Genomic DNA, 224736 nt, shown 5'->3' with positions numbered 1-224736 from the left:
CATCCATCTCGACGAGCTGGCGCCGAACTACGGTTCCGAACGGCGACGCTTGAGGGTAACGAAATACCGCGGCCAGGCTTTCCGCGGTGGCTACCACGATTTCACCATCCAGACCGGCGGTGTCGTCGTGTTTCCGCGCCTCGTCGCCGCCGAACACAGGACAAGTTATGCTCGCGATCAGCTTTCCAGCGGTATTGCCGGTCTGGACCTACTTCTCGGCGGTGGGCTCGAGCGAGGATCGAGCACGCTGATCCTTGGTCCCGCCGGCACAGGCAAGAGCACCCTTGCTTTTCAATTTGTAATGGCGGCGATCGCACGCGGCGAAAAAGCGGCTGTTTTCATTTTTGACGAGGAGCTCGGCTTGCTGTTCACGCGCCTGAAACAGCTCGGCATGGATCTCGAGGCGCTGAGAGATGAGGGTCTGCTGCATATCGAGCAGCTCGATGCCGCGGAGCTGTCACCGGGTGAATTCGCCAATCGCGTCTGTGCTTCGGTTGACAGATCGGGAGCGAAGACCGTGATCATCGACAGCATCAACGGTTATCAGGCCTCGATGCCGGATGAGAATTCGCTGATATTGCATATGCACGAGCTGCTGCAATATCTGAACAGGCAAGGCGCAAACACCTTCCTCACCGTGGCCCAGCATGGACTGGTCGGCGACATGAAGGCTCCCGTCGACGTGACCTATCTCGCGGACACGGTCATCCTGCTGCGATACTTCGAGGCGGTGGGACGTGTGCGGCGGGCGATCTCCGTTATCAAGAAGAGGACCGGCCACCACGAGGACACCATCCGGGAGTATCGGATCGATGCCGGCGGCCTGACATTCGGAGAGCCCATCGTCGGTTTCCAGGGCGTGCTTAGCGGTGTTCCGGAATTCGTCTCGACGTCCGCTCCGCTTTTGCCAACCGGCAGCGAGGACGGCGGCAATTCCTAATTTCCACAACCCGAAGGCCCTGATCTATGCCCCGGCCGGACGCGACGCCCAGGTCGCGGCATCGTTGATCGATGAGACCGGGCTGACATCGATAGCCGTCACCGATTTGAACCTCTTCGCGTCATCACTCGATGACGAAGTCGCGGTTGGTGTTCTGACTGAGGAGGCCGTCCGCGGCGGTGATCTGACACCGATCGCTGCCTGGGTCGCCGCCCAGCCGAGCTGGTCCGATCTGCCGTTCATCGTCCTCACCCCACGCGGCGGTGGGCCTGAACGAAATCCCGCCGCCGCCAGACTTTCCGAGGTCCTTGGCAACGTGACCTTTCTGGAGAGACCGTTCCATGCCACCTCCTTCATCAGCGTTGCGCGGACCGCACTGAAAGGCCGGCTGCGCCAGTATGAAGCGCGCACCCGGCTCGAGGCTCTGGGCGAGGGAGAACGGCGGCTGCAGACGGCGCTCGCCGCCGGCCGACTTGGTGCGTGGGAGCTCGAGCTGTCGACGATGGCCCTGTCGGCCTCGGCGACCTGCAAAGCGGTCTTCGGTCGAGGGCCGGATGACGAGGTGACGCGCGATGATCTGATCGCCAGCATCCACCCCGACGATCGCGACCTTGTGCTGGCACGCCTGCGCCAGACGATCGATACCGAACGTGACTATTCGATCGAGCACAGGACGATCTGGCCGGATGGCTCACTGCATTGGACCGAGGTCCATGCCCAGCTTTATGCGGACAGATATGGGTCAGCCCGGAAGCTTGTCGGGGTCTGCTCCGATACCACCGTCCGCAAGACCATCGAGGAGAATCTGAGACGGCTCAATGAAACCCTCGAAGAGCGCGTCAGGGAACGAACCCGGGAGGTCAACGCCGCCCACCAGACGCTGCTCGAGGAGGTCGCCCAGCGTGAAAGAGCCGAGGAGCAGCTTCGCCAATCTCAGAAAATGGAAGCGATCGGCCAACTCACAGGCGGCGTTGCCCACGACTTCAACAATCTGCTCATGGTGGTTCTCGGAAATCTGGAACTGCTCGGCAAACACGTGGCCGGAGATGCCAAAGCAACGCGTCTGGTCGAGGGGGCTGTTCAGGGCGCGCGACGCGGAGCGGCGCTGACCCAGCGTTTGCTGGCTTTTGCCAGACAGCAGGATCTGCAGGTCAAGCCCGTCGATCTGGCCGATCTTGTCTCCGGTATGAACGACTTGCTGCGGCGCTCGGTCGGATCCTCGATCAGCATCGAGACCAATCTCCCGGCACGACTGCCGCCGGCGCTGATCGACGCAAACCAGCTCGAGTTGGCGCTGCTCAACCTCGCGGTCAATGCCCGGGATGCAATGCCGGATGGGGGGACGCTGTCCATATCGCTGCGCGAAGAACAGGTTGTCGGCGCTGGCGGCGATCTGGGCGACGGAGCCTATCTCGTGTTGGCGGTGGCTGACAGTGGCACCGGCATGGACGCGGAGACGCTGAAGAAGGCCGTCGATCCGTTTTTCTCCACCAAGGAACTCGGAAAAGGCACGGGTCTCGGCTTGTCGATGATCCATGGGCTTGCCGTTCAGCTCAATGGCGCACTGTTTCTGACAAGCGAGCCTGGGGTCGGAACGACGGCGGAGTTGTGGCTGCCGGCGACCGAACGATGCCCGGAGCGGCCGGCCGAGACAGAGCGGCCCGTCCTGCAGGCGGCCTCCGGACTGAAGATCCTTCTGGTCGATGACGATGCCTTGATCGCCATGAGTTCGGTCGACATGCTCGAAGATCTCGGCCATGAGGTCGTCGAGACAAATTCCGGCGCGGAGGCACTGGAGTTGATCAGGAGCGGTCAGCATTTCGATCTGATGATCACCGACTATTCGATGCCTGGTATGACCGGCGCACAGCTTACCGAGGCCGTGCGGGACATTCATCCGAGGCTGCCGATCGTGCTGGCGACAGGGTATGCCGACCTTCCCGCCGGCACCGACATCGCTATTCCGAGATTGGGTAAACCCTATAATCAGGCCCAGCTTGCCAAGGAAATCGCCAAGGCGCTGGCCCGCGAGACGGCTCCAGTTATCGGATCCGTCAGCGCGCGTGGTTCAGGGGCGCTGTTCAAGGCTGACGATCGCTGCGATGAAATCGGCGATGGCGCCTGTGTCGTCTAGATCGAAGACGGGCAGCGCCGTATCCGTGACGGCATGATCCGCGGCGATGGCGCAGATATGGGGATCGCTCGGCGCCAGCGGTTGGCGATTGGCGGCATCCAGGCGGCGGGCCTCGATTTTCGGGATCGGCTCGCGCTTGTAGCCTTCGATCAGCACGAGATCGCAGGGGGCGAGACGGGCGAGTATCTCCTCGAACTCGGGTTCGGGGTCGCCGCGCAGCTCGTGCATGATGGCGTAGCGGGTGCCGGAGACGATGGTGACCTCGTGGGCGCCGGCCTGGCGGTGGCGGTAGCTGTCAGCCCCGACCTTGTCGATGTCGAAATCATGATGGGCGTGCTTGATCGTCGAGATCCTATAGCCGCGGCGGGTGAACTCGGTCACCAGCCGGACGGCGAGCCCGGTCTTGCCGGAATTCTTCCAGCCGGCAATGCCGAAGATCTTCGGTGCGGTCATACGCGCAGGGCCTCCAGCCAGCGTTCCGCCTCGACGAGATCATCCGGCGTGTTGATGTTGAAGAAGGGATCAAGCAGGCTGGCGCGGGTCGGATGCAGCGGAAACATTACTTCCGTAACGTCATGCCGTAACAGGAAGTCACGCACGCGGCGCTTCTCGTCGGTGGCGATCCAAGCTTCGAGATCGGCGGCCAATGCCACCGGCCAGAGGCCGAAGACAGGATGGCTGCGGCCCTCGGAGGTAGCGATGGCAATCTGTGACGGGTGCTCGACTGCAGCCGCCAGCCGGGCGACGAGATCGGCCGGGAAAAACGGGCAATCCACAGAGACGGTGACGACATGGCTGATCGAGGGCAGGCCGGCGGCATAGACCATCGCCGTATGGATGCCGGCCATCGGCCCGGCCTTGCCGGGAAAAAGATCAGGGATGACGACGACGTGCTCGGCGGCGGCATCGGCATTGACGGCAACCGCGACGACCTGCTGCGAGAGGCGGGTCAAGACATGGCGGAGCAGGCTTTCTGCCCCGAGCATCACGCCCGCCTTGTCACGGCCCATGCGCTGCGAGCGGCCGCCGGCCAGCACGACGCCTGCTATTTTGGACTTTTCCAGCGAGAATTCAGCCATCATCCTGCCCCAGAACCTTCGTCATACCGGTGAGCGCGGCGCGGATTCCTGCGCGATCGGCGAAACGCGGCGCTTGGCCTCACGATAGAACGTATAGAGGCCGGAGGCGATGACGATCGCAGCCCCTACCAGCATCCAACTGTCCGGCACTTCGGCGAAGAAGAAAAAGCCGAGCAGCGACGAGAAGATCAGGCTGGTATAGCGGAACGGCGCAACGAAGGAAATTTCGCCGGTGCGCATGGCGAGGATGACCGACTGGTAACCGACGAGCACCAGCACCGAGGCGAGCACGAGGTGCCCGAGCGAGGTGGCGCTGACCGATTGCCAGCCGCCGAGCAGGGGAATGAGCAAAGCGCCGAAGAAGGAAACGGAGATGGCGGTGACGACGGTGATCATCAGCGAGGGAATCTCCGGGTCGATCGACCGGGTCGCGAGATCGCGGCTGGCCGTCGACAACACCGAGCCGACGCAGAGGAGGGCGGCGGCGGTGAAGCCTTCGGGGCCGGGGCGGATGATGATCATCACGCCGACAAGACCGACGAGGATTGCCGACCAGCGCCGCCAACCCACAGGCTCGCCAAAGAAGAGCGCCGCGCCGAAGGTGACGACCAGCGGCAGCGACTGCAGGATCGCCGAGGCATTGGCGATCGGCATCATGCCGAGCGCGGTGATATAGGTGACGGCGGCGAGCATTTCGCAAATGATCCTGAGGATGATGACCGGCTTGAGCACGATGCGCCAGGAGCGCAGCGCGCCCATTTTCCAGGCGATCAGATAGACCAGCAGGCTGGTGAAAAGGCCGCGCAAGAACATGATTTCGCCAGCGTTCATGTAGGCGATCACCGATTTGGAGAGAGCGTCGCTTGCCGAAAAGCCGGCCATCGCCATGCTCATATAGATGGCGCCCTCAGTATTGCGTGACCGCGGCATGAAGAGATTCCCGTTACCTGTGCGCCCCTTCTTAGTCGGGAAGATAGTTGAAGGGAATCGGATGAATGCCACACCCAGGATAAATCGATGATGCAGCGCACAATGGTGCAGACGTCAACGCCGGGATGTGCGTGGGATACGTGTCAGATCCTGTTTCATCGAGGAAAATCAATCGTGCCGGCGCGGCGATCAAGGCTTCAAACATGCTCCGCTGTGGCGCAGTCGCTCTGACCGAAATCATCAGCCATAGGCAGTTTTTATTTTCCTCGCGCGGGAAACGGGTGGCTGCATCGGCTGATGTTTGAGATCTCAGATGCCTCGACAACTGAGGAGAACGGACATGACACTTCTGAACGGTAAGGTCGCGATCATCACTGGCGCCAGCTCCGGCATCGGCCGCGCGGCGGCGAAACGCTTTGCGCTGGAGGGCGCCAAGCTCGTCATCAATGGAAGGCGGCAGGACGCGCTCGATGCCGTCATCGCCGAGATCGAGGCGGAGGGCGGGCAGGCCGTCGCCATATCGGGTGATGTCAAGGACGAGGCGCTGCAGGCAAGGCTCGTCGAGACGGCTGTCTCACGCTTCGGCGGGCTCGATATCGGCTTCAACAATGCCGGCATTCTCGGCGAGATGGGGCCGGTCGCCGGGCTGTCGCCGGAGGGCTGGCGCGAGACGATCGAAACCAATCTCACCGCCGCCTTCCTCGGCGCCAAGCACCAGTCGGCGGCGATGGGAGAGCGTGGTGGATCGCTGATCTTCACCTCGACCTTCGTCGGCCACACCGTCGGCATGCCTGGAATGGCTGCCTATGCGGCGAGCAAAGCGGGGCTGATCGGTTTCGTGCAGGTACTTGCCGCCGAACTCGGGCGACTGAAGATCCGCGCCAACGCCCTACTACCCGGCGGCACAGACACGCCGGCCAGCATCACCAACGCGCCGGATGCCACACCGGACCTGCTCGCCTTCGTGGAGGGTCTGCATGCGCTGAAACGCATGGCGCAACCGGAAGAGATCGCCAATGCGGCGCTGTTCCTGGCGTCTGATATGTCGAGCTTCGTGACGGGCACGGCGATGCTGGCGGATGGCGGGGTTTCGATCAGTCGGACGTAAATGAGGTGAGGGGTGGCTGGTGCATGTCGGAGGTCGAGCCACCCGCCCTCGTCCTTCGAGGCTCCGGCCTCTGGCCTCCAAACTTCAGGACGAGGGCTGGTTGTGGTGCTCTGTCGCTGCCCTTCGCTTTCGCTCAGCGCGTTCGCGGCTTTGCCGCTCACCCCCCTCATCTGCCTGCCGGCATCTTCTCCCCGCTGGGGAGAAGGGACTCGTGGCGGCGTGCCGCCCTTCCTGAAGGCATCGTTTATGGAAATGAGAAAGGCGGCTTGCTCCCCCTTCTCCCCAGCGGGGAGAAGATGCCCGCCAGGGCAGATGAGGGGGGTGAGGAGCGTTAGCGACGAACGCCTTGAGCGGCATGCGAAAGGCATATGGCAGGTAAGGCCGGAATCCCACCTACGACATGATCAACCCGCCGTCGACATTGATCGTCTGGCCGGTGATGTAGGCGGCGTCTTCGCTGGCGAGGAAGGTGACCAGGCCGGCGACGTCTTCGCCGGAGCCGGCGCGTTTCATCGGGATGCCTTCGACCCATTCCTTCATCAACTCGCCGGGGGCGTAGTTGCCGAGCAGTTTGCCCCAGGCCTGGTCGTTATACGCCCACATGTCGGTCTCGATAATGCCGGGGCAGAAGGCGTTGACGGTGATTTTTTCGGTGGCGACTTCCTTGGCGAGGCTCTGGGTGATGCCAACTACGCCCATTTTCGAGGCGGCATAATGCGGGGTGTAGATGAAGCCGTCGCGGGCCTGGCCGGAGGCGGTGTTGATGATGCGGCCGCCGCGCTTGTGCTTGCGGATTCTGGCGATCGCCTCCTGGGCGCAGAGGAAGACGCCCTTGGTGTTGACGGCCATGACCTTGTCCCACTCGTTTTCGGAGAGGTCCTCGACGCGGGCGATGGTGATGACGCCGGCATTCTGGATCGAGACGTCGACAGAGCCGAATTCCTTCTCGGCAGCATCGTAAAGGGCGATGACGCTTGCCTTGTCGGTGACATCGCCGATGAAGGAAATCGCCTTGCCGCCTTCTGCTCGGATGCTATCGGCAACGCCGTGGACAAGGTCCTCGTTGGCGGAGACGACGAGATTGGCGCCTTCGCGGGCGAAGCGCCTGGCGATGGCCGCGCCAATGCCGCGGCTGCCCCCGGTAATCACGACGGTCTTTTGCTCAAAGCGTTTCATGTTCTTTCCTTCCCGGTAGCGTGGATAGATAGCGATCTGGGCGCGCGACCCGGCCTGCGATCATTTTTGGAGCTCAAGCGGCTGCCGAGATAATCTCGGTGAATTCCGAAGACTTCAGCAGCCCGTGGAGACCCGAACCCTCTGTCCGTTCCACAGGCCCTTTCGATCGGCGTGAGGGGCGGGCAGACGACGATATCGCACGCCGTCTACCCGTTATCCCCTTCAGCGCCTCGATCTCTGCCAGGGAGGAAGCGAGATCGTTTTCGAGTTGCCGGCAATGCGCGTTTCGTGTCACCAGCAGCAGAAACCGCCATCGACGAGAAGATCGACGCCGGTCACGAAGCTTGCTGCATTCGACAGCAAGAACACTGCCGGGCCGACCATTTCGTCCACCGCTGCCATTCGCTGCATTGGCGTCTGCTCTTCGAAGAGCTTGGTCTGATGTACCATCTCCGGACGGGTGTTCATCGGCGTTGCCGTATATCCGGGGGAGATGGTGTTGACGCGAATGCCGCGGTCGACCCATTCCATCGCCATAGACTTCGACATATGGATCACGCCTGCCTTCGAGGCGTTATAGTGCGCCTGGCTCAGCCCCCGATTGACGATCACGCCCGACATGGAAGCGATGTTGACGATGGCGCCGCGTCCGTTCTTCAGCATGGCGCGAGCCTCGGCCTGGCAGGAAAGGAAGACGCCTTTCAGGTTGATATCCATCAACGTCTGATATTGGTCCTCCTCCATCTCCTCGGCCGGGTTGGCGTTGGCGATGCCGGCAGCATTGACTGCAAGCGTCAATACGCCGAGATCTGTCTCGGTCCGTTCTACCGCCTCTGCAAGGGAAGACTTACTGGTGACATCCGCCGCGATCTGGATCGAACGGCGACCGGCGGCGTGAATATGTTCGGCCGTCCTGGCCAGCCCGTCGTCGGTTCGACGGTCGAGCAGCGCCACGTCGGCGCCGCATTGTGCAAGGCCGATGGCAATGCGCTGCCCAATGCCGCTCCCAGCGCCGGTTACGATGGCAACCTGGCCGCTAAGATCGAAAAGCTTCGGGGCGTTCAGAGTGATGTCGGACACCGCTCTTCCTTTCTCTGTCTGTTCAGATGGTAGCTAGCTCCATGACCGAAACGTCATTCGCCTCGTCACGGTTGAGAATGCCTGCCTGTTTGCCTTGGGCAAGCACAAGAATGCGATTGGAAACGCCGAGAACCTCCTCTAGGTCTGAGCTTACGACGATGACCGCCACGCCCCGTTTGGCAAGATTGACGATGATGTCGTAGATGCCGGCTCGGGCGCCGACGTCGATGCCTCTCGTCGGTTCGTCGAGTACGACGACCTTAGGATCGCGCATCAGCCATTTGGCGATGACGACCTTCTGCTGGTTGCCGCCGGACAGGTCCGAGGCATTTTGCTCCGCACGGCCCTTTACGCCGAACTTGGCAACTGCCTTCTCCGCAAACGCGCGCTTGACGCGCGGGGTAATCCAACGCCCACCCAGCTTGTCAAGATTGGCGTAGATAATGTTCTCACCGATCCGGTGGCCAACAACCAGGCCTTGCTCCTTGCGGTCTTCCGGGACCATGACGATGCCCTTGGCGATCGCGTCCGCCGGATCGCGCAGCCTGAGCTCTTCGCCTTCCAGCTTGATCGAACCTGCACTGATCGGGTCCGCGCCCGAAATTGCACGCACCAGCTCGGTGCGGCCGGCGCCGACCAGCCCGGCGATCCCGAGAATTTCGCCGGCCCGCACATCGAAGGTCACGTCACGGAATGAGTTGTCCGGCGAGCTCAGGCCCGACACCTGGAGTACTGGATGGTCTGTCGGAACCGGCAGGGCCGGGAACAAGCGGTCAAGCGGGCGTCCGACCATGCTCTCGACGATCGTTCGCACCGGTGTTGCGCTGTCGGAAAATTCCTGCACGCGCTCGCCATCGCGAAGAACGACGACCCGGTCGGTTATTCGCTTGATCTCTTCCATGCGGTGGGAAATGTAGACGATGCCGACGCCCCCTGAGCGAAGCTTTCTAACCTGTTCGAAAAGGGCTTCCGTCTCGGCGCCACCAAGGGCCGCGGTCGGTTCGTCGAGGATCAGGAGCTTTGCATTGAGCGCCAGCGCCTTGGCGATCTCGATGAGTTGCTGATTTGCAGTGGAAAGGCCGGCGACCTTGCGGGTGGCGGGTATGTGAAGATTCAGGCGAGCAAGCTGCTCCTGAGCGCGGCGAACCATCTGGGCACGGTCGACGACGCCGTTCTTCATCGGCCAACGTCCGATGAAGACGTTCTCCGCGATCGACAGCTGCGGCAGAAGCTGCAGCTCCTGATGGATAAGGACGACGCCCTTGTCGATCGCTTCCCTCGGGGTGGCCGGGGCATAAGGCTGCCCCAGCCATGTCATCGATCCTTCGGATGGTGTGCGTGACCCGGCGATAATGCCGGATAGCGTCGACTTGCCGGCACCGTTTTCACCGAGAAGCGCTACCACTTCACCCGGATAAACGTCCAAGCTGACATTCTTCAGAACCTGGAGCGGCCCATACCACTTGGATATGCCTCTCAGGGAAAGAACTGGATCAGTCACGGCACACCTCCTCAAGACGTTAGTTTCATTAGAGCGCCGTGCGTCCTTTCGGACGCGCAAAGGGCGCTCTAACACTTTCAATCCTCGCATGTCGTTGCCGCAAAACCGCGGCACACTTTTGCGCGACATGCTTTAGGGATGGTTGGCGATGAAGCCTGCGACGTTTTCCTTGGTTGTCAGCGTGGCATCCATGAGCTGGACCGGCGGCACCTTTTCTCCGGCGACAAGCTTGGCGGCATTTTCAACCGCATCGCGCCCCATCTTTTGCGTCTGCTGGGTCGCAGTTACATTGAAGACACCCTTGCTGAGGGCTTCGAGAGCCGCGGTGTCACCATCAAAGCCGCCAACCACGATCTTCTGGGAAGGATTGGCGACCTTGATCGCCTGCGCGGCGCCAAGGGCGAGGCCGTCGGCCTGGGCGAAGACGATCGAAACGTCCGGATTTGCCTGCAGCATATTCTGCATGATCTGGAATCCTTCGTCCTGGCTCCAGATGTTCGAGAACTGCTCGGCGACAACCTTCACATCAGGATATGCCTTGAGCGATTCAGCGCAGCCCTTCGAACGATCGACTTCCGGCGTCGTGCCCTTCTGGCCGTGGATGATGACCATCTTCCCCTTGCCGCCGGCTTCCTTCAGGATGTAGTCGCACACCGCCTTGGCAGAGGCGACGGAATCCGTTGCAAGGAAGGTGTCGCCAGGTGCGCCCTCGGCGTTGCGGTCAACGTTTACGACCGGAATGCCTGCGGTCTTCGCGAGCTTGACCGGAACGGTCGCAGCGGCCGCACCTGCCGGAATGTAGATCAGCGCGTCGATTTTCTGGGTCAGCAGGTCCTGGATCTGATTGACCTGTGTCGGCCCGTCGCCCTTTGCGTCGACCGTGATGACTTCGATGCCGCGCTTCTTGGCTTCGGCTTCGACCGATTGCTTGATCTGGTTGAAGAAGTTTGCCTGAAGGTTGGCAACAGCCAAGCCGAGCTTCTTCAGTTCGGCTGCGTGTACGGGGCCGAGCGTGAGGCCGAGCAGTGCAGCAGACGCGAGTATGGTGCGCGCAATTTTCATTGTATTTCCTCCGTTGTTTGATGGAACCCTCGGGTATGTCCTCCCCCTCGGGGTATTGATCCGCCCCAAACCCTCGGGGTGGAATTTCCGGCCCGCCGACCCGGCGGACCCCGTTCGTCAGGCGCGACGCCGGCGAATGGTCTCTGCGCCGACCGCGAGCACGATGACGATGCCGATGATCACCTGCTGCAGGAACGGCGAAACGTTGAGAAGATTGAGCCCGTTGCGAAGGACGCCGATGATAAGAACACCGATCAGTGTTCCGCCGATGCCGCCTGCGCCGCCGGAGAGCGAAGTCCCGCCGATGACGACCGCAGCGATGGTGTCCAACTCATAGCCCAGACCGCTTGATGGTTGGACGGAATCCAGCCTGGCGGCGAGTACGATGCCTGCGAGCCCCGCAAGGACGGAACTTACGACGTAGACGCCAATCGTCACGAGTGGGACGTTGATACCCGCAAGGCGCGCGACTTCCGGATTTCCTCCGACCGCGTAGAGCATGCGACCTTCGGACCGGAAGTGCAGGAAAAGCCACGCCGCAAGAACAACCGCAAGCATGAGAAACACAGTGGCGGTCAACACGCCGAAATGGCGATCGATTGCCAGCATCATGAACCAGTCGGGGAACCCGACGATCTGCTGGCCGTCGGTGATCATATTTGCGACGCCGCGAGCCGCGGACATCATCGCAAGAGTGGCAATGAAGGCTGGAACCCTGAACTGCGTCACCAGAAGTCCGACGATCAGCCCCGAAATCCCCGATGCGACCAGAGCAAAAGCGATCGCGACCGGCAGCGGCAAGCCGGCGACATTCGCAGTCCAGCCCATGACCATCATTGCAAGAGCGAGTGCCGAGCCGACCGAGAGATCGATGCCGCCGATCAGAATGACAAAGGTCATTCCGACGGCCATTATGCCGAGGACGGTGATCTGATCGAGGATGTTGAGGCCGTTGCGAACCGAAAGGAACGTGTCGGTGCTGATGCTCAGAAAGACGCAAAGTGCGAGCAGCCCGACGAGCGGGCCGGTGGCTCCCTTGAGCTTGCTCAACCAAGCGCCGGACGAAAGCCCGTTTTCATTGATATCGAGCGCCACCATTGTTCCTCCCCATGCTCAGGCTAATCGTTCTGAGAATAAATATTCACTGATGCTGGAAAATTCATTAACAATTTGCCTTCCGGCTGTCAATAGGATTTTCTAGGTCTGCAATTGCAAGGTGGGGCCTTAAGGGGCTTGACAATCGCTTTTTTGTGAAAGAATATTGATGAATGAATATTTATGCATAAGAGGTATCCATGAATACGACAGAACTCGAGCGGGTTGCTCGTGAGATCCGATTGCGCGATCTCCAGGCGGTCTTCGAAGCGGGCGCCGGCCATATTGGCGGCGAAATGTCGGTCATCGACATTTTGACTGCCCTCTATTTTCGTGTGCTGAATATATGGCCCGATCAGCCTGGACATCCCGACCGCGATAGGTTCGTTCTTTCGAAAGGGCATACGGCATGCGCGCTGTATGTGACGCTCGCCAAACGCGGCTTCATCCCGGAGGAGGAGATTTCGACCTTTTTGAAGCCGCATTCGAGGCTGAACGGGCATCCCAATTGCAACAAGGTTCCTGGCGTCGAAACGAATACCGGACCGCTCGGCCACGGTCTTCCAGTCGCAGTCGGAATGGCGAAAGCCGCCAAGCTCTCGGGAGCAAAATACCACACCTATGTCGTCACCGGCGACGGTGAGATGCAGGAGGGTTCCAACTGGGAAGCGATCATGGCGGCCGCGCAGTTCAAGCTCGATAATCTGACGCTGGTCATCGACCACAACAGGTTCCAGCAGGGGGCGGCGCTTTCGGAAACCAACGATCTGGCCCCGCTTCGTCCGAAGCTTGAGGCTTTCGACTGGGAGGTCACCGAGATCAACGGGAACACGATGAGCGAAGTCGTTTCGGCCCTGGAATACCGGGGATCGAGACCGCATTGCATCGTGGCCCATACCAACAAGGGACATGGAATCTCGTTCATGCAGGACCGAGTCGACTGGCACCACAAGGTACCGAGCAAGGAACAATACGAAATCGCGGTGGCAGAATTGTCGGAGGCATTGTCATGAACGCGCCAATAAACGCACCCAAGCTCTACGATTGCCGCGACGCGTTCGCCTCCACGCTTGAGCGGCTGGCAGCCGAAAACGAAACCATCGTTGCTGTTTGCAACGACTCCGTCGGTTCCTCCAAGCTCGGCGGCTTCAAGGCGAAGTTTGGAGAGCGCCTCGTCAATGTCGGGATCGCCGAGCAGAACATGGTGGGGGTTGCAGCAGGCCTCGCCAATGGCGGACGCCTTCCGTTCGTGTGCGCCGCCGCTCCGTTTCTAACGGGACGGTCGCTGGAGCAGATCAAGGCCGACATTTCGTATTCGAATGCCAACGTCAAGCTCGTCGGTATTTCTTCCGGGATGGCATATGGCGAACTCGGCCCGACCCATCACTCGATCGAAGACTTTGCCTGGACGCGGGTTCTGCCTAATCTTCCAGTCATTGCGCCGTGTGACCGCATCGAAACGGCTGCCGCAGTCGAGTGGGCGGCGGCCTATAATGGGCCCTGTTTCCTGCGTCTGTCCCGCGTCGGTGTGCCGGATCTGCTTCCGGAGGGTCACACGTTCGTACTCGGCAAGGCAAACCTGCTTCGCCAGGGTTCCGACGTCACCCTCATCGCCAACGGTACTTTGACTCATCGCATCTTGAAGGCTGCCGAGATCCTTGCAGAACGCGGCATCAACGCCAGAGTGCTCAACCTTGCAACGGTTCGTCCGATCGACGAGGACGCCATCATCGCTGCGGCTAGGGAAACCGGAGCGATCGTCACGGCAGAAGAGCATTCGATCTTTGGCGGGCTCGGTTCCGCGGTCGCCGAAGTGGTGGTCGACAATGCGCCAGTGCCGATGAAACGTCTCGGCGTTCCCGGCGTCTATGCCCCCACAGGTTCGGCAGAGTTCCTGCTCGACGAATTCGGGATGGCGCCGTCGGCAATTGCCGACGCCGCGCAGTCGCTGATCAGGCGCAAGTAATTAGGATCGCATGGACCGGTCGGGGCGCATTTTCACCCCGGCCGCCACCTGATCCGGGGAGGATGGAATGCGGGCAATTCTGGCAATCGACCAGGGCACGACCAATTCAAAGGCCGTTCTCGTTTCCGAAAAGGGAGACATTGTCGGCAGGGGTTCGGCGCGGGTCGGCATCAGCTATCCGAAACCAGGCTGGGTCGAACAGGACCCGCGCCGGCTCTACGCATCCGTCTGCGAGGCGATCGACGCCTGCCTGAAGGCCACCCCCGACGTGGCTATTGCGGCCGTGGCGATCTCCAATCAGCGCGAGTCGGTCACTGCCTGGGACGCTGAAACGGGAGAGGCACTTGGACCGCTGGTCAGCTGGCAGTGCCGTCGAACCGCACAAGATTGCGAACGTCTGATTGCCGAAGGCCACCTTGACCGCGTGCAGGCGCTGACAGGCCTGCCCCTCGATCCGATGTTTCCGGGTTCGAAATTCCGATGGCTGCTCGAACGCGTGCCGGCGGGGCGATCGGTCCGGCTGGGAACGGTCGACAGTTGGCTCGTCCACTGCCTGACGGGTGGGCGCCGGCATGTCTGCGATGCTTCCAATGCTGCCAGGAGCCAGTTGTTCGATCTGAAGGAGCAGAGATGGAGCGAGGAACTCGGCGAGATTTTCGGCGTCGATATCACGCTGCTGCCCGAGGTGCTCGACAGCTCTGCCGACTTCGGCAGGACACACGGCTTGCCAGGCGTGCCGGATGGAGCGCCGATCATGGCCGCGATCGGAGACAGCCATGCGGCCCTGTTCGGTCATGGCGCCTTCGAGCCGGGTGATGGCAAGGTAACCTTCGGAACCGGCTCTTCCATCATGACGACGCTTGCGCGATTTATTCCGCCACGCAACGGCGTTACAACGACCGTTGCCTGGCGTCTCGGGGGAAAACCGACTTTCGCTTTCGAAGGCAATATTCTGGTTTGCGCCGCCAGCCTGCCCTGGATGGCAGGCATTCTCGGCCTTTCTGACGTGGCGGCGCTTGTCGAACTTGCGGCGAGCGCCGAACCCGGCGGACCGGGTTTCGTGCCGGCATTCGTGGGACTGGGCGCACCCCATTGGAACTCCGACGCCCGTGCCCTGTTTTCGCAGATCAACTTCAATACGACCCGTGCGCAAATGGCGCGGTCGGTCACCGACTCGATCGCCTTCCAGGTGCATGACGTGATCGCCGCCATGCGGGCACAAAGCGGCGGCGAACTCGGGGCGCTCTATGTCGATGGCGGACCGAGCCAGAGCCGCTTCCTGATGCAGTGTGTCTCCAACCTCATCGAACATCCGGTGATCCAACGTGAAGCACCGGAGGCGTCGGCCTTGGGGGCTGCCTATCTCGCGGGTCTCTCGCTTGGTTTGTGGAGCGACCTCCAGGAAATCGCAGAGCTGCCCCGAAGCTCACAGATCATCGACCCGGAGGCCGTGGATCGAGCGGCGCTTCTGGGTACCTGGAATGATGCACTTGCCCGCTCGACGTCACGCCATACAACCGCTACTGATGAATAAAAATTCATCCCAGGATTAGCGATGACTCGCCTCAACGAACTCCGCCTCATATCAAGAGTCGCCCAGATGTACCACCTGGAGGGACGGCGACAGGCGGAGATCGCACAGCACCTCCGCCTGTCGCAGGCGACAGTGTCGCGCATGCTCAAGCGGGCTGAGGCTGAAGATATCGTGCGAACCAGCGTCACTCCTCCGGTTGGCACCTATAGCGAGCTTGAGCGTGCGCTTCGCGAGAAATATGATCTGCCGGAGGCGATCGTCGTCGAGTGCACGGAAGATCGGGACGGAGCCATCATGGCCCGTATCGGCGAGGCCGCGGCTCATCTCCTGGAGGTGACGCTTGCGCCAGGGGAAATCATCGGCGTTTCGAGTTGGAGCCAGACCATCTCCAAGATGGTCGAGAACATTCATCCGCAGAAGAGCGCTCAGGCGAAGTTCGTCGTCCAAACCCTTGGAGGCATGGGAGATCCTTCCGTGCAGACGCATGCGACGCAGCTGACCACGCGGCTTGCCCGGCTGACCGGCGCCGAGCCAAAACTGCTCGCTGTGCAGGGGGTTACGACCTCCAGAGAAGCAAAATTTCTTATGCAGGCCGATCCGTACGTCCGGGAGACGATGGACTTGTTCGGCAGCATAACGCTTGCGATCGTCGGAATCGGAGCAGTCGAACCATCCGAACTTCTCGCACGGTCCGGCAACATCTTTTCATCTCGCGAACTGTCCGATCTCGCGGAAGCCGGAGCCGTCGGCGACATCTCGCTTCGTTTCTTCGACAAGAATGGCAAGCCGGTCAAGACGCCGCTGGACGACCGGGTCATCGGGCTTCCGCTTGAGGAGCTTGAACGCGTGGACCGGGTGATTGCACTCGCCGGCGGGTCCAAAAAGACCGACGCTATCGCAGGCGCACTGCGCGTGGGGGTGATCGACATGCTCGTTACCGACAAGTTTACCGCGCAGCGATTGATCGATTGAGGCCGGCAGACTGATTTTGCCTAGTGCGCTGTCCCATCCACGATCACATGATCATGGTCCAGCGAGCATTTCTCCACCCGGGCCTCGACCCGGTAGATTTCCCGCAGCATTTCGGCGGTGACGACGTCCCTTGGGGCGCCGCAGCCACGCATGCGGCCGTTGGCGATGACGAGGACTTTGTCGGCGAAGCGGAGCGCCTGGTTAAGGTCGTGGATGGCGATCAGGACGATCATGCCTTTGGCGCGAGCCCGGCGGCGCATGAAGTCGAGAACCTCGACCTGGCGGTGGAGGTCGAGCGCGCTTGTGGGTTCGTCCATCAGCATGATTTCGGGTTCGCGGATCAGCGCCTGGGCGATCGAGACGAGCTGGCGCTGGCCGCCGGAGAGCGCGCCGAGATCGCGGAAGGCCAGAGCGCTGATATCGAGCGCTGCCATGATCTCATCGATGAAGCGCAGGTCGCTGTCGCCGACGGCCCAGGACTGGCCCTGTTTGCGGGCGAGCAGAATGGATTCGTAGACTGTCAGCACCGCATTGGCCGAGGTATCCTGCGGCATGTAGCTGATGGTGTTTTTCGTCTTCGCGCCTTCGACGACGACGCGGCCCGGACCCTTGAGCAGGCCGGTGATGCGCTTGAACAGCGTCGATTTGCCGGCAGCGTTCGGGCCGATCACCGCGATTAACTCGCCCGCATTCATGACGGGGGTCGTCACGTCTTCGACGAAGAGTCTGCGGCCGTGATAGGCGCCGACCGACTGCAACTGAAGCGCTACCATGACCGGCTCCTGTTCGAGAGGATGAGCGAGAAAAAGAAAGGCACGCCGACCAGCGCGGTGATGATGCCGATCGGGAAGACGACGCCGGGGATGATCGACTTCGAGACGATCGAGGTCAGCGACAGGAGCAGTGCGCCGGAGAGGATCGAGCCCGGCAGAAAAAAGCGCTGATCCTCGCCAAGGATCATGCGGGCGATATGCGGCCCGACGAGGCCGACGAAACCGATGGTGCCGACGAAGCTGACGGGAACGGCGGCAAGCAGCGAGACAACCAGCATGGTTTCCAGCCGGATGCGGCGGACATTGACGCCGAAGCTGGCGGCCTTGTCCTCGCCGAGGCGGATCGCCGTCAGCGCCCAGGCGTTGCGGGCAAAGAGCGGCAGCGCCATCAGCAGAATGGCGAGCGTCACCCAGATTTTCGGCCAGGTGGCCTTGGTGAGGCTGCCCATCGTCCAGAAGACCACGGCTGACAGCGCCTGTTCGGAGGCCAGATATTGCAGGAAGGCGAGAGCCGCATTGAAGGTGAAGACCAGCGCGATGCCGAGCAGCACCACCGTCTGCACCGAGACGCCGCGGGCCTGCGAGACGAAATGGATGAAGAGCGTGGCGATCAGCGCCATGATGAAGGCATTGACCGGCACCAGCAGCCCGGCGGCCACCGGCAGGAGCGGAACGCTGGTGACGATCGCCAGCGCCGCACCGAAGCTTGCCGCTGCCGAGATGCCGAGCGTGAAGGGGCTGGCGAGCGGATTGGCGAGGATCGTCTGCATCTGCGCACCGGCGACCGAGAGCGAAGCGCCGACGACGATCGCCATCACGGCGACCGGCATGCGGATATCCCAGACGACGGCCCGCACCTGATCGGAAACGGAAGACGGATCGAGGAGGGCGGCGACGACGTCACCGAGGCCGTAGCGAGCCGGCCCCCAGGCGAGATCGACGGCAAAGGACAGGCAGAGCGCCGCCGTCATGGCAGCCAGGATCAAAAGCTTTCGCCGGGCAAGAGCACGGTAGCGCTCCCTCCCGGCTTCGGCTTCGATCGATAGTGCGGCGATCTCGGCCATCGCGGTCTTACTCAGCCGTCTTGGCGTCGCCCCAGTAACCCGGCTGATAGGCGACCGGCAGGAATTTTTCGTGGAATTCCTTGAAGGTGGCATCCGGATCGAGATCGGCAAAGAGGTTCGGGTGGAACCACTTGGCCAGTTGCTGGACGGCGACGAACTGGTAGGGGCTGGTATAGAACTGGTGCCAGATTGCATGGACATTGCCGCCGGCGGCTGCCTTGGAACCGGTGAAGGCCGGGTTTTCCATCAGCGTGTTCAGCGCCTTGCGGCTGTCGCCGAAGGTGGAAGCGGCGTTCGGACCGACATTGACAAAGTCCTTGGCGTTTTTGGTCTGGCTCCAATTGGAGCCGGTGACGACGATGACATCGGGATTGGAGGCGACGACCTGCTCGGCATTGATCGAGCCGGTATAACCGGGCAGGAAATCGGAGCCGAGATTGTGGCCGCCGGCCCAATCGACCATCAGGCCGAAATTATCGGGGCCGAAGGTGCCGCAGCATTCGACCAGGCCGGCGGCGCGATACATGAAAACATTCGGCTTCGGCGGATTGGCGGCCTTCAGTCTGTCGGTCACGCGTGCCATCTGCTCTTTCCAGAAGCTGGCGACAGCTTCGGCGCGGTCCTCATGACCGAAGAGCTGGCCGAGGATCTTCAGGCTCGGCTCGGTGTTGGCGAGGATGTGCTCGCGGAAATCGATATAGACGATCTTGACGCCGATGCCGGCGAGCATGTCCTCCAGTTTCACCTCGTCGGCTGCCGTCTTGTTGCCGATCGGCAGCAGCAGCACATCGGGATGAAGCTTGACGACTGTCTCGGTCTGCAGCGTGCCGTCGGTGAGATTGCCGAGGAAGGGCAGGTCCTTGCCCTTGGGGAATTTTTCGACATAGGCGTTGAAGCCGTCCTTGTCGGTGGTCCAGAGATCGTTGCGCCAGCCGACGATCTTGGCAAAGGGATCGTCCTTCTCGATCGGCGCGACGGCGTAGAGCATGCGGCCTTCGCCCAGGATCACCCGCTCGACCGGTTTGTCGAAGGTCACTTCACGGCCGGCGACATCCTTGATGGTGAAGGACTGCGCCCAGGCCGATAATGGCATCAGGCCGGCAATCGCAGCTGCGGAGACTGCGAGCATTTTCACGAAATTCATCTGGAAATTCCCCTGACGTCTGAATAATGTCCGCAGCCATAAGAAATATGACTTTATGAATCAAGTTATATGTTTTAGAGCACTTCCAAACTGATCCAATGCCAGGGCACTTAAGATGAATTCGAGGAATGCAAACTACTCGATCCGCGATGAAATCCGCGATTTCTGGTCGGAAAGGGCTGAAACCTTCGACCAGAGCGTCGGCCATGAAATATTTTCGGAAGGTGAGCGGAAGGGCTGGCAGCGGCTGATCAGAAAACATCTCGGCGACGGGCAGGGCCGCGCGGCACTCGATCTCGCCTGCGGCACCGCCGTCATCTCGCATCTGATGAATGATGTGGGCTTTGCGGTCACCGGGCTCGACTGGTCGGATGCGATGCTGGCGCGGGCGCGGGCCAAGGCGAAGAAGCGCGGTACTGACATCCGCTTCATCTCCGGCGATGCCGAAAACACCATGGAGGCACGGGATAGCTACGACGTTATCACCAACCGGCATCTCGTCTGGACGCTGGTGGACCCGGCGTCGGCCTTCGCCGAATGGTTCGCGGTGCTGAAGCCCGGCGGCAAGGTGCTGATCGTCGACGGCAATATGGGTCGGGAGACCTGGGTCAAGGGTCTGCAGAAGTTTTGGACGAGGATTACGGGCAAGCCGGCGGCGAGCCACATGTCGCCGGAGATGATGGCGCGGCATCAGAAGATCCGCTCACGCGTGCATTTTTCCAACGATATGCCGGCCGAGGCGGTGGTCGATCTTCTGCGCAAGGCCGGCTTTGTCGATATCGTCGTCGACCGCAAGCTTGGCGACATTCATTGGGCGCAGGCGCGCAAGATGCCGTTTCTGCGCGGGCTTGAGCGTATGGTGCAAGAGCGGTTTGCGATTTGTGCGCGTAAGCCTGGGTGATGGGGATGGCGTTGCGGCAAATTCGCTCTCTCCCCAGCGGAAAGATGCCCGGCAGAGCAAGGGAGCGAGTGCGCCGAGCGTTAGCGAAGGCAATAGAGGGCGTGCCGTGCAGCCCCCTCATCTGCCTGCCGGCATCTTCTCCCCGCTGGGGAGAAGCGGAATCGCCGCAGCGCCTCGCGTCCTCGAGAACTTAGTTGTGGGAATGGCGGTCGTGCGGCCTGATCCCTTCTCCCCTCGGGGAGAAGATGCCGGCAGGCAGATGAGGGGGCTGCACGGCGCGCCCTCTCATCCTTCATTCCTGTGACAGGCACAGGAGGGTGGGTGAGGTAGGCGTTCTCGCCAACTTGACGCCAGTATTCGCTCTCTAGAAAATCTAGCGCAAACATCACCCACCCGTAACACTCATATGCCGCGCCACGGCCGGCCTGTTATGCGTGCGGTCGATGATGAAGTCGTGGCCCTTCGGTTTGCGGGTGATGGCCTCGTCGATGGCGGTCAGGAGGAGGGCGTCGTCTTCGCTGGCGCGCAGGGCTGCACGCAGATCGGCGGCGTCGTTCTGGCCGAGGCACATATAGAGCGTGCCGGTGCAGGTGAGGCGGACGCGGTTGCAGCTCTCGCAGAAATTATGGGTCATCGGGGTGATGAAGCCGAGGCGGCCGCCGGTCTCAGTGACCCTGACGTAACGGGCCGGGCCGCCGGTCTGGTAATCGATGTCGGTAAACGTGAACTGCTTCTCCAGATCGGCGCGCAGCTTGGAGAGCGGCAGGTACCGGTCGGTTCGGTCTTCCTCAATCTCACCCATTGGCATGGTTTCGATGACGGTCAAGTCCATGCCGCGGCCATGGGCGAAGCGCAGGAGATCGGGCATTTCGGCGTCGTTGAAATCCTTCAGCGCCACGGCGTTGAGCTTGATCTTCAGCCCGGCTTTCTCAGCCGCGCCGATGCCTTCCATGACCTTGTCGAGATCGCCCCAGCGGGTGATCTTGCGGAATTTGTCGGGGTCGAGCGTATCCAGCGAGACGTTGATGCGGCGCACGCCGCAATCATAAAGCTCTTCGGCATGGCGGGAGAGCTGCGAGCCGTTGGTCGTCAGCGTCAGCTCGTCGAGGCCGGAGCCAATCTTTTCGCCGAGCTGGCGGACCAGATACATGATGTTCTTGCGCACCAGCGGCTCGCCGCCGGTCAGCCTGATCTTCTTCACGCCCTTGGCGATGAAGGCGGAACAGAGCCGGTCGAGCTCCTCCAGCGTCAGCAGGTCCTTCTTCGGCAGAAAGTTCATATTTTCCGCCATGCAATAGGTGCAGCGGAAATCGCAGCGGTCGGTGACGGAGACACGGAGATAGGTGACCGCCCGCCCGAAGGGGTCGATCATCGGATGTGCATCTGCCGTCAGCGGCGATGCGTTGCCTATCGTTCCTATTCTGGTGTTCACCAATTCCTCCGCGACCGGATCTGAAGCGCGCCAGACGGAATGCCTGCCTGTTTTCAAGCGATATCTATCTATTTGTGCATATGTGATTGCGCCGTCAAGGGAAACGGATTTCGCACACGCTAATTTGCTCTTGCCTCGAAAAAGGCGAACGCCTACTTCTCCAGGGGAAAGAGGGTGATAGAGATGAGTGATATCTGGCCGAGCGAACTTCGCGTTTCGAAAGACCGGCAGAGGCTGGCGATAACCTTCGACGATGGCCAGAGCTTCGATCTGTCGGCCGAGCTGTTGCGCGTGCTGTCGCCCTCGGCCGAGGTGCAGGGCCACGGGCCGGGTCAGAAAGTGACGGTGCCGGGCAAGCGCAATGTCGCGATCATCTCGATGATGCCGACCGGCAATTATGCCGTCAGGATCGGCTTCGACGACATGCACGATACCGGCATCTACACCTGGACCTATCTGCGCGAACTCGGCGAACGGGGCGCGGAGCTGTTTTCGGCCTATGAGGACGAGCTCAGGGAAAAGGGCATGGACCGCGACACGGCGGAAAAGCCGCGCTGACATCAATGAGTATCGGGGGATACATGGCGAAAATGAACGGAAAGAACTGGCTGCGCGCTAAGGGCAGTGCCAGCGGCAGTAAGGTGACCTTCCTCGAACTGTTCTTCGACCTGGTCTTCGTCTTTTCGATCTCGCAGCTTTCGCATGCGCTTGCCGCCCACTATACGCCGCTCGGTGCTGCCGAAGCGGCGCTGATGACCTTTGCCGTCTGGTGGGTGTGGATCTTCACCGCCTGGGTGACCAACTGGCTCGATCCCGACAAGATGCCGGTGCGCGGCATGCTGGTGGCGCTGATGATGCTCGGGCTGTTGCTGTCAGCCTCCATTCCTGAGGCCTTCGGCGACAAGGGGTTGCTGTTTGCCGGCGCCTATGTGGCGATGCAGGTCGGGCGCTCGCTGTTTGCGACCTATGCGATGACGCGCGTCGACCGCGCCAACACGCTGAATTTCGTTCGCATCACCACCTGGCTGGTGGTTGCCGCCATCTTCTGGATTGCCGGCGGGCTGCTCGATCACGAGGCTCGGTTGATCGCCTGGATGATCGCGCTGGCGATCGAATATGCTGGCCCGGCCGCGGGCTTTGCCGTGCCGGGGCTTGGCCGCTCGACGGCAGGCGACTGGGACGTTTCCGGCGCGCATATGGCCGAGCGCTGCGCGCTCTTCGTCATCATCTGCCTCGGCGAAGCAATCCTGGTTTCCGGCCGCACCTTTTCCGAGCTGCCGTTTTCGGGATTGACCGGCACCGTCTTCGTCACCGGTTTCATCGGCACCGTCACCATGTGGTGGCTTTATTTCCGCTTCGGCCACGGACGCGCCGCCCACCGCATCGAGCATGAGGCGACGCCGGGGGCCTTGGCGCGGCTCGCCTTCACCTATGGGCATATTCCGATCCTGGCCGGCATCATCGTGCATGCGGTGGCGGTCGAATTCATGTTCTCGCATCCGCACGAAACCGGCGATCTCGGCATCGCCGCGGCGGTGCTCGGCGGCTCCGGCCTGTTCCTCATCGGCAATCTCTGGTTCAAGGGCGCGACCAGCGGGCAGCTGCCGCTGTCTCATCTGGCCGGCCTGGTGCTGCTGATCCTGCTGGCCTTCGTTGCACCCTTCATCGAGATCTATCTGATGGGCATTCTGGCGACGCTGGTGCTGATCATCGTTGCCGCCTGGGAATACCGCTCGCTGACCGGCACGGCGGCAGCCCCGACGCTGCATTGACCATCAATCCTCGTCGCTGAGATCGCTGAGCAGCACGGTGATGATGCGCTCCATGGAGGTGGCGGTCGCCATGCATTGTTCGATCGGCTCTTGCGAGAGCGAGCGTTCGATCAGATCGGTCTGGATCACCATCGCCGCCTCGGTCAGCCGGCGGCCTTCTCCGGTGAGGTAGAGGCGCAACACGCGTTTGTCGCGCGTATCGCCGCGCCGTTCGATCAAGCCGCGCTTTTCCATCTGCGGCAGGAGCATGCTCATATTGGAGCGGCCGACCAGCAGCTTGCGGGCCAGCTCCTGCTGCGAAATGCCTTCGAAACGATAGAGATTGACCAGGATATCGAGGTGCGGCGGCTTGATGTCGAGCTCGGCAAGCGAACGGGTCAGCGATTGCTGCATCAGCTGGCAGGCGCGCGCCACCGCGATCCAGCTGCGAAAACGCGGGTGATCCCAGGGAAGGGATTGATTTTTGTTCATCGTTGTACTTTATTGTTCAGTGTTGAACAGTATTTTGGATTCTCACTATGGCAAATTTTGCGCTTGAGGTCACCCGCCTCGGGTTCTCCCTGCTGCAGGCGGTTTCGCCTGATCTGGCGGGCAGGGCGGCGTTCCAGCTGTTCTGCCGAACACCCTCGCCAAGGCCGAAGGGGGAGAAAGCCAAGGCGGCGCATGCAGCCGGTGCCGCTCGGCTTGCCGGCGCCGAACGTTTCACCCTCCGGCTTGCCAGCGGGGCGAAAGCGCATGCCTATCGATTGAACGGCGGGGCGAGGGGCAGGCGCAAACGCTATCTGGTGACCCATGGCTGGGGCTCGAGCGCCGAATACATGGCCGAACTCGTATCGATGCTTACGGCGACGGGCGCGGAGGTGGTGGCGCTCGATTTTCCCGGCCATGGTCGCGCCGGCCGGCGCTTCCTGCATATGGGGCTTGCGGTCAAGGCGATTGCCGCGGCCGAGGCACGCTTCGGCGCATTCGATGCGGTCGTCGGCCATTCCTTCGGCGGCGCTGCGCTGGTGGTATCAGTGGCGGGTCTGCTGCCCGATGTCTCTCCTGTCACAGCGGAGCGACTGGTGCTGATCGGCGCGCCGAGCGAGATGGGCTGGCTGTTTGTCGATTTCGGCCGGATGATCGGCCTTCGCCCGGCCGCGCAAGCGGCCCTGGAGAAGGAGGTTCATCGGGTCACCGGACGGAGACTTGGGGATTTCGATGCCGGTGACGCGGCGAGTGCGATCGGCCGGCCGGTGCTCGTCATCCATGCCGAGGACGACAAGGAAGTGCCGCCGGCCCACGCCCGGCGCTATCAGGCGGCCGGCGAGGGTGTCCGGCTGTTCTGGGCAAACGGTTTCGGGCACCGGCGCATCCTCGGCGCCGCCCCGGTTCTTGGCGCAATCGCGGCGTTTCTTGGAGGTGCCATAGGCGAGGAGGATATGCCCGACGAAGGCATCAAAAAAGCTGCTGAGATCATTCCGTTTTTTGAGCTTCCGGTAAAGCGCGCGGCGCTGTAGCGTCCGTCCCGATATCAGCTGCGGCGGGACGCCTCATGAAAATCATCAGCAGCATCGACGAGCTCAATACGATCTATGGCGCCGGGCTTTCGCAGGCCTCAGTCGACAAGGTGACGAAGCGGTTGACGCCGCTCTATCGGCAGATGATCGCGCTTTCGCCGTTCGCGGCGCTTGCCACCGTCGGGCCGGAAGGGCTCGACTGTTCGCCGCGCGGCGATCTCGGCGGCGTGGTGCGTGTCGTCGATGACGAGACGCTGCATCTGCCGGATTGGCGCGGCAACAACCGCGTCGATTCGCTCTCCAATATCGTGCGTGATCCCCGGCTGGCGCTGATGTTCCTGATCCCAGGCTCGAACACGACGATGCGCATCAACGGCCGCGGCGTGGTCTCCGACGACGCGGCGCTGCTTTCGAGTTTCGAGATGGACGGCAAACATCCCCGCACCGTCGTGGTGATTGCGATCGACGAGGTCTATTTCCAATGTGCCCGCGCGGTGATGCGGGCCGAACTCTGGAATGGCCAACATTTCGCCGATCCGGCGAACCTGCCGACGCCTGGCCAGATGCTGAAGGCGGCGGTCGGCGATTTCGATCAGGAAACCTACGACCGGGAATGGCCGGGACGCGCGGCCAAGACCATGTGGTAAAACCGCCGTCACCTGTGGGTGACAGCGACAAAACCGCTGTCACCGGTGGTGACAGCGTGCGCCTCGCGCAAAATTGCCGTCAGGTCTTGTAGATCAGCCAGCTCTTGGTGAAATCCTTCTGCATGCCGTCCTGATAGAGGATGGTGCAGTTGCGGCCGGCATTCTTGGCGCCGTAAAGGGCGATGTCGGTCTTGCTGTAGAGTTCGCCGGCATCCTCGGCGCTGGAGGCCATGCAGATGCCGATCGAGACGGTGATCGGGCCGTAATTGACCCGCGTGCGGGAATTCTTGAACGGGGTGGTTTCCAGCGTGCGGCGGATGCGCTCGGCGATCGCCGTGATTTCTTCGGGCGTGTTGCCGTCGATGATCAGCGCGAACTCCTCGCCGCCGGCGCGAGCGACGAAGACATCGCGCCGCACGTTGCTGCGGATGACCGAGGCAACGGTGGCGAGGATCTTGTCGCCGACGGGATGGCCGTAGGTGTCGTTGATCTTCTTGAAGTTGTCGATATCGGCAAGCAGCAGGGCCGTCACCGGCCGCATGCCGGGATTGTTGAAGACCGCAGCCAGGCGCTCGTCGAAGGCGCGGCGGTTGGAAAGGCGCGTCAGCGAATCGGTGTTGGCGATGCGTTTATATTCGTCCAGTTCCTTGCGGACCTGATCCATCTCCTGCGAGCGCTGGACGACGTCGCCGACGGTGCGTTCGCCATGCGCCATCGTGTCGCCGGTCGCCTGGCTCAAAAGTTCGATGGCGTTTTCGATCAGTTCGACGCTGGCATTGCTCTTCGAGGTGATGCGCTTATGGGTCTCGCCGAGCAGCCTGGTATAGCTTTCCAGCGAGTTTTGCTCCTGTCTCAGGACCCGCAGCAGGCCATCGAGTTCGCCTGAAATGCGCGTATGGGCGTCATCGAAAACGCGGGCCGGGCTGCTGGTGAAATACTGCGCGCCGAGCTCGTCGAGTTCGGCCTGCGTCGCCTGGCCGCCGAGGGCTGCAAGGTCCCGGGTGAGCGCCGGGTTGGAGCCGATATAGGCTTCGTAGAAGAGTTCGTAATTGCGCGGTATCGGCGCAACGCCCATCGAGCGCATGGCATAGGTGATCTGGCCCGCTACGTCGGGAACCTGCACCTTGGGCGCGACAGCCGTGTTCATCCGGCGAACTCCTCATATATTCGAAGGCAATAATCTATTTGGTAGCTTAAATTTCTTGGGAAAAGATTAAAGCGATATATACCAAAGATTACATACGATAACTCCATGGCCGGCGAATATTTCAAGTATGCTCATGATTTTCAAAGAAAAATGTAGCTTTAGCGGGAAATGCATGCTCGCCTGACGGGAACGGTCTCTGAAAAACTTACAGTTATTCTCTGTGTCGCGGATGTATCCATCGTAACGATAGTTGTTCGACAGCCCGATATTTCATTCGAAATAGGTTGAAATGACGATTCGTGGGCTGTTTGCCAGCGTCGGACTTGCTGTACACCGCAGATTCATGACGCGGGATCGGGCATGACGCGGGACCGGGCGCCGGTGCCATGCCCGTCCCGCATCCGAGAGCGTCACCCCAGGTTCAATTCCTGGAAGAAATCGTTGCCCTTGTCGTCGATGACGATGAAGGCCGGAAAGTCTTCGACTTCGATCTTCCAGACCGCTTCCATGCCGAGTTCGGGATATTCGAAGACTTCGACCTTGCGGATGCAGTCCTTCGCAAGACGGGCGGCGGGGCCGCCGATCGAGCCCAGGTAAAAGCCGCCATGTTTCTTGCAGGCCTCGCGCACGGCGCGCGAACGGTTGCCCTTGGCAAGCATCACCATCGATCCGCCGAAAGACTGGAACTGGTCGACGTAGCTGTCCATGCGGCCGGCCGTCGTCGGGCCGAACGAGCCGGAAGCATAACCGACAGGCGTCTTGGCCGGGCCGGCATAATAGACCGGGTGGTTTTTCAGGTATTCGGGCATGCCTTCGCCCTTTTCCAGCCGCTCGCGGATCTTGGCATGGGCAAGGTCGCGGGCGACGATGATCGTGCCCGATAGCGACAGGCGCGTCTTGACCGGATGCCTGGAGAGTTCGGCCAGCACCTCGGCCATCGGCCGGTTGAGATCGATACGGACGGTCGATTGCGACAGTTTCGCCTCGTCGATCTCGGGCATGTATTTCGACGGATCGGTTTCGAGTTGCTCGACGAAGATGCCGTCGCGGGTAATGCGGCCCTTGGCCTGGCGGTCGGCGGAACAGGAAACGCCGAGGCCGATCGGCAGCGAGGCGCCGTGGCGGGGCAGACGGATGACACGCACGTCATGACAGAAATACTTGCCGCCGAACTGGGCGCCGACACCCATCTGCTGCGTCAGGCTGTGGATTTCCTTTTCCATCTCGAGATCGCGGAAGGCGTGACCGCTGTCGGAGCCTTCGGTCGGCAGTTCGTCGAGATAGCGGGTCGAGGCGAGCTTGACGGTTTTCAGGTTCATTTCGGCCGAGGTGCCGCCGATGACGATCGCCAGATGGTAGGGCGGACAGGCTGCCGTCCCTAACGTCAGGATCTTCTCCTTGAGGAAGTCGATCATCCGGTCGTGCGTCAGCAGCGAGGGTGTGCCCTGATAAAGGAAGGTCTTGTTGGCCGAGCCGCCGCCCTTGGCGACGAAGAGGAATTCGTAGGCGTCGGTGCCTTCCTCATAGATGTCGATCTGGGCCGGGAGGTTATTCCTGGTGTTTTTCTCCTCGAACATCTTGACCGGCGCGAGTTGCGAATAACGCAGGTTCTTCTTCTCATAGGCATCCATGACGCCACGGGCGAGTGCCGCCGTATCGCCGCCCTCGGTCCATACCCTGCGACCCTTCTTGCCCATGATGATTGCCGTGCCGGTATCCTGGCACATGGGCAGCACGCCGCCGGCTGATATATTGGCGTTCTTCAGGAGATCGTAAGCGACGAAGCGATCGTTGTCCGTCGCCTCGGGGTCATCGAGGATCGAGGCGAGCTGCTTCAGGTGGCCGGGGCGGAGCAGATGGTTGATATCGGCGAAGGCGGTTTCGGCAAGCAGGCGGATGGCTTCCGGCTCGACAGTCAGGATTTCCTGGCCCTTGAAACTATCGACCGAGACATGCTCACTGCTGATCTGGCGATAGGGGGTGTTATCCTTGCCGAGCGGGAAGAGATCGTCAGCCATCGAAGTGACCTTTCTAGTGGGCGTGCGTCGCTAAATTGGAACCGGTCTAAATCCGCGGCGCTGCAAATGCAATCTGGATAGGCGAGTGGCGAAATCCGCATTCGACGGGAAAGACGACTTCAGGTTGCCTTTCGCAGGAGGCCGGCTCATATTTCCCGCGACGTTAACTTGCGGGGGCTTCCGATGACGAACGCAAAACCGACTGCTAACGACGATCTTCGCATTTTTTTCGAGCACGACTGGATCAGAGGGGATTTGCTGTCCAATGACAGCGATCCCGAGGGATCGACCGTCTATCTTCGCTCTTTCGACGGTGTCAGGGTCGATGCGAAACAGGGACTGACACAGGAAACGATCATCAAAGGGGATTATGGGACCTTCACCGTGCGGCCCGACGGTCACTTCACCTACGAGCTGGATTACTCGCTCGACGTGGTGAAGAACTTGCGGGCGCACGACCAGTTGATCGAAGAGATCCGCTACAAGATCTCCGATGGCATGGGGGGAACGGATGTCGGGGTTCTGACGCTGGCGATCGACGGCGTCAATGAGGAGGATAAATACCACGAAGTCCTGGATTTCGACGACCTCGGCGTCACATCGCGGGCGGATGATTTTTCTCTGCCGAATTACCGGGGCTTCGCGCTCTCCGTGAACGGCAGTCACGACCTGACGTTTCTGAACGGTATTGTCTATGACACCGTGCCGGGCGTCGACGCCATCACCGAGGACGGTTTCAGCGATACGGTTCTATCGCCGGCTTCAGCGCCCGTAACCCTGAAAATGGTCGATGGCGGGGACTTCACCTTTCAGGGCGTTTCGATTGCAGAGCTGTCGGCCTCGCCCTTTCATCTGACGCTGACGGCGATGAACGACGGCCAGATCGTCTATCAGCAGGAACTTGAGATCACTGATCCAGATCTCCTGGTCGAGATTGAGGACATCGATGAAATCAGTTTCGACCTCATGGGCAATTCGGTGGTGATGGACAATTTTTCGCTGTTGGTGTGATCGCTGGCTCGTGTGTGCGGCAAGATGCCCCTCACCCTAACCCTCTCCCCGTTTTTGACGGGGAGAGGGGACGTGCCCCGCGAGACGTTGGCGAGGGACTGGAGAGGTGCGGCATATCCCCTTCGCCCCGCGCGCGGGGAGAAGGTGGCGGCAGCCGGATGAGGGGCAGCCCTCGTCTTCTATTTCGGGCCGATCATCGTTTCTGGCCGGACAATCGCGTCATAATCTTCTGCCGAGACCAGGCCGCTGGCGAGGGCTTCTTCCTTCAGCGTCGTACCGTTCTTGTGGGCTGTCTTGGCGATCTTGGCGGCTGCGTCGTAGCCGATCTTCGGGGCAAGCGCGGTCACCAGCATCAGCGAGCGTTCGAGGCCGGCCTTGATGTTGTCCTCGCGTGCCTCGATGCCGACGACGCAATTGTCGGTGAAGGAGACGGCGGCGTCGGCGAGCAGTTGCACCGATTGCAGGAAGTTATAGGCCATCATCGGATTGTAGACATTGAGCTCGAAATGACCCTGGCTGTCGGCAAAGGTCAGCGCGGCGTGATTGCCGAAGATGTGGATGCAGACCTGCGTCAGCGCCTCGCACTGGGTCGGATTGACCTTGCCGGGCATGATCGAGGAGCCGGGCTCGTTTTCCGGCAGCGCCAGTTCGCCGAGACCGGCGCGCGGGCCGGAGCCGAGCAGGCGGATATCGTTGGCGATCTTGAAGAGCGCGGCGGCGGCGGCATTGATGGCGCCATGGGAAAAGACCATGCCGTCATGCGAGGCGAGTGCCTCGAACTTGTTCGGCGCGGTAACAAAGGGCATGGCTGTTATGGCGGCGATCTCTTCGGCCACCTTTTCTGCAAAGCCCACCGGCGCATTGAGGCCGGTACCGACGGCAGTTCCACCCTGGGCGAGTTCGCAGAGGCCGGGCAGGGTCATTTCGATGCGCTTGATGGCGGAGCCGACCTGAGCGGCATAACCGGAAAATTCCTGGCCGAGCGTCAGCGGCGTCGCATCCTGGGTGTGGGTGCGGCCGATCTTGATGATGTGGCTGAATTCGGTGACCTTCATGTCGAGGGCGGCATGCAGGTGCTTCAGGGACGGCAGCAGGTGATGGGCGATCCGTTCGGCGCAGGCGATGTGCATCGCCGTCGGGTAGGTGTCGTTCGACGACTGGCTCATATTAACGTGGTCGTTCGGATGCACCGGCTTTTTGGAACCCATGACGCCGCCGAGCATTTCTATGGCACGATTGGAGATCACTTCATTGGCATTCATGTTGGACTGCGTGCCTGAACCGGTCTGCCAGACGACCAGCGGAAAATGGTCGTCGAGTTTGCCGTCGATCACTTCCTGGGCGGCATCGATGATGGCCTGGCCGAGGCCAGGATCGAGCTGGCCGAGCGACATATTGGCACGGGCGGCCGCTTGTTTGACGATGCCGAGCGCACGCACGATCGACAGCGGTTGCTTTTCCCAGCCAATCTTGAAATTGCCAAGCGAACGCTCGGCCTGGGCGCCCCAATATCGGTCGGCGGCAACGTCGATCGGCCCAAAAGTATCGGTTTCGGTGCGGGTTGCGGTCATCGGCCTTGCCTTCCCTTTACATGCTGTTTTCGGTCATCTTCGAAAGATCAGGTCTTATAGGTGGGAACGTCCGACAAGAAAACCGGACGCCATGCGAAATATTGAAGTCGGAAGTCATGTTTGCGAGGGTTGTGCGGCGTGCCTTTTAGGCCACTTTCGAAATTTTATGCGTCTGGGCGTTTTCGTCACACTGGTCTGGCGGCAAAAATTGGGTAAAAAATTAACTAATAATTTCATAATTTTGTGTGAACTTCTGCGCGGCGCCGTGCAGGATCTCCGTCACACAAAATTGAGTCCGCCGGCGCTGGCGGCGCAGGCCGGTTTCTGATCAATGAGGCCCTACGCTGCTTGAGTTTTGCGGGATAAGAGCTTGAGCCTTGCGCTCGTGACAAGAACAGCATGACACCGGGACTGGAAGATATATGACGTTCGTTTTGAAAAGCGCGGCATCCGCATTGGCAATTTCCTGCGGCGTGGCGGTTATGAGTGCCGCACCCGCGCATGCTTATACATTGATGGAGATGCTGCGCGGCGATAGGCAGCGGAGCCAGAGCACCATCTTCATGGATCAGGCGCCCGGCCGTCCGGTACCGCGTGGCGCCGTCGGCGGCTCGCTCGGCGGGCTTGATCCGGAAGCGCCGCTGCCAAAGGTGAGCGGTCCGCGTTACTACACCTATAAAACTGAAACGCTGCAGTTCGTCGATACCGGCAAGTTTGCCGATCCTATCGTCACTGGCGCGGTCGCCGATGTTTCGGCGAGCGGCGATGCCAGCGCCGAACCCGCTGTGCAACGCCGCTTCCTGGCGCAGGCCAAGGTGCGGGCCAACGCCGACGTCGCAAAGGCGCTCGAAGCCTATTACGGCGACAGCCGCAACCCGCTCGTCTGGGTCGATGGCAACCAGATCAGCGATCGCGCCAAGTCTACCATGCTGGTGCTTGCCGATGCGGCCTCCGTCGGCCTCGACCCGGCAGATTACGCCGTCCAGACGCCTGATATCGACCCGGCCAATCCCGATCCCGCCTTCCGCGATAGGGCGCTGACGCAATTCGAGCTCGAACTCTCCGCCAAGGTGCTGGCCTTCGTGCAGGACACCGTTCGCGGCCGTATCGATCCGAACAAGATCTCCGGCTATCACGACTTCCAGCGCAAGGTGGTCAATCTGGGGCCGGTGCTGAAGCTTGCCCGCATGAGCCCCGATGTCGGCGCCTACATCGCCAACCGCTCGCCCGATGGTCCGCAGTTCCAGGCGTTGAAGGCGGAACTCGCCAAGCTTCGCGCCGCCGACGGCGGCAATGAGGAGCGAATCGTCGTTTCGCTCGATAAGCTGTTGAAGCCCGGCGAAAGCTCGCCCGAGATCGCCAATATCGTCAAGGCGATCGGCAAGCACGGTTCCGAAACGCTGAGGACCGATCACGCGGCAACGCTTGCTGCTTATGCAGGCAGCGGCGACTATTCGCCTGAGATCGTCTCGCTGGTCGAGGACTTCCAGAAGGAGCGCGGTCTGAAGGCCGACGGCGTCATCGGCCAGGCGACAGTGCGCGCCATGACCGGCGGCGATAGCAATGCCTCGAAGATCGACAAGCTCGTCGTTGCCATGGAGCAGGCGCGCTGGCTGCCGGAGGATCTCGGTTCCCGCTACGTGATGATCAACCAGCCGGCCTTCATGGTCTACTACCACAATGGCGGCAAGGAACAGCTGTCGATGCGCGTCGTCGTGGGCGGCAAAAACAACCAGACCTATTTCTTCGACGACGAGATCGAGACCGTGGAGTTCAACCCTTTCTGGGGCGTGCCGCAGTCGATCATCATCAACGAGATGTTGCCGAAGCTGCGCTCGGATCCGAACTATCTCGACCAGCTCGGTTATGAGGTTGAGGTGAACGGCCACGCGGTCGCTTCGTCGAGCGTCGACTGGTACGGCTCGACCGATAACGTCTCTGTCCGCCAGCCGCCGAGCAGTGACAATGCGCTCGGCGAACTGAAGATCCTGTTCCCGAACAGCCATGCGATCTACATGCACGACACGCCATCGAAGAGCTTCTTCAAGCGCGACATGCGGGCGCTGAGCCACGGTTGCGTGCGCCTTGCCGATCCGCGCGCAATGGCGGCTGCCGTGCTCGGAACGACGGTCGACGACGTTGCCAAGCAGATCGCCACCGGGCAGAACCATGCGGTGAAGGTCCCGCAGAGGATTCCGGTTTACGTCTCCTATTTCACAGCCTGGCCGAACAAGGACGGCGTGGTGGAATATTTCGACGACGTTTATGGCCGCGACGGTTATGTCGACAAGGCCTTTGACGCGACGAGCAAGGCGCGGGGCGCGCAGATCTGACGTGAGGTTTATTGGATTATGGAGCGGGCGGTCTTTGGGCCGCCCGTTTTGTTTTTGGATAAGATTCCGACGTCTTCGTTCGGAGCTTAGTCCCAGCTAGGAAATACGAGGCAGAGGGCGTGCCGGGCCGGCCCCCCCTCTGCCCTGCCGGGCATCTCCCCCACAGGTGGGGAGATCACAAGTGGCTAAGCCTTCCGGCGTCTAACGTTTCGTCGTGCTGTAACGCCAGTTATTGGGCGAGTCAGCCCGCCCAGCCGATCTCCCCACCTGTGGGGGAGATGCCCGGCAGGGCAGAGGGGGGCTCACACGGTAGGCCGGCAAAGGAGGTGACGGCCTCAAACAGCGACCTTCGCCGCAAACTCCCGCAACAGCCTCTCCACCAGTTCCGGCGTCAGCTCATCGTAATGGGTGATGATCATATCCGGATCGAGCCTCGAGACCGGCACATCGGAATAACCGAAGGGCACGGCAATCGACGGGACGCCGGCATTCCTGGCGACGGCGATGTCGTTGATGCTGTCGCCGATCATCACGCTGCGGGCCCGGTCGCCGCCGGCGCGTTCGATGGTACCAGTGAGGTGGCGGGCGTCGGGCTTGCGCACGGCGAAGGTGTCGCCGCCGGTGATGGCGTCGAAATAGCCGGTGAGTTCAAGCTTGTCGAGCAGGCCGAGCGCCAAGTCTTCCATCTTGTTGGTGCAGACGGCGAGGCGGTATCCCTGAGATTTGAGCCGGTCCATCGCGGCGACCAGGCCGGGATAGGGCTCGGTGCGGCCGGGCATGTTGCCGGCGTAGTGGTCGACGAAACGCTCGACCAGGAGCGGCAAGGCATCGCTTTCGAGCGGATGGCCGCGCAGCCGGCAGGCGCGTTCGATCATCACGCGGGCGCCGTGGCCGACGAGATGGGTGAGGTCGTCATAGCTGACCGGTTCGAGGCTAAGGGCCGCAATCGTATGGTTCAGGCTCTCGACCAGATCTGTATGGGTGTCGAGAAGGGTGCCGTCGAGATCGAAGACGACGAGCGCCGGGCGGACGGAGGAGGGGATCAAGGGCTTGCCTCTTTAAGCGATGGGTCGTCCTTTGAGGTGACGAACCGCCTCCGGGAACGATAGATCGTCTCCGGAATGACGGATCGTCCCGGGGGACGATGGATCGCCCCTGAGGACGATGGATCGCCTCTGAGGTAGGCGATCAGGCAGCGGAAAGCAACGTCGGGATGCTGGCCGGGAAGGCCGCAGGCATTTGTTTCGGCTTTTCATTTTCCGTGATGATTTTGACTTTCGTTTGCCAGGCGAGCCGTGTAAACAGCACATCCAACGCAATAATCGGAGCTGGCGGCGCATGGATGCCCGCGAAATGAAGATCAAGGCCGCCGCGGCCGCACTCGCCCATGTCGAAAGCGGGATGCGTCTCGGCATCGGCACCGGCAGTACGGCGGAAGAATTCGTTCGTCTGCTGGCGGAGAAGGTCGCGGGCGGCTTCAGGGTCGAAGGCGTTCCGACGTCTGAACGGACGGCGCGGCTTTGCGTCGAACTCGGCGTACCACTGAAGTCTCTCGATGAACTGCCGGCACTCGATCTGACGATCGATGGGGCTGACGAGGTCGATGCAGCGCTCCGGCTGATCAAGGGCGGCGGCGGCGCGCTGCTGCGCGAAAAGATCGTCGCGGCCGCCTCCGAACGAATGATCGTCATTGCCGACGAGACCAAGCTGGTCGACATGCTCGGCGCCTACGCGCTGCCAATCGAGGTCAATCCGTTCGGGCTGGTCTCGACACGGATCGCGATCGAAAAGGTCGCGGCCCGGCTCGGCCTTTCCGGCGAACTCAGCCTGCGCCAATCCGGTGACGGAGAGTTTACCACGGATGGCGGTCATCACATTATCGATGCATCTTTTGGCCGCATTCCTGATGCAGAGGCGCTTTCGAGCGAGCTGAATTCCATACCCGGCGTCGTCGAACACGGGCTCTTTATCAATATGGCGGCACTTGCGATCATTGCCGGTCCTGCGGGTGCGCGCACGCTGCAGGCAAACAGATAACAGGAGCATACACTCATGATGAACATTGCAGGTCTTGGCCGTTTTGCCGCTGCGACCGTCGTTCTTTCCGGGCTTGCCTTCGGCTCCGCCGTCAAGGCGCAGGAGGTTTCCGAGGAGCAGCTGAAGGCGTCTCGCGCCGCGATCGACGCCATCGGCGCCACTGCCCAGTTCGACAACATCCTGCCCGGCCTTGCCGAGCGCCTGAAGGCCGGCCTGATCCAGGATTCGCCGAACTACCAGGACATCATTTCGTCGACGGTCGACGCGCAGGCGTTGGCGCTGGCGGCTCGCCGCGGCGATCTGGAGAAGGAGGCGGCACTTACCTATGCCAAGACCTTCACCGCCGCGGAACTCAAGGCGATCGCCGACTTCTATAATTCCGACGTCGGCAAGAAGCTGCTGCGCGACGGCCCGGTCGCCTCGCGCGAGACGGCGAAGGCTGCCGACATCTGGGCGCAGGGCATTTCCCGCGACCTGGAAAAGCAGAGCAATGCCGAGCTTTCCAAGGTCATCAAAGCGCCGCCGCCGGCAACCGAGAGCCCGGTCGCTCCGGCTGCCGCTCCCGCTCCGGCTACCCAGCAGTAAGGCCTGCACATTAAATTGCGAAAGCCCGGCATCGTCCGGGCTTTTTCGTTATGATGTGGCAAATGCCGCCGGCGAGCTTCAGGTGACTACAGATATGCCCGATCGTTACAACGCTGTCCGAGTGCGGATATCAGGCAAGGTCCAGGGTGTCGGCTTTCGCATGTGGACGCGCGATGAGGCTTTGCGGCTCGGTTTGACGGGCTGGGTTCGCAATGAAAGGGACGGGGCCGTCGTCGCTTTGATCGCAGGACCCGATACCGCCATCTCGACAATGATCGAACGTTTCAGCCGCGGGCCTGCGGGGTCGTCGGTTGCGGGCGTCGAGACGGAAGCAGCCCAGCTTGAGAAAATGCCGACGGATTTCGGCATCACCCGCTGACAGCAGCAATCACTATGCATCGAACATGCGGCGGGGCTAGCTCTTTGCTTTTATGCATGACGTTCCCATGGGACCGCTGCACAATTCCGGATGACCTGCATCAGGCGTTCGGGTTCTTTGCAAGTTGCCACACACCATCCTCATCCGGCTCCACGCGCTTGTTGCCGCGATAGAAGATCGGCAGTCTCGTCTTCTTGTCGATCGAGAAGCGGCTCGGCGTGTATTTTTCGTCCTCGTGACCGTCAGTCGCGAGGCCGAGCGCTTCCTTGAATTTGCCAGCCTTGCACAGATTGGCGAAGAGAGTTTGATCCATCTTTTGCTCCGGCATCGTTTTCCGTCCCCGGATTGCCCTGCCAGCCCCGATTGACCGGGTCAACCCCAAACCGCGACCGGTGAACTGCAGAGGGGCGACCCGGGGGCAACTGCAGAGGGTCGACCGGGGTCAACCATTTGCGATGAAGATTTGACGATCTGAACGAGATGAAGCAAGAGCGGGCTTTTGTTTTCAGGGCGATCGCCCCTATATCAGCAACATCCTTCCTGCGATTCCCTTCCGGAGCTCCTCATGTCTTCCTACGACTACGACCTCTTCGTCATCGGCGGCGGTTCCGGAGGCGTGCGTGGTGCGCGCGTCGCCGCCTCGCTCGGCAAAAAGGTGGCGATCGCCGAGGAGTACCGTTATGGCGGCACATGCGTCATCCGCGGTTGCGTGCCGAAGAAGCTCTTCGTCTATGCCTCGCAGTTCCACGAGCATTTCGAGGATGCGGCGGGTTTCGGCTGGACGGTCGGCGAAAGCAGCTTTGACTGGAAGAAGCTGGTCGCCGCCAAGGATGCCGAGATCGCCCGGCTGGAAGGCCTCTATAAGAAGGGGCTCGCCGGCGCCAATGCCGAGATCCTCGAAACGCGCGCCGAACTGGTCGATGCTCATACGGTGCGGCTGATGAAGACGGGTCAAACGGTGACGGCAAAGACGATCGTGATCGCCACCGGCGGACGGCCGAACCCGCATGCAGCCCTTCCCGGCCATGAATTGTGCATTTCCTCCAACGAGGCCTTTCATCTCGAAGAGCTGCCGAAATCGATCGTGATTGCAGGCGGCGGCTATATCGCCGTCGAGTTCGCCAATATCTTCCATGGTCTCGGCGTCGAGACGACGCTGATCTATCGCGGCGCCGAGATTCTGTCGCGCTTCGATGCAGATCTGAGGCGCGGGCTGCACGAGGCGATGGTCGCCAAGGGTATCCGCATCCTCTGCCATGACACGCTGCAGAAGGTTTCGAAGGCCGAGGGCGGGCTCATTCTGGAAACGCTGAACAGCGGCACGCTGCAGGCCAGCGTTGTCATGCTGGCGCTTGGGCGCGACCCGAACACCGAAGGTCTCGGCCTCGAGGCTGCTGGCGTCGCTGTCGATGAGCGTGGCGCCGTTATCGTCGACGATTATTCCCGCACCAATGTCGAAAACATCTACGCGCTCGGCGATGTCACCGACCGGGTACAGCTGACCCCGGTGGCGATCCACGAGGCGATGTGCTTCATCGAGACCGAATATAAGAACAATCCGACCCGGCCGGATTACGAGCTGATCCCGACCGCCGTCTTCTCGCAGCCGGAGATCGGCACCGTCGGGCTGTCGGAAGAGGAGGCGGGCAAGCGTTACGGCGAGCTCGAAGTCTACCGCGCCCAGTTCCGGCCGCTGAAGGCGACGCTGTCCGGCCGGGGCGAGCGGATGATCATGAAGCTGATCGTCGATGCTGCGAGCCGCAAGGTGGTAGGCGCCCATATCCTTGGCCACGATGCCGGCGAGATGGCACAGCTGCTCGGCATCACGCTCAAGGCCGGCTGCACCAAGGACGATTTCGACCGGACGATGGCGCTGCATCCGACGGCGGCCGAGGAGCTTGTCACCATGTACGCGCCAAGCTATCGGATCCAAGACGGCAAAAGAATTTAAGCAGCGACGTCCTCAGCTGGTGATGCGCGGCGCGCGGATGACCTTGAGGAAGAGCGCCTTCATCGCATCGGCGATACCGTCGGTCGGCGTCACCTCGAAATAGAGGCCGGGCGAGGCGCATGCCTGCATTTTCGTCGGGATTTCGCTCTGGAAGGGCTTAATCCACGTATTGTACCAGTTGTTTTTCGGCAGCGGCAGATAAGTGGTGTAGAGCACCGCGATCCTGATGCCCTTATCCTTCAACGGCTGGCAGAAAGAAGTGTCGATCGGCTCCTGGCAGCGGTCGCCGGTCAGTTTCTTGGTGCAACCTCTCGGTTTTGCACTGTCGCCGACGCCGTCCGAGACGAAGAACAGGATCTTCTGCGGCGTGGTAGCGGTGCTGCCGTCGCCGGGGGTGGTGATGATGGTTTTCATCTGCGTCAGCGCGCTGTCGAAGCTCGTCTGCTGGTCGTTGTTATAACCCTGATACGGGATGGTCATCAGGTCGACGGCGTCGGTGTAGCTGCGCACCTTGTCGAGATCTGTCGTCGGGTCGGATATGGTGGTCAGATTGGCATCCTCGGCCTTGGTGCCGAAGGTATAGACGCCCATGCGGAACTGATTGTCGGAAACACGTGTGGACTTCGCGGTCAGCGTCAACTCCTTGGTCGCCTGGCGCACGACATCGATGCGCATGCTGACACCGAGCCTTTTGGCGAGATTGTAGTAATTGTTGTTGTTCTGGGTTTCGTGGCACGCGAAAGCGCAGGTATCGCTGGTGTTCTTCTCCATCGTCGCGACATCGGTCGCGGTGGCGCCGACGCCCATCGAAGGAGTGTTGTCGAGCAGGATGTAGAAATCCATGAAGGAGGCGGTCAGATATTCGGCCGTCGCCGTGCCCGAGATCGTGATCGAATCCTTCCCCAGAACACGCATAAAGGTCGTAGGCACGGTCGCGCTGAAAGACACTTGCGAGTTCAATTTGTTAGCGGCTTTGGTGACGTCGATGCCGAGATCGACCTGAACGTCGGCCAGTTCCCCGGACATCTGAGACATGAAGATGCTGCGGGCATCGGTCTTGCCGAGCGAGATTGTGCCGTTGCCGCTCATCGTCATCGCGGCTGCCACCGCGCCGGATTTCTCGGCAATCGAACCGACGGCGGCGGCATCGGCTGCCGCGTAAAGCTGCGTCCTCAGACTGAGCGCGTGGGCAAAATCCACCGCCAGGCCCGCGGTGCCGAGGAGCGGCACCATCAGCAACGCCGTCATGATGCCGAAATTGCCCGAACGATCCGATATGAAGCCGAGCGGAAGGATCGCCATGCCATGTCCCCAATGTTGAAACCATCTGCGGTTTTACATTGGAAGTCTAAAATATCGGGAAATTGACATGGTATATGCTGGTTTAACGATGGAATGGTGGGTTTTTACCACCTATATGCGAGCTTCCACTTACGGCGACGGCGCGACACCGAGCTTCGGGTGATTGGCCTTTGCAAGCCCGATCTAAAGGGCTATAAGCCGCCGCAATCAAGGATACGGGCATCCTGGCGACGGGTGCGAGTGAGGTGAGTGAGATGGCAGAAAATTGGACCCCGAGCAGCTGGCGGCAAAAACCGATCCTGCAGGTTCCCGAATATCCCGACGCAGCCGCTTTGGCGGCAACGGAAGCCACGCTCGCCAGCTATCCGCCGCTCGTCTTCGCCGGTGAGGCGCGCCGCCTGAAGAAGCATCTCGCCAATGTCGCCGAAGGCAACGGTTTCCTGCTGCAGGGCGGCGATTGCGCCGAGAGCTTTGCCGAACACGGCGCTGACAATATTCGCGACTTTTTCCGCGCTTTCCTGCAGATGGCGGTCGTGCTGACTTTCGGCGCGCAGTTGCCGGTCGTCAAGGTCGGCCGCATCGCCGGCCAGTTCGCCAAACCGCGTTCATCGAATGTCGAGAAGCAGGGCGATGTCACTCTGCCGGCCTATCGCGGCGACATCATCAACGGCATCGAGTTCACCGAGGAGTCGCGCATTCCGAACCCGGAGCGCCAGGCCATGGCTTACCGGCAGTCGGCCGCGACGCTGAACCTTCTGCGCGCCTTCGCGATGGGCGGTTACGCCAACCTCGAAAACGTCCATCAGTGGATGCTCGGCTTCGTCAAGGACAGCCCGCAGGGCGAGCGCTACCGCAAACTTGCCGACCGTATCAGCGAAACCATGGATTTCATGACGGCGATCGGCATCACTTCGGAAAACCAGCCTGCGTTGCGCGAGACCGATTTCTTCACCAGCCATGAGGCGCTGCTGCTCGGCTACGAGGAAGCGTTGACCCGTGTCGATTCCACCTCGGGCGACTGGTACGCCACATCGGGCCACATGATCTGGATCGGCGACCGCACGCGCCAGGTCGACCATGCGCATGTCGAATATTGCCGCGGCATCAAGAACCCGATCGGTCTGAAATGCGGCCCGTCGCTGCAGGCCGACGATCTGCTGCAACTGATCGACATCCTGAACCCGGCCAACGAAGCCGGGCGCCTGACGCTGATCTGCCGCTTCGGCCACGAGAAGGTCGCCGAGAACCTGCCGCGCCTTATTCGCGCCGTCGAGCGTGAAGGCCGCAAGGTCGTCTGGTCCTGCGACCCGATGCACGGCAATACGATCACGCTCAACAACTATAAGACCCGCCCCTTCGAGCGGATCCTGTCGGAAGTCGAAAGCTTCTTCCAGATCCATCGCGCCGAAGGCACGCATCCAGGCGGCATCCATATCGAGATGACCGGCAAGGACGTGACGGAATGCACTGGCGGCGCCCGCGCCGTTACCGCCGACGACCTGCAGGATCGCTACCACACGCATTGCGACCCGCGCCTCAATTCCGACCAGGCGCTGGAGCTTGCCTTCCTGCTTGCCGAACGCATGAAGGGCGGCCGCGACGAGAAGCGCATGGTCGTCAACGGCTGAGACTGGTTGATATGGATGAGAAGAGCCGGGCAGTTTGTTGGGCTTAATTCTCTACCTGGCATGACGCTTGGACTTCTGCGATGGCCGTCCGGCTGTACCGATAGTTGCCCCTCACCCTAACCCTCTCCCCGTAAAAAACGGGGAGAGGGGACGTGCCCTGCGAGAGCTTTGCGGGGACGGAGAGGTTGCGGCTTGGTCCCTTCGCCCCGCGAGCGGGGAGAAGGTGGCGGCAGCCGGATGAGGGGCTGGTTGCGCCCGACCTCTCGAGTCGGGCTGCTCTGTGACTTTTAAATCCCACTTGCGTCTCCACTGTCGAGCACTCAGATGCTGGCCTGGACGCTGTGCAGGCTGGCATAGACGCCGTCTTGCGCCATCAAGTCATCATGGGTGCCCTGTTCGACGATGCCATCTGATGTCAACACCAGGATGCGGTCGGCATGGCGGACGGTCGAGAGACGATGGGCGATGACCAGGGTGGTTCGGCCATTTGCAAGGCTGAGCAACGCCTGCTGCACCGCCCGTTCGCTCTCGTTGTCGAGCGCGCTGGTTGCTTCGTCGAAGATGAGGATCTCCGGATTTTTGAGGAAGGCCCGGGCGATGGTGATGCGCTGACGCTGGCCGCCCGAGAGCTTGACGCCGCGTTGGCCGATATCGGTGTCATAACCCTGGGGCAGGGCCATGATGAATTCGTGCGCATTGGCGGCGCGGGCGGCTGCTTCCAGCTCGGCATCGCCGGCATCGGGCCTGCCATAGCGCAGGTTTTCCGCCACGGTGCCGGCAAAAAGATAGACGTCCTGCTGCACCACCCCGACATGGCGCCGGAGCGAGGCCAGCGTCACGTCGCGGATATCGGTGCCGTCGATGCGGATCGCCCCGGCCTCGACATCGTAAAAGCGCGGTATGAGCGCACAAAGCGTGCTCTTGCCGACGCCGGACGGACCGACCAGGGCAACGAACTCGCCCGGTGCGATGGTGAGCGACAGCCGCTCCAGCACGCGCGGGCCATCGGCCTCGTAGCCGAAGGCGACGTCGGAGAAACTGATCTCGCCCCTTGGCGCCGGCATCGGAAGGGCGGCCGGCCGGTCGGTGATATCGGGCTCGGTCTCCAGGATCTCCATGGCCCTGATGAAGCCGGTATAGCCCTCCTGCCAGAGGCGCACGAAATTGGCGAGCCGCTGCACCGGATCGACCAGCACGGCAACGCAGAGCAGGAAGGTGAGCATATCCGGGACGGTCAATTCCGCTGCCAGGATACGCAAGCCGCCGACGACGATCACCAATATGGTGACGAGCTGGGCGAAGGTTTCGGTACCGACCGAAAACCACGCCTCGCTGCGGTAGCCGTCGGCACGGCTTTCAAGGAAGCGCCGGTTCTGCTCGGCGAAACGCTCGCGTTCCAGCGCCTCGTTGGCGAAGGACTGGACGACACGGATGCCGGCCAGCGCATCCTCGACGCGCTCGTTGACCGCGGCGATCTGGTGCTTGCTGGCTTCGAGCGCGCGGTTCATGCGCCGATTGAAATAGAGCGCATAGATCACTGCCACCGGGGTGAGCAGCAGGATGAGGCCTGCCAATGGCGGATCGATGTAGAACAGCACCAGCATGGCGCCGCCAAATTTCAGCAGGGCAATGGAGAGATCCTCGGGACCGTGGTGAAAGAGTTCGCCCAGCCAAAGAGAATCATTGGTGATGCGGCTCATCAGCTGGCCGGTGCGCTGGCGGTCGTAAAAGCTGAACGAAAGTTTCTGGCAGTGCTCGAAGAGTTCCTGCCGGACCGTCGCCTCGATGCGGGCGCCCATCACATGGCCGCGATAATCGACGAAGAAGATCGCGGCGATCTGGACCACCAGGACGGCCAGCATGACGCCGCCCATCCCGAGGATCTGAGCGAAGGCCTGCGGGGCGTCGGGCAGAGCCAGAAGCCGGCTGGTGACGACATTGGCGCAGAGCGGCAGGGCGAGCGCCGTGCCGGCGACGAGGATGGCGCACAGCAGATCGGCCAGCAGCAAAGGCAGGTGCGGGCGATAATAGGAGAGAAATTTTCGCATGCGCGACCAACGTCGGCCGCGGTCGGCGGGATCGATCAGGAAAAATTTCGGGAAGGCGTTATGGCGTCGCGAGCTTTTCCTCGCGCTGGGGAAGCGAATGTTCATGAGGCAGAATGTCCTTGTGGGCCATGTTTCCTTTCTGTTTGGACAGGGTCGCTCTCATGTCAGTCTCCCGGGAAGTGAATGAAATTGAACCTTGAGTATCGCCGACAATAGCCGTCGATTCAATGCCGCAATGGGAGGAGGCTGGCGGGTGTTGTCGGCGTGCAACAGGTTCAAGGTGGAATTTTAGGCCAAAAACGGGCGATACGCTTATTCATTGCACCAGAACCGATTGCTGGCAGCGCACATCGGTGACGCGCACGTCGGCTTCGCCGATCTTGATGCCAAGCAGCGTCAGAAGATTGGAAAGTAACTCGTCGAGCGGCTTGGTCAGCGCCGACAGCGTATCGGCAACGGCGCTCTGCACCACTGTCTTCGACAGGCCGATGCCGAGGCCGAGAATACTGACCTGGATATCTGTCTCCTTGACCAGCGATGCCATGGCCGAGGTCAGCGTATCCTTGGTCGAGACATTCTTGATGGTCTTTGCCGCGATATCGGCCGGCTGGAAGGTGAGCTTGCTTTTGCTGAGATTGGTGAGATTGACATGTGCCAGGCCGGAGACGTCGAGCAGCGGAGCGTCGATCAGCGTGGCACGGGTAACGCGCGGCGCGCTGCCGAAATTGACGAGAGCGTTGGGATCGACGTCGCCGAGCGACAGTTCCGCGACGCCGGGCATAACATCGACGCCGACGCTGGCGTTCCTTGCGCCGTTGCCGAGACAGGTGATGCTCGCAAGCCTGGCCTCGGCATGGGCGACTTCAAGATAGAGCGGTACGCGCACCTTCAGGCCGGCGATGGAATTGATGCCGAGCGTCGACACTTCCAGCGCCAGGCGCACCTGCGCCGTGCGGACGGTGGCGCCGACAGCGCCGATCCCATTTGAGGCGGCACCCTTCGGCATCTCGCCGATCGCAAGCGTCAGTTTGACCGTGGCAAGCCCGGGCACCGGGCCGTTGAGATTGGCGGAGACTTGCTTCTTCTGGTTCGCCGCAATGGCGGCGGCTGAAACGATATCCATCACGCTCGCCTCGGCCGAGAGTTTCGAGCCGCTGCCGACGACGCGCTCGCCGGTCGGGCCGAGGTCGAAGAGATCCTCCAGCCTGACCTTGATCTGTGACGTGCCGAGCGCCTTTTCGATCGCGTCGAGCGCCCTGGTGACGGTCGGCGTGAGACCGCCCGTCTTGCCGAGCGTTTTCAGCAGGCGAGGATAGGAGATGTCGGTCGCCAGCACCTCGTCATAGGTGCCGGCGGTGAGGTTGAGATCGGTCGCCAGCATGTCGAGGAAGGGGAGCAGCTTGATATCGGCTGATGTAAGCGCCTCATAATCAGCGACCTTCAGCGAGAGGTTGGTGCCGAGCAGGCTGCCGAGCAGCGTGTTCAGCACGCCGCCGTTCAGGCTTGCCAGTCGTGAGCCGATCGAGAAAGCCGCAAGCTTGGAGGCCGACGCAGTGCCGACCGCCCTGAGATTGGGAGCGGCAGCGAAGGCCGTGGCGAAGGTCAATTCCGCCTTCTGGGTGATGCCGACCTTGACGGCGTCATAGGGCTGGGTGCCGGCGGCAAAACGGCTGCCGAGCGGAACCGAGGCATCGGCGAGATAGGTGCCGGGGGTGAAATCGGCAATGGCGTCGAATTGCTCGAGATCGGCTGTCAGCGGCAGCGAACCGTTTTTCGTCGCATAACCCGCGTCGGTGCGGACGGCGATGTTGAGGCCGTTCTCGTCGAAATTGGCGACAAGGTTGCCGGCGGCGTGGTTGATGTCGGCGGCGGCGACGATGGCGCCGATATCGCTCAGCTGCTGCAGGCGGCGCTGCTGCAGCGTCATCATGCCGTAATCGACGCCGAGGCCGAGCGAATAAAGGATGAGCGGGGCCGAAAGTGCTGCCATGATGGCGATATTGCCTGATAGGTCGATGGCGAAGCGCTGGAGATGGGCCTTGACTATGCGCATCTTAAAGCCCCCCCATCCGGATGGTCGCAAATCGCCGGATCACATGGTCGGGCAGCGGAAAGGTGTAGAGGTTCCAGATCGGCAGGTTATTGGCGTCGTATTCCGCCGTTACGGTGAACTGGTTGGCGTTCCCGGGGTCGGTTTTGACGGTTACGTGCAGCTTGTTCCTGTCAATCAGCGGATGGTCGATGGTCGACTGGCTGATGAAATCATCGACCAATTGCGTTCGCTCCTGGCTGGTCATGCCGGCGACGGCAGTGCGCGCGGCATCCGCGGTCAATTGTTGCACCGCATGGGCAGCGCTCAGATAGATGCCGTAAGCGATCATCGTCAGGACCACCAAGAGGAAGAGAGGCGCGACGATGGCGAATTCGATTGCCGCGGCGCCGCGTTCGTTCGAAGGGAAACGTTGGAAAATGGCCATCCTTCACCTCGCAGCCTATCCGGCAGATTCGATCAACGGTTGAGAATGTAGATCAGCAAGTCTTAATTTTGGCTTATCTAATAAACGTAGAGAGTGTGTCTAACCTTGTTGAGATGTGCGGATTGGTAAGAAATATTGCCATTTTTGCCGGAAAATACCTTAAGATACAACCATTGATGGGTTCCGCCGCTGCATCGATGAATACACGCATGAGCGGAAGTCGATTCCCGTTCGGCATCAACGTCTCGAGGTGGCATGTGCAAGGCCGGGCGGCTTTCAAGATTGCTGATGGCTCATTCAGAAAACCGGATTTGACGCCGGACAAGATCGGCGGCAACCTGCCTTCAGGAACAGGGGATAATCATGACCGAACGGCATACCGGCGGCTGTCTTTGCGGCGCAGTGCGATTTTCAATTGGGACAAAACCCGGACCCGTCGTCGGCTGCCATTGCTCGCAATGCCGCCGGCAGACGGGGTTTTACTATGCGGCCGTCAACGTGCCGCGCTCGGCTCTTTCGGTGGAAGACACGGAAGCGGTCCGCTGGTACCGGTCGAGCGAACAGGCGCAGCGCGGCTTCTGCTCGACTTGCGGTTCCGCGCTGTTCTGGCAGGGCGACCAATCGCTGGAGATTTCGGTTTTGGCCGGGGCCTTCGACGAGCCGAGCGGCCTGGCCTTCGGCCATCACATCTATTGCGCCGACAAGGGCGATTTCTACGAGATATCGGATGGCCTGCCGCAATATGCGGTGAACCCCGTTTAGCCCTTGGCGGAAAGCTCGGCGGTGAGGCGGGCCACGTCCTCGCGCAGCGCCGTCAACTCGGTCAGCACGCGCATATCGATCTTCTGATGCAGGGAGAGCACTTCGAGTTCGGCCTTGAGATTGACTTCGTAATCCTTCGCGGCCTCGAAACGGTCGCGCTCGGCCTGGCGGTTCTGCGACATCATGATGATCGGCGCCTGGATGGCGGCGAGCATCGACAGGATCAGGTTCAGGAAGACGAAGGGATAGGGGTCGAAGGCGCCGCTCACCAGAATGATGGTGTTGATCACCGTCCAGGCGACGAGGAAAACGAAGAAGCCGATGATGAAGGACCAGGAACCGCCGATGCGCGCGATGCCGTCGGCGACACGCTCCCCGAACGAGGCCTCGGCGGAAAGAGCGGCGTTGACATCGGTCGAGATGACCTTGCGCTCGTGCGCCTTCGCCAGCACGCGTTTTTCGATATCGCCGAGTTCGTCGGCCGGCTTGTCGAAATGATGGTGCATGAAGTTCGAAAGATTAGACATGGCCTGTTTCCGGTGCCTGTTATCGACGCTGTTGATTTGCGCGCCAGTATTCCGGTCCGCCGGCAAATTGCAATGTGTATCGGTGCCGCGCGCAACCATGCGCGACCCGTTCATAAAAATTTCGTCATTGCCGGGCGCCGGTTTTGTCGCGGACATGTTGCGGTCGTGGAAGCCGCAGGCTAAATAAATGACATGACACAGGAAAACGCTCTTTCTGATATCTTCCGCATTGCCATCGGGCAGCTCAACCCAACGGTCGGCGATGTCGCCGGAAATCTCGCCAAGGCACGCGAAGCGCGCGGCGATGCGGCTCGCGAAGGCGCGCATCTGCTCGTTCTGACCGAACTTTTCATTTCCGGTTATCCACCTGAGGATCTGGTGCTGAAGCCGGCCTTCATCCGCGCCTGCTGGAAGGCCGTCGAGAGCTTGGCTGCCGATACCGCCGATGGCGGGCCAGGTGTCGTCATCGGTTTCCCCCGGCAGGACGAGACGGGGCGCTACAATTCCGTCGCCGTGCTCGACGGCGGCAAGGTGATTGCGGTGCGCGACAAGATCGATCTGCCGAACTATGGCGAATTCGACGAGAAGCGGGTCTTCGACCAGGGCTCTATGCCGGGTCCGGTGAATTTCCGCGGCGTGCGCATCGGCATTCCGATCTGCGAAGACATCTGGGGCGATCTTGGCGTCTGCGAGACGCTGGCCGAAAGCGGGGCCGAGATTCTACTGTCGCCGAACGGCTCGCCCTATTATCGCGGCAAGGTCGATATCCGCCAACAGGTGGTGCTGAAGCAGGTGATCGAGACCGGCCTGCCGCTGGTCTATGCCGCGCAGCTCGGCGGCCAGGACGAACTGGTGTTTGACGGTGCGAGCTTCGCTTTCAACGCCGACAAATCGCTCGCCTTCCAGATGAGCCAGTTCGAGACGGCGCTGGCGGTGACGACGTGGAAGCGCGGCGGGTCCGGCTGGCACTGCGCCGAAGGGCCGATGGCGCATATTCCCGAAGGCGAGGAAGCCGATTACCGCGCCTGCCTGCTCGGCTTTCGCGACTACGTCAACAAGAACGGCTTTAAGACGGTGGTGCTCGGCCTTTCCGGCGGCATCGACTCGGCGATCTGCACGGCAATCGCCGTCGATGCGCTGGGTGAGGAGCGGGTGCGCACCGTCATGCTGCCCTACCGCTACACATCGGACGATTCTTTGAAGGATGCGGCCGATTGCGCCAAGGCACTCGGCTGCCGCTACGATATCGTGCCGATCGAGCAACCGGTGACTGGCTTCAACACTGCGCTGTCCGATCTCTTCGCTGGAACGGGCAGCGGCATCACCGAGGAAAACCTGCAGAGCCGGGCGCGCGGCGTCATCCTGATGGCGATCTCCAACAAGTTCGGCTCAATGGTGGTGACGACTGGCAATAAGTCGGAAATGTCGGTCGGCTACGCCACACTCTACGGCGACATGAACGGCGGCTTCAATCCCATCAAGGACCTCTACAAGATGCAGGTCTATGCGCTGGCGCGCTGGCGCAACGAGAACGTGCCGCCGGGTGCGCTGGGGCCGTCAGGCGAGGTGATCCCGAAAAATATCATCGACAAGGCGCCCTCGGCCGAACTGCGTCCCGACCAGAAGGACCAGGATTCGCTGCCGCCTTATCCCGCCCTCGACGATATTCTCGAATGCCTGGTGGAGAAGGAAATGGCGGTCGAAGAGATTGTCGCGCGCGGCCATGACGTGGCGACCGTCCATCGCATCGAGCACCTGCTCTATCTCGCCGAATACAAGCGCCGGCAATCGGCGCCGGGCGTGAAGATCACCAAGAAGAATTTCGGGCGCGACCGGCGTTATCCCATCACCAACCGGTTCCGGGACCGCTAGCGCGATCGAGATTGTTGACGCTGTTGTTATAGAAATGCGGGGGAGGAAACATGCGCAGCTCGGTCGAGATCTACAATGTCAGGACGGGCAGGGCTCGCGAGGTCTGGCAGACGGATAAGCTGGTGGAGGCGCCGAACTTTGCGCCGGACGGTTCCACCCTGCTTTTGAACGGCGATGGGCTGCTCTACCGGCTGCCGCTCGATGGCGGCGAGGTGGTCACGGTCGATACCGGCTTTGCCGTCAACTGCAACAATGATCACGGTATTTCGCCTGACGGCACTGAGATCGTCATCTCCGACAAGACCGAATTCGGCAAGTCGACGATCTATATCCTGCCGATCGAGGGCGGCGCGCCGCGGCTCGTCACCCAGAACGCACCGTCCTATTGGCACGGCTGGTCGCCTGATGGCCGCGAACTCGCCTATTGCGGCATCCGCGACGACCTCTTCGACATTTATACGATCTCGGTCGACGGCGGCGCCGAGACGCGGCTGACGCATGGCGAGGGCCGCAATGACGGGCCGGATTATTCCGCCGACGGGCAATGGATCTACTTCAACTCCAGCCGCACCGGGCTGATGCAGATCTGGCGCATCCACCCGGACGGCACCGGGCTGGAGCAGGTGACGTCGGACAATCAGGGCAACTGGTTCGCCCATCCGTCGCCCAGGAATGACAAGGTGCTGATCCTGTCCTATGACCCTTCGGTTTTCGACCATCCGCGCGACCTCGACGTGCGGCTGCGGCTGATGGATATGGATGGCGGCAATCTGAAGACGCTGTTCGAACTCTTCGGCGGGCAGGGCACGATCAATGTGCCCTGCTGGTCTCCTAATGGCGAAGAGTTCGCCTATGTGCGCTATTTCCCGGTGAGCTCTTTAGAGCGGCGCACCGCCATTTTTTGATGGGGTGGTGGGTATCTGATGACATCGAGAGGTCGCCTACTCGAACGATGAACCTGGAGGTATAGACTTGGTGGCTGTCTTGAGATGCGCGTGGGCGCTGCGTGGTTTCACGATCGCCGGCTCCGTGGTGGCAGCGGGTTTCACGCTCGCAGGATGTTCATATCTTTTTGTCCGTGGTGTCGAGGGAAGCTACCTCGCAACGGGTGCTCCGGTGCTTGGAACGGTGATCGCAAGTAACGAGAGTGAGCAGATGGGGGGGAACGATTGAGATCGGCTCGGCCGAAAGGCAACAATGCAAGGGTCGCTACAGCGTATCGCAGGTGAAGACAAATTTCTGGAAGCTGGAGACCGGCGAGCGAACCTATCGCGGGAAGATCTACTGTCTGGATGGTCGAGCAGGGGCGTTTGAACTCATATCGAAGGATAAGGGGAAAACCGGCTCGATCACCGGCGAAATCAACGGCGAGGCATTTCAACTCGATATGTTCGACTCGAAGAGCCGTGAGTGCATGACGGACGAATGCAGATGGGGCTTGAAGTGGACTTACGAAAAAGAGCGCGACAACATGCGTACATATTACAGGGTTGCGACTGAACACGAGCCCGATTCAGTGGATCCACGGCAGCTCTTTTAAATCTGCTCCTATTCCGCGTGCTGGTGGCCCGGGCTCCGCCCATGGTGGCGTGGCGGTAACCCCACGTTGCTCGTAGCAGTTTTCAAATCGGAACTTGGATCGATCGACTGGGCGTGAGTTATGAAGCCGTATCCGGTAGGCGTAGCCGTGAGATAACCTGGTTGACACCCACTGCCCTGTTGGGCGGCGGGTGTCTGCCCGCCGCGCTTGATGCTGTCTATCAGGCTGCGACGGCGGCCTTGCGCCGCGCGCGGGCGGATTGCGCCAGGTCTTCCAGCGTCGTTAACGACATGTCCCAGTCGATGCAGCCGTCGGTGATGGACTGGCCGTAGACCAGCGGTTTGCCGGGAACGAGATCCTGGCGACCGGCGACGAGGTTGCTCTCGATCATCATGCCCTTGATATGACGGTTTCCGGCGGCGATCTGCGCGGCCACGGATCTGACGACGCGCGGCTGGTTCAGCGGATCCTTGCCGCTATTGGCATGGCTGGCGTCGATGAGGATGCGCGGGGTCAGGCCGAGCTTGACGGCCTCGGCCGTGACCGCTTCGACATCGGCCGCTTCGTAGTTCGGCTGTTTGCCGCCGCGCAGAATGATGTGGCAGTCCTCATTGCCGGTCGTCGAGGCGATGCCAGCCTGTCCGTCCTTGGTGACGGCCGGGAAGTGATGCGGCTGCGAGGCGGCAAGGATGGCGTCGAGCGCCACACGTGCGCCGCCGTCGGTGCCGTTCTTGAAACCGATCGGGCAGGAAAGGCCGGAGGCAAGCTGACGGTGGATCTGGCTTTCGGTCGTGCGCGCGCCGATCGCACCCCAGCTGACCAGGTCGGCAATGTATTGCGGCGTGATCGTGTCGAGGAATTCGGCGCCGGCGGGAAGCCCCGTCGCATTGATATCGAGCAGCAGGCGTCTGGCGATCCTCAAGCCTTCCTCGATGCGGTAGCTGCCGTCGAGATGCGGGTCGTTGATCAGGCCCTTCCAGCCGACGGTGGTGCGGGGTTTTTCGAAATAGACGCGCATGACGATCTCGAGATCGCCGGCGAAGCGCCGTCGCTGTTCCTCCAGCCGCGCTGCATATTCCCGGGCGGCAATCGGGTCGTGGATGGAGCAGGGGCCGATCACGACGATCAGGCGATCGTCCTCGCCATGAAGAATCTTATGGATCGCATCACGATTGCTGGTCACGGTTGCGGTGACGGCGGCATTGCGGTGGATTTCGGCGATCATATCGGCGGGTTTGGTCAGCGGGGTGATCTCGAGGATTCGCAGATCATCAATGGTATCAGACACGGTAAGGCTCCTGTTTGGTCATACCGTGCGGAACAAAAAAGCCGCCAGGTAGACTAGCGGCTGTTCGGGTTGTCGTTGCGTCGATTTCAGTTACGCATGGACCCGCGTCCGCTGGGAGCAGCGGTACCAATAAAATCGCGAGGCGTAGATCGAAGTGGTCGACATCAGGCGTATGTAGCGTCGCGGCCGCGCATTGTCACGCAGAATTTGCGGCGCAAAAGCCGGGCGCTCAGCCGTGGCTCAATTGCAGCAGGAGGCTTAAAGTGATCGCCCAAAAGCGCGCTGCTTCTGGGCGATATGCATCGGTATTAAGACAACAAACGAAACGAAGGCGCTGAGATCACAGGGCGTCGACGTTCACGCCGACGGTGATGGCGCCGATCGGCGTTCCCTTTTCGTCGGAAATCGTGACGCTTGCCTGCGACTGCAGCGCCTGGGTCGATTCGTCCTTTTCGATATCATCGACGAAAACAGCGTCCTTGCCGGCTCCGAAGGACTTCTGGAACTTGCCCTCGTCACCCTGCCAGTAGTCGGACGTGGGATCGCTTTGACCGACATTCAGCCCTTTTGCATCCATGACGAAGATCTCGGCAATCTTGCCGTTGGACGCAGCCTTCTTTTCCTGAAGGAATTTCGACAGTGCATTGCCGAGCACGCCGTCGATCATCGAATGGTCGGAGCCATCGACTTCGGCGCGCCACTTCTTATCGAGGGCGTCGATATCGCCCTGGGCCAAATTGGCGTTTGCGGCGTTCTGCGCCTTGATCGCTTCGATGACGACCGGATCGTTCAGCCAGGGTTTTACGTCGCTTGTCACGTAGTCGGAGATCGGGGCGAGCTTCGCATCCTGGGCCATGGATACGCCCGTCGACACGGCAATTGCGGTGCAGGCCAAAAGAAATGCGGAGACGACTTTCTTCATAACTGTTCCCTTCCTGATTATGGGGTGCTGTGGAATAAAAGCGTATTGAACGAAGGTGGGGTCAGAACTCTTCCCAGGCACCGGGAGCAGCGGCAACGGCGGCATTTCCTGCATGCCGCTGCACAAAGGCCCTGGGTTCGGGGGCCCTGGGCTCGGGGCGAGATTGACGAACGCTCGGCTGAGCGGTTTTGGGCGGGCTGGCGGCAGAGACGCCAACAGTGAACCTGCCGGCTGAGTCCTGCAGAAGGCGTCCCTGGGTCAGCAGCTCCTGGCAGGCCGCGTTGGTTTCCTCGACCATCGCCGCGTTCTGCTGTGTCGCCTGATCCATCTGGTTGATCGCGCCATTGATTTCCTGCAGACCCGTCGCCTGTTCGCGATAGGACTGAACGATGGAGGCGATACTGTCGCTGATGCGGTTGATCTGCTCCTCGATCTTCAACAGGGCATCGCCGGTTTCGTTCACCAGCCCGACGCCTGCGGCAACCTCCTGACCGGAGACATTGATCAGGTTCTTGATTTCCTTTGCCGCATTGGCGGACCGTTGGGCGAGTTCCCGCACCTCCTGCGCGACGACCGCAAAGCCTTTGCCGGCTTCGCCGGCGCGCGCCGCCTCGACGCCGGCATTCAGCGCCAGCAGGTTCGTCTGAAAGGCGATTTCATCGATGACGCCGATGATCCGGCCGATCTGGCTCGATGAGGTCTGAATCCGGTCCATCGCTCCGATCGCGTCACGCACCACGGTCGCCGAGAGATGAGCGCTGCGCTTTGTCTCCTCGACCAGCTTCCCGGCATTTTCAGCCCGCTGCGACGATGCTCTGACCGTGGTGGTCACCTCATCCAGTGCGGCGGCGGTCTGTTCCAAGGCTGCTGCCTGTTGTTCGGTCCGCTTGGCGAGCTGATCGGCGGAGGAGGCTATTTCGCTTGACCCGCCTTCGACCGCAACGGAAGCGGTCTTGATCTCGGTCAGTGCTGCCGCGACCGCTTCGACCATGCGGTTGAAATCCTGCCGCAGTTTATCGAATTCGGGGCCGAGATCGGCCAGATGTATCGAGAAGTCACCCGCGGCAAGCTTTTCCAATTCATTGGCGAGCGCGGTCATGACCAGCCGCTGCGCGTTGTTGGCCTCTTCCGTCAATGATGCATTGCGCGCCCGTTCGGCGTCGAACGAGGCGCTCTGCTCGGCAGCGGTTTGCTCCCTTTCGACCTTGGCAATTGCCTCGTTACGGAAGACCTCCAAGGCACGTGCCAGGAAACCGATCTCATCGCCATTTTCCCTGTAGGTGACGGGAGAGGCCAGATCGCCTTTCTGCAAGGCGCTGATCCGTTCGCTGAGAATCCTGAGAGGGCGGCCGACGAGGCTGCGCATAGCGAGAAGGAAAGCGACGACGGCCAAGGCGGTGATCATGAACTGCGTCAGCAGCGAAATCAAAACCTTCTGCCTGACTTCGGCAGCGATTTTTTCGACGGACCAATTGGTGACGATGTAACCGGTGGCCTTGCCCGACTTGTCGAGCGGAAGCGGCGCGGTGATCGTCACCACGCCGGCAGATATCCCGCCGTCATCGATGGTGGTCTTTTCCGGCTTCGCGCTTAAGCCCTTTGCCAGATCGGCCGGTGCCGGCAAACCGCTGATGCCGTCACGTGTCCAGGTATCGACGGCTGAAGGTTCGGCGTTGAAGGCGGCAAACTGCACAAGATCGAGCGAAGGGTCGTCGCGGTAGAGCGAATAGGCCTCACGCACGGCGTTTGCCTTGCCCCATTTCACGCCGCCGGCGGCCAGCGACGCAAACTGCTCCGCATCCTTGGACCAGTTCGCTTTGGCGCCGTCGATCAACGCCTTGGTTTCGTACATCCAGGTGTAGGTGGCGAAAGCGGAAATGCCGCAAAGATTGACGGCAACGATAATCGCCGCCAGCTTGGCTGTCAGAGGCATCGTTTTCAAAAACTGGAACATTCCGCGGGCCTGGAATTGCGGCTCAGTCGGGCATGTTTCCGACCGGCGTATCAATACGGGCATCGCCGCTGACGGTCACATCACGAGCGCTCATGCCCATGTCCTGATAGCAACCCAAAACGCGCAAACGGAGTGTGTCGTTGATGTGTGAATAAATCATAAAGTAGAATGGGATGCCGGAGCTTGCGCGTATCATGTCGCCGTTGCGCCCGCCGGAAATTTGCATTGCTCAGCTGTTTTCCGCGATCGCCTCTTCGGGCTCGGGTTTGCGGCGTTTGCGGCGGCGCGTCGTCAGTTCGGCGCCGGCATCGCGCGGCAGGCGCAGGAAGGTGATGCAGGCCAGTGCCGAAATCGCCGAGACGCTGAAGAAGGCGATGTGGAAATCCGATACCAGCAGCCTGCCGCCATGGACGCTGCTCGAAATTTCGAGGATGCCGCCGGCGATCGCCACACCCATTGCCATCGAAATGCGCTGGGCAACGGCGTTGATCGCGGTTGCCTGGCTGCTGTCGGCATCATCGACATCGCCGAAGGCCATGGCGTTGACGCCAGAGAAGGCCATGGAGCGGAACAGGCCGCCGATCAGCAGGCAGGCCATGATCAAATACAGCGGCGTTTCGACGGTAAAGAGGCCGTTGATGCCGAGGAAGATCGCCGCCAGCAAGGTGGTGATCGATATCACGGTGCGGAAGCCGAAGGCATTGAAGGTGCGCGAAGCGGCAAATTTCGACCCCATGGAGCCGAGCGCGCTGACGAAGGTGACCGAGCCCGATTGCAGCGGCGTCAGGCCGAAACCGAGCTGCAGCATCAGCGGCATCAGAAAGGGCAGGGCGCCGAGCCCCATGCGGAAGTTCGAGGCGCCGAGGATCGCCGCCCTGAACATCGGGTAACGGAACATCTTCGGATCGAGAAGCGGATAGGGCGTGCGGCGGGCATGGAGGAGATAGAGGAGGCCGGCAAGGATGCCGACAGCCACCGTGACATAACCATAGATGACCGGCACGGCCGGCAGGCTGATCACCGACAGGCCGAAGACGAAGCCGGAAAAGCCGATGCCGCAGAGAAAGAAGCCCGGAAAATCCATCGGCCGCGGGCTGCGCGGCTCGACTGCCGGCAGGAAACGCGTGACGAGGATGATGCCAAGCACGCCGATCGGCACGTTGATCCAGAAGATCCAGTGCCAGCTGAGATAGGTGGTGAGGAAACCGCCGATCGGCGGACCCATCATCGGGCCGATCAACGCGGGAATGGTCAGCCAGGCCATGGCATCGACGAGTTCGTGGCGCGGCGTTCCCCTGACCAGCAGCAGGCGGCTGACCGGCGTCATCATCGAGCCGCCGGCGCCCTGGATGAGGCGCGCGGCGACGAAGGCCGCGATCGAATTGGAAAAGGCGCAGCCGATCGAGCCGATCATGAAAACGAAGATCGCCAGACGGAAGATATTGCGCGCACCGAAACGATCCGACATCCAGCCGCTGATCGGGATGAAGATCGCCAGTGCCACGAGATAGCTGGTGACGGCAAGCTTCAGCGCGATCGGCGAGGTGCCGATATCGGCCGCGATCGCCGGCAGACTGGTGGCGATGACGGTCGAATCCATCTGTTCCATGAACAGGGCGACCGCAAGGATCATGGGCGTGAGACGGGGCACGGGCAACCGGGATGCAAATAGACAAATCGCGGCGCCACCGGCGTCGATCGGGATCGATTCAGTTCTAAGGCAGCGATGCAAGCCTGTCCATGCGAGCGATGTCACATGCAGGTGAATGCGGCATGAGCGCCGGCTTGCGGTAGCACACGTTTCCTGAAATAGATGCGCCGTCAGGTGCCCGCCGGCCAGGCGGGAGAATCGGGAATCCGGTGCAAGACCGGAACGTGCCCAACGCTGTAAGGCCGACGTCTGCCGCTTATCATGCCACTGGTTTTGCCGGGAAGGCTGCGGCAGACGGATGACGCCAAGTCAGAAGACCGGCCTGGCAAGATAGACCCAACCCGCGCGGACGGCGGGCGGTTGCGTTGTTGGGGATTTGACGATGCGACCCTTTGATGAGGATGCCCTGTCTGTGGCGTCCGGTTTTTCCTTGGCCGAACGCGAAGCTGTCTATCATGCGATCATGACACGGCGCGACGTTCGCAGCCAGTTCCTGCCTGACCCCTTGCCGGACGACGTCGTGGAACGGCTGCTGACGGCTGCCCATCACGCACCCTCCGTCGGCTTCATGCAGCCGTGGAATTTCATTCTGGTGAAAAGTCCAACGGTGCGCGCGCGCGTCCGCGATGCCTTTGCCAAGGCGAATGAAGAGGCGGCATTGATCTTCGAGGGCGAGCGGCGCCAGGCTTATCGCTCCCTCAAGCTCGAAGGCATCGCCGAGGCGCCGCTCGGCATCTGCGTGACCTGCGATCCGACGCGCAGCGGCAGCGTGGTGCTGGGGCGCACGCACAATCCGCGGATGGATAGCTATTCCACCGTCTGCGCCATCCAAAATCTCTGGCTTGCGGCGCGCGCCGAAGGGATCGGTATCGGCTGGGTCAGCATCTTTCACGAAGGCGACCTGAAAACCATTCTCGGCATACCCGAGCATGTCGAGGTGGTCGCCTGGCTCTGCGCCGGTTTTGTCGACCGGCTCTATGATCAGCCGGAGCTCTCCGTCAAAGGCTGGCGGCAGCGGCTGCCGCTCGAGGAACTCGTCTTTTACGACGGCTGGGGGCGGAACGAGCCGTAGCCAATTACTGCTGTTGCTGAGGCTGCTGCTGCGGTTGGGGGCCAGGGGCGGCAGGATTGGCGAGATCGATCGAGCCCTGGTCACCGGCGAGGAACTGCGGCCCCACCTGGCGGACCTTGTTCTGGGTTGGGTCGTAAGGGCGCTCCGGCACGGATGGCTGCGGCGCCGCAGCCGCACTATCCTTGACCGGCGGATTGGTGTGGATGGTGGTGATCGAGCCTTGTTGCGGCGGCGGGCTTACGGCCTGGTTGCCGCGCATCTCGTCATAATAGGCGGTGAGATTGCAGGCGCAGGAAGTCTTTTCGCCGGGCATGCGGTTCTTGTAGGCAAAGGCGTTTTTCATGGCACTGTAGGGTGTGCCGGTCGCGACCGAGATCATGTTCGAGGCTTCGGTGCTCGTCACCTCGCGATAGAACAGTTGGGTCTCGATCCCCGGGCACATCTTGGCGCAGGTCTGGGCGTCGCGGCCGAAATCGACCGAGGTGGCGTTCGAGCTGATCGGGAAGAAACCGCCGTCGCAGCTGCGCACGCACATGGTGCTGACCGGCGACAGCATGTCGGCCCGCGGCAGGCCGTAGCGCGGGTCGGCCTCCTCACCGCCGCCGAGCGGAATGAAGGTATCGCTGCGCATCGCCTGTTCCTCGACGCTCGGGGCAGGGTCGTTGGCGTTGCGCTCGTCCGGCGCATAGAAGTTCTCACTGTTACAGCCGTTGCGATCGAGCGCAGCCATCAGTTCGCGGCGGTCGCCGTCATCGGCGCGGTTCCGGCCGGCCAGCTCGTTGCGGCGGTCCTGGAGATAGTCGATATTGTCGATCATCCGGGATTCGGATTGCGAGAGCTCGGCGCAATAATCGGCATTCTCGCCGCCGATCACCACCATGCTGCCCGAGGTGCAGCCGTAACTGCGCAGGTCGTTGCGGACCTTGCGCAGCTCGAGGTTCTGCTCGGCCATGGCGCTGGAATATTGGCGGGCTTCCGGGCCGTTGCCATTGCCGATCGATCGCGGCAGGTCGGCGAGACGGCCGCGCAGATCTTCGCAGACGGCACTGGTCTGCGCGGCGGCGGGTGCTGCGAAGGCGAGGAGGAGGGCAAGAGACAGGTTTCGGCGTTTCACGGCGTCGTCCCGGAATGAGCGAACGGTCGATGGGTCGAATGCGACGTCAATCGGCCGCGCGTTTTCCTTAAGGTATTTTTCTTAATAAGCTCAAAGAGATTCCTAGCGTATTTTCGTGATCTTATCCAGCAATTGCCCGAGACTCGGTTAAAATGACAGGCATTCCCGACGAGATCCGATCCCTCGCAACGATGTCGGGAGTATCGGGAGCCGAACACGGTCTTCACCTCTTCGCGGACGGTTGTTATGAGCCGGGATCCGGCCGTGGAGGCTGGTCATTTGTCGCCTATCGTGATGCGGTGGAAATCGCCTCGGACTTTGGTGGCGTTGACGATTCCAGCAATAATGCGATGGAATTGACCGCCGTTCTCAGGGCGGCCATGTGGATCAACAGCCAAACAACCGGCGAAGCCGCGATCATCTGGTCGGATTCCGTCTATGCGGTCAAAGGCTGTAACAGCCGGCGACATATCTGGAAGAACAACGGCTGGAAGAAAAGCAGCCCGAATGGACATGGCCGACGGCGAACGATCGACAATGCGGACCTCTGGAAAGCCGTCGATCTTCAGCTATCCCAAAACGCCCTGGTGACCATTGTCTGGTGCAAGGGGCATTCAGGGATTATCGGCAACGAACGCGCGGATGCGCTCGCGGACAGAGGCCGCCTGTCGATAGCCGGCGGCCGACATAGTGTCGGGGCGGTCTGAAGCGCCTGTCGTTTGCTTGCCGGCAACCGGCTTACGCCGGCTGCGATGCCTCGACGACGGCGAGTGCTGCCATGTTGACGACGCCGCGGGAGGTGACCGAGGGTGCGAGGATATGGGCGGGCAGGGCGGTGCCGAGCAGGATCGGGCCGACATGCAGGCCGTCGGTCATCGACTTCACCACACCGAGGGTGATGTTGGCGGCATCGAGGTTCGGGAAGACCAGCAGGTTCGCCTCGTCGTGCAGGGTTGTGTCCGGCATGACGCGCTTGCGCAGCGCTTCGGTGATGGCGCTTTCGCCGTGCATCTCGCCATCGACCTCGAGCTCTGGGGCGGCCTCGCGCACGAGCTGCAAGGCGTTGCGCATCTTCGTGGCGCTTTCGGATTCGCGCGAGCCGAAGTTGGAATGCGAAACCAGGGCGGCGCGCGGGGTGATGCCGAAACGGCGGATTTCTTCCGCCGCCAGCACCGTTGCCTCGGCGATTTCTTCGGCGTTCGGATTGAAGGTGACGTAGGTATCGGTGAAGAAGGTGGCGCCGCGCTGCGAGATCATCAGGCTGAGGGCGGAGAAATCACGGACATCCTTGCGCTTGCCGATGATCTGGCGGACGTCGCGCAGATGCTTCTCGTAGCGGCCTTCCAGACCGCAGATCAGCGCATCGGCCTCGCCGCGCCTCAGTGCCAGCGCGCCGATGACGGTGGTGTTGGTGCGCACGATCGTGCGGGCGGCTTCCGGAATGACGCCACGGCGGCCGACCAGCGAGAAATAGAGATCGACATATTCGCGGAAGCGCGGATCGTCTTCCGGATTGATCACTTCGAAATCCTGCAACGGGCGGATACGCAGACCGTAGCGCTTCAGGCGGGTTTCGATGACCTGCGGGCGGCCGATGAGGATCGGTTCGGCGAGGCCTTCCTCGAGCAGCACCTGGGCGGCGCGTAGCACGCGCTCGTCTTCGCCTTCGGAGAAGATGACACGCTTGCGTTCTGCTGCCTTGGCCGCGGTGAAGATCGGCTTCATGACGAAACCGGAGCGGAAGACGAAGCGGTTCAACTGGTCGAGATAGGCGTCGAAATCCTGGATCGGGCGGCGCGCCACGCCGCTCTGTTCGGCCGCCTTGGCGACCGCAGGGGCGATGCGCAGGATGAGGCGTGGATCGAAGGGCGAGGGGATCAGGTAATCCGGGCCGAAGACCGGGGTCTCGCCGGAATAGGCGCGGGCGGCGACGTCGGACGGCTCTTCGCGGGCAAGGGCGGCGATGGCACGCACGGCCGCCATCTTCATTTCCTCGTTGATCGTCTCGGCGCCGCAATCGAGCGCACCGCGGAAGATATAGGGGAAGCAGAGGACGTTGTTGACCTGGTTGGCGAAATCCGAACGGCCGGTGCAGATCATCGCGTCGGGACGGGCAGCGCGGGCAAGATCCGGCATGATCTCCGGCGTCGGATTGGCGAGCGCCATGATCAGCGGCTTGTCGGCCATCTGCGCCAGCAATTCCGGTTTCAGCACGCCGGCGGCCGACAGGCCGAGGAAGACATCGGCGCCGCCGATATTTTCGGCGAGCGTGCGCGTATCGCTCTTCTGGGCGTAGACGGATTTCCATTCGTCCATCAGCTCGACGCGGCCTTCATAGACGAGGCCTTCGAGATCGTGGACCCAGATGTTTTCGCGTTTTGCCCCGAGAATGACAAGCAGGTTCAGGCAGGCAAGGGCGGCGGCCCCGGCGCCTGAGGCGACGATCTTGATGTCGGCGATATTCTTGCCGGCGAGTTCCAGCCCATTGAGGATCGCGGCGGCGACGATGATTGCCGTGCCGTGCTGGTCGTCGTGGAAGACCGGGATCTTCATCTTTTCGCGCAGGCGCCGCTCGACCTCGAAACATTCCGGCGCCTTGATGTCTTCGAGATTGATGCCGCCGAAGGTTGGCTCCAGCGAGGCGACGGTCGAAACCATCTGCTCGACGCTTGCGGCGTCGATTTCGATATCGAAGACATCGATGCCGGCGAATTTCTTGAAGAGCACGGCCTTGCCCTCCATCACCGGTTTGGAGGCCAGCGGGCCGATATTGCCGAGGCCAAGCACGGCGGTGCCGTTGGAGATGACGGCGACGAGATTGGCGCGCGAGGTATATTCGGCCGCCATTTCCGGATTGTCACGGATGGCAAGGCAGGGGGCTGCGACGCCGGGCGAATAGGCGAGTGCCAGGTCGCGCTGGTTGCCGAGCGGCTTGGTGGCCTGGATCTCGAGCTTGCCGGGGCGGGGATAGCGGTGGAAGAACAGCGCCTGCTCGTCGAGATCGCCGCCTGTCAGGTTCTTTTCCGTCTTGGATTTTTCCTGGTGATCCATTGCCGCCTCCGTGCACGTCTTTTGTGCTTCCTCCATACATCAATCGGTTAGCGGCGACAGTATGGAAATGGGGGGTGGGAGAAGTTTTCGAGAGGAGTAGGTTGTGCCGTGGGGTTACCCCCTCTGCCCTGCCGGGCATCTCCCCCACAAGGAGGGAGATCGGCAAGAGGTTGGATCATCGCTCCCTCTCTACAGTATCGGTGGTTTGTGCGGTCGTTGTTTGAGCGAGCCATCGCGCCAATCCAATCTCCCCACCTGTGGGGGAGATGCCCGGCAGGGCAGAGGGGGGTATCCACGGCACACCCAATACGTTCTTTTGCGTGGAGTCTCCTCGCAGCGGAAGCAATTAGCTAATCCTTTTGGAAAACTTGTTTGGCGACCACCGCAGGCGCAATATGCCGCCGCGACGGTGCGGGGCGCCGGTCGCATGGAGGAAACCATGGACAATTTGAACCTGACGACCCTGCAAAAGGGGCAGACGATGGTCAATGACGTGGCCATCGATGCGTTTGCCGCCGGATTTCGCGGCAATCTCCTGACCAGTAAAGACATGGATTACAACGAAGCGCGGGCGATCTGGAATGCGATGATCGACCGCAGGCCCGGGCTGATCGCGCGTTGCGCCGGCGCTGCCGATGTCGTGCGCGCGGTGCGGTTTGCGCGCGACAACAATCTGCTCGTTTCGGTGCGCGGCGGCGGCCACGGCATTGCCGGCAATGCCGTCTGCGAGGGCGGCGTCGTCATCGACCTGTCGGCGATGAAATCGGTACGGGTCGACCCAGAGACGCGCCGCGCCAGGATCGAGCCGGGGGCAACGCTTGCCGACGTCGACCAGGAAACGCTGGCTTTCGGGCTGGTGCTGCCGACCGGCATCAATTCGACCACCGGCATCGCCGGCCTGACGCTCGGCGGCGGCTTCGGCTGGTTGACCCGCAAATTCGGGTTGACGATCGACAATCTGGTCTCCGTCGATGTGGTGACGGCCGATGGCGAGCTGGCCAAGGCGAGCGAGACGGAAAGACCGGATCTGTTCTGGGCCTTGCGCGGCGGCGGCGGCAATTTCGGCGTCGTCACCTCCTTCGAGTTCCAGCTCAACCCGCTCAAGACAGAGGTTCTGGCCGGGCTGGTGGTGCATCCGTTCGCAGATGCTGAAAAGGTGCTGCGGGAATATCGGCAGGCGCTGGAAGCCGCGCCCGATGAACTGACCTGCTGGGTGGTGATGCGCCAGGCACCACCGCTGCCGTTCCTTCCGGCCGAGTGGCACGGCAAGGAGGTCGTGGTACTCGCCATGTGCTATTGCGGAGATATTGCCGCGGGAGAAAAGGCGACGGAAAGATTGCGGGCGATCGGAAAACCGATTGCCGACGTCGTCGGCCCGGTGCCGTTTACCGGCTGGCAGCAGGCATTCGACCCGCTGCTGACGCCAGGTGCGCGCAATTACTGGAAGAGCCAGGATTTCGCCTCTCTCTCGGATGCGGCGATTGAAGTGCTGCTCAACGCCGTGCGCAAGTTGCCCGGACCGGAATGCGAAATCTTCATCGGCCATGTCGGCGGTGCGGCCGGCCGCATTCCCACCGAAGCCACCGCATTTCCGCAGCGCAGCTCGCATTTCGTCATGAACGTGCATGCGCGCTGGCGGGAAAGCGGGATGGATGCAAGCTGCACCGGCTGGGCGCGCGAACTTTTCGAGGCAACCAAGCCGCATGCTGTGGGAACCGCCTATATCAACTTCATGCCTGAGGACGAGGCCGATCGGGTGGAAAGCGCCTATGGCGCCAATTACGCCCGGCTTGCCGAAATCAAGCGGCGCTACGATCCGAACAATTTGTTCCGGATGAACCAGAACGTCAAACCGATGGCGGCTGCGCGGGCTGCGGAGTGATATCGACAGGTTGAAATCCTTCGCCGCGCGAAGAGTTCGACGCGCGGCGCTTTATGTCTTCGGTTGGTGACAGCCCTCGGTGAGATCGATCAATTCCTGCAACAGAACCGTGTCGTCAGACCCGTCCTGATCGTTGGGCCTCAGAACATGGGTAAGCCATGCCCCGTCCGCGGCCAGGCGAACGATCTCAAGCCGCGTTCCCGTGTCGGTCGCGGCGTGCTTGACGAGCCGGTCTTTGATCCATTTGTGCCACAGGCTCTTGGAGTATGGGTCGGCGAGCACAGTCATGGTCTGTGCCGACCACGGGCTGCTGTTGAGGGCGCGGTCGGCAAACAGGGTGCGGACGTAGGCGCGGGTGAATGTGCCGTGGCCGCCGCTATCCCTTTCCAGTTCCTCATCGATCTCGCGGTCGAAACTTTCCATCATGCCGTCGAAGACGGCTTCCACGAGAGCCTGTTTATTTGGGAAATGGTGGAACAGGCCTCCCTTGGTGACGCCGGCAGCACTGGCGACCGCCTGCAGGCTGACGGCGGCCAGACCCTGTTCCAGCGCCAGCTTGGTGGCGCAATCGAGGAGAGCCTGCCGCACGACTTCCGGTTGTTTCTTTCTGTTGCGGGGGCTATCTATCAATGCATGACCTGGGTTCGAGATGAGTTTCGTGACGAGGAGACCGGAGGAGATCACTATCACTCCCGGGATGGCGCGGCTATCATGCCGCAAAAGGTGAATTCGCTATCATACCAACCGGTAGGTATCTTGCAATCCAAAAAAGGATTGGCTATCTGTCGGCTCAGGAGGCCCGCCGAACGTCATTTCGGCGGGCTGTGCTTTTTTGGACCTCAGCGGACCATCAGGAAGGCTTTTGAAAATGCTTCTTCATACGAAATCATTGCGTTACGCACTGACGCTGGCGCTGTTCCTCGCCACCGGCCTGCCGGCTTACGCTCAGGAAGGTGGCGCCATGCCGCCTGCTGCCGTCAGCGTGTTGACGCTTGACGCACGTCCGGTTCCCGTTGTCAGCGAATTGCCCGGCCGCATTGCCGCTACGCGCGTTTCGGAAGTGAGGGCCAGGGTTTCCGGCATTTTGCAGGAGCGGATCTTCGAGCAGGGCAGTCTCGTTCATCAGGGTGACGTGCTCTACCGGATCGATCCGGCCCTGTTTCGAGTCCGCGTCGCAAGTGCGGAAGCCAGCCTTGAGCGCGCTAAGGCGACGCAGCTGAATGCCCGCCAGCAGCTGGATCGGCAGAAGTCGCTGCGCGACCGCGATGTCGCAAGCGGGGTCGAATATGATGCGGCGGCAGTCGCGCTTGCCCAGGCCGACGCCGATGTCGCGCTGGCGCAGGCCGCACTCGACGAAGCGCAGATCAATCTCGGCTATACGGACGTCCGGGCACCGATCTCAGGCATTATCGGCGGCGCGCTGGTGACCGAAGGCGCGCTGGTGACGGGCGATGCCGGCGATGCGCTGGCGATGATCCAGCAGATCGACCCCGTCTATGCCGACTTCACGCAATCCTCCGGCGAGTTGCTGGCGCTGAAGCGGGCGGTCGAGAACGGCAGCCTCGCCTCGACGGAAGCAGGCAAAGCCGACATCAAACTCGTCTTCGACGACGGCACGGTCTATGGCGAGGCCGGAAAGCTGCTGTTCCGCAGCGCCAGTGTCGATGCGACGACGGGCCAGGTCACCCTGCGCGGCGAATTCCCCAATCCCAAGGGCGATCTGCTGCCGGGTCTCTACGTCCGGGTCCGCATCGAGCAGGCCATTCGTGAGAAGGCGATCGTCATCCCGCAACGCGCCGTCGCCCGCACGGCCGACGGCAAGGCGCAGGTCTATGTCGTAGAGGCGGGAGACGTGGCTCAGCCGCGCGACGTCGAGCTCGGTCAATCCTCCGGCAATGAATGGGTGGTCGAAAGTGGCCTGTCCGCGGGTGAACGCTTGGTCGTCGACGGCGTGCAGAAACTGCAGCCGGGCGCAAAAGTCGCGCCGGAAGCGTGGCGAGATGGCGAAGTCGCGTCCGGTGACGCCAGGAAGCCGGAGTAAGATCGATGGCACGTTTCTTTATCGATCGCCCGATCCTTGCCTGGGTCTTTGCAATCTTCATCTCCATCGCCGGCCTGATCGCGCTGCCGTTCCTGCCGGTCGCGCAATATCCGAAGGTCGCGCCGCCGCAACTCAGCATCACCACCAGCTATCCCGGCGCATCGCCGCAAGACATCTACCAGGGCGTCACCCGCCAGATCGAGGAAGAGCTGAACGGGGTCGAGCACCTTTCCTATTTCGAATCGACCTCCGACACTTCAGGCGCAATGACGATCACCGCGACCTTCGCGGCGGGCACCGACATCGACCAGGCCTCCGTCGACGTTCAGAATGCCATCCGCCGCGTCGAGCCGCGGCTGCCGCAATCCGTCAAGGATCAGGGCGTCACGGTCGAGGAGGCGTCCTCAGGCTTCCTGATGTTCATCTCGTTGACATCGACGGACGGGAAGACCGATGAGGTGGCGCTCGGCGACTATCTCAACAGGAACGTCATCGGCGAACTGCGCCGTCTTAACGGCGTCGGCCGCGCGCAGCTGTTTGCCTCGCAGCGGGCGATGCGCATCTGGATCGATCCGGACAAGATGGTCGGCCTGAACCTCACCGCCGCCGATATCAGCACGGCGATCTCGGCGCAGAACGCCCAGGTCGCCGCAGGCCAGATCGGCGCCGCTCCCAATCCGATCTCGCAGGACCTGACGGCGACGGTGCTGGTCAAGGGTCAGCTGACCGACACCAAAGAGTTCGGCGACATCGTGCTGCGCGCCAATGCCGACGGATCGAATGTCAGGCTGCGCGATGTCGCGCGGATCGAAGAAGGCAGCGAGAGCTACAGCTTTTCCACCCGGCTGAACGGGCAACCGAGCGCTGCCATCGCCATCCAGCTGTCGTCAACGGGCAATGCCGTCAACACGTCCAATCTGGTGAAGGCGAAGATGGAGGAGCTGTCACGCTTCTTCCCGGCGGGCGTCGAATATTCCGTTCCCTACGACACCAGCCCGTTTGTCTCGGCATCGATCGAGAAGGTGGCGCATACGCTCGCCGAAGCCGTCGCGCTCGTCTTTATCGTCATGCTCGTTTTCCTGCAAAGCTTCCGCTACACCATCATTCCGACGCTCGTCGTGCCGGTGGCGCTGCTCGGGACGCTGGCGGTGATGTTTGCCGCCGGCTTTTCGATCAACGTGTTGACGATGTTTGCGATGGTGCTTGCCATCGGCATTCTGGTCGACGACGCCATCGTGGTGGTCGAGAACGTCGAGCGGCTGATGGCGGTGGAAGGGCTGTCGCCGAAGGAGGCGACCAAAAAGGCGATGCGCCAGATCACCGGTGCAATCCTCGGAATCACGCTGGTGCTCTCCTGCGTCTTCGTGCCGATGGCGTTCTTCCCGGGTTCGACAGGCATCATCTACCGCCAGTTCAGCCTGACCATGGTCGTCTCCATTTTGTTTTCGGCCTTCCTGGCGCTGTCGCTTACGCCGGCGCTCTGCGCCACTTTCTTGAAGCCGATCAAGGAACATCACGAGAAAAGAGGCATTGCCGGCTGGTTCAACCGTAAATTCGACCGGCTGACCGGCCGTTATGCCCGCACTGTCGAGGGGCTGGCCAAGCGCTCCTGGCGGGTCATGGTCGTCTATCTCGCGCTGGTCGTTGGCCTTGGCTATCTCTTCGTCAACCTGCCGAGCAGCTTCGTGCCGGATGAGGACCAGGGCTTTCTGATCGTCGACGTGCAGGGGCCGCCCGAGGCGAGCCGCAACCGCACGGTTGCCTCGCTCGAAAGCATCGAGGCGATCTTCAAGAAGGAGCCGGCGGTTGAGAACGTCGTGGCGATCCAAGGCTTCAGCTTTTCGGGGCAGGGGCCGAATGCCGCCCTGGTGTTCGTCACCCTCAAGGACTGGGCCGAGCGCGGTGCAGGCAATTCGGTGCAGGAGATCTCCAACCGGGTCAACATGCAGCTGTTTGCGCTGAAGGATGCGACATCCTTCGCATTGTCGCCGCCGCCGATCGAAGGCTTCGGCACGACCAACGGCTTCACCTTCCGCCTTCAGGATCGCGGGGCAAAAGGCCAGGCGGCCCTGACCGAGGCGGCGGGAATGCTGCTCGGCAAGGCATCGCAGAATCCGATCATCGCCGGTGTCCGGCCGGAAGGCATGCCCGACTCGGCTCAACTGGTGCTCGTCATCGATCGCGAAAAAGCCAATACTTTCGGCATCGCCTTCGCCGACATCAACAGCACGATTACCGCCAATCTCGGTTCGAGCTACGTCAACGACTTCCCGAATTCCGGCCGCATGCAGCGCGTCATCGTGCAGGCGCAGGACAAAAGCAGGCTTCAGGCCGAAGACCTGATGAAGCTCAACGTCCGCAATGCGAGCGGCGGCATGGTGCCGCTGTCGTCCTTCGCGGTCGCCGAGTGGCAGAAGGGGCCGGCACAGATCGTCGGTTATAACGGCTACCCCTCCGTTCGCATTTCCGGGGCTCCGGCACCGGGATATTCATCGGGCGCGGCGATTGCCGAAATGGAACGGCTGGCCTCCGAGCTTCCCGACGGCTTCGGCTTCGAATGGACCGGCCAGTCGCTGGAGGAACTCAGATCGGGATCGCAGGCGCCCTTCCTGTTCGGCCTCAGCATCCTTTTCGTCTTCCTGCTGCTGTCGGGGCTTTACGAAAGCTGGTCGATCCCGTTGTCGGTGATGCTGGTCGTGCCGCTCGGGGTCCTCGGCTGCGTGCTCGCGGTGATGAGCCGCGACATGTCCAACGACATCTACTTCAAGGTCGGCCTGATCGCGATCATCGGCCTGTCGGCGAAGAACGCCATCCTGATCGTCGAATTCGCCAAGGACGGCTTTGCCGAGGGAAAATCGCTGATGGATGCCGCGATCGAAGGCGCTCGCCTGCGCTTCCGGCCGATCATCATGACCTCGCTCGCCTTCACCTTGGGCGTGGTGCCGCTGGCGATCGCCACCGGCCCAAGTGCCGCCAGCCAGAATGCGATCGGCACCGGCGTGCTCGGCGGCATGGTCTCGGCGACGGTGCTGGCGATCTTCTTCGTTCCCGTCTTCTTCGTCTTCGTGCTGCGTCTGTTGCGGACGAAGCGGCCGGAGACTGTTAATGAGGAGGCTCCGGCTGGGCAAAAACCGGCTCCGGTGACGTCGCCGACTTAGGGTATCTGCGAAGGCGGAGGCTTTTGACCGGGCGGCCGCCCGGTCAAAAGCCTCCCTCGACAGCAATCATCATATACAGCATCTCTAATGCAAGGTGGCCCGAAGGGTCGGATGAGGGGGCTGCACGGCACACCCGAACTGTTGCCCTTCGCTTCGGCTCAGTGCATTCGCGGCTTTGCCGCTCACCCCCTCATCTGCCTGCCGGCATCTTCTCCCCGCTGGGAGAAGGGGATGTGGCAACGCCCTGCTCATTGATTGAACTGTTGGTAACGGGCCTGATACGAGTTCCCACTATCCGCCGGGCTTCGGCGTGATCGTCACGTCGGCGCCATAGGCATCGCGCAGTTCACCTTCTTGTCCGGGCTGCCGGTCGGCCGCCTGATGCAGCAGGATCGACGCGTATCCTTGCAAGCGCGTCCCCTCGATCAGGGTGATATCGGCATTGCCAGGGTTATCGGAACGCTCGAACCACTCGACGGGGCGGTGCAGGAAATTCATTTCGACCGCCCGGTTGGTGACGCCATGGCCGACGATGACGACGTTGTGGCTGCTATTTTCGGCGTCGCGCATGACGGTCTGGAGGAACAGGCGGACACGCTGGGCGACATCCGCCCGGCTTTCGCCATCCGGCGGCCGCGCGTAGAACTTGCCGCTGTTGCTGCGCAGCCTCGCCCATTTTTCGAATTCCTCGGGAAATTTCTGCTTCTGTTCGGCGTGGTCATAGATTTCGGTAAAGAGGCCGAAATCCTGCTCGCGCAGCAGGTAATCCTCCCGGATATCGCCGACGACACTTTCCGGCAGGGCTGTGAGCAACGCATCCTTGCTCTGTCGTGTCCTGAGGAATGGCGAGTACCAGATCTGCAGCCTGTCGAAATCGGCGCTCGGCAATGCCTTCAGATATGAGGCGATCGCGCTGCCGGCTTCCACGGCCTGGCGATGGCCCCACCGCGTCAGCGGCACGTTGTGATCGCCGAATTGGCGATAGGCCTGTTCGTTGAGGTTGCCGAGAGATTCGCCATGGCGAACGAGAAAGAGACGCATTCAGCCATCCCGCATTGTCGGATCTGGAATCGTCGCCATCATGAACGCGCTCGACACGCACGGCAACATCGCCACCGCGCCGGGCTTTTCCCCAGTCTGTCATCTTCCTGAAACACGAGTCTGGTTTTGGAAGGTGAGATGAAAGATGGGGCATGAGCGAAGCTCGTGATTGACATGATGGAACCCAGACATTTCCGCACGCTCTTCATTTCCGATGTCCATCTCGGCTCGAAGGCCGCGAAGGCCGATTTCCTGCTGGATTTCCTGCGCCACCATGAGGCCGATACGATCGTGCTGGTCGGCGACATCGTCGACGGCTGGCGCCTGAAGCGCAGCTGGTACTGGCCGCAGGTCTGCAACGACGTCGTCCAGAAGCTGCTGCGCAAGGCCCGCAAGGGCACGCGCGTCGTCTATATCCCGGGCAATCACGACGAATTCCTGCGGGACTTCCCGGGAATGCATTTCGGCGGCATCGAGGTCGTCGACCGCATGATGCATGATGGCGCCGACGGCAAAAAATACCTGATTCTGCACGGCGACGAGTTCGACGTGGTGGTCCGCAACGCGCGCCTGCTCGCCTATCTCGGCGACTGGGCCTACGATACGGCGATCCGCATCAACATCCTCCTGGCGGCCGTGCGCCGCCGCCTCGGCATGCCCTACTGGTCGTTCTCGGCCTGGGCAAAGCTGCAGGTCAAGCATGCCGTCAATTTCATCGGCGAGTTCGAGCGCGTCGTGACGGAGGAAGCCCGCAAAAGCGGCGCCGACGGCGTCATCTGCGGGCACATCCATCATGCCATCATTCAGGACATGGACGGCATCCGCTACATCAATACGGGCGATTGGGTGGAAAGCTGCACCGCAGTTGCCGAGCACGACGACGGCACGTTCGAACTGATCACCTGGCGAGCGCTTGCCAGCAGTGTGCCGGCGCTTGCCGCCATCGAAATGCGTGACCAGGGCGAGTTCGCCCCGCAAGCCGCGTGATTTGGGGACCGGCTGATGTGAGAGGCGAGTGATTTGGCGCCGGCGCACCCGCGCCGCGCGCTCCCGGAATTTAGCCGTTACCGTCAGGCGACAGGCACTATTTATTTTCTAAAACGTTTCAGTAGGGCTATTTCTCGCAATGGTCGCCTCCAGGGTGGTGTGTTAGGACAACGATCAGTTTCCTTCAGGTCCACCGATGATTCCCGCTCAACATTCCCCGAGTGAGGGAGCGCCTCCGCGCTTCCGGCTGCTCAGCGCGCTTTCCTATTGCGCGCCACTGCTCGTCAACGGCATTGTACTGCCGTTCTTTCCGGTGTGGCTCGCAACCCACAGCTTCAGCGACCACGAGATCGGCATTATCCTTGCCATACCGATGGTGGTGCGCGTGTTGGTGGCGCCTGTCGTCGCCATGATCGCCGACCGTTTGAAGGAGCGCGCCGACGTGCTGCTCTGGTCGGGCAGCCTGTCGCTGCTGACGGCGATCGCGCTCTTCTGGACGACGACCTTCTGGCCGGTGACGATCGTCTATGCGCTGCAGGGTGCCACCTTCGCGCCTTATGTGCCCGTCGTCGAATCGATCGTCATCTCGGGCGTGCGCCGCTGGGGGCTCGATTACGGGTCGATGCGTGTTTGGGGCTCGATTGCCTTCATCGTCTCGACGCTGGTCGGTGGCCAGCTGATCAGCCGGTGGGGCGGTGGGATGGTGCTGGATATCATGGTGTTCGGCTTTGCCATGACCGTGGTCATGGCGATCTTCTGTCCGCGCATCGGGCCGACGCGGCGGCGTGGCCAGCCGATCAACATTCCAGCCGCCACCGGCAGCGGGCTGCGCGAGCCGCATTTGCTGCTGCTTTTGATCGGTGTCGCCATCCAGCAGTCGAGCCACGCGGTGCTCAACGCGTTTTCGTCGATCTACTGGCATCATCTCGGCTTTTCCGGCACTGAGGTCGGCCTGCTCTGGAGCGCCGGCGTCGCTTCGGAAGTGACGGTGTTCTTCCTGTCGAAGCGTCTCAACCGGCGCTTCGACGCCTGGACGCTGATCCGCTTCGGCTGCGCCGTCAGCGTCTGCCGCTGGATCCTGTTTCCGATGAATACCGGCTTTGCCGGTTTTTTGCTGCTGCAATGTTTCCACGGCTTCACCTATGCCTTCGTGCATACAGGGGTGCAGCGGCGGATCATGGCGACGGTGCAGGAGACGCAGGAATCTTCGGCGCAAGGCGCCTACTTCTTCTATGTCGGCATGGCGATGGCGCTGATGACGCTGGCGTCGGGTTATCTCTATGCCTGGCTCGGCGTCGTCAGTTACTACGTCATGGCGCTGGTCGCGTTCTCCGGCCTCGGCCTCGTCATCTCAGCCTATTACCTTCAGCCCCAGAGTATGCTTTCGGGCGGAAAGACCAGGGAAGCGGCGTAGCGCAGGCCCGGTTCGCGATCCCGGGCAAGCAGCAGCGGGCCGTCGAGATCGACAAAATCGGCATTCTGGGCGAGTAGCACGGCCGGCGCCATGGCAAGCGAGGTGCCGACCATGCAGCCGATCATGATGCTGAAACCGAGCCGTTCGGCCTCGGCCTTCATCGCCAGGGCCTCCGTCAGGCCTCCCGTCTTGTCGAGCTTGATGTTGATCGCGTCGTAGCGGTCGGCAAGACTTGCGAGATCGCCGGTGTGGTGGACACTCTCGTCGGCGCAGACGAGAAGCGGGCGACGAATTTCGGCAAGCAGAGCGTCGCGGCCGGCCGGCAGCGGCTGTTCGACGAGAGCCACGCCGGCTTGCGCGGCGATGTTGAGATGTCGTTCCAGCACGGCTTCCGGCCAGCCCTCATTGGCGTCAAGGATGATGGTGGCATCGGGCGCGGCCGCGCAGACGGCGCGGATACGGCTTTCATCGTCGCCGGTTCCGACCTTGACCTTGAGCAGCGCGCGGCCTGCATGTTCGCGCGCGTTTGCGGCCATCACCTCCGGCTCACCGAGCGAGATGGTGTAGGCGGTGGTGAGCGGCTGCAGATCGGCAAGGCCCAGACGTGCCGCGACGCTTTCACCCGTTTGTTTCGCTTCGAAGTCCCAGAGGGCGCAATCGACGGCGTTGCGGGCAGCGCCTGGCGGCATGGCCGACAAGAGGTCACGGCGGGAGATTCCGGCCTCGACCAGCGGACGCGCCGCCTCGATCTGGGCGAAAACGCTCTCCATAGTCTCACCGTAGCGGCGATAGGGCACGCATTCGCCAAGCCCCCGCGCACTGTCTTCGGCGAGCGTGCAGGTAATCACCTCGGCCTCGGTCTTTGCGCCGCGCGAGATGGTGAAGGTCCCGGCAATCGGAAATGAATTCATCTGGATATCGAGGGTACGCGGCATTATTGCTGTCCTGTGAGCATGGAATTCGCACGTTGCTTCTGTATATTGACGCGCCGGGCGGCGAACGATCCGCCGAGTCGGCAATGTCGCCGTGAGCCTTGAAAGACATAAGTATCTTGAACGCCGAGAATCGCAATGTTGCCTCACTTGACGTGGACGACCAATCCGATGGTTCGGGGCAGCATGTGCGTCTCAGAGGCAGCTGGCGTAGCGCCTATATACATTTCGTGCTGCGTGACTTCGAGAAGCTGCTGCACCAGAAGGCCGGCGATCTGACGGTCGATCTGTCCGACGTTACCGATATCGATACCGCCGGGATCTGGCTGCTGTGCCGGCTGAAGAAGGAGGAGGAAGCGGCCGGACGGACGGTCCGCTTCGAAGGCACCAATCAGCATATCGACGAAATGCTGGCGATGTTCTCCGAGGAGCCGGCCAAACCGGAGCCGGAGCAGAGGGAGAAGGTCTCGCTTGCTGGGCGCATCTTCGCGCCTGTGGGAAAGATGGCCTACGACGTCTGGGACAATTTCGCCGCCGCCATGTATATCCTCGGTTCGGCGGTGCGCGGCGCACAGATGAAGTTCGGTCGCGGCAGCGGCGTTTCACCCGCCTCGATCATCAACCAGATCGACAATATGGGCGTTCGCGCCGTTCCGATCATCCTTCTGATGTCGTTTCTGATCGGGGCGATCATTGCCCAGCAGGGCGCCTTCCAGCTGCGCTACTTCGGTGCGGAGGTCTTCGTCGTCGATCTCGTCGGCATCCTGCAATTGCGCGAAATCGGCGTGCTGCTGACCTCGATCATGATCGCCGGCCGTTCGGGCAGCGCAATCACCGCCGAAATCGGCTCGATGAAGATGCGCGAGGAGATCGACGCGCTGAAGGTGATGGGGCTCAACCCGATCGGCGTGCTGATCTTTCCGCGGCTGGTGGCGCTGACCATTGCGCTGCCGCTCTTGACGGTGCTGGCAAATTTCGCTTCGCTCGGTGGTGCAGCCGCCGTCGCCTGGGGCTATTCCGGCATCACTTTCGCCAACTTTCTGTCGCGCCTGCACGAGGCGGTGACACTGTCGACGGTGCTCTCAGGCATGATCAAGGCGCCGTTCATGGCGCTGGTCATCGGCATCGTCGCCGCGGTCGAAGGGCTGAAGGTCGGCGGCAGCGCGGAATCGCTCGGCCAGCATGTGACGGCCGCGGTGGTGAAGGCGATTTTCGTCGTCATCCTGATGGACGGGCTTTTTGCGATGTTCTATGCAGCGATCGACTTCTAGCATGGCGAATCGCGTGGACGAGAAACCAATCGATACCGAGGACAGAAGCGAGAGGGACATCGTGCTCTCGGCGCGCGACGTTACCGTCGCCTTCGGCTCCAAGGTGGTGCTCGACAATCTCAACCTCGACATCTATCGCGGCGAGATCCTCGGCTTCGTCGGCGCGTCGGGCACCGGCAAATCGGTGCTGATGCGCACGGTGCTGAGGCTGTTGCCGCGCCGCTCCGGCACGATCAAGATCCTCGGCCAGGATTTCGATGAACTCGACGAACCGCAGCGCAACGCGCTCGACATGCGGCTTGGCGTGCTGTTTCAGCAGGGGGCCTTGTTTTCGTCGCTGACGGTCAAGGAAAACATCCAGGTGCCGATGCGCGAATATCTCGACCTGCCGCGCTCGCTGATGGACGAATTGGCGCATCTGAAGATCCGCATGGTCGGGCTCGCAGCCGATGCCGCCGACAAATACCCGTCCGAACTGTCAGGCGGCATGATCAAGCGCGCTGCCCTTGCCCGCGCGCTGGCGCTCGATCCCGAATTGGTCTTCCTGGACGAGCCGACCTCGGGTCTCGACCCGATCGGAGCCGCCGAATTCGATGAACTGATCGCCAACCTGCGCGATAGTCTGGGACTGACCGTGTATATGGTGACGCACGATCTCGACAGCCTGTTTTCGGTCTGCGACCGTATTGCCGTGCTCGGAAAAAAACAGGTAATGGTGGAAGGCACGATCAACGACATGCTGGCCTACGACGATCCGTGGGTGCAAGCCTACTTCAAGGGTAAGCGGGCGCGCTCGATCGTGCCGCAAGATGATGGTGCGCGGCACGGCAGCAGCGGGAAGTGACCGGATAAGATGGAAACCAAAGCCAATTATACGATTGTCGGTTTTTTCACGGTGCTGGTGATCGCGGCAGCGTTCGGCTTCGTCTACTGGATGGCCGAATATGGCCGTGGTGGCCCGATGACCGAGCTGATCGTGCGTATTCCGGGTTCGGCCAACGGCCTCAGCGTCGGCTCGCCGGTGCGCTTCAACGGCATTCAGATCGGCTCGGTGCAGACACTGTCGATCGATGCCGACGATCCGCAATATTCGCTGGCGTTCACCCAGGTGCGGACCGATGCGCCGATCTACCCTTCCACCAAAGCCGCACTTGAAATCCAGGGACTGACCGGGGCTGCCTATATCGAACTTTCAGGCGGCCGCAAGGGCGAGGAAAGCATCCTCCAACATGCGCTCGACAACGGCAAACGCGCCGTCATCGTCGCCGACCAGTCGAGCGTCACCAATCTTCTGGCGACCGCCGACAAGATCCTCGATCGCGCCAATGACGCGGTCGGCGAGCTTCAGGGGTTTATCGAGGATTCACGCGCGCCGCTGACCCAGACGTTCAAGAATGCCGAGACGTTCTCGGACGCGCTTGCCAAGAATTCCGGTAATATCGATGCCTTCCTGCAGAGTGTGGGTGAACTTTCCAATACTGTGAAGGCGGTCTCCGGCCGTGTCGATTCGACGCTTCAAGCCGTGGAATCGCTGGTCAAGGCGGTTGACGCGAAGAAGATCGACAACATCGTATCCAACGCCGACAAGATCACCGCCAATGTCGCCGATGCCTCTGGCGACCTTAAGGGCGCGATCCAGAAGTTCGACCAGACGGCCACCACCTTCAACGATTTCGGCAAACAGGCACAGGCGACGCTCGACCGTGTCGATACACTTGTCGCCCAGATCGACCCGGCCAAGCTGAAAGGCTCGGTCGACGATATCTCGCAGGCGACCAAGGATGCGCGCACCGCGGTCGCGTCGATCCGCGATGTCGCCAACACGGTTTCGGGGCGTCAGAAGGATATCGACCAGACGATCCAGGACGTCTCGCAGCTTGCCAACAAGCTGAATTCGGCCTCGACCCGCATCGACGGTATCCTGATCAAAGTCGATGCCTTGCTCGGAACCGATAACACGCAATCGCTGTTTACTGAGGCGCGCGGTACGCTGGAATCCTTCAAGAAGGTCGCCGACAACCTGAATGCGCGCATCGGGCCAATCGCCGACAATCTGCAGAAATTCTCAAGCGGCGGCTTGCGCGACGTGCAGACGCTCGTCAACGACATGCGCGGAACCGTCAACAATCTGAACGATACGATCACCAACTTCGACCGCAATCCGCAACGCCTGATCTTCGGCGGGGACACGGTGAAGCAATATGACGGCCGGACGCGGCGTTAACTGGGAAGTCAGGGGTAGCCTAATATGGTCGCATCGCATTCGTTGTCGCGCCGTTCATGGATCAGGGGAACGGCGATCGCGCTGCCGCTGACGGCACTGCTTCTTTCCGGATGCGGCACTGCGGCCAAGAACGATACCTATGACCTGTCCGCCGCCGTCGACGGCGACGGACCGGCAGCCAAATCCCGTCAGATCCTGATCGCTTCGCCAACGGCGTTGAGTGCGCTCGGCAGCGAGCAGATCGTCATCCGCGTCTCGTCTTCGGAAATCCAGTATCTCTCGAGGGCGCAATGGGGCGACAAGCTGCCGCGCATGGTGCAGTCGAAGCTGGTCGAGGCTTTCGAGAACTCCGGCAAGCTCGGTGGCGTCGGCATGCCGGGGCAGGGACTGGCGATCGACTATCAAGTCGTCACCGATATCCGCTCCTTCGAGATCGACGCTTCGAACGGCAACCAGGCGGTGGTCGAAATCTCCGCCAAGATCCTCAACGACCGCAACGGCTCGGTGCGCGCCCAGAAGGTGTTCCGTGCCATGGCGCCGGCCGGCGGCGATAATGCCGGCTTCGTCAAGAGCCTCGACCGCGCCTTCTCCACGGTTGCCTCCGAGATCGTCAACTGGACGCTGCGTTCAATCTGAGATGGCGTTTCCTGACCACTGCGCCGACATCGTGGGTTGCTGATTTGAGAAAATATTTGGCCCCACGATGTCAGGGCTGCCATCATATTCAATTTCTTCACGAATTTGTGGAACGCATGATGTTGTCGCTGTCAGGAGGCAAGCTGTATGGTGGTCGCACGAGTATTCGGAAAGTCGTCGTCGGAGGCGTTCCAGCGCGAAAACGACCGCCTGGCTGCGCTGCAGCAGCTCGACCTTCTCGACACCCCGAGGGACGAAGGTTTTGAGCGGATCGTCCGGCTGATAAAGCAAATTTTTTCCATCGACATCGGCATCGTATCCCTGATCGATGCGCACCGGCAGTGGTACAAGGCCTGCTCCGGCCTGTCGGCCGACGAAGTATCGCGCGAGGATACGTTTTGCCGCTATGTCGTCGACTGTGAACAGCCTGTTGTCGTGCAGGATGCGAGCAAGGACGTGCGGTTTTCACAGCATCCTGCGGTGACCGGCGAGGACCATATCCGCTTTTATGCCGGCGTGCCGCTCAGAACGAAAGCCGGGCATGTGATCGGAACGGTCTGCGCGATCGATCGCCGGCCAAGGTCGTTCGGCAGCCGAGATCTCGACATTCTCGAGGAGCTGGCGGGGGCGGCGATGGACCGCATCGAACTGATGCAGTCGGCCGCCACCGATAGCCTGACCGAGGCGATGACGCGGCGTGCTTTCAAGCAGGAGGCCGATCAGTTGATTTCGCTCGCCCTGCGCCACCAGCATGACCTGTCCTGCATCGTCTTCGATATCGATCACTTCAAGAAGGTCAACGATACGCACGGGCATGCCGCAGGCGACGATGTCCTCAAGGCGGTGGCCTCGATCTGCAAGGCGACCCTTCGCGCCGGTGATCTATTCGGGCGTATCGGGGGCGAGGAATTTGCCGTCGTCCTGCCGCATGTCGATCGGGAAGGGGCTGGTGCCGCCGCCGAGAAGCTCAGAGCGGCCATCGCCTCGCAGTCCATTCGCGGCGATCACGGCGCCTTAAATGTCACGGCGAGTTTCGGAACCTCGGCGCTCTCGATCGTCAGCAAGGAGATCGAGACGCTATTGGCTCAGGCTGATGCCGCAATGTATCAGGCCAAACACGCCGGACGGAATCGGTGCGTGTCGTGGAGTTCCATCCATGCCGATCATGCCATCGGGGCGCGACGGCGGGTGCTGAAGGCAGGTTCGATCCTGTTCAACGAGCGACGCTCCACCATCGACTGCACGGTCAAATCCATCAGCTCGGAAAGCGCCGGCATTTCGGTTTCGAATTCGGCCGGCATTCCCCCGGAATTCATTCTTGCCATCAGAGGCGAGGGATTCGAATCCAATTGCCGAGTGATCGCCCAGGACCGGCAACATCTGGAAGTGGCATTTAGATAAGTTGTCTGCACGCGCGGCGTTATAGCTTATTTCGTTGGTTGCGAATCCGTCATCGTCGCTCCCGGCTGGTTGCCTGGAACCGTGGACGCCGTTGCAGTCGATGACGACAGCAGGGTGCTGTCCAGCAGGCCTGCCATCTTGTCGTCACGCAGGCCTGCGGTCTTTTCGCCCATGACGACGCCGACGACGCGGCGACCATCCTTCAGCGCCGACGTCACGACATTGTAGCCCGAGGCATCGGTATAGCCGGTCTTGATGCCATCGACGCCGTCATATCGATACATGAGGTTGTTGTGGCCGCGCAGCTTCATGCCGCGGAACTGGAAGCCGCGCATGGAGAAGAGCTTGAACTCCTCTGGGAAATCCCGCATCAGCGAAACGCCGAGGGTGGCCATATCGCGCGCCGTGGTGACCTGCTCGGGATCGGGAAGGCCCGAGGGATTCTTGAAGACGGTATCCTTCATGCCGAGCTGGTGTGCCTTGTCCGTCATCGCCTTGGCGAAAGCCTGTTCGGAGCCGCCAAGCTGCTCCGCGATCGCCACAGCCGCATCATTGGCAGACAGCACGACAATGCCTTCGACCGCTTCGCGCAGCGTCACCTGGCGGCCGGCGCCGACGGCGAGCTTGAAGGGCTCCTTGCTCTCGGCATTTTCCGACATGGTTAGCTTCTGGTCCCAGTTGAGGCGCCGCTCATGCAGGGCCTCGAAGGCGAGATAGAGCGTCATCATCTTGGTCAGCGATGCCGGATAGTTCAATTCATCCTGATTGGAGCCTTCGAGGACCTGACCAGAGTGCGCATCGACGACGAAGCTTGCCTGGCCGGCCTCGGCCAGAGTGAAAGCGCCCATTAGCAAGGCGGACGAGAGCGCGGTGGCAAGGAGCCGGGAGGTCGTCTTGGTCATCGATGTTACTGTCTCTGTCGGTGGACGGTCGGGTGAGCCATTGGCTAAACTCAAGCGGATCCAGAAAGTTTGTGACGAAATGAAGGACAGGAGGCAATAAAAAGGTGCCATCCACAGCTGATTATATTTTGGCTTACGGTCTTCGGTTTTGACAATGGTGCGCATGGCACGTAGAAATTCAGCATGAGCATGAACAGCGTGCCTTTCTCCCGTTGTGACAGCACCTGCCTGCAGGCTGCGATCGCGCGCGCTTTTGGCGGACGAGGTCTCCACGTCCTGCGGTGACGTCGGGGCGCTCTGGGCGTCCGGCGCGCCGCTGGACGTAAAGCCCCTCACCACACCATCAAGGTTGCCAAGGAGACAGGCACCGTGCTCAATCTTTATCATGTCAATTCGCTCGTCCATTGGGAGGAGCGCGAGATCCATCTGCGCGATCATATGATCGCCTTCTTCTCGCAAGAGGTCCGCAGCTTTCTCAGATCGGTCAATCCGGCTTGGGACGTTCGAAGGGTCGAGGCACCGACCTTGATGCCGCGATCACTGGTTTCGAGCGCTTATTCGAATGCCGATATCTGGGCCCAGGAACAGCTCTCCGCCAGTGATACCGCGCTGGTTCTGAGGCCGGAGACCACGCCATCGACCTATGCCTACATGCAGCATAGTCTCGGCAATCACTCGAAGACACGGCTGCCGCTCTGCGTCTGGCAGGCCGGCAGATCCTATCGCCGTGAGCAGGAGCAGCCGACCAAACACATGCGGCTGAAGGAGTTCTGGCAGCTCGAATTCCAATGTGCCTTCACGGCCGACAGCGGCAACGACTATCACGCTGCCTGCCTCGAACCGGTGCGCCGCATGATCGCCTCGCTGATCCCACTGCCGACCCGGATCGTGCCCTCCGACCGGCTACCGGCCTATTCCGAGGTGACGATGGATATCGAGGTCGACAATGGCGACAAATGGATGGAGGTCTGCTCGATCTCGCGGCGAACCGATTTTCCGCAGCGTTACCGATCGCAGCCGAAGAAGGGACCTGCTGTCGATCACGACGTCCTCGTGTTGGAAATCGCCATCGGTCTCGATCGGTGCGTTTACAATTGGGGCATAGCGGCCGATCGGTGAAAGACCGAAAACCGGGGCCGCATAGCGACCCCGGTTTTCGCCGCCGCTGCAGGTGGTCGCGAATTTTCCGCAGCCCTTTGTATTGCTGCGTAATTCCGATCTAAGAGATTATACAGTAGGAGACAGCTTTATGCTGCGAGGGGTGGGATTTCTATGATGCGTTCGGCAGTGGTTTTGGTCGTTGGCATATGTGTGCTGGTTTTCTCAACTTTTTCCGTCTTTGCGTCCTCCGGACGCTCCGTCCCGCGTTCGCTGGTTCCTCAAATGTTTCTGTATGAAGAGAAACCGGACATGGCACAGCCGACGACGGTTCCTGGTTCTGTGGCGTGGTCAATCGATATGCGCACCGACGCCAAGGGGCGCTCCGATCCTGTTATCCTCCAAGCGCACATTGCGGTGCCGACGCGTCACCTCACCGCAGTCCTGACACTGGAACGGAATGCAGATCCCTCCGTTTCCGCAAGCCACCTCATTGAATTGTCATTTCAGATCGCGCCAGGATTTAAAGGAGGTGGAATTTACAGTCTCCAGCGCATGTCAATGAAGGCGACGGAAAGCGATCGCGGCGACGCATTGATAGCTGTGCCCGCCAAGGTCACGGACAATCTTTACATGCTGGCGCTCAATGATCTTCCTGAAGCTCGTGCAAGGAACCTTGAACTGCTTGAACGCCAATGGATCGATTTGCCGATTTTTTATCAGGACGGCAAACGAGCACTGCTGACGCTTGAGAAGGGCGCCGATGGTGATCGTATATTCAATCAGGCCAAACAGGCTTGGGCGGCAAATGATCTTGCCGGGACTGCTGCCGGCAATGCACAATAGAAGATATCAGTGGTAAATTTGGTCTGCGAACCGCTGGCGGTAATGTACCTCCTTGACCTGCCGTGCATTCCTTGAATAACGGGAAGAGAAACCATGCTCATTGTCTTTGGCGGTTTGCCGGGGAGCGGAAAAACGACTCTTGCCCGTGCGCTCGCGGAACGGCTGGGAGCCGTGCATGTGAGGGTCGACACCATCGAGCAGGCGATTAAAGCGTCGGGTATTCCTTCAAGAGACGTCGGCCCGGCAGGTTATGTCGTCGCCTATGGGGTTGCCGAGGACAATCTCACGCTCGGCAGCGTGGTGATCGCCGACTCGGTCAACCCGCTTGACATAACCCGCGACGCCTGGCTGCGGGTGGCGGCGCGATCTGCGGTGACCGCGGTCGAGGTCGAGGTGATCTGCTCCGACAAGATCGAGCATCGCCGCCGGGTCGAAACGCGCAAAACCGACGTCGAAGGACTTGTCAAACCGACGTGGCAGGAAACCGTCGACCGAGTATATGACGATTGGGGGCAGAGGCCGATCGTTGTCGATACCGCTGCGAAGGATGTGCAAGAGATCGTCGAGGCGTTGATCGCCAGGCTGGGGATTGCTGGTCCGTTTTCGATTTGAAGTTGGGTCTTATAGGGCGTCCCGTGAATGCCCCTTTTGCCCTGCCAGGCATCTCCCCAACAGGGAGAATACAGGAGGCGTGACTATCGGTCCCTCTCCGCCGGCGGACGATATGTCCCTGCCGGCGTTTTACGAAAAGGCAATGTTGGCGGCAGGGCGGATAGCCACCGTCGCCTTGCCCGCGTCGAAACCGTCGAGCGTTTCATTGTGATGGGCGATGATCTTGGAGAAGGTGAGGGTTGCCGTATCGCCGGTCATGTGGCCATCGGCGACCAGCGTCACGTCATATCCGAGCGAGACGGCCCGCCTGACTGTCGTGTCGACGCAAAATTGCGACATGCAGCCGCCGATGACGAGGTGGGTGACCGAGCGTTCGTCCAGGCGTTCGGCAAGATCGGTCTCGAAGAAGGAGTCGGCGCTTTTCTTGCGGACGACGATCTCGCCTTGTCCCGGCGCGATCTCCTCGCGCAGCGCCCAGCCTGGCGTGCCGACAGCCAATCGATGGCCGTCGCCGCCGTCATGCTGAACGAGCACGATCGGCACGCCCGCCTGCCTGGCTTTTTCCTGTAGCGCTGCCAACCGTGCGACGGTTTCGTCGAGCGCGGCATCGATACGAGGCTGCCGCTCCGGCGAGGCTTTTCCTGAGAGAATAGCATTCTGCACGTCGATGATGAGAAAGGCCTTGGTCATTTCGGGAGCGGTTTCCGTGGCTGGGTGGCGGGCTTCGGTTGCTTTCACATGTCCGCAGAGAGGTCTGGTCACCCGCATTATAGAACGAAAGCCGCCTGACATGTGTTCAGGCGGCTCTCCAACCGAAGGTATCAGTTAGTCGGTCAGCCTCAACTGAGCCTGCCCGCTGCGTGGGCGAGCATGGTGTAGACCTTGCCGGTATCCGAGGTGAGGTAGGACTGGGTCACCGTCCGGTTCGGGTCAGTGCGGGCAACATCGGCAAGCAGCTTTTCGAAGTCACCGATGTAACGATCGACGGCGGTACGGAATTCCGGTTCGCGGTCGTATTTGCGCTTGATCTCGTCGAAGGTCTGCTGGCCCTTCAGCGTGTAGAGGCGGCGGGTGAAGACGTCGCGCTCGCCGCGCTGGTAACGGCGCCAGAGATCGACCGAGGCGTCGTGGTCGATGGCGCGGGCGATATCGACCGAGAGCGAGTTCAGCGATTCGACGACATGGCGCGGATTGCGGCTGTCATTGCTGCGCGCGGCCGGTGCGGCGGTTTCCGCCGGCCTGGCCGGCGCGCGGGCAGGCGCCTGGTCGGCGGCCTCCTCACGCGATGCGCCGCGCAGGAGATCGCTGATCCAGCCACCGCTTTCCGGGGGAGCCGGCTCCTGGCGCCCCGTTTCCTGGCGAACCGGGCCAGGTTGCGGGGCGGCGCGCTGAGGGGCGGCAGTGGCCGCTGCCGGGGCGATCGTTCCACGCAGGCCCGTCGCTTCGATCGGCGCGGGGGCAGCCGGCTGCGGCGCCTGGGCTGCGACCGGCTGACTCACGACCGGCTGACTTGCAACCGGCTGGGTGGCACGCGGGGCCGGCTGCGCCTGGGCGAGCGTGCGGGCGACAGGCTCGGAGATCTCAAGCTGCTGGCTGGAGCGGCCGACGAGCTGGGAAATATCCTGCAGCGCCTTGATCTGCTCGGCGACGGCCCGGCGCATGGCCGAGGCGCTTTCCTTGGCTTCCTCGGGAAGATCGAAGGCGCCGCGCTTCAATTCCGCGCGGGTGGCGTCGAGCTCGTTGCGGATGTCGGCGGCGGAGCGGCGGATATCGTCGGTGGCGCCAGAGAAGCGGCCGACGGCATCGTCGATCGCCTCGCGCAACGCTTCCCGCATGTTCTGGGCGGCGCCGTCGGAGGCGCGGCCGGCTTCGCCGAGCATGCGCTCGACTTCCGACAGCGAGGCCGTCAGACCACCGCGAATACGGTTGGAGAGATCGCCGGAGCGACGCTCGACATTGGCGAAGGTGCCGTCGATCGTCGTATTGGCTTCGTCGCCGGCGCGGGTGATTGCCTCGCGCATCGTCTCTGCCGCTTCCTGGGCACGCTTCTCGGTTTCGGTGAGAATGCGGCCGATATCGGCGAATGAGGATTGCACGCCCTGGCGCAGATTGCCGGTCACCTGGTTGGAGCGTTGCTCGGCCCGCTCGAACACGGTCTCGATCATGCCGCCGAGGCCAAGCATGGTCTTTTCGATCTCGGCGGAGCGCTGGACGAGGCCGACGGAGAGCGTCTGCAGCGCGCTTTCGCGCTCCTCGAGTGTCGAGGCGAGGTTGGACTGGGCGGCGCCGAGGAGCTGCGAGGCCTGAGTGAGGACCTTGGAGTGTTCGTCGAAACGGCCGATAATGCCGCCGACCTGTGACAGCGTCTGGCCCGAGATGTCGGAGAGGCGGTCGACCTTGCCTTCGAGCAGCCTGGTCGAGGCCGAGACCATTTCGGCGGCCCTGTTGGCGGACTCGGCAAAACGCGTGGTGGTGTCGCCGAGACGGCCGTCGACGCTGGTCAGCTGCTCGGCGGCGCGGTTCATCATCATCGCCATCGCCGCACTGCTTTCCGCCATGCGCTCGACGAGGCCGTTGACGTTGCCGACCAGGCTGTTTTCGATGGCGCTGACGGCATTGGCGGCATTTTCGGTACGGGCAGCAACGGCGCTGGCAAGCGCTTCGTTTTCGGCGCGCAGACGGTCGGCGCTAAGGTTGGCTGCGGCGGTGATACGGGCGGCGGCCTGCTCGCCGGCATCGGTATACCGGTCGATGATCGGACGGGCGGTTTCGTCGAGGATGCGCGTCAATTCGACCGAACGGCCTGATAGCATCGAGTTGAGGTCGCGGGTGCGTTCGTCGAGCGTCGAGCGGATCGAATTGCCGCGCGCTTCGAGCGCCCGGTCGATCTCGGAGAAGGTCGTATCGATCTCGCGAGCACGCTCCTCGAGATTGGAGCGGATAGCGCTGCTGCGGGCTTCGAGCGCGCGGTCGACATCCGCCATGGTGGCGGAAATCTCGCTTCCGGCCCCCGACAGCGTCGAGCGGATGGCGTCGCCGCGCGTTTCCAGAGATTGGCCGGCATCCGACAGCGCCTTGGAGATGGCATTGACCTGCGTGCCGACGATGGTCTCGGCCTCGGCGACCTTGTTGACGATGGCGTTGCCGGCTTCCGAGAAGGTCTGGGCGACGGCAGCGGCCTGGCTTGCCAGCCGGCTCTGGGCTTCGGCGACGCGGGTGACGATCTGTGACGAGCGCTCATCCATGGTGCGGGTGAATTCGTCGCTTTTCGCATTGAGATCCACAGCGAATTGCTGGCCGGTCTTGCCGAGCAGTTCGGTGGTCCTCGTTGCTTCGCCTTCCATTCCCTGGGCGGCTTCGGCAACCGCACTGCGCAGCGTCGAGGCGAGGCCGACGGCCTTGCCTTCGATGGTCCGGTTGACGGCATCCAGGCCGACGGTCAAAGCGCGATCCATGGTGGAGAGGCGTTCTTCGATGCGTTCATTGCCGCGGTCGAGGGTTTCGCCAAGGCGCGCGGTGCGACCGTCGATGGCGCCCGTCAAGGTCGTGGCGCGGCTGTCGAGCGTCTCGGCCAGGTTGGCGGTACGGCTGTCGATCGCCTGGGTGAGGTTTGCGGCACTGCCTTGGAGCGTTGCCGAGATGCGCTGAGCGGCGTCGTCGCTGAGCGTGCCGAGATGGGAGATGCCGTCGGCGAGCACGCCGGACAGGTGGCTGCTGGCGACTTCGACCTTTTCGGCAACGCCGCCGACGCCGTCGCGGATGCGGGTTTCGATCGCCGCAAGACCGGCTTCCACACGCGATCCGGTTTCCTCGACCCGGCCCGTCAGGCTTTCGACCGATTGGTCGAGCTGAGCGGAGAAGTTCTGGGTGGAGCTGGAAATCGCATTCGCCGCCTCCTGGAAGCGGTCGGCGATCTGGCCGGCGCCGGAATGCATGCGATCTTCCAATGTCTGGGCGCTGGCATCGATAGCCTGGCGGATCGAGGCTTCACGATCCTCCAGCGACATTTCGAGCATGCTGACGCTCGTTGCCACCGAGGTGCCGATGCTGGTCGCGTGTTCGGTGAGCGTATCGTTGATCAGCGCATGGGCCTGGTTCAGAGACAGGTCGATGGCGTTGGCGCGGTCCTCAAGCGTCGTGCGGATGCGCTCATGGGCAGAGGTGAGTCCGCCTTCGATGCGTGCCGCGGCCTCGTCGGCGAGGCCTCCGAGCCGAATATGGGCATCGGTCAGACGACCTTCGATGCGGCCGGTCAAGCCGCCGACGAGATCCTCGAAGCGGGAGCCGCCGGCATCGAGAACGCCGGAGAGGGCGGCACTATGCTCGGAAAGCGCGTTTTCGAGCCGCTGCTGATTGTCGGTGTAGGCGGCGCGGATGGCATCGGTCCTGTCGGTGAAGGCGCCAGCGACGCGTGACTCGGCGCCGGAGACTGCCTCCATGATGGCGTTGCTGCGCGCTTCGAGCACACTGTCGAAGCGGCTCTGGTTGTCGTCGAGCGAAATGGCGAGCGCCATGGTCTTTTCGTCGAGCGTATCGGTGAGCCGGTCGTGAGTTGCCGTTACGGCACCGATGATTGCAGCGGTGCGGTGCCCCAAGGCTTCCTCGATGCGAGCCTGGCCTTCGTGCAGCGAGGTGGCAAGGGCGGCGGCCTTCTGGTCGAGCACACCGTTCAGGCCTTCATGCGTGCCGGAGACCGCATTGGTGATCGCATCGGCGCCTGATGTCAGCGTCTCCTCGAGACGGCTCTGGCTCTCGTTCAGCGAAATGGCAAGCGCCATTGCCCGGTCGTCGAGTGTCTCGGACAGGCGGTCGTGGGTGGCGGAGATCGTGTTGAGGAAGGATTCCGCGCGGCTCTCCAGCGTTTCCTGCAGGCGGCTCTGCCCCTCGTTCAGGGAAGCGGCGATTGCTGCCGACTTTTCGTCGAGGGTTTCGGAAAGACGGTCATGTGTGCCCGACACGGCCTTGAGGAAGGCTTCGGAGCGCGCTTCAAGCGTGTCTTCGATGCGCGATTGGCTCTCATTAAGCGAGATGGCGAGTGTCATCGCCTTTTCGTCCAGCGTTTCGGACAGACGCTCATGCGTGCTGGAGACGGCGTTCAGCAGAGCTGCGGAGCGGGTTTCGAGCGTCTCCGCGATACGGGCCTGGCCTTCACTCAGCGCGGTGGCAAAAGCTGCCGCCTTGCCGTCCAGGGTTTCGGACAGGCGGTCGTGCGTGCCGGAGACGGCATTCAGCAGCGCCTCGGCACGCGTTCCAAGTGCACCCTCGATGCGGGCACTGCGCTCGTCAAGCGAGGTTGACAGGGCGGCTGCCTGGCTGTCCAGTGTTTCGGACAGCCGGTCATGCGTGCCGGAGACGGCGTTCAGCAGGGACGCGGAGCGGGTCTCAAGCGTATCCTCGAGGCGGGCCTGGTTCTCGCTGAGCGAAATGGCGAGCGCCATCGCCTTTTCGTCGAGCGTCTCGGAGAGGCGGTCATGCGTGCCGGATACCGCGTTCAGCAGCGCTTCGGAGCGGGTTTCGAGCGTATCCTCGATGCGGGCCTGGCTCTCGTTCAGGGAGATGGCGAGCGCCATCGCCTTTTCGTCGAGTGTCTCGGCAAGACGGTCATGGGTGCCGGAGACGGCGTTGATGATGGCGTCGGAGCGGGTCGTCAGCGCTTCCTCGAAGCGGCCGTGATGGGTGGTGAGCGCCTCGACCAGGGCGCCGCCGCGTTCTGCCATGACGCTGTCGATGCGGCCGTGGGCCGTGCCGAGCGCCTCACTGATTTCTGCCACACGGGCCGCAAGCGCGCCGCTCAGTTCCTCGGCGCGACCGCCGAAGGCAGCGGTCACCTGCTCGGTGCCGGCGGCAACGGCAGTCGTCAGATCGGTGGTGGTGGTGCGCAGCGTGTCGCGGAGTTCAACTGTGCGTGTCTGCAGATTGTTCTGCAGTTCGGAGGTGCCGGATGCAAGCGTCAGCGCGATTTCCGAGGTGGCGCTCTGCAGCGCCGAGGTCAGCTCGCCAGTCCGGCTGGTGAGCGCGGTGGTGATTTCGTCCGCCCGGGTGCCGAGCGTGCTTTCCAGCACTTCGTGACTGGTGGCGAGCGTGGTGGCGAGCGCCAGCGATTGATCGGTCATCGACAAACCGAGCCGGTCGATGCCGGAACTCAGGATGCCATCGATCGAATCCGAGCCGCCGGTCAGCGTCTCGTTGATGCGGGCGAGGCTCTCCATCAGCTTGGTGTCGAGCGAGCCGGTACGTTTGTCGAAGGCGCTGGTGAATTCGGCGACGCGTTCGTCGAAGGCGGTCGACAGCTGGGCGACGGTCGTCTGCAGCCGTTCTTCGAAAAAGCCGGAGCGCACGTCGAGATCCATGACGGCGTCGTCGGCGGTGGTCTGCAGGCTCTGGCGGAAGCTCGCGCCTTTTTCGTCGAGCGCGCTGTTCAGCTTCGACAGCACGTCATCCAGCGTGCCGCCGATGGTGCGTTCGCCTGATTTCAGGCTCTCGTTGATCTCGCGGGTGCGGGCGATCAGGATCTCGCTGAGCTGATGCGTGCGATCGTTCAGCGCCGCATTCAGCTTCTCGGTGCTGCTGTCCATGGTCGAGGCGCGCGTCTCGAATTGGCTGAGAAGCCTTTCGCCATGGTCGTTGAGATTGACGGAGAGCGCTTCGAGGCGGCTGTCGAATTCGGTGGCGAGCGCGAAACCCGATGCGTTCAGTGTCTGCAACAGGCTATCGGTCTTGGCGGCGAGCAGGCTGCCCATCGACTGCAGGGCGCTGTCCGATCTTTCCAAAATCGTCGCGGCGCGCGTGTCGATCAGCGAGGCGAAGGCTTCGCCCGATGTGGAAAGCCGCACGGCGATCTCTTCGGTCGCAAGCGACAGCTCTTCCTTCAGCTGGTCGTGGACGCTGCCGATCGAGGTGCGGATGCGGTCGGCATGGTTGACGATTGCCTCGCGCTCGGAGCCGAGTTCGTGGACCAGACCACGGACGCGCAACTCGTTGTCGGCGTAGGAACGTTCAAGTGCGTTGACTTCGGAATGGACGAGCGTTTCCAGCTCGGACGCACGCGCGATGGTGCGCTCGATGCCTTCATTCATCGCCGAGACCTCACGACGGACGGCCTGGCCGACGGTCATGATGCGCTCGGAGGCGATGGTTTCCGGCTCTGCCAGGCGCAATGCCACCTCCGCCATGGAACGGGCGGCGTTGCGCATATCCTGGGCGCGGGCGATCATGATGGCGAATGCATAGAACATCATGACGGGAATGATGATGCCGACGAGGCCGGCGATGACGCCGGGCAGGGCGACGAGATCGGCGAGCGAACGGATCTGCCAGATCTGAGGCGCATAAAGCAGCGACATCAGGCCGAGGCCGCCCATGACCCAAAGTACAGAGAAGAGGGTGGCGGTGCGCACCGCCGAGCGGCTGGAGGCGCCGTCAAAGGATTTCAGGATCGAGGCGGGCGTATTGCGACTGGCATCGTTGGCGGGTGCGAAGGCCGGCCCTCGGCTGGCCTGCTCGCCGGCGCGACGGCTGCGACGCTGCGCTTCTTCCTGGGCCTGCTGATTACGCGCATTCACTGGATCCGACACATTAGCCTCCGGGGCCTCAGGCACGTCGCCGCGGCGAGACGGCACGTTATCTTTGCCGAAGTCGATCTGAAGCGCCTCGTCCAATGCCTTGAACGCCTTGTCCTCAACCGACTCGTTATATTTGTTGTTCGCCATTGGTTACGCCTCATTACTGTCGGCCGGTCTGGCAGCGCGCAATCCCGGGCTTCCGCCTCACCCGGGGAACAACTTTGCCGTTCCAGCCTTCCATCCCAACGACGGACGGATTAAGCATGTCATTTCAGAGTAGATAGCCGCTTTTTCAAACGGAAGGTATCAAAACACTACCATTATCCACTCACTCGGCAAAGGCGCGTACCATAAACCCGCTCCACCAGTATCGTAGTGACACATCTGGGCTCTTCACACAATTAATGAAGGCTTGAGATTTGAGGCTCGTTAACCCGTTGTTAACATCTTTAAATCCACAGCACCGCTTAAAAACCAATAATTTAGCGATATTTAACGGACGTTAACCATATGGCGAGATTTCCGCCCTGAATGTGCCGGAATTTAACGTGATGGCCACCCTCCTGACGCAGAACTGTTGGAACTGCGCACGACACGAGACGGGAGAATGGCAATGGCAGCTCAGATGGCAGCATTGAACATCGTATTCGAGGCGCCGGATAATGCAAAGGGACCCTGTCCCTCGAAGGTCCGGCCGATCGATCTGGTTCATCTCGCCAAGCAGACGATGGGCGACAAGACGCTGGAAATCGAAGTCCTTCAGATGTTTGCGCGCCAGGCTCGCGCATGTCTGCAGGATATTGCGAGCGGCGAAACCATTCGCGTCGGCGCGGCCGCGCACCGCCTGAAGGGCGCGGCAAGCTCGGTCGGCGCGTTCCGCGTGTCGCAGACGGCTGAGGCCGTCGAGGAAAACGGCGGCGATGCCGGTGCGACGGCAGCGCTCGGTGCCGCCGTCATCGACGCCGAGAATTTCATTTTGAAGCTCTGCCGCGGCTGATTTCTTTCTCGAGACCGTTCATACGAGGCCCGTTGTTCCATTGCGGAACCACGGGTCTTTTTGCGACCTCCGTCATGACGCTTTGGAGACGGCGGGCGTAACCCTGATCTGCGAGGCTATGGTGAATTTCCCGATGTTGACTGACGCGTCGAATTGTCGGAAGAAAATCCGCCCATCATTTGAAGACCGGAAATAGTCCTGATGCCCAAACTTACCATCGTCGCCTTCGACGGCACGCGCTTCGACCTCGACGTCGACCAAGGCTCCACCGTGATGGAGAATGCCGTGCGCAATTCGGTGCCCGGCATCGAGGCCGAGTGCGGCGGCGCCTGCGCCTGCGCGACCTGTCATGTCTATGTCGACGAGGCGTGGACCGAACAGGTCGGCCAGCCGGAGGCGATGGAAGAGGATATGCTCGACTTCGCCTTCGATGTGCGCCCGACCTCGCGGCTGTCCTGTCAGATCCGCATGAAGGCTGTCTATGACGGGCTCGTGGTCCACGTGCCGGAACGCCAGGCTTAAGCGCGCCGCGCGCTTTAACGTCGCTAGAACGGTCGGGATCAAAAAAGACGCCTCGCGCGCTTGAGCGAGCGAGGCGAGGCGGGCGCATTACCTACGGATGAGGGAGGACCACCCGAGGCTTCGGAACGCGCCAGGAGAACCCAGCGATGAAGTGCAGATGCCGTAGCTGCACTTTCGAATGTGTTCATATTAACGCGTTCCGGTTGAGTCTGCCAGGATGAAAAATGACCATTAAAACACTGGGGAGGGTGCAGGTTTCGCACAAGTTTCGTTGTGCGGCTAAGGTTTTCTGCTCGCAACCAGACTGAAAAAGCCTTATTTTTCGCCGGCTCGACCGTTGATTCGATTGTTCAGCAATCTCAGCATGCGCTTTTGGAAATTGACCGCCTCGACCCGATCGAATCGCGCCTGCTGCCGGTCGTGCTCGTCTATACCGCGAGCTGATTCGCCCGAGACCAGTTCCTGCATCGCCTCGCAGCTGCGCTGCTGCGGCAGCGCGCGAATGGCGCGCTCCATGGCGCGGGCCTGATCGCGGGCGATTTCGGCATGGCGCTCCTCGTGGCGCTTGATATCGCTCGACAGGGCGTCCCAGATCATCGACAGCTCCTTGCTGGCGCCCTTGCGGCTGTTCCAGCGCGGCAGGATGATCTGGGTATGGACCGTGACCTTGACGTTGCCAACGCGGCAGCGGCCGTTATCCTGGATATAGGTGGCTTCACCGCCAAAGCGGATCTTCGTTGCGCCGGGATGGCGCGCCGAAGAGCCGCTCGACGTCGGGCCGCGCCGGCTGAGTTCGCGGTCGAGTTCATCCGCGGTTTTGCCGCGGATGTCGAAATAGGAGTAGCTTTTCGATGCGATCACTTCTGCCGCCGCTGGGCTGCAGACGGAAAGAGCAATGGAAAAGGCGATAGGAAGGAGCATATAACGCACTGCAAGCGGCATTCTGAACGCAACCCGTGTTGAAATCGACCGGAGCTTGGGGCATAGCCACCGCAAGCGCAATATCGGATGGCGCTTTTTTCGTGATCGATGGGATAAGTCTGGTGACAGGGCTCGAAGGCAGTTTATGGCGTGTGGGCCATGGCCGGCAGATCGAACTCGGCCGTCGTTCTCTCATCATGGCGATCATCAACGTGACGCCGGATTCTTTTTCCGACGGCGGACGTTTTGAAACCGTCGAGGCGGCGGTTGAACACGCGTTGCGGGCAGTGAGCGAAGGTGCCGGGATTGTCGATATCGGCGGCGAATCGACCCGGCCGAACGCAGTATCCGTCAGCCCATCCGAGGAGCAGGCGCGCGTGCTGCCCGTCATCGAGGCGCTGCGCGGGCGAACCCAGGCGCTGATTTCGATCGACACCTATCGCGCCGAGACGGCGCGGCTGGCGGTCGGTGCCGGCGCTCACATCGTCAACGACGTCTTCGGGCTGCAGAAGGAGCCCGATATCGCCGACATCGCCGCGGCGACCGGGGCCGGTCTCTGCATCATGCATACCGGCCGCGACAGGGCCAAGCTTCCCGATGTGATCGCCGATCAGGTGTATTTTCTGAAACGGTCGCTTGCGATCGCCAAGGCCGCCGGCGTCAACAGCGATCGCATCGTGCTCGATCCGGGTTTCGGCTTCGCCAAGGAGACGGCGGAAGAGAATTTCGAACTGATGGCGCGGTTTTCCGAACTTTCCCGCTTCGGCCTGCCGCTGCTCGCCGGCACGTCGCGCAAGCGCTTCCTCGGCACGGTAACGGGACGTGAGGCGCCGGACCGAGATGCGGCAACGGCTGTAACCAGCGCCCTGCTCAGACTTCAAGGCGCTGCGGTTTTCCGGGTGCACAATGTCGCAATCAACAGGGATGCGCTCGACATCGCCGATGCTATGCTGAATGCGCGCCAGGAATTCGAGAGGAAGCGGCCGACATGACCACCTACACGATCACGCTGCAGAACTGCGCCTTCTTTGCGCGCCACGGCGTGCATGACGAGGAGGAATTCCTCGGCCAGCGCTTCTTCGTCGATGCCGAGCTCGATGTCGTTGCCGGCGAGGCGCTGGAAAGCGATTCGATCAACGATACCGTCAATTACGGCATCGCCTTCACCGTGATCGAGCAGATCGTCACCGGCAAGCGGCGCTACCTGATCGAGGCCCTGGCGCTCGATATCGCCAAGGGACTCTGCGAGACATTCCCGCAGGTCCGGCGGGCAAAGATCACGGTGCGCAAGCCGAACGCGCCGGTGCCCGGCGTGCTCGATTTCGTGCAGGTGAGCGTTGAGCACTTTGCCTGAGACCGCATGGCAATCGGCCACACTCGGTCTCGGCGGCAATGTCGGCGATCCCGTCAAAGCGATGGCCGCCGCACTGCAGAGGCTGGACGGACGAGATGACTGCCGGGTGACGGCGGTCTCCCGGCTCTATCGCACGCCGCCCTGGGGCAAGACCGACCAATCCTTCTTCTTCAACGCCTGCGCCGCCGTCGAAACCCGGCTGGAGCCCGAGGCTTTGCTCGATGTCTGCCTGTCGATCGAACGGGAGATGAAACGCGAGCGCATCGAGCGCTGGGGGCCGCGCACGCTCGATATCGACGTGCTGACCTATGGCGATGTCATCCAGGAGGCGCCGCGGCTGGAACTGCCGCATCCGCGCATGACCGATCGCGGTTTCGTGCTCATGCCGCTCGCCGATATCGCGCCGGACCTGTTGGTCAGGGGCAGGGCGATCAGTGATTGGCTGTCTGCTGCTGAGGTGGCGGGCATCGAAGTCGCCGATAACAGCCGCGACTGGTGGCTCCAAAGCTGAGGCGGAGATCCTGAAACGGAAAACGGCGGGAAACCCGCCGCTTCAGGAAAATCCATTGTGCGATTTATCTACTCGATAGAACCGACGGCCATCTCGTCGACCTGACGGGTCAGCGTCAGGCCGATGACCGGGATCATCTGGCTTTCGACCTTGACCGAAACGGTGACGTTCATCGTCTTGTCGTCGCGCACGCGGGCGATCATCGCGCCGTTCAGCTTGGCGCGATTGATGCCGACGACGACGGTATCCTCGGAAACGGCGCCGGAGACGACGTCGAGACCCTTGCCGGCGGCGCCGTCGAGAAACTTGCCTTTGTAGGTCGAGCCCGACTGCGAGATGACGGCGGTCATCGGCTGCTTGAAGACGCCGACGCGGCAGGTGCCGTCGAGCTTGATGCCGGCGCCGCTGTCGCCTGTGGGCTCACCGACCAGGTTGCAGGTGAATTTGGTGCCCTTGTACTTGCCGGCGACGATTTCGCCGGGGCCCTTCCAAGAGCCGGTAACGGAATCGAAAAAGGCTTTGTCACGGGTTGCAGCGGTGGCTGCCGGAGCGACATCTGCGACGGGAGACAATGCCGCGGCGGCCAGACCGCATATAATCAGAAACTTGCGCGAATACATGGATTTTCCTTGGCAAACACCACTCACGAACTGGCTGCAAGTTTTGCCTGGGAATGGTTAATCCTTCCTTTCGATCGTGTCGAAATGCGATGCAGCACAGGGCGGTCGCACGGCTGACGTTTTAGCACGCCGCCATTATCGCTTTGAATTCGCTGCAATTACTTCCGCTTTACGCAAGGGGAGGAGCGAGGTGCGGAATCGCTGCTTCGTTCAAGGAGTGTTGCCGCGCGGCGACATGGAGGGGGTGAGATCGCCGATGAAATCGCCGATTCCCGGCCGTTTCAGGGCGTGGAAGGCAAGCGGGCGGCAGAGATCCATCGCCGCGATTCCGATGCGGGCGGTCATCAGGCCGTTGATGACGCCTTCGCCCAAGCGGGCCGAGAGCTTCGAGGCCAGCCCATGGCCGAGTACCTGCTGGACCAAGCTGTCGCCGACGGCGATCGAGCCGGTCACGGCCAGGTGCGCCAGCACGTCACGCAGCAGACGGAACATGCCGAGCGTGCCGGGGCGGCCGCCGTAAAGCTCGGCCATGGCGCGGATCAGCCGCACGGCCTCATAGAGCACATAGAGCAGGTCGACCACGGCGCGCGGGCTGACGGCGGTAACGATCGAGACGCGCTTCGAGGCGTTGACGATCAAGGCGCGGGCCTTGCGGTCGAGGGGAGCGAGCAATTCCCGTTCGGCGAGCGCAATCAGATGCGGGGGATCGATGACCTCGCCGTCGGTCGCCTTCAGCGTGGCGCGGCCCTTTGATGTCTCGGGATTGGCGGAAAGCAGCGTGATGAGGCGGGTGACGACGGCGCGCGCCTTTGCCGGGCGGGTTTCGAGCATCGCGGCTTCCGCTTCGGCCTTGATCGCCTGGACTGCGGCAAGGCGCATCATCCCTGACGTCTCGCGGATGACGAGGGCAAACACGGCGAGAATACCGACCGCGAGCACGGCAAGGGCTGCATATCCCAACCAGTCGGCGCGGGTGAAGAGATCGCGGATCAGGCTGTCGGTCCAGAGGCCGAGGCCGAGCGACAGCAGGATGCCGAAGGCGCCGGCGGCGATCTTGCCGAAGGAGGTCCGACGTCTCAGCGGCGTTGCCACGGGCAGCGCGCTCAGATCCTTGTCGGGATTGAGGAAGGGATCGTCTTCATCGGCTGTCACGACGATGTTTTCGGAGAAGCTTTCCGGCCTGCGCCGCTGCTCTCCTTGGCGGCCGTTGTCATGGCGCTCGGGGGCCTCGTCCTCGTAGGTGAAGACCGCGGGTGGGCGGCGTGGCGGCTCGGAGGGGGGCTTGCTCATGCGAGACGGTCTCCGAAGAGGAACTGCATGGCGCGGTCGAGGCGGATATGCGGCACCGACAGTTTGATGCCGCCGCCGGTTTCCTCAAGCTGCGGCGGGCGAAACCTGATGACATTGACATCGGGCAGCTGCAGGCCTGTTACACCCGAGGCGATGCGGTCGAACAGGCTTTCCGGGTCCTCCGGCAGGTCGCCGGGAAAGATCGCGGTCTTTCTCTGGCCGTCGAAGCGCTCGCCGGCAATGGTTTCGCCTTCCATCGGCGTGCCGACGATGACAGGCAGTTCATGACCGTCACGCTTGACCGATGCCTCGCGGGTGGCCCGCACCGAGGCGAGCGCCATGACGTCGATGCCGGCACCGGCCATGCCGATGCGGTCGACGGCGCGATCGACCAGGCGGCGGGTCAGGGCATCGAGCCTGTCGTGGCTTTCATGGTGGAGATGATCGGCCTTGGTGGCGGCAACCAGCACGCGGTCGATGCGGCGCCCGAGCAGCGAGGACAGCAGCGAATTGGTGCCTGGGCGGAAACAGGCCAGCACATCGGTTAGCGCGCGTTCCAGATCTTGCACGGCTTCGGGGCCACGGTTCATCGCCTGCAGCGCATCGACCAGCACGATCTGGCGGTCGAGCCGGGCGAAATGCTCGCGGAAGAAGGGTTTGACGACGACCGATTTATAGGCCTCGTAACGCCGCTCCATCATCGTCCAGAGCGAGCCGCGGCCGGGACGCCCATCCGACGGTAGAGCGAGCGGCGCGAAGGTCAGCGCCGGCGACCCGTCGAGGTCGCCGGGCAGGAGCAGGCGGCCGGGCGGCAGGGTGGAGAGCGAGCGTTCGTCGGCCTTGCAAGCCTTGAGATAATCGGCAAAGGCGGTGGCGAGGTCGCGGGCGACCATTTCGTCGGCGCCGGCCTGGATATCGGCGGCACGCGTCAGCGCCAGCCACCCACGCGACAGCTCGGAGCGGATACCGGTTTGCGCCAGCGCCAGCGTTTCCTCGCTGAACGTGCGATAATCCTTGCCGAGCAGCGGCAGGTCGAGCAGCCATTCGCCGGGGTAATCGACGATGTCGATCGACAGGCGGCCCGGCGAAAACATCCGGTTCCAGCCGCTGGCGCTCTGATACTCCAGCGTGATGCGCAGTTCCGAGATGGCGCGGGTCGAATCTGGCCAGATACGATCCTTCACCAGCGCGCGGATATGGTCCTCGTACTGAAAACGCGGCACGGCATCGTCGGGCTGCGGCTCCAGCCGCACCGCCGAGACGCGGCCCGACTGCACCGGCTCGAACAGCGGCAGCCGGCCGCCATGCAGCAGATTGTGAACCAGCGAGGAAATGAAGACCGTCTTGCCGGAGCGGGAGAGGCCGGTGACGCCGAGCCGCACGGTCGGATTGACGAGGCCGCTCGCCCTATCGGCGAGATTGTCGAACGCGATGCGGGCATCGTCGGCAAGGGATGTCAGGCGTGGCGGCAAGGCGCTTATCCGGTTGGTGACTGCCCCGCAATATAGGGAGGACGCGCCGCCCGCAAAAGAAGCGGCGCGAAAGATCAGACCACGAGGAAATCGATAAGGCGCCAGGCCGTGGCCGAAGCATCGAAATCTACGACGGCAAGGCCGGCGGTCGGGAAGCCGCCGGGAAGGGCGCCGACCATCGCCTCAGAGCCGATCAGCGCCTCCAGCGTCTGCTCCATGGTCGGATTGTGGCCAACCAGCATGACGGCGGCCACGTCCTGCGAATCGACGATTTCGAGATAGTTGTCGACCGTGGCGTTATAGAGCGCGTCGACATAACGAACCTCAAGCGAGAGGCCTATCGCCCTATACACCGCATCGGCGGTATCGCGGCAGCGCAACGCCGTCGAACTGATCAGAAGATCGGGACGGTAGCCCTTGTCGGCGGCCTTGTCGGCGATGATCTCCGCATCGCCAAAGCCCTTTTCGTTGAGCGGCCGGTCGAAATCGCGCTGCCCGGGTTCGGCCCAGGCGGCCTCGGCATGACGCAGGAGATAGATGCGGTTGGGCGGAGGCAGCGGTACGGTCATGGGCAAATCCAGGATCGGGTGGGTCTTTTCAGTAGCGGTTGCAATCGGCTGCCGTCAATCGCCAGCCATGCCGCAACGGCGCAAAACGTGGCTGACAACACGGCGTTTTGAAGGCGAAGAAAAAAATGGAAACCGGAATAATCATGATAAAATAGATCGTTAGCCTCAAATTGTAAAAGATTTAAAAATCTGTTTACCTGTCGTATTTGGCTTGAATCGCGACTAGCGCTTGGGATATACACCCGGCCAGATGAGATGTTCTTCAGGAGAATCGCGTTGAGTGAGAAGATCGATCTTAGCAATTACGTTCCCTCGGAAGAGGAAGAGTTCATGAACGTAAACCAGCGTGCCTACTTCAGGACGAAGCTGGTTGCATGGAGAAATGATATCCTTAGAGAAGCGCGTGAAACCCTCGACCATCTGGCCGAGGAAAGCGCAAACCATCCCGACCTCGCCGACCGGGCGTCGTCGGAGACAGATCGGGCGATCGAACTTCGCGCCCGTGACCGGCAGAGAAAGCTGATTTCCAAGATCGACGCGGCACTGCAGCGCATCGAAGAAGGCACTTACGGCTTTTGCGAGGAAACCGGTGAACCGATCGGCCTCAAGCGTCTCGACGCCCGCCCGATCGCGACGCTGTCGATCGAGGCGCAGGAGCGCCACGAACGCCGCGAAAAGGTTTATCGCGACGAATAATGGTCTTGATGCAGACATGAGAACAGAACAAGCGCCGCGATCCGATCGCGGCGCTTTTTCGTTGATCACGGTTCCACGGCGTAATTGCCTGTCGCCAGCGGTTTCCACGATTGCTCTCGCTCGGCCGCCATGGAGAGGTCGATGACGACAAGGGTGCCATTTCTGATCCGCCGCCGCATGATGTCTGCCCGCTCGGGATCCGTGCGGACCATGCCTTCGTCGTGAAGAGCCTGCAGCCGCGAACGTGAAAGCTTCAGCTCGGAGGCCAGCAGACGGTCAAGGCGGGTGCGTGTTGGAAACGGCAGCTTCAGTTCGATTGCCAATTTCGTCCAATTGGCAGTTTCGTGCTGCATCTCCTTTGCGATTTCAATTTCGGCAAACTCCTCCACACGCAGCGATTTGTGTCGGAGAGCATCGAGGTTGAAGCTTTCCGCGCGGATCCAGTCCGGATCGTTGGATTGCAGCGCGTCAAGGACGGCAGGATCGATGTCGCGGACATTCCGGCGCTCGAGGATCGGCCGGTTCCATGTCCTTTCGCAGATCAGGCATTTGTAGATCAGCCAGGCATCCAGCTTGCGGCCGTTGGCATTGAGCCGGATCTTGCCGCTGGATTGGAAGGCTCTCAGGCCTCCGCATCCGCCGCATGCGATCCAAGGCTGGGGCGCTATCTTGGGAATAATAGTCCATCGGACCCGAAACGTCTTGCACATATCGTCTTGGTCTTCCGTTCGGAAGTCCATCGAGATGGTGCATGAGAAAACCCTTGCGGGCACGGTGTGGCGATGTTGTGGGCGGCTGAAGAGCTGAGGCAGCTGAGCTGCACCTGGCACATTGTAACAATGCCAAACCGGTCTCTCGCCACCACCCGATGAACATGTTCGCATGTCGCTAGCGTGTTGCTATGCGGCAATACGGGTGAAACTGGAGTGAGACCGGAATTTACTTAGGCAAAGTGTAACCTCGAATGCGCTGACGCTCTTCACCCTGATCGATAACAAATCATCAGCATGATGAGGAGGCCTAGGCATTCGGAAATTGAAAAAGCCGCGGCATTGCGGCTTTTGTGCAACTTGATGGTGAAAGAGAAGGTGCGGCATCCCGGTGTGACGCGGGCGAGGTTTCCCTCATTTGTCGCGGTTGACGCTCATCTCGCCGAAGATGCGGGCGACTTCCTTCTGCAGCTCGGTATCGGCGCCGGTGATCGGAGCAAGCTCGGGATCGCGGCGCGGCAGGTTGCCCGGCGGGGGCTGCGGTATGGCTTGGCGAGGGGCTTGGTTTGCCGGCACCGGGACGACGCGTTCGGCGGTCAGATTGTTCGACATCTCTTCCTCCAGCACCTGCTGGAAATCACCGCGCATCGCCGTTGCCGACTGCGCAGCCGCATCGTCCTCGGCCGTACCAAGTGCGGCGCGGGCGGCCACCGGCATGACCTGGACAGGCGGGGCGGAGATCTCGGGTTCGATTCGCTGCTGCGGCAGCACGCGCTGGCGGGCCGCATCGAGGATATCGGCCGCACTTGCGGTATCGTGGAACGATGCAGGCTGCGCGACCGGGGGAGCGACGGGACGTTCCGGCGGGCGCGGCTGCGGCGGGGCGGCAGGCACAGGAATGTCGCGTTCGGCCGACAGCGGAGCTGTCACCGGGTTTGCCGGAAGAGGGCTCGTCGCCACCGGCGGGGCAATGGTCGGCGGGGCCGGCGGTTCAGGGCGTGGGCGCGGCTCGGGCGAAACCGGTGCGGGGAAGGAAGGCTCGGCCGCCGGCTCGATGCGGGCTGCAACAGGGGCTGCGACCGGGGTCGCGACCGTTGGGCGAGGCGGAGAAACCGCAGGCGTTTCCGGCCGCACTGGCAATATCGGCCGCTGCTCGACGGGTTGCGGGTGGTTGGCGCTCTCCGGCTGCTCGGCGGCTCCCGGCAGGATACGGCTTTCGATGACGATATCGCTCGGGCCGCCGATCATGATCAGGTGCTCGACGTCGTCGCGGCGCACCAGCACCAGCCGGCGACGGGTATCGACAGCTGCGGCATCCAGCACCTGCAGGCGAGGCTGGCGGTTGCGGCCGCCGCGCACGAAGGGTGAGGGCGCCCGGTTGCGGACCACCCAGAGCACGAGGATGAGCAAGAGAAGCGCCAGACCGACGCCACCGGCCGCAAGCAGGAAACGGCTGCCATAAGCTCCGACAACATCATCCAACATAATCACTCACTCCATTTCACATTCGGCACATATTGACGACTTTTCCGTTTCTTAGGCAAGGGCCGCCGGTGCTGTCCAGTCACGGGAGAACGCGATTTCGTGTTTCGCTGCTTGGCGCCCGGCGACCATGCGCTCGGGTGGCCGGGCTCGGCTTCAGGGGCAGATGGCGTTGTTGCCTGTGAATTCAAGCAGTCTTGCCGGCCAGTGGTGTTTTTGCCGACGCGGCAAATTGCTAAGAAGGAAACAGTGCCTGATTCCCGCTTCGTGTTCGTGCTACGAAGCTGGAGGGCTTATGTGAGGAATACATGACGAAACCGCGTCAGGCCGACGAGTATAACGCACCGCTTGTAGATCGTGGGGGGCGTTCCGGTACGGTTTTGCGCATTCTTCTGCTGGCTCTGGTGCTGATTGCAGCGGCCGGCGGCTTTGTCGTCTTCAAGAGTTCGCTCGATAACGAGGTCGTGCTTGGCGGTCTCGGCGTGCTCGCCATGGTCGGCATTTTCTTCCTGGTCTCCTCGGTCATCGGCTTCATCGAGGTGATGCCGCAGCGCCAGTCCGACAGCCTGGCGCGCGCCTTCCTCAACAGCCACCCGGACGGCACGCTGATCACCGACGAAAAGGGCCGGATCATCTATGCTAATGCTGCCTATGGTGCGCTGACCGGCGCGCGCAAGGCGACTGAGGTGCAGACACTGGAGACCTTGCTGTCGCGCCATCGCGAATCGAACGAGGCGCTCTACAGGCTGGTGAACGGCCTGCGCGAGGGCAAGGAGGGCCGGGAGGAATTCCGGCTGCTGCGCGCCGTCGGGCCTGGCAGCAACAGCTCCGGCGCGCATTGGTACCGGCTGAAGGCGCGGCTGCTGCAGCCCGAGGAGAACAGCGGCAAGCCGCTGCAGATCTGGCAGATCACCGACATCACCACCGAGCGCGACGACCAGGAGCGATTCTTCAAGGAGTTGCAGAACGCGATCGACTATCTCGACCATGCGCCGGCCGGGTTCTTTTCTGCCGGCAGAAAGGGCGAGATCTTCTATCTCAATGCAACACTTGCCGAGTGGCTGGGCCTCGACCTCACCAAATTCGTGCCGGGTTCGATGACGATCGGCGACGTCGTGGCGGGCGAGGGGCTGGCGCTGATCCAGTCGGTTCAGGCCGAACCGGGCCTGAAGAAGACCGTGACGCTCGATCTCGACTTGCGCAAGACCAACGGCCAGAGCCTGCCGGTGCAGATCATCCACAGCGTCACTTCGATGCGCGACGGCGCACCCGGCGAAAGCCGGACGATCGTGCTGGGGCGTGAAAAGAGCGAGGCCGGCGGCCAATCCGCGTCGGCGGCCGCCATGCGCTTCACCCGCTTCTTTAACAACACGCCGATGGCGATCGCCTCAGTGGACGGAGACGGGCGCATCCTGCGGACCAATGCGCCGTTCCTGAAGCTGTTTTCCAGCATCGTCTCGCGCGACGATCTCGAAAAGACGCCGCATCTCGAAACCATCGTCCAGGAGAGCGACCGGTCGCAACTGGCTGCGGCGCTGGCGGCGGCCAAGGACAGGCAGGGCGATATTGCGCCCCTCGATACCCGCACGCCGACAGACGAGGCCCGCTATTTCCGCTTCTATGTCAATGCCGTCATCGACCAGAGCGACGAGGCGCCCGAGGAGGCGGCGATCGTCTACGCCGTCGAGGTGACCGAGCAGAAGGCGCTGGAAGCGCAGATGGCGCAGACGCAGAAAATGAATGCTGTCGGCACGCTCGCCGGCGGCATCGCGCATGACTTCAACAATGTACTGACGGCTATCCTGCTATCTTCCGACCATCTGCTGCTGCAGGCACGGCCGGCCGATGCCAGCTTTGCCGACCTGATGGAAATCAAGCGCAACGCCAACCGCGCCGCGGTGCTGGTGCGCCAGCTGCTCGCCTTCTCGCGCAAGCAGACGATGCGGCCCTCGGTGCTCAACCTCACCGATGTCGTCGGCGACCTGCGCATGCTGGTCGACCGGCTGCTCTCCGGCACCAACGTCAAGCTCGACGTGCAATATGGCCGCGACCTCTGGCCTGTCAAAACAGACCTTTCGCAATTCGAGCAGGTGCTGATCAATCTCTGCGTCAATGCGCGCGATGCGATGCCCGAGGGTGGCACGCTGACGCTGCGGACCCGAAACCTGACGGCTTCAGAAGTCTCCGCCTTCAACTATTCCTACATGCCGGCCGAGGACATGGTGCTGATCGAAGTTGCCGATAACGGCACCGGTATCGCGCCCGAAATCATGGACAAGATTTTCGAGCCCTTCTTCACCACCAAGGATGTCGGCAAGGGCACGGGACTTGGCCTTGCCATGGTCTACGGCATCGTCAAGCAATCGGGCGGCTACATCCAGCCGGAATCCGAAGTCGGCAAGGGCACGACCTTCCGGGTCTTCCTGCCGCGCCACATCCCGGAGCCGGCGGTTGCCGGCGAAGCAGGTTCGATCGACGGCGCCATCGAGGTGCTGCCGCAGCCCACATCACCGCAGCAGCCGGAGGACCTGACGGGATCGGCGGTCATCCTTCTCGTCGAAGACGAGGAGGCGGTGCGCCGCGGCGGCAAGCGCATGCTGGAAACCCGCGGCTATACCGTGCACGAGGCGGGCTCGGGCGTCGAGGCGCTCGCCATCATGGAAGAGCTCGACGGCAAGGTCGACATCGTCGTTTCCGACGTGGTGATGCCCGAAATGGACGGTCCGACGCTGCTGCGCGAGCTGCGCAAGACTTATCCCGACATGAAATTCATCTTTGTCTCGGGCTATGCCGAAGATGCCTTCGCCCGCAACCTGCCGCCGGAGTCGAAATTCGGGTTTTTGCCGAAGCCGTTTTCGCTGAAGCAGTTGGCTGTTGTGGTCAAGGAGACGTTGGACGGGTGAAGGGAAGTGGGTGTTGGAGGGCACGCTGTGTCGTGCCGCACCCCCCTCTGCCCTGCCGGGCATCTCCCCCACAAGGAGGGAGATCGGCTGGGCGCAGCGGCTTCCTCAACCAAGTATCCATTGCAGTTTGGCGAAACGTTGATGTGAACCGAAGGTTTCGCAGCTTGTAATCTCCCCACCTGTGGGGGAGATGCCCGGCAGGGCAGAGGGGCTTATACGGCACGCCCTATCCGACAAAGCCTGTGCCGGCGAAGCCGATTACCTTTCACTCACCCAAGCGCCACGGCAATCTCAGCCGCCAGCCGCGCATTGTTCTCCACCAGGGCGATATTGGTCTTGAGGCTCTGGCCATCCGTCAGGTCGAAAATGGTCGAGAGCAGATAGGGCGTCACCGCCTTGCCGGTGATTTCGTCGCGCTCGGCACTATCAAGCGCCCGCTCGATGTAGATTTCCATCTCCTCGCGGGCGATCTCGTCGGCCTCGGGCACCGGGTTGGCAATCAGCATGCCGCCGTCGATGCCGAGTTGTTCGCGCACCGTCTGGAAATTGGCAATGGCGGCCGGGCTGTTCAGGGACAGCGGGCTGCGGATGCCCGAGGAGCGTGACCAGAAGGCGGGGAATTCTTCGCTTTCGTAGGTGACGACGGGAACGCCGCGGGTTTCCAGCACTTCCAGCGTCTTTGGAATGTCGAGGATCGCCTTGGCGCCGGCGCAGACGACGATAACGCCGGTGCGCGCCAGTTCCTCGAGATCGGCGGAGATGTCAAAGCTTTCCTCGGCGCCGCGGTGCACGCCGCCGATGCCGCCTGTGGCAAAAACGCGGATGCCGGCGCGGGCGGCCGCAATCATCGTCGCGGCGACGGTGGTGGCGCCGGTGCGGCGCTCGGCAATCGCGAAGGCGAGATCGGCGCGCGACACCTTCATCACTTCGGTCGCCTTGGCGAGCTGCTCCAGTTCGCCGGCTTCAAGGCCGATATGCAGCGTGCCGTGAATGACGGCGATCGTTGCCGGCACGGCACCCTGTTCGCGGATGATCGCCTCGACGCTGCGAGCCATCTCGATATTGCCGGGATAGGGCATGCCATGAGTGATGATGGTCGATTCCAGCGCCACCAGCGGTGCGCCGCGCTGCTTGGCGCTGGCGACCTCTTTCGAATAGGCGATCGGCAGAAGAGGCGAGATGGGCTTGGTCATGATCTTGTCCTGTCGTCGATGGAGCATGATGCCGAAAAGTCTCAGCGGTTTTCGGACGACATCACGCTCAGCTATTTAATTTCGCCGCTTCAATGCAGAATTCTGACCTTGGGAACAAGGGCAAGCGCCGCATTCAAGAGGTCCGGCGTCAGATTTTCGTTGACGGCGTGTCGCGACTGTACGGTCAGCGTGGCGGCGGCGGTGCCGTGGCGGACGGCTTCCTCGAGAGGCAGGCCGGCCATCAAGGCGGCGAGCGTGCCGGCCGCAAGAGAATCGCCGGCCCCAGTGACATCGGCGACAGTGTCGGCGATCGGCGGCTGCAGCGTCACGGCGCGACCCTCGCAAAGTGCTACGAGCTCGCGGCGGCCGCGGGTGACGACGGCATTCCTGATGCCGATCTCGTTCAGGAGCGGCGGCCAGCCGGCAGCGTCTTCCGGCTGTTCGCCGGCAAGGGCGGCGGCCTCGGCCTCGTTGAGGAACAGGTAGTCGATATCTCCGATACAGGGTTTCAGCCTGACGACCTTGGCAGGCGAGATGGCGATTGCAGCGACGGGCTTTGCCAGGGAATGGGCCTTGGCAACGATCGCCGCGATCGTCTCTTCCGGCAGGTTGGCGTCGAAAAGAATGAGATCATGGGCGGCGAAGGCCTCCCGCACCCAGCGGATCGACAGACGCCGCGGCACGAAGAAGCGGTAGAGATCCATGTCGGCAAGGGCGATCACCAGATTGCCGTCCGTCTCGATGATCGCCGTATAGCTCGGCGTCTTGCGGTCGAGGAAGACGAAAGGCCGATCGTCGATGCCAGCGAAATCGGCGGCTTCGCCGACCAGCTCGCCGATCGCATCGCCGCCGCGCGGCGAGATCATCGTCACCTGAAAACCAAGCCTTGCGAGATTGCGCGCCGCATTGAAGCCGCCGCCGCCCGGCTCTTCGAACCAGGTCCCGGGATTGCTGGCGCCGGGCGCAGTCTCGCCCAAGATGCGGCCGCGCCTATCGATATGGGCACCGCCGAGAACGAGAATCCTTCTGTTCATCTCAGCCGCTCTCCCAATGCGCAAAAAGCGAATCGATGCGATGCGTTGCGGCGCGCGCAGGTCGGTATTTCAGGTCTAAGCCGTTGCTTTGCATTGATAAAACAAAAATAGAACACGGGTCGTTTTACCTTTTTCTTTCAATTGTTTGATCGCCTATTGCGAGAATGGAACAAATAGGGTACAAACTCGACATTGCTTGGGCGGCTTCAATAACCTAAAGGTGGATCGAATGTCTCAGAATTCATTGCGGCTGGTAGAGGACAAATCGGTGGATAAAAGCAAGGCGCTTGAAGCGGCACTCTCACAGATAGAGCGGTCGTTCGGCAAGGGCTCGATCATGAAACTCGGCTCCAACGAGAATGTTGTCGAGATTGAGACGATTTCGACCGGCTCGCTTGGCCTCGATATTGCACTTGGCGTCGGTGGTCTGCCGAGGGGCCGTATCATCGAAATTTACGGGCCGGAAAGCTCGGGTAAGACGACGCTTGCGCTGCAGACGATTGCCGAAGCGCAGAAGAAGGGCGGCATCTGCGCCTTCGTCGATGCCGAACATGCGCTCGATCCCGTCTATGCCCGCAAGCTTGGCGTCGATCTGCAGAACCTGCTGATCTCGCAGCCCGATACCGGTGAGCAGGCTCTGGAAATTACCGATACGCTGGTGCGCTCCGGCGCCGTCGATGTTCTCGTTGTCGACTCGGTCGCCGCACTGACGCCGCGCGCCGAAATCGAAGGCGAGATGGGCGACAGCCTGCCCGGCCTGCAGGCGCGCCTCATGAGCCAGGCGCTGCGCAAGCTCACCGCTTCGATTTCCAAGTCGAACACCATGGTGATCTTCATCAACCAGATCCGCATGAAGATCGGCGTCATGTTCGGTTCGCCTGAGACAACGACGGGCGGCAATGCGCTGAAGTTCTACGCCTCCGTGCGCCTCGACATCCGCCGCATCGGCGCGGTCAAGGAGCGCGAAGAGGTGATCGGCAACCAGACCCGCGTCAAGGTCGTCAAGAACAAGATGGCACCGCCCTTCAAGCAGGTCGAGTTCGACATCATGTATGGCGAGGGCGTTTCCAAGACCGGCGAACTGGTCGATCTCGGCGTCAAGGCCGGCATCGTCGAGAAGTCGGGTGCCTGGTTCTCCTATAACAGCCAGCGTCTCGGCCAGGGCCGCGAAAACGCCAAAACCTTCCTGCGCGACAATCCGGATCTCGCTCGCGAAATCGAGCTGTCGCTGCGCCAAAATGCCGGCCTGATCGCCGACCGCTTCCTGCAGAATGGCGGACCGGACCCGGATGACGGAGATGCTGCCGCGGAGATGTGATCTCGCGATCCGTTTTCTGCCAGTCCCTTAGAGAATCCAAACCGGCTGCATTCCCTGATCAGAATGCGGCCGGTTTTGTTTGTCTGCTGGACAGTGGCGGAGGCGAACGTTAAAAGCCGATGGATTTAGATTTACCTGCCTCGGGCAGCATTGAAGGGCATAGCATGAGCGGTGTGAACGATATCCGGTCGACATTCCTCGACTATTTCAAGAAGAACGGTCATGAGATCGTCTCGTCGAGCCCGCTCGTGCCGCGCAACGACCCGACGCTGATGTTCACCAATGCCGGAATGGTGCAGTTCAAGAACGTCTTCACCGGCCTTGAGAAGCGCCCTTATTCGACGGCGACAACGTCGCAGAAATGTGTGCGTGCGGGCGGCAAACATAACGACCTCGATAATGTCGGCTACACGGCCCGGCACCTGACGTTCTTCGAAATGCTTGGCAACTTCTCGTTTGGCGACTATTTCAAGGAGAATGCGATCGAGCTTGCCTGGAAGCTGGTTACCGAAGGTTTCGATCTGCCGAAACATCGCCTGCTGGTGACCGTCTATTCCGAAGACGAGGAAGCAGCGACGCTGTGGAAGAAGATTGCCGGCTTCTCCGACGACAAGATCATCCGCATCCCCACCTCCGACAATTTCTGGCAGATGGGCGATACCGGCCCCTGCGGCCCCTGCTCGGAAATCTTCATCGACCAGGGCGAGAACGTCTGGGGCGGCCCTCCCGGTTCGCCGGAAGAGGATGGCGACCGGTTCCTGGAATTCTGGAACCTCGTTTTCATGCAGTTCGAACAGACCGAGCCTGGCGTTCGCAACCCGCTGCCGCGCCCGTCGATCGATACCGGCATGGGCCTGGAGCGTATGGCCTGCATTCTGCAGGGTGCCCAGAGCGTCTTTGACACGGACCTGTTCCGGACGCTGATCGGCACGATCGAGGAGACGATGGGCGTCAAGGCGGAGGGTAGCGCCAGCCATCGCGTCATCGCCGACCACTTGCGCTCCTCGGCCTTTCTGATCGCCGATGGCGTGCTGCCGTCGAATGAAGGTCGCGGCTACGTGCTTCGCCGCATCATGCGCCGCGCTATGCGCCATGCCGAACTGCTCGGCGCCCGCGAGCCGCTGATGTACAAGCTGCTGCCGACGCTGGTGCAGGAGATGGGCCGCGCCTATCCGGAGCTCGTGCGCGCCGAAGCGCTGATCTCGGAGACGCTGAAACTCGAGGAAGGCCGCTTCCGCAAGACGCTGGAGCGCGGCCTGTCGCTGTTGTCGGATGCGACCACCGATCTCGGCAAGGGCGACATGCTGGATGGCGAAACCGCCTTCAAGCTCTATGACACTTACGGCTTCCCGCTCGACCTGACGCAGGATGCGTTGCGCGCTCGCGAGATCGGCGTCGATATCGCCGGCTTCACCGATGCCATGCAACGCCAGAAGGCCGAAGCCCGCTCGCACTGGGCCGGTTCCGGCGAGAAGGCAACCGAAACCATCTGGTTCGAGCTCAGGGAAAAGCATGGCGGAACCGAGTTCCTCGGTTACGACACCGAAACCGCTGAGGGTGTGGTACAGGCGATCGTCAAGGACGGTGCCGTGGCTGAAGAAGCCAAGGCCGGCGATAAGGTGCAGATCGTCGTCAGCCAGACGCCGTTCTATGGCGAATCCGGTGGTCAGATGGGCGATACCGGTGTCATCTCCTCCGACCACGGCAAGATCGAAATATCAGACACGCAGAAGAGGGGCGAAGGCCTCTTCGTGCATTCAGGCGCCGTCGTCGAAGGTGTATTCAAGACCGGCGACGCGGTTGTTCTGACCGTCGATCACGCCCGACGCTCGCGGCTGCGTGCCAACCACTCGGCAACGCATCTGCTGCATGAGGCGCTGCGCGAGGTGCTCGGTACCCATGTGGCGCAGAAGGGTTCGCTGGTCGCGCCCGAGCGTCTGCGTTTCGACGTTTCGCATCCGAAGCCGATGTCGGCCGAAGAGCTGAAGATCGTCGAGGATATGGCAAACGAGATCGTGCTGCAGAATTCGCCTGTCACAACTCGGCTGATGAGCGTCGACGATGCGATCGCCGAAGGCGCGATGGCGCTGTTCGGCGAAAAATACGGCGACGAAGTGCGCGTCGTGGCGATGGGCGAGGGTGTGCGCGGCGCCACGGCCGGCAGGTCCTATTCGATCGAACTCTGCGGCGGCACGCATGTCGGGGCGACCGGCCAGATCGGCCTGATCCGCGTTCTCGGCGAAAGTGCCGTCGGCGCCGGCGTTCGCCGCATCGAAGCCGTAACCGGCGAATCGGCTCGCGAATATCTGGCCGAACAGGACGAACGCGTGAAGGCGCTTGCCACGTCGCTCAAGGTGCAGCCGGCCGAAGTTCTGTCGCGCGTCGAAGCACTGATGGACGAGCGCCGCAAGCTGGAGAAAGAGCTGGCTGACGCCAAGCGCAAGCTCGCCATGGGCGGCGGGCAGGGCGGCTCGGTCGATGCCGTGCGCGAAGTCGCCGGCGTCAAGTTCCTCGGCAAGGCGATTTCAGGCGTCGATCCCAAGGATCTGAAGGGGCTTGCCGACGACGGCAAGACCAGCATCGGCTCCGGCGTCGTCACCCTGATCGGCGTGTCCGACGACGGCAAGGCGAGCGCGGTCGTGGCGGTGACGCCGGATCTCGTTGAGCGCTACAGCGCTGTCGATCTTGTCCGCATCGCCTCTGCGGCCCTGGGCGGCAAGGGCGGCGGCGGCCGCCCCGACATGGCCCAGGCCGGCGGCCCTGACGGCTCGAAGGCCGACGAGGCGATCGAAGCGGTGGCCCTGGCACTTGCCGGCTGACCTGACGGTTCATAAGAGAGTTTCGAAAGGCGGAGGCTCAGTTTCCGCCTTTTTCTTTTTCGGTTTGCGCATCGAGCAAGTCCGCAGGATTTGTCAAATCGGGATATGGTTCTCTGCAATCGATCGATTTGCACGAGGTTTGACATGAACGGCGAAACGGCATGGGCACTTTATGAAAACCGTCTAAGACGGGTTTCGGCCTATATTCACGACCACCTCGACGAGGAGCTGGATATGGAGCGTCTTGCCGAGATTGCCTGCATGTCGAGCTATCACTGGCACAGGATCTACCGGGCAATCTACGGCGAGACGCTGGCGGCAACCGTCAAGCGGCTCAGGCTGCATCGCGCGGCGGGCGAGATCGTCCGCACGGAGCTTGCCGTCAGCGAGATTGCAAAGCGATCAGGCTATCCCAATCTCCAATCTTTCAACCGCATCTTCAAGTCGGTCTACGGCATGCCGCCGGCCCGCTACCGGAAAGAGGGAAGCCACACAGCCTTTGAACCCTCACCTAACGGAAAGACCAAAGCCATGTTCGACATTACCATACGTGAGATCGGGCCGATCGAGCTGATCGGCGTTCCCCATGCCGGTTCCTACATGCAGATCGACAGAGCCTTCGAAACGCTGTTCGGCACGCTTTATGCCCGCGGCCTCGCCAAGCCCGACATGCGGATGATCGGCATCTATCTCGACGATCCAGACGTTGTGCCGCTTGAAAAGCTGCGCTCGATCGCCTGCGTCACCGGCGCTGCCGAAGTGCCGGTCAATGCGCCGTTCGAGCGGCGCACGATCGACGGCGGCGATTATGCCGTGCTGCGCCACAAGGGTCCCTATGCCGATATGCCCAAGTCCTATCAGTGGCTCTTTGCCGAATGGCTGCCGAAAGCCGGTCGACAGTTGAAGGACAAAGTGATGTTCGAGGAATATCTTAACAATCCGCGTGAGGTGCCGCCGACCGAGCTTCTGACGGACATTCACATACCACTTGCCTGAAGGCTGACGTCACCGGCGCGGCCGTCTGAGAGCCGCGCCGGTGACGATCAGGCGGCCTGCATCGTCTTGCCGGCCTCGTCGTCCAGGGCATTGGCCCGCTTGTAGGCCTCGCGTTCGCTGATACGGCCGAAATAATCGACGAAGGCCTGTCGCTTCTCGATGGAGCCGAAGCCGAGGCCCCAGCCGATATGCGAGCCGACATAGACGTCGGCGGCGGTGAAGCGCTCGCCGGCGACGTAGGTCGAGCCGGAGACGGCCATTTCAAGCGTGTTCATGACATCGCCGAAACCGCCGCAACCGGCCATGCGCAGGCGCTCCGTCGGAATTTCGAAGCCGAGAGCCTTCATCGTCACCGCCGATTCCAGCGGACCGGCGGCAAAGAACATCCAGCGGTAGTAGCGGGCGCGCTCTTCCGGCTTGGGAGCCAGCCCCTTTTCCGGGAAGGTCTCGGCGAGATAGGCGCAGATCGCCGCGCATTCGGTGACGACGGTGTCGCCGTGGCGGATCGCCGGCACCTTGCCCATCGGGTTGACCTGCAGATATTCCGGCTTCTTCATGCCTTCGCCGAAGGTCAGCAGCTCGGTGCGATAGGGCTGACCGATCTCCTCCAGCATCCAGCGCGCGATGCGGCCGCGCGACATGGGGTTCGTATAGAATACCAGCTCTTCGGTCATGACATCCTCCTCATTGCCGCTATGTCCGGCTTTGCCGTCGCCCGGATTCAATAGCGCGGCGAGGTCTTTGTGCAACCCCCGATCTTCAGAGAGCCTTGCGGTATTGAATGAAACCTGAGCGCTCGGCGATCTTGTCGTAGAGCCGCCGCGCCGTTGCATTCGTTTCGTGCGTCATCCAATAGAGACGGCCCGCACCATTTGCGCGGGCGAGATCGGCGACGGCGTCGATCAGCGCGGCGCCGGTGCCGAGACCGCGCTGGTTGTTTTCGACATAGAGATCCTGCAGATAGCAGGTCCATTGCGGCAGCCAGCAGGAGCGGTGAAAGATGGCGTGGACTATGCCGACAAGGTGGCCGTCGTCGTCGAAGGCGCCGAGCGCGTGCATCGGTTCGTCAGGATCGTGGAAGCGAGCCCAGGTGAGATCGGTGGTCTCCGGCGGAATGACCACCTCGTAAAAGCGCTGATAAGCAGCCCATAAGGGTTCCCAGGCGGCGCGGTCCAAGGGTTCAAGCGGTCGCAGGATGGCTGTCATCATTCATTCCCCAAATGAAAAACGGCGGAGAAAATCCCCGCCGTTTCAACGTTATCGCGAAAGGACCGGCTTACGCCATGGCCTTCTGCAGGTTCTGGTCGATCTTGTCGAGGAAGGCGGTGGTCGACAGCCACGGCTGGTCGGGGCCGATCAAAAGCGCCAGATCCTTGGTCATGAAACCGGATTCGACGGTGTCGACGCAGACCTTTTCGAGCGTTGCGGCAAAGCGAGCGAGCTCGGCATTGTCGTCGAGCTTGGCGCGATGGGCGAGGCCACGGGTCCAGGCGAAGATCGAGGCGATCGAGTTCGTCGAGGTTTCCTGGCCCTTCTGGTGCTGGCGGTAGTGGCGGGTGACGGTGCCGTGAGCCGCTTCGGCTTCGACTGTCTTGCCATCCGGTGTGAGCAGGACCGAGGTCATGAGGCCGAGCGAGCCGAAGCCTTGAGCAACCGTGTCGGACTGGACGTCGCCGTCATAGTTCTTGCAGGCCCAGACGTAGCCGCCCGACCACTTGAGCGCCGAGGCGACCATGTCGTCGATCAGGCGGTGTTCGTAGGTGATGCCGGCTTCCGTGAACTGATCCTTGAATTCAGCCTCGAAGACTTCTTCGAAGATATCCTTGAAGCGGCCGTCATAGGCCTTGAGGATGGTGTTCTTGGTCGACAGGTAGACCGGCCACTTGCGCATCAGGCCGTACATCATCGAGGCGCGGGCGAACTCCCGGATCGACTCGTCGAGGTTGTACATGGCCATCGCGACGCCGGAGCCCGGCGCGTTGAAGACTTCCTTCTCGATGACGGTGCCGTCGTCGCCGACGAACTTGATCGTCAGCTTGCCCTTGCCGGGGAACTTGAAATCGGTGGCGCGGTACTGATCGCCGAAGGCGTGGCGGCCGACGACGATCGGCTTGGTCCAGCCGGGAACCAGGCGCGGCACGTTCTTGCAGATGATCGGCTCGCGGAAAATGACACCGCCCAGAATGTTGCGGATCGTGCCGTTCGGGCTCTTCCACATTTCCTTAAGGTTGAATTCCTTGACGCGTGCTTCGTCCGGCGTGATCGTGGCGCACTTGATGCCGACGCCGTATTTCTTGATGGCGTTGGCGGCATCGACAGTCACCTGGTCGTTGGTGGCGTCGCGGTTTTCAACGGAGAGGTCGAAATAATCGATATCGAGGTCGAGATACGGATGGATCAGCTTATCCTTGATGAGCTGCCAGATGATGCGCGTCATTTCATCGCCGTCGAGATCGGCGACGGGATTGGCGACCTTGATCTTGTTCATGTATCTGCCTCGTTCGAACTTGAAGGGGGACGGGGTCCCGGGTGGGTGATGTGATGAGGAGCGCTATAGCATTGTGAGCCGGGAACGCAAAGCTGCAACGGGGGTCGACAACGCGTTTTTGCCGCCATTGCCAAGCGCGGAAATTTGGCTAGTGTCCGCCTTGATTTGCCCGTCCGGACCATAGACCATGAAGACAATTGCCATTGTTATCGCAAGCCTTATCCCCCTGTCAGGCGCCGCCCATGCGGCCGATGCCACCGCTCCGGTGAAGGAGATCATGGATGTTACTGGGAGCAACTGGGCCGACAACAACAATGATTGGACCGACATCTTCGATGCGAGCCGGCTCGATCATCTCTACAGCAAGGACTTCGTCGCGCGATACCATGCGGCGGCGCAGTTTCCGGCCGTCGATGACGACGGCATATCGCCATTCGACTACGACGTCATCGTCAACGGCCAGGATGCATGCCCGCTGGAAGATATGACCACAACGGCGGCACCGCCGGTCGACGGCACGACCGAGGTGACCGTGCGCTTCAAGAAGTCCGCCTGCTCGGACGCGCCCGATGCCAAGGACTATACGACCGTTCGTTTCGAGGTGGTCGAGGAGGCTGGCCAAGCGGTAATCGACGATATCGTCACCGAGAATATCGAAACGCAGGCCCGTGATTCCCTGAAGGCGACGATGGCGCTGATTGCCAAGGGCCAGTAGGCGCGCGACATATCGATCGATATCGACGGATTCGATCCCTGGCGGTATCTGTCAATCCCTGGGCGGCATGAGGGCTTGCATTTGTTTTCCGGTTTTAATTTCCGAGACTGGCTGCTTGCCAATGATCCGGCGCTCTCGCGCCTGCGCATGGCGTCGCGGGTGACGCTGACGATCGTTCTCTCATTCGTCATTCTCTTCGCCATCCAGATGTTCATCGTGCCGCTGCCGAAGGCGGCCTTCGGCCTCGGCATCGTGCTGTCGATCGAGGGCGGGATCGCGGTGCGCGATAAGGGGAATTCGCGCCAGCTGGTGACGCGGCTTTTCGGCTGTGTCGCAAGCCTTGCCGTCGTCGGCATTGCGGCCGGGCTCGAGGATCGCCGCTTTCTTTCCGATCTCGTCTTCCTGGTGGTGATTGCGCTCGCATCGGCCGGGCGGGTGTTCGGGCCACGCGGCTTTGCGATCGGCATGTTCTCCTTCACCTCGTATTTCATGGGGGCCTATTTCCAGCCTTCGCTTGCCGAACTGCCTTATGTGGCGGCCGGTCCCGTCGTCGCGGTGCTGGTCGGCCATGTGGTGCGGGCGGTGCTTCTGCCCGATGATTGGCGGCGCGACCTGCTACGCTCGCTCGAAAGTGTCAGGGGCCGGATCAACCAGATCCTACTCAAGCTCGCAGCCCTTGCCGGCGGCGGCCATCATGTCGGCGAGGGCGACCGGCAGGAGCTGCGCCAGCTGGAAGACCGGTTAAAAGAAGTGGTGCTGATGGCCGAGAGCTTCATTCCGCGCCCGCCGGCCGGTGTCTTCGACGGCGCCGCCGATCCCGCGGCCGAGCTGGCGATCCGGCTCTTCGACGCGCATCTCGCCGCCGAAAGCGCGATCGTCGTCAGCTTTCAGAACCCGCCGCCCTTTGCGCTCGTCCATGCCGTCATCGAGGCCGACAAGGCGGAACTCGCCACCTATGAGAAGACGACGGAAGCCATGAAGGACGAGCCGGAAGGCGAGGCGGTGCGGGCGCTCCTCTGGCTCGGTGAGGCGCGGCAGCAACTGACGCAGGCGATCGGCGAGGGGCAGGCCTCGGGTTTTGCAGGCATCGAGGCCGTCAAGGATACGGCACAGGCCGAGAAGATCGACTTTTCATTCGCCAATCCGCTGCTGCGCTCGGCATTGCAGATCACGCTTGCCTCGGCGATCGCCATGGGCTTCGGCTTGGCTCTATCGCGCGAGCGCTGGTTCTGGGCGGTGCTTGCCGCCTTTCTCGTCTTCACCAACACCAATTCCCGCGGCGACACGGCGATGAAGGCTCTGTCGCGCTCGCTCGGCACCGTGTTCGGGATCGCGATCGGTCTCGTGCTGGCGACGCTGATTTCGAGTCATCTGGTCATCGCCATTCCGGTCGCGGCTGCCTGCATCTTCTTCGCCTTCTATTTCCTGCAGGTCTCCTACGCAACGATGACCTTCTTCATCTCGATCGTGCTCTGCCTGGTCTACGGCATGACCGGCGTGCTGACGCTCGATCTCCTGCAACTGCGCATCGGCGAGACGGTGATCGGCGCGGTCGCCGGAACGGCGGTCGCATTCCTGGTTTTCCCGGCCCGCACACGCGGTGCGCTGGACGCCGCACTCGCGCGTTGGTTTCAGGCGCTGGAAGAGTTGCTGACGGCGATCGGAGAGGGCAAAAGCGGATTTTCGCTGATCGCGCTGTCGCAGAAAATCGATGCCTGTTACCGCGACGTCACGGTGGCGGCAAAGCCCCTCGGCTCGTCCTGGTCCGTCGTGACGCGGCCTGGCCAGATCCGCCAGACGCTGGCGATCTTCCTCTCATGCACCTATTGGTCGCGCATCCTGGCGAAAAGTGCCGCAGCGCCGGCCGCGGCCGACGAGCTGAAGACGCTGATCGCATCGGATCTGGTGCTGATGAAGGATGCGGCAGCACAGGGCTCGGCCTGTTTCTTCATCGAGCGCAAGGCATCTCGGACGACGGGACGGCATCTGCCGCTGTCGCGCGAGGGCGCGAGGCTCGGGCTCGAAATGATCGGTTCGGCGTTGGAAAGGCTCTATCCGCAGGCCGACGTCTTGCCGTTTGCGCCGGGCGAGGCTATTGCGCGCTCGAAACAGGGATAGGACCATGGCAGGCACGAACAGCGAGCGTCAACTTCTGGCCGAAGGGCCGGCCATCATTCTGGTCGAGCCGCAAATGGGTGAGAATATCGGCATGGTGGCGCGCGCCATGGCGAATTTCGGTCTTGCCGAACTGCGCCTCGTCAATCCGCGCGACGGCTGGCCGAACGAGAAGGCGCAGGCGACCGCCTCCAAGGCCGATCATGTCATCGCGGCGACCAAGGTCTACGACACGCTGGAGCAGGCGGTCGCCGATCTCAATTTCGTCTATGCGACGACGGCACGTGAGCGTGACGGCTTCAAGCCGGTCCGCTCGCCGGTCATCGCCGCCGAAACGCTGCGGGCGAGGTTCCGGGCGGGCGAGGGTACAGGCATCCTCTTCGGGCGCGAGCGCTGGGGGCTGACCAATGAGGAGGTGGCGCTTGCCGACGAGATCGTCACCTTTCCCGTCAACCCGGCCTTTGCCTCGTTGAACATTGCCCAGGCCGTGCTGCTGATGTCCTATGAATGGATGAAATCCGGTATGGAGGACATCGGCGCTGTAGCTTTTCAGGCGATGGGACAGACGCCCTCCACCAAGGAGCAGCTCTTCGGCCTGTTCGACCAGCTGGAAGAGGCGCTCGATGCGCGCGGATATTTCCATCCTGCCGGGAAAAAGCCTAAAATGATCGACAATCTGCGCGCAGTTCTATCTCGCCGGGCTTTCTCGGAGCAGGAAATCAGCGTGTTGCGCGGCGTCATCTCCTCCCTCGACCGCTTCTCGCGCAAAAGCCCGCGCGGCGGCAGGTTCCCGACAGCGGCCAAGGAAACACCGCCTGATGACAGCACCGACGCATGAGCTGAAACCGATCCTCGTCTTCGATTCCGGCATTGGCGGGCTGACCGTTCTGCGCGAGGCGCGGGTGCTGATGCCGGAACGCGGCTTCATCTATGTCGCAGACGATGCCGGCTTTCCCTATGGCGGCTGGGAGGAACAGGCGCTCAAGGAACGGATCGTCGGGCTTTTCGGCAAGCTGCTGACGGATCACGATCCCGAGGTCTGCATCATCGCCTGCAATACCGCCTTTACGCTGGTCGGCGCCGATCTGCGTGCCGCCTATCCTCAGATGACCTTCGTCGGCACCGTGCCGGCGATCAAGCCGGCGGCGGAGCGCACACGCTCGGGGCTGGTCTCGGTGCTCGCAACGCCAGGCACGGTGAAGCGGGCCTATACGCGCGATCTCATTCAGTCCTTTGCGCAGCAATGCCATGTCCGCCTCGTCGGCTCGGAAAACCTGGCTCGGATGGCAGAGGCCTATATTCGCGGTGATGCCGTCTCCGATGAGGCTGTGCTTGCCGAAATCGACCAGTGTTTCGTGGAGAAGGATGGTCGGAAGACCGATATCGTCGTGCTTGCCTGCACGCATTATCCTTTCATGGCCAATCTATTCCGGCGGATTGCGCCTTGGCCAGTCGACTGGCTCGATCCGGCCGAGGCAATCGCGCGCCGCGCCCGTACCTTGGTGCCGCTGGTCGCCGATGCCGTGCATCCCGACAATTTTGACTTCGCGGTCTTCACCTCGGGCCAGCAGGATTTTGCTACGCGGCGGCTGATGCAGGGCTTCGGTCTGAAAGCGTGAGGGGAATTGTCCTGTGGGTTGGCGAAATCTGGCCCTGAAAATCAGCAGATTCTTTGATAGACGGGGCGCTGCCGTTTCGGAAGAATGGCGCTTCGTTCATGTGAGTCTTTTCGTCGCGAGGATCGGCATTGCAAGTTGGCATCGATATGGGATTGGCGTCCGGCAGCCCGGCGACGCTCGATATCGAGGAGCTGCTGGCGACCCGTCTGCTGGTGCAGGGCAATTCCGGATCGGGCAAGTCGCATCTGTTGCGCCGCCTGCTCGAGCAATCGGCGCAATGGGTGCAGCAGGTCATCATCGATCCCGAGGGTGATTTCGTCACCCTTAGCGACAGGTTCGGCCATGTCGTCGTCGATGGCGAGCGCACCGAGGCGGAATTGGCCGGCATCGCCAATCGCATCCGCCAGCATCGTGTTTCCTGCGTGCTGACGCTCGAAGGCCTCGACATCGAGCAGCAGATGCGGGCGGCCGCAGCCTTCCTCAACGGCATGTTCGATGCCGATCGCGAATACTGGTATCCGGTTCTCGTCGTCGTCGACGAGGCGCAGATGTTTGCACCGTCGGTCGGCGGCGACGTCTCGGAAGATGCACGCAAGATGTCGCTCGGGGCAATGACCAACCTGATGTGCCGCGGCCGCAAGCGCGGGCTTGCCGGCGTCATCGCGACGCAGCGGCTTGCCAAGCTCGCCAAGAACGTCGCGGCCGAGGCCTCCAACTTCCTGATGGGCCGCACCTTTCTCGATATCGACATGGCGCGCGCCGCCGACCTGCTCGGCATGGACCGGCGCCAGGCCGAGATGTTCCGCGACCTGAAGCGTGGTAATTTCGTCGCCCTCGGCCCTGCGCTTTCGCGCCGGCCGCTGCCGATCCAGATTGGCGCGGTGGAAACCTCGGCGCGTTCCTCCAGCCCGAAGCTGATGCCGCTGCCGGATGCGCCCCAGGATGTCGAGGATCTGATCTTCACGCCCGATCCGGAGGAGTTTCTCCGTCCGCCGGTGCGCCGCGCGCCGCCGGCGCCGCGGCCAACGACCGACATTCTCGCTGAACTTTCGCGCTCGACGCCGGCGGCATCGGCCGCGCCGGCCGAGGTGAGGGCAAGCCAGATAGAGGTATCCGCCGAGGAGCGGGAAGAGCGCCTTGCCGGCGTCTTTGCCGAAATACTCGACGACCCCACCTCCGCCTTCCGCACCGATTCGGTGCTCTACCAGGATTTTCTCGTCCGGCTGCGAATGCGCCGCGTGCCGGGACCGCCGATCGCGTTGCCGGATTTCCGCCGGCGGGTGGCAATCTCCCGCTCCGGTGTCGATGCGGAAACCGCTGCGAGCGATGCCTGGGCAACGGCGCTGTCGCTGTCATCGAATGTCACCGACGACCTGCAGGGTGTCTTCCTGATGCTCGCCAAGGCGGCCGTCTGCGGCGAGCCGTGCCCATCGGACGCGCGCATTGCTCGCGCCTACGGCACCCATTCCGCCCGCCGTGCCCGGCGCCTGCTCGGTTATTTCGAGGAGCAGGGCAGCATTGTCGTGCACACGGATTTTTCCGGAAAACGTATTGTCGCGTTCCCGGATATGAATTGCCAGACAGCGCCGGGCGATGCCAACGCGCCCGATACAGGCGATCAGCCGCTGGCTGCGGAATAGTGGTGTTTTCGGGCTTTGCCGCGGTTGACAATTTCATGACGGCGCTCTAAAGACCGCCCCAAGCACCGGGCAGCAATGTCCGGTGTTTCATTTGACATGTCCCGTGGATCGTTCCTGTTCGCTAACCGGAACATCCTGTCAGATCTCGCAAGAGTTCAGAGGAGGGCGTGTTTCCTTCGCGCGGTTTGGCAACAGACCGACAGAAACCTTTGAAAGGAAATACGATGAGCAAGCGCGAATCGTCCAAGTACAAAATCGACCGCCGTATGGGCGAAAACATCTGGGGCCGTCCGAAGTCCCCGGTGAACCGCCGCGAATACGGCCCGGGCCAGCACGGCCAGCGCCGCAAAGGCAAGCTTTCGGACTTCGGTGTGCAGCTGCGCGCCAAGCAGAAGCTCAAGGGCTATTACGGTGACCTGCGCGAAAAGCAGTTCCGCGCGATTTTCGCCGAAGCCGACCGCCGCAAGGGCGACACCTCGGAAAACCTGATCGGCCTGCTGGAATCGCGTCTTGACGCGATCGTCTATCGCGCCAAGTTCGTTCCGACGGTGTTTGCTGCCCGTCAGTTCGTCAACCACGGCCACGTCACCGTCAACGGTGTGCGCGTCAACATCGGCTCCTACCGCTGCAAGGCCGGCGACGTCATCGAAGTTCGCGAAAAGTCGAAGCAGATGGTGACCGTTCTGGAAGCCGTCAGCCTCGCCGAGCGCGACGTTCCGGACTATATCGAAGCCGATCACCACAAGATGGTCGCCACCTTCGGCCGCGTCCCAACGCTCAGCGACGTTCCGTTCCCGGTCATCATGGAACCGCAGCTGGTCGTCGAATTTTATTCGCGTTAACAATACCAGGCGTTTTCGCATATGGAAAAGCCGCTCTTTCGGGCGGCTTTTTTGTTATCTGGAGAGAAGCGATGACGGATTTGCAGGCGACCCTCGATAGTATCTATAGCGATATTCTGCCGCGCATCGGCGAGGGCAAGGTCGCCGACTATATTCCCGAGCTTGCCAAGGTCGATCCGAAGCAGTTCGGCATGGCGATCGTTACCGTCGACGGCAAGGTCTATCGCGTCGGCAATGCCGATATCGCCTTTTCGATCCAGAGCATATCGAAGGTCTTCATGCTGACGCTGGCGCTCGGCAAGGTCGGCGAGAGCCTCTGGAAGCGCGTCGGGCGCGAACCGTCCGGATCGGCCTTCAACTCGATCGTCCAGCTCGAGCACGAGGGCGGCATCCCCCGCAATCCCTTCATCAATGCCGGCGCGATCGCCGTCAGCGACGTCGTCATGGCCGGCCATGCGCCGCGCGAAGCGATCGGTGAGTTGTTGCGCTTCGTGCGTTATCTCGCCGATGACGAGTCGATCAGCATCGACGACAGGGTGGCGCGCTCGGAAACGCAGACGGGATACCGCAATGTCGCGCTTGCCAACTTCATGCGCGCCTATCGCAATCTCGACCATCCGGTCGACCATGTGCTCGGCGTCTATTTTCATCAATGCGCGCTGTCGATGAGCTGCGAGCAGCTGGCCCGTGCCGGACTGTTCCTGGCGGCGCGCGGCAGCAATCCGATGACCGGCCACTCGGTGGTCTCGCCGAAACGGGCGCGGCGCATCAATGCGCTGATGCTGACCTGCGGCCATTACGATGGCTCGGGCGACTTTGCCTATCATGTCGGCCTGCCCGGCAAGAGCGGCGTCGGCGGCGGCATCTTTGCGGTGGCGCCGGGAATAGCCTCGATCGCCGTGTGGTCGCCAGGGCTGAACAAGGTCGGCAACTCGCAGCTCGGGGCCGTGGCGCTCGAGATGCTGGCGGCACGCACCGGCTGGTCGGTTTTCGGCGATTGACGTTGTGTTGCCGCAGCAATTCAACGTGCAGCAGCATGTTTTGCGCATGTTAGAGGACGCGCAGCGCTGTCGTTTCTGCTAAGGCAGGTCTGGATCTTAGGAAGAAGCAATGAATATCGCAGCCAATATCGACGACGAGTTGGAGAGCGGCGAGGCCGACATTGGCGGCCATGCGCTTTTTGCCGATGCGCCGCGCTCGGTCTCCTTCAACAAGCTGCGCAAGCGGCTGCTGCGGCAGGTGCGCCAGGCCTTCGACGATTTCGACATGCTGAAGGGGCAGAGGCGCTGGCTAGTCGGCCTTTCCGGCGGCAAGGACTCTTATGGGCTATTGGCGCTGCTGCTCGATCTCAAATGGCGCGGGCTGCTGCCGGTCGAGCTCATCGCCTGCAATCTCGACCAGGGCCAGCCGAACTTTCCCAAGCACGTGCTGCCGGATTATCTGACGAAGATCGGCGTCCGGCACCGGATCGAATATCGCGACACCTATTCGATCGTGAAGGAGAAGGTGCCGGAGGGAGCGACCTATTGCTCGCTCTGCTCGCGGCTGCGCCGCGGCAATCTTTACCGCGTCGCCCGCGAAGAAGGCTGCGACGCGCTGGTGCTCGGCCACCATCGCGAGGACATTCTCGAAACCTTCTTCATGAATTTCTTCCATGGCGGCCGGCTCGCCTCGATGCCGGCGAAGCTTCTGAATGACGAGGGCGATCTGATGGTGCTGCGGCCGCTTGCCTATGCGGCCGAGGACGACCTCGCAAAGTTCGCCGCCGCCATGCAGTTTCCGATCATTCCCTGCGATCTCTGCGGCTCGCAGGATGGGCTGCAGCGCAACGCGATGAAAGATATGCTCGCCGATATCGAGCGGCGGATGCCAGGCCGCAAGGATACGATGCTGCGGGCGCTTTCGCATGTGAACCCATCGCACCTGCTCGATCCGAAACTCTTCGACTTTTCCGCCCTTACAGCGCCGCGCGTCTCTTCAGACGCGCAAGGGCCGCTGTAACACTTTGAATTGCTGCATAATTCCTTGAATCGGTTCCAATTTGAGGAATTATGCATTGGTGTCACCGATCCTTCATGAAAGGCCGGCTATGCAGGCTGGCTATTGGATGATGTACAGGATTTCGCATGACTATTTCAGATCAGGATATTCTCTTTCTCGGCGATTGTGTCAGGGAGGCTGCGCGTGCGGAAATCATGCCGCGTTTCCGCAATCTCGGCACTGCCGATGTTTCGGAGAAGACCTCGGCAATCGACCTCGTGACGCAGGCGGATCTGCTCGCCGAACACAGGATCACCGCGGCGCTGAAAGAGCGCTTTCCTGCAGCGCTCATCGTCGGTGAAGAAGCCTATGACGCCGACCGGTCGGTGGTGCCGGCACTTGCCGATGCCGAACTTGCCTTCGTCATCGACCCTGTCGACGGCACCTTCAATTTCGCGGCCGGGCTTCCGGTGTTCGGGACGATGCTGGCGGTCACCATCAAGGGTGAGACGGTCGCCGGCATCATTCACGATCCCGTTCTCGGCGACACCGTGACGGCGATCAAAGGCGCGGGCGCCTTCCTGACACGGCCGGATGGGCAGTCGACAAAGCTCAAAGTGGCTGAGCCTGCCGCCTTGAACCAAATGGTCGGCGGCATCTCATGGGGCCATATGGACGATCCGGATCGTTCGCGCATCTCAGCCAACTTGGCAAAGATCAGGATGGCCTTCGCCTTCAACTGCTCGGCCTATGAATATTGGATGGTTGCCTCCGGCAAGATGCATTTCATCGGCCATGCGAAGCTGATGCCCTGGGATCACCTGGCCGGCGTGCTTGCGCATCAGGAGGCCGGCGGCCATACGGCGAAATTCGACGGCACGCCCTATCGCCCCGGCGAAACGACGGGCGGCATCATTTCTGCACCCGATCGAGACAGCTGGAAGTTGATCCGGCGTGAAATCGTCGACATTTAACTTGAGGGCATTTTCGAAAGACCGGACCAAAAGGATCTGACATGACAACGACTGTCGACGTGACCGTTCTTGCCGAGCTGCTGCGCCGTGCGGCGAAGGCGGAGATCCTGCCGCGTTTTCGCAGGCTCCGCCAGGATGAGGTGCGCGCCAAGAGCGAGGCGACCGATCTCGTTACCGAGGCCGACGAGCAGGCCGAGCGGATGATCAAGGCGGAAGCCGCACAGCTCTGGCCAGGCGCGCTGTTCCTCGGCGAGGAATCGGTCGCTGCCGACCCGGCGCTGCTCGGCAGCCTTGCCGATGCGGATCTGGCGATCGTCGTCGATCCGGTCGACGGCACGTTCAATTTCGCCTCCGGCATCCCGGCCTTCGGGGTCATGGCCTCCGTCATTTCAGGCGGCGAGACCGTTGCCGGCATCATCTACGATCCGATGGGCGACGACTGGGTGATGGCGGAAAAGGGCGCCGGTGCCTGGCTGCGCCGGCCGGATGGCGAGGCGCAGCGACTGCGCGTGGCCGAGCCTGTCGTGCTCGAGGAGATGGTCGGGATGGCCTCGACCGGCTATCTGCCGAAGGAGAAGCGGGCCGAAGTGCTCGGCAATCTCGCCAAGGTGCGCTTCCTCACCAATTACCGCTGTGCCGCTCACGAATACCGGACCTTTGCCGGCGGCCATGTGCATTACCTGATGTACAACAAGCTGATGCCTTGGGACCATCTGGCCGGCACGCTGATCTCGCAGGAGGCAGGCGGCTTTGCGGCGCGCATCGACGGCTCGCCCTACCTGCCGCATCATCTCGATGGCGGCTTGCTGATTGCCCCCGACAGGGCCTCGTGGGAGGTGCTGCGGCGCGAGGTTTTTACGGTCTGAACGTGTGCACCTGACTGGTCGGGCCGGATCTATCGTCGAAAGCTCGCTCGCAGAACTCAGATTTTGCGGCCGAGTTCTGCGACAACAAAATTCCTGCATTGCCGACGACGCTCGCGTCGCCTCGCGAAACTTAGGAATTGGGCGACGGCCCCTCAAACCAGACGCCGCTGAAATTCGGTTCGACCGGTCCGGTAAGAAACACGCTTCCGATACCGTCCCACCTGACCGTAACCGTTCCGCCGTCGCATTCGACGTCGACAGAGTCGCCCAACAAACCGCGCCGGATTCCATTTACGGCTGCGCCGCAGGAACATGATCCCGAGCCAAGCGGAATCCCACCGCCGCGTTCCCATATGCGGAGACGAATCCTTGTCGGACTAAGTACCTGAACGAAATGGACATTGGTCTTTTGCGGAAACAATGGGTGCGATTCCATCTCAGGTCCAAGCGTCTCCACATCCACGGCTTCCAAATCTTCGACAAAGAACGTGCAATGTGGATTGCCCATACTGCAAGCAGTCGGGTTGCCTGGTAGAGGCAGCGTTAAGGTGTCCACTTCCTGGGCGATCGGTACATCGTGCCAATGTAGAAGCGGTTCACCCATATCAACCGATATCAGGCCATCCGTTTCCAGAGAGCAATTGAGAAGCCCACGGTTGGTCCTGACCATAACTGAGGAAGAGCCGGTTTCTCGCAGCAGCTGCCAAGCAACACCTCGTGTAGCACTACCGCATGCATCAAGCATTGAACCGTCGGGATTCCAGAACGTAAGCCGAACCGCAGCGTCATCGCAATCCGACATAACCGCGAGTTGATTGAAACCTATTCCCCGGTTCCGATCCCCGAGACGCTTGGCAATGTCTCGATTGATTTTGTTCGCTTGCCCACGCAGATCGACAACGACGAAGTCATCTCCGTTTGCGTGCATTTTCTGAAAACTGAAAGACATCGTTGCTCCAATGTACAATTCACTGCAAAACCCATATCGCCGCAAAAATCCCGATCAAAACAACAGTTTTGCGACTGATTTCACAATATCGCAATATCAGTCCTTTGCGGATTTGCCGGAATTATCCGTAGAACTTTTCCATGAGGAAGTTTTCAAGGGCTTGCCCGCGTTTCTCGACGATCTGCCTCGTTACCACGCGGAAACCTTTGCGCTCGAAGAACGGTCGAGCCGTTCGGCTGGCTTCCGTATAGATTCTGCCGAAGCCGAGCCTCAGCGCTTCATCTTCGACCCTGCTCAACAGAAGGCTTGCGATACCAAACCGTTGAAATTCGGGGTGCACGAACATCATGTCCAGGCAGCCGTCGCCGGTCAGATCCGAAAATCCTACCGGCTTTCTGTCAAATTCCGCGATCCAGGCTGGCCTGCTGATCCTTCGCTCCGCCCATCGACTGCGGTCTTCCACCCTTGCCCAGGCCTCTATCTCTGCCGGTGAATAGTCCTTCGACGAGACTTCGCGAATAGCGCGCAGGAAAATGTCAATCGTCGCGTCTATGTCACTTGGCGTGTAAGGCCGGATCAGAATTCGGTCGTCCATCGAGAATGCCTTTCACCTACACCGCCTTACGCTATAGGAGAGCGAGAATTTGTTCCCACGCTCGCCGTCCCAATTCGGTATCGGCTTCATGACTTCCGCCGTGAGCATGTAGCGATGATCGGGGAGTGGTTTCGCCCGGGAGCAGAATGCGATGGCCCGCCGTTTCTCCGAGGACGATTTCCGTAGGTAAGCCCGAATCTGCGCGACGCCGTACGATCGACGCGGCGAATTTGTCCGACGGCCAAAGGACGTCATCACATCCCGCTACAAGGAGAATTCGAGCATTGGTTCTCTCCAAGGGGATCGTCGCTGCCTCGATCTCGGGCTCGTGCACATGGAGGCATCGTTCGAACAGGCCGCGATAGGCGACGAGCCCGTTCCTGTATTCCCGCACCCAATTGGGGTCCGACGATACGAAAGGAAGCGGCTTGCCTTGCAAAGTCCAGGATGAGCGTTCCGGCCAGTTGACGCCATCGCGACCCGGACCGATATTTCCCCATACGACTGAGGATGGGCTCATTGCGACGACAGCGCTGATGCGCGGATCGTGGACCGCCGCAAGCAGCGCGGCTTCGGCGCCTTTCGATGTTCCAACCAGGACGAGGCGTTTGCAGCCGAGTTCCACCAGATAGTCTATCGCTGAGAAGAAGGTTTCCAGCGGCACCTCGCAAATACCCGGCACCTGACCTTCGCCGCCGAACCAGCGAAGGGCCATTGCCGTTACGCCCTGGCTCGCAAACAATCTGGCGCGGGCCGCATCGACCCGGCCACTGGAACCAGAGAGCACCAAGACGCCGGTGCCGGTGTCCGGTTCGGAATGAAAGACCTCGCCCTGCAGTTCCGGAGGGAGACGGCGATGTTCTGTATCCAAAACCAAACCCTCCGCTTGGGTCAGAAGTGGGCCGCACCCGGATCGAGCTGCGGGCCGTCGCCCGGGTGGGTGAAGAGCTTGCCGTTCTCAGCCCAAAGCGTGGCCGCGATCGTTACCGCGCCAAAGAGCGCGAAGCCGCCGAAGAGCGGCTGCACCGTGCCGTTGAACATCTGGCCGACCAGGCCGCCGAGGATGGCGCCCGCTGTCGTCGAGACGAAGCCGGTGATGGCGGTGGCGGTGCCGGCGAGATTGCCCATTGGCTCGAGGCTGATGGCGGTGAAATTGGTGGCGATCACGGCAAACATCATCAGCACGATGGTGAAGATGCCATAGGCGATGGCGAAGTCCGGTTTGCCGGCCAGCGAATAGAAAAAGCCCGCGGCCGACAGCCCCGTGAAGATCAGCAGGGCGGCATGCGAGATGCGGCGCATGCCGAATTTGCGGACGAAGGAGCCGTTGGCGAAATTGGCCACAGCGATGCCGCCGGCGGTGGCGGCAAAAGCGATAGGCAGCCAGTCGCCAAGGCCATAAACCTCGCCGAACACCTGCTGCACCGAGATCACGTAAGCGCTGATGACGCCGGTAAACATGGTGAGACCGATCATATAGCCGCAGGTGATGCGGTTGGTGAGCACGGTCTTGAAGCCATCGACGACAGAGGCGACCGACAGCGGCAGCCGCTCTTCCGGCGGCAGCGATTCTTTCAGCCGCAGAAAAGCCCAGACGAACAGGATCATGGCGATGATGCCAAGCAGGATGAAGATCCAGTGCCAATTGGCGTAGAGGATGATGAGCTGGCCGACGGAAGGGGCAACGATCGGCACGATCATGAAGACGATCATGACGTAGGACATGACACGGGCCATCTCGCGGCCGCCGAAGCAGTCACGCACCATGGCCATGGTGGTAATGCGCACGGCCGCACCGCCGATACCCTGGACGAAACGCATGATGAGCAGCATTTCGAAGCTACCCGTCGCTGCGGCGGCCAGCATTCCGAAGACGTAGCAGGCCAAGCCGCCGAGCAGGATTTTGCGACGGCCGAACGTATCCGAAAGGCTGCCGAAGAATATCTGCGAGACGCCGAAGCCGAGGAAGAACACGCCGATGATCAGCTGCGCGTCGTTGGGGTTGGTGACGCCGAGGGAATGACCGATATTGGGCAATGCCGGCAGCATGCTGTCGATCGCCATGGCGACACTGGCGGTCATGAGGGCGATGGTGACCACGAATTCGCCAAAGCCCATGCCGATGCGGCGGGAGCCCTGGTTTTCCTGGTGCGGTTTATGCGGCGGCGTCATGTGGTGAAATCCCGGATGCGGAGGAGGTGGCCGTTCAGAGGAGGTGGGCCGTTTCAGACGGCCGGGTTCTGCTGTTGGAAGAGGCGGCCCTTCTCGGCGATCAGCACGAAGACGAGGCCGATAATCGACACGAAGAAGTACCCCGCGACCATCGGCAATGCAGTGCCGTCAAAGGCCTGGCCGATGCCGGCGCCGATCAGGGCGCCGCCGACCGTGCTCATGAAACCGAGAACGGAGGAGGCAGTGCCGGCGACGTGGCCGAGCGGCTCCATGGCGAGCGAATTGAAGTTTGAGCCGATCCAGCCGAACTGGAACATGGCCAGGCCGAAGAAGGAGATGAACAGAGCAAAGGGCATCGGCTCGGAGCTCGCCATCTGGACGATCAGCCAGATGGTGTTGATGACGATGAAGCCGATCAGCGAGCCATGCGACAGGCGGCGCATGCCGAGCTTGCCGACGAAACGCGAATTGAAAAAAGACGACAGCGACATGAAGATCGCCACGCCGGCGAAGGCGAAGGGGAAATAGACGCCGAGGTCGTAAATGCCGACATAGACCTGCTGGGCTGAATTGATGAAGCCGAACAAGGCGCCGAAGATGAAGGTGCTGGCGATGGTGTAGCAGAGCGCCGTGCGATTGGTCAGCACCAGTTTGAAGGCACCAAAGATCGAGCGGGCGGTGAAGGGGCGGACATTGGCGGGGTGCAGGGTTTCCGGCAGGCGGAGATAGGCCCAGACGGCGATACCAGTCGCCATGGCGGCGATGAAGAGGAAGATCAGATGCCAGTTGCCGAAGAACATGACGATCTGGCCGGTGCCGGGCGCAATCACCGGCACGATCATGAAGACCATCATGATCAGCGACATGACTTCGGCCATCTGCCGGCCGCCATAGATATCGCGGACAATGGAGACGGTGATGACGCGGGTGGCCGCCGAACCGACGCCCTGGACGAAACGCAGGGCGAGCAAGCCTGCAAAGGTAGGGACGAAGACGATACTGATGGCGGAGAGAATGTAGATGACGAGACCGATCAAGAGCGGCGTGCGGCGGCCGAAACGGTCAGACAGCGGCCCGTAGAACAGCTGGGCACAGCCGAAGCCGAGCAGATAGGTGGAGACGACGAATTGGCGATGATTTTCGCTCTCGACGCCGAGGCTCGCGCCGATCTGCTGCAAGGCCGGCAGCATGATATCGATCGCCAGAGAGTTGACGGCCATCAGGAAGGCGGCGAGCGCGATAAATTCTCGCTTGCCCATGGGCAGGCGGCCCGCGGACACGGCTTGTGATGAATCTGTCACAAAGATATTCCCATAAACAGGCTAAGGCGCTGCTAGCCGCAGCGCCTCGGACTCAAGATTACAGATTTGGAAACCGGGCGGACGCCCGGTGACCGATCAGGCGGCGCCGCGCACGGTGATGCCGTTTTCCTGGAGGTGCTGCTGCAGCTCACCGGCCTGGAACATTTCCCGGACGATGTCGCAGCCGCCAACGAACTCACCCTTTATGTAGAGCTGCGGGATCGTCGGCCAGTTGGAATAATCCTTGATGCCCTGGCGGATTTCCGAATCGGCGAGCACGTTGACGCCCTTATAGTCGACACCGACGTAATCGAGAATCTGCACGACCTGGCCGGAGAAACCGCACTGCGGAAACTGCGGCGTGCCCTTCATGAAGAGGACGACGTCGTTGCTCTTGATTTCGTTGGCGATGAATTCGTTAATGCCGCTCATAGAACCAAATCCTTTCAACAGGCGGGTTAAAGGCCCGCCGTTTCAATCGTTGTCTTTAGATAGCATGCGACAGCAGGAATTCCAGCCGCCCAAACCAAAAAAAGACCAATTATCGCAGGCCTCTCCGGGGTTGTTGCCGGCGCGTTACGGTTGGTGGGTGAGATAGGCCTGAATCTGTTCGATTTCAGTATCGGTGAAATATTTGAAATCCCACTGCGAAACCTGCGTCATCACGCCGAGATCGCGGCCTCCGACACCCTTGCCGGTGCGCAGCAACGTCTTGAAATCGGCAGGCGAATAGGATTGCGCCAGGGGCTTCAGCGCCGGGGCGAGAAAGGCTTCGGACTGCTTTGCCGTATCGAGATTGTGGCAGTGGCTGCAATCGGTCCTGAAGGCATATTCGCCGATATCGGCCGGGCGCGTCGCGGCGGGGGTGATGACGGCGGGCATCAGATCGGCCTCGAAGGGGATCTTGTCGAGCGCCAGGCCCACGCGGCCGAGCGGTCCCCATTGCGTTCCTCCCACGACGGCGTCGGGAAGTTGCTTCAGAGTGCGAAGCCAGGTGATCAGTGCTGCCATGTCGTCGTCGGTGATATTGGCAAAATTACCGGCCGGCATGATGAAGACGCCGGTGCCGTCCTTCTTGACGCCGTGGCGGATGAGACGCACGAGTTCTGCATCGCTGTACATAGGCACGAGGCGGGTCAGGTTCGGTGCGACGATGCGGCCGACGCCGGGCTCGTCGATCAGCACGTTGCCGGCATCGTGATGGCAGCCGCCGCACATCAGCGTGCGAGCGCGGCGTTCCGCCTCTTCGGGGGACAGCGTGGTCTTGACGGCAAAATCGGCCGCCGCGACGTCGTAGGTCCGGGAAAGGCGCATCTCCGACAGGGCGTAGACGCCGGCAACGGCGATGAGACAGATCGCGACGACGGCCGCGAGGACAATTTTCAAAATACGTTTCATCGGCTCGGCCCCCCAAATGGCCTTTTGGAGGCGGACGTGCCGCGCTCCATCGTGATAATCCGTTTGAAATCGGCATAGGCTAGCGCCGGCTTTCGCGTTGCCGCGGCTTATCGAGCCGGCGCGGATATTGGAAATCTGCAAGATCGATGCCGGCGAAGGCACCAAACACTAAAGCACGTCGCATCAACTTGATTCATGCGACGTGCTTTAGTCCTTTGTTTTTATGCATGTCGTTATCCCGGAACCGCTGCACACTTCCGGGCGACATGCATCAGCCGCGGCGCTGGCGGCTGCGGCCAGCGGCGGTGCGGCGCTTGCTGACCTGTTTACGGGCGGGCTTGCGTGTGGTTGCGGTGGTTTTGCGGCCGGTCGAGGTCGGCTTGCGTGCTGCAGTCGTCGTCGCCGGGCTGCGCGTTTTGCGCTTCTTGCGCTTCGCCGTGGCGCGGCCGGTGGTTTTCTTCAGGATTTCCTTCAACACGCTGTCGACGACGCCCGATATCAATTCTTTGACAAGATCGGCCACAAAACCCCTCCGTTCGTGGTGGAAACGACATGGGTGCTATTGAATTCCGGAAGAGTTCCGTTAGCAAGACGGCTTCGAGACCAAAGCCGCTTTTTTGCCGATTTGGCGGCAAAGCGGGCCGGATCACAAGCAACATGCCGGCCATTCGCCCGGCCGGAAGGTGGAATGAAACTGATCGAAACGCGGGTCGTCCTACACTTCGCCGGCTTCGAGCCGCTTGACGGCGCCGCCCACAGGGCGCGCTACGAACGTTCTGCCAAGCAGAGCGCTGCCGTCTGGGGCTATTTAGTTGAGGTGGGAGTGCCAGCGGCAGGAAGCGACCCCCTCAGTTTCGAGGTCACGGCGGGCAGCGGGGCAGCCGGCGGCGCGACGCCTGAGGCAAGGACCGACTCTCCCGGCTGGAAGACGAAGAGCCGGATCCACATGGTCGATCACGACGCACTGGTAAGCCGGCTGCGCGGCGGCAATACGCTGCGCCAGATCATTGCGGGCTTCCGCAGTTGCGCCCAAATCATATTGGAAGGCGGCATGCGGGGATATTTCCGGCACGCCTGGCGCTTCGGCCTGTTCTTCCTCTTTCCGTTCCTGCTGACGGCGCTGGCAATTGCGCTGACGGCGCTAATCGCTGTGCTGCCCTATGGTCTCGGCTTTTCGCCGTGGCACATGCTGTGGAGCGGGCCGCTGGCGCTCTGCTTCTTCATCTTCGCCTTCCTGCCGTTTTCCGAACGCTTCCATACGCTGCACCTGTTTGCCGATTGGAAAATGGCGGTGGCGCTCGGCCGCATGGACCAAACCGATTTCAACGACTGGCTGGAAGACCGGGCTGCTGCCGTGCGCAAGGCGCTTGATGAAGAGGCAGACGAGTATGTGATCTCCTCGCACAGCATGGGGTCAAACGTCGCCGCCCATGTCATCGGCATATTGCTGGAAAGGGAGCCGGAGATCTTCAAGGGCAAGCGTGTGGTGTTTGCCACCCTTGGCAGTGCCATCCTGCAATGCGCGCTGCTGTCATCGGCAACGCAGCTTCGCGCCCGCGTCGGGCTGATCGCCCGTTGTCCCGAAATCTCCTGGCTCGACGTGCAGTGCCTGACGGATTCAATCAATTTCTACAAGGTGCCGGTCGTCGCCGTTTCCGGCCATGCGGATGCACCTCCGGCGAAGATGATGCTGATCCGCGTCAAGCAGATGCTGACGCGCGAGCACTACCGCAAGATCCGCAAGGATCAGTTGCGTGTCCACCGGCAATATGTGCTTGGTCCCGATCTGCCGGCGCCCTTCGACTTCACGCTGATGACCTCGGGACCGATGCCGGCTTCGATCTTTGCCAGCCCAGACGAAAAGAGAATGCCCGGCTGAGGCCGGACATCACCTATTCGGATAACTGCGGGCTCTATTCCGGCGCGGAGGTCTGCAGCGCGAGCGCGTGCAACACGCCGCCCATATTGCCCTTTAGCGCCTCGTAGACCATCTGGTGCTGCTGCACGCGGCTCTTGCCGCGGAAGACTTCGGCGACGACTTCGGCGGCGTAGTGATCGCCGTCGCCCGCCAGATCGCGGATCGTTACCTTGGCACCGGGAATCCCAGCCTTGATCATGTCTTCGATATCGCCGGGTTTCATGGCCATGATCGTTACTCCTTGCGCATTATTCCGCGGCGAGTTCGCCGCGGCCTTCCATGAAGTCAGGGAACCACGATTCATGGGCATCGCGCAATTGCTGAATCGGCAGCGAGATGAGATCGCCGACGACGAGTGCCGTCCCTCCGACCGTGCCGAGACGGCGGAAAGGAACGCCGGCGCCTTCTGCATTGGCGCAGACGAAATTTGCAACGTCGGCAGGCACCGTCAAGAGGTAGCGAGCCTGGTCTTCGCCGAAGAGCAGGGCATGCGGCGCGCCTTTGCCTTCGCCGAGATCGATCGTCAGGCCCTTGTTCGATGCCATGGCCATTTCGGCGAGCGCGACGGCAAGGCCGCCGGACGAAATATCGTGGCAGGCGGTCGCCTGGCCGTTGCGGATGACGGAGCGGACGAAATCGCCGTTGCGCCGCTCGGCAAACAGATCCACCTCGGGTGCGGGACCTTCTCGGCTGGCGAGAACATCGCGGAGATAGACCGACTGGCCGAGATGGCTGCCGTCGACGCCGATCATGATCACCTTGTCGCCGTCATTGGCGGCACCGATGCGGGCCATCTTGCGCCAGTCCGGCAGCAGACCGACGCCTGCGATCGTCGGGGTCGGCAGGATGGCGACGCCGTTGGTCTCGTTGTAGAGCGAGACGTTACCTGAGACGATCGGGAAATCGAGCGCCCGGCAGGCTTCGCCAATGCCCTTCACCGCCTCGACGAACTGGCCCATGATTTCGGGCTTTTCGGGATTGCCGAAATTGAGATTGTCGGTGGCAGCGAGCGGCTCAGCGCCTGTCGCGGTAATGTTGCGCCAGCATTCGGCGACCGCCTGCTTGCCGCCTTCGAAGGGGTCGGCCTCGACGTAACGCGGGGTGACGTCGGAGGAGAAGGCGAGAGCCTTGCTCGGATGGCCGTCGACGCGCACGACGCCGGCATCGCCGCCCGGAAGCTGCAGCGAATTGCCCTGGATCAGCGTGTCATACTGCTCGTAGACCCAACGGCGGCTCGACTGGTTGGCGGAGCCGACAAGCTGGAGCAACGCCTGGCCGTAATCCTCAGGGGCTGCGACGAGATTGGCAGGCAGGGGAGCCTGCTTGCCGGATTCGCGCCAGGGGCGGTCATATTCCGGCGCCTGGTCGCCGAGATCCTTGATCGGCAGATTGGCGACTTCCTCGCCCTGGTGTATGACGCGGAAGCGCAGATCGTCGGTGGTTTTACCGACGATGGCGAAGTCGAGGCCCCATTTGACGAAGATCGCCTTGGCTTCGGCTTCCTTCTCCGGCTGCAGCACCATGAGCATGCGCTCCTGGCTTTCCGACAGCATCATCTCGTAGGCGGTCATCATCTCTTCGCGGACGGGCACCTTGTCGAGCTCGAGCAGGATGCCGAGATCGCCCTTGGCGCCCATTTCGACGGCCGAGCAGGTGAGGCCGGCCGCACCCATGTCCTGGATGGCGATCACGGCGCCGGTCTGCATCAGCTCGAGGCAGGCTTCGAGCAGGCACTTTTCGGTGAAGGGGTCGCCGACCTGAACGGTCGGGCGCTTTTCCTCGATCGATTCATCGAATTCGGCCGAGGCCATCGTCGCGCCGCCGACGCCGTCGCGGCCGGTCTTGGCGCCGAGATAGACGACCGGAAGGCCGACGCCCTTGGCTTCGGACAGGAAGATGGCATTGGATTTGGCGATGCCGGCGGCAAAAGCGTTGACGAGGATGTTGCCGTTGTAGCGCGCGTCGAATTCGACTTCGCCGCCGACCGTTGGCACGCCGAAGGAATTGCCGTAACCGCCGACGCCGGCGACGACGCCGGAGACCAGGTGGCGGGTCTTCGGGTGATCCGGCTCGCCGAAGCGCAAGGCGTTCATCGCGGCGATCGGGCGCGCGCCCATGGTGAAGACATCACGCAAGATGCCGCCGACGCCGGTCGCAGCCCCCTGGTACGGCTCGATATAGGAGGGATGGTTGTGGCTCTCCATCTTGAATACGACGCAATCGCCATCATCGATATCGACCACGCCGGCATTTTCGCCCGGGCCCTGGATGACGCGCGGCCCCGTGGTCGGCAGGGTGCGCAGCCACTTCTTCGAGGATTTGTAGGAGCAGTGCTCGTTCCACATGGCCGAGAAGATACCGAGCTCCGTAAAAGTCGGTTCGCGGCCGATCAGATCGAGGATGCGCTGGTACTCGTCCGGCTTCAGGCCGTGGCTTGCAATGAGTTCCGGCGTGATCGGCTTGGTGTTTGGAATGGTCATGAGCGGAAAGTCCCTGGCGCGTTTGCGCTGTCTTTAGCTTATGTAGCGGCAACGTGCGACAGAAAAAAGCCCGCCGTCAACAGAGGGCGAGCAGGCATTTCCCACAAAGGGTCAAACCACTCAGAACTTGTAGCCGACCTGCAGGCCGGCGCGCGTCATGCCGTCATTCGGGCCGTCGCAGAGATTGGCATGCGAGGAGTGGGCGATCTGGGCCATCACGTTCCAATGAGGGGTGAAACGGTAGCCGGCGCCTGCATATTCGTGGAAGAGAACGCGACAGCCAAGTTCCGGGCCGTCGCCATTGCCCTCGAGATCGCCGGTATGGATGACGCCGCCGAAGCCGGCTTCGGCAAAGAGCTTCTCGTTGAAATTGACCGTCCAGGTGAAGCCTGTGAAGAACTGGGTGGCCTCGCCGGATGTGCCGATCGAGGTGCCGAGATGCACACGAGGGTGCAATAGCTGCTGCTGCCAGCCGACGGCCGTCTCGTAGCCGAAGGGATCGAAGAGGGCGGTGATTTCGGGAAAGACGCCGTCTTCTCTGGAATGGCCGGATTGCACCGAGGTCGAGACCCCGAAACGCAGCTCGTCGAATATCTGCTCGCCGGCATTCGCCGAACCTGCGACCAAGGTGCCGGCGACTACTGCCAATGACGCCGTACTCAAAAAACGCAACGCGATTCTTTCGAAGTCGACCGTCATCTGCTGTCCTTTGATTCGCGTCTGGCGAGAACAACAAAGAGGTAACACGGAGGTTGAGTCGGTTAGTGGCGCGGAATACGCCCTGACGTTTTTTCTAAATTATGACGTGTATTTGCAACACGTCATATTTCACCGTCATAGGCGGAACCGCCATTTTCCAGCAGCCGGCGCAGGATCATCAGGCCGGAGATCAGTTCCTGCCCCGTCTTCGGCGAGGAAAAACCGATGCGAACGCGATGATAGGATTTCTCCCCGCGGGCTGCCTTGAACTCGTCCTCGTCGTCGACGAGCACGCCGTCGCGGAAGGCGGCATTCTTGAAGGTGCCCGACATCCAGGGCTCCGGCAATTTCAGCCAGAGGAAGGGCGCATGCAGGTGCGACGTGAAATCGAAGCCTTGCAGTTGCTCCCGGGCAAGCCGGACACGCCGGGAGAGTTCTTGGACGCTCTGCTTGCGGATCTCGTGGGCCGTGCCGCTTTCGACGAGGCGCGCACAGGTCTCGGCCAGGATGAAGGGCAGGCCGCCGGTGATCATCTTGTGCGTCACCCGGATGCGCTGGGCAAAATGCGGCGGGCAGGCTACCCAGCCGCCGCGCACGCCGGCGGCGACCGATTTCGACAGGCCGTTGACCAGGAAGGTTCGATCGGGGGCAAGTGAGGCGATGAGCGGCGTGTCATCGTCGGCCATGCCGCCGTAGAGATCGTCTTCGATCAGCCAGACGCCGTGTCTTCTGGCGATTGCAGCGATTGCCACGCGCCGCTCGTAGGGCATGATCGTCACCGTCGGATTGTGGACGGTCGGCATCAGGAAGGCGATCTTCGGATGCTGCTGCTGGCAAAGCCGCTCGAAATCGTCGGGGATCACGCCGAGTTCATCGGACTCGACCGTCAGCGTGCGGCGGCCGAGAAGGCGGGCACTGCGGCTGACCTGGGTGTAGGTGAGATCCTCAAAGACGATCTTGTCGCCCGGCGCCGAGACGGCGGCGATGACGGCGATCGCCGCCGCATGGGCGCCGAGGGTCGGCACGATGTTTTCGACATCCGGCGTCCAGCCGCTGCGGGCAAGCCAGAGACGGCCGGCTTCAAACCAATTGCGCGGAAAATTGCGGGAATAGGATGAAATCTCGGCGAGGTGCTGTTCGCCGATTTCCGCAAGGATGCCGGATATGATCTTGCCCTGGCCGAGGTCGGGGGCGGCAGTGGTGTCAAAGCGGATCTTATCTGCAGGCGCGTCCTGGATGCGGGTGCCGCCAAGCGAAACAGTCAGCGGGTCGGTCTGTTCTCCGGGTTCGGTCTCGGAACGGTTCAGCACATAGGTGCCGCGCCCGACCTCGCCTGCGACCAGGCCACGTTCGTGCACCAGGGCATAGGCCCGGCCGATCGTGCCGATTGTCACCCCGATATCATAGGCGAGATTGCGTTGCGGCGGCAATTTGCTGCCGGCGGGCAGGGCGCCGCTGGAGATCGCGGATTCGATGCTGTCGGCTAGCCGCAGATAGACCGGACCGGAACCGCGGGAAATATCAGGAAGCCAATTTGTCATGGTGACAACTACCTATATTGTCACATTGTCCCTGTCAAGATTAAGAGTCAATTCCAACGCAGAGCCGAGAGGATTCCTGGAATGTCTGCCTTGCCTGAGATCACAATGCCGATTGTACCGATTGTCTCTTATGACGATAGGAGACAGATCGTCCTCCCCGACGCGCCTGCCGAGGCGACGACACGTTTGGGGCGGATCTGGGCGGCGATGCTTCTCTGGCATCAGAAGCGGGAAGGCCGCCGGGCCTTGAGAAATCTGACGGCGAGCGAACTCAAGGATATCGGCGTGTCGCAGTCCGATGCGGCGCGCGAAGTCGGCAAGTCGTTCTTCTGGGATTGATCGAGCCTTGGCAGCTGACCGCAGCGTCAGCTGCAGGCCTTGTTGCCCCCGGACCAGCGATTGACATCTGCGGCAATGCGGCCGGCGACCGGCTCCGACATCATCGGACCGAAGGCCTGGAGGCGCGACGGGCTTCCCTCGGCCTGCACGACGAGCAGCGGCCGGCTTTCCGGGCTGCCCTTGTGCACAAGCAGGATGCGTGGGCGGCCGGAGAAGGAATTGAGCTCCGGCGCAAGCTTGTAAGCGGCAAAAGCCGGATCACCAGATTTGAACCAGCAGGCATTGGCGGCGAGCGCCACGCGCTCCATCGTCGGCAGCGCGGCGCGGTTCGGACTGGTCGTCGGTGCGGGGGTCTGGCAGGCTGCGACCATGGCTGCAAGAGTGGCGAGCAGGGCAGCGTTAGCGACGGAATGGCGAGGGCGCATCGATCTTGCTCCGGATCCGGATAAAAGGATTTTGAGTTCAAAGTGCCACAGCGATCTTCACGCATCTGAAAAGAGGCGCGGCGCTGTAGATCAGGCGGCGATGACGTCGAGCGCCGAGGCGAAGAGGCCGCGGCCGTCCGAACCGCCATGGGCGGCTTCGATCAGGTTCTCGGGATGCGGCATCATGCCGAGCACATTCCCCTTTTCATTCATGACGGCGGCAATGTCGTTGATCGAGCCGTTCGGATTGGTGCCCTCGGCATAACGGAACACCACCCGGCCATTGCCCTCAATCTGCGCCAGCGTTGCTTCGTCGGCGAAGTAATTGCCGTCGTGATGAGCGACGGGGCAGCGGATGACCTGGCCTTGTGCGTAGGCACGGGTGAAATCCGTCTCGGCATTGACGACTTCGAGCTTGATCTCGCGGCAGACGAATTTCAGCGAGGCATTACGCATCAGCGCGCCAGGCAGCAGGCCGGCCTCGACGAGGATCTGGAAGCCGTTGCAGACGCCAAGCACTTTCACGCCCTTTGCCGCCTTGTCGATGATCGCCTGCATGACCGGCATGCGGGCGGCGATGGCGCCGCAGCGCAGGTAATCGCCATAGGAGAAGCCGCCGGGGATGACGATCAGGTCGACATCGGGGATCTCGGTTTCCGTCTGCCAGATCGTCACCGGTGGCTTGCCGGAAATCTTGGTCAAAGCGGCAATCATATCGCGGTCGCGGTTGAGGCCCGGAAGTTGAACGACGGCTGATTTCATGGGGTCCCCGCGTCTGGCGAAAGATATTGAACTGGAACGCTTTCGGCGAGCCATACTCCATTGTCGGAGACAAAGAAAGAATGGCCCTCTGAAAACATGCGGGCCGCATCCACACGCAGGATGACATGGTCACCCCTACGGCGCATTGCGACGATTTTTGCGGTTTCGACATCCATTGAGAGATGAACGTGGTGCCGCTGCATCTTCTTCAAGCCTTCGCGCTCGATCGCGTGCCAGCTCGTCAGTGACGTGCCGTGATAAAGCACTGCCGGCGGTTCCACCTGGTTCAAAGCGAGATCGACCTCGACGCTATGACCCTGATTGGCGCGAATTCTGTTATCGGCGAGGGTGAAGCGCTTCTTCGGATTGTTTTCGACAATCTCGACAATATCGCCGCGGGAAACATCGTATTTCGATGTCACCGCTTTTTCGAGCGCATCGAACGACACCCATCCTTCGGCATCGAGCGTCAAACCCGCGGTATCGGGCGCATGACGCAAGACATAGCTGATAAATGTCGAGACTTCCGTCTCCAGCTTTGTCTTCGTCATGACGCCAAATCCTCAAAGTCCGCCGGACGACGGGTCTGTGATCGTCAGTCGATCGCGATCGCGTAGTTCTCGATCACCGTATTGGCGAGCAGTTTTTCGCACATGGCCTTGAGGTCGGCCTCGGCCTTGGCCCTGTCGGCGCTTTCCAGCTCCAGGTCAAAGACCTTGCCCTGCCTTATATGGCCGACGCCCGAGAAGCCAAGGGCGCCAAGCGCGCCTTCGATAGCCTTGCCCTGCGGATCGAGAACGCCGTTTTTCAGCGTGACGGTGACACGAGCCTTGATCACTTTGTCTTCCCTGCCTTACTTGACCAGAACCGGGCCGGTGCCGCGCACAGGCTCGTTTTCATTGATGATGCCGAGACGACGCGCCACTTCGGAATAGGCTTCGAGCAGCCCGCCGAGATCGCGGCGGAAACGATCCTTGTCCATCTTCTCGTGGGTCTCGATATCCCAAAGCCGGCAGCTGTCCGGCGAGATTTCGTCGGCAAGAATGATGCGCATCATATCGCCTTCGAAGAGGCGGCCGCATTCGATCTTGAAGTCGACGAGCTGGATGCCGACGCCAAGGAAGAGGCCGGTCATGAAGTCGTTGACGCGGATGGCAAGCGCCATGATGTCGTCGAGCTCGGCGGGATTGGCCCAGCCGAAGGCGGTGATGTGCTCTTCGGAGACCATCGGATCGTCAAGCGCGTCGGACTTGTAATAGAATTCGATGATCGAGCGCGGCAGTACCACGCCTTCATCGATGCCGAGGCGCTTGGCGAGCGAACCGGCGGCGACGTTGCGCACGACGATCTCCAGCGGGATCATCTCTACTTCCTTGATCAACTGCTCGCGCATGTTGAGCCGGCGGATGAAATGAGTAGGGATGCCGATCTTGTTCAGATGGCTGAAGATATATTCGCAAATGCGGTTATTGAGGACGCCCTTGCCATCGATGACTTCGTGTTTCTTCTTGTTGAAGGCAGTGGCATCGTCCTTGAAGAACTGGATCAAAGTGCCCGGTTCCGGGCCTTCATACAAGATCTTTGCCTTGCCCTCGTAGATACGGCGGCGACGGTTCATCGTGGTCATTCTCTATTGTTGGCGCTCTTGGGATAGCGCGAGTGGATCGATCTCGTGGCGTCCCCTTAAAGGAAAAGAGTGGGTTTCACAATCCGCCTGTCCCTCCTTCGCCGGTTTCGGGATTTCTGGCCCGGTTTCCGGATTTCGTGGTCCCTGCTTCCGGATTTTACGAAATACCGCCAAGAGAATCGAATGAATTCGCAAGACGAGTCTACCGCCTTTTCCCATACGGTGAAATGACGGCGAAATGGCGGGAGGTTTATGCAGGTCTTTATTTGGCGGCTCTGCTTGGCAGCGCGTGACGAAGCTGCGTCTGTAGGGCGCGCGCGGCGATTTGCCCGTGGCGCCAGCTTCCGGCACGGATGAAGGAGGGGATCTGCATGGCCGGCATCGGCCGGGCAAGCGCATAACCCTGCAGCGTGTCGCAGTCGAGTTCTTCGAGAATGCGGATATGATCGGCCGTTTCAACACCCTCGGCGATGACAAGGATGTTCAGCGAGCGACCGATATCGATGATCGAGCCGACGAGTTTGCGCTGCTCGGCCGATTGCGGCAGCATGCGGATCAGCTCGCGGTCGATCTTCAGCGTCTTCGGGCTCAAGCGCAGCAGGCTGACGATCGAGGCATGGCCGGTGCCGAAATCGTCGATCTGGATGTCGATGCCGAGCTTGCGCAGCTTTTTCAGGTTGGCGGCCACCGCCTCGTCGCAATCGTCGAGCGAGATCGACTCCAGCAATTCGAAGGCGAAGGTGCCGGGCTGGATCTTCAGGGCGCGGAGTTTCTTGCCGAGATCGGGATCGGCGAGCCGTCTGGCGGAAACGTTGACCGATATTTTCGGAACCGACAGCCCGTCCTTGATCCAGGTGCGGCGATCGGCCATGGCGCGCTCCAGGATCAGGGCGTCGATGGTCGAGACGACGTCGAGGTCTTCGGCAATATCGAGGAAGCGGTCGGGTGTCAGCAGCCCGTGCACCGGGTGCTGCCAACGGGCCAGTGTCTCGACGCCTGCGACATCCAGCGTGCGGGCATCGAACTGCAGCTGATAGAAGGGTACGAATTCATTGCGCTCGAGGCCGATCAGGATCTCGTCGGCAAGGTGCTTGGCGGAGATGATGTCGCGGCGGGCAGCAGCCGAGAAAAATTCGAAGCGGTTGCGGCCCAGGCCTTTGGCACGATAGAGCGCGATATCGGCATCGAGCAGCATCTGCTTGGCGTCGAGTGTCGGTCCGCTGTCGATGGCGATGCCGATGCTGGCGCCGAAACGGCAGTCGTGGCCCTCATATCGGACGGGTTTGCGCAGTTCGCGAATGACGCGTTCGGCAAGTCCGCCGATCTTCTTCGATGCGGGATCGACGATGCAGAGAATGACGAATTCGTCGCCGCCGATGCGGGCGACGAAATCGGCGGCGCGCACGGAGTTTTTGAGCACGCTTGCGGCATGCCGCAGCATGGCGTCGCCGGCTCGGTGGCCGAGCGTATCGTTGATCTGCTTGAAGCGGTCGAGATCGATATGCAGGATCGCCAGCGCCAGGCCCTTGGCGCGGCATTCGGCCGAGCGTTCGTCCAGCATCTTGTCGAGATAACGGCGGTTCGGCAGGCTGGTAAGATAATCGTGCAGCGCCAGGTGTTCGATGCTCTCCTTGGCGGCTTCGAGTTCGCGGTTGCGGGCCTCGGCCAGATCCTTGGCGCGTTGCAGCTCGTTTCGCAGCGCGACCTCCTCGGTGACGTCCCAATTGGCGCCGATCAGCTTGCGGTGACCGTTGCCGTCGACGAAGAAGGCCGAGCGGGCGCGGATGACGCGTTCGGCGCCGTCGCCGCGGATGATGCGGTATTCCTGCTGGAAATCGCTTCCGCTTTCGACGCTGCGGTCGGACAAGCCCAGCACGCGCTCGCGGTCGTCGGGATGCAGGCTTTTCGCCCAGACGTCGTGGGCGATCTGACGCGAGACGCCCTTCAGCCCGTAAATGGCGATGAGGCGCTCGTCCCATTCGACGATGTCATTCTCGATATCCGCCTCGAAGACGCCGATGCGGGATGTCTCCAGCGCCAGGTCGAGCCGGCGCGACAGACGCGACAGCGTCTCCTCGGCCTCCTTGCGGGCGGTGATATCGGTATCCGTGCCGACGATGCGTGTCGGCACGCCGCTCTCGTCCCATTCCACGCAGGCACCGCGGCAGTCGATCCAGATCCAGTGGCCGTCCCTGTGGCGCTCGCGATATTCGAAAATCTGGTAATCCGGATCGCCGGCGTTTTGCCGGTCGATGGCATGGACGACGAAATCCCGATCGTCGGGGTGGACGAGCTGCAGCCAGGTGTCGTACTCGCCGGCGGCTTCCTCGTCGGGTGCCATGCCGCGCATGGTCTTCCACGTCTGTGAGTAATATTTTCGGTCAAGACGGTAGTTGTGATCCCATACGCCAAGGCCGGAGCCGACGAGCGCATGGTTCCACCGGCTCTCCCGCTCCGCCAGTTCGGAATCGTCTGCCCCGCTGCCAACGCTTGCCTCAGCCGCTGGGGCCTCGCCGTGCGGATCATCGGCCTCTGGATGGGCTTTCTTCACGGGCATTCTCGCTTAGTTCATCTCGAAGCAGTCTGCTGTCATTCCATTAAGAAAGACTTAGAAAGCAATTCCGCAACTAGCGAGGCAGCCGGTCTTCCGCCAATCAGGCGGAGAGCTTACTGAGGAACTGGGCAAAGACCATCGTGCCTTCGGGCCAGGGGCCGTGACCGGAATCGGCATTGATATGGCCTGCCTCGCCTGCATCGACGATGAAAGAGCCCCAGCTGCCGGCGATATCGTCGGCATGTTCGTAGCTGCCGAACGGATCGTTGCGGCTGGCCACCGTGATCGACGGGAAGGGCAGCGGATCGCGCGGATAGGGGCCGAAGGTCATCAGATGCTTCGGGCGGATGTCGGGATTGGCGACATCGGGCGGGGCAACGAGGAAGGCGCCCGCCACCGGTTTGCGGAAATGCGGGATGGCGTGGATCGCCGAGGCCACGCCAAGCGAATGGGCGACCAGGATGACCGGACGGGTCGAGGCGTTCACTTCCTCGGCGATACGGGCGATCCAGTCGTCGCGGACCGGCTTAGTCCATTCGGCCTGTTCGACGCGCCGCGCCGTGCTGAGTTTTGCCTCCCAGCGGCTTTGCCAGTGGCTCGGGCCGGAGTTGGTGTAGCCGGGGATGATGAGGATATCTGCGTCTGAGGCTTTCATAGTGCCGCCGATGTGAGAAAGCTCGGCCCAGATGTCAAGAGGGGATGTGAAGGAGAGAGCGACACGGGCGATTTGGTTTGCTATATTGCTCCAGTGCCGGTTGCGGATTTCGTGTCGGCTTGCCCGCCGATTGCGTGTCCGCCGCCGACCAGGTCTCGGCTGAGGAGGAGAAAGCCATGGCGGCATTTCATGTCATGACGGGTGCAGGCGAAAGCTTGGCGCGGCCCGTTGTCAATCGCATCGGTATCGCCGACGTCTTCGACGCGCTGAAAAGCGGGTACGAGGATTTCATGGAGAAACCGTCGCACTACGTGTTCCTGTGCCTGATGTACCCGATCGCCGGCGTCTTCCTGACGCTGTGGACATCGGGCGCCAACCTTTTGCCGATGGTTTTTCCGCTGATGGCAGGTTTCGTGCTGATCGGCCCGATCGCAGCGATCGGCCTCTACGAGATCAGCCGCCGGCGCGAAGCCGGTCTCGACACGTCATGGACGCATGCGCTCGACGTACGCCATTCCCCGGCGCTGCCGTCGATCGTCGCCGTCGGGCTGATGCTTTGTGCGCTTTTCGTCGTCTGGCTGGTGGCGGCGCAGACGCTCTACAGCAATCTGCTCGGTGAAGTGTTTCCGCGCAGCATGGCGGATTTCTTCCGCCAGGTCTTCGGCACGCCCGAGGGCATGCAGTTGATCATCTGGGGCAATCTGATCGGCTTCGTCTTTGCGCTCGTGGTACTGTCGATGACCGTCATCACCTTTCCGCTGCTTCTCGACCGCGACGTCGGAGCAGTGGCCGCTGTCACGGCGTCGATCCGTGCGACGATTGCCAATCCGGTGCCGGTGCTGCTCTGGGGGCTGATCGTCGCAGCACTGCTCGTCATCGGCACGATTCCGGTGTTTGCCGGACTTGCGCTTGTCATTCCGATCCTTGGCCATGCGACCTGGCATCTTTATCGCAAGCTGATTGCGCGCGAAGCCGTGTAATCGAAGCTTTCCGGGGATCTCGAACTGTCGCGATCCCCGGAATTCAAAGCTTCGCCCGTTCCCGGAACCTCCAAACCTCTCGCCGCGTTATCTTTGACCGGCTTGTGGGAGGATTTCGGAGGTGACGATGAAGCATCTGTTCGCCCGCTTCTCGACCAAGATTTCGGAATGGGCCGGCAAGCCCGCGGTCTTCATCCTGGCGATCATCGCCGTCATCATCTGGGCGATACTCGGGCCCTTCTTCGACTATTCGGAAACCTGGCAGCTGGTCATCAACACCGGCACGACGATCATCACCTTCCTGATGGTTTTCGTGCTGCAAAACGCCCAAACGCGCGACACTCGGGCGATCCAGGCCAAGCTCAACGAAATCATCCTGACGAGCCACGCCGAAAACCGCTTCATCGGCATCGAAAATCTCGACGAGGAGGAGCTGAAGCGCCTCGACGAGTTGGTCGCCAAGGCGGCGAAGGGCAGGGGCGAGACGGAGGCTTGTAGGACAGAGGAGGCCGCCAATGCGGTGATGCCGAAAAAGGAGGAGACGAGGAAGCGTGCCGTGGCCGCCAAAGCGCCGAAGCAAAAACATCGGCCGCTTGAGAAGAACTAACTTATCAAATACAAATCGCAATCATATTGGGATCGTTACATGCAATGGCGGAGAAAATGAACGACTCCATTCTGAGAGAGCCGCAGGTTGAATTGTTTTTTCAGCCTTATTTCTTAGGAATGACGCTCGGTCATTTGCCGTTTTTCCTCGGATATTTCGAGATCGCAACCATGGTGCTGAAATTTATTCTTTCGCTGCCCATCGTGTTCATATTATTTGTTTTTTATCGCGTAAGGTATAATGAAATAAATTCACGTCCGTTTTGGTGGGCGTTTATTGTTTTTGTTCTTGCTCTATTGTTAGTCGTTGTAATGCTTTTGTTTTTATTTGCCGATGGCGATGGGAAACTATACCTGCCGGCTGTTTTCTTGGCTTTTTCGCTGCCTTCTGTCCTTGTCGCATGCGTCGCCTTCCCAGTTCTGCTCAGGCTGCGCCTAAGAAGAGAAAAGCTCCCATAAATCCCATCGTGAGATTAGCCGGCAGACGGCGCCAGCGAGGGCGCCGTCATCGCGTTGATCGCGAATCCTCAAGCGTTCCCAAACACCCGACGGAAAATCGTATCGACATGCTTCGTATGATAGCCGAGATCGAACTTCTCCTGGATATCCTCCTCGGAAAGCGCAGCGCGCACCTCAGCATCCGCCAGCAGCTCTTCCAGAAAGTCCTTACCCTGTTCCCAGACCTTCATGGCGTTACGCTGCACCAGGCGGTAGGCGTCTTCGCGGGAAGTGCCGGCCTGGGTCAGCGCCAGGAGGACGCGCTGGGAGTGGACGAGGCCGCGGAATTTGTTGAGGTTCTTCTCCATGTTCTCGGGGTAGACCAGCAGCTTTTCGATGACGCCGGCGAGACGCGAAAGGGCGAAGTCGAGAGTGACGGTGGCGTCGGGGCCGATCATGCGTTCGACCGAGGAGTGGGAGATATCGCGCTCGTGCCAGAGGGCGACGTTTTCCATGGCCGGCATGGCGTAGGAGCGGACCATGCGGGCAAGGCCGGTGAGGTTTTCGGTCAACACCGGGTTGCGCTTGTGCGGCATGGCCGAAGAGCCCTTCTGGCCGGGCGAGAAATATTCTTCCACCTCCAGCACTTCGGTGCGCTGCAGGTGGCGGATCTCGGTCGCCAGGCGCTCGATCGACGAGGCGACGACGCCGAGGGTGGCGAAATACATGGCGTGGCGGTCGCGCGGGATGACCTGGGTCGAGACCGGCTCGGCCTTGAGGCCCAGCGCCTCGGCGACATGTTCTTCGACACGCGGATCGATATTGGCGAAGGTGCCGACGGCGCCTGAAATGGCGCAGGTCGCGATTTCCTCGCGGGCGGCGACCAGGCGCTGGCGGCAGCGCTCGAATTCGGCATAGGCGAGCGCCAGCTTGACGCCGAAGGTGGTGGGCTCGGCGTGGATGCCGTGCGAACGGCCGATGGTGACGGTGTCCTTGTGTTCGAAGGCGCGGCTCTTCAGCGCTGCGAGCAGGCGGTCGATATCGGCGATGAGGATGTCGGTGGCGCGCACCAGCTGGACGTTGAAGCAGGTGTCGAGCACGTCCGATGAGGTCATGCCCTGGTGGACGAAACGCGCATCCGGGCCGACGATCTCGGCAAGATGGGTGAGGAAGGCGATGACGTCATGTTTGGTGACGGCCTCGATCTCGTCGATGCGGTCGACGTCGAAGGTGGCAGCCCCGCCTTTTTCCCAGATCGTCTTTGCCGCCGATTGGGGGATGACGCCGAGTTCGGCCAGCGCGTCGCAGGCATGCGCCTCGATCTCGAACCAGATGCGGAACTTGGTTTCGGGAGACCAGATGGCGACCATTTCGGGGCGGGAGTAACGCGGAATCATGGCGGTTGCCTTCACTTCAAGAGGTTTAAGCGTTTCGTTTTTATGCAATTCCGGACGGAAAACCGCGAGGCACTTTTCCTGGAATTGCTTCAGTGCCCCTGTAGCAAAGACGGACGGCAATCTCAACGCATGCGTTTGGCGAGATGATAGCTGCTGGCGACAAGGCAGACGAGGCCGAGCGGCAGGAAAAGGCGCAAGCCGATGACCAGGAACTGGTAGACGGCGCTGACGCTGGTGAAGACGAACTGAAAAGCCCAGACGAAACTGCCGAAGGGCGCGTGCCAGCGCGAATAGAAGAGCCGGTATTCCATGGCGAACAGGAAGGCGGTCATTGCGATCGTCGCTGCTGCCAGCGTCACGAAGAAGGCGGCAAAACGCGCTTCCGGCGGCCTGTCATAGGCAAAGAAGCGGGCGACCGGCAGGGCGAACGGCCAGGCGAGCAGGCCGCCGGCGAAATAAAGGGCGGCGATTTCGGCAAGCCGGCTCGTCTGCAGGCCGTTGCGCAGGTAAAGGCCAAGCATGGCTGAGGCGAGCATCTGCGCGCCCCAAAACAACGCACCGGCAATCAGATCGGGGTAGGGCGGCCGCGCAGCTCTTAGACGATCCATTCTCGGGCGATCCGTCCTTGGGCGATCCGTCTTGGGCCGATCCGGGCTCGGGCCATCCATCCTTGGGCGATCCGGGTTCAGGGATGAACCGGAACGGCAATCCAGCGTCCGTTCCTGTCGGCGTCGAAGGCCAGGATAAGGGCGATGTGAACCTGGTTTCCGGCTTCCGGTTGATAGACCATCGCCCCGCCGATCCGGTATTCCACAGAACAGGCGCGATCGGCCGGAACCGCCGTTGCTTGCCGCGCCGCCTGGCGGTTCGGAGCGCCTTGCTTCTCGATCATCTGCAGGCTGAAGCCGAGCACCCGTTTGTCGATCGACGCGCAATCCTTCGGTGTCGGCACCGGCATCTCACCGAGCGAAAGCGTATAGGGCGATTTCGGCGGACCATCGGACGCAAGCGTGGTGTAGCGGATGGTCTTCGAGGGAGAGCCAAGTTCGGTCGGCGGATTTAAGGCGGCAATCAGTCCGGGATTGGTCAAGAGATCGTATTTGTCCATCTGGCTGCGCGCCGCCGTCAGGTTCTGCCGCCGCGCCTTGGATAGATTGGCGTCCTTCTCGGTCATCTCGGTGTGGAAGGGCGTGCCCTCGAGATACTGGCCGCTGTCGGTATCGACGAAATAGGTGTTGGAGTAGGGGACACCGCCGCTCTCCTCGATGCCGAACTCCTGAAATCCAAAGACCTTGCCGTCGGCGGAAAAGCCGATCGGCTGGATATTGGCGATGTCGCCGGCCAGTGACATGCCGGGCAGGCCGGCAAGTGCAGCGCCAAGGATGGCACTCAAGATCAGACGCTTCTTCATGCTCGTGCCCCTTCGGCTGCCTGACGCAGATCGGCGACGGTTCGGCGATAATCCTCGACGGTCGCGCCCTTGAAAATCGCCGAGCCGGCGACGAGAACGTTGCCGCCGGCCCGCGCGATATCAGGCGCCGTTTCCATCGTGACGCCGCCGTCGACCTCGAGTTCGATCGGCCGATCACCAATCAGTGACTTCGCAGCCGCGATCTTGGCAGCCATCGCCGGAATGAACTTCTGCCCGCCAAAGCCGGGATTGACCGACATGATCAGGATGAGATCGACATCGTCGAGCACGTTTTCGATGGCACTGAGCGGGGTTGCCGGATTAAGCGTCACTCCGACTTTCTTGCCGAGATTGCGGATGGTCTGCAACGAGCGGTGCAGATGCGGCCCGGCTTCAGCATGGACGGTGATCCGGTCGCAGCCGGCCTTGGCGAAGGCTTCGAGATAGTCGTCGACCGGGGAGATCATCAGGTGGCAGTCGAAGGTGGCGGAGGTATAGGAGCGCAGCGACTTGATGACATCGGGGCCGAAGGAGATATTCGGCACGAAATGCCCATCCATCACGTCGAGATGGATCCAGTCGGCGCCGGCGGCCGTGACGTTGCGCACCTCCTCGCCGAGCCGGGCAAAATCGGCTGCGAGGATCGAAGGGGCAATGCGAATGGGCAGCGTCATCAAATCTCACTCCGTATGGGCAGCCGGACCGTGGCGCCCGAATTCAAGGCTGGCGCGCCGCCGCTCATTGCGTTGGCGCGGCCGGTGGAAAAAAGCCGTTGCCCCGCCATTCGAGCAGGCGGTAGGGATTTTGCGAAAGTTCATGCGCGGCGGTGAAGGCAATAGTGCCGACCGGTGTCTGGAATGTCGTGCCCACCAACGCCTCCTGGAGAGGCTTGCCGGCCGCAACCGCGGCTTCCACCGCCTGGCCGGCAATCAGTGCCGCTGCCAGCGACGGCAGGACATATCCTTCCGGCTCGATGCCTTTGGCGCGCAGCGCGTCGGCTGCAGCAGTGCCTTCCGGCAGAAATGCGTATTCGGGTAGGGCGACGGCGCGCGCGCCGGGGTTGAGCGGCAGCGGCTGGTCGGCGGCGCGCATGGCATCGCCGCTGAGAATGGACAGCGGGATATTTTCCGCCTTGGCGTCGCGGGCGATGACGGCGACATCGTTGCGATCGCCGCCGATGAAAACCCTGGTCGCACCGGCGCGTTTCAGGCGACGTACGAGAGCGATCTGCTGCTCCTGTCCCGGCCGGTAGGTATCGGTAAAGACCGGCTTTAGGCCGTTCTGCTCCAGCGCATTGCGCACCGCTTCCGTCAGTTCGCGGCCATGGATGGTGCCGTCCTCGATCAGCGCGATCGGATCGGCGGCCCAGTCCTTGAGGATCACTTCGTTGATCTTTGCTGCCTCAGTGCCATCGGCGGGCGCCAGGCGGAAGAGCGGCCAGCCGTTCTTCAGCGCATCCTCCATCAGAATGCGGGAGCGCGCCGAGACGGTCATCGCCGGAATGTCGGCGTCCTTCAGCTTCGGCAGCGCGCCTTCCAGCGTCTCGCTGCAGAGAAAGCCGACCGCGACCTGCACCTTGGCTGCGACCAGCGCATCGGCAACCGCAGCACCGCTATTGTCCTCGCAGGTCTCGTTGATGGCGACGAGGGTATTTCCCGACTGCTGGATCTCGAAACCGGCTCCAGTGGTAATCTGAGCACCAAGCAAAGCGAGCGGGCCATTCTGGGGGGCGACGACGCCGATCGTCACGCCGGCCGCATGGCCTTGCGCCGCCGCTCCCAGCAGCGCCAGAAAAGCTGCTATGCCACGCAGGTTGATCATGAAAGGCGGAAATCCCCTAGCCATCGTCCATGCCCTTTTATCCGCAAGGCCGCGATCGTCAAAGAAAAACAAGTGTGAAGCAGTGCTTTTCACCGGTCCTATTGTAGAAAAGGTAACCGATGCTCGCCATATTGGCGCGATAACAAGTCGATCCATGCAGAAAAGCACGGGAGAAGCAGGTGTTGAACAGGCAGCATATCGACCCTGGTCTTTATCGCGATGCCATGAGCCGTTATGCCGGCCATGTGCAACTCGTAACGACGGCGATGGGCGAGTTGCGCCGCGGCGTCACCATCACCGCCGCCTGCTCGGTCTCGGACAATCCAGCCTCGGTGCTGATCTGCCTCAACAACACCAATCCGAAGAACGAGATCTTTTTCCGCAGCGGCGTCTTCGTGCTGAACACGCTCGGCGCCCATCATCAGAGCGTTGCCGACGCCTTTTCCGGACGGACGTCGCTTGCCGATAGCGAGCGTTTCGCCAGCGCTCGTTTCGAGACGCTGGTCACCGGCGCGCCGGTGCTCGCCGATGCGCTCGCAGCCTTCGACTGCCGGGTGACCGACATCAAGGAAATGCCGACGCACAATGTCATCTTCGGCGAGGTCGCGGCCGTGCGCTTCAGCGAAAAGCACCCGGCGCTCATCTATATGAACCGGGATTATCACGCGCTGTGATGGCCGCCACGGCCGGGATTTCGAGGGAATAGAGAATGGACAATGCCGGCATCGAGGAAATGTTTCAGGGGCTCGGTCCCGTCACGGTCAAGCGCATGTTCGGCGGCAAGGGCATCTATCATCTCGGACGCATCATCGCGCTCGAAGTGCGTGACGAGATGCTGCTGAAGGCCGACGAGACAAGCGCCCCGGAATTTGCCGCCGCCGGCGCGACGCAATGGAGCTATGACGGCAAGAAGGGCAAACCCGTGAAGATGCCCTACTGGTCGATCCCCGACGAGGCTTACGACGATCCCGATCTGATGGCGAAATGGGTGCGGCTGGCCTATGAGGCGTCGCTGCGCGCCGAGTGACTAGCCGCGTTCGACAGCCGGCAAAGCGGCTATCGCGGCCTTGGTAAAGGCCGACAATGGTTCCGGCAAATCCGCTAGCGGAAACCAGCCGAAATCCGAAAGCTTGTCCGGTTCGGTCAATTGCGGCTCGCCCTCGACGTCGCGGGCGAGATAGAGGAGCGAAATCCAGTGCTGACGGTCGGTATCGATGATCTGTTCGGTCATGCCGATTTTCTCGATCCGGCCGATCGTGAGGCCGGTCTCTTCTTCGGCCTCGCGGCGCGCGGCTTGCTCGGCCGGCTCCATATGATCGACCTTGCCGCCGACGATATTCCAATATCCGGCTTCGGGTGGTCGCACGCGTTTATACAGAAGAACCTTGGCGTCGCGCAGAATCACTACGCCGACGCCGAAGCCCGGAAAATCGAGACCGGGCTTGCCCATTGGATGTTCAGATCTTGGCGCTGCCGGCGATCAGCATGAAGGCGGGGATATCGTCGCCGAAGCCGACCGGGGTCGGGCCGTCATCATGGTCGCGATGGCGGCGGCGGTCGCGGCTGTCATCATTTGCCGGATAAGGCCGGCTGTTGCGCGCATTGTTTTGCGGCTTCTGCTCTGCTTTGCGCTCGTTCTTCACGATGTCGGCCTTTACTGGTGCTGCCTGGATCACGTCTACGCCATTATCCTGGATGTCGTTATCAGATTTATGACCTGTGGCGCTGCGATTGCCGCGTCCGCGCCCACGATCCCTCTCACCGCGTTCACCCTTTGCGCCACGCTCGCGGCTATTGCGCCGCGGGCGCTCGCTGTCGGCGCTTTCTTCTGCCGGCGGCAAGGAGCTCACATCGCCGCTCAGCCACTCGACCTTTTGGCCGATCAGCTTTTCGATTGCATCGACGAATTTGGTGTCGCGCTTGGTGACAAGCGTGAATGAGGCACCCGAGCGGCCGGCACGACCGGTGCGGCCGATGCGGTGGACATAATCCTCGGAATGGATCGGCACGTCGAAATTGAAGACGTGGCTGACATCGGGAATATCGAGGCCGCGGGCGGCGACGTCGGAGGCAACCAGCAGCTGGAGATTGCCGTCACGGAAGCTTTGCAGCGTCATCGTACGGGAGCGCTGATCCATGTCGCCATGCAGGGCGCCGACGGAGAAGCCGTGGCGCTCCAGCGACCGGAAGAGATCGGCGACATCCTTCTTGCGGTTGCAGAAGATGATGGCGTTCTTGAGTTCGGTCTGGGCGCGGACGAGTTCGCGCAGCACCGCGCGCTTCTCGTAGTCCTTGCCGTGCGAGGCGACAAAGCGCTGCGTCACCGTCTCTGCGGCCGACGCCGGCTTTGCCACTTCGATGCGCTCGGGATTTTGCAGGAAACGGTCGGCAAGCTTCTGGATCTCCGGCGGCATGGTTGCCGAGAAAAACAGCGTCTGGCGGGTGAACGGGATCATCTTGGCGATGCGCTCGATATCGGGGATGAAGCCCATGTCGAGCATGCGATCGGCCTCGTCGATGACGAGAATCTCGACGCCGCTCATCAGGAGCTTGCCGCGCTCGAAATGGTCGAGCAGGCGGCCTGGCGTGCAAATCAGCACGTCGGCGCCGCGCTCAAGCTTGCGATCCTGGTCCTCGAAGGAAACGCCGCCGATCAGCAAGGCGACGTTGAGACGGTGGTTCTTGCCGTATTTTTCAAAATTCTCGGCGACCTGGGCGGCGAGTTCGCGCGTCGGCTCGAGAATCAGCGTGCGGGGCATGCGGGCGCGGGCGCGCCCCTTTTCCAGAAGCGACAGCATCGGCAGAACGAAGGATGCCGTCTTGCCAGTTCCGGTCTGCGCGATGCCGCAAATATCGCGGCGCTCGAGCGCAAAGGGAATGGCTCCCGCCTGAATAGGCGTGGGGATCGTGTAGCCCGCGTCGGTCACAGCGGATAGCACTTTTTGGCTCAAGCCAAGGTCAGCGAATGTCGTCAAAGGGAAAACTGTTTCCGTTTCGGTTCGGCCGATCTCTGAACGAGTCGGCGGGATTGCATGCCGCAATGCAGCGCGACATAGCCCCGAATGGCCGGCAAGTCAAGAAATAGAGAGGCCGCACCCTGTACAGAGTGAAGCGATGGTTACCTGTCGGCTGTTACTTGATGTAGGTGGCGAGTTTAAGGCCGGCATTCATGAAATATACTGGATCGACCGCGTGGCCGTCCTGGCGCACCTCATAATGCAGATGGGTTCCCGTCGAGCGGCCGGTGCTGCCGGCAAGGCCGATGACGTCGTTGCGGCCGACCGTGTCGCCGACCTTGACCAGCACTTGCGACATATGGCCGTAGCGCGTCGATATGCCGTTGCCGTGATCGACCTCGACCATGTTGCCGTAACCGCCGGTCCAGCCGGCTGAAATGACCTTGCCGGGCGCCGAAGGGTGGATCTTCTCGCCCGGCGAGAAGCGGAAATCGATGCCGGAATGCAGCGCGAGGCGGCCGAGGAAAGGGTCTCGGCGGTTGCCGAAGGGGCTCGTCACGTCCTTGCCGATGGCGGGATTGCGGAAGGGCAGGGATTCAGCGGTGCTGCGCACCGCTTCGAGCCTCGTCAGCGCGCCGTCGAGCTCGACCAGCGAATTGTTGAAATCGTCGTTGCTTTCAGGTTCGACATAGGGGCCGCCGACGGCATCGTCGTCTTGCCTGGCCGCAGTCTCCTCAGGCACCGGAATCTTGAAGCGGGTCAGCACTGTGCCGATGGCGTTGGCGGCATTGCCGGCGTCGCTCGTCAGCTGCTCGACGCGGTTGCGCTGGTCCTGTTCGAGATCCTTCAGCGACAGCGTCACGTTTGAGAAGATGCGGTCGGCGCGGTCGCCAACCGTCTCGGCGGCCGGGACATAAGCAAGCGTCGAATTGTCCGGTGTCGCATCGGCGGGGGCGCCGCTCGCCAGCTGTTTCTCGATTGCCTGGATGCCGCCACCGGTCAGCGAAGCGCGCTTGTCCTTGAGATCAGGGGCATAGGACTGGACGGGCGAAGAGGAGGCAGGCAGAGCGCCGTCCTTTTCCGTCAGGCCGGAGCTTTCGGCCCGGTCGAGCAGATTGTCGAGCTTGCCATGGCGCGAGGTCAGCGCCATCTGCTGCTCCATCAGCTTGTCGACCTTATCTTCGACCACCTGCTGGTCGAGCAGTTGCCGGGAGGTGATGCGGTCGACTTGCGCGCGCAGGGCGGCGATGCGGTCTTCATAATCGTGCTGCATCCGGGCTTGGCGCGCCATGGTGGCGCCGATCAGATCGTCGCGCAGCACGAGATAGGAGGTGGCGAGGAGGTAACCGATCGAGAAGACGCCGACGACGCAGAAGGCAAGGGCTGCCATCCACGGCCGCACCGTCATGTGGCGGACCTTGTCGCCGCTTGCGAGGATCAGGATATGTTCCTGGGCCCGCCTGCCGAATACCCGGTGCTGATGTCCGCTGTTCACGCAGGCTCTCCCGATTGATGCGCTACGCCTCTTCGGGAAAAATTAGACACGTTTATGGTTAATGAATGCTTTCTTTATCGTCATGCGCGCCAAAAATACCAATGATCTCAGGCGTGGCTGATCGATGCGAGCGAGCGATAGAAGGATGGCGTCAGCCCGGCCTCGGCGCGGGCGAGATCATTGAAGGGCGGCTTCAGCGGGCCGCGGAAATTGGCTCGTACCAGTTCCTGAAAGGCTTTTGCCGGGTCGCGCTTTTCCCGCGCGCAGAGGAAGCGGAACCATTTGGCACCAACGGCGACATGGCCCTTCTCGTCATTATAGATGACATCGAGGACCGCGGCGCTTTCGAGATCGCCGGTCTGGCGCATCTTTGCCTGCAGCGACGGCGTGACGTCGAGGCCGCGGGCTTCGAGAATCAGCGGCGCGACGGCAAGCCTTGCCGTCAGGTCGTTGCGCGTCGAATGGGCTGCCTGCCAGAGCCCGTCATGGGCGGGAAGATCGCCATAATCGGCGCCGAGATCCTTGAGGCGGGCGCGCACCATGCGGAAATGCTTGGCCTCCTCGAAGGCAACCTGCATCCAGCCGTCGAAGAAGGAATTCGGCACCTGCTCGGTGGCGAATCGCGCGACGATATCGAGCGCCAGATCGACGGCATTGAGCTCGATATGGGCGATGGCATGGAGCAGGGCGATCCGGCCTTTCAGCGTATGCAGCGAGCGCTTTTCCACCTTTGTCGGCGGTGTCAGCAGCGGTCTGTCAGGACGGCCGGGCCTGTCCGGCAAAGCAGCATCAAGCGGCGAGCGCAACGACACCCGGCGGGCAAACCAGCGGGTGGCGCTTTCCTGCGCTAGCGCCGTCTTGCGGTCGAGATCGGCGGAGCAGATGGCATCGATGGCGCCGCCGCGCAGTGACGTTATTGCAAGATCTCCGGTCACGCGGCCAGATTCCGCACCGCCTCGAGTACGGTTTCGGCATGGCCCTGCACCTTCACCTTCTGCCAGATGGTGGCGATCGTGCCGTCTTGGCGAATGAGGAAAGTGGTCCGCTCGACGCCCATGAAGTTACGGCCGTACATGCTCTTCTCCTTCCAGACGCCATAGGCCTGCAACGTGGTCTTTTCCTCGTCCGAGGCAAGCGCCACCGAAAGACGGTGCTTTTTGACGAATTTGTCATGGCAGGCGGCCGAATCGGGCGACATGCCGATGACGACGGCACCTGCCGCCTCGAACTCGCCCGCCAGCGCGGTGAAAGCCAGCGATTCGGCGGTGCAGCCTGTCGTATCGTCCTTGGGATAGAAGAACAGTACGAGCGGCCTGCCCTGGAATTCGGCCAACGAGATGCGGCCGCCGCCGTCGCGGGGGAGGTTGAAATCAGGAGCCGTGGCGCCGATGCCTGGAACCGCCATTAGGAAAACCTTTCTTTTGCCGGGTTTGTGGATGACACTTTCTCTCCCCGAATTATATAGTGGACGGAAACCCGTCCAGCATGGCCGGGTTCAATTCTTCACTTAAAGGGAGAGCCCGAAGGCGCATGTCAGCCATCCGCGGCGAAAAGGTCACGTTTCGCAAGAAGGATATCGTTGCGCTGGACCGCTTGCCGTCCGCCCAGGCCGAGGATCCGATCATCGTTCATTGCCCGCCGCCGCGTTCGCCGATGCGACGCACGGCGAAGCTGACCTTGGGGTTTGTGGGACTGATTCTCCTCGTTCTCGCTGCGATCATTTTTACCGTCGAGAGCGGCATGTTCGACAAGCCGTTGTCGCATCAGGCGCAGGCGGCATTGAACGGCGTGGCCGGGCCGCGTTACCACGCCGAGGTCGGCTCCACCGTCATCCGTTTCACCTCGGATTTCCGACTGGCGCTGGAAGCGCGCAACGTCAACATGATCGATGAGCAGAGCGGCCAGCACCTGTCGACGACGGCTTCGGTGCGCCTGGGGCTCGATCCGTTGCAGCTCTTCCGCGGACGCATCGCCGTCACCGACATCGAAGCGGACGATATCGCGCTCGATACCGCGCTGCTGCCCTCCGGCAATCCTCTGACGCTCGACGATCTGCGCATCGACGCGATGCCGGCGGCGATGGAGAAGATCTTCTCGCAATTCGACATGTTCGACAGCATCGTGACCCGCGGATCGACCAGTTCGGTGCGCATCTCCGGCATAAACATCAAGCTCGCCGATACCGCCAACGGCCCGCTGTCGCTGGTCGTCGACAACCTCGTCTTTGCCCATGCCGGCCGATCCTCGCTGCAATTGACCGGTGAGGTGGCGCTGAACGGCGAGGTGGCGGAGCTCGACGTGCTGGCCGAAAAGGAAGGCGGCCACGTATCGAAGGTCGTGGCGACGCTCAAACATGCCGATCTCACGCCGTTTTCGCTGAAACGCAACGATCAGGGCGTGATCCGCCAAGGGCTCAGCGCCTTTGCCGACCTGACGGTGTCGGCCACCAGGGCGCGCGATGGGGTACAGCCGGCCCTTGCGGCGACGGTCGATATCGATCCCGGCCTGATCTATGCAGATAGCGATCCGCAGGAGCTGTCGGGCGGGCAGATCAACCTCGTCTATGATTTTGACAAGCAGACGCTCGAGATCGCCCGGTCGAACGTCCGGTTTGGCGCCACCACGCTTCCGATCAACGGCGCGCTGATCGATCTCGACAAGCTCGACCCGCAGGCCGGCAAGGGCTTCGGCATCGATCTGCTGGTCAGCGGCGGCATGGCAGCCCCCAGCGGCTCCGGCGAGCAGCCCGTCGCCTTCGACATCCAGGCGACCGGGCGCTACCTCGTCGCCGGGCGTGAATTCCTGTTTCCCAACATGACCGTCTCCAGCCCGCTCGGCGCGCTTTACGGGGCACTGCACGTCAAGCTCGGCGGCAAATCGCCGGAGATCAGCTTTGCCGGCCAGTCGGCACAGTTACAGACGACGGCGATCAAACAAATGTGGCCGTTCTGGATGGCGCCGAAAGTGCGCACCTGGGTTCAGGCCAACCTCTTCGGCGGCACCGTCACCAACGCCGCCATCTCCGTCTTCATTCCGTTCGGCAGGCTGGACGAGGCAGCCGGCGGCAAGGGGTTGAAGCTCGACGCCAACCAGATCCGCATCGGCTTCGACATCGCGGGCGCGCGGATGAACGTCGCCGGCGACATTCCGCCGATCCGTGACACGTCGGCACATTTCGACCTGGCCGGCCCCGTTGCGACGATCGCGATCAAGAGCGGCACGTCGTTTTTCCCTTCCGGCCGGTCCGTTGTTCTCGGGGAGGGAACCTTCATCCTGCCCGCCACCTACGACAAGCCGCTGATGGCGGATATCGATCTTACGGTCTCCGGGGCAGCGGATGCCGTCGGCGAGCTTCTGACCTACAGGCCGATCCGGGTGCTGCAGCGCGCCGGCTTTACGCCCGACGATTTCAAGGGGCGGATCGAGGCGAATGTGAAGGCGCATTTCGGTCTGCTCTCCTCGCAGAACCCGCCGCCGGCCGAATGGACGGCGGCCATGAAGCTCACCGATATCGATCTTGCCAAGCCGTTTTCCGGCCGGATGATCAGCAATCTCAACGGTACGCTGAACGGCAATCCGAAACAGATCACGCTCGATGGCAAGGCCCAGATCGATGGCGTCCCGGCCGATATCGATCTTACCGAGCCGGTCGAGGCAGCCGACAGCGCGAAGCGGCAGCGGGTGATCACTGCGACGCTTTCCGAGGAGCAGCGCAACAAGCTGATACCCGGCCTTTCCGGCATTATCGGCGGCAGCGTGAAGATGGTGCTGACGCGGATCGACGACGACCGGCAGGACGTTCAGCTCGACCTCACCCGGTCGCAACTCGACTTGCCGTGGATAGGTTGGTCGAAGGGCAGCGGCATTGCGGCTTCAGCCGAATTCGAAACCTCGGGCCCGGCCGACAACACCCAGATCAAGAACTTCCGGCTGAAGGGCGACGGTTTCGGCGCTAACGGTTCGCTCAACGTTGGCAAAAACGGGCTGATCTCAGCCGATTTCGACAGCGTCAAACTCTCCTCGCTCGATGATTTCGCCCTGTCGGTCAAGCGCAGCAAGGGCAATTTCGACGTCTCGGTTTCCGGTGACAGCGCCGATGCGCGGCCGGTCATCGCGCGGCTGAAATCCGGCTCTGGCGATAGCGATGGTGGCGGGGATGCCGGCGACGCCGGCGTATCGGTGCGCGCGCGGTTGAAAAACGTCGTCGGCTTCAACGATGAGAAGATCGGCAATTTCCAGGCGCAGGTGTCACTGCGCGGCGACAAGCTGCAGACGTTGAACTTTTCCGCCGTTACCGACAGCGGCGAAGCCGTGGTCAGCCAGATGAAGGATGGCGGCGTCATCAACATCACCAGCGGCGATGCCGGCGCGGTATCGCGTTTCGCCGATCTCTACAAGCACATGCAGGGCGGCCTGCTCAATCTGGCAATCAGGCTTTCGGCACAGGGCGGCTGGGACGGCTCGCTCGACGTGCGCCGGTTCTCTATCGTCAACGAACAACGGCTGCGCTCGATCGTCTCGACGCCTGTCGGAAATGAGCAGCGCAGCCTCAACGAAGCCGTCAAGCGCGAGATCGATACCTCATCGCAGCGCTTTCAGCGCGGCTTTGCCCGCGTCGTCTCACGCAATGGCATGGTCGGCATCGAGAATGGCGTACTGCGCGGCGACCAGATCGGCGCCACCTTCCAGGGTGTGGTGCGCGACCGCAAGGGTAATATGGACATGACCGGCACCTTCATGCCGGCCTACGGCCTCAACCGGCTGTTTGCCGAACTGCCGCTGATCGGCGTCATCCTCGGTAACGGCAGCGACCGCGGCTTGATCGGCATCACCTTCAAGCTCACCGGCAATTTCGACCAGCCGAACCTGCAGATCAACCCGCTGTCGATCATCGCGCCGGGTGTCTTCCGGCAGATTTTCGAATTCCAGTAGGGCGCGGAACCTAAAGCGCGTCGCATCAAATTTGAATCATGCGGCGCGCTTTTAGTTCTTTGTTTTTACGCATGTCGTTATCCCGGAACCGCTGCACACTTCCGGGCGACATGCATCAAGTCTCCTTGCGCCTGAGGAGATAGTCGAGGCCGCCGACGCGGTACCAGCGATAGCCATAGGCGTCGAGCACGACGGTGTGGCAGCCTTTCTCATCCGCTTCGCTGCTGGCGCCGTCGGCGATGTCGATCAACTGTCGCCCGTCTTCGCCTCTATCCGGATCGAAGGTGACTTCCGCCGGCTGGGCATGCAGATTGTGCAGGATCAACACGGAATTGCCCCGCCAGTCGTAACGAAGGGCCAGCACACCGTCGTCACCGGTGTCGACCACTGAGAAATCTCCCCAGCCGATCTCCGGAGCTTCCTTGCGCATTCGGATCATCCGTTCGGTCCAGTTCAGCAACGAATTGGGATCGCGCCGCTGTTCGGCGACATTGACATGCTGGAAACCGTAGGGGCCGTCCTTGATGACAGGCGAGACAGGCTTTCTGCTTTTGGTAAAACCGCCTTGCGGTTCCGTCGACCACTGCATCGGCGTGCGGGCGCAATTGCGCTCCGGCAAGGCGAGATCGTCGCCCATGCCGATCTCGTCGCCGTAGCGGATGACCGGCGTTCCGGGCAGCGAGAACAGCAGGCTGTAGGCCATCTCGATCCTGCGCCGATCGCCGCCAAGCATGGGCGCCAGGCGACGGCGAATACCCCTGTCATAGAGCTGCATGTGCTTTTCGGGTCCGAAGGCGGCAAAGACCGCGCCGCGCTGCTTTTCCGACAGCCGGCCGAGATCCAGTTCATCATGGTTGCGGAGAAACAGGCCCCATTGCGCGGTTGCCGGGCGCGGTTTCGTCGTCTCCATCGCCTTCTTCAGCGGCCGCGTATCGGCACTGGCCAGAGCATAAAACAGCGCCTGATTAACCTGGAAGTTGAACATCATCTGCATGCGGTCGCCATCGTCGCCGAAATATTCGAAATTGTCCTTCGGCAGGATGTTGGCCTCGGCCAGGATGATGGAATCGCCCAGCCGCCACTGCAGGAATTCGCGAAATTTTCTCAACATGTCGAACTGTTCGACCGGCTTGCTGACATCGGCGCCCTTCGTGGCGATGATGAAGGGGGCAGCATCCATCCGGAAGCCGGAGACGCCGAGCTGGATCCAGAAGCCCATGATCTTGAGGATTTCGGCCTGCACCTCGGGATTGGACGTATTGAGATCGGGCTGGTGATCGTAGAAGCGGTGAAAATAATAGGCCTTGGCCTTCTCGTCATGGGTCCAGGTGGTCTTTTGGACGCCGGGGAAGACCATGCCCTGATCGGCATTCGCAGGCTTCTTCTCAGACCAGACATACCAGTCGCGATAGCGTGACTGCGGATCGCTCCTGGCATCCTGGAACCAGGGATGATCCTTGGATGTGTGATTGATCACCAGATCGATCAGCACCCGGATACCGCGCTGCTTGGCGCCGTGGGTGAATTCGACGAAGTCTCCAAGCGTGCCATAACGCGGGTCGACATTGTAATAATCCGAGACGTCGTAACCGTCGTCGAGACCGGGCGAAGCCTGGAAGGGCATCAGCCAGATTGCTGTCACGCCGAGGCCGGAGAGATAATCGAGACGGCGCATCAGCCCCTGAAAATCGCCGACGCCGTCGCCGTTCGCATCCATGAAGGTTTCGACCGACAGGCAGTAGATGACGGCGTTCTTATACCAGAGGTCGTTGATCATGCCGGCGCTCCAATCCATCTGGTCGCAAATCCCGGCGGGCAGAAAAGGTTCCGAGAAGGCAGTGATCGTCGTGCGGCTGGTTCGCTAAGTCTGACCTATACTCACCGGTCCGACATTGATGCTTTGCCTATTTTAGGCAACTCTGATGTAATGTGAATCCCGGCCCGCAAAACGGTCGGCGCAATGGCGGAGGATGCCATGCAGTGCACTCGGACAGTCTCTGTCATATCGGTCGCGGTGGTGGCTGCCGCAGCCGGTCACCATGCGTCATACGCTGCGGAGAAGAGCGGGCGGCCGAGGCCGCCGGAGCTCATCCGTTCCGCTCATGTGCTGACGGTCCCTCTCGACGCGACGGTGACACCGCCGACCTTCTCGATCAGCTGGTGGTCTCGCGTGACGCCCGCGCCAGACGTCAATCCACCACCCTATGTCTTCCGGGAGGCCGAACGAACGGACACGGCATCTCGGCCTGGAGTTGAGTGAGGGTTGCGCGCCACCTCGTGTGTCGGACAAAGAAAAAGCCGGCGCGGGCGCCGGCATTGATTTGTTCGCAATTTAAGCCGTTTACGCCGCACGGCGGATCAGGATGTGCTTCTTCTTGCCGAGCGAGAGCTTGATGATGCCGTCGGCAGTGATCTCGCCGCTGCCGATCATCTTGCGCTCGTCGCTGACTGCCTCGTCGTTGATGCGTACCGCGCCGCCCTGGACGTGACGGCGGGCTTCACCGTTCGATGAGGCGAGGCCGGCGCGCACGATCAGCGACAGAAGGCCGATGCCGGCGTCGAGCTCTGAAGCGGGAACGTCGACCGAAGGCAGGTTTTCCGAGAGCCCGCCTTCCTCGAAGGTCTTGCGCGCCGTTTCCGCGGCCTTCTCGGCGGCCGGACGGCCGTGCAGGATCGCGGTGACTTCGGTCGCCAAGATCTTCTTGACCTCGTTCAATTCCGAACCGCCGAGTGCCGAAAGACGGGCGATTTCATCCATCGGCAGCGTCGTGTAGAGCTTCAGGAAGCGCGAAACGTCGGCGTCCTCGGTGTTGCGCCAGTACTGCCAGAAGTCATAGACGGGGAGCAGGTCGGCATTCAGCCAGACCGCGCCGGATGCCGACTTGCCCATCTTGGCGCCGGACGACGTCGTCAGCAGCGGCGAGGTCAGCGCGTAAAGCTGCGGTGTCCCCATGCGGTGACCGAGATCGATACCGTTGACAATGTTGCCCCACTGGTCCGAGCCGCCCATCTGCAGGCGGCAGTCGTAGCGCTTGGCGATCTCGACGAAGTCGTAGGCCTGGAGGATCATGTAGTTGAATTCCAGGAAGGACAGCGACTGTTCGCGGTCGAGGCGCGTCTTCACGCTGTCGAAGGACAGCATGCGATTGACGGAGAAGTGCTTGCCGACATCGCGCAGGAATTCGAGGTAGTTCAGCGAGCGCAGCCATTCGGCATTGTTGATCATCAGCGCGTCCTTCGGACCGTCGCCGTAGTTCAGGTAATTGGAGAAGGCGCGCTTGATCGAGGCGATGTTGCCTTCGATCGTATCCACGGTCATGAGCTGGCGCGCCTCTTCCTTGAAGGAGGGGTCGCCGACCATGCCGGTGCCGCCGCCCATCAGCGAAATCGGGCGGTGACCGGTCTTCTGCATCCAATGCAGCATCATGATCTGGATCAGCGAGCCGGCGTGCAGGCTGGGCGCCGTCGGATCGAAGCCGATATACGCCGTCACGGTTTCCTTGGCGAACAGGTCGTCGAGGCCGCGTTCATCGGAGACCTGATGAATGAAGCCGCGCTCCTTCAGCGTGCGGAGGAAATCGGACTTGAACTCGGACATGGCTTTCGTCTCTTGGTGTCTGCGCTTGACCTATATGGCTTCGCGCAAGTTCGTTGTTGTTGATCTATCGCGGCGCGTTTAGCACTGTTTTTATAAAAGTGCATCCGGGAATCGCAGGGGAGGCAAGCCGCATGGATGTCATCAGAACCGCGATCGGCCTGATGAGCGGCACGTCGATGGACGGAATCGACGTTGCGCTGCTCAGGACCGACGGCCGCGGCTTCATCGAGCGTGGGCCGTTCATGGGGGTGCCCTATGACGCCGATTTTCGCGAGCGACTGAAACGGGCGCTGGAACTGGCGCAGCCGCTGACCGACAGGAACGAGCGGCCGGCTGAACTTGGCGACATCGAGCTTGAGCTGACCCAAAGGCATGCAATTGCCGTAACGGCATTCCTGGAGGGTTTCGGGTTCGCCGCCGGTGATATCGATGTTCTCGGCTTTCATGGCCAGACGGTGCTTCACCGACCCGACGAGGGATTGACGCTCCAGATCGGCGACGGCGGGGAATTGGCGCGCCGAACCGGCATATCGGTGGTCTATGACATGCGCGCCAACGATATGGTCCATGGCGGCCAGGGGGCGCCGCTGGTGCCGGCCTATCACGCAGCACTCGCCGGAAAGTTCCAGCAGGCGGGACAGGCGGTGTGTTTCGTCAATATCGGCGGCATTTCCAATCTAACCTTCATCGGCACGGACGGCCGGATATCGGCCTTCGACAGCGGTCCGGGCAATACGCTGATCGACCAATGGGTGGAGATGCAGACCGGCAAAACCTATGATCCCGGCGGCGAGATCGGCGGACGCGGCAAGGTGGTCGCCGCTCTTGCGGAGCGATATCTGGAGAGCGCGTTTTTTCGCGGCAATATCCGGCGTTCGCTCGATCGCGGCGATTTCGCGCCGCTTCGGCCCGGGGAAGCGAGCCTTGAAGACGGCGCCCGGACGCTGGCGCATGTCGCCGCCGCGTCGATCGTCAAATCCGCCGGTTTTCTGCCCGAGACGCCGTCGACCTATATCGTCTGCGGCGGCGGGCGGCTGAACGGCACCTTGATGGCGGAACTCTCGGCGATGGCCGAAGAGCAGGGATCGCGGGTATTGAGCGCCGAGCAGGCGGGCTTCGACGGCGACGCGATGGAGGCCGAGGCCTGGGCCTATCTCGCCGTCCGCTCGCTCGACGGGCTGCCATTGACATTTCCCGGCACGACGGGGGTTGCCGCCCCCGTCAGCGGCGGGGTGCTGGCAAGGCCATGAGCGAGAGGGTCGTCCTGAAGACGCTCAAGCCCACTGCCGATATGCGGCCGGCAAAGATCTAACTCTTTACGGCAATCGGCCGGACATTGGATTCGCGTCCCGCCTGATTGCCATCCTCGACGCCCCTGACCTGGGCGATGAACGAGAACTTCTTGCGAAGACCGAGGATCGGTTTCTCGATGAAATGCCAGGACAGCACCGCAACGGCGAGAGCCGAGGGCAGGCCGACGAGATAGAGCGCCAGCGCACCATATTTCGGGTAGAGAAAGACCGAGGGGAACGCGCTGATCCAGATCTGCAGGAACGGATCATGGTAGAGGTAGACGCCGTAGGAATAGTCGCCTTTCCTGAAAAAGGCCGGAATGGGCACCTCGGACAGACCGATGAAGACGGTGATGTAAACCAGCGAGGTGATGACGATCGGCCGGTTGATCACCGACTCCACAGCACGGCTGTCGAGGGTCAGAATGGCGACGAGGCAAACCAGGCAGGCGGCGGCGAATAGCCAGCGGGAATACGGAATGACCGCTTTGAACTGAAAGGCGACGATGCCCATCATGAACGCCGTAATCAGCTGCGAGCCCCGGCTCATGAACAGGAAGCGCGCGATCGGCTTGACCGAGCCCGGGAACAGATAGGGCATCTTCTGCACGATGAGGCCGATGACGATATAGGCGGCCGTCACGGCGAGCAGCTTGTAGCGGGTCTTGACGATGGCGGTGACCATCAGGAACGACATGATGATGTAGCAGAAGATCTCCCAGGGAACCGTCCAGAGTGCGCCGTTGACACGCTGGCTCGGATTATCCTGGAAAACACCCGGCAGCTCGTAATGGATCCAGCCGGCGATATTCAGGAAGTATTTGAAAAATCGCGGATCGGTAAAATATTCGGAGTGATAGACGATCGTTATGATCGGCCCGATGATCAGCGAACAAACGACGATATCGACGGCAAGCGCCGGGACGATGCGCAAGCCACGATTGATCAGAAAATTCCGGAGGCTGAGACGCTGGGCGCTGCCGGCGATCAGAAATCCGCTCAAGGCGAAAAACATCGGAACAAGAGCGTATTCGGTAAACCAGAATACCGAGCCCCTGATGAAGGCATCATTCCTTGTCAGCAAAAAGGAATGGGTCAACACGATAGAAAAGGCGAGCCCAATTCGAAGAAAGTCGAACCCCGGACCAATACCCCTATACTTATCCAGGACTTCCCCGAACGACTTGGTCATTGCGGACCTCGCTTTAGTTAGGATCGCGAGGAACCTACCGCACTGCAATATAGATTGCAACACGATAGGTGATCTGTTCTGACACAAAGGAGCCGGGTGGTCCCGGACCGGCTCCGCTTGGGGATGACCGGCTTTAGCGGATCCGCTTGGCGGCCGGCTCCGGCACCAGTTCGCCGTTGAGGCGGCGGTCGAGATAGTCCTCGCATTCACCCATCAGCGTTTCCACCTGGCCGTTGAAGAAGTGGTTGGCGTTGGAAACGGTGCGATGGGTAATGAGAATGCCCTTCTGGGTCTTCAGCTTTTCCACCAGGCCGTTGACGTCCTTTTCCGGCGCCACCTTGTCGGCCTCGCCGTTGATGATCAGGCCGGAGGAGGGGCAGGGCGCCAGGAAGGAGAAGTCGTAGGTATTCGGCTGCGGGGAAATCGACATGAAGCCTTCGATCTCCGGCCGGCGCATCAGCAGCTGCATGCCGATCCAGGAGCCGAAGGAGTAACCGGCGACCCAACAGGTCTTCGAATCGGGATGCAGGCTCTGCACCCAATCGAGCGCCGAGGCGGCATCCGAGAGTTCGCCGGCGCCGTGGTCGAATTCGCCCTGGCTGCGGCCGATGCCCCGGAAATTGAAGCGCAGCGTCGTGAACCCGCGCTTCTGGAACATGTAGAAGAGCTGGTAGACGATCTGATTGTTCATCGTGCCGCCGAACTGCGGATGCGGATGCAGAATCAGGGCGATGGGCGCGCTTTTTTCCTTGGAGGGCTGGTAGCGGCCTTCAAGACGGCCGGCTGGGCCGTTGAAAATGACTTCGGGCATTGGTACTCCGGGTTTTATTTCGCGTTCGCGCGGCGTCGGACGACAACATGACTTGACTAGTGTTGTCAGCTTTTCTAAAACGCAGTTTAGAACAATTCGAAACTTGCATGGCGATCCACGCATCGTGGAATGTGTCATAAGGCAAGCCCGGCGGAAATTTCAAGAAAAATGAACCGCGGGTGCTAAAGCAAGCTCGTCAAGCGCAGGACTGAAGATCATGGCGCCGCCACGCCTTTATCTCGACTGGAATGCCACAGCGCCGCTGCACCCGGCAGCGCGCGCGGCGATCATGCGCGCCATCGACATATTCGGCAATCCGAATTCCGTTCATGGCGAGGGTCGTGCCGCCCGCGCCGCTATCGAATGTGCACGGCGCAAAGTGGCGGCACTGGTCGGCACCGACGCCGGCAATGTGGTCTTTACCAGCGGCGCCACCGAGGCCGCCAATCTGGTGCTGACTCCGGATTTCCGCATGGGCCGCACGCCGCTTCAGCTTGGCCGCCTCTACTTTTCGGCGATCGAGCATCCGGCGGTGCGCGAAGGCGGCCGGTTTGCCAGGGAGAAGATGACCGAGATCCCGGTGACGGAAGCCGGCATCGTCGACCTCGATGCGCTGGGCGCGCTGCTTGCTGCACATGACAAGGCCGCCGGCCTGCCGATGGTCGCCATCATGCTCGTCAACAACGAGACCGGCATCGTCCAGCCTGTGGAGGCGGCGGCAAAGATCGTCCACGCCCATGGCGGGCTGTTCGTCGTCGACGCCGTTCAGGCGGCCGGCCGCATCGGGCTCGATATCGGCAGGATCGGCGCCGATTTCATGATCGTCTCCTCGCACAAGATTGGCGGCCCGAAGGGCGCCGGTGCGCTGATTGCCCGCGGCGAAGCGCTGATGCCACGGCCACTGATCCAGGGCGGCGGGCAGGAGCGGGGTCACCGCTCGGGGACGCAGAATTCACTGGCGTTGATCGGCTTCGGTGCGGCGGCGGAAGCCGCGGCCAATGAGCTCGAGCCGCGCAATGCGGAAATCGGCGCGCTACGCGAGCGGCTGGAGGCCGGCATGCGCGAGGCGGCAGCCGATGTGATGATCCACGGCGCGGGCGGCGAGCGTGTCGTCAATACGATCTTTTTCACGCTGCCAGGGCTGAAGGCCGAGACCGGACAGATCGCCTTCGATCTTGAAGGCGTGGCGCTTTCGGCAGGCTCGGCCTGCTCATCCGGTCGGCTCGGCGAAAGCCATGTGCTGACGGCGATGGGCCGCGATGCCAAGCTCGGAGCGCTGCGCATTTCGCTCGGCTTTTCGACGACGGAAGAGGATGTTGACAGGGCGATTGCGGCTTTCGCGAAGATTGCCTGCCGGCGAAGGTCGGCGGGCGAGGCGGCCTGACCGCGTCATAAACTTGCGGAAACGCAAATTTCCGCTTGCCAATCGGGCTGAAAAGTCCCTTTTGGCCACCTACATCAGGGCAAAGAAATTGCCCGGGGCAAGAGAATTGCCCATACGCTACAAGCTGCCGGACCTTGTATCCGGCGAGATTGGAGAACGAAATGGCTGCCGTGCAGGAAACGATCGACCAGGTCCGCCTGATCGATGTCGACCAGTACAAATACGGTTTCGAGACCGTCATCGAAATGGACAAGGCGCCGAAAGGCCTGTCCGAAGATATCATCCGCTTCATTTCGGCCAAAAAGCAAGAGCCGGAGTGGATGCTGGAATGGCGTCTGGAGGCCTATCGCCGATGGCTGACGCTGGAAGAGCCGACCTGGGCGCGGGTCGACTATCCGAAGATCGATTTCAACGACATCTATTATTACGCCGCGCCGAAGAGCACGCCGGGTCCGAAGTCGCTCGACGAGGTCGATCCGGAGCTGTTGAAGGTCTATGAGAAGCTCGGCATCCCGCTGCGTGAGCAGGAGATCCTGGCCGGTGTCGAGAGGCCGAAGATCGCCGTCGATGCGGTTTTCGACAGCGTCTCGGTCGTCACCACCTTCAAGGCAGAGCTGAAGAAGGCCGGCGTGATCTTCATGTCGATCTCGGAAGCGATCCGCGAATATCCCGATCTCGTCCAGAAATATCTCGGCTCGGTCGTGCCGACCTCGGACAATTATTACGCGACGCTGAATTCGGCGGTCTTTACCGACGGTTCCTTCGTCTTCGTGCCGAAGGGCGTTCGCTGCCCGATGGAGCTTTCGACCTATTTCCGCATCAACGAGAAGGGCACCGGCCAGTTCGAGCGCACGCTGATCATCGCGGAAGAAGGCGCCTACGTCTCCTATCTGGAGGGTTGCACGGCGCCGCAGCGCGACGAAAACCAGCTGCATGCGGCCGTGGTCGAGCTGGTGGCGCTCGATGATGCCGAGATCAAGTATTCGACGGTGCAGAACTGGTATCCGGGCGACAAGAACGGCAAGGGCGGCATCTACAACTTCGTCACCAAGCGCGGCGATTGCCGCGGCGACCGCTCGAAGATCTCCTGGACGCAGGTCGAAACCGGCTCGGCGATTACCTGGAAATATCCGTCCTGCATCCTGCGCGGCGACGACAGCCGCGGCGAGTTCTATTCGATCGCCGTCTCCAACGGCCATCAGCAGATCGACAGCGGCACCAAGATGATCCATCTCGGCAAGAACACGTCGAGCCGCATCGTCTCCAAGGGCATTGCCGCCGGCGTGTCCAACAACACCTATCGCGGCCAGGTCTCGGCCCACCGCAAGGCGTCGAACGCACGCAACTTCACCCAGTGCGATTCGCTGCTGATCGGCGACAAGTGCGGCGCCCATACGGTGCCCTACATCGAGGCAAAGAATTCGACGGCGCAGTTCGAGCACGAAGCGACGACCTCGAAGATTTCCGAAGACCAGCTGTTCTACTGCCTGCAGCGCGGCATCCCCACCGAAGCGGCGATCGCCCTGATCGTCAACGGCTTCGTCAAGGAAGTCCTGCAGGAACTGCCGATGGAATTCGCTGTCGAGGCGCAGAAGCTGATCAGCATTTCGCTGGAAGGTAGCGTCGGGTAATGAATGAAACGCCGCGACTTCGGCGGACGGGTGAACGAAGGCATTGGGTAGTAAACACTCTGGTTTTTTTGTTCTCCACAGCGCTGGCCGGTGTCATCGTGGGAATGTTTGTCGCTTTCGCTGACTGGGATATCGGCAAACTGATCGTGCTTTCATCTCTTGGCATGTGTGCCGTTGTGCTGCTGCTTGGTAGAGCAGCCGAAATGGCCAATGACTTATCAGAATTGATGGAACGCGTTTTCCCTGGATGGAAGAGCCCCAAGTGAAATTTTGGCCCAAGGCGGCCGACTGAGACAGGAAGAACGAAATGCTTGAAATCAGAAACCTCCATGCCCGCATCGCCGAAGACGGCACCGAGATCATTCGTGGTCTGAACCTGACGGTGAAGGCCGGCGAAGTTGCGGCGATCATGGGGCCGAACGGCTCCGGCAAGTCGACGCTCTCCTATGTGCTGTCCGGCCGCAGCGATTACGAAGTCACCGAGGGTGACATTCTTTATAATGGCGAGAGCATTCTTGAGCTCGATCCGGCAGAACGCGCCGCCAAGGGCATCTTTCTCGCCTTCCAGTATCCTGTGGAAATTCCGGGTGTCGCCACCATGCAGTTCCTGAAGGTGGCGATGAACGAGCAGCGCAAGGCGCGCGGCGAAGACGAGTTGACGACGCCGGATTTCATGCGGCGGGTCAAGGATGCTGCCGGTAAGCTGCAGATCAACACCGAAATGCTGAAGCGGCCGCTGAATGTCGGCTTCTCCGGCGGTGAGAAGAAGCGCGCCGAAATCCTGCAGATGGCGCTGCTGGAGCCGAGGCTCTGCGTGCTCGACGAAACCGATTCTGGCCTCGACATCGACGCGCTGAAGATCGTCGCCGACGGCGTCAACGCGCTGCGTTCGCCGGATCGCGCCGTCGTGGTCATTACCCATTACCAGCGCCTGCTCGACTATATCGTGCCGGATACTGTCCACGTGCTTTACAAGGGCCAGGTGATCAAGTCGGGCGACAAGACGCTGGCGCATGAGCTGGAAGCCAACGGCTATGCCGATATCATCGGCGCGGCGGCCTGAGTTCGGGTGGAAAGGACGACGTCCATGAACATGCAGACGACGAGCCGCCTGACCGTGGCTGAAACGGCGCTGATCGAGGCCTTCAACAACCAGATCGGCGATCTGCCGGGCAATGGCGCGGTGACGGCGCTGCGCGACCGGCTTCTCGACGATCTGAAGAAGGCCGGCTTGCCGACGCGCCGCATCGAAGCCTGGCACTACACCGATCTGAAAAACCTGCTACGCGCCTTGCCGCCGCAGGTTGGCGACGCCGGCTCCGATGCGCTTGAGCCGCTGGCTGGCGGATCGACGGTGCTGGCGGTAATCCAGGGCCATGCCAACCAGAAGGCTGCCGCCGACGGTCTTGGCGTTTCGGCCTATTCAGAACACCTGCTTGACGGCTCGGCCGCTGACGGGCTCGATGCACTTGACAGCGACGACGCGGTCGGCCGCATCAATGGCAGCTTCGTGCGCGACGGCTATGTCGTCGACGTGCCTGCCGATACCGCGCTAGAAGGTCCGCTCGAAATCCAGTTCGTCCATGCCGGCGGACAGGTGCATACACGCCTTCCCGTTGCCTTCGGCGCCGGTGTCAAGGCAACCGTCATCGAGCGTCACCTTACGGTGACCGGCGATGCGGCGCTGGTGTCCCACGTCAGTGACATCACCGTCGGCGAGGGCGCCGAGCTGACCTGGATCATCCTGCAGCAGCAAGGAGCCGAGGATACGCATCTCGGCCAGATCCGCATCGATCTCGGCGCTGACGCCAAGCTTCGCCTGTTCGTCATCAACGCCGGCGGCAAACTGGTGCGCCAGGAGCTGCATATCAAGGTGACGGGCGAGGGCGCCGATCTGACGTTGCGCGGCATCAACCTGCTCGGCGGTGAGAGCCATACCGACGTGACGATGGTGCTCGGCCACGACGTGCCGCACACCGGCTCGACCGAAGTGATCCGCAACGTCGTCTTCGACCGCGCCAAGGGTGTTTTCCAGGGCATGATCCGGGTGGCGCCCGATGCGCAGAAGACCGATGCTAAGATGGCCTGCAACACGCTGCTGATGTCGGACGATGCCGAATTCTCGGTCAAGCCCGAGCTAGAGATCTTCGCCGACGACGTCCAGTGCGGCCATGGGGCGACGGTGACCGATATCGACGCCAATCATCTCTACTATCTGATGGCGCGCGGCATCCCGGAGAACAAGGCACGGGCGATGCTCGTCAACGCTTTCGTCGCCGAGATCGTCGAGGAACTGGAAGACGAGGCCCTGGTCGAGGCGCTGGAAGGCGTGATTTCGGCCTGGCTCGAAAAGCACGCCTGATCGGATATAGCAATGGATAAGATCGTGCCGGCCACGCCCTACGACGTCGACGCCATCCGCCGGGATTTTCCGATCCTGGCGGAGAAGGTGCACGGCAAGCCGCTGGTCTATCTCGACAACGGCGCCTCGGCGCAGAAGCCGCGGGTGGTGATCGACGCCATATCGCATGCCTATAGCCACGAGTATGCCAATGTGCATCGCGGCCTGCACTATCTCTCCAATGCCGCCACGGATGCCTATGAGGCAGCGCGCGAGAAGGTGCGCCGCTTCCTCAATGCCCCTTCGGTCAACGACATCGTCTTGACCAAGAATTCGACGGAGGCGATCAACACTGTCGCCTATGGCTGGGGCATGCCTGAGATCGGCGAGGGCGACGAGATCGTCCTGACGATCATGGAGCACCATTCCAACATCGTGCCCTGGCACTTCATCCGCGAGCGGCAGGGCGCCAAGCTGGTCTGGGTGCCCGTCGATGACGAGGGCGCCTTCCATATCGAGGATTTCGAAAAGAGCCTGACGGAGCGCACCAAGCTGGTCGCCATCACTCATATGTCGAATGCGCTCGGCACGATCGTTCCCGTCAAGGAAGTCTGCCGCATCGCGCATGAACGCGGCATTCCGGTGCTGATCGACGGTTCGCAGGGTGCGGTGCATCTGCCGGTCGACGTGCAGGATATCGATTGCGACTGGTATGTGATGACCGGCCACAAGCTCTATGGCCCCTCCGGCATCGGCGTGCTCTACGGCAAGAAGGAGCGGCTTTCCCAGATGCGCCCGTTCCAGGGCGGCGGCGAGATGATTTTCGACGTTGCCGAGGACGCTGTCACCTATAATGATCCGCCGCATCGCTTCGAGGCCGGCACCCCGCCGATCGTGCAGGCGATCGGGCTCGGTTACGCGCTCGACTATATGGAGAAGGTCGGCCGCGAGGCGATCGCCCGGCATGAAGCCGATCTTGCCGCTTATGCTGTCGAACGGCTGAAATCGGTCAATTCGCTGAGGGTCTTCGGAACGGCGCCCGATAAGGGCAGTATCTTTTCCTTCGAGCTTGCCGGCATCCATGCCCATGACGTCTCGATGGTGATCGACCGGCAGGGCGTTGCGGTGCGGGCCGGTACGCATTGCGCCATGCCGCTCTTGAAACGCTTCGGCGTCACCTCCACATGCCGTGCATCCTTCGGCATGTACAATACCCGCGCCGAGGTCGATGCCTTGGCCGATGCGCTTGAATATGCGCGCAAGTTCTTTGCTTGAGGAGTGTCCGTGATGAGCCTGGACGAAAGCGAACAGAAGATCGACGTGCGCGAAGGCATCGTGCATTCCAGCATACCGGCCGATGAGCTGGCGCGGCTCAGTGATGACGTCATCAGCGCGCTGAAGACCGTCTACGATCCGGAAATTCCAGCCGACATCTTCGAACTCGGTCTGATCTATAAGATCGACATCGAGGACGACCGGATGGTGAAGATCATGATGACGTTGACCGCCCCCGGCTGCCCGGTTGCCGGCGAGATGCCGGGTTGGGTCGAAAATGCCGTCAGCGCCGTCGAAGGTGTGTCGGGTGTCGAAGTGGCGATGACCTTCGATCCGCCGTGGACGCCGGATCGGATGTCCGAAGAGGCGCAGGTCGCAGTCGGCTGGTATTGAGGCGGCTGGTATTGATCCGTTTACTTGCGACGACTACATTTGAATCACGAAGCGCCGGATCTTGACCCCGGTTGTGGAAGGAGAATGGGCCGATGGGCTTTGCAGTGATGAGCATGACGGACGGGGCTGCGGCCCGCGTCAAGGCGATCGTCGAGAACTCCGGGCCGGAGGCCAAGGGTGTGCGCGTCGGCATCAAGAAGGGCGGCTGCGCCGGGATGGAATATACCATCGACCTGGTCACCGAACCGAACGCCAAGGACGATCTGATCGAGCGCGATGGCGTCAAGGTCTGGGTCGAACCCTCCGCCGTGCTCTATCTGCTCGGCACCGAAATGGGTTTCGAGGCGACGACGCTGCGCTCGGGCTTTACCTTCACCAATCCGAACCAGACATCGGCCTGCGGCTGCGGCGAATCCGTCGAGCTGAAGCCGGCCGATCTTGCGGCCCTTGCCGCACAGCGCCAAAACGAACCGGCGCATTCCTGATACCTGCGCCTCAGGCTGGTGGGAAATTCTCCGCCAGCCAAGCCCCGATGAAATCCGGCTCGTCGTCGCCGAGATCATGGCCGGTCGGGTGCAATCTCGTACTGAACCCGGCTTTCCTCTGACAAAAACGACATCCCGAAATTCCCGCATGGCATCGATCCGCGCAATTGGCGCGGATCGGCATAGGTCTGTTTCGATCTTACGGCTCGCACTCAGTCGCGCTTGATGCTCATCAGCATTTCCCACATATCCGCGCCGCTCTCGAAGACCACGGCATTGGCCTTGTAGCTCTGCTCGGCTTCGAGCAGGTCGGTCAGTTCGGTGGCCGGATCGACATCCGACGATGTGGGGCTGACGACGGCTTGGACACCACCCGGCTCGAGGGATGTGAGGCTGGTGTTCAGCCTGGCATAATCCGGCGTGCTGCTGTTTGCGACGTTGTTGGCGATCGCGCCGATCCGGGTCGTCTGCGCCCGCATTCCCGAAAGAGCGGTGCTCGTAATACCCGATATGTTCATCAACGTTTCCCCAGAACTGGATGATCGTCTTTTAACCCGCAAGGACTTAGGGAATGCTGAAGGCATTGCGTTAGCGAAGACCTATAGATCGGGCATCGTGCGGCCATATCTGTTCTGGATTGAAACGGGATGATAGCCACGCGCCGGTGGCCGTAGAGCCGGTGGCATGTGCCGATTGATTTCGGCATGTCCCCACCTATCCCGACGTATGCCATTCCCATACATTACCGGAAGACAGGCTCTGGCCTTCGCGTAGATTTGTGGAGCAGGTGATGACCAAGAAACGGCCGGCAGGCATCGAGACATACACGGCCCCCGCCGGCGGCTGGGGTGCACTCAAAGCCGTTGCCGAAACCCTTGCGCGCCAGCAGGTCATCGCGCAGGGTGCTGCGACGCTGCTGAAAGCCAATCAGCCCGAGGGTTTCGATTGCCCCGGCTGCGCATGGCCCGATCCCAAACATACGAGCTCGTTTGAATTCTGCGAAAATGGTGCCAAGGCGATCACCTGGGAGTCGACGGCAAAACGCGCCGGACCCGACTTTTTCGCAACGCACGGCGTTGCCGAACTCTGGCAATGGAACGATCACCAGTTGGAAGACCAGGGCCGCCTGACGCACCCGCTGATCTATGACCATGTCAGCGACCACTACCTCCCGATCGGCTGGGACGAGGCCTTTGCGCTGATCGGCGACGAGCTGCGCAAACTGCCCGACCCTGACATGGCCGAATTCTACACGTCGGGACGTGCCTCCAACGAGGCGGCATTTCTGTTCCAGCTTTTTGTCAGGGCCTACGGCACCAACAATTTTCCGGACTGCTCGAACATGTGCCATGAGGCGACCAGCGTCGGCCTGCCCGACTCCATCGGGGTCGGCAAGGGCACGGTGACGCTCGAGGATTTCGATCATGCCGATGCGATCTTCAGCTTCGGTCACAATCCGGGCACCAACCATCCCCGGATGATGACCACCCTGCACGATGCCGCCAGGCGCGGCGTTCCGATCGTGGTCTTCAATCCCTTGAAGGAACGGGCGCTCGAAAAATTCGCCGCACCGCAGAATCCGATAGAAATGGCGACGATGTCGTCGACGCCGATCGCATCGGCCTATCACCAGGTCCGCACCGGCGGAGATCTTGCGGCCCTCAAGGGGATGATGAAGCGGATCTTCGAACGAGACGACGCCGATATCGCGGCAGGCGGCAAGGGCTTTCTCGACCGCGAGTTCATCGAAGCGCACACGATCGGGCTGGAGGCTCTCAAGGCCGATGTCGCGCAGACGGAGTGGGCGTCGATCCTCAGGAAATCGGGACTGACGTTCGAAGCGCTGGATAGTGCTGTCGATGTCTATCTCAATGCCCGCAACGTCATCCTTTGCTACGGCATGGGTATCACCCAGCACAGCCATGGCACCGCCAACGTCCAGCAGCTTGCCAATTTCCTGATGCTGCGGGGGAATATCGGCCGCCAGGGCGCCGGCATCTGCCCGCTGCGGGGACATTCGAACGTTCAGGGCGATCGCACGGTCGGCATCACCGAGATCCCCAACAAGGCGCTTCTCGACGGCATGGAAAAGGCCTTCGGTTTTCGCCCGCCGGAGGAGAAGGGCCACAACGCCGTCGAAGCCATCGAGGCGATTATCGAGGGCCGGTCGAAGGCGCTGGTCTGCCTTGGCGGCAATCTGGCCGTTGCGATATCCGATCCGGACGCGACGTTTACCGGCATGCGCAAGCTCGACCTCGCCGTCCACATCGCGACGAAACTCAATCGCTCGCACCTCTTGATCGCCCGGGCTTCGATCATCCTTCCCGTTCTCGGCCGCACCGACCAGGACATCCAGAAGACCGGACCGCAATCGGTGACCGTCGAGGATTCCATGTCGATGGTGCATGCCTCGCGCGGTTTCCTGAAACCTCCGGGCGTGCAGCTTCGATCGGAGCCAGCGATCATCGCCGGCATCGCCAAGGCAACGCTCGGCAGCAAATACGATATCGATTGGGACGGGATGGTCGGAAATTACAGCCGTATTCGGGAAAAGATCGAGGTGGTCTTTCCCGATTTTCATGACTTCAACACCAGGGTCAGGAAACCCGGTGGCTTCCGGCTGACGGTTGCCGCCGCTGACCGGCAATGGCACACGCCTTCAGGCAAGGCGCAGTTCCTCATTGCGCCGGGACTGGAGGAAGATCCACGGCTTGTCGACGCGGACACGCTGGTTCTGACGACGCTGCGCAGTCACGACCAGTACAATACGACGATCTACAGTCTGGACGACCGCTATCGGGGCGTCTTCGGCCGCCGTGACATCCTCTTCATGAACAGCAACGATCTCTCCGCTCGCGGCTTGGCCGATGGCGACAGGGTCGATATCGAATCGGTTGGCGAAACAGGCAGCAAGTCGGTTAAAGGCTTCACCGCGGTGGCCTACGACATCCCGCTCGGCTCCGTGGCTGGATATTATCCCGAGATGAACAGGGTCATCGCGCTTGCCGATTACGACCGAAAATCGGGAACCCCTGCCTATAAGGGTGTGCCTGTGAAGGTGCAGAAGTCGGCGTAAGCGGAGCGGGCGCTTGCCTGCCTCAAGCTAAAGTGCGTCGCAAGTAACTTGATTCATTATCGCGACGCCACCCAGTCGTGCCAATCGCTTTCGTTGCCGTTGAAGACGTTGAGGTCGATCTTGCCTTCGACGCCTTCTGAGAGGCCTGAACCGGAATATTGCCAGAAGAGCCACTTGCGGCCGGGGTAGACCTTGGAGGGGTGAGCGGCTACCGAGCGCAGCCAGAACGGATAGTTGAGCATTTCACCCTTCAAATTGTCGCGGTAGAAATCCGGCGCCGTGTAGATGATCGGGCGCTGGCCGTAATAACGCTCCAGCTTGTCCATGAAGACCTGCATCTTTTCCCGGACGCGGGCAGGGGAAATGCGCCTTTTGCAGCTCGATTCTCCGTTCCATTCGACGTCGATAACGGGCGGAAGCGCGTTTGCTTCCCTCGGCACGTTGCGGATGAACCAGTCGGCCTGTTCGCCGGCCGTCCGGCACCAGTAGAAGAAGTGATAAGCGCCGTGTTTCAGACCGGCTTCCTTGGCCCGGCGCCAGTTTTTCTTGAACATCGGATCGAGGTGATCGCCACCGTCCGTCGCCTTGATGTAGACGAAGTTGGCACCTTGCCCGCGCAACGTCTCCCAATCGATCTCGCCCTGCCAGCGCGACACGTCGACGCCATGCACGGCAAGCTTTCTCGGCGAAGTCGAGCCGAAGTTGATCGGTTTGGCATCGCGGAAGCGGTGGCCGTAGATCTGTCCGCGTGACGGCGATCTCCTGCCGACATCGGGATCGATTCCCGGGTTCGTCGGCATGAGCATCGCGACCGGCCTGTCCTGGGGCACGAGCGCCTGGGGTTCCGGAACCGGTCCGGTCCAGCTCAACGCCTCTTGCGGCGCGCTCGTCTGCGCCGTGTCGCCGACGGCGGCAGCCGGTATCGGGCCGTTCGGCCTGGTGATCGCATTGGTGGTTTCCGGCGACGGCACGTTGCCCAGCACATCTTCGGCGCCGGAACTGGCGGCGCATCCCGACAGGATCAGGGCGGCAAGGAGGATTGCTGGCAAAGCCGATGGACGCATGAGAACCTGCACGCAAAACAAAAGGTCGACGGCTATATTCCTGTTGAAGGGAAGCCGCCTATTTTCAATTGCTAACAGAGACTTGCTAAGAAAGGTTAAATTTGAACCTATTGCCTCGAAAGCGGCAACCCTTCCAATCGGCGAGGTCTGCCCCTCATCCGGCTGCCGCCACCTTCTCCCCGCTCGCGGGGCGAAGGGACCAAGCCGCGACCTCTTCGTCCCTCACTAACGTCTCGCAAGGCACGTCCCCTCTCCCCGTAAAACGGGGAGAGGGCTAGGGTGAGGGGCTGCGCCTGGTGCGAACCGGACAGCCGTGACACCGCTGCTACTCCGCCGCCTCGGCATAACTTTCGACCGGCGGGCAGGTGCAGATCAGGTTGCGGTCGCCATAGACATTGTCGACGCGGTTGACCGGCGACCAGTATTTGTCGACACGGAAGGCGCCGGGCGGGAAGCAGGCCTGTTCGCGCGAATAGGGGCGATCCCATTCGCCGACGAGGTCTTCCACCGTGTGCGGAGCGTTCTTTAGCGGGTTGTTGACCTTGTCCATTCGGCCATCTTCGATGGCGCGGGCTTCCTCGCGGATCGCCAGCATCGCCTCGCAGAAACGGTCGAGTTCGGCTTTGGTCTCGCTTTCCGTCGGCTCGATCATCAGCGTGCCGGCAACCGGCCAGCTCATCGTCGGGGCATGGAAGCCGCAGTCGATCAGCCGCTTGGCGACGTCGTCGACGGTGACACCTGAGCTATCGACCAGCGGGCGGGTGTCGATGATGCATTCATGCGCGACGCGGCCGGCGGCCGACTTGTAGAGCACGTCATAGGCGCCCTTCAGCCTTGCGGCGATGTAGTTGGCGTTGAGGATCGCCACCTTGGTTGCCTGCGTCAGCCCTTCGCCGCCCATCATCAGACAGTAGCTCCAGGAGATCGGCAGGATCGAGGCCGAGCCGAAGGCTGCGGCCGAGACCGCGCCGGACCGTCCGTCGGTTTCCGGGTGGCCGGGCAGATAGGGCGCCAGATGCGCCTTGACGCCGATCGGGCCCATGCCGGGGCCGCCGCCGCCATGCGGGATGCAGAAGGTCTTGTGCAGGTTGAGGTGCGACACGTCCGAGCCGATGTCACCGGGACGGGACAGGCCGACCATGGCGTTCATGTTGGCGCCGTCGAGATAGACCTGGCCGCCATTGGTATGCACGAGGTCGCAGATTTCCTTGACGGTCTCCTCGAAGACGCCGTGCGTCGAAGGGTAGGTGATCATGCAGCAGGAGAGGTTTGGTGCATGTTCCTCAGCCTTGGCGCGGAAATCGTCGAGATCGATGTCGCCATTCTCACGCACCTTGACGACCACCACCTTCATGCCGACCATCTGGGCTGAGGCCGGGTTGGTGCCATGCGCCGAGGTCGGGATCAGGCAGACGTCGCGATGGCCCTCGCCGTTGGCGATATGAAAATTGCGGATCGTCAGCAGGCCGGCATATTCGCCTTGCGCACCGGAATTCGGCTGCATCGAGAAGGCGTCGTAGCCGGTGACGGCGCAGAGCTTTTCGATCAGGTCGTCGATCATCTCGCGGTAGCCGAGCGCCTGGTCTGATGGCACGAAGGGATGGATATCGGAAAATTCCGGCCAGGTGATCGGCAGCATTTCCGCCGTCGCATTGAGCTTCATCGTGCAGGAGCCGAGCGGGATCATCGAGCGGTCGAGCGCCAGATCCCGGTCAGAGAGCCGGCGGATGTAACGCGTCATCTCGCTTTCGGCGCGGTTCATGTGGAAGATTTGATGGGTGAGGTAATCGCTGGTTCTGAGCAGGCCTCTCGGCAGCCGGTAGGAAGGCTCGAAATCGGCGATGGTGAAGTTGCCGCCAAAAGCGCGCCAGACAGCTTCGAGCGTTGCAGGCCGCGTGCGCTCGTCGAGGCTCATGCCGATCTTGGTTTCGCCGACCTTGCGCAGATTGACGCCTTCGGCGACGGCGGCGCGCAGGATGAGCGCTTGCATGTGGCCGACATCCACAGTGATGGTGTCGAAGAAGCTTTCCGGCTCGACTTTATAGCCGAGCTTTTCCAGGCCCTTGGCCATCAGCACGGCCTTCTGGTGCACCTGCTGGGCGATCGCCTTGATACCCTCGGGACCATGGAAGACTGTATACATCGAGGCCATGACGGCCAGCAGCACCTGGGCGGTGCAGATGTTCGACGTCGCCTTCTCGCGGCGGATATGCTGCTCGCGGGTCTGGAGCGACAGACGATAGGCGCGGTTGCCGCGGGCATCGACGGAAACGCCGACGAGACGGCCGGGCATGGAGCGCTTGATGGCATCCTTGACCGACATGTAGGCCGCATGCGGACCGCCATAGCCGACCGGAACGCCGAAGCGCTGAGAGGAGCCAACGGCGATATCGGCGCCCATTTCGCCTGGTGATTTCAAGAGCGTCAGCGCGAGGATGTCGGCGGCGACGATCGATATGGCGCCGGCCTGGTGCAGGCGGGCGATCAGGCCGGTGAAATCATGGACGTGACCGTGCGTGCCAGGATATTGGAAGATTGCGCCGAAGACGTCGACAGGATCGAGATCGGTGAAGGGATTGCCGACGATGACCTGCCAGCCGAGCGGCTCGGCGCGGGTGCGGATCAGGGCGATGGTCTGCGGATGGCAGTCGGCATCGACGAAGAAGGTTTTCGCCTTCGACTTTGAGACGCGTTCGGCCATCGCCATGCCTTCGGCGGCGGCGGTCGCCTCGTCGAGCAGCGAGGCATTGGCGACGTCGAGGCCGGTGAGGTCGCAGACCATCGTCTGATAGTTCAGCAGCGCTTCCAGGCGGCCCTGGCTGATCTCCGGCTGGTAGGGCGTATAGGCCGTATACCAGGCGGGATTCTCCAGGATGTTGCGCTGGATGACCGGCGGCGTGATCGTGCCGTAATAACCCTGGCCGATCAGCGACACCAGCACCTTGTTCTTGTTGGCGGTCTCGCGCAGCTTGTCGAGCGCCTCGCGCTCGGTCATCGGCGCGCCCCAGACGAGCGGCGCCTTCTGGCGGATCGAGGGCGGCAACGTCGCGTCGATCAAGCCGTCGAGGCTGCTATAGCCGATCACCTTCAGCATGTCGGTCATCTCGGTCGGCGAGGGGCCGATGTGACGGCGATTGGCAAAATCGTAGGGCTGATAATCGGTGAACTGGAATTCGGTCGGCGTCGTCATTACGCGGTGAGCTCCTTATAGGCGGCCTCGTCGAGCAGACCGTCGGCATCCGCGACATTTGCAAGCTTCAGCTTGAAGAACCAGCCGGCGCCCTGAGGGTCGGAATTGACCAGCGACGGATCGGCAACGATGGCCGGATTGACCTCGGTGATCTCGCCGTCGAGCGGACAATAGACGTCGGAGGCAGCCTTGACGGATTCAACGGTCGCGGCATTGCCGTTCTTGGAGAAGGTGGCGCCGACTTCCGGCAGTTCGACGAAAACCAGGTCGCCGAGCTGATCGACGGCATAATTGGTGATGCCAACAGTCGCAACGCCGCCTTCGATCTGCAGCCATTCGTGTTCTTCGGTAAACTTCAGCATTGTTCGTCCTCTCTGGAATAGGTTTAGCGTTTGTAGGTCGGTGTGACGAAGGGCAGGGTACTGACGGTGATCGGCAGATATTTGCCGCGCACCTCGGCGTAGACGAGCGTGCCGGCCGTTGCGTGGGAGACCGGCACGTAGCCCATAGCGACGGGGCCTTCGACGCTGGGGCCGAAGCCGCCCGAGGTGACTTCGCCGATTTCGGCCTTGCCCTCGGCATCGGCATAGAGCTTGGCGTGGCCGCGTACAGGCGCCTTGCCTTCCGGCTTCAGGCCGACGCGGCGGCGGGCGGCGCCGTTTTCGAGTTCGGAAAGGATGCGGCCGGAGCCCGGGAAACCGCCGGCGCGTGCGCCGCCCGCGCGCCGCGCCTTCTGCATCGCCCATTCCAGCGCCGCCTCGACCGGCGAGGTGGTCGTGTCGATATCGTTGCCATAAAGGCACAGACCGGCTTCGAGGCGCAGGGAGTCACGGGCGCCGAGGCCGATCGCCTGGACATCGGGATGCTCGAGCAGCCGCATGGTGACATCCTCGGCCTTATCAACCGGGATCGAGATTTCGAAACCGTCCTCGCCGCTATAGCCGGAGCGCGAGACAAGACAGGAAACGTCGTGCAGCCGGCAGTGGCGCACGTCCATGAATTTCATCGCCGCAACATCGGCCCAGAGTTCGGCGAGAACCTCGACCGCGCGGGGGCCCTGCAGCGCGATCAAGGCGCGGTTCAGAAGGGTGATGTCGCATCGGTCGCCGATATGGGCCTGCAGATGGGCGAGATCGGCCTCCTTGCAGGAAGCGTTGACGACGACGAAAAGGTGATCGTCGAGATGAGCGATCATCAGGTCGTCGAGGATGCAGCCGCTGTCGTCGGTGAAGAAGCCATAACGCTGGCGGCCTTCGGCAAGGCCGAGGATGTCGACCGGCACCAGGCTTTCGAGCGCCAGCGCGGCGTCCTCGTACCTGCCGGATTTCGCCTTCACGATGACTTGGCCCATGTGGGAGACATCGAAGAGGCCGGCCTCGGTGCGGGTATGAAGATGCTCCTTCATGACGCCGGCGGGATATTGCACCGGCATGTCGTAACCCGCGAACGGCACCATGCGGGCGCCGCGCGAGAGATGCAGGGCATGCAGCGGGGTTTTCTTCAGGGCAGCAGTATCGTCCAAAAGACGCCTCCGGGGTTTGCGCCTTCTCGCGAAGGCGCGGGCTCAAATCTGAAGGCGCGGCTGCGCACTTCTCTCCTGAGCCCCCTCTGTCCCTTTGCCTGAGATTGTTATCCCTTCGGCGAGCGTTTCGAGAACGCTTCTCTCCAGAGTTCCGTCTGCCCCTTGCTGGTCCTTTTGCCTGAGAGTTTCCGGGGCGGTTGCTCCTTCGGCACCGGTGGCGAAGCACCGGATTCTCCCAACAAGGTTGGCGCAATTATCCGGCGGCTGCGGCTCTTGGCAAGCGGCAAATGTCGTCACCGAGCAAATTTTTGTCGTCTTATTCCAACAAGGCCTTAAACTGCGGCAAATCTGCTTTTGCATTCCGTGGGGAAACCGGCTATCGCGGCTTGCTGTTGAAGGGGATCTCATGCGGCTGACCGGACTGAAAGCGACGCTGTTTTTGCGCATGCTTTGCGCATTGAGCCTCGTTTTGCTCGGTCTTGCCCATCAGCCGCCGCAGGCCGTCGCCTCCGAAGGCTACCATGCGGCGGCCTATATGCTGCCCGACGGCACCTTCGCTTCGCTCTGCGTCACGGTGAAGGACGCCGATGGCAAGACCGGCGCGTTCAAGCCGAATTGCGAAGCTTGCCGGCTGTCGGCCTCGGTCATCCTGCCGGCACCGGATTCCGGCTCCTGGCTCGAACGCAAGCTCGCTGCACTCGTCAATTCGCCGATCGGGTCCGCCGCCGTTAGCGGCGCACGCGCCGTCAGCCGGCCGAATTCCCGCGCGCCTCCCATCCTCGCCTGATCTGCCTTCGCACTTATGATGCAGCATGCCGGTCCGCCAGAGAGAAGTTCGCGGCCGGCGAGGAGATATCCGATGAAGATTAGCAAGACATTTGGCAAGACATTCGGGCTTGCCGTCCTTCTTTCAGCGACCGCCTTTGCCGGCGCAGAGGCGCATGTGACCTTCCTCGACAGGGAAGCGACTGAAAACAGCACCATTCTCGCGACACTGCAGCTGCCGCATGGCTGCGACGGCAAGGCGACCACGGAAGTGCGGGTCAAGCTTCCTGAGGGTTTCGTCTTCGCCAAGCCGCAGCCGAAGGCCGGCTGGGAGCTCGAGGTGATCAAGGGCGATTACCAGAAGACCTACGACAATCACGGCGACAAGGTGAAGACAGGCGCGGTCGAGATCCGTTGGAAGAACGGCAATCTCTCCGACGATTTCTACGACACCTTCGTCATCCAGGGTAAGGTATCGGGCGTCGAGGCCGGTACCTCGCTCGCCTTTCCGGTGACGCAGATGTGCGGCGACACGGTCGAGGCCTGGGATCAGGTGGCGAAAGAAGGCAGCGACGCGCATGGGATGAAAAGCCCGGCGCCGCTTCTGAAGGTCGTTGCCGGCGAAGACCATGGTCACGATCATGACGACATGGCCGGCATGGACATGTCCGGCATGACCGGTATGGGTGCTGCCGCACCAGCCGGTGAAACGGTCAAGGCCGGCGATCTCGAAGTCTCCGGCGGGTTCGCCAAGGCGATGCTGCCCGGCCAGCCGGTCGGCGGCGGCTTTTTCACGGTGACAAACAACGGCCAGACGGACGACCGGCTGCTATCCGTGACATCGCCTGCCGCAGGCGAGGTTCAGATTCACGAAATGGTGACGAAGGACAACGTCATGCGGATGCGCCAGCTGAAGGACGGCATTGCCATCGCCGCCGGCCAGACGGTCAAGCTTGAGCCCGGCAATCTGCATCTGATGTTCCAGAAGGTGAAGACGCCGTTCAAGCAGGGCGATAGCGTGCCGGTGACGCTGACCTTCGAAAAGGCCGGCAAAGTCGAGCTGGTGCTGCAGGTGCTGTCGGCGCAGGGCAAGTAAGCGCGATCCGATTGAAACAGCAAAGCCCGCGACTGTGATCGCAGTCGCGGGCTTTCATTCATAAGGCGGTTGCCTCAGACCTCTTCGTAGGATTGCAGTGCCTGCTTGAGGCCGGCCTGCGGCTGGCGGTGGCCTTTGGCCATCAGGTCGAGCGCCACCTCCGTCGACTGGATGATGCTGGAGGGCTCCTCGGTCTGATCGGGGCTATCGGCCTTCAATTGCCGGTCGGCAATGCGGCGTGCATCGCGGGCGGCGGTGCTGGTCGCGACGCGCTGGGGAATCCTCAGCGATTCGAAGGCAATGGCAGCGGTGTTGGCCGATACGGTCAGGAGCTGGGTCATGCCGTCACCGTATCGGCATGATATTGGCGCCATCATAAGAAAATCATCGGCATTTTACCGGATGGTAAGAATTCATTCCGTCACGATTGGAATCTCCACTGAGTTGCGATAAATCCGGCCGATGATCCAGGCTCTTCTCGTCGCCGTCGGCGGCGCTATCGGTTCCCTTCTCAGATATTATGTCGGCCAATGGACCCTGAGGCTCATGGGCCCGGCCTTTCCCTGGGGCACGCTTGCGGTCAATATAGTCGGCTGCTTCGTCATCGGGGTCTTTTCCGAGCTGATCGCGCGGAGGTTCAACGCCTCGGTGGAACTGCGGCTCTTGCTGATCACCGGCTTCCTCGGCGGCTTCACCACGTTCTCGGCTTTCTCGCTGGATGCGATCTCGCTGTTCGAGCGCGGTGAGGCGGTGGCGGGCGGTATCTATATCGTTGCGAGCGTCGGGCTTTCGATGGCGGCCGTCATGTCAGGCCTTGCCGTCATGCGCGCTTTGGCCTGATTTCTTTTCCAGTTTCCGTTTTGCTTGAAAATGCTCTAAAGGCTGCGGCAAGAACGCCGGCTTGGCCCGCGCTGCAATTTCCGAAAGATTTTTTATGGCTGGCATAGAACATATCAAGGTTGAACCCGACGAAGCAGGCATGCGGCTCGATCGCTGGTTCAAGGTGCATTTTCCCGGGCTCGGTTTCGGTCCGCTGCAGAAGCTTTTGCGCTCCGGCCAGGTGCGCGTCGACGGCGGCCGTGTCAAATCGGATGCGCGCGTGCAGCCCGGCCAGACGGTGCGGGTTCCGCCGCTGGATGTCGATGCGAAGAAGTCAGGACCGATCGCCGGCAAGGATCTCAAGCATTCCTCCGATTTCGAACTTCTGTCGCGTATGGTGCTGCATGAGGACGACAAGGTGATCGTGCTCAACAAGCCGCCCGGTATTGCGGTGCAGGGCGGCTCCGGGGTGGCCCGGCATATCGACCAGATGCTCGAAGCCTGGACCAGCCCGAGGGGCGAGAAGCCGCGGCTGGTTCACCGCCTCGACCGCGATACGTCTGGTGTTCTGGTCATTGCCCGCACCCGCGGCGCGGCGCAAAAGCTGACGGCCGCCTTCCGCGAGCGTGACACCAAGAAGACCTATTGGGCGCTGGTCAAAGGCGTGCCGCGCAAGCACGAAGACAAGATCTCGACCTGGCTCGTCAAGGAGCCGACCGCCGATGGCGACCGCATGCGCATTGCAAGACACGGCGAAGACGGCGCCGACCATGCGATTTCCTTCTACCGCGTGCTGGAGACGGCGGCGCAGAATCTCGCATGGCTGGAGATGGAGCCCTATACCGGCCGGACCCACCAGTTGCGCGTCCATGCCCTGCATATCGGTCATCCGATCATCGGCGATCCGAAATATTTTGACGATGATCCGAATTGGGATTTTCCGGGGGGCGTCCAGAAGAAGCTGCATCTGCACGCGCGCCGCATCGACATCCCGCACCCCTCCGGCGGCCGCCTGCGCGTCAGCGCGCCGCTGCCATCGCATATGGTGCAGACCTGGAACCTGCTCGGTCTCGACCTTGCCGGCGCGGAAAGGGACAGCGAATGAAACTCGCCCTTTTCGATTGCGACGGCACGCTGGTCGACAGCGCCGGCCTGATCCATGAAACCATGCGTCGTACCTTCGAAAAGTTCGGCAAGCCGGAACCGCGATTTGAGGATACCAAGGCGATCATCGGCCTGTCGCTGGATATCGCGATTGCCCGCATGCAGGGCCGGCCGCATGTCGAGCAGGACGATATCGACATGACGGCGCATTATAAATCGCTGTTTTCGGTGGTGCGTCAGGATCTCGACTACAGGGAGCCGCTGTTTCCCGGCATTCGCGAGATGATCGACGCGATCACCGGGCGCGAGGATCTGCTGATCGGTGCAGTGACCGGAAAATCCAGGCGCGGGCTGAACCTCGTGATGGAGACGCACGGCTTCGACCGATATTTCACCGTTGCGCGCACGGCCGACGATTGCCCTTCCAAGCCGCACCCGGCCATGGTGACGGAATGCTGTGATGAAACCGGCATGAATGCCGCTGATGCCATTGTCATCGGCGATGCCATTTACGATATGCAAATGGCAAAGGCTGCCGGCGCCAAGGCGATCGGCGTTGCCTGGGGCTATGCCAGCGTGGATGAGCTGATCGCCAACGGCGCCGACGCGATCGCCTACCATCCAAACGAGATACTGCGCCATTTTTCCTGAGGTGAGCCCATGCGCGATCTGCTGAACGATCTTTCCGAAGGCCTGAGCCATCCCGATCCGATCCGCCGGGCGCAGATCCAGATGAAGAAGCCGCTGCCGAAGCGTTTCTACACCGACGTCTCGGTTGCCGAGCACGAGGGCGGCTTTGCGATCACTCTCGACGGCAAGATGGTGCGCACCCCGGCACGGCTGGTTCTCGCCGTTCCCACGCAGGCGCTGGCGCAGCTTGTCGCTGCCGAATGGCAGGCGCAGGGCGAAGAGATCGATCCCATGACGATGCCCATGACGCGGCTCGTCAATACCGCGCTCGACGGGATTACCGGCAACACGCAGGCGATCCTTGACGATATCCTGCGCTTTTCCTCGAGCGACCTTATCTGCTACCGCGCCGATGGGCCGGAATTGCTGGTCGCGCGCCAGGCCGAACGTTGGGACCCGGTGGTCGATTGGGCCGCGAACGATCTCGGCGCCCGCTTCATCCTCGTCGAAGGCGTGATGCCGCGTGAGCAGCCGCGCGAGGCGACCGCCGCCTTCGCCGTCACGCTCGCCAGATATGACGACCCGATCGCGCTCGCAGCACTCCACACAGTCACCACGCTCACCGGTTCGGCGATCCTGGCGCTCGCCTTCGCCTGTGGCCAGGTGACGATGGAGGAGGCCTGGTCGCTTGCCCATCTCGACGAGGACTGGACGATCGAGCATTGGGGTAGCGACGAGGAAGCCGAGGAGCGGCGGGCCAAGCGCTTTGCCGACTTCAAGGCGGCGACGGATGTTTTTTTCGCCCTAAGCGCCTGAAACATATTGCTTTCCCGGGCATTATGACGAAATCTGCGACTCCAACGGGGTCGTGCGGGATTTTGCAATGAATTGGCTGAGGTCGTGTTTTTGCAGAGCCGCACTCGTCTGTGTCGCACTTACGGCCTGCGGCAGCCTCTCGGCGAAGAAGCCGGAGGCACCGGTCTATGATGTGCGCAGCGCCGTCGTCGTTTCCGGCCCGAACATGCCGGCCGAGCTGCTTGGCGGCATTAACGATCGCGTCAACGCCGCGATCAACGCCACGGTGCGCGACACCGTTCTGCCGCGGGTGGTGCTGACCATCCGCGTGGTGTCCATCGAGAAAAGCCTAGGCTTCCAGAAGGACCGCAACGTCGCCAAGATCAGTATCGACGCGGCCTCGGTCGAGGACGGATCGGTCATCGCCGTCAGCGCCTTCGACGTGACCAGCATCGCCGCTGACCCCAAGCTCGCCGACGAGATCCTGGCCGAGGACGTCGCAGCCAGGATACGCTCGGTTTTCTCACTCAGCGGGCGTGGGCGCTAAAGCATATCGCGCGAAAGTGTGCAGCAGTTTTGCGATCACGACTGCGGAAAACAAAGGCGAGGGAGATCGCATGAAGGACATTCTCGAAGAACTGGAACGGCGCCGCGGCGTCGCCCGCCTCGGCGGCGGTCAGGCGCGCATCGACGCCCAGCACAAGCGTGGCAAGCTGACGGCGCGCGAGCGCATCGACCTCTTCCTCGACGAAGGCTCTTTCGAGGAGTTCGACATGTTCGTCGAACATCGCTCCACCGATTTCGGCATGGACAAGAGCCGTGTTGCCGGCGACGGCGTCGTCACCGGCTGGGGTACCGTCAACGGCCGCACGGTGTTCGTCTTCGCCAAGGACTTCACCGTCTTCGGCGGCTCGCTTTCGGAAGCGCATGCCGAGAAGATCATGAAGGTGCAGGACATGGCGCTGAAGAACCGCGCGCCGATCGTCGGCATCTATGATGCAGGCGGCGCCCGCATCCAGGAGGGCGTGGCGGCACTTGGCGGTTATGCCGAAGTATTCCAGCGCAATGTGCTTGCCTCCGGCGTCATCCCGCAGATCTCCGTGATCATGGGTCCCTGTGCCGGCGGCGACGTCTATTCGCCGGCGATGACCGATTTCATCTTCATGGTGCGTGATACCTCCTACATGTTCGTCACCGGGCCCGACGTGGTGAAAACCGTCACCAACGAGACGGTGACGGCGGAAGAACTCGGCGGCGCCGTCGTCCACACGGTGCGCTCTTCGATTGCTGACGGCGCCTATGAGAATGATGTCGAGACGCTGCTGCAGGTGCGCCGGCTGATCGATTTCCTGCCGCTTTCGAACACCGCGCCGCTGCCTGAGATCGAATGTTACCAGTCGGTGACAGAGGTCGATATGTCGCTCGATACGCTGGTGCCGGCCAGCGCCAACAAGCCATACGATATCAAGGAGTTGATCCGGAAGGTGGCGGACGAGGGGGATTTCTTCGAAATCCAGGCAAAATTCGCCGGCAATATCGTCTGTGGCTTCGGCCGCGTCGAAGGCTCCACTGTTGGTTTTGTCGCCAACCAGCCGATGGTGCTGGCCGGTGTGCTCGACAGCGACGCGTCGCGCAAGGCGGCACGTTTTGTGCGCTTCTGCGACTGCTTCAACATTCCGATCGTCACCTTCGTCGACGTGCCGGGCTTCCTGCCGGGTACGGCGCAGGAGTATGGCGGCCTCATCAAGCATGGCGCCAAGCTGCTATTCGCCTATGCGGAGGCGACGGTGCCGAAGCTCACCGTCATCACCCGCAAGGCCTTCGGTGGCGCCTATGACGTGATGGCCTCGAAGCATCTGCGCGGCGACCTCAACTACGCCTGGCCAACGGCGCAGATCGCGGTGATGGGCGCCAAGGGCGCCGTCGAGATCATCTTCCGCAAGGATATCGCCGATCCGGAAAAGATCGCCGCCCACACGAAAATGTACGAGGATCGCTTCCTCTCACCCTTCGTCGCGGCGGAGCGTGGTTATGTCGACGAGGTGATCATGCCGCATTCGACCCGCCGACGGCTGGCGCGCGGCCTGAAGATGCTGCGCAACAAGGATCTCGCCAATCCGTGGAAGAAACACGACAACATTCCGCTCTGAGATTTGGCCGATGAATAAAATCGTCCGGTCAGGTGTTTAGCTGCTGTCGAAAATGTGAACGGTTGTCAGCGATCCGTGTGTTCAATCCTAACCGGCGACAGGCTAACGCTCGCCGGTATTCTTTTAATGGAGAGGTTTTATGTCAAGTTTCGAGCGTCTTTCTGCTTACCGCCCCTATGGGCTGGCCGCTCTCAGGATCATCACCGCGCTGCTGTTCATCGAACACGGCACAATGAAGCTTTTCGGCTTCCCGGCTTCACAGATGTCCGGCTCGCTGCCGCCGCTGATGCTTTTCGCTGCGTTTCTTGAGCTTGTCGGCGGCATCCTCATTCTCGTCGGCCTGCTGACGCGCCCCGTCGCTTTCCTGCTCGCCGGTGAGATGGCGGTCGCCTATTTCATGGCGCATGCCCCGAACAGCTTCTTCCCGGCCGTCAACCAGGGCGACGCCGCGATCCTGTTCTGCTTCGTCTTCCTCTATCTGTTCTTCTCCGGTCCCGGCGCATTCTCCGTCGATAACCGCAAGGCAGCATAATTCGATAGGCCGAGGGGCCTCAGTGATGCCCCTCGGCTCGATATCAGGTCAGGCTGTGAGCTTGAGTCCGGCGATGCCGCCGACGATCAGCACGATGCAGGCAAGTCGGGAGACACTTGCCTCATCGCCAAGCAGCCAGATGCCGAGGAGCACGGTGCCGACCGTGCCGATGCCGGTCCAGACCGCATAGGCGGTGCCGATCGGTAGGTGCTTCACCGCCAGGCCGAGCAGCACGATGCTGACCACCATGGATATGACAGTCAATGCGGTCGGAAGCGGCCGTGTGAAACCATCGGTGTATTTAAGGCCGATCGCCCAGCCACATTCAAAAAGACCGGCGAGAAAAAGCAGAAACCAGGCCATACGACTCTCCTTGTTCAAGAGCGAGGCCGTCCCCGCGACGTTGCATCCTCAGGACGCCGCAGTCGTCTGCGATAATCCCTATATGCGTGTGGGAACGGTTGTGTTCAAGGTAGGAATCCGCATGGCCGCTATGCCACCCGTTTCATGCGGGTTTGAGGGTGGAATTACGAGTTCCCACCAGCCTCGGCAGAAAGGCTCTTGGCGCGGCGGCAGAGGCGATCGAAGGTTTCGAGGAAGCGTGAACGGTCCTTGGGGCTGAAGGCGGCATTGTAGCCCTTGCTCTCGCCGGTTTCGCGCAAATGCGCGCCAAGATCACGCATGGCGCTCGCCATGCCGATATTGGTCTCGTCGAAGACGCGTCCGGTCGGGCCGCTGACAAAGGCGCCGGTGGCGACACAGCGCACGGCGAGCGGTACATCGGCGGTGACGACGACGTCGCCCGCGCCAGCGCGTTCGGCAATCCAATTGTCAGCGGCGTCGAAGGCGTTGGAGACGATGACATTGTGGATCATCGGATCACGCGACGGGCGCAGGCCCGAATTGGCAACGAAGGTGACTTCGAGACCGTGGCGTTCGGCGACCTTCAGCACTTCCGGCTTCACCGGGCAGGCATCGGCATCGACATAGATCATGACAATATCCTTGACGGCTGGATGGCCAGCTGGCGGACCATATCGATATGGGGAATGCCGTCTTCCAGATATTCCGCCGACGTCACGATGAAACCGAAGGATTCGTAGAAGCGGCGCAAATGGGCCTGCGCCGACAAGGCAATGGGGTGTGCCGGATAAAGCCGCTCGCAAGCGGAGATCGCCTCGCTCATCAATGCATCGCCGAGGCGCTTGCCGCGATGGGCCGGCGAGACGACGACGCGGCCGATTTTTGACGGATCATGCGGCTCGCGCGGTGTCAGGATCCGCGCCGCAGCCAGGAGTTCGCCGCTCTCCAGCAACCGCAGATGCAGGGCATCGATATCCTTGCCATCGAGTTCCGGATAGGCACAGTTCTGCTCGACGACGAAGACATCGACGCGCATTTTCAAAAGGTCGTAGAGCTCCCGCGCAAGCAGCTCATCGAAGGTCTTGAGGTCGGCCGTGTAGGTCGTCGAAGCCATCAATATAGCACCACGCCGCGAATGCTCTTGCCCGAATGCATCAGCTCGAAGCCCTTGTTGATGTCGTCGAGCGGCATGGTGTGGGTGATCATCGGATCGATCTGGATCTTGCCCTGCATGTACCAGTCGACGATCTTCGGCACGTCGGTGCGTCCGCGTGCGCCGCCAAAGGCAGTGCCCATCCAGTTGCGGCCGGTGACCAGTTGGAACGGGCGGGTGGAGATCTCCTGGCCGGCGCCGGCAACGCCGATGATGATCGACTTGCCCCAGCCGCGATGGCTGGCCTCGAGCGCCTGGCGCATCACCTTGGTGTTGCCGGTGCAGTCGAACGTATAGTCGGCGCCGCCGATCAGGTCGCCATTGCGCTTCGTCAGGTTGACGAGATAGGGCACGATGTCATCGCCGACCTCCTTCGGATTGACGAAATGCGTCATGCCGAACTTTTCGCCCCATGCCTTGCGGTCATTGTTGATGTCGACGCCGATGATCATGTCGGCGCCGGCCAGCCTCAGGCCCTGCAGCACGTTGAGGCCGATGCCGCCGAGACCGAAGACGATGGCGGTCGAACCGATCTCGACCTTGGCGGTGTTGATCACCGCACCGATGCCGGTCGTCACACCGCAGCCGATATAGCAGATCTTATCGAAGGGGGCGTCGGGATTGACCTTGGCCAGCGCAATCTCCGGCAGCACGGTGAAATTGGCAAAGGTCGAGCAGCCCATATAGTGATGGATCTTGTCCTTGCCGATCGAAAAGCGCGAGGTGCCGTCGGGCATCACACCCTGGCCCTGGGTCGAGCGGATGGCGGTGCAGAGATTGGTCTTGCGCGACAGGCAGGAATAACACTCGCGGCATTCCGGCGTGTAGAGCGGGATGACGTGGTCGCCCTTCTTGACCGAGGTGACGCCGGGGCCGACATCGACGACGATGCCGGCACCCTCATGGCCGAGGATGGCCGGGAACAGGCCTTCCGGATCGGCGCCAGACAGGGTGAAGTCGTCGGTGTGGCAGATGCCGGTCGCCTTGACCTCGACCAGCACTTCGCCGGCCTTCGGGCCGTCCAGCTGCACGGTCATCACTTCGAGCGGTTTTCCGGCCTGAACGGCAACGGCGGCGCGAACGTCCATCTTCACAATCTCCCTGGCAATTTATTGGCTCCCTGGCAATTTATTGGGGCGACCTTGGCACGGTCGGCGAGCCGCGCTCAAGCGAAAACGGCCGCCGGCCTTTTCCGCTCAGGCGAATTCCATGATCACCGCATCGACGGCCAGGCTTTCGCCGGCCGCGGCATTGATCTTCGAGACGACGAGATCGCGGTCGGCGCGCAGCACGTTTTCCATCTTCATCGCCTCGACGATCGCAAGCGTCTCGCCGGCTTTGACCTCCTGGCCCTCGGCAACCGCGATGGAAACGACGAGGCCGGGCATCGGGCAGAGCAGCAGTTTGGAGGTATCGGGCGGCAGCTTCACCGGCATCAGCCTATCAAGCTCGGCATGACGCGGGGAAAAGACTTTGGCCGTCACCGAAAGCCCCTGCCAGTCGAGACGCAACCCGTTGAGGACCGGGCGGACCTGCGCGGTGATATCGCGGCCGCCGACCTTGCCCCTCCAGACCGGATCGCCCGGTCTCCAATCGGTGACAACGCTCATGCTCTCGCCGTCAATCGCCCCCTCGATTTCCATGTCCATATCGAAGGGAATGGTGACGAGGCCATCGAGCAATCTTGCGGCGACGTAGTTGTCACCGATCTTGATCACCCAGTGCTCGGCCAGCGCGCCCGATGCGGCACGCAGGCGATCGGCGAAATGCTCGCGCCGGCTCGTTTCGATCAGGCGGGCGGAAAGTGCGATGGCGGCAAGCATCGCCTCTTCCGTGCGGTCCGGTTTCATCGGCGCGAAACCGTCGGGATATTCCTCGGCGATAAAGCCGGTGGACAGCCGGCCCTCGCGCCAACGCGGATGTTTCATCAGCGCCGACAGGAAGGGGACGTTGTGCTCGATCCCGTCGACGACGAAACCGTCGAGCGCCTGGCCCATGGCCTCGATCGCTTCGCTGCGCGTCGGTGCCCAGGTGCAGAGCTTGGCGATCATCGGATCGTAGTACATCGAGATCTCGGCGCCTTCGAAGACGCCGGTATCGTTGCGGACCACGACATTGCCGCTGCGGCCTTCCACCGGCGGGCGGTAGCGCGTCAGGCGGCCGATCGAGGGCAGGAAGTTGCGATAGGGGTCTTCGGCATAGAGCCGGCTTTCGATCGCCCAGCCGTCGAGCCTGATGTCTTCCTGGGTGAGGGGAAGCGGCTCTCCCGCTGCGACACGGATCATCTGCTCGACGAGATCGATGCCGGTGACGAGTTCAGTCACGGGATGTTCGACCTGCAGGCGGGTGTTCATTTCGAGGAAATAGAAATTACGGTCGCGGTCGACGATGAATTCGACGGTGCCGGCGCTCTGGTAATCGACCGCTCTCGCCAAGGCCACCGATTGTTCGCCCATCGCCTTGCGGGTTTTCTCGTCGAGGAAGGGCGAGGGCGCCTCTTCCGCCACTTTCTGGTTCCGCCGCTGGATCGAGCATTCGCGCTCGCCGAGATAGACGACGTTGCCATGCGCATCGGCCAGCACCTGGATCTCGATGTGGCGCGGCTCGACGATGAATTTTTCGATGAAGATGCGGTCGTCGCCGAAGGAGCTCTTCGCCTCCGAGCGGGCGCGCTCGAAGCCGTCGCCCACCTCGGACTCATTCCAGGCAATGCGCATGCCCTTGCCGCCGCCGCCGGCCGATGCCTTGATCATGACGGGATAACCGATCCCGCCCGCTATCACCTCCGCATGGGCGGCATCCTCGATAACGCCGAGATGGCCGGGCACGGTGGACACGCCGGCGGCATTGGCGAATTTCTTCGATTCGATCTTGTCGCCCATCGCCATGATCGCCTTCGGCTTCGGGCCGATGAAGACGATGCCCTGCTTTTCCAGTTCGGCGCAGAAGGAGGCGCGCTCGGACAGGAAGCCGTAGCCCGGATGCACCGCCTCGGCGCCGGTTGCCTTGCAGGCAGCGATGATCTTTTCAGCAACCAGATAGCTCTCGGAGGCTGCGGCCGGGCCGATATGCACGGCCTCGTCGGCCATCTCGACATGCAGTGCGTCCCGATCCGCATCCGAATAGACCGCAACGGTCAAAATACCCATGCGGCGCGCGGTCTTGATCACGCGGCAGGCGATTTCGCCGCGATTCGCGATCAGGATTTTCTTGAACATCGAGACTCCACCCAGAAATGCGTTCCGGAGTTTTACGCATAAAACACCGGAACGCACAATCAGGCTTGAGGAGTGGCAGGCTTGAGCAGTGTCAGGCAACAGCTGCCTGCGAGACAGGTTCCTCGTCGACGATGCGCAGCCAGCGGCTGCGCCGCGGCTCGGCATAGTCGCGCAGCTGGACGGCGGCCATGATGCCGGCCCAGTGCGGATGATTGGCGCCGGGCAGCGTCGCCTGCTCGATCTGCTGGAGCACGCCGTATTCGACCGACGAGACGGGAATGACATCGCCTTCGGCGACGCTTCTGAAGATACGCATGGCGAAATCGACGTCCTGGCGGGTAATGCCCCGGCGATCGACGGCACGCGACAGCTTGTAGCCGCCGATATTGTCGGTGATCGCCACACGGAGCTGGTCGAGGGCGAGCGCTCTCAACTCACCCGGGACATCGGTCGAAATCTCCATGATGTGGAGAATGAGCTCGAGTTCCAGCGCCGAGTTGACGACGCCGTCGGTCGTGAACATGCGCATGATCCAGGCGACGTTGATCTCATCAAGCGAGCCTTGCGGATAGGTGTAATGGACGATGAAACCGGCGAGCTGCTCGACGAAGAAAGCGTTCCAGGCAGCGCATTTTTCAGGGCAGGAATTGTTGAGCGCCAACATTGCCACGACATCGTCGGATGTCCGGATACCCTCCGGAAAAGCATGTTTGCGCAATAGCAGTATATCTTCGGCCGTCAGCCGATGCTTGCCGGCCACGACACAGGCCGGAAAAGCGAGACGAAATTCGCTCATGTTTTAGCTCCAGGCTTCATCATGAAGCCGGAGACAGTTTTAGCGCCTGCGAATTGACGATCCCTCAAGAAGAGGAGTTAACCCGATATTCCCGGGGTGAGGAAGATTTTAACGATTGCGCTTGCAGCCGCTCGCGCCAGATGATGAAGAGACCTGATGCGACGATGATGAAGATGCCGATCCATTTGGAAAAGCTGGGGAAATCATTGAACAGCGCATAACCGAGAACGGTCGCCGAGATGATCTCGAAGTATTGGAACGGTGCAAGCAGCGACAGTGGTGCAAGGCGGAAAGCCCGGACGATGAGCATATGCGCATATCCCGAGATCGAGCCGAGGGCGAGAAGCAGGGCAAGACCGAGACCTGAGGCGGGCAGAGAGACGGCAAAATCGACATTGCCGGAACTGCTTCCGACGAGAAGGGCCACTGCCATGAAAGCCGTTCCGCCGATGCCGGCCATCGTCTGCATGGTCAGCGGCGAATCGGCCTCACCGATGGCGCGGTTGAGGAACAGATAGAGCGAGAACAGAAAAGCGCAGGCGACCGGCAGCAGCGCCTTCAGGCCGAAAATCTCGTAACTCGGCTGGATGACGATCATCGCGCCGCCGAAACCGACGACGATCGCCATCCAGCGCCGCCAGCCGACCTTGTCCCCGAGGAACAGCGCCGACATGGCCGTCAGCATGAAGGGTTCGACGAAATAGATGGCGAAGACATCGGCAAGCGGCATGTATTTGACGGCGACGAAGAAAAGCAGGCTCGCGCCACCGTGCAGCACGCCGCGCAGCAGGTTCATCCACGGCCGTTTTGCCGAAAGCGCCTTCAGCCCAAAAAGGGCGAAAAGAATCGGCAGGGTGCAGGCGATCTGGAAGAAGAATCGGTAAAAGGTCACCTGACCGGGTGACATCGCCTCGAAGGTCGCCATGTATTTGGCGATCGCATCCATGATCGGCAGGATCAGCATGGCGCCGGACATGATCGCCATGCCCTGCAGGGAATTTTGATGGGCTGGATGCTCTGTCATGGCGGCCGATTCTTGGCGTAAATGACGCCATCAACCATGAGACGGCCGGTCGATCAAGCCGAGCAACCGCAAATAGCTTCGAGGTGAAATCGAAATCGTCGCTTAGAAAGCGTTTCCCCGAAGGGAGATGGTGCGGTCGAGAAGACTCGAACTTCCACGGGTTGCCCCACAGCGACCTCAACGCTGCGCGTCTACCAATTCCGCCACGACCGCATCGTGGTAGGTGCCGATTTGCGTCGGCGGGGCAGCATGTAGCAAAAGCATTTGGGGTGCACAAGGGCGATATGACAGTTTTTTTCAAAACCGGTCACAGCATTTGAATTGGCCCCGAAACGGGTCCATATAGCTGTCCTGCCGCCCCCTTTTGTCAGGCATTTCGGGGAGAGCGGCAAGGAATGGCTATGCTTCGCACCGATCTCGAATTCTCCATGCTCCCGAATCTAGGCACCCGCCCAGTGCGTTGGCGCATCGCCGATGGCCTCGTTCCCTATGAGGAGGCCGTGGAGACGATGGAGCGCGAGGTAGCAGCGATATCCGATGGCGGTGATGAGCTCGTCTGGCTCGTCGAACATCCGCCGCTCTATACCGCCGGCACCAGCGCCAATGCCAGGGATCTCGTCCAGCCGGACCGTTTTCCGGTCTTTGCGACGGGGCGCGGCGGAGAATATACCTATCATGGGCCTGGTCAGCGCGTCGCCTATGTGATGCTCGACCTGAAGCGCAGGCGCCAGGACGTGCGCGCCTTTGTCGCCGCGCTTGAAGATGTCGTCATCCGCACGCTCGACATGATGAATGTGCGGGGTGAACGACGTGAAGATCGCGTCGGCGTCTGGGTGCGCCGGCCGGAAAAGCCATTGCTTGCCGATGGGACGATGGCAGAAGACAAGATCGCCGCCCTCGGCATAAGGCTGCGGAAATGGGTGACGTTCCATGGATTGTCGCTCAACGTCGATCCCGATCTCGATCATTTCGGCGGCATCGTGCCCTGCGGCATCTCAGCCTATGGCGTCACCAGCCTCGTCGATCTTGGCTTGCTGGTGATGATGGCTGATGTCGATATTCGGCTACGCACCGCCTTCGAGGCGGTTTTCGGCGAAACAATCAGCGAAAACTGACCGGTCCCGACGGCAATTGGCCTCTCACCGCCGCTAGATGCTGCGGTGAGAATCGGCAGGAAGAACCTCCGCACCAGCAGGTAAGAGCGAAAGCCTTAACCTATTATTAGCGCTGGCGCATGTATACGACACGACAATCTCGTGATGCGGAAGAGTTGCAAATAATGAAAAAACAGGCAGCGGCAAGCTGGTCATTCTTCGACGTGTATTTCATTCTCGACATTCTCGAGAAAGTTCTCATCGGCTATTTCTTCGTTGCGATCGTCATGCGTATGCTGCCGCAGATGCAGGACAACAGGGCAATCATCGACGGCCTGCTGCTGGTCTCCGAGGCGGCCGCCGCCTTTCTGATCCTGACGCGCCGGCCGACGAGAAATGCGTCGCTGCGCCTGTTTGACTGGATGGTCACCGCCATCGGCACGCTCTTCCCGTTGCTCGTCTCACCGTCCGCGACAGAGCCGCTTGCGCCGCTCGCACTCTGCGGCACGGTGATGGCACTCGGTTTCGTGCTGCAGATATCGGCAAAGCTGTCATTGCGGCGAAGCTTCGGCCTGGTGCCGGCCAATCGCGGTGTCAAGATCGGCGGACCCTACAAGCTTGTCCGCCATCCGATGTATGCGGGTTATCTGATGACACATATCGGCTTCTTCATGGCTCACCCGAGCCTTTGGAATTTTTCCATCTATGCAACGGCGCTTGCCGCACAATGTTTGCGCCTGTTGGCGGAGGAGCGTCTGCTCCAGCAGGATCCTGCCTACACGGCCTTCATGGCCACGACACGCTACCGGCTGGTTCCATTCGTTTTCTAGAGCGTGTCGCGATTTTTCGGATTCGCTTGTCACGCTTTAGGTCTTGTTTTCACGCATGTCTTTATCGCAAGGCCGCGGCACACTTTACGAGACAGTTTCTAAGACGAAAAAGAGCGGAATGAAAAAGAGAAGGGCCGGAAACCGGCCCTTTCTTTTATTCGGTCAATTTATTGGATCAGTGCGTCGCACGGCACGCGTCGGTGCGGGAGGCACCGCTGTCGGCACCCTTGGTGTGGGAGCCGCTCGGGCCAACCATGGAGTGACATGGGGGCAGGGCGTTGATGCTCGCCGTTGCGGTCTTGTCGACGGCAGGGGCCGCCATCGCGCTCGGGGCGAAGCCGTCGCTGTCATTGGTATAATCGCTGGAATAGGCCGGGGCCTTGTGGTTGGTGTAGTGGAGCGGGGCCGGCTTCGACATCGGGCTCGGTGAAAAGCCGTCGCTATCGTTGGTATAGTCGTCGGAATATGTCGGCTGGGCGAAGGCAGCGCCTGCAAGGCTGACGGCGAACAGTGACGCGGCAAGGGCAAATTTGATGCGCATGGGTCTATCTCCTCAATCTGCTGTTGAATTTCACAAACGTAAACTAACCCTCGGCACCCACGAGTTCGCGCCCCAATTCAGGCAATTTTGTGATAAGTTGGCGGCATGGCCGCGACCTTTTGTCCAAATGAAATCACAGTGTTGTCAACGAAATTGACGTTCTTGTTACAGGAGCCGCCTACGCAAAAGAGCTAAGTGCGGCATTCCAAAAAAACATATTACGATGCAATCTGAAATTGTTAACTTTTGGTAATGTTGGCCGACTAAAATTTTGATTGGTGGCCGGGAGGCATTAATGCCTCCCGCATCACTTCCATATTGGTGCGCGATCAGTCCTCGTTCGGGATATGCGCGTCGACACCGGTCAGCTGCAGTTTGTTGCGGACATGGCGGACGCCATCGACTGAAAGCGCACTGAGCTCGACCTTACGGGCGATGCCGATCGTCTCCACCGAACCTTCCAGGGTGATGACGTGCCCGTCGGCATGAACTTCGATGCTGTCCATGTCGACATCGGGGATGGATTCCAGATGATCGTTCACCCGTGCTTCGAGGTCGTCGCTTTCATCGCGGTCGATGGTATCGGCGCGCAGCGAATCCTTCAGGCGGTTCTCGTTGCCGTCTGCATCCGTGCCGTCGATCCGGAAGCCCTTGTTGGGGTCGCTGTCGAAATTTGCCGCGGTCTCGCCATAGGGGCGGTTCGCCGGGTCGGCGCCGGTGCCGTCGGCATAGGGCCAGCCGTCGTCGAGATTGCGTTCCTCGAGGTCGCGATAATCTTCTTCCCGGGAAAGCTCAGGCTTCTCCCTGGAAAACTGGGTCTTGTCACCGATCCTTGCCATTGCGGTCGCTCCTTTTTTCGCTGAGGGGTTTCTCTGCGGGAAACGCCGGCAGTGGCGAATGGTTCGGTGCGGGAGCCGATTTGTCAGGCTTGATTGTCAGTCTTGATTGTGGGCCCTGATTGTCAGATTGACGCTTTCTCCCATTTTTTCACGAGACGGTCGCGTTTCAGCCGTGAGAGGCGCTGCAGCCAGAAAATGCCGTCAAGCTGGTCGACCTCGTGCTGGATGCAGATGGCGTGGAAATCTTCGGCTGCCTCCTCGTGTACGATGCCCTCGGCATTCTGGTAACGGAAGCGGATTGCGCGCGGGCGCGTGACCTCTTCAGTGGCGCCGGGCATGGAGACGCTGCCTTCGGCATGGCGCATCGTCTCGTTCGAGAACCAGGTGATCTCCGGGTTGACATAGAGGCGCACGCCGTCCGTCTCGTCGAGCTCCAGCACCGTAACCCGGCTGAAGACGCCGATATGGGCGGCGGTGATGCCGACGCCAGGCGCCGCCCGCATCGTTGCCAGCAGGTCGTCGACAAGCTCGGCGAGCGACGAATCGAAGGCTGTCACCGGCGCGCAGACGATCTTCAGACCAGGATGCGGATAGCGCAGAATCGGACGGATGGGCATAGGGCGGGCTTTCTTTGCCTAGACGGGGTTCGGACAGCTGGCGAAACTATCGCCGGCCGCGGGCATTGTCATCATGAGGCAGGTTTGCGGCTTTACGGCAGGGATGCTTTGGGCTAGCAGAAGCCATGAATTCCCACCGCGGAAGCCGCGAGCGGGACCGGCTTATCTGCTTGTTGACAATGTGTTTTCGCCGACATTTGCGAATGTGGCGCTGTAGTCGTTGAAATTCGAACCGGATGCGAGGGCGGCAGATGACGACGACCGATGGCAAAGACCGCATCCGCAGGCGTTCCGAGGAAGAGGAAGCCGATATCTACGACGAGGACGGCAATGTCCGCAGCGATTTCCTGGCGCTGGTCGGCGCCGCGATCGCCGACCGCGACACGCTGTTCCTGCGCCAGAATGTTGCCCGGCTGCATGAATCGGAGATAGGCGACCTGCTGGAAGCGATCCAGCCGGACCAGCGTCTGGCGCTGGTGCGCCTGCTCGGTGACGATTTCGACATGACGGCGTTGACCGAGGTCGACGAGGCGATCCGCCGCGAGATCGTCGATCAGATGCCGAACGAGCAGATCGCCGCCGCGATCGGCGATCTCGATTCGGACGACGCCGTCTACATTCTCGAAGATCTCGACAAGGAAGACCGGGAAGAGATCCTCGCTCAGCTGCCGTTTACCGAGCGGGTAAGGCTGCGTCGGGCGCTGGACTATCCCGAAAGCTCGGCCGGGCGCCGCATGCAGACGGAATTCGTCGCCGTTCCGCCGTTCTGGACGGTCGGACAGACGATCGACTACATGCGCGACGAGGAAGATCTTCCCTATTCTTTCTCGCAGATCTTCGTCATCGATCCGACCTTCAAGCTGCTCGGTGCCGTCGCTCTCGACCAGATCCTGCGTACCAAGCGGCAGACGAAGATCGAGCAGATCATGCGCGAGACCAACCATCCTGTCCCGGCTGAAACGGACCAGGAGGAGGCCGCCCAGCTATTCGAACAGTACGACCTTCTGTCGGCCGCCGTCGTCGACGAGAACGGCCGGCTGGTCGGCGTTCTGACCATCGACGACGTCGTCGACGTCATCCACGAGGAGGCGGACGAGGACATCAAGCGCCTTGGCGGCGTCGGTGACGAAGAGCTGTCGGACAATGTGCTTTCGACGGCGCGTTCGCGTTTCCTGTGGCTTTTGATCAACCTCGGCACGGCAATGCTGTCGGCCAGCGTCATCGGCCTATTCGACGCCTCGATCGAGAAGATGATCGCACTTGCGGTGCTGATGCCGATCGTCGCCTCGATGGGCGGCAATGCCGGCACGCAGACGATGACGGTGACGGTGCGCGCGCTCGCCACCCGCGATCTCGACATCTACAATGCCGGCCGCATCATCCGCAGGGAGGCCGGTGTCGGCATCCTCAACGGCATCGTTTTCGCGACGATCATGGGCTTGATTGCCGGCAGCTGGTTCCATGACTACCAGCTCGGCGGGGTGATCGCGGCGGCGATGATCATCAATCTGATGGCGGCAGCCCTTGCCGGTATCCTGCTGCCGTTGCTGCTCGATAAGGTGGGGGCTGACCCGGCGATCGCCTCCTCGGTCTTCGTGACGACGGTGACCGACTGTACCGGCTTCTTCGCCTTCCTCGGCATCGCCACATGGTGGTTCGGCATCTGAGCAACCGACGAAATTGACTATTACGTAAAAGTCAATATTATCGCCGGTTCATGACGGGGAACCCATGCCGGTGAACAAATTTTATAGCATAACGGAGCTGACGCGGGAATTCGGGGTCTCGACGCGCACGCTTCGCTTCTACGAGGACGAGGGACTTATTCATCCGGAACGGCGAGGGCGCACCCGGCTCTTCCGCCAGGCCGACCGACGGCTCATCGGCGAAATCCTTCGCGGCCGGCGCATCGGCTTCACCATCGCGGAGATCCGCGAGATCATCCAGGTCTACAAGGAGCCACCGGGCGAACTCGGTCAATTGAAGCTGCTGATGAAACGCGTCGACGAGAAGCGCGACGATCTGCGCCAGAAGCGCAAGGATATCGACGACACGCTGGTGGAACTCGACAATATCGAAGAGGCCTGCCTCGGCCGCCTCGCCGAAATCGGCGTCACCACCTGAGCGCAACGGGCGCTATTCCGCCTCGGCGCTGCATTCGGCGGCAATCGTCTGCACCCGCTCGTCATTCTGTATATCGATCGCGCCCGCCTGCAGCGGCGTGAACAGGGCTTGAGTCTGCAATTTCTCCAGCGTGCACTGGCAGAAGCTGTGGCAGAGCGCTTCGCCCTGCTGCATGACGCAAGAGGTGTTGCATTGCCTAAGGTAAGTCGCGACCGGATCCGGCGCCTGCGGCGGGACGACGAGGGACAGCCCGTAGGCGATGGCGATCAGCACCGGCTGGTGGATGAGGTAGAAGGCCAGGCTGTGGCGGCCAAGCCTTGCCGGCCACCAGGAACCGGTGCCGATGGCGGCAAGCCGATGCAGCAGGTTGGTTCTGATGGCGATCGAGGCGAAACTCAATCCAGCAAAAAAAGGCGTTGCCCAGGGAAACAGCGGCACGTAATCGTTGGACCGTTCCGGCATCACGGCAAGGCCGATCCAGGCGAGATATCTCGGATCGAAGAAGGATGACCGAAGCAGGCCGGGTGTGCCGAAATTATCAGTAAGCCAGGCGGCAAAAAGCGCTACCGTCGCAATGAGCGTGACGGCGAGCGGCAATCTCAAAAAAACGATGCCGATCAGGGTCAGCACCGCGATGCAGTGCAGGATGCCGAAATAGATCCATTCGTTCGGCATCGCGATGCGCGTGGCGATCGAAATGACGACGGCTCCCGCGGCAATCATGCCGAAACGCTTCCAGAAGGCGGGCCAGCGGACCTCGGGCTTGCTCGAGAGCACCAGGCTGATGCCGACGATGAAGATAAAGGTCGTGGCGATCGCCCGGGCATAGATCTTCAGCCAGCCTGTCTCGGCCGTGCCCGGCGCGAGATAGCCCATGAATTCCATGTCCCAGCTGAAATGATAGCTCGCCATGGCGATCAGAGCGAGACCGCGCGCCGTGTCCAATAGGCCGATGCGCGGCGGCTTTACCGCCGCATCGGCTTGCGTTGCCGGCAATGTCATCAAAGTCCCTCGGGCAAATCACGTCCGTCGCTCGACGGCGTGTCGCGGCCATACGCGGAAAGGTGGAGGTTCGATGGCGGGCCGGCGTCCATGATCGCCAGCCGCGCCTGCGAGAAGAATTGCCGCCGTGTCAGAACGAAGATGACGATCGCCGTCGTCAACATGAAGACATAGGGGTTGATGAACCAGCCGAGATAACCGATCGACAGGAAGATCGCCCTGAGGCCTTCGTTGAAATTGCTGCCGGCAATGACATTCATGCGGATGACCCGTTCGGCGGCCCGCTCGGCGGCAATGACGTCGCGTTCGGCATCGCGCAGCATCGGGATCGAGCCGAACAGAATGGTGCAGTAATTGAACAGGCGATAGGACCAGCCGAACTTGAAGAAGGCGTAGCCGAACAGCACGGCCAGCCCGCCGACCTTCATCTCGAAGACGGCATGGCCGCCATGCAAGACGAAGGGCAGGTCGGCGAAAACGGCGTCGACCTTCTCCGTCGCCCCGAGCAGCGCGAAGCAACTGCCCAATGCGAAGATCGAGGTCGAAGCGAAGAAGGCGGTGCCATTCTGCAGGCCCGCCATGATCTGCGTGTCGATCATCTTCAGGTCGCGGCGCAGCGAGTTATAGATCCATTCCCGCCGCCGTTCGATCATCGCATGGGTGAGGCTGGTGCGTCCGAAGAAAGTGCGGCCATGCAGCAGCCAGGAATAACCCATCCAGACGCAGGCAAAGAAGGCCAGAGCGATATAGTCCGCCGTCGTCATCAGTGATTCAGTCTCCGCATAAGTGCGGCCACCTTACATATGCATCGAAATGCTGCAATGACTCCAGCGAGCAGCCTTGACATATCATTCCGATATGTATGTAAGTAGCATACACACTAACGGATGGAATAACCGTTGCCTACCAGTACTCGCTTCGTCGTGGCCGTCCATACTCTCGCGATCTTGGCGATCAACGAGGGGCGACCCGTGCGTTCGGAGGATCTGGCGTTCAGCGTCAACACAAACCCGACCGTTATTCGGTCCTTATTGTCGGGTCTGGCCGATGCTGGTTTCACAACGGCGCAGCTCGGCGCTGGCGGTGGGGCATTGCTTGCCAAGAAGCCGTCCCACATTGCGTTGTTGGATGTCTATCGCGCGGTCGAGGACAGCGAGTTGTTCTCCATGCATCGCTCTCCACCAAACAGCGTCTGCCTGGTTGGACGAAACATTCAAAACGTGCTGCGTCCAACCTTGGATAAGGCGCAAGCCGCTCTGGAAGCAGAGTTGGCACAGGTGACAGTGGCGGACATAGCGGCGGACATAGCGCAGCGAGGTGATTTCAGGATGCCAAGTTAATACTTGTGTATAACTGTAATTGTGTCGGTGACACACATTATCTGAAGGGGAACAATATGGCTGTCTCTATCATCGGGTCAGGTGCCATCGGCTCGGTCCTAGCGCGGCGTTTCGCCGCTCACGGAATTGACGTGACGATCACCAATAGCCGCGGCGCTTCCTCATTGGGGGAACTGGTTCGAGAGCTCGGTCCTCACGTCCGGGCAGTCGATCTGCCGGAAGCGTTGGAGGCCGACACAATCATCTTAGCCGTCTTGTACACGACAGTGCCCGAGTTCGCGGACAAGATCGACTGGTCCGGCCGCACGGTGATCGATGCGACCAACGCCATCGACTTCAGTGATTTCAGTCCAACAGACCTAAACGGTAGACTTTCTTCCGACATCGTAGCCGAGACTTTGCCAGGTGCGCGGGTCGTGAAGGCCTTCAACACCCTGCGTGCCGCGATCCTCGATGAAGATCCGAGCGAGGCGGAGGGCCGAAGGGTCATCTTCGTGTCGGGCGACGATGCCGAAGCACGCAAGTCGGTCGCTGCCCTCGTTGGCCGACTTGGCTACGCGGCAGTCGATCTTGGCCGAATTCAGGAAGGCGGTCGGCTACAGCAGTTCGGTGAAAACCTGCAGGGCCTGAACCTCATCCTCAAGCCCTGATCAGCATTGAGGCAACATCAGGAGCCGGGCGACGTCTGCAGCCCCGCTCCTATCTTTATCACGGCATTTGAGGGAATGGTGATGAGCGAAGCATTTAATGAAGAACTGGCCGCTATCGAAACGACCGCGGTCTCCTACTTGACCGCGTTCAATCGCGCCGACGCCGCCGCCGTGATAGCGACATACGCCGCTGATGGCGTATTAATGGCTCCCGGCAGGCCGGCGGCAGTGGGCAAGGACACGCTCGCCATGGTCTATCCCGGCGTCTTCGAGAAAGTGGGATTCGACATGACCTATGAAATCAAAGAGGTCGTGCAAACCAGCGCCGACTGGGCCTTCGTCCGGAGCGCCACCAAGGGCACCGAGACCATCAAGGCGACCGGCGATGTCACGCCAGCGACATACGAGGAGCTGTTCCTACTACGCAAAGCGGTTGATGGAACGTGGCAGATTGCGCGATATTGCACTACCAAGACCAGTCCTACAGCCTGAGCAGCGCGCTGATGAGAACACCGCTTTGCCGTCAAACGGTCTGCCGTCACCGAACACGCGCCGCCGGTAGTTCCGGAGTGGGAGCTTGCTGAAAAGAGTTTTACGGATGGCAACGAACATCATTTGTCATCAGGAAAGGGGCATCCGGAGCCAAGTGGTAAGGGACGTGGCGCGGCTCAACCAGCATCACGCCTTGCACAGCTGTTGCTTCAGTGAGAAGAGTGTTTGTCACGGCTCCGGCGGTCATTCGGGTGTATCGTCGGACAATCCGTGATCAAACCCGATTGCGCATTGCGGCTTGGCCTGGGTCTGCTCTGTGTCGTTCTGGTATGCTGGCGGAATGTCGCACCGGCTGCATGCGATGTCGGTGTGCCGCACGGATTGAAAACCGGCATTGCTTAAGCTTGCATCCTTGTAATCAGAAGGCGCATCCATGTTTCTCTCGGTATTCGATGTCTTCAAGATCGGTGTCGGGCCGTCGAGCTCGCACACGATGGGTCCGATGTCGGCCGCCAACCGGTTTCTCGATCTAATCCTGTCTGACGAATGGCCGCGCCCGTCATCGGGCGCACAGGTCGTCGCGATCAAGGTCAGCCTGCACGGCTCGCTTGCCCATACCGGCATCGGCCACGGTACCGGCAGGGCGGTCATTCTCGGGCTGATGGGCGAAGCGCCAGACAGCGTCGATCCCGATCGCATGGACGGCATCGTCGATACGGTGGAACGCACCGGCCGCATCACGCCGGAGGGCCATCCCGCCTATCAGTTTCAGCCGAAGACTGACCTGATCTTCGACAAGAAGCAGCCGCTGCCCGGCCATGCCAACGGCATGGTGTTTTCCGCCTTTGACAGGGATGGCCGGCTGCTCGTCAAGCGCATCTACTATTCGGTCGGCGGCGGATTTGTCGTCACCGACACCGAGCTGGAACAGATGCGGGCGAAGAAAAACGCGGCCGGCGGAACGCGCGTACCCTATCCCTTCGCGACCGCAAAACAGATGCTCGAGATGGCGGAACGCTCCGGCCTGTCGATCGCGCAGATGAAACGGGCGAACGAGGAGAGCCAGCGCAGCCAAGAAGAACTCGACGCGGGGCTCGACCGCATCTGGGATGCGATGCGCTCCTGTATCGAGCGCGGCCTCAAGGTCGACGGCATCATGCCGGGTGGCCTCAACGTCAAGCGCCGCGCCCGCAGGATCCACGACAAGCTGGAGGAGGAGTGGCGCAGCAACCGCGTCAACCCGCTGCTCGCCAACGACTGGCTGAGCGTCTATGCGATGGCCGTCAACGAGGAGAATGCCGCCGGCGGGCGCGTCGTCACGGCGCCGACCAACGGCGCGGCCGGCGTCATCCCGGCTACGATCCGCTACTATGAGCATTTCCACGAGGACTGGGATCAGAACGGCATCCGCGATTACCTGCTGACGGCCGCGGCCATCGGCGGCATCATCAAGCACAATGCCTCGATCTCGGGCGCCGAGGTCGGCTGTCAGGGCGAAGTCGGCTCGGCAGCGGCGATGGCGGCCGCTGGCCTTGCCGCCGTCATGGGCGGCACGCCGGAGCAGATCGAGAACGCTGCCGAGATCGCGCTCGAACATCATCTCGGCATGACCTGCGATCCGATTGCAGGCCTGGTGCAGGTTCCCTGCATCGAGCGCAACGCGCTCGGCGCCGTCAAGGCCGTCACTGCGGCATCCCTTGCGGTCAAGGGCGACGGTCAGCATTTCGTGCCGCTCGATGCCTGTATCGAGACGATGCGCCAGACCGGCCACGACATGAGCGAGAAATACAAGGAAACCTCAACCGGCGGCCTTGCCGTCAACGTCGTCGAGTGTTGAGTTTGTGGACTTCGGATGCACTAGAGCGGGTCAGCGCTTCACGGAAGCGCTGACCCGCTCGAAGGTTTTGTTTTACGCAATTCCCGGCAAAAGCGCGCTTTGCGCTTTGCCTGGGAAAACCGCCTCACACTTTTCCTGGAATTGCTTTCGATGCTTGACGCCCGCTGCCAAAAGGATTTCAACGGCGGCATGGCATTGCATCTCATCAAACTCTGCGTCGGCGCCGACTCGATAGACGATCTGCGCGAATGGGTGGCGGAACGTTCGCTGCGCGCCATCGCCGCCGGGCTCGAGCCGCACTCGGTACACACGACGCGCATGGCGCCGAAACGCATGGAGGAGCTGCTTGACGGCGGTTCGCTCTATTGGGTGATCAAAGGCCAGGTGCAGGCGCGCCAGAGGCTGCTCGACATCGAGACCTTCACCGACGGCGAGGGGATTTCGCGTTGCCGCCTGATGCTCGGCCCGGAGGTGATCGAGACGGCCGTGCAGCCGAAGCGCCCCTTCCAGGGCTGGCGTTATTACACGGAAGATGATGTGCCGCGCGACCTGATGAGCCTTGGGGCCGGTATTGTCGAAATGCCGGCGGACCTTCGCCGCGAGCTGACGGAACTTGGCCTGCTCTAGAACAGGATGATTTCAGGCCCGGCCGGCCTGAAATATGAATCCTGTTCTACATCAAAGATGTTAGAGCATAATGTCATAAGAAAACGGCTCACAGTTTTCGGCATCATGCTCCTGAGTGCGTTTCCGACAAACAAAATCGATTCCCTGCAAGCGGTAGTCTGCAGATCAGCGCAGGCGCAGCTGCACCGGCGCGCTGCCGTTCTGCGAGGTCACATGCAGATGGATGCGGGCCTCGGGCTGGGAATAGCGCCAGGCGCGGGCACCATGGCAAAGCAGTAGATTGATGAGATCGCGGGTCTTCGGAGACTTCGCCTTGGGCCGCTGCAGGCCCATTTCGGCCAGCCGCAACGCAGCCTCGTGCAACGGATGCAGCGACGAACGCCCCTTGGCCGGCATGCGGCGGTCTGAAGGCATTCCCGGAACATTCTCATTGATTGCCATTGTCTTCCCCGTACGCAACACTGATCGAGTTCAAGAACGGTGGCCGGAAACGCAAGCACCGATTCCGGCCGTTGCCGATGCCGCCGGCCATCGTGCAGGCAGCATCGAATAGCTCATTGGGCAGCCGCCCAGCACTTGATGCCGGCCTTCTTCAAGGCCTTGCAGGCATTGACCGCATCGCGCTGGTCGTCGAAACCACCGAAGCGGGCGCGATAGAGCTGATCACCGCCAGCGGCATAGGCGACTGCGAAAGGCTTTGCCGAGGCCAATGCCTTGCCGCCCTTGCTCTTGGCGCTCTCCAGGAGATCCATGGCCATCTGCCGGCTCGGCGAGACGCCGACCTGTACGACCCAGCCGGCCGGGCCATTGTTGGTTGAAGCGGCACTGGTCGAGGTCGGGGTGGTCGAAGCGGTGGTGACATTATCGACCGCCGTATCGCCCTGTTCCGGCGGCATGGCAGCGGGTGCCGGTTTCGGCACGGCGAGCGATGCCTGCTGCTTGAAGGTCGTGGTCTTGACCTTGGTCGGCGCCGGCATCGGCTGGGCTACCAGCGGGTTGTCGGACTTCGCCTGAGCGGTCTCGATATAGGCAACCTCAGTCTCGGCGACCTGATAACGCGCATCCGGCAGCGGGCCTTTGTGCGGCAGGCTGAGATCGGCGACGGCAGCCGAAACCGGCGGCTGCGCTGCGGTGATCGTTTTTGCGACCTGCTGTTGGGCCATTTGCGGCTGGGCCTTCTGCTGGGTCTTCTGCGGCATGACCGCAGCAGGTGTCTCGATCATCGCCGGGGCAGGGGCCGCCTCTGCGATCAGCGCCGACGATCCGCCGCGACTCGATGCTTTCGGCAGGTAGGTGGCGATCAGGTTGCGCATCTGGGTATCGCGGGCAGGCGTCGAGGCGCCGCCGAGCACGACGCCGACGATCGACTTGCCATCCACCTGCACCGAGCTGACCAGATTGAAGCCGGCAGCGCGGGTATAACCGGTCTTGATGCCATCGACGCCACGCACCGAACCAACCAGGCGGTTGTGGCTGCGGATCGTGCGAGTGCCGAACTTGAAGGCGCGGGTGGAGAAATAGCCGTAATATTGCGGGAAATGCTGGCGAAGGGCGATGCCGAGGCGGGCCTGGTCGCGCGCCGTCGTCATCTGCGCGGTATTCGGCAGGCCGTTGGCGTTGCGATAGGTGGTGCGTGTCATGCCGAGCGCATGCGCCTTGGCGGTCATCAACTGGGCGAAACGATCCTCGCTGCCGCCGCCAAGCATTTCGCCGAGCGCGGTTGCGGCATCATTGGCTGACAGGGTGACGAGACCGAGAATGCCTTGCTCGACGGTGATCGTGCCGCCGGCGCGAACGCCGAGCTTGGTCGGCGCCTGGGCCGCCGCATGAGCGGAGAAGGGAACCGGCGTATCGAGACGGATACGACCCTGCTCCAGCGCCTCGAAGGTCATGTAAATGGTCATCATCTTGGTCAGGGACGCCGGGTATTGCAGCCGGTCGGCATTCTCGCTGTAGAGAACGTTGCCGGTCTTGGCGTCGACGACGATGCCTGCATATTTCGAATTCGCCGCTTCAGCTTCGGCGCTTACCGAATCGACCAGGATAATCGTGACGGCCACCGAAAGGATCGCCAGCAGCTTGGCGAAAAAGCTGCCGGATCGGGACGATGATACGGGGGAGACTGACCTTGACACTATTCCACTCTTCGCTTGCATTTCAGATATTTGACACTTCAACTATCGGCAGGAACCGCACACCTCCCGCCGTACAGCCCGTCTTCCAAATCTACCGATTGGGCGTTACCAATCCGTTTATGATGAATCGTTTATTTCGCTGCCCGGGGAGCATTTTAGGGACTTGTTGCGGAACGGTTCACAAGACGCGTTTCCACAAAGGTGCGGATAGCGGCATCAATATGTTCCCAGTCGTCGAGATGGCTGCTTGAGAAGCGATAGAGGACGCTGAGATCTCTGCCGACTTTGATGTCGCGCTGACAATCTCCGCTCGACGCTTGGTCAGGCACGGAGGGCAACATACAGCGCACGACGTAATCCGGTCCGCCCTTGACGGGCGCCGTCAGCAGTACCTCGTCGCCGTAACCGGCGTCGGCGCGAAGGCGGTGCAGCGTCAGGCCGTCTCGGAAGGACCTGGCCGGTCCTTCGAGCAGATGCGAATAGATCGGCTCCAGGCGCCCGGACATGTCGCGCGACATAGTGCTCTGGGTAATCTGCAGGAAGATCAGGCCGGAGGATTGGGCGACATCGTCGAACCGAAGGCGATTTTCCTTGCCGTAGCCCTGCATATCAGGCCAGGCGAGATAGAGATCGACGCGCTCGGCCGCACCGTCATGCCTTTGACTGGGAAATCGGATGGCATTTTCGGGGAATTTTGCGGTGTCGCGGCCGATCGCCAGCGTGATCTCAAGCGTGCTGTCGGTGTTGCCGGCAAGCGAGATATGCCGGCCGAACCAGCGGCCGCCGATGCTGATGGCAACCGTCAGCACCGCAAGAACGGCAATCACCGCCATCGTGCGGAGGAGAAAGCCCATGGAAAAAAGCGGCTGTTCGTCGGGTGCGCTGTGCGCGGCGTGGCTCATGGCGGTTCTTCGTGTTTCGGTCCGCCGCAGGAAGAACATGAGCCGCCGGTGCCGATGATGAGTCTGATCGGCATGATCGGACCGGCACGGTTAATAATTCGCTAAGATTTCAGGGGCGTGGGGCGCCTGGCGCCGAATGCCTGTCCCAAAAAGAGCGAGCCGTTCCCGGGACAGCGGGAACGGCTCTTGGGCGCCGGTCGGGGACGCATGCGGGGACTGACCGGGCCGCAGGCTGTTCTTACTTGACGCTACCAACCGCGACAGTGCGGCCGTCCTGGAGCTTCGACCAGCGGGCCGGATCGTCGGCGGACTGGCGCTTCAGGTAGGTGTATTCGGTATCCGACCACAGCAGCACCTTGTTGCGCATGTTGTCGAGGATGAAGTCGCCGTGATCGGTGCGGACCGTCAGCACGGCATGGCCTTCGCCGTTCGGCTGCAGCACGACTGTTATCAACGTGTCGGATGGCGAGAAGCCGTCTTCGATCAGCATCTTCCGCTTCAGCAGAGCATAATCCTCGCAGTCGCCGACGGTTGTGGGGTAGGCCCAGCGTTCTTCGACGCCGTAGATCTGTTCGTCCGTCTCCGGCTGGATCGTCGAATTGACGGTGTAATTGACCTTGAGAATTTCCTTCCAGCGATCCTCAGTGAGGATGGTTGGTCCGGCATCGCCGCCGGCATAGGCACATTCGGTTGGGTTCGCCTTGCAGAATTCATAATGTCCGATCGGCGGGCTGGCATTGCCTACCAGGGCCATGCTGGCGGGCATCGCCTGTCCCGAACCCGCCATTGCCATCATGAGGGCACCGGCCAGAAGGCCGCCTTTCAGGATGTTTGCAGTTATCATTGCCGTCTCCCCGTAAGTTGAGGCGACAATGACACGGACGTTTTTATCTCACGCAAAATTACGTAATAGAATTAGAGGCTTAGTTGATTCAAATGCCGATAAAATCTGGCTAAAAACAAACTCGAATGCGCATAAAATTCGAGGCGAATTTGTCTCGAATTCGATTAAAATTGTAATTCCTGCAACAAGGCTTTCGCCCGCGAAGAGGTTGCGTTGCCGTCCTGGGGTTAACGATTTTCGTGGAGTCCGATAAATGCCGGCTGCGGTTCGGCGCTGCGTGGCAGGCTGCAAGGCAGCCGGAATCGGCCGATTCGGCCCGTTCAAAGTAGGCCATCGCTCGGATTTCAGCTTCCGGCGGCAAAACTATTTTTACGGGAAATCTCGAAATCGGTCGGTAGCGGCGACGATCGCCGCGCTCATATCGGGATTTGCTGTGGAATGGGCCGCATGCGGTACGATTTGGAGCTCGCTTTGCGGCCAGACGCGGGCCAGTTCCCAAGCGGTGACAAGCGGCGCTTCAATGTCGAACCTTCCCTGCAGCAAGATACCGGGGATGCCGGCGAGCCGGCCGGCATTCCTCAAAAGCTGGCCGTCTTCCAGCCATGCACCGTTGGTGAAATAATGGGTGATGATGCTAGCCCGGGTCAGCAGATAGGCCGGATCGGCCCAGCGGCGCGGCAGGCCTTTGGGGTCCGCGAGCAGGATCGACGCCGCTTCCCAGTCATGCCAGTCGCGCGCCGCCTTCAACCGTATTTCCGGGTCGGGATCGCTGAGGAGACGATGGTAGGTGGCCACCATGTCGTCATCTTGTTGCCCGCTGCCTGCGGGGACGGCTTGGCGGAAACGGTGCCATTCTTCCGGAAAGAGCGGCGCCATGCCGCGATAGAGCCAATCGACTTCGGCGCGCCTTGTGGTTGTCACGCCCGATAGGACGATCGCCGTGACGCGCTGCGGATGGGTTTCGGCATAGGCTAGCGCCAGCGTCGATCCCCAGGAATTGCCGAAAACCAGCCAGGTGTCGACGTCGAAGAAGACCCGCAGCCTCTCGATATCGGCGACGAGATGCCAGGTCGTGTTGAGGGAAAGATCAGTTTCTGGATCGGCGGCGCTCGGCAGACTGCGGCCGCAATTGCGCTGATCGAACAGAATGATTCGGTAGGCATCGGGATCGAAATGGCGCCGCGCCATCGTCGAACAGCCGGAGCCCGGCCCGCCATGCAGCACCAGCGCCGGCCGGCCCGCCGGATTGCCGCAGGCCTCCCAATAGATCAGATTGCCGTCGCCCGTCTCGAGCAGGCCATGTTCATAGGGTTCGATTTCCGGATAGAGAGCTGCCATCGTTCTGCCCGTCGCAGGTTGTTCCACTCATAATATTACCTGTTGATTGGTTGGAACGACTTGCGACAGAATTCCTGCTTGCTTTCCAAAGCCAGATTGGTTGCCGCTTGCAGATCTCTTTGCGTTGAAGCCCAGGCCTTTCAACACGACCTGACCGGGCGCGCTCCCGGACTTGCTAATCAGGTTCGGCGGCAAGTCCGTCAAGAGATCGCACCGCCGCGACGGGCCGCGGCAACGTCGCAGCCTGTTAGAGAAATTCGCGCAGCGTGTCGCGGGACTGAATCGACAGGAATTCGATTGCCACACCTTCGACGAAATGGCGGACAACGCGGCCGCGCATATTGCCGAGGCGCACCGCCGTTCCGATCGACGGGCGCATCTCGACGTCGACGGCAGCGCCCGATAGCGAAAGGTCCATGATGCGGCAGGTATAGCGTGTGCCGTCCTCGAGCGTCAGCTCGGTATTCGTGTCACGTGGCGTCAGGCGGTCGTGGCGACGATCTTCCGGCAGGCCGAGTTCGTGCTTGTTGGCAAGCCAGGTGAGCTGGGCGGCGAGCTTCTCGCGCTTGCGCTCGGTGGCATTGATCGACATGGTGAAGCCGCGGCCATCGAGCGTCTGGACATAACCTTCGACGCGGCCGAGATGGTCGATATAGGCGACGACACGTTCGTTGGTGCGTGGCCGGCCGAGGCAGGTGACGTACATATCGCCAGGCGACATGTCGATCACCATGCATTCGAATTCCTCGTAATTCGCAAGCATCAGACGGCCCTGCATATTGATGGGCACACGCTGAAAAACGCCCTGTTCAGGGCGCGGCGCAGGTCTTTGCGTCTGAGCTGGCTGGAACGAGTGCATCAAATGGCTTCTTCATCAAAATCGCAGAGACTGATCTTTACCCGCAATCCCTTAACAGAAGGTTGTTTTGCCTCATTCGGACATAGCCGAAAACGAGTATGCGCGATGTCCCGAAACGAAACGGTCAGCGCGCCTCCGCACTCGTCAGCAGCTGCGACACCATACGGCGCATGACCTGCCCGAAACCGAAGCTTTTGCCGGCAACGACTTCGTTGATAGGGCGCAGCTCAGCGGCTTCAGCGTTGCCGAATTTTCCGGGCAGCAGACGGCTGCGGTCGAGCGCCAGGAATTCGAGCGGCACGATTTCCAGCCAGCTCGCAGCCGCCGTGGGTGCGATCGCACCGAGCAGCCGATCGCAGGCGCCGCCCGGCGAGCGCAGCGGCATCATGATGATCTCGAAGGAGGCCTGATGACCGACGGTGCTGTAGCCGGTCGCATTGAACAGGGCCGGCATGGTATGGTCCATCACACCCATCGCCGTGCGTTCGATGTCGGCATGCTGGCCGTTTGCCCAGAGTGAGGAGAAACGTGCGCCGCGCAGGTCCCGCCCAAACAGATCGCAGATGCGGGTGCCGGCGAGCCGGAAGCCGATGTCGCCTTCCTCGCGCGTCTCGAGGATGAACAGGCTTTGGAGCAGATGGGGTACGGCGGAGGGTTCGACCTGCGATTTCAGCGGCGCATCGGCAGCGCCGCGGATACGGTTCCAGTAATCAAAAATTTCGATGGTCGTTTGCACACGCATTTTTCACCAACCTGTCCCATTCCGGATCATTTTCGGGCAATCATTGCCTTTACAGGCTCTACCTTGCGGATTTCATGCCAACTCGCGGCGGTTAAGGTTAAGAAACGGTTTCGGTTGAGATGCTGTGCCCGTCGTGGCAGTGTCCGGCCATCGCTTCGACTTTCGAAGTTCAGCACAACCTGCCCGGGCTGAGGTCTTTCCTCGAACTCCCGGTATGCCGTCCGGCACTTCGGACGGCTTTTTTTTTGACAGGTGGTCCTGTATGGCTGTGGCCTCAACGAGGCGATATCGAAATGAATGAGCAGACGGCCGAGCCGCATAAGGCGCCCGAACCTCCCGAGGTCCAGCCGCCGGCAAAGCCGCCGCGCGTGCCGGTCTTCAACCTTCCGCCAGCGCTGTTCTTCAGTCTTTGCCTGCTTGTTGTCATCTATGCGGTGCAGGAGCTCGTTCTTTCGGACGATGCGCTGAGCTGGCTATTCTTGACCTTCGGCTTCGTTCCCGCCCGCTATGTTATTCCACTGTCGCAGCAGGGGCTTGAGCTGTTCTGGACGCCCGTCACCTATTCACTGCTTCACGGCAGCGTCCAGCATATCGTCTTCAACGCCTTCTGGCTGATGGCCTTCGGCGCGCCGGTCGTGCGCCGCATCGGGACGCTGCGTTTCGTGCTCTTCTGGCTTTTTTCGGCCGTCGCATCGGCAGCACTGCATGCGATCCTGAACTGGGGGGATGTGACGTTGCTGATCGGCGCGTCGGGTGTCATCTCCGGGCTGATGGGCGCTGCCTGCCGATTCGCCTTTCCGGCCGAACGGCGGCCGATGCTGCCTGCGCATCTCAATGCCCGGCTTTCCATTGCCGAGGCGCTGCAGAGCCGCACGGTCGTCATCTTCATGCTGCTCTGGCTGGTCGGCAACGCCCTGATCGCCGTCGGCATCCCGCTCGTCGGCGACAGCGACCAGGCCATTGCCTGGGACGCGCATATCGGCGGCTTCGTTTTCGGTTTCCTGCTGTTTTCGTTGTTCGATCGACTACCGCGCCCGCCTGTTGCGGAACCTGCCGGAACGGAGAAGGATCTGTTGCAATCCTGAGCCGGGCGGTGCACGATTGACCTATCCGCGCTGGGGGGAGAAACCGCCGCGGATGCCTGTGACAAGTGTTTCACGGACATAGGAGGTTCGAATGTCAGTCAAAGCAATCCTCGACCTGAAGGGCAGGGACGTCGTCACCGCCGGGCCGAACACGACCGTCGCCGAGGCGGCCGTCATTCTCAGCAAGAAGAAGATCGGCGCCATCGTCGTCGTCGGCATGGAGAACCGGATTTCCGGCATGTTCACCGAGCGTGACCTCGTGCATGCGATCGCCAAACATGGCAAGGACGGGCTCGACCAGCCGCTGGGTCAGGTGATGACCGCGAAGGTCTACCGCTGCCATGAGGAGACGACCGTCAACGAGTTGATGGAACTGATGACCAGCCGCCGTTTCCGGCATGTGCCGGTAGAAAGCAACGGCAAGCTTGCCGGTATCATCTCGATCGGTGACGTGGTGAAATCGCGCATCGCCGAAGTCGAGCGCGAGGCCGAGGAGATCAAGGCCTATATCGCCGGCTGAGGTTTTCGCCGGCCTGGTTTGAGCGATACCGTCGCCGCGAAACGGCTACGGGCTTTCGGATGATATCCATCAGGGGGAGGTGGCGTAGACTTCCTGCATGCGTTTGATTTCGGGGAGTCTTGCCCTGGCTTCCTCGTAGCCGCGTTCGATCGCTTCGCCCGCCCGGTGGAATTCCGAAAGGCCGATGTAGCTCAGACGCGGCTGCAGCGAAATATCCGGCGGGTCGCCGGCAAGGCGGGCGCGGGCGATCCTGTCCTGGATGATGTTGAAGGCCTGGACCATGACGCCGGTCATGCCGAGACGGGCATAGGGCGCCTCTTCCTGCTTCTGCACTTCCTGCGGCGAGAGGCTGGCATTGTGCCGAACGACGGCCGAGCGGCCATAGAGATCGTAATTGAGGTTGACGGCGACGACCAGCGGCTGCTCGTAGGCGCGGCAGACGGAGACGGGGACGGGGTTGACCAACGCGCCGTCGACCAGCGTGCGGTGATTGCTGCGCACCGGCTCGAAGATGCCGGGCAGGGCATAGGAGGCGCGCAGCGCCGTAATCAGCGAACCATTGGCGATCCAGACCTCGTGACCGGTATTGACCTCGGCGGCGACGGCGACGAACGGCCGGTCGAGATCCTCGACGTTCAGGCCTTCGAGATGTTCCTGCATACGCTTGGTCAGCCGCATGCCGCCGAACAGGCCACTGCCGCCGATGGTGAGATCGAGCAGACTAGCGATCCGGCGCATGGTCAGCGAGCGGGCGAAACTTTCGAGTTCATCGAGTTTGCCGGCCAGATAGCAGCCGCCGACCAGCGCGCCGATCGAGGTGCCGGCAATCATGCCGATCTCGATTTTTGCTTCGTCGAGGGCGCGCAGCACGCCGATATGGGCCCAGCCGCGGGCAGCGCCACCGCCGAGCGCCAGCGCAATCTTGATTTTCTTGACGGGTGCTGGAGGCGGGATCACCTCGATCGTGGTGGATATGCCGGTACCGGAACCTTCGCCTTCAGAGCTTTGACGATGCAAATTCCAGCTCAGCATGGCGCTCTCCCTCCCAGCAGAACACTTTGGGTCCCGATAGTGTGCCCGATCAGTTTCCGAATGGTATATAGAAGCAATTTTTGGCGCAATAAGGAGCAGATGCCGGGAGGTTCGGCTTATTTCCCGTAAACGTCCTGCGGATCGAAATGACGCTCGTCGTCGACGATATCGAGCATCGGCTTTCCGTCTTGAAGCGTAATTGTCCGATAGAAGCAGGAGCGGCGGCCGGTGTGACAGGTGGCGTCGTGGCCGGCGACTTCGACCTTCAGCCAGATGGCGTCCTGATCGCAATCGGTGCGAATTTCCTTCACCGTCTGGAGATTGCCCGAGGTTTCACCCTTCTTCCAGATCTTGCCGCGCGAACGGCTGAAATAATGGGCCGTGCCGGTCTGGATGGTCAGCGCCAGCGCCTGGGCGTTCATGTGCGCCACCATCAGCAACTCGCCGTCGCCGGCGTCGGTGACGATCGCGGTGATCAGGCCGCGGTCATCGAAACGCGGCGTGAAATCGCCGGCGTCTTCCAACGCCGACTTGTCCTCGGATGGTTGATTGAAGATCATGTGACTCATCGCGGCCCTCCTGCGGGAGCCGGTATCAGCGGCTCCGCACCATGGTCATGAAACGGGCCTGATCGGCCGGTTCGGTCTTGAACGTACCCGTAAACGTCGTCGTCAACGTGGTCGAGCCCTGCTTCTGAACGCCGCGCATCGCCATGCACATATGTTCGGCCTCGATCATCACCGCGACCCCGCGCGGATTAAGCGTATCGTCGATGGCCCGGGCGATCTGCGCGGTCATCGTTTCCTGCGTCTGCAGGCGGCGGCCATAAATCTCGACGACGCGGGCAATCTTCGACAGGCCGAGCACACGCCCGTCCGGCATGTAGGCGACGTGGGCCTTGCCGATGATCGGCACCATGTGGTGTTCGCAATGCGAGAAGAACGGAATGTCCTTGACGAGGACCATGTCGTCGTAACCGGCGACCTCTTCGAAGGTGCGGCCGAGCACGTCTTCCGGCGCCATGTCGTAGCCGGAAAAAAGCTCGCGGTACGATTTGACGACGCGGGCAGGCGTTTCGAGCAGGCCTTCGCGGGTCGGGTTGTCACCGGCCCAGCGCAACAGCACACGAACGGCTTCCTCCGCCTCCTGCTGAGAGGGGCGATCGGAGTCGCGGGTCGTCTGCGGAAAGTTTTTTACGATGGCGTCCATGAACAATGGTCTCCTGGTCCGCACCGCGGACCGATCTGTCGGAATCGCCACTGGTCAATCCCATACGGGAATTCATGCACCTTTGGCAGGCTCCGGGGCTTTCGAGGCGCATTCAACGCCCGTCCGGCACGGTTTCCCAATCAAACTTACACGAGGCCATTGCATTTTCATGGCCTTCGAACGACATACATATAGGAAGACGGCCATCGTATGTAAGTATCCTCAGATGACACGGTGTATTTTTTGTTTCAATAACAATAACAGCCCTTGTTGAGGCCGATCCGCAGCGATTTTGGAGCGGAGATCTAACATGGACGACATCTACAACAGCAAGATCCTCGAATTCGCCGGCAATATTCCGTTGACCGGCATGTTGGCGGAGGCCGATGCGAGCGCCCAGGCCTATTCGAAGCTTTGCGGCTCGAAGGTCAGGATCTGGCTGAAGATGGACGGCGATATGGTGACCGGTTTTGCTCATGACGTGAAGGCCTGCGCGCTCGGCCAGGCCTCGTCCTCGATCATGGCCCGCCATGTCGTCGGCGCCACATCCGGCGAATTGCGCCAGGCACGCCAGGACATGCTTGCCATGTTGAAGGCAGATGGTGCAGGGCCGGAGGGACGGTTCGAAGACATGCGTTATCTGCTGCCGGTGCGGGACTACAAGGCCCGCCATGCCTCGACGATGCTGACCTTCGATGCGGTCGTCGATGCGATCGGGCAGATCGAGGCGAAACGGGCTGAGATTGTCGAGGCGTAACGGAGATGTGCGAGTTCTGCGCCCTGCAGGCAGGCGATGAGGATGACGGGGAAAAGCCGCGTGAAAAGACCGCATCCACTTCCCGCAACTATAGCGGTCCGTTCCGCAAGACTCCCGACCGCCTGCTCGGCATGGGGTTCATCCGCTTCTACCAGCTGACGCTTTCGGGCTTTGTCGGCAATTCCTGCCGCCATATCCCCACCTGCTCCGAATATGGCTATGAGTCGATCGCCCGCCATGGACTGTGGGCCGGCGGCTGGATGACGTTGTTTCGGGTCGGCCGCTGCGGCCCGGGCGGCACCAGCGGCCTCGACCAGGTTCCGGAAGTGCTCGGCGACCGGTTCCGCTGGTGGACGCCGTGGCGGTATCTCTCCCTCGGACGCAAGAGAGGGTGAGCGCCATGACGATGCCCGGCGAATACGGATGTGTTGGCAGGGCCGGGCAGCGATGATGCGTGAAGGATGGTCACCCTTCGGTGATCATGGTTTCGCAACCGATGTAGGAGAGGAGTTCTAACGGCCATGAGTACGTTTATCGCCCTTCTGCACAGCATTGTCCTGACGCCCGATCGCCGCGTGATCATGCAGGATTTGCGCGCGCTGGCCGAAGAGCTCGGTTATCGCGAGCCGCGCACGTTGGTTTCCACCGGCAATCTGGTTTTCGAAGCTGACAATATGCGGCCGCACGAACTGGAGGTGGCCTTGGAAGAGGGCTTTGAAGAAAAATTCGGCAAACACGTCGATATCGTCGTGCGCAACGACTGCAGTTGGATGGCGCTTTGCAGCACCAATCCGTTCAAGGACGGCAACGCCGAAGAGGTCATCGTCCGGGTAATGCGACTGCCGGTCGATCCCAAGAAGGTGGAGGCGCTGAAAGAGCTGATGACGGAGGGACAGCGCATGGCCGTCGTCGGCGGCGATCTCTGGATCGACTTTGCCGGCAAGCCGAGCCAGTCCAAGCTGCTTTCGGCCCTGACGACCAAGCGGATAGGCGTCGGGACGATGCGCAACTGGAACACCGTGTGCGGCCTTGCCGAGATGATCATGTAGGCCGGCTTCGTCTTTACTCGCGAGGGAAATCTGATTATCAGGCGGGAGCGCATCCAAAGACGGAAGTGCTGCCGTTGCAACCACCCGCATTCGTTGGCGGGACTGGACAAGGAGAATTTCGATGTCCCAAGCTATTTCCCTGACATTTCCCGATGGTTCCGTGCGCAGCTACGATGCTGGCGCAACCGGCCGGGATGTCGCCGAATCCATTTCCAAGTCGCTTGCCAAGAAGGCGGTCGCCATTGCCATCGACGGCACCGTGCGCGACCTTTCCGATCCCGTGACGACGGGCCGGATCGAGATCATCGCCCGCAACGACGACCGCGCCCTGGAGCTCATCCGCCACGATGCGGCGCATGTCATGGCCGAAGCGGTGCAGGAGCTTTGGCCCGGCACCCAGGTGACGATCGGCCCGGTCATCGAAAACGGTTTCTATTACGACTTTGCCAAGAACGAGCCCTTCACCCTCGACGATCTGCCGAAGATCGAAAAGAAGATGAAGGAGATCATCGCCCGCAACGCCGCCTTCACCAAGCAGGTCTGGTCGCGCGAGAAGGCCAAACAGGTCTTCGCCGACAAGGGTGAGCAGTACAAGGTCGAACTCGTCGACGCGATCCCGGCAGGGCAGGATCTGAAGATCTATTACCAGGGCGACTGGTTCGACCTATGCCGCGGCCCGCACATGGCCTCGACCGGCCAGATCGGCAGCGCCTTCAAGCTCTTGAAGGTCGCCGGCGCCTACTGGCGCGGCGACAGCAACAACCCGATGCTGAGCCGCATCTACGGGACGGCCTTCGCCGAACAGTCGGAACTCGACAATTATCTGCATATGCTAGCCGAAGCCGAGAAACGCGATCACCGCCGCCTCGGTCGCGAGATGGATCTCTTCCATTTCCAGGAAGAAGGCCCTGGCGTGGTCTTCTGGCATGGCAAGGGCTGGCGCGTCTTCCAGACGCTGGTCGCCTATATGCGCCGCCGGCTGGCCGGTGACTATCAGGAAGTCAACGCGCCGCAGGTGCTCGACAAGTCGCTGTGGGAGACATCCGGCCACTGGGGCTGGTACCGCGACAATATGTTCAAGGTGACGGTTGCCGGCGACGACACTGACGACGACCGGGTTTTTGCACTGAAGCCGATGAACTGCCCCGGCCATATCCAGATCTTCAAGCACGGGCTGAAATCCTACCGCGAGCTGCCGATCCGGCTTGCCGAATTCGGCAATGTCCATCGCTACGAACCGTCGGGCGCGCTGCACGGGCTGATGCGCGTGCGTGGCTTCACGCAGGACGATGCGCACATCTTCTGCACCGATGAGCAGATGGCTGCCGAATGCCTGAAGATCAACGATCTGATCCTCTCGGTCTACAAGGATTTCGGTTTCGACGAGGTCACCATCAAGCTCTCGACCCGGCCGGACAAGCGTGTCGGTTCCGACGATCTCTGGGACCGTGCCGAAAGCGTGATGATGAATGTGTTGGAGACGATCCAGCAGCAGTCGAACAACATCAAGACCGGCATTCTGCCGGGCGAGGGCGCCTTCTACGGCCCGAAGTTCGAATATACGCTGAAGGATGCGATCGGCCGCGAATGGCAATGCGGCACGACGCAGGTCGACTTCAACCTGCCGGAACGCTTCGGCGCCTTCTACATCGACAGCAACTCCGAAAAGACGCAGCCGGTGATGATCCACCGCGCCATCTGCGGCTCGATGGAGCGCTTCCTCGGCATCCTGATCGAGAACTTCGCCGGCCACATGCCGCTCTGGGTATCGCCGCTGCAGGTGGTGGTCGCAACGATCACTTCGGAAGCCGACGCCTACGGGCTTGAAGTGGCCGAGGCGCTGCGCGAAGCCGGTCTTAACGTCGAGACCGATTTCCGCAACGAGAAGATCAACTACAAGGTCCGCGAACACTCGGTCACCAAGGTGCCCGTCATCATCGTCTGCGGCAGGAAGGAAGCCGAGGAGCGCACGGTCAACATCCGCCGCCTCGGCAGCCAGGATCAGGTTTCGATGGGGCTCGATGCCGCCGTCGACAGCCTCGCGTTGGAAGCGACGCCGCCCGATATCCGTCGCAAGGCGGAAGCAAAAAAAGCCAAGGCCGCCTAAATTGGCCGGGATTCGACAGCGCCGGGCTTCGGCGCTGTCGGAAAGCTGATCAAGGGCCGCGATGTTGCCGCCCCGATCATGCAGCCAATAACCAAGCTGCAATGCGCTTCAAAGAATTCTCCTTGCAATGATGGAACGCGCGTCTGAAACGCTTTTGATCGGCACGGCCGGGCGCGATCACGAGCCTCTCGTATCAGTGGCGCTGCCGAAGCGCGCCTGTCCCAAACATTTCGGCTGAGCCGAAACCACTTGCGGCACAATCAATCGAGACTGGAATCGTCGCCACCTTGCGGCGCGAGCTGTTCGTAGGA

212 protein-coding genes, 1 tRNA gene, 1 pseudogene and 3 riboswitches (2 of these 217 running past the window's edge) are annotated in these 224736 nt (G+C 61.5%); of the genes and pseudogenes, 102 read left to right on the top strand and 112 right to left on the bottom strand.

Annotated features, from left to right (window positions below; genetic code table 11):
• Positions 1-940: the 3' portion of an ATPase domain-containing protein gene (locus RCCGE510_RS09830; protein ID WP_007629495.1), read on the top strand. 572 nt of this gene lie to the left of the window's left edge; only the last 940 of its 1512 coding nucleotides appear in the window; the start codon falls outside the window, past its left edge; the stop codon is at positions 938-940.
• Complete coding sequence (locus RCCGE510_RS09825) at positions 933-3074, top strand: ATP-binding protein (RefSeq protein WP_081525696.1); 2142 nt, start codon at positions 933-935, stop codon at positions 3072-3074. Before RCCGE510_RS09830 ends, RCCGE510_RS09825 begins: the two co-directional genes overlap by 8 nt.
• Here the strand turns inward: RCCGE510_RS09825 and mobB are convergent.
• From mobB to RCCGE510_RS09810, 3 genes are read right to left on the bottom strand one after another with little or no spacing between them, the layout of a single operon-like run.
• The gene (mobB, locus tag RCCGE510_RS09820; RefSeq protein WP_007629490.1) at positions 3009-3527 is read right to left on the bottom strand and encodes a molybdopterin-guanine dinucleotide biosynthesis protein B; all 519 of its coding nucleotides are present in this window, start codon (positions 3525-3527) and stop codon (positions 3009-3011) included. The two genes, RCCGE510_RS09825 and mobB, sit on opposite strands and share 66 nt — an antisense overlap.
• Positions 3524-4153, bottom strand: coding sequence for a molybdenum cofactor guanylyltransferase MobA (gene mobA / locus RCCGE510_RS09815; RefSeq protein WP_037078232.1), 630 nt, complete (start codon positions 4151-4153; stop codon positions 3524-3526). The genes mobB and mobA overlap by 4 nt, the downstream gene beginning before the upstream one ends.
• A 21-nt stretch (positions 4154-4174) precedes the next feature.
• Positions 4175-5083: a DMT family transporter gene (locus RCCGE510_RS09810; protein WP_007629488.1), complete on the bottom strand. Its 909-nt coding sequence runs from the start codon at positions 5081-5083 to the stop codon at positions 4175-4177.
• Between the two features lie 340 nt (positions 5084-5423).
• Here RCCGE510_RS09810 and RCCGE510_RS09805 point away from each other — a divergent pair, with 340 nt between their 5' ends.
• Entirely contained in the window at positions 5424-6191 is a 768-nt protein-coding gene (locus RCCGE510_RS09805; protein WP_007629487.1) for an SDR family oxidoreductase, read from the top strand.
• Between the two features lie 393 nt (positions 6192-6584).
• Here the strand turns inward: RCCGE510_RS09805 and RCCGE510_RS09795 are convergent, their stop codons facing one another.
• From RCCGE510_RS09795 to RCCGE510_RS09775, 5 genes are all read right to left on the bottom strand, one after another.
• On the bottom strand, positions 6585-7367 hold the full coding sequence (locus tag RCCGE510_RS09795; RefSeq protein WP_007629482.1) for a glucose 1-dehydrogenase: 783 nt from the start codon (positions 7365-7367) through the stop codon (positions 6585-6587).
• A 291-nt stretch (positions 7368-7658) separates the two neighbouring features.
• Positions 7659-8447, bottom strand: a complete 789-nt coding sequence (locus RCCGE510_RS09790) for an SDR family oxidoreductase (protein WP_007629480.1) — start codon at positions 8445-8447, stop codon at positions 7659-7661.
• 22 nt (positions 8448-8469) lie between these two features.
• The gene (locus RCCGE510_RS09785; protein WP_007629479.1) at positions 8470-9948 is read right to left on the bottom strand and encodes a sugar ABC transporter ATP-binding protein; all 1479 of its coding nucleotides are present in this window, start codon (positions 9946-9948) and stop codon (positions 8470-8472) included.
• Between the two features lie 132 nt (positions 9949-10080).
• Positions 10081-11010, bottom strand: coding sequence for a sugar ABC transporter substrate-binding protein (locus tag RCCGE510_RS09780; RefSeq protein ID WP_007629478.1), 930 nt, complete (start codon positions 11008-11010; stop codon positions 10081-10083).
• 117 nt (positions 11011-11127) lie between these two features.
• Positions 11128-12108 carry an ABC transporter permease gene (locus RCCGE510_RS09775; RefSeq protein WP_007629476.1) on the bottom strand — a complete coding sequence of 327 codons (981 nt, stop codon included), beginning with the start codon at positions 12106-12108 and terminating at the stop codon, positions 11128-11130.
• A gap of 197 nt (positions 12109-12305) precedes the next feature.
• On the opposite strand from RCCGE510_RS09775, the gene RCCGE510_RS09770 reads away from it, so the two are divergent.
• The 4 genes from RCCGE510_RS09770 (at position 12306) to RCCGE510_RS09755 (ending at position 16577) form a co-directional block, all read left to right on the top strand.
• Positions 12306-13118 carry a transketolase gene (locus RCCGE510_RS09770; RefSeq protein WP_007629475.1) on the top strand — a complete coding sequence of 271 codons (813 nt, stop codon included), beginning with the start codon at positions 12306-12308 and terminating at the stop codon, positions 13116-13118.
• On the top strand, positions 13115-14071 hold the full coding sequence (locus RCCGE510_RS09765) for a transketolase family protein (protein ID WP_007629474.1): 957 nt from the start codon (positions 13115-13117) through the stop codon (positions 14069-14071). Before RCCGE510_RS09770 ends, RCCGE510_RS09765 begins: the two co-directional genes overlap by 4 nt.
• Positions 14072-14138: 67 nt before the next feature.
• Positions 14139-15605 carry an FGGY-family carbohydrate kinase gene (locus tag RCCGE510_RS09760; RefSeq protein ID WP_007629472.1) on the top strand — a complete coding sequence of 489 codons (1467 nt, stop codon included), beginning with the start codon at positions 14139-14141 and terminating at the stop codon, positions 15603-15605.
• Positions 15606-15626: 21 nt separating this feature from the next.
• A complete protein-coding gene (locus tag RCCGE510_RS09755; protein WP_007629471.1) occupies positions 15627-16577 on the top strand; it encodes a sugar-binding transcriptional regulator in 951 nt (316 codons plus the stop codon).
• A 20-nt stretch (positions 16578-16597) separates the two neighbouring features.
• On the opposite strand, the gene RCCGE510_RS09750 is transcribed toward RCCGE510_RS09755, so the two are convergent.
• The 3 genes from RCCGE510_RS09750 to RCCGE510_RS09740 are packed head-to-tail and all read right to left on the bottom strand — an operon-like array spanning position 16598 to position 19558.
• The gene (locus RCCGE510_RS09750) at positions 16598-17350 is read right to left on the bottom strand and encodes an ABC transporter ATP-binding protein (protein WP_007629469.1); all 753 of its coding nucleotides are present in this window, start codon (positions 17348-17350) and stop codon (positions 16598-16600) included.
• A complete protein-coding gene (locus RCCGE510_RS09745; protein ID WP_007629468.1) occupies positions 17344-18414 on the bottom strand; it encodes an iron ABC transporter permease in 1071 nt (356 codons plus the stop codon). Before RCCGE510_RS09745 ends, RCCGE510_RS09750 begins: the two co-directional genes overlap by 7 nt.
• Positions 18415-18421: 7 nt before the next feature.
• On the bottom strand, positions 18422-19558 hold the full coding sequence (locus tag RCCGE510_RS09740) for an ABC transporter substrate-binding protein (protein ID WP_007629465.1): 1137 nt from the start codon (positions 19556-19558) through the stop codon (positions 18422-18424).
• Positions 19559-19673: 115 nt separating this feature from the next.
• Here RCCGE510_RS09740 and RCCGE510_RS09735 point away from each other — a divergent pair, with 115 nt between their 5' ends.
• Entirely contained in the window at positions 19674-20459 is a 786-nt protein-coding gene (locus RCCGE510_RS09735) for a methyltransferase domain-containing protein (RefSeq protein ID WP_007629463.1), read from the top strand.
• A 385-nt stretch (positions 20460-20844) separates the two neighbouring features.
• On the opposite strand, the gene moaA is transcribed toward RCCGE510_RS09735, so the two are convergent.
• Positions 20845-21891, bottom strand: coding sequence for a GTP 3',8-cyclase MoaA (gene moaA, locus RCCGE510_RS09730; protein ID WP_037078227.1), 1047 nt, complete (start codon positions 21889-21891; stop codon positions 20845-20847).
• 183 nt (positions 21892-22074) lie between these two features.
• Here moaA and RCCGE510_RS09725 point away from each other — a divergent pair, with 183 nt between their 5' ends.
• Together RCCGE510_RS09725 and RCCGE510_RS09720 are read left to right on the top strand one after the other, a co-directional pair.
• Positions 22075-22449, top strand: coding sequence for a DUF971 domain-containing protein (locus RCCGE510_RS09725; protein WP_007629459.1), 375 nt, complete (start codon positions 22075-22077; stop codon positions 22447-22449).
• A gap of 23 nt (positions 22450-22472) precedes the next feature.
• Positions 22473-23663 carry a low temperature requirement protein A gene (locus RCCGE510_RS09720; protein WP_007629453.1) on the top strand — a complete coding sequence of 397 codons (1191 nt, stop codon included), beginning with the start codon at positions 22473-22475 and terminating at the stop codon, positions 23661-23663.
• Positions 23664-23666: 3 nt separating this feature from the next.
• On the opposite strand, the gene RCCGE510_RS09715 is transcribed toward RCCGE510_RS09720, so the two are convergent.
• Complete coding sequence (locus RCCGE510_RS09715; protein WP_007629451.1) at positions 23667-24134, bottom strand: MarR family transcriptional regulator; 468 nt, start codon at positions 24132-24134, stop codon at positions 23667-23669.
• Between the two features lie 47 nt (positions 24135-24181).
• Between RCCGE510_RS09715 and RCCGE510_RS09710 the strand changes: the two genes are divergently transcribed.
• Together RCCGE510_RS09710 and RCCGE510_RS09705 are read left to right on the top strand one after the other, a co-directional pair.
• On the top strand, positions 24182-25162 hold the full coding sequence (locus RCCGE510_RS09710) for an alpha/beta hydrolase (RefSeq protein WP_007629449.1): 981 nt from the start codon (positions 24182-24184) through the stop codon (positions 25160-25162).
• A 35-nt stretch (positions 25163-25197) separates the two neighbouring features.
• The gene (locus tag RCCGE510_RS09705; protein WP_007629448.1) at positions 25198-25809 is read left to right on the top strand and encodes a pyridoxamine 5'-phosphate oxidase family protein; all 612 of its coding nucleotides are present in this window, start codon (positions 25198-25200) and stop codon (positions 25807-25809) included.
• 79 nt (positions 25810-25888) lie between these two features.
• Here the strand turns inward: RCCGE510_RS09705 and RCCGE510_RS09700 are convergent, their stop codons facing one another.
• Both RCCGE510_RS09700 and RCCGE510_RS09695 read right to left on the bottom strand, forming a co-directional pair.
• Positions 25889-26956 carry a GGDEF domain-containing protein gene (locus RCCGE510_RS09700; protein ID WP_007629446.1) on the bottom strand — a complete coding sequence of 356 codons (1068 nt, stop codon included), beginning with the start codon at positions 26954-26956 and terminating at the stop codon, positions 25889-25891.
• 410 nt (positions 26957-27366) lie between these two features.
• Positions 27367-28974, bottom strand: a complete 1608-nt coding sequence (locus tag RCCGE510_RS09695; RefSeq protein ID WP_007629440.1) for a fumarate hydratase — start codon at positions 28972-28974, stop codon at positions 27367-27369.
• A 183-nt stretch (positions 28975-29157) separates the two neighbouring features.
• Here RCCGE510_RS09695 and RCCGE510_RS09690 point away from each other — a divergent pair, with 183 nt between their 5' ends.
• On the top strand, positions 29158-29985 hold the full coding sequence (locus tag RCCGE510_RS09690; protein WP_007629437.1) for an Ig-like domain-containing protein: 828 nt from the start codon (positions 29158-29160) through the stop codon (positions 29983-29985).
• Between the two features lie 179 nt (positions 29986-30164).
• Here RCCGE510_RS09690 and fumC read toward each other — a convergent pair whose 3' ends face one another.
• Entirely contained in the window at positions 30165-31556 is a 1392-nt protein-coding gene (gene fumC, locus RCCGE510_RS09685) for a class II fumarate hydratase (RefSeq protein ID WP_007629435.1), read from the bottom strand.
• Positions 31557-31647: 91 nt separating this feature from the next.
• Between fumC and RCCGE510_RS34705 the strand changes: the two genes are divergently transcribed.
• Together RCCGE510_RS34705 and RCCGE510_RS09680 are read left to right on the top strand one after the other, a co-directional pair.
• Entirely contained in the window at positions 31648-31884 is a 237-nt protein-coding gene (locus RCCGE510_RS34705) for a hypothetical protein (RefSeq protein WP_157179887.1), read from the top strand.
• Between the two features lie 94 nt (positions 31885-31978).
• Positions 31979-33889 carry a murein L,D-transpeptidase gene (locus RCCGE510_RS09680; RefSeq protein ID WP_007629433.1) on the top strand — a complete coding sequence of 637 codons (1911 nt, stop codon included), beginning with the start codon at positions 31979-31981 and terminating at the stop codon, positions 33887-33889.
• 335 nt (positions 33890-34224) lie between these two features.
• Here RCCGE510_RS09680 and RCCGE510_RS09675 read toward each other — a convergent pair whose 3' ends face one another.
• Together RCCGE510_RS09675 and RCCGE510_RS35955 are read right to left on the bottom strand one after the other, a co-directional pair.
• On the bottom strand, positions 34225-34935 hold the full coding sequence (locus RCCGE510_RS09675; RefSeq protein ID WP_007629431.1) for an HAD family hydrolase: 711 nt from the start codon (positions 34933-34935) through the stop codon (positions 34225-34227).
• 142 nt (positions 34936-35077) lie between these two features.
• Positions 35078-35203 carry a hypothetical protein gene (locus tag RCCGE510_RS35955; RefSeq protein ID WP_276310630.1) on the bottom strand — a complete coding sequence of 42 codons (126 nt, stop codon included), beginning with the start codon at positions 35201-35203 and terminating at the stop codon, positions 35078-35080.
• Positions 35204-35227: 24 nt separating this feature from the next.
• Between RCCGE510_RS35955 and rpiA the strand changes: the two genes are divergently transcribed.
• The 3 genes from rpiA (at position 35228) to RCCGE510_RS09655 (ending at position 36890) form a co-directional block, all read left to right on the top strand.
• The gene (rpiA, locus tag RCCGE510_RS09665; RefSeq protein ID WP_007629427.1) at positions 35228-35926 is read left to right on the top strand and encodes a ribose-5-phosphate isomerase RpiA; all 699 of its coding nucleotides are present in this window, start codon (positions 35228-35230) and stop codon (positions 35924-35926) included.
• A 15-nt stretch (positions 35927-35941) separates the two neighbouring features.
• A complete protein-coding gene (locus tag RCCGE510_RS09660; protein WP_007629426.1) occupies positions 35942-36511 on the top strand; it encodes a DUF2059 domain-containing protein in 570 nt (189 codons plus the stop codon).
• 94 nt (positions 36512-36605) lie between these two features.
• Positions 36606-36890, top strand: coding sequence for an acylphosphatase (locus RCCGE510_RS09655; protein WP_007629425.1), 285 nt, complete (start codon positions 36606-36608; stop codon positions 36888-36890).
• Between the two features lie 100 nt (positions 36891-36990).
• Here the strand turns inward: RCCGE510_RS09655 and RCCGE510_RS09650 are convergent, their stop codons facing one another.
• A complete protein-coding gene (locus RCCGE510_RS09650) occupies positions 36991-37203 on the bottom strand; it encodes a hypothetical protein (RefSeq protein ID WP_037078254.1) in 213 nt (70 codons plus the stop codon).
• A gap of 252 nt (positions 37204-37455) precedes the next feature.
• On the opposite strand from RCCGE510_RS09650, the gene gor reads away from it, so the two are divergent.
• On the top strand, positions 37456-38841 hold the full coding sequence (gor, locus tag RCCGE510_RS09645; protein WP_007629423.1) for a glutathione-disulfide reductase: 1386 nt from the start codon (positions 37456-37458) through the stop codon (positions 38839-38841).
• 12 nt (positions 38842-38853) lie between these two features.
• On the opposite strand, the gene RCCGE510_RS09640 is transcribed toward gor, so the two are convergent.
• Positions 38854-40143: a vWA domain-containing protein gene (locus tag RCCGE510_RS09640; RefSeq protein WP_007629421.1), complete on the bottom strand. Its 1290-nt coding sequence runs from the start codon at positions 40141-40143 to the stop codon at positions 38854-38856.
• A gap of 254 nt (positions 40144-40397) precedes the next feature.
• On the opposite strand from RCCGE510_RS09640, the gene RCCGE510_RS09635 reads away from it, so the two are divergent.
• Entirely contained in the window at positions 40398-41771 is a 1374-nt protein-coding gene (locus tag RCCGE510_RS09635; RefSeq protein WP_007629419.1) for a 3-deoxy-7-phosphoheptulonate synthase class II, read from the top strand.
• Positions 41772-42091: 320 nt separating this feature from the next.
• On the opposite strand, the gene RCCGE510_RS09630 is transcribed toward RCCGE510_RS09635, so the two are convergent.
• From RCCGE510_RS09630 to RCCGE510_RS09620, 3 genes are all read right to left on the bottom strand, one after another.
• Positions 42092-43924: an ABC transporter ATP-binding protein gene (locus RCCGE510_RS09630; RefSeq protein WP_007629417.1), complete on the bottom strand. Its 1833-nt coding sequence runs from the start codon at positions 43922-43924 to the stop codon at positions 42092-42094.
• A 211-nt stretch (positions 43925-44135) separates the two neighbouring features.
• Positions 44136-45872 (bottom strand): pilus assembly protein TadG-related protein, encoded by a 1737-nt coding sequence (locus tag RCCGE510_RS09625; protein WP_007629416.1) that lies wholly within the window; start codon positions 45870-45872, stop codon positions 44136-44138.
• Position 45873: 1 nt separating this feature from the next.
• Positions 45874-46296 carry a TadE/TadG family type IV pilus assembly protein gene (locus RCCGE510_RS09620; protein ID WP_007629415.1) on the bottom strand — a complete coding sequence of 141 codons (423 nt, stop codon included), beginning with the start codon at positions 46294-46296 and terminating at the stop codon, positions 45874-45876.
• 363 nt (positions 46297-46659) lie between these two features.
• On the opposite strand from RCCGE510_RS09620, the gene RCCGE510_RS09615 reads away from it, so the two are divergent.
• On the top strand, positions 46660-47058 hold the full coding sequence (locus RCCGE510_RS09615; RefSeq protein WP_007629414.1) for a GFA family protein: 399 nt from the start codon (positions 46660-46662) through the stop codon (positions 47056-47058).
• Here the strand turns inward: RCCGE510_RS09615 and RCCGE510_RS09610 are convergent.
• Positions 47055-47585, bottom strand: coding sequence for a DUF1003 domain-containing protein (locus tag RCCGE510_RS09610; protein WP_007629413.1), 531 nt, complete (start codon positions 47583-47585; stop codon positions 47055-47057). The two genes, RCCGE510_RS09615 and RCCGE510_RS09610, sit on opposite strands and share 4 nt — an antisense overlap.
• A gap of 192 nt (positions 47586-47777) precedes the next feature.
• On the opposite strand from RCCGE510_RS09610, the gene RCCGE510_RS09605 reads away from it, so the two are divergent.
• The 3 genes and pseudogenes from RCCGE510_RS09605 (at position 47778) to RCCGE510_RS09595 (ending at position 50997) form a co-directional block, all read left to right on the top strand.
• Positions 47778-49457, top strand: coding sequence for an NAD+ synthase (locus tag RCCGE510_RS09605; RefSeq protein WP_007629412.1), 1680 nt, complete (start codon positions 47778-47780; stop codon positions 49455-49457).
• A gap of 50 nt (positions 49458-49507) precedes the next feature.
• Positions 49508-50362, top strand: a complete 855-nt coding sequence (locus RCCGE510_RS09600; RefSeq protein ID WP_007629410.1) for a TolB family protein — start codon at positions 49508-49510, stop codon at positions 50360-50362.
• A 67-nt stretch (positions 50363-50429) separates the two neighbouring features.
• Positions 50430-50997 (top strand): annotated as a pseudogene (locus tag RCCGE510_RS09595) (hypothetical protein).
• 220 nt (positions 50998-51217) lie between these two features.
• On the opposite strand, the gene RCCGE510_RS09590 reads toward RCCGE510_RS09595, so the two are convergent.
• From RCCGE510_RS09590 to RCCGE510_RS09570, 5 genes are all read right to left on the bottom strand, one after another.
• Positions 51218-52285, bottom strand: a complete 1068-nt coding sequence (locus RCCGE510_RS09590) for a 3-deoxy-7-phosphoheptulonate synthase (protein ID WP_007629407.1) — start codon at positions 52283-52285, stop codon at positions 51218-51220.
• A gap of 340 nt (positions 52286-52625) precedes the next feature.
• Positions 52626-53207, bottom strand: coding sequence for a hypothetical protein (locus RCCGE510_RS09585; protein WP_007629403.1), 582 nt, complete (start codon positions 53205-53207; stop codon positions 52626-52628).
• 61 nt (positions 53208-53268) lie between these two features.
• Positions 53269-55161, bottom strand: coding sequence for a HAMP domain-containing methyl-accepting chemotaxis protein (locus RCCGE510_RS09580; RefSeq protein ID WP_007629401.1), 1893 nt, complete (start codon positions 55159-55161; stop codon positions 53269-53271).
• Positions 55162-55183: 22 nt separating this feature from the next.
• The gene (locus RCCGE510_RS09575) at positions 55184-55387 is read right to left on the bottom strand and encodes a hypothetical protein (RefSeq protein WP_007629400.1); all 204 of its coding nucleotides are present in this window, start codon (positions 55385-55387) and stop codon (positions 55184-55186) included.
• A 3-nt stretch (positions 55388-55390) separates the two neighbouring features.
• Positions 55391-56794, bottom strand: a complete 1404-nt coding sequence (locus RCCGE510_RS09570) for an MFS transporter (protein ID WP_007629398.1) — start codon at positions 56792-56794, stop codon at positions 55391-55393.
• A 173-nt stretch (positions 56795-56967) separates the two neighbouring features.
• Positions 56968-57153, top strand: a riboswitch (cobalamin riboswitch).
• 41 nt (positions 57154-57194) lie between these two features.
• Here RCCGE510_RS09570 and bluB point away from each other — a divergent pair.
• On the top strand, positions 57195-57884 hold the full coding sequence (gene bluB, locus RCCGE510_RS09565; protein ID WP_007629397.1) for a 5,6-dimethylbenzimidazole synthase: 690 nt from the start codon (positions 57195-57197) through the stop codon (positions 57882-57884).
• A gap of 4 nt (positions 57885-57888) precedes the next feature.
• Here the strand turns inward: bluB and RCCGE510_RS09560 are convergent, their stop codons facing one another.
• Positions 57889-58998 carry a DUF2865 domain-containing protein gene (locus RCCGE510_RS09560; protein ID WP_007629395.1) on the bottom strand — a complete coding sequence of 370 codons (1110 nt, stop codon included), beginning with the start codon at positions 58996-58998 and terminating at the stop codon, positions 57889-57891.
• Between the two features lie 152 nt (positions 58999-59150).
• Here RCCGE510_RS09560 and RCCGE510_RS09555 point away from each other — a divergent pair, with 152 nt between their 5' ends.
• Complete coding sequence (locus RCCGE510_RS09555; RefSeq protein WP_007629394.1) at positions 59151-59705, top strand: ribonuclease H; 555 nt, start codon at positions 59151-59153, stop codon at positions 59703-59705.
• Between the two features lie 31 nt (positions 59706-59736).
• On the opposite strand, the gene RCCGE510_RS09550 is transcribed toward RCCGE510_RS09555, so the two are convergent.
• The gene (locus RCCGE510_RS09550; RefSeq protein ID WP_007629393.1) at positions 59737-62049 is read right to left on the bottom strand and encodes an NADP-dependent malic enzyme; all 2313 of its coding nucleotides are present in this window, start codon (positions 62047-62049) and stop codon (positions 59737-59739) included.
• A gap of 439 nt (positions 62050-62488) precedes the next feature.
• On the opposite strand from RCCGE510_RS09550, the gene RCCGE510_RS09545 reads away from it, so the two are divergent.
• Complete coding sequence (locus RCCGE510_RS09545; protein ID WP_007629392.1) at positions 62489-63931, top strand: FAD-binding oxidoreductase; 1443 nt, start codon at positions 62489-62491, stop codon at positions 63929-63931.
• Positions 63932-63982: 51 nt separating this feature from the next.
• Here RCCGE510_RS09545 and RCCGE510_RS09540 read toward each other — a convergent pair whose 3' ends face one another.
• Positions 63983-64561 carry a TetR/AcrR family transcriptional regulator gene (locus RCCGE510_RS09540; protein ID WP_037078253.1) on the bottom strand — a complete coding sequence of 193 codons (579 nt, stop codon included), beginning with the start codon at positions 64559-64561 and terminating at the stop codon, positions 63983-63985.
• A gap of 238 nt (positions 64562-64799) precedes the next feature.
• On the opposite strand from RCCGE510_RS09540, the gene RCCGE510_RS09535 reads away from it, so the two are divergent.
• Both RCCGE510_RS09535 and RCCGE510_RS09530 read left to right on the top strand, forming a co-directional pair.
• Positions 64800-65972, top strand: coding sequence for an efflux RND transporter periplasmic adaptor subunit (locus tag RCCGE510_RS09535; protein ID WP_007629390.1), 1173 nt, complete (start codon positions 64800-64802; stop codon positions 65970-65972).
• A gap of 5 nt (positions 65973-65977) precedes the next feature.
• Positions 65978-69130 (top strand): efflux RND transporter permease subunit, encoded by a 3153-nt coding sequence (locus RCCGE510_RS09530; RefSeq protein ID WP_007629389.1) that lies wholly within the window; start codon positions 65978-65980, stop codon positions 69128-69130.
• Between the two features lie 291 nt (positions 69131-69421).
• Here RCCGE510_RS09530 and RCCGE510_RS09525 read toward each other — a convergent pair whose 3' ends face one another.
• Positions 69422-70171 (bottom strand): phosphoglycerate mutase family protein, encoded by a 750-nt coding sequence (locus RCCGE510_RS09525; protein WP_007629388.1) that lies wholly within the window; start codon positions 70169-70171, stop codon positions 69422-69424.
• Between the two features lie 174 nt (positions 70172-70345).
• Here RCCGE510_RS09525 and RCCGE510_RS09520 point away from each other — a divergent pair, with 174 nt between their 5' ends.
• Together RCCGE510_RS09520 and RCCGE510_RS09515 are read left to right on the top strand one after the other, a co-directional pair.
• The gene (locus RCCGE510_RS09520) at positions 70346-71158 is read left to right on the top strand and encodes a UDP-2,3-diacylglucosamine diphosphatase (protein WP_007629387.1); all 813 of its coding nucleotides are present in this window, start codon (positions 70346-70348) and stop codon (positions 71156-71158) included.
• A gap of 196 nt (positions 71159-71354) precedes the next feature.
• The gene (locus RCCGE510_RS09515) at positions 71355-72572 is read left to right on the top strand and encodes an MFS transporter (RefSeq protein ID WP_007629383.1); all 1218 of its coding nucleotides are present in this window, start codon (positions 71355-71357) and stop codon (positions 72570-72572) included.
• Here the strand turns inward: RCCGE510_RS09515 and dgcA are convergent.
• A complete protein-coding gene (gene dgcA, locus RCCGE510_RS09510; protein ID WP_007629381.1) occupies positions 72524-73507 on the bottom strand; it encodes an N-acetyl-D-Glu racemase DgcA in 984 nt (327 codons plus the stop codon). The genes RCCGE510_RS09515 and dgcA overlap by 49 nt on opposite strands.
• 98 nt (positions 73508-73605) lie before the next feature.
• Here dgcA and RCCGE510_RS09505 point away from each other — a divergent pair, with 98 nt between their 5' ends.
• The 5 genes from RCCGE510_RS09505 to RCCGE510_RS09485 all read left to right on the top strand — a co-directional run bounded on the left by RCCGE510_RS09505 (position 73606) and on the right by RCCGE510_RS09485 (position 79036).
• Positions 73606-74775, top strand: a complete 1170-nt coding sequence (locus tag RCCGE510_RS09505) for an MlaE family lipid ABC transporter permease subunit (protein ID WP_192815294.1) — start codon at positions 73606-73608, stop codon at positions 74773-74775.
• Between the two features lies 1 nt (position 74776).
• Positions 74777-75619 carry an ABC transporter ATP-binding protein gene (locus RCCGE510_RS09500; protein WP_007629377.1) on the top strand — a complete coding sequence of 281 codons (843 nt, stop codon included), beginning with the start codon at positions 74777-74779 and terminating at the stop codon, positions 75617-75619.
• A gap of 9 nt (positions 75620-75628) precedes the next feature.
• On the top strand, positions 75629-76999 hold the full coding sequence (locus RCCGE510_RS09495) for an MlaD family protein (protein ID WP_007629375.1): 1371 nt from the start codon (positions 75629-75631) through the stop codon (positions 76997-76999).
• Between the two features lie 24 nt (positions 77000-77023).
• Positions 77024-77635 (top strand): ABC-type transport auxiliary lipoprotein family protein, encoded by a 612-nt coding sequence (locus RCCGE510_RS09490; protein WP_007629373.1) that lies wholly within the window; start codon positions 77024-77026, stop codon positions 77633-77635.
• Between the two features lie 147 nt (positions 77636-77782).
• Positions 77783-79036, top strand: a complete 1254-nt coding sequence (locus RCCGE510_RS09485) for a sensor domain-containing diguanylate cyclase (RefSeq protein ID WP_007629369.1) — start codon at positions 77783-77785, stop codon at positions 79034-79036.
• A gap of 26 nt (positions 79037-79062) precedes the next feature.
• Here RCCGE510_RS09485 and RCCGE510_RS09480 read toward each other — a convergent pair whose 3' ends face one another.
• Complete coding sequence (locus tag RCCGE510_RS09480; protein ID WP_007629368.1) at positions 79063-79938, bottom strand: D-alanyl-D-alanine carboxypeptidase family protein; 876 nt, start codon at positions 79936-79938, stop codon at positions 79063-79065.
• 369 nt (positions 79939-80307) lie between these two features.
• Between RCCGE510_RS09480 and RCCGE510_RS09475 the strand changes: the two genes are divergently transcribed.
• The 3 genes from RCCGE510_RS09475 to RCCGE510_RS09465 all read left to right on the top strand — a co-directional run bounded on the left by RCCGE510_RS09475 (position 80308) and on the right by RCCGE510_RS09465 (position 82494).
• On the top strand, positions 80308-81057 hold the full coding sequence (locus tag RCCGE510_RS09475; protein WP_007629367.1) for an aminoacyl--tRNA ligase-related protein: 750 nt from the start codon (positions 80308-80310) through the stop codon (positions 81055-81057).
• Between the two features lie 153 nt (positions 81058-81210).
• On the top strand, positions 81211-81882 hold the full coding sequence (locus tag RCCGE510_RS09470) for a hypothetical protein (protein ID WP_037078220.1): 672 nt from the start codon (positions 81211-81213) through the stop codon (positions 81880-81882).
• Between the two features lie 93 nt (positions 81883-81975).
• Complete coding sequence (locus tag RCCGE510_RS09465) at positions 81976-82494, top strand: AAA family ATPase (protein ID WP_007629362.1); 519 nt, start codon at positions 81976-81978, stop codon at positions 82492-82494.
• Positions 82495-82623: 129 nt separating this feature from the next.
• Here RCCGE510_RS09465 and RCCGE510_RS09460 read toward each other — a convergent pair whose 3' ends face one another.
• Both RCCGE510_RS09460 and RCCGE510_RS09455 read right to left on the bottom strand, forming a co-directional pair.
• A complete protein-coding gene (locus tag RCCGE510_RS09460; protein WP_007629361.1) occupies positions 82624-83184 on the bottom strand; it encodes a cysteine hydrolase family protein in 561 nt (186 codons plus the stop codon).
• Positions 83185-83333: 149 nt separating this feature from the next.
• Positions 83334-90203 carry a membrane protein gene (locus RCCGE510_RS09455; protein WP_007629360.1) on the bottom strand — a complete coding sequence of 2290 codons (6870 nt, stop codon included), beginning with the start codon at positions 90201-90203 and terminating at the stop codon, positions 83334-83336.
• 466 nt (positions 90204-90669) lie between these two features.
• On the opposite strand from RCCGE510_RS09455, the gene RCCGE510_RS09450 reads away from it, so the two are divergent.
• Both RCCGE510_RS09450 and RCCGE510_RS09445 read left to right on the top strand, forming a co-directional pair.
• Entirely contained in the window at positions 90670-91053 is a 384-nt protein-coding gene (locus tag RCCGE510_RS09450) for an Hpt domain-containing protein (protein WP_007629359.1), read from the top strand.
• Between the two features lie 201 nt (positions 91054-91254).
• Positions 91255-91575, top strand: coding sequence for a 2Fe-2S iron-sulfur cluster-binding protein (locus RCCGE510_RS09445; protein ID WP_003569017.1), 321 nt, complete (start codon positions 91255-91257; stop codon positions 91573-91575).
• A 315-nt stretch (positions 91576-91890) separates the two neighbouring features.
• Here RCCGE510_RS09445 and RCCGE510_RS09440 read toward each other — a convergent pair whose 3' ends face one another.
• Entirely contained in the window at positions 91891-92517 is a 627-nt protein-coding gene (locus tag RCCGE510_RS09440; protein WP_007629357.1) for a DUF922 domain-containing protein, read from the bottom strand.
• Positions 92518-92618: 101 nt separating this feature from the next.
• Between RCCGE510_RS09440 and folP the strand changes: the two genes are divergently transcribed.
• Genes folP through folK form a run of 3 tightly spaced genes read left to right on the top strand, consistent with a single transcriptional unit; the run spans position 92619 to position 94361 of the window.
• Positions 92619-93488, top strand: coding sequence for a dihydropteroate synthase (gene folP / locus RCCGE510_RS09435; RefSeq protein ID WP_037078218.1), 870 nt, complete (start codon positions 92619-92621; stop codon positions 93486-93488).
• The gene (gene folB / locus RCCGE510_RS09430) at positions 93485-93850 is read left to right on the top strand and encodes a dihydroneopterin aldolase (RefSeq protein WP_003579602.1); all 366 of its coding nucleotides are present in this window, start codon (positions 93485-93487) and stop codon (positions 93848-93850) included. The genes folP and folB overlap by 4 nt, the downstream gene beginning before the upstream one ends.
• Positions 93843-94361: a 2-amino-4-hydroxy-6-hydroxymethyldihydropteridine diphosphokinase gene (gene folK, locus RCCGE510_RS09425; RefSeq protein WP_007629351.1), complete on the top strand. Its 519-nt coding sequence runs from the start codon at positions 93843-93845 to the stop codon at positions 94359-94361. Before folB ends, folK begins: the two co-directional genes overlap by 8 nt.
• 68 nt (positions 94362-94429) lie before the next feature.
• On the opposite strand, the gene RCCGE510_RS09420 is transcribed toward folK, so the two are convergent.
• From RCCGE510_RS09420 to RCCGE510_RS09405, 4 genes are all read right to left on the bottom strand, one after another.
• Positions 94430-94981, bottom strand: coding sequence for a hypothetical protein (locus tag RCCGE510_RS09420; RefSeq protein ID WP_007629350.1), 552 nt, complete (start codon positions 94979-94981; stop codon positions 94430-94432).
• A gap of 210 nt (positions 94982-95191) precedes the next feature.
• Positions 95192-96271, bottom strand: coding sequence for a TIGR01620 family protein (locus tag RCCGE510_RS09415; protein WP_007629349.1), 1080 nt, complete (start codon positions 96269-96271; stop codon positions 95192-95194).
• Positions 96268-97743 (bottom strand): YcjX family protein, encoded by a 1476-nt coding sequence (locus RCCGE510_RS09410; RefSeq protein WP_007629345.1) that lies wholly within the window; start codon positions 97741-97743, stop codon positions 96268-96270. Before RCCGE510_RS09410 ends, RCCGE510_RS09415 begins: the two co-directional genes overlap by 4 nt.
• A 74-nt stretch (positions 97744-97817) precedes the next feature.
• Complete coding sequence (locus RCCGE510_RS09405) at positions 97818-98312, bottom strand: histidine phosphatase family protein (RefSeq protein ID WP_007629343.1); 495 nt, start codon at positions 98310-98312, stop codon at positions 97818-97820.
• Positions 98313-98588: 276 nt separating this feature from the next.
• Here RCCGE510_RS09405 and dksA point away from each other — a divergent pair, with 276 nt between their 5' ends.
• Positions 98589-99008, top strand: a complete 420-nt coding sequence (gene dksA, locus RCCGE510_RS09400; protein WP_007629341.1) for an RNA polymerase-binding protein DksA — start codon at positions 98589-98591, stop codon at positions 99006-99008.
• Between the two features lie 65 nt (positions 99009-99073).
• Here the strand turns inward: dksA and RCCGE510_RS09395 are convergent, their stop codons facing one another.
• Both RCCGE510_RS09395 and RCCGE510_RS09390 read right to left on the bottom strand, forming a co-directional pair.
• On the bottom strand, positions 99074-99718 hold the full coding sequence (locus RCCGE510_RS09395; RefSeq protein WP_007629339.1) for a DUF1062 domain-containing protein: 645 nt from the start codon (positions 99716-99718) through the stop codon (positions 99074-99076).
• A 414-nt stretch (positions 99719-100132) separates the two neighbouring features.
• Positions 100133-101203 (bottom strand): flagellar biosynthetic protein FliO, encoded by a 1071-nt coding sequence (locus RCCGE510_RS09390; RefSeq protein WP_007629337.1) that lies wholly within the window; start codon positions 101201-101203, stop codon positions 100133-100135.
• 305 nt (positions 101204-101508) lie between these two features.
• Between RCCGE510_RS09390 and RCCGE510_RS09385 the strand changes: the two genes are divergently transcribed.
• Positions 101509-104103, top strand: coding sequence for a PAS domain-containing sensor histidine kinase (locus RCCGE510_RS09385; RefSeq protein WP_007629335.1), 2595 nt, complete (start codon positions 101509-101511; stop codon positions 104101-104103).
• Positions 104104-104372: 269 nt separating this feature from the next.
• Here the strand turns inward: RCCGE510_RS09385 and RCCGE510_RS09380 are convergent, their stop codons facing one another.
• Positions 104373-105296 carry a pseudouridine-5'-phosphate glycosidase gene (locus tag RCCGE510_RS09380; RefSeq protein ID WP_007629334.1) on the bottom strand — a complete coding sequence of 308 codons (924 nt, stop codon included), beginning with the start codon at positions 105294-105296 and terminating at the stop codon, positions 104373-104375.
• Positions 105297-105385: 89 nt separating this feature from the next.
• Entirely contained in the window at positions 105386-106330 is a 945-nt protein-coding gene (locus RCCGE510_RS09375; protein ID WP_007629329.1) for a carbohydrate kinase family protein, read from the bottom strand.
• 229 nt (positions 106331-106559) lie between these two features.
• Between RCCGE510_RS09375 and recA the strand changes: the two genes are divergently transcribed.
• From recA to RCCGE510_RS09360, 3 genes are all read left to right on the top strand, one after another.
• Positions 106560-107648, top strand: coding sequence for a recombinase RecA (gene recA / locus RCCGE510_RS09370; protein ID WP_003586201.1), 1089 nt, complete (start codon positions 106560-106562; stop codon positions 107646-107648).
• A gap of 164 nt (positions 107649-107812) precedes the next feature.
• Positions 107813-110467: an alanine--tRNA ligase gene (gene alaS / locus RCCGE510_RS09365; protein WP_007629324.1), complete on the top strand. Its 2655-nt coding sequence runs from the start codon at positions 107813-107815 to the stop codon at positions 110465-110467.
• A 144-nt stretch (positions 110468-110611) separates the two neighbouring features.
• Positions 110612-111463 carry an AraC family transcriptional regulator gene (locus RCCGE510_RS09360; protein WP_007629323.1) on the top strand — a complete coding sequence of 284 codons (852 nt, stop codon included), beginning with the start codon at positions 110612-110614 and terminating at the stop codon, positions 111461-111463.
• Positions 111464-111510: 47 nt separating this feature from the next.
• Here RCCGE510_RS09360 and RCCGE510_RS09355 read toward each other — a convergent pair whose 3' ends face one another.
• The 3 genes from RCCGE510_RS09355 to RCCGE510_RS09345 form a co-directional block, all read right to left on the bottom strand.
• A complete protein-coding gene (locus tag RCCGE510_RS09355; RefSeq protein ID WP_007629322.1) occupies positions 111511-112137 on the bottom strand; it encodes a glutathione S-transferase family protein in 627 nt (208 codons plus the stop codon).
• An 85-nt stretch (positions 112138-112222) separates the two neighbouring features.
• Entirely contained in the window at positions 112223-112669 is a 447-nt protein-coding gene (locus tag RCCGE510_RS09350; protein WP_037078210.1) for a GNAT family N-acetyltransferase, read from the bottom strand.
• Positions 112670-112739: 70 nt separating this feature from the next.
• Positions 112740-113951: an NADP-dependent isocitrate dehydrogenase gene (locus tag RCCGE510_RS09345; protein WP_007629320.1), complete on the bottom strand. Its 1212-nt coding sequence runs from the start codon at positions 113949-113951 to the stop codon at positions 112740-112742.
• A 187-nt stretch (positions 113952-114138) separates the two neighbouring features.
• On the opposite strand from RCCGE510_RS09345, the gene RCCGE510_RS09340 reads away from it, so the two are divergent.
• The 10 genes from RCCGE510_RS09340 to RCCGE510_RS09295 all read left to right on the top strand — a co-directional run bounded on the left by RCCGE510_RS09340 (position 114139) and on the right by RCCGE510_RS09295 (position 124702).
• On the top strand, positions 114139-114666 hold the full coding sequence (locus RCCGE510_RS09340; protein ID WP_007629319.1) for a hypothetical protein: 528 nt from the start codon (positions 114139-114141) through the stop codon (positions 114664-114666).
• Between the two features lie 75 nt (positions 114667-114741).
• A complete protein-coding gene (locus tag RCCGE510_RS09335; RefSeq protein ID WP_007629318.1) occupies positions 114742-116784 on the top strand; it encodes an FUSC family protein in 2043 nt (680 codons plus the stop codon).
• Between the two features lie 4 nt (positions 116785-116788).
• Complete coding sequence (locus RCCGE510_RS09330) at positions 116789-117619, top strand: RNA methyltransferase (protein WP_007629317.1); 831 nt, start codon at positions 116789-116791, stop codon at positions 117617-117619.
• Positions 117600-118400: a glutamate racemase gene (murI, locus tag RCCGE510_RS09325; protein WP_007629315.1), complete on the top strand. Its 801-nt coding sequence runs from the start codon at positions 117600-117602 to the stop codon at positions 118398-118400. The genes RCCGE510_RS09330 and murI overlap by 20 nt, the downstream gene beginning before the upstream one ends.
• Before the next feature lie 128 nt (positions 118401-118528).
• On the top strand, positions 118529-120040 hold the full coding sequence (locus RCCGE510_RS09320) for an ATP-binding protein (RefSeq protein WP_007629313.1): 1512 nt from the start codon (positions 118529-118531) through the stop codon (positions 120038-120040).
• A gap of 224 nt (positions 120041-120264) precedes the next feature.
• Positions 120265-120882: a 30S ribosomal protein S4 gene (gene rpsD, locus RCCGE510_RS09315; protein ID WP_007629312.1), complete on the top strand. Its 618-nt coding sequence runs from the start codon at positions 120265-120267 to the stop codon at positions 120880-120882.
• Between the two features lie 71 nt (positions 120883-120953).
• Positions 120954-121883 (top strand): glutaminase, encoded by a 930-nt coding sequence (locus RCCGE510_RS09310; protein ID WP_007629311.1) that lies wholly within the window; start codon positions 120954-120956, stop codon positions 121881-121883.
• 109 nt (positions 121884-121992) lie between these two features.
• Entirely contained in the window at positions 121993-122883 is an 891-nt protein-coding gene (ttcA, locus tag RCCGE510_RS09305) for a tRNA 2-thiocytidine(32) synthetase TtcA (RefSeq protein ID WP_007629310.1), read from the top strand.
• Between the two features lie 125 nt (positions 122884-123008).
• Entirely contained in the window at positions 123009-123836 is an 828-nt protein-coding gene (locus RCCGE510_RS09300; RefSeq protein WP_007629309.1) for an inositol monophosphatase family protein, read from the top strand.
• A gap of 41 nt (positions 123837-123877) precedes the next feature.
• Positions 123878-124702 (top strand): inositol monophosphatase family protein, encoded by an 825-nt coding sequence (locus RCCGE510_RS09295; protein ID WP_007629308.1) that lies wholly within the window; start codon positions 123878-123880, stop codon positions 124700-124702.
• A gap of 130 nt (positions 124703-124832) precedes the next feature.
• Here RCCGE510_RS09295 and dapF read toward each other — a convergent pair whose 3' ends face one another.
• The 8 genes from dapF to RCCGE510_RS09255 all read right to left on the bottom strand — a co-directional run bounded on the left by dapF (position 124833) and on the right by RCCGE510_RS09255 (position 131640).
• The gene (dapF, locus tag RCCGE510_RS09290; RefSeq protein WP_007629306.1) at positions 124833-125651 is read right to left on the bottom strand and encodes a diaminopimelate epimerase; all 819 of its coding nucleotides are present in this window, start codon (positions 125649-125651) and stop codon (positions 124833-124835) included.
• 121 nt (positions 125652-125772) lie between these two features.
• Positions 125773-126246, bottom strand: coding sequence for a GNAT family N-acetyltransferase (locus RCCGE510_RS09285; RefSeq protein ID WP_007629304.1), 474 nt, complete (start codon positions 126244-126246; stop codon positions 125773-125775).
• Positions 126247-126277: 31 nt separating this feature from the next.
• The gene (locus RCCGE510_RS09280; RefSeq protein WP_007629303.1) at positions 126278-127117 is read right to left on the bottom strand and encodes an acyl-CoA thioester hydrolase/BAAT C-terminal domain-containing protein; all 840 of its coding nucleotides are present in this window, start codon (positions 127115-127117) and stop codon (positions 126278-126280) included.
• Between the two features lie 20 nt (positions 127118-127137).
• Positions 127138-128418, bottom strand: a complete 1281-nt coding sequence (locus tag RCCGE510_RS09275; RefSeq protein WP_007629302.1) for a multidrug effflux MFS transporter — start codon at positions 128416-128418, stop codon at positions 127138-127140.
• A 53-nt stretch (positions 128419-128471) separates the two neighbouring features.
• Entirely contained in the window at positions 128472-129677 is a 1206-nt protein-coding gene (locus RCCGE510_RS09270; protein WP_007629300.1) for a multidrug effflux MFS transporter, read from the bottom strand.
• A 138-nt stretch (positions 129678-129815) separates the two neighbouring features.
• On the bottom strand, positions 129816-130151 hold the full coding sequence (gene grxD, locus RCCGE510_RS09265; protein WP_007629299.1) for a Grx4 family monothiol glutaredoxin: 336 nt from the start codon (positions 130149-130151) through the stop codon (positions 129816-129818).
• Positions 130152-130295: 144 nt separating this feature from the next.
• Complete coding sequence (locus RCCGE510_RS09260) at positions 130296-131117, bottom strand: c-type cytochrome (protein ID WP_007629297.1); 822 nt, start codon at positions 131115-131117, stop codon at positions 130296-130298.
• Positions 131118-131388: 271 nt separating this feature from the next.
• A complete protein-coding gene (locus RCCGE510_RS09255) occupies positions 131389-131640 on the bottom strand; it encodes a hypothetical protein (protein ID WP_007629296.1) in 252 nt (83 codons plus the stop codon).
• Positions 131641-131805: 165 nt separating this feature from the next.
• Between RCCGE510_RS09255 and RCCGE510_RS09250 the strand changes: the two genes are divergently transcribed.
• Positions 131806-132996, top strand: coding sequence for a hypothetical protein (locus RCCGE510_RS09250; protein WP_007629294.1), 1191 nt, complete (start codon positions 131806-131808; stop codon positions 132994-132996).
• A 34-nt stretch (positions 132997-133030) separates the two neighbouring features.
• On the opposite strand, the gene RCCGE510_RS09245 is transcribed toward RCCGE510_RS09250, so the two are convergent.
• The 4 genes from RCCGE510_RS09245 to RCCGE510_RS09230 form a co-directional block, all read right to left on the bottom strand.
• Positions 133031-133264 carry a BolA family transcriptional regulator gene (locus RCCGE510_RS09245; RefSeq protein WP_003586236.1) on the bottom strand — a complete coding sequence of 78 codons (234 nt, stop codon included), beginning with the start codon at positions 133262-133264 and terminating at the stop codon, positions 133031-133033.
• A 19-nt stretch (positions 133265-133283) separates the two neighbouring features.
• The gene (purL, locus tag RCCGE510_RS09240; protein WP_007629288.1) at positions 133284-135515 is read right to left on the bottom strand and encodes a phosphoribosylformylglycinamidine synthase subunit PurL; all 2232 of its coding nucleotides are present in this window, start codon (positions 135513-135515) and stop codon (positions 133284-133286) included.
• A gap of 120 nt (positions 135516-135635) precedes the next feature.
• A complete protein-coding gene (locus RCCGE510_RS09235) occupies positions 135636-136214 on the bottom strand; it encodes an acyloxyacyl hydrolase (protein ID WP_007629287.1) in 579 nt (192 codons plus the stop codon).
• A gap of 122 nt (positions 136215-136336) precedes the next feature.
• Positions 136337-137755 (bottom strand): PLP-dependent aminotransferase family protein, encoded by a 1419-nt coding sequence (locus RCCGE510_RS09230; protein ID WP_007629285.1) that lies wholly within the window; start codon positions 137753-137755, stop codon positions 136337-136339.
• 81 nt (positions 137756-137836) lie between these two features.
• Here RCCGE510_RS09230 and RCCGE510_RS09225 point away from each other — a divergent pair, with 81 nt between their 5' ends.
• Positions 137837-138094 carry a DUF1127 domain-containing protein gene (locus RCCGE510_RS09225; protein ID WP_007629283.1) on the top strand — a complete coding sequence of 86 codons (258 nt, stop codon included), beginning with the start codon at positions 137837-137839 and terminating at the stop codon, positions 138092-138094.
• Between the two features lie 26 nt (positions 138095-138120).
• On the opposite strand, the gene RCCGE510_RS09220 is transcribed toward RCCGE510_RS09225, so the two are convergent.
• The 7 genes from RCCGE510_RS09220 to RCCGE510_RS09190 form a co-directional block, all read right to left on the bottom strand.
• On the bottom strand, positions 138121-138519 hold the full coding sequence (locus RCCGE510_RS09220; protein WP_007629281.1) for a hypothetical protein: 399 nt from the start codon (positions 138517-138519) through the stop codon (positions 138121-138123).
• Positions 138520-138609: 90 nt separating this feature from the next.
• Complete coding sequence (gene purQ, locus RCCGE510_RS09215; protein ID WP_007629279.1) at positions 138610-139281, bottom strand: phosphoribosylformylglycinamidine synthase subunit PurQ; 672 nt, start codon at positions 139279-139281, stop codon at positions 138610-138612.
• Complete coding sequence (locus tag RCCGE510_RS09210; RefSeq protein ID WP_007629277.1) at positions 139278-139832, bottom strand: RNA 2'-phosphotransferase; 555 nt, start codon at positions 139830-139832, stop codon at positions 139278-139280. The genes purQ and RCCGE510_RS09210 overlap by 4 nt, the downstream gene beginning before the upstream one ends.
• Positions 139833-139876: 44 nt before the next feature.
• Positions 139877-140119 carry a phosphoribosylformylglycinamidine synthase subunit PurS gene (gene purS / locus RCCGE510_RS09205; RefSeq protein ID WP_007629276.1) on the bottom strand — a complete coding sequence of 81 codons (243 nt, stop codon included), beginning with the start codon at positions 140117-140119 and terminating at the stop codon, positions 139877-139879.
• A gap of 15 nt (positions 140120-140134) precedes the next feature.
• A complete protein-coding gene (gene purC, locus RCCGE510_RS09200; RefSeq protein ID WP_003540062.1) occupies positions 140135-140899 on the bottom strand; it encodes a phosphoribosylaminoimidazolesuccinocarboxamide synthase in 765 nt (254 codons plus the stop codon).
• Positions 140900-141170: 271 nt separating this feature from the next.
• A complete protein-coding gene (locus RCCGE510_RS09195) occupies positions 141171-143465 on the bottom strand; it encodes an EAL domain-containing protein (RefSeq protein WP_007629269.1) in 2295 nt (764 codons plus the stop codon).
• Between the two features lie 97 nt (positions 143466-143562).
• A complete protein-coding gene (locus RCCGE510_RS09190; protein WP_007629267.1) occupies positions 143563-144117 on the bottom strand; it encodes an alpha/beta hydrolase in 555 nt (184 codons plus the stop codon).
• A gap of 176 nt (positions 144118-144293) precedes the next feature.
• Between RCCGE510_RS09190 and RCCGE510_RS09185 the strand changes: the two genes are divergently transcribed.
• The 3 genes from RCCGE510_RS09185 to RCCGE510_RS09175 all read left to right on the top strand — a co-directional run bounded on the left by RCCGE510_RS09185 (position 144294) and on the right by RCCGE510_RS09175 (position 146162).
• Entirely contained in the window at positions 144294-145097 is an 804-nt protein-coding gene (locus RCCGE510_RS09185; protein WP_007629265.1) for a DUF2189 domain-containing protein, read from the top strand.
• 127 nt (positions 145098-145224) lie between these two features.
• Positions 145225-145704, top strand: coding sequence for a low affinity iron permease family protein (locus RCCGE510_RS09180; protein WP_007629263.1), 480 nt, complete (start codon positions 145225-145227; stop codon positions 145702-145704).
• 56 nt (positions 145705-145760) lie between these two features.
• Positions 145761-146162: a hypothetical protein gene (locus RCCGE510_RS09175; protein WP_007629260.1), complete on the top strand. Its 402-nt coding sequence runs from the start codon at positions 145761-145763 to the stop codon at positions 146160-146162.
• Positions 146163-146230: 68 nt separating this feature from the next.
• On the opposite strand, the gene purB is transcribed toward RCCGE510_RS09175, so the two are convergent.
• From purB to RCCGE510_RS09150, 5 genes are all read right to left on the bottom strand, one after another.
• A complete protein-coding gene (gene purB / locus RCCGE510_RS09170) occupies positions 146231-147538 on the bottom strand; it encodes an adenylosuccinate lyase (RefSeq protein WP_007629258.1) in 1308 nt (435 codons plus the stop codon).
• A gap of 122 nt (positions 147539-147660) precedes the next feature.
• Positions 147661-148146, bottom strand: coding sequence for a hypothetical protein (locus tag RCCGE510_RS09165; protein ID WP_007629256.1), 486 nt, complete (start codon positions 148144-148146; stop codon positions 147661-147663).
• 77 nt (positions 148147-148223) lie between these two features.
• A complete protein-coding gene (locus RCCGE510_RS09160; protein WP_007629254.1) occupies positions 148224-148949 on the bottom strand; it encodes a DUF2259 domain-containing protein in 726 nt (241 codons plus the stop codon).
• The gene (gene rpe / locus RCCGE510_RS09155; RefSeq protein WP_007629251.1) at positions 148946-149623 is read right to left on the bottom strand and encodes a ribulose-phosphate 3-epimerase; all 678 of its coding nucleotides are present in this window, start codon (positions 149621-149623) and stop codon (positions 148946-148948) included. Before rpe ends, RCCGE510_RS09160 begins: the two co-directional genes overlap by 4 nt.
• A gap of 64 nt (positions 149624-149687) precedes the next feature.
• Positions 149688-150770 carry a branched-chain amino acid ABC transporter substrate-binding protein gene (locus RCCGE510_RS09150; RefSeq protein WP_007629249.1) on the bottom strand — a complete coding sequence of 361 codons (1083 nt, stop codon included), beginning with the start codon at positions 150768-150770 and terminating at the stop codon, positions 149688-149690.
• A gap of 179 nt (positions 150771-150949) precedes the next feature.
• Between RCCGE510_RS09150 and RCCGE510_RS09145 the strand changes: the two genes are divergently transcribed.
• Positions 150950-151444 (top strand): flavin reductase, encoded by a 495-nt coding sequence (locus RCCGE510_RS09145; protein WP_037078204.1) that lies wholly within the window; start codon positions 150950-150952, stop codon positions 151442-151444.
• Between the two features lie 35 nt (positions 151445-151479).
• Positions 151480-151797: a TfoX/Sxy family protein gene (locus RCCGE510_RS09140; protein WP_007629245.1), complete on the top strand. Its 318-nt coding sequence runs from the start codon at positions 151480-151482 to the stop codon at positions 151795-151797.
• Here RCCGE510_RS09140 and RCCGE510_RS09135 read toward each other — a convergent pair whose 3' ends face one another.
• From RCCGE510_RS09135 to RCCGE510_RS09115, 5 genes are all read right to left on the bottom strand, one after another.
• Positions 151798-152220 (bottom strand): NUDIX domain-containing protein, encoded by a 423-nt coding sequence (locus tag RCCGE510_RS09135; protein WP_007629243.1) that lies wholly within the window; start codon positions 152218-152220, stop codon positions 151798-151800.
• Positions 152221-152227: 7 nt separating this feature from the next.
• Positions 152228-153745 carry a DEAD/DEAH box helicase gene (locus tag RCCGE510_RS09130; RefSeq protein WP_007629241.1) on the bottom strand — a complete coding sequence of 506 codons (1518 nt, stop codon included), beginning with the start codon at positions 153743-153745 and terminating at the stop codon, positions 152228-152230.
• Between the two features lie 157 nt (positions 153746-153902).
• Positions 153903-155222 (bottom strand): peptidoglycan DD-metalloendopeptidase family protein, encoded by a 1320-nt coding sequence (locus RCCGE510_RS09125; RefSeq protein WP_007629240.1) that lies wholly within the window; start codon positions 155220-155222, stop codon positions 153903-153905.
• A 107-nt stretch (positions 155223-155329) separates the two neighbouring features.
• Positions 155330-156157, bottom strand: coding sequence for a ferritin-like domain-containing protein (locus RCCGE510_RS09120; protein ID WP_007629239.1), 828 nt, complete (start codon positions 156155-156157; stop codon positions 155330-155332).
• The gene (locus tag RCCGE510_RS09115) at positions 156154-156627 is read right to left on the bottom strand and encodes a peroxiredoxin (protein ID WP_007629238.1); all 474 of its coding nucleotides are present in this window, start codon (positions 156625-156627) and stop codon (positions 156154-156156) included. The genes RCCGE510_RS09120 and RCCGE510_RS09115 overlap by 4 nt, the downstream gene beginning before the upstream one ends.
• 125 nt (positions 156628-156752) lie before the next feature.
• Between RCCGE510_RS09115 and RCCGE510_RS09110 the strand changes: the two genes are divergently transcribed.
• A complete protein-coding gene (locus RCCGE510_RS09110; RefSeq protein WP_007629236.1) occupies positions 156753-160154 on the top strand; it encodes an AsmA-like C-terminal domain-containing protein in 3402 nt (1133 codons plus the stop codon).
• Between the two features lie 115 nt (positions 160155-160269).
• Here the strand turns inward: RCCGE510_RS09110 and RCCGE510_RS09105 are convergent, their stop codons facing one another.
• The gene (locus tag RCCGE510_RS09105) at positions 160270-161931 is read right to left on the bottom strand and encodes an alpha-amylase family protein (RefSeq protein ID WP_007629235.1); all 1662 of its coding nucleotides are present in this window, start codon (positions 161929-161931) and stop codon (positions 160270-160272) included.
• Positions 161932-162129: 198 nt separating this feature from the next.
• On the opposite strand from RCCGE510_RS09105, the gene RCCGE510_RS33235 reads away from it, so the two are divergent.
• A complete protein-coding gene (locus tag RCCGE510_RS33235) occupies positions 162130-162414 on the top strand; it encodes a hypothetical protein (protein WP_081525691.1) in 285 nt (94 codons plus the stop codon).
• Positions 162415-162495: 81 nt separating this feature from the next.
• Here RCCGE510_RS33235 and tyrS read toward each other — a convergent pair whose 3' ends face one another.
• Positions 162496-163752 carry a tyrosine--tRNA ligase gene (tyrS, locus tag RCCGE510_RS09100; protein ID WP_007629234.1) on the bottom strand — a complete coding sequence of 419 codons (1257 nt, stop codon included), beginning with the start codon at positions 163750-163752 and terminating at the stop codon, positions 162496-162498.
• A gap of 131 nt (positions 163753-163883) precedes the next feature.
• Here tyrS and RCCGE510_RS09095 point away from each other — a divergent pair, with 131 nt between their 5' ends.
• Positions 163884-165002 (top strand): anhydro-N-acetylmuramic acid kinase, encoded by a 1119-nt coding sequence (locus RCCGE510_RS09095; RefSeq protein ID WP_007629233.1) that lies wholly within the window; start codon positions 163884-163886, stop codon positions 165000-165002.
• Positions 165003-165060: 58 nt separating this feature from the next.
• On the opposite strand, the gene RCCGE510_RS09090 is transcribed toward RCCGE510_RS09095, so the two are convergent.
• Positions 165061-166236 (bottom strand): acyltransferase, encoded by a 1176-nt coding sequence (locus tag RCCGE510_RS09090; RefSeq protein WP_007629231.1) that lies wholly within the window; start codon positions 166234-166236, stop codon positions 165061-165063.
• 133 nt (positions 166237-166369) lie between these two features.
• Positions 166370-167047, bottom strand: a complete 678-nt coding sequence (locus RCCGE510_RS09085) for an alpha/beta hydrolase (RefSeq protein ID WP_007629230.1) — start codon at positions 167045-167047, stop codon at positions 166370-166372.
• Between the two features lie 217 nt (positions 167048-167264).
• Here RCCGE510_RS09085 and RCCGE510_RS09080 point away from each other — a divergent pair, with 217 nt between their 5' ends.
• From RCCGE510_RS09080 to sufA, 8 genes are all read left to right on the top strand, one after another.
• Positions 167265-168431 carry a cysteine desulfurase family protein gene (locus RCCGE510_RS09080; RefSeq protein WP_007629229.1) on the top strand — a complete coding sequence of 389 codons (1167 nt, stop codon included), beginning with the start codon at positions 167265-167267 and terminating at the stop codon, positions 168429-168431.
• Positions 168432-168592: 161 nt separating this feature from the next.
• The gene (gene sufB / locus RCCGE510_RS09075; protein ID WP_007629228.1) at positions 168593-170062 is read left to right on the top strand and encodes a Fe-S cluster assembly protein SufB; all 1470 of its coding nucleotides are present in this window, start codon (positions 168593-168595) and stop codon (positions 170060-170062) included.
• On the top strand, positions 170062-170328 hold the full coding sequence (locus tag RCCGE510_RS09070; protein ID WP_007629227.1) for a hypothetical protein: 267 nt from the start codon (positions 170062-170064) through the stop codon (positions 170326-170328). The genes sufB and RCCGE510_RS09070 overlap by 1 nt, the downstream gene beginning before the upstream one ends.
• 41 nt (positions 170329-170369) lie before the next feature.
• Positions 170370-171125, top strand: coding sequence for a Fe-S cluster assembly ATPase SufC (sufC, locus tag RCCGE510_RS09065; protein WP_007629226.1), 756 nt, complete (start codon positions 170370-170372; stop codon positions 171123-171125).
• Between the two features lie 24 nt (positions 171126-171149).
• Positions 171150-172424, top strand: a complete 1275-nt coding sequence (sufD, locus tag RCCGE510_RS09060) for a Fe-S cluster assembly protein SufD (RefSeq protein WP_007629225.1) — start codon at positions 171150-171152, stop codon at positions 172422-172424.
• Positions 172425-172436: 12 nt separating this feature from the next.
• Positions 172437-173678 (top strand): cysteine desulfurase, encoded by a 1242-nt coding sequence (locus tag RCCGE510_RS09055; RefSeq protein WP_007629224.1) that lies wholly within the window; start codon positions 172437-172439, stop codon positions 173676-173678.
• A 12-nt stretch (positions 173679-173690) separates the two neighbouring features.
• Entirely contained in the window at positions 173691-174071 is a 381-nt protein-coding gene (locus RCCGE510_RS09050; protein ID WP_007629223.1) for an SUF system Fe-S cluster assembly protein, read from the top strand.
• Positions 174072-174163: 92 nt separating this feature from the next.
• Positions 174164-174556: a Fe-S cluster assembly scaffold SufA gene (gene sufA, locus RCCGE510_RS09045; protein ID WP_007629222.1), complete on the top strand. Its 393-nt coding sequence runs from the start codon at positions 174164-174166 to the stop codon at positions 174554-174556.
• Positions 174557-174768: 212 nt separating this feature from the next.
• On the opposite strand, the gene RCCGE510_RS09040 is transcribed toward sufA, so the two are convergent.
• Positions 174769-175074, bottom strand: a complete 306-nt coding sequence (locus RCCGE510_RS09040) for a flagellar basal body rod C-terminal domain-containing protein (RefSeq protein WP_007629221.1) — start codon at positions 175072-175074, stop codon at positions 174769-174771.
• A 272-nt stretch (positions 175075-175346) separates the two neighbouring features.
• Between RCCGE510_RS09040 and RCCGE510_RS09035 the strand changes: the two genes are divergently transcribed.
• Positions 175347-177632 (top strand): FdhF/YdeP family oxidoreductase, encoded by a 2286-nt coding sequence (locus RCCGE510_RS09035; protein WP_007629220.1) that lies wholly within the window; start codon positions 175347-175349, stop codon positions 177630-177632.
• A 56-nt stretch (positions 177633-177688) separates the two neighbouring features.
• Here the strand turns inward: RCCGE510_RS09035 and RCCGE510_RS09030 are convergent, their stop codons facing one another.
• The 4 genes from RCCGE510_RS09030 to gcvT all read right to left on the bottom strand — a co-directional run bounded on the left by RCCGE510_RS09030 (position 177689) and on the right by gcvT (position 183408).
• Positions 177689-178696, bottom strand: coding sequence for a GH25 family lysozyme (locus tag RCCGE510_RS09030; protein ID WP_007629218.1), 1008 nt, complete (start codon positions 178694-178696; stop codon positions 177689-177691).
• A gap of 325 nt (positions 178697-179021) precedes the next feature.
• On the bottom strand, positions 179022-181886 hold the full coding sequence (gcvP, locus tag RCCGE510_RS09025; RefSeq protein ID WP_007629211.1) for an aminomethyl-transferring glycine dehydrogenase: 2865 nt from the start codon (positions 181884-181886) through the stop codon (positions 179022-179024).
• Positions 181886-182248 (bottom strand): glycine cleavage system protein GcvH, encoded by a 363-nt coding sequence (gcvH, locus tag RCCGE510_RS09020; protein WP_007629210.1) that lies wholly within the window; start codon positions 182246-182248, stop codon positions 181886-181888. The genes gcvP and gcvH overlap by 1 nt, the downstream gene beginning before the upstream one ends.
• Positions 182249-182271: 23 nt before the next feature.
• Positions 182272-183408 (bottom strand): glycine cleavage system aminomethyltransferase GcvT, encoded by a 1137-nt coding sequence (gcvT, locus tag RCCGE510_RS09015; RefSeq protein ID WP_007629209.1) that lies wholly within the window; start codon positions 183406-183408, stop codon positions 182272-182274.
• A 76-nt stretch (positions 183409-183484) separates the two neighbouring features.
• Positions 183485-183565: riboswitch (glycine riboswitch) on the bottom strand.
• 3 nt (positions 183566-183568) lie between these two features.
• A riboswitch (glycine riboswitch) is annotated at positions 183569-183656 on the bottom strand.
• Between the two features lie 158 nt (positions 183657-183814).
• Between gcvT and RCCGE510_RS09010 the strand changes: the two genes are divergently transcribed.
• Positions 183815-184195: a hypothetical protein gene (locus RCCGE510_RS09010; protein ID WP_007629208.1), complete on the top strand. Its 381-nt coding sequence runs from the start codon at positions 183815-183817 to the stop codon at positions 184193-184195.
• A 72-nt stretch (positions 184196-184267) separates the two neighbouring features.
• Positions 184268-185269 (top strand): copper chaperone PCu(A)C, encoded by a 1002-nt coding sequence (locus tag RCCGE510_RS09005; RefSeq protein WP_007629207.1) that lies wholly within the window; start codon positions 184268-184270, stop codon positions 185267-185269.
• A gap of 74 nt (positions 185270-185343) precedes the next feature.
• Here RCCGE510_RS09005 and RCCGE510_RS09000 read toward each other — a convergent pair whose 3' ends face one another.
• Complete coding sequence (locus RCCGE510_RS09000; protein ID WP_007629206.1) at positions 185344-185610, bottom strand: hypothetical protein; 267 nt, start codon at positions 185608-185610, stop codon at positions 185344-185346.
• Between the two features lie 121 nt (positions 185611-185731).
• Between RCCGE510_RS09000 and crcB the strand changes: the two genes are divergently transcribed.
• The 7 genes from crcB to RCCGE510_RS08965 all read left to right on the top strand — a co-directional run bounded on the left by crcB (position 185732) and on the right by RCCGE510_RS08965 (position 191299).
• Positions 185732-186109: a fluoride efflux transporter CrcB gene (gene crcB, locus RCCGE510_RS08995; RefSeq protein WP_007629205.1), complete on the top strand. Its 378-nt coding sequence runs from the start codon at positions 185732-185734 to the stop codon at positions 186107-186109.
• Positions 186110-186203: 94 nt separating this feature from the next.
• Positions 186204-187193, top strand: coding sequence for an RluA family pseudouridine synthase (locus tag RCCGE510_RS08990; RefSeq protein ID WP_007629204.1), 990 nt, complete (start codon positions 186204-186206; stop codon positions 187191-187193).
• Positions 187190-187843, top strand: coding sequence for an HAD-IA family hydrolase (locus RCCGE510_RS08985; RefSeq protein ID WP_007629203.1), 654 nt, complete (start codon positions 187190-187192; stop codon positions 187841-187843). Before RCCGE510_RS08990 ends, RCCGE510_RS08985 begins: the two co-directional genes overlap by 4 nt.
• Positions 187844-187852: 9 nt before the next feature.
• Entirely contained in the window at positions 187853-188638 is a 786-nt protein-coding gene (locus RCCGE510_RS08980; protein ID WP_007629202.1) for an ATP12 family chaperone protein, read from the top strand.
• A 67-nt stretch (positions 188639-188705) separates the two neighbouring features.
• Complete coding sequence (locus RCCGE510_RS08975; protein ID WP_007629201.1) at positions 188706-189164, top strand: hypothetical protein; 459 nt, start codon at positions 188706-188708, stop codon at positions 189162-189164.
• 70 nt (positions 189165-189234) lie between these two features.
• Positions 189235-190767, top strand: coding sequence for an acyl-CoA carboxylase subunit beta (locus RCCGE510_RS08970; RefSeq protein WP_007629200.1), 1533 nt, complete (start codon positions 189235-189237; stop codon positions 190765-190767).
• Between the two features lie 139 nt (positions 190768-190906).
• Positions 190907-191299: a DoxX family protein gene (locus RCCGE510_RS08965; RefSeq protein WP_007629199.1), complete on the top strand. Its 393-nt coding sequence runs from the start codon at positions 190907-190909 to the stop codon at positions 191297-191299.
• A 48-nt stretch (positions 191300-191347) separates the two neighbouring features.
• On the opposite strand, the gene sugE is transcribed toward RCCGE510_RS08965, so the two are convergent.
• The 8 genes from sugE to RCCGE510_RS08925 all read right to left on the bottom strand — a co-directional run bounded on the left by sugE (position 191348) and on the right by RCCGE510_RS08925 (position 198066).
• A complete protein-coding gene (gene sugE / locus RCCGE510_RS08960; protein WP_007629198.1) occupies positions 191348-191662 on the bottom strand; it encodes a quaternary ammonium compound efflux SMR transporter SugE in 315 nt (104 codons plus the stop codon).
• A gap of 164 nt (positions 191663-191826) precedes the next feature.
• Positions 191827-192294: a YaiI/YqxD family protein gene (locus RCCGE510_RS08955; protein WP_007629197.1), complete on the bottom strand. Its 468-nt coding sequence runs from the start codon at positions 192292-192294 to the stop codon at positions 191827-191829.
• On the bottom strand, positions 192291-192776 hold the full coding sequence (locus tag RCCGE510_RS08950) for a GNAT family N-acetyltransferase (protein WP_007629196.1): 486 nt from the start codon (positions 192774-192776) through the stop codon (positions 192291-192293). The genes RCCGE510_RS08955 and RCCGE510_RS08950 overlap by 4 nt, the downstream gene beginning before the upstream one ends.
• On the bottom strand, positions 192776-193903 hold the full coding sequence (locus RCCGE510_RS08945) for an S-(hydroxymethyl)glutathione dehydrogenase/class III alcohol dehydrogenase (RefSeq protein WP_007629195.1): 1128 nt from the start codon (positions 193901-193903) through the stop codon (positions 192776-192778). The genes RCCGE510_RS08950 and RCCGE510_RS08945 overlap by 1 nt, the downstream gene beginning before the upstream one ends.
• A 108-nt stretch (positions 193904-194011) precedes the next feature.
• Entirely contained in the window at positions 194012-196033 is a 2022-nt protein-coding gene (locus tag RCCGE510_RS08940) for an acetyl/propionyl/methylcrotonyl-CoA carboxylase subunit alpha (RefSeq protein WP_007629193.1), read from the bottom strand.
• Positions 196034-196124: 91 nt separating this feature from the next.
• On the bottom strand, positions 196125-196829 hold the full coding sequence (locus RCCGE510_RS08935) for a hypothetical protein (protein ID WP_007629192.1): 705 nt from the start codon (positions 196827-196829) through the stop codon (positions 196125-196127).
• A gap of 64 nt (positions 196830-196893) precedes the next feature.
• Positions 196894-197853 carry a DMT family transporter gene (locus tag RCCGE510_RS08930; protein WP_007629191.1) on the bottom strand — a complete coding sequence of 320 codons (960 nt, stop codon included), beginning with the start codon at positions 197851-197853 and terminating at the stop codon, positions 196894-196896.
• 128 nt (positions 197854-197981) lie between these two features.
• A tRNA-Leu gene (locus tag RCCGE510_RS08925) sits at positions 197982-198066 on the bottom strand.
• Between the two features lie 182 nt (positions 198067-198248).
• Between RCCGE510_RS08925 and lipB the strand changes: the two genes are divergently transcribed.
• Complete coding sequence (gene lipB, locus RCCGE510_RS08920) at positions 198249-198968, top strand: lipoyl(octanoyl) transferase LipB (protein WP_037078197.1); 720 nt, start codon at positions 198249-198251, stop codon at positions 198966-198968.
• 164 nt (positions 198969-199132) lie between these two features.
• Positions 199133-199777, top strand: coding sequence for a methyltransferase (locus tag RCCGE510_RS08915; RefSeq protein WP_007629189.1), 645 nt, complete (start codon positions 199133-199135; stop codon positions 199775-199777).
• Positions 199778-199952: 175 nt separating this feature from the next.
• Here the strand turns inward: RCCGE510_RS08915 and RCCGE510_RS08910 are convergent, their stop codons facing one another.
• The 3 genes from RCCGE510_RS08910 to RCCGE510_RS08900 form a co-directional block, all read right to left on the bottom strand.
• Positions 199953-200318: a hypothetical protein gene (locus RCCGE510_RS08910; protein ID WP_007629188.1), complete on the bottom strand. Its 366-nt coding sequence runs from the start codon at positions 200316-200318 to the stop codon at positions 199953-199955.
• 329 nt (positions 200319-200647) lie between these two features.
• Positions 200648-201157, bottom strand: coding sequence for a BON domain-containing protein (locus RCCGE510_RS08905; RefSeq protein ID WP_007629187.1), 510 nt, complete (start codon positions 201155-201157; stop codon positions 200648-200650).
• A gap of 122 nt (positions 201158-201279) precedes the next feature.
• Positions 201280-201774 carry a peptide deformylase gene (locus RCCGE510_RS08900; RefSeq protein WP_007629186.1) on the bottom strand — a complete coding sequence of 165 codons (495 nt, stop codon included), beginning with the start codon at positions 201772-201774 and terminating at the stop codon, positions 201280-201282.
• A gap of 251 nt (positions 201775-202025) precedes the next feature.
• On the opposite strand from RCCGE510_RS08900, the gene mgtE reads away from it, so the two are divergent.
• Positions 202026-203441, top strand: coding sequence for a magnesium transporter (mgtE, locus tag RCCGE510_RS08895; protein ID WP_007629185.1), 1416 nt, complete (start codon positions 202026-202028; stop codon positions 203439-203441).
• Between the two features lie 64 nt (positions 203442-203505).
• A complete protein-coding gene (locus RCCGE510_RS08890) occupies positions 203506-203898 on the top strand; it encodes a MerR family DNA-binding transcriptional regulator (RefSeq protein ID WP_037078194.1) in 393 nt (130 codons plus the stop codon).
• 12 nt (positions 203899-203910) lie between these two features.
• Here RCCGE510_RS08890 and RCCGE510_RS08885 read toward each other — a convergent pair whose 3' ends face one another.
• Together RCCGE510_RS08885 and RCCGE510_RS08880 are read right to left on the bottom strand one after the other, a co-directional pair.
• On the bottom strand, positions 203911-204900 hold the full coding sequence (locus RCCGE510_RS08885) for a DUF1624 domain-containing protein (RefSeq protein WP_007629183.1): 990 nt from the start codon (positions 204898-204900) through the stop codon (positions 203911-203913).
• Complete coding sequence (locus RCCGE510_RS08880; protein WP_007629181.1) at positions 204900-205664, bottom strand: DUF599 domain-containing protein; 765 nt, start codon at positions 205662-205664, stop codon at positions 204900-204902. The genes RCCGE510_RS08885 and RCCGE510_RS08880 overlap by 1 nt, the downstream gene beginning before the upstream one ends.
• A gap of 135 nt (positions 205665-205799) precedes the next feature.
• Between RCCGE510_RS08880 and RCCGE510_RS08875 the strand changes: the two genes are divergently transcribed.
• From RCCGE510_RS08875 to RCCGE510_RS08850, 5 genes are all read left to right on the top strand, one after another.
• Positions 205800-206240 carry an Rrf2 family transcriptional regulator gene (locus tag RCCGE510_RS08875; protein WP_007629179.1) on the top strand — a complete coding sequence of 147 codons (441 nt, stop codon included), beginning with the start codon at positions 205800-205802 and terminating at the stop codon, positions 206238-206240.
• A gap of 56 nt (positions 206241-206296) precedes the next feature.
• Positions 206297-206890, top strand: a complete 594-nt coding sequence (locus tag RCCGE510_RS08870) for an NADPH-dependent F420 reductase (protein ID WP_007629177.1) — start codon at positions 206297-206299, stop codon at positions 206888-206890.
• 81 nt (positions 206891-206971) lie between these two features.
• On the top strand, positions 206972-207382 hold the full coding sequence (locus RCCGE510_RS08865; protein ID WP_007629176.1) for a nuclear transport factor 2 family protein: 411 nt from the start codon (positions 206972-206974) through the stop codon (positions 207380-207382).
• A 433-nt stretch (positions 207383-207815) separates the two neighbouring features.
• Complete coding sequence (locus RCCGE510_RS08855) at positions 207816-209219, top strand: L-serine ammonia-lyase (protein ID WP_007629174.1); 1404 nt, start codon at positions 207816-207818, stop codon at positions 209217-209219.
• A 189-nt stretch (positions 209220-209408) separates the two neighbouring features.
• Positions 209409-209846, top strand: coding sequence for a DUF1489 family protein (locus tag RCCGE510_RS08850; RefSeq protein ID WP_007629173.1), 438 nt, complete (start codon positions 209409-209411; stop codon positions 209844-209846).
• Positions 209847-210011: 165 nt separating this feature from the next.
• Here RCCGE510_RS08850 and RCCGE510_RS08845 read toward each other — a convergent pair whose 3' ends face one another.
• From RCCGE510_RS08845 to RCCGE510_RS08815, 7 genes are all read right to left on the bottom strand, one after another.
• Positions 210012-210287 (bottom strand): hypothetical protein, encoded by a 276-nt coding sequence (locus RCCGE510_RS08845; protein ID WP_007629172.1) that lies wholly within the window; start codon positions 210285-210287, stop codon positions 210012-210014.
• Positions 210288-210400: 113 nt separating this feature from the next.
• Positions 210401-212002, bottom strand: a complete 1602-nt coding sequence (locus RCCGE510_RS08840) for a serine hydrolase (RefSeq protein ID WP_037078192.1) — start codon at positions 212000-212002, stop codon at positions 210401-210403.
• 134 nt (positions 212003-212136) lie between these two features.
• Positions 212137-212922, bottom strand: coding sequence for a hypothetical protein (locus RCCGE510_RS08835; RefSeq protein WP_037078190.1), 786 nt, complete (start codon positions 212920-212922; stop codon positions 212137-212139).
• A gap of 199 nt (positions 212923-213121) precedes the next feature.
• Positions 213122-213727: a transglutaminase-like cysteine peptidase gene (locus RCCGE510_RS08830; protein ID WP_007629169.1), complete on the bottom strand. Its 606-nt coding sequence runs from the start codon at positions 213725-213727 to the stop codon at positions 213122-213124.
• A gap of 369 nt (positions 213728-214096) precedes the next feature.
• Positions 214097-215065 (bottom strand): prolyl aminopeptidase, encoded by a 969-nt coding sequence (gene pip / locus RCCGE510_RS08825; RefSeq protein ID WP_007629162.1) that lies wholly within the window; start codon positions 215063-215065, stop codon positions 214097-214099.
• Between the two features lie 247 nt (positions 215066-215312).
• A complete protein-coding gene (locus RCCGE510_RS08820; protein WP_007629160.1) occupies positions 215313-215924 on the bottom strand; it encodes a PilZ domain-containing protein in 612 nt (203 codons plus the stop codon).
• Between the two features lie 124 nt (positions 215925-216048).
• Complete coding sequence (locus RCCGE510_RS08815; RefSeq protein ID WP_007629159.1) at positions 216049-216666, bottom strand: PAS domain-containing protein; 618 nt, start codon at positions 216664-216666, stop codon at positions 216049-216051.
• 293 nt (positions 216667-216959) lie between these two features.
• On the opposite strand from RCCGE510_RS08815, the gene RCCGE510_RS08810 reads away from it, so the two are divergent.
• Positions 216960-217751 carry a rhomboid family intramembrane serine protease gene (locus tag RCCGE510_RS08810; RefSeq protein WP_007629158.1) on the top strand — a complete coding sequence of 264 codons (792 nt, stop codon included), beginning with the start codon at positions 216960-216962 and terminating at the stop codon, positions 217749-217751.
• Positions 217752-217842: 91 nt separating this feature from the next.
• A complete protein-coding gene (locus RCCGE510_RS08805) occupies positions 217843-218271 on the top strand; it encodes a CBS domain-containing protein (protein ID WP_007629157.1) in 429 nt (142 codons plus the stop codon).
• Between the two features lie 69 nt (positions 218272-218340).
• Here RCCGE510_RS08805 and RCCGE510_RS08800 read toward each other — a convergent pair whose 3' ends face one another.
• The 3 genes from RCCGE510_RS08800 to folE form a co-directional block, all read right to left on the bottom strand.
• Positions 218341-219303 (bottom strand): patatin-like phospholipase family protein, encoded by a 963-nt coding sequence (locus tag RCCGE510_RS08800; RefSeq protein ID WP_007629156.1) that lies wholly within the window; start codon positions 219301-219303, stop codon positions 218341-218343.
• 116 nt (positions 219304-219419) lie between these two features.
• The gene (hisI, locus tag RCCGE510_RS08795; protein WP_007629155.1) at positions 219420-219872 is read right to left on the bottom strand and encodes a phosphoribosyl-AMP cyclohydrolase; all 453 of its coding nucleotides are present in this window, start codon (positions 219870-219872) and stop codon (positions 219420-219422) included.
• A gap of 25 nt (positions 219873-219897) precedes the next feature.
• Positions 219898-220512, bottom strand: a complete 615-nt coding sequence (gene folE / locus RCCGE510_RS08790; protein WP_007629153.1) for a GTP cyclohydrolase I FolE — start codon at positions 220510-220512, stop codon at positions 219898-219900.
• A gap of 310 nt (positions 220513-220822) precedes the next feature.
• On the opposite strand from folE, the gene RCCGE510_RS08785 reads away from it, so the two are divergent.
• The 4 genes from RCCGE510_RS08785 (at position 220823) to thrS (ending at position 224425) form a co-directional block, all read left to right on the top strand.
• Positions 220823-221269, top strand: coding sequence for an iron-sulfur cluster assembly scaffold protein (locus RCCGE510_RS08785; protein ID WP_007629151.1), 447 nt, complete (start codon positions 220823-220825; stop codon positions 221267-221269).
• Positions 221270-221274: 5 nt separating this feature from the next.
• Positions 221275-221664: a membrane protein insertion efficiency factor YidD gene (yidD, locus tag RCCGE510_RS08780; RefSeq protein WP_007629150.1), complete on the top strand. Its 390-nt coding sequence runs from the start codon at positions 221275-221277 to the stop codon at positions 221662-221664.
• A gap of 126 nt (positions 221665-221790) precedes the next feature.
• The gene (locus tag RCCGE510_RS08775; protein ID WP_007629149.1) at positions 221791-222318 is read left to right on the top strand and encodes a DUF1697 domain-containing protein; all 528 of its coding nucleotides are present in this window, start codon (positions 221791-221793) and stop codon (positions 222316-222318) included.
• Positions 222319-222439: 121 nt separating this feature from the next.
• Positions 222440-224425, top strand: coding sequence for a threonine--tRNA ligase (thrS, locus tag RCCGE510_RS08770; RefSeq protein ID WP_007629148.1), 1986 nt, complete (start codon positions 222440-222442; stop codon positions 224423-224425).
• 260 nt (positions 224426-224685) lie between these two features.
• On the opposite strand, the gene RCCGE510_RS08765 is transcribed toward thrS, so the two are convergent.
• Positions 224686-224736, bottom strand: the 3' portion of a protein-coding gene (locus RCCGE510_RS08765; RefSeq protein ID WP_007629147.1) for a hypothetical protein. Its footprint extends 1050 nt past the window's final position; the window shows 51 of its 1101 coding nt (coding positions 1051-1101); the start codon falls outside the window, past its right edge; the stop codon is at positions 224686-224688.

Origin of the sequence: Rhizobium sp. CCGE 510, assembly GCF_000292525.1 — a bacterium.
Taxonomy (GTDB): Bacteria; Pseudomonadota; Alphaproteobacteria; order Rhizobiales; family Rhizobiaceae; genus Rhizobium.
This window is presented reverse-complemented; position numbering and strand designations above follow the sequence as displayed.

Excerpts from the sequence above, each read along its gene's own strand:
- mobB (WP_007629490.1), bottom strand. The coding sequence starts at position 3,527 with ATGACCGCACCGAAGATCTTCGGCATTGCCGGCTGGAAGAATTCCGGC.
- mobA (WP_037078232.1), bottom strand. The coding sequence starts at position 4,153 with ATGGCTGAATTCTCGCTGGAAAAGTCCAAAATAGCAGGCGTCGTGCTG.
- RCCGE510_RS09810 (WP_007629488.1), bottom strand. The coding sequence starts at position 5,083 with ATGCCGCGGTCACGCAATACTGAGGGCGCCATCTATATGAGCATGGCG.
- RCCGE510_RS09805 (WP_007629487.1), top strand. The coding sequence starts at position 5,424 with ATGACACTTCTGAACGGTAAGGTCGCGATCATCACTGGCGCCAGCTCC.
- RCCGE510_RS09795 (WP_007629482.1), bottom strand. The coding sequence starts at position 7,367 with ATGAAACGCTTTGAGCAAAAGACCGTCGTGATTACCGGGGGCAGCCGC.
- RCCGE510_RS09780 (WP_007629478.1), bottom strand. The coding sequence starts at position 11,010 with ATGAAAATTGCGCGCACCATACTCGCGTCTGCTGCACTGCTCGGCCTC.
- RCCGE510_RS09775 (WP_007629476.1), bottom strand. The coding sequence starts at position 12,108 with ATGGTGGCGCTCGATATCAATGAAAACGGGCTTTCGTCCGGCGCTTGG.
- RCCGE510_RS09770 (WP_007629475.1), top strand. The coding sequence starts at position 12,306 with ATGAATACGACAGAACTCGAGCGGGTTGCTCGTGAGATCCGATTGCGC.
- RCCGE510_RS09765 (WP_007629474.1), top strand. The coding sequence starts at position 13,115 with ATGAACGCGCCAATAAACGCACCCAAGCTCTACGATTGCCGCGACGCG.
- RCCGE510_RS09760 (WP_007629472.1), top strand. The coding sequence starts at position 14,139 with ATGCGGGCAATTCTGGCAATCGACCAGGGCACGACCAATTCAAAGGCC.
- RCCGE510_RS09755 (WP_007629471.1), top strand. The coding sequence starts at position 15,627 with ATGACTCGCCTCAACGAACTCCGCCTCATATCAAGAGTCGCCCAGATG.
- RCCGE510_RS09750 (WP_007629469.1), bottom strand. The coding sequence starts at position 17,350 with ATGGTAGCGCTTCAGTTGCAGTCGGTCGGCGCCTATCACGGCCGCAGA.
- RCCGE510_RS09745 (WP_007629468.1), bottom strand. The coding sequence starts at position 18,414 with ATGGCCGAGATCGCCGCACTATCGATCGAAGCCGAAGCCGGGAGGGAG.
- RCCGE510_RS09740 (WP_007629465.1), bottom strand. The coding sequence starts at position 19,558 with ATGAATTTCGTGAAAATGCTCGCAGTCTCCGCAGCTGCGATTGCCGGC.
- RCCGE510_RS09735 (WP_007629463.1), top strand. The coding sequence starts at position 19,674 with ATGAATTCGAGGAATGCAAACTACTCGATCCGCGATGAAATCCGCGAT.
- RCCGE510_RS09725 (WP_007629459.1), top strand. The coding sequence starts at position 22,075 with ATGAGTGATATCTGGCCGAGCGAACTTCGCGTTTCGAAAGACCGGCAG.
- RCCGE510_RS09720 (WP_007629453.1), top strand. The coding sequence starts at position 22,473 with ATGGCGAAAATGAACGGAAAGAACTGGCTGCGCGCTAAGGGCAGTGCC.
- RCCGE510_RS09715 (WP_007629451.1), bottom strand. The coding sequence starts at position 24,134 with ATGAACAAAAATCAATCCCTTCCCTGGGATCACCCGCGTTTTCGCAGC.
- RCCGE510_RS09710 (WP_007629449.1), top strand. The coding sequence starts at position 24,182 with ATGGCAAATTTTGCGCTTGAGGTCACCCGCCTCGGGTTCTCCCTGCTG.
- RCCGE510_RS09705 (WP_007629448.1), top strand. The coding sequence starts at position 25,198 with ATGAAAATCATCAGCAGCATCGACGAGCTCAATACGATCTATGGCGCC.
- RCCGE510_RS09700 (WP_007629446.1), bottom strand. The coding sequence starts at position 26,956 with ATGAACACGGCTGTCGCGCCCAAGGTGCAGGTTCCCGACGTAGCGGGC.
- RCCGE510_RS09695 (WP_007629440.1), bottom strand. The coding sequence starts at position 28,974 with ATGGCTGACGATCTCTTCCCGCTCGGCAAGGATAACACCCCCTATCGC.
- RCCGE510_RS09690 (WP_007629437.1), top strand. The coding sequence starts at position 29,158 with ATGACGAACGCAAAACCGACTGCTAACGACGATCTTCGCATTTTTTTC.
- fumC (WP_007629435.1), bottom strand. The coding sequence starts at position 31,556 with ATGACCGCAACCCGCACCGAAACCGATACTTTTGGGCCGATCGACGTT.
- RCCGE510_RS34705 (WP_157179887.1), top strand. The coding sequence starts at position 31,648 with ATGCGAAATATTGAAGTCGGAAGTCATGTTTGCGAGGGTTGTGCGGCG.
- RCCGE510_RS09680 (WP_007629433.1), top strand. The coding sequence starts at position 31,979 with ATGACGTTCGTTTTGAAAAGCGCGGCATCCGCATTGGCAATTTCCTGC.
- rpiA (WP_007629427.1), top strand. The coding sequence starts at position 35,228 with ATGGATGCCCGCGAAATGAAGATCAAGGCCGCCGCGGCCGCACTCGCC.
- RCCGE510_RS09660 (WP_007629426.1), top strand. The coding sequence starts at position 35,942 with ATGATGAACATTGCAGGTCTTGGCCGTTTTGCCGCTGCGACCGTCGTT.
- RCCGE510_RS09655 (WP_007629425.1), top strand. The coding sequence starts at position 36,606 with ATGCCCGATCGTTACAACGCTGTCCGAGTGCGGATATCAGGCAAGGTC.
- RCCGE510_RS09650 (WP_037078254.1), bottom strand. The coding sequence starts at position 37,203 with ATGGATCAAACTCTCTTCGCCAATCTGTGCAAGGCTGGCAAATTCAAG.
- gor (WP_007629423.1), top strand. The coding sequence starts at position 37,456 with ATGTCTTCCTACGACTACGACCTCTTCGTCATCGGCGGCGGTTCCGGA.
- RCCGE510_RS09640 (WP_007629421.1), bottom strand. The coding sequence starts at position 40,143 with ATGGCGATCCTTCCGCTCGGCTTCATATCGGATCGTTCGGGCAATTTC.
- RCCGE510_RS09635 (WP_007629419.1), top strand. The coding sequence starts at position 40,398 with ATGGCAGAAAATTGGACCCCGAGCAGCTGGCGGCAAAAACCGATCCTG.
- RCCGE510_RS09630 (WP_007629417.1), bottom strand. The coding sequence starts at position 43,924 with ATGAACATTCGCTTCCCCAGCGCGAGGAAAAGCTCGCGACGCCATAAC.
- RCCGE510_RS09625 (WP_007629416.1), bottom strand. The coding sequence starts at position 45,872 with ATGCGCATAGTCAAGGCCCATCTCCAGCGCTTCGCCATCGACCTATCA.
- RCCGE510_RS09620 (WP_007629415.1), bottom strand. The coding sequence starts at position 46,296 with ATGGCCATTTTCCAACGTTTCCCTTCGAACGAACGCGGCGCCGCGGCA.
- RCCGE510_RS09615 (WP_007629414.1), top strand. The coding sequence starts at position 46,660 with ATGACCGAACGGCATACCGGCGGCTGTCTTTGCGGCGCAGTGCGATTT.
- RCCGE510_RS09610 (WP_007629413.1), bottom strand. The coding sequence starts at position 47,585 with ATGTCTAATCTTTCGAACTTCATGCACCATCATTTCGACAAGCCGGCC.
- RCCGE510_RS09605 (WP_007629412.1), top strand. The coding sequence starts at position 47,778 with ATGACACAGGAAAACGCTCTTTCTGATATCTTCCGCATTGCCATCGGG.
- RCCGE510_RS09600 (WP_007629410.1), top strand. The coding sequence starts at position 49,508 with ATGCGCAGCTCGGTCGAGATCTACAATGTCAGGACGGGCAGGGCTCGC.
- RCCGE510_RS09585 (WP_007629403.1), bottom strand. The coding sequence starts at position 53,207 with ATGAAGAAAGTCGTCTCCGCATTTCTTTTGGCCTGCACCGCAATTGCC.
- RCCGE510_RS09580 (WP_007629401.1), bottom strand. The coding sequence starts at position 55,161 with ATGTTCCAGTTTTTGAAAACGATGCCTCTGACAGCCAAGCTGGCGGCG.
- RCCGE510_RS09575 (WP_007629400.1), bottom strand. The coding sequence starts at position 55,387 with ATGCAAATTTCCGGCGGGCGCAACGGCGACATGATACGCGCAAGCTCC.
- RCCGE510_RS09570 (WP_007629398.1), bottom strand. The coding sequence starts at position 56,794 with ATGATCCTTGCGGTCGCCCTGTTCATGGAACAGATGGATTCGACCGTC.
- bluB (WP_007629397.1), top strand. The coding sequence starts at position 57,195 with ATGCGACCCTTTGATGAGGATGCCCTGTCTGTGGCGTCCGGTTTTTCC.
- RCCGE510_RS09555 (WP_007629394.1), top strand. The coding sequence starts at position 59,151 with ATGACAGGCATTCCCGACGAGATCCGATCCCTCGCAACGATGTCGGGA.
- RCCGE510_RS09550 (WP_007629393.1), bottom strand. The coding sequence starts at position 62,049 with ATGGATCACCAGGAAAAATCCAAGACGGAAAAGAACCTGACAGGCGGC.
- RCCGE510_RS09545 (WP_007629392.1), top strand. The coding sequence starts at position 62,489 with ATGGACAATTTGAACCTGACGACCCTGCAAAAGGGGCAGACGATGGTC.
- RCCGE510_RS09535 (WP_007629390.1), top strand. The coding sequence starts at position 64,800 with ATGCTTCTTCATACGAAATCATTGCGTTACGCACTGACGCTGGCGCTG.
- RCCGE510_RS09530 (WP_007629389.1), top strand. The coding sequence starts at position 65,978 with ATGGCACGTTTCTTTATCGATCGCCCGATCCTTGCCTGGGTCTTTGCA.
- RCCGE510_RS09525 (WP_007629388.1), bottom strand. The coding sequence starts at position 70,171 with ATGCGTCTCTTTCTCGTTCGCCATGGCGAATCTCTCGGCAACCTCAAC.
- RCCGE510_RS09520 (WP_007629387.1), top strand. The coding sequence starts at position 70,346 with ATGATGGAACCCAGACATTTCCGCACGCTCTTCATTTCCGATGTCCAT.
- RCCGE510_RS09515 (WP_007629383.1), top strand. The coding sequence starts at position 71,355 with ATGATTCCCGCTCAACATTCCCCGAGTGAGGGAGCGCCTCCGCGCTTC.
- dgcA (WP_007629381.1), bottom strand. The coding sequence starts at position 73,507 with ATGCCGCGTACCCTCGATATCCAGATGAATTCATTTCCGATTGCCGGG.
- RCCGE510_RS09500 (WP_007629377.1), top strand. The coding sequence starts at position 74,777 with ATGGCGAATCGCGTGGACGAGAAACCAATCGATACCGAGGACAGAAGC.
- RCCGE510_RS09495 (WP_007629375.1), top strand. The coding sequence starts at position 75,629 with ATGGAAACCAAAGCCAATTATACGATTGTCGGTTTTTTCACGGTGCTG.
- RCCGE510_RS09490 (WP_007629373.1), top strand. The coding sequence starts at position 77,024 with ATGGTCGCATCGCATTCGTTGTCGCGCCGTTCATGGATCAGGGGAACG.
- RCCGE510_RS09485 (WP_007629369.1), top strand. The coding sequence starts at position 77,783 with ATGGTGGTCGCACGAGTATTCGGAAAGTCGTCGTCGGAGGCGTTCCAG.
- RCCGE510_RS09480 (WP_007629368.1), bottom strand. The coding sequence starts at position 79,938 with ATGACCAAGACGACCTCCCGGCTCCTTGCCACCGCGCTCTCGTCCGCC.
- RCCGE510_RS09470 (WP_037078220.1), top strand. The coding sequence starts at position 81,211 with ATGATGCGTTCGGCAGTGGTTTTGGTCGTTGGCATATGTGTGCTGGTT.
- RCCGE510_RS09465 (WP_007629362.1), top strand. The coding sequence starts at position 81,976 with ATGCTCATTGTCTTTGGCGGTTTGCCGGGGAGCGGAAAAACGACTCTT.
- RCCGE510_RS09460 (WP_007629361.1), bottom strand. The coding sequence starts at position 83,184 with ATGACCAAGGCCTTTCTCATCATCGACGTGCAGAATGCTATTCTCTCA.
- RCCGE510_RS09455 (WP_007629360.1), bottom strand. The coding sequence starts at position 90,203 with ATGGCGAACAACAAATATAACGAGTCGGTTGAGGACAAGGCGTTCAAG.
- RCCGE510_RS09450 (WP_007629359.1), top strand. The coding sequence starts at position 90,670 with ATGGCAGCTCAGATGGCAGCATTGAACATCGTATTCGAGGCGCCGGAT.
- RCCGE510_RS09445 (WP_003569017.1), top strand. The coding sequence starts at position 91,255 with ATGCCCAAACTTACCATCGTCGCCTTCGACGGCACGCGCTTCGACCTC.
- RCCGE510_RS09440 (WP_007629357.1), bottom strand. The coding sequence starts at position 92,517 with ATGCCGCTTGCAGTGCGTTATATGCTCCTTCCTATCGCCTTTTCCATT.
- folB (WP_003579602.1), top strand. The coding sequence starts at position 93,485 with ATGACCACCTACACGATCACGCTGCAGAACTGCGCCTTCTTTGCGCGC.
- RCCGE510_RS09420 (WP_007629350.1), bottom strand. The coding sequence starts at position 94,981 with ATGTATTCGCGCAAGTTTCTGATTATATGCGGTCTGGCCGCCGCGGCA.
- RCCGE510_RS09415 (WP_007629349.1), bottom strand. The coding sequence starts at position 96,271 with ATGAGCAAGCCCCCCTCCGAGCCGCCACGCCGCCCACCCGCGGTCTTC.
- RCCGE510_RS09405 (WP_007629343.1), bottom strand. The coding sequence starts at position 98,312 with ATGACCGTACCGCTGCCTCCGCCCAACCGCATCTATCTCCTGCGTCAT.
- RCCGE510_RS09395 (WP_007629339.1), bottom strand. The coding sequence starts at position 99,718 with ATGTGCAAGACGTTTCGGGTCCGATGGACTATTATTCCCAAGATAGCG.
- RCCGE510_RS09390 (WP_007629337.1), bottom strand. The coding sequence starts at position 101,203 with ATGTTGGATGATGTTGTCGGAGCTTATGGCAGCCGTTTCCTGCTTGCG.
- RCCGE510_RS09385 (WP_007629335.1), top strand. The coding sequence starts at position 101,509 with ATGACGAAACCGCGTCAGGCCGACGAGTATAACGCACCGCTTGTAGAT.
- RCCGE510_RS09380 (WP_007629334.1), bottom strand. The coding sequence starts at position 105,296 with ATGACCAAGCCCATCTCGCCTCTTCTGCCGATCGCCTATTCGAAAGAG.
- RCCGE510_RS09375 (WP_007629329.1), bottom strand. The coding sequence starts at position 106,330 with ATGAACAGAAGGATTCTCGTTCTCGGCGGTGCCCATATCGATAGGCGC.
- recA (WP_003586201.1), top strand. The coding sequence starts at position 106,560 with ATGTCTCAGAATTCATTGCGGCTGGTAGAGGACAAATCGGTGGATAAA.
- alaS (WP_007629324.1), top strand. The coding sequence starts at position 107,813 with ATGAGCGGTGTGAACGATATCCGGTCGACATTCCTCGACTATTTCAAG.
- RCCGE510_RS09360 (WP_007629323.1), top strand. The coding sequence starts at position 110,612 with ATGAACGGCGAAACGGCATGGGCACTTTATGAAAACCGTCTAAGACGG.
- RCCGE510_RS09355 (WP_007629322.1), bottom strand. The coding sequence starts at position 112,137 with ATGACCGAAGAGCTGGTATTCTATACGAACCCCATGTCGCGCGGCCGC.
- RCCGE510_RS09350 (WP_037078210.1), bottom strand. The coding sequence starts at position 112,669 with ATGACAGCCATCCTGCGACCGCTTGAACCCTTGGACCGCGCCGCCTGG.
- RCCGE510_RS09345 (WP_007629320.1), bottom strand. The coding sequence starts at position 113,951 with ATGAACAAGATCAAGGTCGCCAATCCCGTCGCCGATCTCGACGGCGAT.
- RCCGE510_RS09340 (WP_007629319.1), top strand. The coding sequence starts at position 114,139 with ATGAAGACAATTGCCATTGTTATCGCAAGCCTTATCCCCCTGTCAGGC.
- RCCGE510_RS09330 (WP_007629317.1), top strand. The coding sequence starts at position 116,789 with ATGGCAGGCACGAACAGCGAGCGTCAACTTCTGGCCGAAGGGCCGGCC.
- murI (WP_007629315.1), top strand. The coding sequence starts at position 117,600 with ATGACAGCACCGACGCATGAGCTGAAACCGATCCTCGTCTTCGATTCC.
- rpsD (WP_007629312.1), top strand. The coding sequence starts at position 120,265 with ATGAGCAAGCGCGAATCGTCCAAGTACAAAATCGACCGCCGTATGGGC.
- RCCGE510_RS09310 (WP_007629311.1), top strand. The coding sequence starts at position 120,954 with ATGACGGATTTGCAGGCGACCCTCGATAGTATCTATAGCGATATTCTG.
- ttcA (WP_007629310.1), top strand. The coding sequence starts at position 121,993 with ATGAATATCGCAGCCAATATCGACGACGAGTTGGAGAGCGGCGAGGCC.
- RCCGE510_RS09300 (WP_007629309.1), top strand. The coding sequence starts at position 123,009 with ATGACTATTTCAGATCAGGATATTCTCTTTCTCGGCGATTGTGTCAGG.
- RCCGE510_RS09295 (WP_007629308.1), top strand. The coding sequence starts at position 123,878 with ATGACAACGACTGTCGACGTGACCGTTCTTGCCGAGCTGCTGCGCCGT.
- dapF (WP_007629306.1), bottom strand. The coding sequence starts at position 125,651 with ATGTCTTTCAGTTTTCAGAAAATGCACGCAAACGGAGATGACTTCGTC.
- RCCGE510_RS09285 (WP_007629304.1), bottom strand. The coding sequence starts at position 126,246 with ATGGACGACCGAATTCTGATCCGGCCTTACACGCCAAGTGACATAGAC.
- RCCGE510_RS09275 (WP_007629302.1), bottom strand. The coding sequence starts at position 128,418 with ATGACGCCGCCGCATAAACCGCACCAGGAAAACCAGGGCTCCCGCCGC.
- RCCGE510_RS09270 (WP_007629300.1), bottom strand. The coding sequence starts at position 129,677 with ATGGGCAAGCGAGAATTTATCGCGCTCGCCGCCTTCCTGATGGCCGTC.
- grxD (WP_007629299.1), bottom strand. The coding sequence starts at position 130,151 with ATGAGCGGCATTAACGAATTCATCGCCAACGAAATCAAGAGCAACGAC.
- RCCGE510_RS09260 (WP_007629297.1), bottom strand. The coding sequence starts at position 131,117 with ATGAAACGTATTTTGAAAATTGTCCTCGCGGCCGTCGTCGCGATCTGT.
- RCCGE510_RS09250 (WP_007629294.1), top strand. The coding sequence starts at position 131,806 with ATGAAACTGATCGAAACGCGGGTCGTCCTACACTTCGCCGGCTTCGAG.
- RCCGE510_RS09245 (WP_003586236.1), bottom strand. The coding sequence starts at position 133,264 with ATGGCCATGAAACCCGGCGATATCGAAGACATGATCAAGGCTGGGATT.
- purL (WP_007629288.1), bottom strand. The coding sequence starts at position 135,515 with ATGACCATTCCAAACACCAAGCCGATCACGCCGGAACTCATTGCAAGC.
- RCCGE510_RS09235 (WP_007629287.1), bottom strand. The coding sequence starts at position 136,214 with ATGACGGTCGACTTCGAAAGAATCGCGTTGCGTTTTTTGAGTACGGCG.
- RCCGE510_RS09230 (WP_007629285.1), bottom strand. The coding sequence starts at position 137,755 with ATGACAAATTGGCTTCCTGATATTTCCCGCGGTTCCGGTCCGGTCTAT.
- RCCGE510_RS09225 (WP_007629283.1), top strand. The coding sequence starts at position 137,837 with ATGTCTGCCTTGCCTGAGATCACAATGCCGATTGTACCGATTGTCTCT.
- RCCGE510_RS09220 (WP_007629281.1), bottom strand. The coding sequence starts at position 138,519 with ATGCGCCCTCGCCATTCCGTCGCTAACGCTGCCCTGCTCGCCACTCTT.
- purQ (WP_007629279.1), bottom strand. The coding sequence starts at position 139,281 with ATGAAATCAGCCGTCGTTCAACTTCCGGGCCTCAACCGCGACCGCGAT.
- RCCGE510_RS09210 (WP_007629277.1), bottom strand. The coding sequence starts at position 139,832 with ATGACGAAGACAAAGCTGGAGACGGAAGTCTCGACATTTATCAGCTAT.
- purC (WP_003540062.1), bottom strand. The coding sequence starts at position 140,899 with ATGAACCGTCGCCGCCGTATCTACGAGGGCAAGGCAAAGATCTTGTAT.
- RCCGE510_RS09195 (WP_007629269.1), bottom strand. The coding sequence starts at position 143,465 with ATGCCCGTGAAGAAAGCCCATCCAGAGGCCGATGATCCGCACGGCGAG.
- RCCGE510_RS09190 (WP_007629267.1), bottom strand. The coding sequence starts at position 144,117 with ATGAAAGCCTCAGACGCAGATATCCTCATCATCCCCGGCTACACCAAC.
- RCCGE510_RS09185 (WP_007629265.1), top strand. The coding sequence starts at position 144,294 with ATGGCGGCATTTCATGTCATGACGGGTGCAGGCGAAAGCTTGGCGCGG.
- RCCGE510_RS09180 (WP_007629263.1), top strand. The coding sequence starts at position 145,225 with ATGAAGCATCTGTTCGCCCGCTTCTCGACCAAGATTTCGGAATGGGCC.
- RCCGE510_RS09175 (WP_007629260.1), top strand. The coding sequence starts at position 145,761 with ATGAACGACTCCATTCTGAGAGAGCCGCAGGTTGAATTGTTTTTTCAG.
- purB (WP_007629258.1), bottom strand. The coding sequence starts at position 147,538 with ATGATTCCGCGTTACTCCCGCCCCGAAATGGTCGCCATCTGGTCTCCC.
- RCCGE510_RS09165 (WP_007629256.1), bottom strand. The coding sequence starts at position 148,146 with ATGGATCGTCTAAGAGCTGCGCGGCCGCCCTACCCCGATCTGATTGCC.
- RCCGE510_RS09160 (WP_007629254.1), bottom strand. The coding sequence starts at position 148,949 with ATGAAGAAGCGTCTGATCTTGAGTGCCATCCTTGGCGCTGCACTTGCC.
- rpe (WP_007629251.1), bottom strand. The coding sequence starts at position 149,623 with ATGACGCTGCCCATTCGCATTGCCCCTTCGATCCTCGCAGCCGATTTT.
- RCCGE510_RS09150 (WP_007629249.1), bottom strand. The coding sequence starts at position 150,770 with ATGATCAACCTGCGTGGCATAGCAGCTTTTCTGGCGCTGCTGGGAGCG.
- RCCGE510_RS09140 (WP_007629245.1), top strand. The coding sequence starts at position 151,480 with ATGGACAATGCCGGCATCGAGGAAATGTTTCAGGGGCTCGGTCCCGTC.
- RCCGE510_RS09135 (WP_007629243.1), bottom strand. The coding sequence starts at position 152,220 with ATGGGCAAGCCCGGTCTCGATTTTCCGGGCTTCGGCGTCGGCGTAGTG.
- RCCGE510_RS09115 (WP_007629238.1), bottom strand. The coding sequence starts at position 156,627 with ATGGCGGTTCCAGGCATCGGCGCCACGGCTCCTGATTTCAACCTCCCC.
- RCCGE510_RS09110 (WP_007629236.1), top strand. The coding sequence starts at position 156,753 with ATGTCAGCCATCCGCGGCGAAAAGGTCACGTTTCGCAAGAAGGATATC.
- RCCGE510_RS09105 (WP_007629235.1), bottom strand. The coding sequence starts at position 161,931 with ATGATCAACGACCTCTGGTATAAGAACGCCGTCATCTACTGCCTGTCG.
- RCCGE510_RS33235 (WP_081525691.1), top strand. The coding sequence starts at position 162,130 with ATGCAGTGCACTCGGACAGTCTCTGTCATATCGGTCGCGGTGGTGGCT.
- tyrS (WP_007629234.1), bottom strand. The coding sequence starts at position 163,752 with ATGTCCGAGTTCAAGTCCGATTTCCTCCGCACGCTGAAGGAGCGCGGC.
- RCCGE510_RS09095 (WP_007629233.1), top strand. The coding sequence starts at position 163,884 with ATGGATGTCATCAGAACCGCGATCGGCCTGATGAGCGGCACGTCGATG.
- RCCGE510_RS09090 (WP_007629231.1), bottom strand. The coding sequence starts at position 166,236 with ATGACCAAGTCGTTCGGGGAAGTCCTGGATAAGTATAGGGGTATTGGT.
- RCCGE510_RS09085 (WP_007629230.1), bottom strand. The coding sequence starts at position 167,047 with ATGCCCGAAGTCATTTTCAACGGCCCAGCCGGCCGTCTTGAAGGCCGC.
- RCCGE510_RS09080 (WP_007629229.1), top strand. The coding sequence starts at position 167,265 with ATGGCGCCGCCACGCCTTTATCTCGACTGGAATGCCACAGCGCCGCTG.
- sufB (WP_007629228.1), top strand. The coding sequence starts at position 168,593 with ATGGCTGCCGTGCAGGAAACGATCGACCAGGTCCGCCTGATCGATGTC.
- RCCGE510_RS09070 (WP_007629227.1), top strand. The coding sequence starts at position 170,062 with ATGAATGAAACGCCGCGACTTCGGCGGACGGGTGAACGAAGGCATTGG.
- sufC (WP_007629226.1), top strand. The coding sequence starts at position 170,370 with ATGCTTGAAATCAGAAACCTCCATGCCCGCATCGCCGAAGACGGCACC.
- sufD (WP_007629225.1), top strand. The coding sequence starts at position 171,150 with ATGAACATGCAGACGACGAGCCGCCTGACCGTGGCTGAAACGGCGCTG.
- RCCGE510_RS09055 (WP_007629224.1), top strand. The coding sequence starts at position 172,437 with ATGGATAAGATCGTGCCGGCCACGCCCTACGACGTCGACGCCATCCGC.
- RCCGE510_RS09050 (WP_007629223.1), top strand. The coding sequence starts at position 173,691 with ATGAGCCTGGACGAAAGCGAACAGAAGATCGACGTGCGCGAAGGCATC.
- sufA (WP_007629222.1), top strand. The coding sequence starts at position 174,164 with ATGGGCTTTGCAGTGATGAGCATGACGGACGGGGCTGCGGCCCGCGTC.
- RCCGE510_RS09040 (WP_007629221.1), bottom strand. The coding sequence starts at position 175,074 with ATGAACATATCGGGTATTACGAGCACCGCTCTTTCGGGAATGCGGGCG.
- RCCGE510_RS09035 (WP_007629220.1), top strand. The coding sequence starts at position 175,347 with ATGACCAAGAAACGGCCGGCAGGCATCGAGACATACACGGCCCCCGCC.
- RCCGE510_RS09030 (WP_007629218.1), bottom strand. The coding sequence starts at position 178,696 with ATGCGTCCATCGGCTTTGCCAGCAATCCTCCTTGCCGCCCTGATCCTG.
- gcvP (WP_007629211.1), bottom strand. The coding sequence starts at position 181,886 with ATGACGACGCCGACCGAATTCCAGTTCACCGATTATCAGCCCTACGAT.
- gcvH (WP_007629210.1), bottom strand. The coding sequence starts at position 182,248 with ATGCTGAAGTTTACCGAAGAACACGAATGGCTGCAGATCGAAGGCGGC.
- RCCGE510_RS09010 (WP_007629208.1), top strand. The coding sequence starts at position 183,815 with ATGCGGCTGACCGGACTGAAAGCGACGCTGTTTTTGCGCATGCTTTGC.
- RCCGE510_RS09005 (WP_007629207.1), top strand. The coding sequence starts at position 184,268 with ATGAAGATTAGCAAGACATTTGGCAAGACATTCGGGCTTGCCGTCCTT.
- RCCGE510_RS09000 (WP_007629206.1), bottom strand. The coding sequence starts at position 185,610 with ATGACCCAGCTCCTGACCGTATCGGCCAACACCGCTGCCATTGCCTTC.
- crcB (WP_007629205.1), top strand. The coding sequence starts at position 185,732 with ATGATCCAGGCTCTTCTCGTCGCCGTCGGCGGCGCTATCGGTTCCCTT.
- RCCGE510_RS08990 (WP_007629204.1), top strand. The coding sequence starts at position 186,204 with ATGGCTGGCATAGAACATATCAAGGTTGAACCCGACGAAGCAGGCATG.
- RCCGE510_RS08985 (WP_007629203.1), top strand. The coding sequence starts at position 187,190 with ATGAAACTCGCCCTTTTCGATTGCGACGGCACGCTGGTCGACAGCGCC.
- RCCGE510_RS08980 (WP_007629202.1), top strand. The coding sequence starts at position 187,853 with ATGCGCGATCTGCTGAACGATCTTTCCGAAGGCCTGAGCCATCCCGAT.
- RCCGE510_RS08975 (WP_007629201.1), top strand. The coding sequence starts at position 188,706 with ATGAATTGGCTGAGGTCGTGTTTTTGCAGAGCCGCACTCGTCTGTGTC.
- RCCGE510_RS08970 (WP_007629200.1), top strand. The coding sequence starts at position 189,235 with ATGAAGGACATTCTCGAAGAACTGGAACGGCGCCGCGGCGTCGCCCGC.
- RCCGE510_RS08965 (WP_007629199.1), top strand. The coding sequence starts at position 190,907 with ATGTCAAGTTTCGAGCGTCTTTCTGCTTACCGCCCCTATGGGCTGGCC.
- sugE (WP_007629198.1), bottom strand. The coding sequence starts at position 191,662 with ATGGCCTGGTTTCTGCTTTTTCTCGCCGGTCTTTTTGAATGTGGCTGG.
- RCCGE510_RS08955 (WP_007629197.1), bottom strand. The coding sequence starts at position 192,294 with ATGATCTATGTCGATGCCGATGCCTGCCCGGTGAAGCCGGAAGTGCTG.
- RCCGE510_RS08950 (WP_007629196.1), bottom strand. The coding sequence starts at position 192,776 with ATGGCTTCGACGACCTACACGGCCGACCTCAAGACCTTCGATGAGCTG.
- RCCGE510_RS08945 (WP_007629195.1), bottom strand. The coding sequence starts at position 193,903 with ATGGACGTTCGCGCCGCCGTTGCCGTTCAGGCCGGAAAACCGCTCGAA.
- RCCGE510_RS08940 (WP_007629193.1), bottom strand. The coding sequence starts at position 196,033 with ATGTTCAAGAAAATCCTGATCGCGAATCGCGGCGAAATCGCCTGCCGC.
- RCCGE510_RS08935 (WP_007629192.1), bottom strand. The coding sequence starts at position 196,829 with ATGAGCGAATTTCGTCTCGCTTTTCCGGCCTGTGTCGTGGCCGGCAAG.
- RCCGE510_RS08930 (WP_007629191.1), bottom strand. The coding sequence starts at position 197,853 with ATGACAGAGCATCCAGCCCATCAAAATTCCCTGCAGGGCATGGCGATC.
- lipB (WP_037078197.1), top strand. The coding sequence starts at position 198,249 with ATGGCTATGCTTCGCACCGATCTCGAATTCTCCATGCTCCCGAATCTA.
- RCCGE510_RS08915 (WP_007629189.1), top strand. The coding sequence starts at position 199,133 with ATGAAAAAACAGGCAGCGGCAAGCTGGTCATTCTTCGACGTGTATTTC.
- RCCGE510_RS08910 (WP_007629188.1), bottom strand. The coding sequence starts at position 200,318 with ATGCGCATCAAATTTGCCCTTGCCGCGTCACTGTTCGCCGTCAGCCTT.
- RCCGE510_RS08905 (WP_007629187.1), bottom strand. The coding sequence starts at position 201,157 with ATGGCAAGGATCGGTGACAAGACCCAGTTTTCCAGGGAGAAGCCTGAG.
- RCCGE510_RS08900 (WP_007629186.1), bottom strand. The coding sequence starts at position 201,774 with ATGCCCATCCGTCCGATTCTGCGCTATCCGCATCCTGGTCTGAAGATC.
- mgtE (WP_007629185.1), top strand. The coding sequence starts at position 202,026 with ATGACGACGACCGATGGCAAAGACCGCATCCGCAGGCGTTCCGAGGAA.
- RCCGE510_RS08890 (WP_037078194.1), top strand. The coding sequence starts at position 203,506 with ATGCCGGTGAACAAATTTTATAGCATAACGGAGCTGACGCGGGAATTC.
- RCCGE510_RS08885 (WP_007629183.1), bottom strand. The coding sequence starts at position 204,900 with ATGACATTGCCGGCAACGCAAGCCGATGCGGCGGTAAAGCCGCCGCGC.
- RCCGE510_RS08880 (WP_007629181.1), bottom strand. The coding sequence starts at position 205,664 with ATGACGACGGCGGACTATATCGCTCTGGCCTTCTTTGCCTGCGTCTGG.
- RCCGE510_RS08870 (WP_007629177.1), top strand. The coding sequence starts at position 206,297 with ATGGCTGTCTCTATCATCGGGTCAGGTGCCATCGGCTCGGTCCTAGCG.
- RCCGE510_RS08865 (WP_007629176.1), top strand. The coding sequence starts at position 206,972 with ATGAGCGAAGCATTTAATGAAGAACTGGCCGCTATCGAAACGACCGCG.
- RCCGE510_RS08855 (WP_007629174.1), top strand. The coding sequence starts at position 207,816 with ATGTTTCTCTCGGTATTCGATGTCTTCAAGATCGGTGTCGGGCCGTCG.
- RCCGE510_RS08850 (WP_007629173.1), top strand. The coding sequence starts at position 209,409 with ATGGCATTGCATCTCATCAAACTCTGCGTCGGCGCCGACTCGATAGAC.
- RCCGE510_RS08845 (WP_007629172.1), bottom strand. The coding sequence starts at position 210,287 with ATGGCAATCAATGAGAATGTTCCGGGAATGCCTTCAGACCGCCGCATG.
- RCCGE510_RS08840 (WP_037078192.1), bottom strand. The coding sequence starts at position 212,002 with ATGCAAGCGAAGAGTGGAATAGTGTCAAGGTCAGTCTCCCCCGTATCA.
- RCCGE510_RS08835 (WP_037078190.1), bottom strand. The coding sequence starts at position 212,922 with ATGTTCTTCCTGCGGCGGACCGAAACACGAAGAACCGCCATGAGCCAC.
- RCCGE510_RS08830 (WP_007629169.1), bottom strand. The coding sequence starts at position 213,727 with ATGATAACTGCAAACATCCTGAAAGGCGGCCTTCTGGCCGGTGCCCTC.
- pip (WP_007629162.1), bottom strand. The coding sequence starts at position 215,065 with ATGGCAGCTCTCTATCCGGAAATCGAACCCTATGAACATGGCCTGCTC.
- RCCGE510_RS08820 (WP_007629160.1), bottom strand. The coding sequence starts at position 215,924 with ATGCACTCGTTCCAGCCAGCTCAGACGCAAAGACCTGCGCCGCGCCCT.
- RCCGE510_RS08815 (WP_007629159.1), bottom strand. The coding sequence starts at position 216,666 with ATGCGTGTGCAAACGACCATCGAAATTTTTGATTACTGGAACCGTATC.
- RCCGE510_RS08810 (WP_007629158.1), top strand. The coding sequence starts at position 216,960 with ATGAATGAGCAGACGGCCGAGCCGCATAAGGCGCCCGAACCTCCCGAG.
- RCCGE510_RS08805 (WP_007629157.1), top strand. The coding sequence starts at position 217,843 with ATGTCAGTCAAAGCAATCCTCGACCTGAAGGGCAGGGACGTCGTCACC.
- RCCGE510_RS08800 (WP_007629156.1), bottom strand. The coding sequence starts at position 219,303 with ATGCTGAGCTGGAATTTGCATCGTCAAAGCTCTGAAGGCGAAGGTTCC.
- hisI (WP_007629155.1), bottom strand. The coding sequence starts at position 219,872 with ATGAGTCACATGATCTTCAATCAACCATCCGAGGACAAGTCGGCGTTG.
- folE (WP_007629153.1), bottom strand. The coding sequence starts at position 220,512 with ATGGACGCCATCGTAAAAAACTTTCCGCAGACGACCCGCGACTCCGAT.
- RCCGE510_RS08785 (WP_007629151.1), top strand. The coding sequence starts at position 220,823 with ATGGACGACATCTACAACAGCAAGATCCTCGAATTCGCCGGCAATATT.
- yidD (WP_007629150.1), top strand. The coding sequence starts at position 221,275 with ATGTGCGAGTTCTGCGCCCTGCAGGCAGGCGATGAGGATGACGGGGAA.
- RCCGE510_RS08775 (WP_007629149.1), top strand. The coding sequence starts at position 221,791 with ATGAGTACGTTTATCGCCCTTCTGCACAGCATTGTCCTGACGCCCGAT.
- thrS (WP_007629148.1), top strand. The coding sequence starts at position 222,440 with ATGTCCCAAGCTATTTCCCTGACATTTCCCGATGGTTCCGTGCGCAGC.